This window comes from Blautia stercoris, from assembly GCF_054657695.1.
This window is the reverse complement of sequence record NZ_BAAHYF010000001.1, coordinates 1,095,757-1,326,442: the sequence shown is the minus strand read 5'-3', so window position 1 is coordinate 1,326,442 and position 230,686 is coordinate 1,095,757. Positions and strand designations below refer to the sequence as shown.

Below are 230,686 nucleotides of genomic sequence, written 5' to 3'. Positions count from 1 at the left end.
CGTTTCAGAGAGAGGCAGCCGGAGCTTCCGGTGCTGGAACTGCCTTAGCGGGAACCATCCGAAAACTACCTCTGAGTGACCCCAATCCGGTCCGGTGATTCCGTTATCATCAAAATGAAGTGGTTTGAAAATCAGTGTAACAGCTGATTTGTTTAGATGAAAAGCAAAAAGGGTGGAACCGCGGGTAATGTCTTTGCTCGTCCCTTGCATGAAAATGCAGGGATGGACAAGGACTTTTTTTATTCCATAAAAATCTCTGCGAAATAGATAATGATATTGATAAATGTAAATGTACTTTTGGAAAGTATTCTGCAAGAGCAGGAGAAAGATTCTAAGAGTGCATAAATAAAAAACAGGAGGAAAAAAGTTATGGTTATCACATTAAAAGATGGTTCTAAAAAAGAGTATGAAGAAGCAAAATCTGTAATCGACATCGCTTATGATATCAGCGAAGGTCTTGCACGTGCAGCTTGTGCCGGAGAAGTGGACGGAGAGGTTGTAGACCTGCGTACTGTTGTAGATAAAGACTGTGAAGTAAATATTTTAACAGCAAAAGATGAGAAAGGTCTTGCAGCACTGCGTCATACGGCATCCCATGTATTAGCGGAAGCAGTACAGAAATTATATCCGGATGCAAAAGTTGCAATCGGACCTTCTATTGATACAGGTTTTTATTATGATTTTGAGTGTCCGCCATTCTCAAGAGAAGCGCTCGATGAAATTGAAAAAGAAATGAAAAAAATCATCAAAAAAGGTGCAAAGATTGAGCGTTTCACAAAGACAAGAGAAGAAGCAATCGCATTTTTCAAAGAAAAAAATGAGCCTTATAAAGTAGAATTAATCGAGGATCTTCCGGAAGGAGAAGAAATCAGCTTCTATTCTCAGGGAGACTGGGTTGATCTATGTGCAGGTCCTCATCTGATGAGTACAAAGGGCGTAAAAGCATTTAAACTGCTCTCATCTTCAGGTGCTTATTGGAGAGGAAGCGAGAAGAATCAGATGCTGACTCGTGTATACGGAACTGCTTACGGAAGCAAGGATGAATTAAAAGAGCATCTGGAACAGCTTGAAGAAGCAAAGAAGAGAGACCACAATAAACTGGGTCGTGAAATGAAATTGTTTACAACAGTTGATGTAATCGGACAGGGTCTTCCACTGATTATGCCAAATGGTGTAATTATCATGCAGGAACTTCAGCGCTGGATTGAAGATGAAGAGACAAAACGTGGTTATGTCCGCACAAAAACTCCGCTGATGGCAAAGAGTGATCTGTATAAAATTTCCGGTCACTGGGATCACTATAAAGATGGAATGTTTGTATTAGGTGATGAAGAAACAGATAAAGAAGTATTCGCACTTCGTCCGATGACCTGTCCGTTCCAGTACTATGTATACAAAGCAGAACAGCACAGTTATCGTGATCTTCCACTCCGTTATGGTGAAACTTCTACTCTGTTCCGTAACGAAGATTCCGGTGAAATGCATGGCCTGACACGTGTTCGTCAGTTTACAATTTCTGAAGGTCATCTGATTGTAAGACCAGACCAGATGGTAAAAGAATTTAAAGATTGTATTGCACTGGCTCAGTACTGTTTACAGGTACTTGGTGTAGAAGAAGATGTAACTTATCATCTGTCAAAATGGGATCCGGAAGACAAAGAAAAATACATCGGCGAGCCGGAAGTTTGGAATGAAACAGAAGAACACATCCGTAATATGTTACAGGAATTAAATATTCCATTCGTAGAGGATGTAGGAGAAGCTGCATTCTATGGTCCAAAAGTCGATATCAATGCAAAGAACGTTTACGGAAAAGAAGATACTATGATTACGATTCAGTGGGATGCACTGCTTGCTGAACAGTTTGATATGTACTATATTGATGAAAATGGTGAGAAGAAACGTCCTTGCATTATCCATCGTACATCTGTGGGATGTTACGAAAGAACTTTGGCATGGTTAATTGAAAAATATGCCGGCATGTTCCCGACTTGGTTATGTCCGGAACAGGTGCGTGTGATTCCGATTTCTGAAAAATTCCATGACTATGCTGCAAAAGTAGAAGCAGAGTTAAAGGAAAATGGTATCCGTTGTTCCGTAGACCAGCGTTCTGAAAAGATGGGATATAAGATTCGTGAAGCTCGTCTTGCAAGAGTACCATATATGCTGGTAGTTGGTGCAAAAGAAGAGGAAGAAAACAAGGTATCTGTAAGAAGTCGTTACCTTGGAGATGAAGGTGCAAAAGATTTAGCAGATTTCATCGGTGCAATTAAGGAAGAAATTAAAAATAAAACAATTCGTAAAATTGAAGTAGAGAACTAAATATAGGTTTTAGAAATTAAGAAGAGAAAGGCATTTATTTGTTGAAAGGCAGATAAATGTCTTTTTCATTTTATTAAAATTTAAAATCTTCTATTGACAAATACCTCGTGGGGGTATATAGTGAAGATACCCACAGGGGGTATTTGAAGTTGGAAAATCCTATAGTTGTACAATGCGAACTACCACACGCCGAAAGGCATGTGGTTTTACGGCGATAGAAACTTATAAAGGAGCGTGTATGTAGATGTCTGAAGAAAAGAGAGGCTGTTGTTGTGGCAAAAAGACAACAATGCGTTCGGAAGAGGAACGAAAAAAATTAATCAACCGTCTAAGCAGAATTGAGGGACAGATTCGTGGAATCAAGGGAATGTTGGAAAATGATGCGTATTGTAATGATATTCTGGTACAGTCAGCAGCAGCGAGCGCAGCAATCAATGCATTTAACAAGGAACTGCTTGCAAGCCACATTCATTCCTGTGTGGTCAGAGATATTCGGGAAGGAAAAGACGAAGTAGTGGATGAATTAGTAGCTACTTTGCAAAAACTAATGAAGTAAAAATTACAAACTGTAAATTAGAAATGAAAAACAGAGAGAGGAGTTGAAAAAAGTTATGGAACAGTATACGGTAACCGGAATGAGCTGTGCAGCTTGCAGTGCCAGAGTCGAAAAAGCGGTTTCCAAAGTACCAGGTGTTACTTCCTGTTCAGTCAGTTTATTGACAAATTCGATGGGAGTAGAGGGAAGTGCAGACCCGGCAAGTATTATTTCAGCAGTGGAAGCGGCTGGGTATGGTGCATCTGTAAAAGGAGCAGATAAAAAGGCGAACACGCTGGCAGCAGATGAGGCAGCACTGGAAGATAAAGAGACGCCGGTTTTAAAGAGACGTCTGATTGCATCGGTTGGATTTTTGCTGGTATTGATGTATTTTTCCATGGGACACATGATGTGGGGCTGGTCTTTACCGGCATGGTTTCAGGACAACCACATTGCAATGGGAATTGTGCAGATGATTCTGGCGGCAATTGTCATGGTGATTAACCAGAAATTTTTTATTAGCGGATTTAAGAGTTTATGGCACAGAGCTCCAAATATGGATACGCTTGTGGCAATGGGTTCGATGGCATCGTTTGTATGGAGTGTCTATGTACTGCTTGCAATGACAAGAGCGCAGGTAGATGGAAATATGGATGCCGTTATGAATTATATGATGGATTTTTATTTTGAATCCGCAGCGATGATTCTGACCCTGATTACAGTCGGAAAAATGTTAGAAGCAAAATCAAAGGGTCGGACAACGGATGCATTAAAGAGTCTGATGAAACTTGCACCGAAAACAGCCGTGCTTGTAAGAGATGGAAAAGAAGTAACGGTTTCTATCGACCGGGTACAGAAAGGTGATATTTTCGTTGTTCGTCCGGGAGAAAATATTCCGGTTGATGGAAGAATTTTAGAGGGTCACAGTGCAGTCAATGAATCCGCACTGACCGGAGAAAGTATTCCGGTCGATAAAGAAACAGGAGATTTGGTTTCTGCGGCAACCATCAATCAGTCAGGATTTATTAAATGTGAGGCAACCAGAGTTGGAGAAGACACAACTTTGTCTCAGATTATCAAGATGGTGAGTGATGCGGCAGCGACAAAAGCACCGATTGCAAAGATTGCAGATAAGGTTTCCGGTGTGTTTGTTCCGGCAGTTATTACGATTGCAGTCATTACAACCATTGTCTGGCTGATTGCAGGACAGAGTGTGGGATATGCGCTGGCACGAGGCATTTCTGTACTGGTTATCAGCTGTCCATGTGCACTTGGGCTTGCAACTCCGGTTGCAATCATGGTAGGAAATGGAATAGGTGCAAAAAACGGTATTTTATTTAAGACAGCGGTTTCTCTCGAGGAAACAGGTCGTGTGCAGATTGTGGCACTAGATAAAACCGGAACAATTACAAGTGGAGAGCCAAAGGTAACAGATATTTATCCGGCAGATGGAGAAAATGAAGAAAGTCTGTTAAGAGAAGCGGCAATTCTGGAACAAAAAAGTGAGCATCCGCTTGCAAAAGCGATTTTGGAAAAAGTGAAAGAAAAGAAATGGATGCTTGAAGAGGCAGAGGAATTTGAGGCACTCCCGGGAAATGGTTTAAAGGCATCTTATAATAAGAAAGAACTGCTTGGTGGAAGCATGAAATTTATGCAGGAGCAGATTGGAATTTCCGAGGAAATGCAGAAACAGGCACAGCATTTTGCAAAAGAAGGAAAAACACCGCTGTTCTTTGCAAAAGAGCAGAAACTGCTTGGTATGATTGCCGTGGCAGATACCATAAAAGAGGACAGCCCAAGAGCAGTCAAAGAATTACAGAATATGGGAATCCGTGTGGTGATGCTGACCGGAGATAACGAGCGGACAGCAAAAGCGATCGGGGCACAGGCCGGTGTGGATGAAGTTATTGCAGGTGTGCTTCCGGATGGAAAAGAAAGTGTGATCCGTAAGTTAAAACAAAAAGGAAAAGTGGCAATGGTCGGCGATGGAATCAATGATGCTCCGGCACTGACAAGAGCAGATATCGGAATTGCGATTGGAGCAGGAACGGATATTGCAATTGACGCAGCCGATGTGGTACTGATGAAGAGTCGGTTAAGTGATGTTCCGGCAGCAGTGAGACTCAGCCGTGCAACTTTGAAAAATATCCATGAGAATCTGTTTTGGGCATTTTTCTACAATGTAATTGGAATACCGCTTGCAGCAGGTGTCTGGATTCCGATTTTTGGCTGGACCTTAAATCCGATGTTTGGAGCATTTGCAATGAGTCTTTCCAGTTTCTGTGTCGTATCAAATGCATTGAGATTGAATTTATTTAAGGTAAAAGACGCGAAAAAAGATAAAAAATTAAAAAATGAAGTCAGCGTATCCGAACTTTCTCTGACACAGACAGATGGTGAAACAAAGACTTTGAAAATTAAGGGTATGATGTGTGGTCACTGCGAAGCAAGAGTCAAACAGGCATTAGAAAGCCTTGAGGGAGTGGAAGAGGCAAAAGTAAGCCATGAAGCCGGAACTGCGGTAGTTATTTTAAGTGCACCGGTGGATGAGAAACTCATGAAACAAAATGTGGAGAAAGAGGGCTATAAAGTCCTTTCAATCAAATAAAAAATAAGAGAGGTATAAAGCTATGGTAAAAACAACACTTGGAATCGATGGAATGATGTGTGGAATGTGCGAAAGCCACATGAATGATGCAATTCGCAATAACTTTGATGTAAAAAAGGTAACATCTTCTCACAGTAAAAAACAGACCGAAGTGATTTCAGAAGAAGCATTAGATGAAGGAAAGTTAAAAGAAGTAGTAGAAAAGACTGGCTATCAGTTGACTTCTGTAGAAACAGAACCGTATGAAAAGAAGGGATTTTCTCTGTTTCACAGATAAGAAAATAGTAGGAACTGTTTTTTAGAAAAACGATAGAAAGGACGTTGTGGAGAGCAGCGTCCTTTTTTCTTTTGGCTTAAGTAAGAAGAACATTGATTTTCCTTTAACACAAGATTATAATAAAAAATAACGAAATTTTGAGACGACAAAAAGGAGAAAACGAGTATGATAGCAGATAAAATGAAAGCACTTGTAAAAAACAGCTCAGCAATTCGTGCTATGTTTGAAGAAGGAAAAATAATGGCAGCAAAATACGGGGCAGAAAACGTATATGATTTCAGCCTTGGAAATCCAAATGTGCCGGCACCGGTTCAGGTAAAAGAGGCAATTATCGAGGAAGCAGAGAAAGAAGACCCGATTGTACTGCACGGATATATGAGCAATGCAGGATATGAGGATGTGCGTCAGGCAGTAGCGGAATCCATCAATAAAAAATTTGATACTGCGTTTTCTGCAAAAAATATTATTATGACAGTTGGAGCAGCAGGGGGGTTAAATGTAATCTTAAAGACATTATTAAACCCAGGAGATGAGGTCATTGCAATTGCTCCATATTTTGGAGAATACAACAGCTATGTTTCAAACTTTGATGGAAAACTGGTTGTGGTAAGCCCGAACACCGAGACTTTCCAGCCAAATCTTACAGAACTTGAAGAAAAACTGACTGCAAGAACAAAGGCTGTCATTGTAAATTCACCGAATAACCCGACTGGAGTTATCTATTCTGAAGAAACCATTCAGGAAATGGCAGAAATTCTTCGTAAGAAACAAAAAGAATTTGGTACAGATATCTATCTGATTTCCGATGAACCGTATCGAGAGCTGGCTTATGATGGAGCAGAAGTGCCGTATTTGACAAAATATTATGAAAATGCTATCATTGGTTATTCCTTTAGTAAGTCGTTGTCTCTTCCAGGCGAGAGAATTGGTTATCTTGTTATTCCGGATGAGGCAGCGGATTCAGAGGATGTTATTTCTGCCGCAGGTACTGCGACACGTATTTTAGGTTATGTTAATGCCCCGTCTCTGATGCAGAAAGCAGTTGCGAAATGTTTGGATGCACAGGCAGACGTGCCATATTATGACAGAAACAGGGAAGATTTATATAATGGTTTAAAAGAGATGGGATTTGAATGTATCAAACCGCAGGGAGCATTTTATTTATTTATGAAATCTCCGGTTGCAGATGAAAAGGTATTCTGCGAAGCTGCAAAGAAACAGCATATTTTGATTGTCCCGGGTTCTTCTTTTGCCTGCCCTGGATACGTGCGTATTGCTTACTGCGTAGCACATGAAACGATTATTAATTCCATGCCTGGATTCAAGGCACTTGCCGAAGAATTTTTAGGCTAGTGTACTGTATCATTGATAGGTACACTAAAAAGAATGCGTTTGTAACTTCTGTAAAAAAGAGAGTACAAATGCATTTGGGAAAGTTACAGGAGGAAAGAATGGAGTCAATTGTACATTGGTTTGCCGCAAATATGCCGTCTTTTTTATCACCGGAGGTTGCCGTTTTTCTTGTTTCGATGGTGCCGATTCTGGAACTTCGAGGAGGACTGCTCTTAGCAACACTTTTAAAGATTCCGATGACGCAGGCGATTGTAATCTGTATAATTGGAAATTTAATTCCGATACCGTTTATTCTGCTTTTCATCAAACAGATTTTTAAATGGTTAAAGAAAACAAAATTGTTTTGTCCGCTTATTGAAAAACTGGAAAGAAGAGCGATGGGAAAGAGTGACCAGATAAAACGGTATGAATTCTGGGGACTGGTTTTATTTGTAGGGATTCCGCTTCCAGGAACAGGAGCATGGACAGGCTCTTTGGTTGCTTCTTTATTAGAAGTTGATTTGAAGAAATCTGTTCCGGCTATCTTACTCGGGCTTTGCATGGCTACGGTAATTATGTGTATCGTGGGTTATGGAGCTCTTGGTTCAATTTTATCTTAATTTAACCAAATCAAGGAAGTCCTCTGCTTCAATAGTAAAAGGCAATAAGCAATGGTGGGGACTTGCTTGTATCAGGAGGGGCAAGCCCCTTCTGATAAGCTGCGTAGCAGCTATTTGGTTATGAGCAAGTAGCGAAAGCGGATTGCGAATATCCGCTTGACAAAAGCGCTCAGTAGAGGTCTGAAAAGGATTTCTATAGAGCGTTTTTTATTGCATTTTAATAAAAAATTCACCAAACGGTCATTCTTTTTCTGACAGGATATGGTATCATAAAAGAGAAAATAAAAGAAAAAATCCGTGGAGTGTTTTAAGATGCTTAAAAACGGGAAAGGATAAAGATTATGAATAAGCGGGAATTTTTGGAAACACTAAAAGAAGCGCTTTCTGAAGAGATGCCGGCTTCTTTGGTAAGAGAGAATGTTCAATATTATAGTCAGTATATAGAGGGAGAAGTGGAGAAGGGCTGTACAGAAAAAGAAGCTGTGGCAAAGCTTGGAGCTCCGAGATTGATTGCAAAAACGCTTTTAGAGGCATTTGAAACGACAGGGCAGACTTATGGCTCTGATGGAAATCAAACAGCGTATCAGGATAGATATGGACGGCAGAATCGCTCAGAAGGGGACTATGGAACGACAGATGGAGACTGGGCGAGTGAGAGTATCAAAAATCAGATTAAACTCTCAAAACAGGCGAAGATTCATCTGGTAATCGGGATTTTAATTGCAGTCTGCGTGATTGTATTGATTGTCAGTCTGATTAGTGCCCTGCTTCCGATTGTACTGCCGGTACTTGCTGTACTGCTTGCATTATCTTATCTGCAGAAAAAGCTTTAACCGATTAGGCAAGCGGCGCAGCAGATTGTGAATATCCGCTTGATAAAAAGCCGGAAAGGGCAGAGAAAAACGGCACAGAAAACTCAGAAAAAATAGAAAAGAACAAAAAAAGAAGGTCTTGATAGGGGAGCTACCAAGACCTCCGAGGGGAGTATAAATAATTAAATAAGGGGTTATAATGTAAAAAAAATTTTTGAAGGGTAAATTCTTTTTACAAGTGATATTATAATATAAAAAGGGAAAAAAAGCAATGTTTTTCAGCTTTCTTTTTAGAAGGTTGACAAATATTGTCTTATTGCACAAAAAGAAAAAAAGGTTTGACAGAACGTAAAAAGAGGCGTTGAAATTTATGATTTCAATGCCTCTTTTGGAATTTATGGTTAAAGTTTTATTGTATCGGACGTTAGAAAACGATAGTTGAAATTCCAATTAAAATGCCCTGTGTAAGAAGTAGTACAAGGAAGATTGGAACGATGAATTTCCACCATTTTTCAATCTTTACACCGGCGATTCCACACATGATTGGTGCCATGGCGGTTGGCCATACAATGTTGGAAAGTCCATCGCCGAACTGGAATGCCAGAACAGATACCTGACGGGAAACACCAACTAAGTCTGCAAGAGGAGCCATAATCGGCATACTTGTAACCGCCTGTCCGGAACCGGATGGAATCAGGAAGTTTAATAAGGTCTGAACAACGAGCATTGCCTCTGATGCAACCCAGGATGGGAAGTAGTGCAGTGGAATAGAGATTCCATAAACAATGGTATCAATGATGTGTCCGGATTGTAATACAACCAGAATACCTCTTGAGAAACCAATCATCATACAGGCGACTGCGATATCAGTAAAGCTTGCTGCCATCTTCTCAGCGATGGTATTTGGTCCCCATCCCATGATAAGGGAGCTTACGATTCCCATGATTAAGAAAACAGCAGATAAGTCTTCAAAGTACCATCCTTTTACTTTAACACCCCATACAATGACTGCGATACCGGCAGCAAGAGTGGCAAGTACTAATTTTTCACGAATACCAAATGGGTGATTTTCTACTTCTTTTGCATCAATGGTTAAGTGACTGAAGTCATCGCCATATACAAGGCTCTTTGTCGGGTCAGCCTGAATCTTTAAGGCATAGCGGACAACAAAGATAGAAGCAACAACAATCATGGCAAGGTGGCAGATAATACGGTATCCTGCACCGGATAACTGCTGTAATCCGGCGATACTCTGTGCCATTCCAACGGTAAATGGGTTCATAACCGCACCGCTGTATCCAAGTCCAACACCAAGAGCGACAATTGCAAGTCCGACAACAGCATCATAACCCATGGCGATTGCAATTCCAACAAAAATTGGAATGAATGGGAAAGCTTCTTCAAAAACACCGATGGTAGAAGAAGCACAGCCGAGAACCAGAATAAAGACCGGAATAATAATAGCCCTCGTTTTTCCCTGAAGTATTTTTAAAAGTCCGGCAACCAGTCCGTTAAAGGCTCCGGTTGAGATAATTAAACCGATTGCAGCGTAAGCGATAAATACGAAGAAGATAACTCCGCCACCGTTTAACATACCATTGTAAATGGCTTTTACAGTTTCAAAAGGTCCAACCGGTGAAGAATCAACGGTGTGGTAAGTTCCGGGAACAACTACTTCCGTTCCGGCTTCGTTCACCTGACGGTCAAATTCTCCGGCTGGTAAAATCCAGGTTGCGACCGCACAGACAACAATGATAGCTGTCAGCAGTACGAAGATGTGCGGAAGTTTGAATTTTTTCTTCTTTTTCGTTTCTGTACCCATAATCAAGTCCTCCTCATCTGCTAGTCAGATTGTTTGTTCTTTAATTCTTTCTGCCATGCTTCATAAACAGTACTGCGGAAAGAATCGTCATTAAATATTTTCAGAGATAAATCAGCCAGACAACATGCGCCTTTTGCCATTGCATCGTGCGCCTTTGGTTTTAATGTGGCATCACGGAAATCTCTGGTATGCAGTGCAAAATTTTCATCTGTGATAGAAAGCATGGATTGCATTGCAGGACAGCGGTAGCTGATATTTCCAACGTCAGAAGAACCGGAAGCCGGTGGTACATCACCTACTTTTAATCCATAACCTGCCATCAGTTCGGTTATTTTATTTTCCAGAGGATAATTTCTTACCATATCTGCAAAATCAGAGAGTCCAAAGGTGAGTGTTACCGTACAGTCAAGTGCCATTGCAGCGGCATTTGCACATTTTTTAATCATTTCATCTACTTTTTCTAATCGGCTCATGGAAGCAGTACGAAATTCCATTCGTATTTTACTATAGTCCGGAATAATATTTGGAGCTTTTCCTCCATCTAAGATAACCGAGTTAACATGAATATCCGGTGTGAAGCATTCCCGCCTTGCGTCAATTAAATCAAGAAATTTTCTTGCAGCGGAGAGGGCACTTTTGCCATTCCATGGAGCAGCAACTGCATGAGCGGTTTCTCCAAAGAATTCAACTTCATAACAGCGCAGGCTTAAAACGTCCATATCTGGAAGAGAATATCCGCCTGAGCTGCTGTGCATCATAACTGCCATTGACATATCATCAAAGATTCCCTGTTCTGCCATTCCGATTTTTGCACCGTTTTCTTCTTCGGCAGGTGTTCCAATGACATAAAGTTTTCCTTTGAATTTATCTTTTAAATCCATTAAAGCAAGACCGGAAAGTACGGAGAGAGAACCGTGAAGGTTATGACCACAGCCATGTCCGATTTCCGGAAGTGCATCGTATTCTGCAAGAAGTGCAAGGGACGGACCATCGCCGTTATCAAGTTTGGCACAATAAGCGGTGTCATATCCGGCATAAGGATAGGTAACTTCAAATCCGGCTTCTTTTAAAATTTCTGCCATTTTTCGGCTGGATTCAAATTCCTGGTAAGGAAGTTCCGGATGCTCGGCTAAATCTTTGCTTAAAGCAATTGCCGTATCAAGATGTTTGTTGACGGCTTCTTTAATTTTTTCTTTTAATTCACTCATGAGAATCAGCTCCTTCTTCTGTCACATTCTAAAGTGTCAAAACTCACTTTTTGACACGCACATCATAATAGTAAGATGATTGCGTGTGTTTGACGTGAATAAAAAACAATTCACGTGATTAAGGCGTTGTACTATCGTATTCATGTATTAAAGTATACGTTGATTAGTATTATAGCACGTTACTGTGATAAAAACAAGAAGTAATAAAGAAAAAATGAAAAAAATATGTATAAATTCTAAACTTTTTGAAATACTAAGGTTTGTAACAAAAATCAGTTATGAAATCAGGAGGCAGTAAAATGGCTAAAAATTATTCAAACAATAATCAGAACAGTACAAATAATGGGATGAACGCAAACAATATGAAAAATGGGGGTATGCAGAATCAGACAAATTCAACAAACAGTAATACAAATGCTGCACAGTCAAATTCACAGACTTCAAAAAATACACAGAAAAATTCAAATGCAAATAACAGTAAAAACTGTACGCATAATAAAAATGCTTCCAATGAGTATGAATATTAAATCGTACAGAAAATAAAAAAGTTCTAAAACAAGGAACCTGCTGTGTGAAAGGAATTTTGCATGGCAGGTTTTTGAATGCAGATAAGCATTTCCGCGTTTTATCTTTTGTGCAGGTACAAACGCAATTACACTTTTGACATTTCCAACATAAGATAAAAGAAAAGGAAAAATAAAATGGCTGGTATCGACACAATTTCAGCACAGCAATTGGATGAATATTACCGACAGGATGTCGTATTTATTATAGATTTGAGAAGTCCAAAGGAGTATCTGGAATGTCATTATTTTGGAGCATTGAATCTTCCTTATGAAGATTTTGATGAAATAGAGAATACAATTTTAGAGCACCTGCCCAAAGAGGGACTGATGATATTGTACTGTGACAGGGGAAGTGCAAGTCTGATGGCAGCCAGAGAGCTGATGAAGAAAGGATATCGGGTAAAATCTGTAGTAGGTGGAATCCATTCATACAGTGGTTCTAACTTGTATTTTTCGCCGATGCATAGTAAAATAAATAAAAATAAATAAGAGCACATTTTATGGACCGGAGAGACAGAACAAAGAATCTTGTCTGTGAGATTCTCTGCTATTCCGGTCCGGCTCTAAAAGTACATAAAAAGGAGAAAAAAGCTATGAAATACATGTTTGCATCCGATATTCACGGTTCTGCTTATTACTGTAAAAAAATGTTAGAAGCTTATGACAAAGAAAAGGCAGACCGTCTGGTTCTGCTTGGCGATATTCTTTACCATGGTCCGAGAAATGATTTACCGAAGGACTATGCCCCAAAGGAAGTCATTGCCCTGCTCAATGAAAGAAAAGATGATTTATATGTAGTAAGAGGAAACTGCGATGCAGAAGTAGACCAGATGGTATTAAAATTCCCGATTATGGCAGATTACTGCATTATCATGGATGGAGAGCGTACCATTTATGCAAGTCATGGACATATTTATAATGAAAATAACCTTCCGCCTTTAAAGAATGGTGATATTTTCATTCATGGTCATACACACGTACTGCGTGCGGAAAAGAGAGAGACTTATACTATTTTAAATCCAGGTTCTGTTTCCATTCCAAAAGAAGGTAATATTCCAACTTATGCAGTGTTAGAAAACGGTGTATTTTCCATTCGTGGCTTTGAAGGAGAAGTTGTGAAGGAGATTACTTTATAATGGATAAATTTGAATTGATTGCACCTTGCCATTTTGGTCTTGAAGCGGTTATGAAACGTGAAATCTTAGACTTAGGATATGAAATTATAAAAGTAGAAGATGGAAAGGTTACATTTTCGGGAGATGCAGAGGCAATCGTGCGTGCAAACATGTTCCTTAGAACGACAGAGCGTATTTTGTTGAAAGTCGGACAGTTTAAGGCAGTGACCTTTGAAGAACTGTTTGAAAAGACAAAAGCACTTCCATGGGAGAATTATATACCGGTGGATGGAAAATTCTGGATTAAGAAAGCAAATTCAGTGAAAAGCCAGTTATTCAGCCCATCTGATATCCAGTCGATTATGAAAAAGGCAATGGTAGAACGTTTGAAATCTGTGTACCATGTAGAATGGTTTGAAGAGGACGGCGCAAGTTATCCGGTTCGTGTGGCATTTATGAAAGATGAGGTTACGATAGGAATCGATACTTCAGGAATTTCCCTGCATAAACGTGGATATCGTCAGGCAATCAGCAAAGCACCGATTACAGAGACATTAGCAGCAGCCTTAATTAAGCTGACACCGTGGAGAAAAGACCGCATTTTAGTAGACCCATTCTGTGGAAGCGGTACATTTCCGATTGAGGCAGCGATGATGGCGGCAAATATTGCGCCCGGACTCAATCGAAATTTCTTATGCGAGGACTGGAAAAACCTGATTTCAAGAAAATACTGGTATCAGGTAAAAGAAGAAGCACAGGATATCATGGATTTAAATGTACAGACGGATATTCAGGGGTATGACCTTGATGGAACGATTGTAAAATATGCAAGAGAAAATGCGGTACGTGCAGGCGTAGATAAACTGATTCATTTCCAACAAAGAGATGTAAAAGACTTGAGCCATCCAAAAAAATATGGATTTATCATCACGAATCCGCCTTATGGAGAACGTCTTGAAGAAAAAGAGAATCTTCCGGCATTGTATGAAACGATTGGAGCACGTTATAAAGAGCTTGATTCCTGGTCTATGTATCTGATTACTGCTTATAAAGATGCAGAGCGTTATATAGGAAGAGAAGCAGATAAAAACCGCAAGATTTATAACGGCATGATGAAAACCTATTTCTATCAGTTTATGGGACCGAAGCCTCCAAAACCAAAGAAAACCATGGAATAAGAGGAAAGAGGATAAAAAAGAGTTATGAAACGAATGATTTTTGCAACAGGCAATGAAAATAAGATGAAAGAAATCCGTGAAATTTTAGGTGCACTTCCGCTTGAAATCCTTTCTATGAAAGAAGCAGGTGTTTCTGCAGATATTGTAGAAGATGGAAAGACATTTGAGGAAAACGCACTGATTAAGGCAAGAGCAATCTGTAAACTTGCAGGTGAGATGGTGCTTGCAGATGATTCTGGACTTGAAATTGACTATTTGAATAAAGAACCGGGCATTTACTCGGCCAGATACATGGGAGAGGATACGTCCTATCATATTAAAAATAAGAGTCTGATTGACCGTTTAGAAGGTGTGCCGGACGAAAAGAGAACAGCAAGGTTTGTGTGCGCAATTGCAGCAGTATTTCCGGATGGAAAAGAATTAGTGGTAAGAGGAACGGTAGAGGGCATTATTGGATATGAAGAGAAAGGTGAAAATGGATTTGGATATGACCCGATTTTTTACCTTCCAGAACGTGGATGCACAACAGCAGAACTCCCACCGGAAGAAAAGAACAGCATTAGCCACAGAGGAAATGCACTTCGATTGATGAAAGAACTGTTAGAGAGAGAACGTTTATTATAAAGTTCAAAAAGAGTGGGGTCAAAACTTCTTTGACCCCATTACTTCTATAATATTATATACAAGGAAGGGACTCGGTAAATGAAGATACTTATTGTAAGCGATACACATGGCCATGAAGAGAATTTGGAGAGAGTGGTAGAAAAAGTAGGAAAGATTGACTGTCTTTTGCATCTTGGAGATGTAGAGGGACAGGAAGATTATATTGAAGCGTTAGTTTCCTGTCCGGTACATATTGTTGCGGGAAACAATGACTTCTTTTCAGAACTGCCAAGAGAGATAGTTGTCACAATTGGGGATTATCGTATCTTGATGACACATGGACATTATTATGGTGTCTCTGTAGAAACCAGTATGCTAAAAGAGGAAGCACTTGCCAGAGGATGCAATGTGGCATTATATGGTCATACTCACAGACCGGACTTGGAAATCGAGTCGGAGATTACAGTTTTAAATCCGGGAAGTTTATCCTACCCAAGACAGCATGGAAGAAAACCGAGTTATGCAATTATGGAAATTGATGAAAAGGGAATTGCGCATTATGATATCTACTATTTAGAAAGCTGTAAATAAAACAGTGTAAATTAAAGCTTTTAAAGGGAAAATAGCGGGTATTTTATGGAAAGAAAAAAAAATTAAAAAAATTAAAAAAAAACGTTGACATATAGAAAACCCTGTGGTATATTATATCTTGTCACAGGGCAAGAGCAAAAAAAACCTGAGACAAAAGGAAAAAAAGAATACCTTCGGGGTGTGGCTCAGCTTGGCTAGAGCGCCTGGTTTGGGACCAGGAGGTCGCAGGTTCGAATCCTGTCACCCCGACTTCCTTTAAAAAAGGAAAACCCATGCGGGTGTAGTTCAGTGGTAGAACACCAGCCTTCCAAGCTGGATATGTGGGTTCGATTCCCATCACCCGCTTTCAGTATGCAATACTGAGTACGTGTTTGTAGCTCAGCTGGATAGAGCAACGGCCTTCTAAGCCGTGGGTCGGGGGTTCGAATCCCTTCAAGCACGCTTGTACAGAAATGTACATATAATGGTGGGTATAGCGCAGTTGGTTAGCGCGCCAGATTGTGGCTCTGGAGGCCGAGGGTTCGAATCCCTCTATCCACCTTAGCCGTAAGGCGTTCTTGGGCTATCGCCAAGCGGTAAGGCACAGCACTTTGACTGCTGCATTCGCTGGTTCGAATCCAGCTAGCCCAGTTCAAGGTACTAAATTATGGAGCATTAGCTCAGTCGGTAGAGCACTTGACTTTTAATCAAGTTGTCCGGGGTTCGAATCCCCGATGCTTCACTGGAACAAGCAAAAGCTTGTTCCTATTTTTTTACAATTGCATAGGCGGGCATGGCGGAATTGGCAGACGCGCTAGATTTAGGTTCTAGTGGGAGACCGTGCAGGTTCAAGTCCTGTTGCCCGCATTGCAAAACCCTTGATTTTTCAAGGGCTTTTATTTTATCAATTTCTTATTTCTCCAATCCAAGCTCTTTCAGCATTTCTTCATGAGTATAGCATGGTTGATATTCTGGGTTTCCATTTTGATAAGCATCTAACGCTTCAATTTCTTCTGGTTCAGCTGGAACTTCCTCTGCGTTGCCTAAAGCAAAAGTAGCTTGAATTAATTCCCAAATTTTCTCAGCATCCTTTTCACTCATGATTGTGACAGCACCAAAGATTCTTTCTTTTACATTAGACATATAATCACACTCCTTTAAATGGTTAGTCTTTACAAATTTGTCCTCGATTACCTATATCTATAATATCTATAATTGCTCCATTTGAATCAAAAATTACACGAAAGTCTCCAACTCGAAGTCGATAGCCAGCTCTATTTTGCAATTTTTTAATATCACCTTCAAGAGGAAGTTTCTCGATTGCAGAGACAAGTCTTTTTCGAGTTGGGACGTCCTGTTAAATAGTTAGTATCAACATTGAAATAGTCGGCTATTAATTCTAAAGTTTTAAAATCAGGTTCTCTTGCTCCGCTTTCGTACATTCCTATAGTACTTCTTGAAATTTTGAGCATTTTAGAAAGTTCGATTTGTGTTAATCCTTTTGCTGTACGAAGAGATTTTAAAACCCCATTAAAGTTTCCCATATAGTCACCTACGTTGATTACATAATATCACGAAATGTCACTAAATGTGTTGGAACAAAACGTGATATGTGGTGTTGTGATTTTGTAGCAAGGGAGGGAGAATGAGAAAAATGTGATAGTTTTTTATGTTAATAAAGATTAGAAAAAGAGCACATTATAAATGCATCGAATGAGATGATTTATGATGTGCTTTTTTTAGTGTTTACAATGTTTTAAAGAAATTAATTAAAGCATGTAATTGAGTTTCTGATAAATGGCTGGATTCAATTAATAATTCTTTTTGTTGGTTTGTTAGTGTGAAATCATCATTATCGGTAGAAAAAAATTGTGAAAGAGTGATTCCAAAAGCATTGCAGATTTTTTCTAAAGATGGAATCGACGGAATCATGTTTTTTCTGTACCATGAAGAAATCGTAGACTGAGTTAAACCAGAATGTTCAGCAAGTTGATATTCGGTCCAATTTTTTTGTTTCCTATAATATGTAATTTTTTCTAAAACGTCAGTTATAAAATCACCTCCTAATGCTTTGTGCCGTTAATATTATTCGTAATTACGTTGCAAAATAATACTTAATGTCGTATAATTTTAACGAGAAAACGTAGTAACGGAAATAAATAATTCGTTATAAAGGAGAAAAAATGGAAAAAGATAAGATACGGGAACAGATTCGAAATTTGCCAAAAGCTTCAGGATTTCTGGTTGGCTACAATGAGATGGCAAAAGATTTATCGGAAGTTATGAGAGAGGATGAAGTTGTTGAAGGGGTAACGATTGCTTACGAGAAAGGAATTACGCATGTAGTAAAAAATACACGGATGATGCGGAGCTTTATGGCTGTTACAAATCGGTCAATTTATATTTTGTCAAGAGGACGTATGATTTTAAATACGGTATCTATGTTAGATAAAACGATTGAAATTCCCAGAAGAGATATTATTGAAATACGAGAAGAAGAGATTCCGACTGTTTTAAAACTAATGTATGATGCAGAATTAAAAATACTTACAAGAGATAAAGTGTATGAAGTCTATATGGGGGCAAATTATAAAGAGTATTTACCACAAGAGTTGCTAGAAATAATACAGCAGGGAAATCAAGCTGGAGAGAACCAAACAAATTTAGAGCAACCAATGATAACAGAAGCAGGGATATGTCCATCTTGTGGATATCATAATGTTTTAGAAGCAAAATATTGCAATAAATGCGGAACATTGCTTCCAGAACTGAGAATAGAAAATATTGAAATATGTCCTGGATGTAATTGTGAAATAGAAAAAGGCGCTAAGTTTTGTCCTAATTGTGGAACAAAAATTTCAGAACAGACAAAAGATGAAAAGAAAATATGTTTACAGTGTGGTCAGCAATTAGATGAAAATGCAAAATTTTGTCCTAATTGTGGTAAAGCAGTATAAAAAAGGAGGAGCGGAATGTATTGCAGAAAATGTGGGGCAGAAATGAACAATAATGAGAAGTTTTGTCCTAATTGTGGAGAAAAGAATATCTTATTAGAAAAAACTTTGGTTTCAGAAAATGAAAAAGGAGAAGATATTTATCTAACCTCTCATAAAATTTCGGGAAGATTGATTTTAAAAATAAGTCTGGCATTTATGACAATCTTATTCTTTTGTCCTATGCTTCTTGTATCATGTGGGGAAATGGAAATTGGAAGATTTAGTCTATTAGATTTAGCAGCAGGAATTGATTATATGGGAGAAACAGAAGAAATGGTTCCGGCAGCTATTATGTTTTTATTACTTCCATTGTTTGGTTTTATTTACTTGTTTTTAAAAAGTAAAAAAGATAGTCATGGAATGGTGAGTGCTGTAGTAGGCGGAATTAGCGGGCTTTCGTTAGTTGGCTTAGTAATAACATTAATTTCAAGATGTAAATCAAATAGTGATATGGTATCAGTAAAAGTGTTAATTCCATTTTATATGTATATGATTCTTACGATATGTATGATAAAAATAGGAATTTCTTTAGATGTTTGTATAAAAAAGCAGAAAGCAGTTACTAGAGGAATGGAAATCAATGAAACACAGTTACGAAATAAAACGATTCAAAGAGTAGCTGGATGTATATTTATAGGAATGTGCATTTTAATAAGGATTTGCAGCTAAAGGGGGAAGAAAATATGTTTTGTATACAATGTGGAAAAGAAATACCAGATGGTTCAGCACACTGTCCGTATTGCGGAGCAGAAATAAAGCAAAATCAAGAAGATATTTTTTTACTTCAAAAAAAGGAAAATCAAAGATTAGAAGAAATTAATTTTGTAAAATTTTTATTATTAGGTATTGTTACATGTGGAATTTATATTGTGTATACATATTATAAATTTGCAAAAACGGTTAATAAACTTTGTGATGGGGACGGAAAAGAAAGCCCTAATTATATAGTAGTCCTTTTGCTTGGAATGATAACATTGGGAATTTACACGCAGTATTGGATGTATACGCAGGCAGAACGATTAAGAAATGCTGCACCTAAGTATAATTGTGAAATTCCTTATGGAGGAACAAAAGTACTTTTGTGGGGAACTTTTGGAAATCTTATTATAGTTGGACCAATTCTTTCAGCTTATTATCTTTTGAAAAGTGCAAATTTGTTAATTGTGAATTATAATCAGGAAATTATAAATGAAAGATATGTAATTTCTCAATATGTAGGAAAAAAATCAAAACCGATATTAATTCTCTTAGGATATTATGGTCTTAGAATAATTTTAATTGGCGCAATAATAGGAGGAACAATATTTGGCAGTTTAGGGGATTCAGATATAGATGACAGCACATTAGATAATATTTATGAAGATGAAGAAAATACAGGGGAGGAAGAAACAAAGTCAGAAAAACAGAAAGAAAAGCAGTATGATGAGAAAAAAGAATATCTGGATGCATCGGTAGAGCAATTACAGAGAAAGCCAGATGAGTATGATGGGAAAGCAGTTCGACTTCAAACAGAGTTTATGATATTGGCAGATACAATCGTAACCAGTACAGATGGCAGTTATATAGAAATCAAATATGATGGAGATGCTTATGATAAAGCCGGAAATTCGATTGGAAAAGTTTTATCTGGGGACAGCGGATATGTAGAAGGAATATTTGTGAATGAGGATGATTTTCCTTATATTAAGGCAGATAAAATAGTTCTTGTAAATACAGATGAAGAGACAGATGAGGATACAGAACAAGATACAGAACAGACAGAAAATACATATATTCTTCCAAATAGTGATGTTCAATCGGTGACAAGCGATGATTTAAAAGGGTTCACTTATGCAGAAGCACAGATGGCAATTAACGAAATATATGCCAGACATGGAAGAAAATTTAATGATTCTGATATACAGGAATATTTCGATTCTCAGAAATGGTATCACGGAACGATAGCACCGGAGGATTTTGATGAAGCATTATTATCACAGGTGGAAAAAAATAATATCGAATTTATAAGTGCGTATATTGAACAAGTTGCATTGCCAAATGCAGAAAATCCTAAGAATTTATTTGGTGAGGTTGAAGGATTTTACACAAATCTGGATACAGATCAAGTTGTTTATATAGGAATAAATAATATATCAGATGATCATGAAGGCATTTTGGAAGTAGGAAGAGGAGATTCTGCTCCTGTAGATAGTGCGACAACAATGGAGACTTATTATTTGGACTATATATCAGATGGAACGGTTATTATAACGGACGAGAAAAAAGGGCAGGTGTTACGAAGAGGATATATTAATTTCTATGAAGATGAGTTGTATCTTGATTGGGATACGGATGGAATGACAGGAACTTATATAAAAGGTCAAGTATATTAAATATAATATGGATTTATCTCAAGGCAGGATTTTAAATTCTGCTTTGAAAAATATAGATAGCTAAGAAGGAGAATAAGATGTTTTGTGAAAATTGCGGCAGAGAAATAAAAGAAGCAAGTAAGTTTTGCCCATATTGTGGTTGTGAAATTAAAAATAATACTCTAAATAATAGAAAAATAAGTAATACAGAAATTGGACATCAAACAAATAAGAAAAAAAGTAAAGTTCCATTTATAATAGGGATAGGTGTGGTGATAGTACTTATTATTATATTAATTCCAAAAGGTAAGAATGCAAAACAAACAGTTGATAAATTACAAAGTTTTACATATATGACTGAAGATGATGGAATCTATAAGTTTGAATATGGAGACGAATGGGACTTGGGATATTCTACAATTAATGAATGGGTTGATTTTTATGATAGTGAGATATATGAATGTTTAATTTATGCTCTGGACACTACAGAATTTGGCAATGAAGGAAAATTTGGATATGATTTTAGTGATAATGAGTTTAGAGTCTATGTGGATTATCAGGCTGAAGAGGGTGAATTAACCATTATTAATTATTCACTGGATGATGATGAATTTATATTGATGATGGATGGAGAGAAATACGAAGCGTCAGAAGAATTAGAACAGGATTTGAGAGATTCTGGATTAATAGAGATATTTGAAGATGATTTAGATATTTTTAAAAGGCAGTTAGAAGACAATGGGACTTCTTTTGATGAAGTAAAAAAATTATCGTATGATAAACTTAAAGAGTTTGAAAAATAATAGATTAAAAAGTATACTTTTTTCAAATACAAACTCCGATTTGTCCATTTCAAGTTTCATTAAATACGTGTAATATAGTAATAAAAGATAATATCTGAAGAAACTGGAGAACAACATAGATGAAAACTTACGATTTAATTTTATTTGCCGGACAGTCAAATATGGCAGGAAGAGGAATTTCAACAGAAAAATGGAACGAGCCAGCACCTTTACTCATGGAAGGAGCTGGAATGGAGTATCGGGCAGTCAGCGACCCAGAGCATATACATAAAATAGAAGAGCCATTTGGTGTGAATGAAAATAATCCAAATGGTATCTATGAACCAGGAATGAAAACAGGTTCTATGGTGACAGCTTTTGTAAATGCATATTATAAAGAAACAAAAGTTCCAGTATTGGCAGTATCCGCAAGTAAAGGTGGTTCAGCTATCTGTGAATGGCAGGGAAATGAGGATTATTTATCAGATGCCATCGAAAGATTGGAAAAAGCAGTTTTGTATGCAAAAAAGAATCAAATAGAAATTCGGCATAAATATGTAGCTTGGTGTCAGGGAGAAACCGATGGAGATAGAGGTACTTTAGCAGACGATTATAAAAAGAAATTTAAAAATATGCTTGAAAGACTAAGAAAAGCGGGAATTGAGAAATGTTTTTTGGTTACAATCGGGGAATACAATGGCAAAGATGGATTTGAAGAAGCGTATAAGAAGATTCGGCATACCCAGTTGGAACTGGCAGAGAAAGTGGAAGATATCATACTGGTATGTGATGAATTTCATACGATGAAAGCACGTGAACTCATGAAAGACAGCTATCATTATTTTCAGACAGCATATAATGAGGTTGGAAAAGTGGCAGGAGAAAATGCAGGCAGAAGTGTAAAGGGATAAACAAACTGAATAGAAATAGATACTTAATTTTATTATTATTTTTATTTTCTTAGTGCTATAATAGATTAAAAGAAATATAAAAATTAAAAGGAGGCTTTGATAATGATGTATCCATTCTTAACTTTAAACGATGATACAGAGATTACCCATTCAGAGATGAAAGCAAATGGAACAGTTAAAGTGTATATTGAAACGCCAAATGATGATGGTGGTTTCTCTAATGCAACCTGCTGGCTTCCTGAATATAAATGGGAGAATATTAGCGGATATTCAGAGAGCCAAATAGAGTATTTCAAACATTTGCTTAGAAATAATGCTCATCTGATTATTGAATTTTCTCAAGAAGGAGGGCTTTTAAATGCCGCAAATTCTTAGAATTGGTCCGTATAGTATTTATTTTTGGTCAAATGAGAATGAGCCCCTTGAACCTGTTCATGTTCATATTTCTGAAGGACGTGCCACTGCTCATGCTACAAAACTTTGGATTACCAGTACAGGAAAAGCTCTTGTTTGCAATAATAATTCAAAAATACCAGAGAAGGTATTAAAAAAATTAGTTATTTTTGTTAAAGGTTAATTTGAACGCAGATAAGCATTCTCCCGCTTCAAGTGCGCAAAGCGACTGCGTTCATGAGCAAGTAGCGAAGCGGATTGCGAATGTCCGCTTTACTTTTAATTTCCACACAAGATTCAAGATTTTTCAAACAAAAATAAATTGTATTTTCAATTATCGAGTGCTATACTTTATTTCAGAAAAATAAGTATGCAAATAGAAATTGAAACTATTATTTTTGGAGGAGTTTGAATCATGAGAATTTATGTAAATGCAAATGCAGGTCGTGATGGAAATGGTACTGCAAACATGCCGTTTCGTCATATCAATGATGCAGCAAAAGTAGCAAAGGCAGGAGATGAGGTTTTAGTTTCTCCTGGTGTTTATCGTGAATATGTTAACCCAATTCATGCAGGAGAAGAGGATGCACGTATTTCTTATCGAAGCACCCAGCCGCTTGGGGCTGTTATCACCGGTGCAGAGCAGGTAAAGAGCTGGCAGAAGTATGAAGGAAATGTATGGGTATGCCGAATTGCAAACAGCATTTTTGGAAATTATAATCCATATACTACGGTTGTTTATGGTGACTGGTACTTTGCAAAGGCAGACAAGCACACAGGCTGTGTTTATTTAAATGATAAAGCACTTTATGAGGCAGTTTCTTTAGAAGAGTGCATTAAAGGTGAAGTGTATGAGTGCAGCTGGGTACCGGAAGATTCTATTTATAAATGGTACACCGAGCAGGATGAAGAAAAAGATGAAACTATTATCTATGCAAATTTCCAGGGTAAAAATCCGAATGAAGAAAATGTAGAAATCAACGTAAGACGTGAGTGCTTTATGCCGGAAAAAACCGGAGTAAACTATATTACAGTAAGCGGATTTAATATTAATAAAGCAGCAACAACATGGGCTCCTCCAGCAGCATTTCAGGATGGTATGATTGGACCACACTGGAGCAAGGGCTGGATTATCGAGGACTGTGATATTTCAAACAGTAAATGTGCCGGAATTTCCGTAGGAAAATATTTAGACCCTGAAAATGACCATTATTTTACTTATAAATATGTAAAGAGTCCGACTCAGATGGAACGTGATGCAGTCTGCAGAGGACAGTATCATGGCTGGTTAAAGGAAAACATCGGTGGACATATTATTCGCCGTAATAATATTCATCACTGCGAACAGGGCGGTATTATCGGTCGTATGGGCGGTGTATTCAGCATAATCGAGGACAACCATATTCATCATATCAATAACATGATGGAACAGGGTGGAGCTGAAATTGCGGGCATTAAGATGCACGCTGCAATCGACGTAACAATGCGCCGTAATCACATTCATCATTGTACAATGGGTATCTGGTGTGACTGGGAAGCTCAGGGTACAAGACTGACTCAGAACCTGTTACATGACAACCAGAAACCGGCTTATGCAAAGAGCTTAGAAGGCGGTATGATGTCTCAGGATATCTTTGTTGAAGTAGGACATGGTCCGACTTTGATTGATAATAACGTAATGCTTTCCGATGCAAGTTTAAGATTTGCAACAGAGGGTGTTGCACTGGTACATAACTTAATCTGTGGTGCGCTGACTTGCGTTGGTGATGGAACCGGATGGCGTTATACGCCATATCATATGCCACACCGCACAGAAGTAATGGGATTTATGACCATTCTTCATGGGGATGACAGAATTTACAACAATATCTTTGTTCAGAAATGGCCGTCAGAAGATGTGATTATTCCACACGATTCCGATGAAGGATTTGATTCTGAAAACAGAAAAGCAGGAACCTGGATGTTTGATGAATATCCGACTTATGACGAATGGATTTCTCAGTTTGATTTCACAAAACCGGTTGATATGAAGAAATTAGAGCCGGTACATTTTGGACATCTTCCGGTATGGATTGAGGGAAATATATACTTAAATGGTGCAGAAGCGTGCAAAAATGAAGTGAATGGACTGGTTATTTTAGATAAAGAAGCAAAAGTGGATCTTGTAGAAAAAGAGGGAAGCTATTACTTAGATACGAATGTATATGATTTAGTCGGTGAGTTTAAAGACCGCATGATTCATTCCGATATACTTGGAAAAGCATTTGAGCCGGAACAGAGATTTGAAAATCCGGATGGAACAGCCATTCAGTTTGATAAAGACTATTTTGGCGGACACCGTGGCATGGATGTCATTCCTGGACCATTTGCACAGGCAGAAGATGCGAAGAAAGTGTTGTTCTAATTTAAAAAAGTGTATTCTTAAATAATTCAATAGAAAAGATGAGGTGTTTTTTGAAAAAGCACTTCATCTTTTTCATTTCTCCTCTTGTCAAATGCACACTATGAGTATATAATAAAACAAAAATGTGTGCTTTTTATTCCAAAAATCAAATAGATTTGTGTGCAATGTGTAAAATTTAGAGCACCGGAGGCAAAATTTATGGCGGGAACGATTCAGCAGATTGCGGAACTGGCCGGAGTTTCAAGGGGAACTGTGGACAGGGCATTGAATAACAGAGGAAGAATTAATCCGGAAGTTGCAAAGCAGATTTGGCAGATTGCAGACGAAATCGGATATGTTCCGAAACATCAGAGAAAAAAAGAACAGGAACAAAAGAAAATTGAGGAGACGTATCGGATTGGTGTGGTAACACAGCTTTCCAATTCTCCATTTATGATTCAGGTAAATAAGGGAATTTATGATGCAACAGAACGGCTTTTGGAGACAGGAGTTCAGGTGATTGTAAAGGAAAATCCCTCTGTCGACGAAGAAGCACAGTTGAAATCCATTCTGGAACTGGAAGAAGCAGGGATTCAGGCACTGGCAATCATGCCGGTAGACTGTGACCGGATTCGGGAAAAGTTAAATGACTTAATCGAAGAAAAACAAATTCCGGTTGTGGCATTTAATACCGATATCATTGGAACAAAACGGAATTGTTTTGTGGGACTGGATAACTGGAAGAGTGGGCAGACCGCAGCGGGACTGATGGGGCTTATGATGCATGGAAAGGGAAAAGTTCTTGGAATTACCGGATATTTTTCGAACCGTGCCGGCAGTAGAAGAATTGATGGATTTATAGAGGAAACCAGAAAACAGTTTCCGGAGATGAACCTGATTGGCGTGCAAAGCAGTCAGGACGATGCAAAAGAAGTAGAGCAGATTATTGTAAATGCAATGAAGATATTCCCGGATTTGAAGGGAATCTTTGTGGCATCCGGCGGACAGGAAGGTGTTAAAGCTGCATTTGATGAATTGAATCTGGAAAAACGCCCTTATGTGATTATCTATGATGTGACACCGGAAAATGTAAAAGCGTTGAATGAAGATACCGTGGATTTCCTGATTGACCAGGAAGGATACGAGCAGGGTTATCGGGCAGTATCTATCTTAGAAGAATGTCTGAAACACGGCAGTCTGCCGGAGGAAGAGTATCAGTACACGGAAATCAGTATTAAAACAAAATATAATGTGCAATAAAGAAAATAGAAATTAGCAAAGAACTCTTTTTGATTCATAAAAAAGGGTTCTTTTTTTGTTGCGAACAAAAAACACGCATAAAAGCACACAAGAAACTGGTAAAATTGTTATAAAATCGAGCCTTTAGATTGTGCAGAATATCGAAAGTGTGCAAAAACAAAAAAAGCACTTGTAAAATGCGTGTGCAAGTGCTACTATAAAGCCAGAAAGAGAACACGTGAAGCACACAAACGAAAATAAAGCACGCACACACATAGTAAAAATAGTAAAAAAGGAATTTGGGAGGACACTTTTATGAAGTATGTAGAATTTGATGAAACAAGACCAATGGATTTGGTTTTACTGGGACGTGTCGCAATTGATTTTAATCCAGCTTATAACGACCAGGTGAAAGAAGAATTTAAACCACTGAAAAAAGTTCATATGTTTGAAAAATTTGTAGGTGGTTCTCCTGCAAACATCGCAGTCGGAGTTACAAGACATGGACTGAAAGCAGGATTTTTTGCAAAGGTATCAGATGACCAGTTCGGAGAATTCGTAGTGGACTACTTCAATGAGCAGGGAATTGATACTTCCCACATTTCAAAATGTACAAATGGAGAAAAGTTAGGACTGACCTTTACAGAAATGCTTTCTCCAAAGGAAAGCAGTATCCTGATGTATCGAAACTGTATTGCAGACTTACAGTTAAGCGTAGATGACATTGATGAAGAATACATCAAACAGACAAAAGCAATTTTAATTTCCGGAACAGCACTTGCAGAAAGTCCTTCAAGAGAGGCAGCAATCAAAGCAGTAATGCTGGCAAAGAAAAACAATACAAAAGTTATTTTTGATATCGATTACAGAGAATATAACTGGAAGAACAGTGATGAGATTTCCATTTACTATTCCATCGTTGCAAAAGAAGCAGACATCATCATGGGCTCAAGAGAAGAATTTGATTTAACTGAGAAACTGATTCAGCCAGGTATGAGTGATGAAGAATCCGCAGCTTTGTGGCAGGGTTACAATGCAAAAATCGTAGTAATCAAACATGGTATGAAAGGTTCTACCGCTTATACATGTGACGGACAGAAATTCTCCATTAAACCATTCCCGGTACAGGCAAGAAAAGGATTTGGCGGCGGAGACGGATATGGTTCTGGATTCTTATATGGATTATATCAGGGATGGCAGGTTATCGATTGTCTGGAATTTGGTTCAGCAGAAGCATCCATGATGGTAAGAAGCAACAACTGTTCCGATTCCCTTCCGGGACCAGATGCAGTACACGCATTTATTAAAGAAGAAAAAGAACAGTACGGCGAAATGATTGCGAGAGTATAAAAAAGACGAGGCAAAGGAAGGAGAATACAAAATGGCAGAGACAACAAGAATGACAGTTGCACAGGCAATTGTAAAATTTTTAGATAATCAATATGTATCCATGGATGGAGTAGAAACAAAGTTTGTAGAAGGATTTTTCACAATCTTTGGACATGGTATTGCAGTTGGACTTGGTGAAGCGCTGGATACCAACCCGGGACAGTTAAGAGTCATGCAGGGCAGAAATGAACAGGGTATGTGCCATGTGGCGACTGCATTTGCGAAACAGAATAACAGAAAAACCATTATTCCATGTGCTTCTTCTGTAGGACCTGGAGCAGCAAATATGGTAACCGCATGTGCAACCGCAACCGTAAACAATATTCCACTGTTAGTATTTCCGGCAGATACTTTTGCTTCCAGACAGCCAGACCCGGTACTTCAGCAGTTAGAGCAGAGCAACAGCCTTGCAACTACTACAAATGATGCATTTAAACCGGTTTGCAAATATTGGGACAGAATTACACGTCCGGAACAGCTGATGACTGCTTTAGTCAGTGCCATGAGAGTTCTGACAGACCCGACAGATACCGGTGCCTGCTGTATCGCACTTCCGCAGGATGTAGAAGGTGAATCTTATGATTATCCGAATTACTTCTTTAAGAAACGTGTACACAGAATCACAAGACCGGTTGCCGTAGAAGAAGAGTTAGAAGATCTTGTGGAAATTATTTCTCAGGCAAAGAAACCACTTGTTATTGTAGGTGGCGGTGTAAAATATTCTGAAGCCGGAGAAACCGTTGAAAACTTCTGTGAAGAATTCCATATTCCGTTTGGTGAGAGCCAGGCCGGAAAGAGTGCCTGCAAATCCAGTCACCCATACTGCCTTGGCGGAATCGGTGTAACAGGAACACTGGCATCCAATGTGATTGCAAAAGATGCAGATGTAGTTATCGCAATCGGTTCCAGACTGTCTGACTTTACAACCAGCTCAAAACATCTTTTTCAGAATGCAGATGTAAAATTTGTTACAATTAATAACAACCGTTATCATGCATACAAGATGGACGCTGTAAAGGCGGTGGGCGATGCAAAAGCAACGGTAGAGGCACTTGCCGAAAAACTGCGTGCAAAAGGTTATGTTTCAGGTTATAATGGAGAAATAGAAGCAGCAAAAGCTGCATGGGACAAAGAGTGGGATCGCCTTGCAGGAATCGAGTATACAGGAGATGACTTTGAACCGATTATCAAGGCAAGAGACCCGAGAACAGTTCCGGAATTTGTAAAATTAACGAACGGAAAAATTACACAGACTGCTGCACTTGCAGCAATCAATAAAACAATTGATAAAGATGCAACCATTATCACAGCAGGAGGTTCTCTTCCAAGTTGTATGCAGCGTATGTGGAGAACAGACAAGAGAGGCGGATATCATGCAGAATATGGTTATTCCTGCATGGGATACGAAGTGGCAGCAACTCTTGGTGTAAAATTCGCAGAGCCGGACAATGAAGTTTACTGTGTTGTCGGAGACTCCAGTTTCCAGATGCTTCACAGCGAAATCATGACGATTATGCAGGAGAGAAAGAAAGTAAATATCTTAATCTTCGATAACTGTGGATTTGGATGCATCAACAATCTGGAAATGAACCATGGTATCGGAAGCATCGCAACAGAATTCCGTTACACAGATGGAAAGAAACCGACAGGAGATTTAATTCCGGTAGACTACGCAAAGATTGGCGAAGGATACGGATTAAAAACTTATACATGCAAAACAATCGCAGAACTTGTGGCAGCATTAGAGGACGCAAAGAAACAGGAAGTTGCCTGCCTGTTTGACCTGAAAGTAATTCCAAAGACAATGACAGACGGATATGAATCCTGGTGGAACGTAGGAATCGCAACAACTTCTGAAAAAGAAAGCGTAAGAAAAGCTTGCGAAGGTGTAATGGAAGGACGTAGAGAATCCAGAGCTTACTAAGATTTCAGGAGTCATGTACGCTTGAACAAAAAAGTTTAAGCGTACAGAAGTACAATTAAGTACAATTAGGAGGTAAAGACAATGGGTAAAGTATTTGGCTATCCAGAATTTGACGAAAACGGCGAGAAAATTTTAACAACTTATGACAATGACTATAAAGAAATGATGATGGACATTCGTGTGTATCGCATGAAAGCCGGTCAGACAAGAACCTTCTTAAGAACAGGTGAGGAGACTGCAGTTCTGCTTCTCTCTGGAAAAATCACTTATGAATGGGAAGGCAATACAGAAACAGTAAGCAGAAAAGATGTGTTTACCGAAGGTCCTTGGTGTGTTCATGTATGCACCGGAAAAGAAATAAAAGTAACAGCAGAGACCGATGCAGAAATTCTTGTACAGTGCACGAAAAATGATGCAGACTTTGCAGGAAAATTATATAAACCGGAGGATGCTCCATGGGGTTATTCCTGTGTTGGCAAATTTGGAAATGTTGCAAAGAGAAGAGTTAATACCATTTTAGACCATGATATTGCTCCGTATTCCAATATGGTACTCGGAGAAGTATTAAATGACAAAGGAAACTGGTCCGGATATCTTCCACACAGACATCCACAGCCGGAAACTTATTATTTCAAATTTGACCGACCGGAAGGATTTGGTGCAAGTTTCGTAGGAGACCAGGTATTTAAGAGCACAGACGGAAGCTTTTCCGCAATTCCGGGAGGAGAGTTACATCCTCAGGCAGTTGCGCCGGGATTCCAGATGTATACCTGCTGGATGATTCGCCACATTGACGGAAATCCATGGTTACAGACAGATCGTTGTGAAGATGAAAGATATACATGGCTGCATGATGCCGAAATCTAAGAATGAATAATAGATTTATTTGATAATTTAAGAAAAAAAAGAACGTTAAAATAAAGTAAAGGAAAATCAAGAAATTAAGTTTAGAAAGGATGCGTGTTATTATGGCAAGAGAATTTATCGTACCGGGACAGATTATCACAGGTTCAGGGGCTTTAACAATGGCGGAGGAAACTTTAAAAGGACTCGGAAAAAAAGCTCTTATCGTAACAGATAAAGTAATGATTCAGTTAGGAAACTGTGCAAAAGTAGAAACAGCTTTAAAAAATCAGGGAATCGACTATGCAATTTATTCTGAAATCGTTGGTGAGCCAACGGATACTATGATTGAAAATGGTCTGAAAGTATACAAAGAAAATGGATGTGATTTCTTAGTTGCATTAGGCGGAGGAAGCCCAATCGACTCTATGAAAGCTATTGGTTCTTTAGTTGTAAATGGTGGAAATATCTCCGATTACATGGGAAAAGTAATTGATGTAGAAATGCCGCCGCTTGTTGCAATTCCAACAACAGCAGGTACTGGTTCTGAAGCAACTCAGTTTACGATTATCACAGATACCAAAAAAGATATCAAAATGCTCTTAAAAGGTAAAGTATTAATGCCAAAACTTGCAATCATTGACCCTCAGTTTACAATGACAGCACCGCCTAAAATTACAGCAGCTACCGGTCTTGATGCACTCTGTCATGCAGTAGAAGCTTACACATCAAGAAAAGCACAGACACTTTCTGACAGCTTTGCAATGTCAGCTGTAAAACGAATTTTCAAATCCCTTCCGGTTGCATTTAAAGATGGAAAAAATGAAGAAGCACGTATCCAGATGTCTGTTGCTGCATTAGAAGCTGGTATCGCATTTAACAACGCATCTGTTACCATTATTCATGGAATGAGTCGTCCAATCGGTGCACTGTTCCATGTAGCACATGGTCTTTCTAACGCAATGCTGATGAAAGAATGTTTAGGCTTTGCGTTAGAAGGTGCTTATGACAGATTTGCAGACCTTGGTCGTGCAATCGGTGTTGCAGATGCGACAGATGAAGACAAAGTAGCAGCGGAAAAATTCCTTTCAGCAATCGAAGGAATTGTAAAAGAATTAGAGACACCAACTCTTGCAGAGTTTGGAATTGATAAAGAAGAGTTCTTTAAAGTAATTGATAAAATGGCTTACGACGCTATGGATAGTGGAAGCCCACAGAACACTATGCGTGAAGTAAGCGAAGAACAGGTAAAACAGATTTACAGAAATCTCTGGTAATCGTCTATGAAAAAACGGCAGATAGGAAAGCTGGGACTGGTTCTGCTTGCAGGAATCCTTATGGCGGGATGTGGAAAGACAAAAGAAGAAGCAAAAGCGCCAAAGTATACCATTGGAGTTGTGACCAAGTCAAAAAGCAGTGAATATTGGATGTCTGTCTGTTCGGGAATGGAAGATGCCGCAGAAAAAGAAAATGCAGAGGTTGTGATTTTGTCTCCAGATTCGGAGACAGACCAGAAAACACAGAAAAAAATGATAAAGGATTTACTGAAAATGCCGATTGATGCACTGGCAGTGTCCACTGTGAATTCTTACGACAATGCAGATTATATTGAGCTGGCGAAAAACAGGGGAATCGAAGTGTATGCTTACGATACCCCTGTTTCTGACGTTGTTTTACCTTACGTTGGAATCGATGACGAGAAGGTAGGATATGAACTTGGACAGGCAATGGCAAAAAAATTAAATGGAACAGGAAAGGTGGCAGTCATAGCAGGAAGTACCACACAGGCCTGTCATGAAAAGCGTATTTTGGGCTTTAAGCGTTGTATGGAAGAATACCCTGATATTCAGATAGAAGTTGTAAAAACCGGATACAGCAATCTTTTGGTTTCGGAGCAGGATATGAAAGAATTATTAGAAGAGTATCCGGATTTGGATGGAATCATGACAACAAGTGCGGTGACGGCACTTGGAGTGGCAGAGGCAACGAAGGAAAGCGGAATTTTGGTTGTCACAGTGGATGCACAGGAAGATTCCATTGAAGGAGTGAAAGACGGAAAGTTTCTTGCGGTAGGCGCACAGTCCGGATATGATATCGGTTATGAGACAATTGAATATATGATAGAAAGTTTGGAAAAAAACGAAATACCAGGTGAAAAAATATTGGACACAAAAATATTGACGATAGACAATATAGATGAGTACTCACCTAAAAAAAAGACACAAAATATAAAAAAATCGCAATCAGAAAGTTAAAAGAGCAAAGTTTCCTAAAAAAGGGGACTATTTTTAGGAAAGAAGAGAGGCGGATATAAAAATAGCACAATAAAACCCAAAATTTCTAAGACTGGGATTTTCCCTGCAAAACGGTAAAATAGAATCATCAGATAGAGAAAATGCGAAAGAAAAAAAGCATCTTATGATTTGAACGCAGATAAGCATTCCTCCGCTTCAAGTGTGCGGAGCACTAAGCGGTGGGTAAGTGGGATGTTTCTGTCAGTGGGAGTCAAAAGCTTCCATTGACAGATTGCGAAGCGACTGCGTTCATGAGCAAGCAGCGAAGCGGATTGCGAATGTCCGCTTTACTATGAAAGGTATTCTCGAAGAAGAAAGGCAGGGAAATGAAATGGCAAAAAAAATGACACGGACGAAATCAGTCACAGCAGATGACTGGTCGGCAAGGTCGAAAATGATGACCGCACAGAATCAGAAACTTGGATGGGGAATAAGAGTTGCCTACGCAAGTGGTGACGTAGCCTGTAATGTTGTATTTGGAATGGTTGGTACCTTATTAACCTTATTCTATACGGATTACGCAGGAATCAATCCTGGTACGGTTGGTTTGATGATGCTCTTATCAAGATTATTTGATGGTGTGTCAGACTTGATTATGGGAATTATTGTAGAAAAAACAAATTCAAAATGGGGAAAATCAAGACCATGGATTTTATGGATGAGTGTACCATTTGCTTTATCCGCAGTACTGTTATTTACGGTACCGCACACCACCCCGATGTTACAGTTTTTATATCTGTTTGTAACGTATAACTTCTGTACTACAGTTTGTTATACCGCAATCAACCTTCCTTACGGAAGTCTTTCAGCAATGATGACAAGAGTTTCCGGAGAAAGAGATATGCTTAGTGTGGTTCGTATGGGATTATCTCCAATTGGAAAAATCGTTGCAGCAACCTTTACTCTTCCGATTGTAAAAATGTTTGGAGATGACCAGGCGGCATGGGTAAAAACAATGAGTATCTGGGCTGTACTTGCTTTAATCTTATTATTAATCTGTTTCTTTAACTGTAAAGAAACTGTATACATTGAAGCAAAAGAAAAAGCAGAAAAAGTACCGCTTGGAAAGTCCTTGAAAGCATTATTTACGAATCAGTATTTCTGGGCAGTTTTAGTTTTGTGGATGGTTCAGAGTGTTTCCTTTAGTATTTCAGGAACAATCTTACCGTATTATTGCAAATACATTTTTGGAAATGACACATGGATGTACAGTGCATTATTCTTGACAGAAACATTAACACTGGTAGCAGGAATTTTCCTCTGTGCACCACTTATCAAAAGATTTGGCAAGAGAAACATTGCACTTGCAGGTTCTGCAATTGCATTAGTCGGACAGTTATTATTCTTCCTGAATCCATACAGCTTTTCCTGGATGGTTATGAGTTGTGTGGCACGTGCAATCGGTCTTGCACCGCTGAATGCAGTTGTATTTGGAATGGTTGGAGATGTTGTGGAGTATGGACAGTGGAAAACACATGTAAGACAGGAAAGCCTTATTTTTGCAGGTGGTTCTATTGGAACAAAGGTTGGAGCAGGTCTTGCATCCGCAGCTATGACTGGATTGTTAACTTTTGCAGGATATGTTACTTCTTCTTCAGGAGTTGCAACACAGTCTCAGGAAACTTTAAATATGATTATTAACATTTATAAATTTGGTCCAATTATTATCGCACTGCTTGCATTTGTTACACTGGCACTCTACAAGCTGGACAAAATGTATCCGGATATTATGAAAGAGCTGACAGGACGTGAGGCAAGAGGCGAACTTTAATGAAGCTTAAATGAGTGAAAGAAAAAAGGTATCGGAAGTTTTCCGATACCTTTTTGTATTAGAAAGAACAAAGCACAACTTGCGGGCATTTTGTGCTATAATCAAATCAAAAGCAAAGGATTTTAACCTATGAAACAGAGTATCCGCAAAAAAGTACTGCTGGCAATCTTGCTGGTGACGATTCTTACAAGCTGTTGTATTACGGTCGTATTTTATTTTCGCAGTGCATCAATGATTGAGAAAAATTATACAGAAACCGTCTACTCGAGAGTCCGGCAGACTATGGAAAGTTTTGACAATTCCATGAAGGAATTATATTATAAAAATATTGAGATAGCCGGAAAAGAAGAGCTGCAAAGAGAAATTGAGCAATATCGGGAAAGCAACAATGCAGATGAATTGGAGAGTCTTGCAGAAATTTTGCGTGCCTGCAAAAAAAATGAGGATCGTCTCAGTTCAATTGATTTGATTTTACCCAAAGAACAGATTGCGGTGACTTCTGAAGATTTTCCGGTTTATAAAAGGGAAATTCCAAAAAAAGAGATTCAGACCATAAAAGAGATGGAAGAAAAAACGGCACGACCGGTTATGGTAAAAAACAGCGTGCATGAGAACCGGACTCAGGTTACAGAGATTCAGCCAATCTACGATGAAGAACAAAATATTCTTGCGTATTTATTATTAAACGTAGAAGAAAGAACTCTTTATTATCAATACATAGACCCGATTTATGATGAAAATATGAACCAAGCTTTGGTTTATGATGAAAATGAAGTAGTTGTCACAGGGATGAATTCCAAAGAAGCCGGAAAAGCGTGTGCAGAAGAGATGTGTCTGAAACAGAATGGGATTTTTCAAAAAGAAAAAGGAGTAATTGTGATTGGTTATAAAGGCGCATTTTCCGGCTGTCAGCTTTCTATTGCGGTGCAAAGGAATGCAATTTTGCGCCAACTCCGTCAGATGCAGATTTTTTTGATTGTAATTGTGCTGGTATTTTTGTTTGTGGCAATTGTGCTTGCAGGCAGTTTGACGCGTGCAATTTACCGTCCGATAAAAAAGCTGACCGATACGGTGGAACAGGTTGGAGAGGGAGATTTGAGTCTTCGTGCGGAGGTAGAAACCGGAGATGAAATCGGAATACTGTGTCGGGAATTTAATGTGATGCTTGATGATATTCAGGAGTTAATTCAAAAAGTAATCGAAGAAGAACGATTAAAAAAAGATGCAGAATTAGAAGCACTTCAGTATCAGATTACCCCGCATTTTATGTATAATACTTTAAATTCGATTAAATTTGCGGCGTTGATCCGTGGGGAAAAGGAGCTAGGTGGTCTGATAGGAGATTTTGTGGAGCTGCTTCAAGCGACTATCAGCAAGAAAGGTACTTTTTTAACGGTAGCAGATGAATTTCATATTTTAAATAATTATGTGCATCTGCAGGAATTTCGGTATCAGGGAAGTTTTCGTGTGCGTTATGAGATGGAGGAAGGCGCCGGAGGTTGTTATATTCCGAGGTTGATTTTACAGCCCCTTGTGGAAAATGCAATTCTTCATGGAATTGACATGAAAGAAAAAAATGGAGAGATTATTTTAAGAGCAAAATTAGAGCAGGATCGATTACGGCTGTTTGTCATTGATAATGGCAGAGGCATGACAAAAGAACAGATTGATACGCTATTGCACAGCAAAACTAAAAAGACCAATGGTTTAAGTGCAATCGGAGTTCCAAATATTAAAGAGAGACTGGAACTTTACTATGGAGATAAGGGAGGAATGGTCTATCAAAGCAGTGAAAATGGAACGACTGTCGAGATTTTTCTCCCTGCAAAAAAAGAATTATGAATAAGTCCCCGTCCACTGCTTAATGATTTTGGTGATTGAAGCAGGGTACTTGACTTATTTGATTCAACTAAAAACAGACTAAAATACAGGTGGTGAAGTGATGTTTCAGACATTATTAGTGGATGATGATTTTCTTGTAAGAAGTTATTTAAAAACACTTGATTCATGGGAAAAAGAGGGATATGAAGTTGTACGTGATGTACAGGATGGGGAAGAAGCCCTTGAAGTGATGAATCAGGAAAAAATTGATATTGTTGTGACAGATATTTCAATGCCGCTTATGGATGGAATTGAATTAATTAAGGCTGTAAAAAAGAACTGGCCGGAAGTTTCTGTGATTGTGCTTAGCTGTCATGATGATTTTGAATATGTAAAAGAAGCAATGCGGCTTGGTGCAGATGAATATATTTTGAAAAACACCTTGGATGAAAATTCACTTTTAGAAGTATTAGAGAAAGCGAAGGCTCAAATAGAGGCAAAAAAGGCAAAGACTACACAGGAGAAACATACAAAAAAACTGATTCAGATGGGCAGTCATACATTAAAATATCATTTCTTTAATGGAGTTCTTTCTCAAATTTTAGAGGGAGAAGTGCGGGAACAGAAACGTCTGGAAGCGCAGATAGCAGGCAGTTATAAAAACAGTGCGGTGATTGCGATGTTTATGCATGACTGGAATCGTCAGAACAGGGAGTGGACACCACTGGAAGCGGAACAGTATTCATTGGAATTTCGGACGGGAATCGAGAGTGAAATCGAAGCTGTGTTAGGCGAAGAAAATGAATTAAAAGAAATTATCTATCTGGGAGCCGGAATTTTCTGTTGTTTTCTGGATTTATCAGAAATGAGAAGAGACTCTTTGATGCGCCAGAGACTGACAGATGTTGCCGGAGCCTGTTTTCGATTTTGTAAAAAAGAGCCGTATTCCTTTGGAATCAGTGTAAGCAGTATCTGTATTGGAGTACAGGATGGACTTCGTCAGGCATATCAGCAGGCAAGACAGATGATGAAATATGGATTTTATGACAGAGACAGCATTTTGTACTATGACTGTCAAAAAGAAGTTTCAAGAGAGCTTCCAAAGAGTGCAGAAAAGCTGATTCATCAGGTTCAGAATCAAACAGAGAATACAGAAGAAGAACTGGAGCAAGAGGCTGTGACACTTATTTCTGAGGCAAAACAGAAGATGACGGATGGCAGAATTTTAGTTCAGTGGCTTCACAAATTGGATGAAAGTGCATACATTGAGCGAAGTGCACAGGTGTATACGGAGATTGCTTCGATTGAACAATTTAAAATGGCTTTAGAAGAAAGCGTGCAGGAAGTCTGTAAGCATAGCGAAGAGGAGATTCCAGAAGGGGTTTCTCATACGATAAAAGTGGTGCTCTTGTATCTGCATCAGCATTATAAAGAACAAATCAGCCTACAGGATGTGGCAGAAGAAGCAGGAGTGAATTCGGCATATTTAAGTTATTTATTTAAACAGGAAATGGGAATCGGATTTGCCAATTATCTGCAGGAATGTCGGATGCGCTGTGCTGAAAAAATGCTCTGTGACACGAACTTAAAAATCAAAGAGGTTGCAGAGGTAGCAGGATTTAATGATTATCATTATTTTTCTAAGATTTTTAAGAAATACCACCACTGCAGCCCGGCGGATTATCGCAAAAAGCAGTAAAAAAATGAGATGCACTTGTGTTGTTCAAAGTGCATCTCATTTTGGTTTTCGTTACCGAGTGTACGGTATCATTGACTTTCAGATAAATAACGTAGCAGATGGAAATTTATCCAAGTTATTTTATTTTCCCAAGATTTCTTTTAATGCCTGTAATACTTCATCCACATCTTTTTCATTTGCACTTTCTCCCATATGCCCGATACGGATTAATTTTCCACCAAAGCATCCAAAAGAGCCGGCAAGCAGAATATTATAATCGTTTCTCATTTTTGAGAGTATTTCTTTATCTGTAAAACCTTCCGGAACTTCAAACGTAGTAACGGTATTAGAATAACCGGAGCGTGGATATAAGGTCAGTCCCATTTCTTTTAAAGTGGTTCTGGTCTTTTCGGCTACTTTTGCATGACGTTTTAAATGCTCCGGATCATTTTTGATATTTTCAAGTGCCTGACGCAGACCATAGATGTCGCTTGCAGGCATGGTATAAGGGAACCACTTTTCTTCATAGTAATGTTCAAATACTTTTAAGTTTGCATAGAAAGAAGCAATTGGTGTCTTACGCTGATTCATGACATCTTTTGCATCCTGGCTGATGGTAACAATAGTCAGTCCCGGAGGTGCGGAAATTGCTTTCTGAGAACCACCACATAAAAGGTCAATCCGGTAATCATCGGCTCTTACTTCTTCTCCGAACATCGCAGATACGGAATCGACAACGGTGAGGATTCCATAGGATTTTAATAATGGGCAGATTTTAGAAATATCGTTTAACATACCGCTTGGTGTATCGCAGTGCACGACTGTGGCATATTTAAAATCGTGCTGTTCTTTTAAGTATTCGGCAAGTTTTTCAGGGTCAACCGGCTTGTCATAATCTACAGTATAGAGAGTTGGAATGCCGCCATACATGGTTACGAAATCTTTAAAAGATTCGCCGTAAAGTCCATTATCAATGACAAGGACACGGTCACCTGGTTCGGTGATAGAAGCACAGGCAGCTTCAAGACCGAGGATTCCCTCTCCATCAAGAATTAAAGTTTCATTTTTGGTGTGTAAGAGTTCACTTGCCAAAAGGCAGGTTTCTTTGTAGTATTCACAGAAATCGGCATCTAAATCTGGATTTTGAAATTCCAGGCTTCTTGCCATGCGTACATTTTCCCGTACCTGAGTCGGACCTGGGGTCATCATTTTATACATCTGTTTACGCTCCTTTATAAATTATTTTTTGAATTTTTGACTTTAATTTAGTATACCAAAAATGACCGCCAATCGGCAGTCATTTTTGAGTTTTTTATTTTACGAGTTTCTGAAGACGTCCGATTACCAGTAAAACGATAACGGCTGCAACGCCAATCTGAACCAGATTTCCCGGAATAGAAGCAACAGGAGCGGCCCAGTTTCCATAGATAAAGCCTTCGGCGATATAGTAACCTACGACTTTAATCACACAGGCAACTGCGATTGCAAGGACATTCCATCCAAAGCCTTTTCTTTTTTCGGTAATGGCGCCGACTGCAAATCCCATCAGTCCTACAATTACAAGAGTAAATGGTGCCCATGCAGTCCATCCGGACAGTAAATCAAATAATCCCATTCCGACACCGCCTGCGATTGCACCGGTTTTCTTGCCAAATAAAATTGCACCGATGAAAAGCGGAACATTTCCAAGATGGATTAAACCGCCGTTTGCAGCGATTGGAAGTTTGATGTTTACAAATGCAGTAAATACATAAGTCAAAGCGATAAACATTGCTGTAATTGTAATAAAGCGAATCTGTGAACTGGTTGTCTGTTTTTCGGCAACCGGAATGGCTGTATTACTTTTTTCAATCATTAAATTTTTCCTCTCTTTCTCTCTGTCGGTACTCGCAAAATCAAAAACAAGAAGATTCTGAGAGTACACACGATTCATCTTATCTTGAGTTTTAAGTATCATAACGAAAAACAGGCTTGCTTAAAATAGCCAGTTTTCTAAAGTTTTACCAGTCCAGTTGCGTTTGGAACATTTGCCAAGAGGAATGGAATGTGGTACAATAGGAGAAAATTTTGCGTGCCCCAGAACGTAGAGAAGAAATGAGGAAAAGAAAAAAATGGGTGTAACAATCAGGCAGATTGCCGAGGCAGCAGGGGTGTCAAGAGGAACGGTTGACAGGGCGTTAAATAACAGAGGGCGGATTCGTCCGGAGGTGGCAGAGCGGATTCAAAAAATTGCAGAGGAAATGGGATATCGCCCGAACCAGCTTGGGCGGGCACTTTCGATGAGTAAAAATAATATTAAAATTGGAGTGATTGTTCAGGCATGTGAGACCCCATTTATGAATGATGTGTTAGAAGGTGTAAAAAAAGCGAAAGAAGAAGTAGACAACCTTGGAGGAACGGTGATTGTCTGCAAGATTCCACATATCAGTGCTTCGGACACAATTGAAGCAATGGAAGAGATGCGAAAGGACGGAGTCAGCGCAATTGCAATGGTTCCATCGGATGAAGAGGCCGTCAAAGAAAAAATTCGTGAATTTACAGGAGTCTATCAGATTCCGATAGTGACATTTAACTCAGATGTGCCGGATACCGGAAGACTCTGTTTTGTCGGGCAAAATGGTATTCAGTGTGGAAAGGCAGCAGCAGGTCTGATGGGAGAATTGGTAAACGGAACGGGAAAAATTGCCATTATTTCCGGATATCGGACGAACCCTTCTCTTAGAGAACGTGTGGATGGGTTTACAACACAGATAAGAGAAAAGTATCCAGATGTGGAGTTGGTCGGACCAGAATATTGTTTTGAAGAAAATGAAAAAGCAGAGAAAATTACAGAGGAAATATTAAAAGAAAATCCGGATTTGAAAGCAATTTATATGACCTCCCATGGAGAATCGGGTGTGTGTATGGCATTAAAAAAGAAAGGCATGGCAGGAAAGATAAAAATGATAGCCAATGATTTTATGGGGGAAAACTACAGGCTCATGAGAGAAGGTTATATTCATTTTTTGATTGGACAGGACGCTTCGATTCAGGGTTACGAACCGGTTATGATTTTATTTCGTCTGCTGTTTCATGCAGAAGAACCGGAAAAAGAATTAATTTATACAGAAATTTATATCCGAAATGAATATACGATTCCGGAATAAAAATAAATAAAGTAGAATAAAAACAGGAGGATTATTATGAGTATCAAAGAACAGATTCATGATTTATCAGATGAAATGATAACAAATATTGGCAGACTGGTTGCGATTGATTCCCAGCTTGGAATGCCTGGAGAGGGAAAACCGTTTGGGGAAGGACCGGCAGAGGCACTGAAAGAAGGACTGAAAATTGCAGAAGAACTTGGATTTAAGACCGTAAACTTAGATAATTATTGTGGTTACGCTGAAATGGGAGAGGGAGAAGAGATTGTCGGAATTGCCGGACATCTTGATATCGTGCCGGTTGGCGGAGACTGGACTTATGACCCATTTAAGCTCACAAGAGAGGGCGATTATATCTATGGACGTGGAACGACAGATGATAAAGGTCCAGTCATCGAGGCACTTTATGCGATGAAACTTCTGCGTGATTCGGGTGTGAAACTAAATAAGAGAGTGCGTCTTATTATGGGCTGTAACGAAGAGACCGGTTCAAAATGCATGGAACATTATAATGAAGTCGAAGAGGAGTTATCCTGTGGATTTACGCCGGATGCAAATTTCCCATGTATTCATGGTGAAAAAGGTCATATGTCCATGGTGGCATATTCAAAAAATACAAAAATTATTTCTATGAATGGCGGATTTGTTTCAAATGCAGTCTGCGATGCGTGTACAACTGTGATTCCGGCAGAAGCGGGATTAAAAGAAAAATTAGAAGAAATTTTAGCAAAGACAAAGCTTCAGGAATATCAAGTGACAGAAGAAAATGGAACAATCCGTATTTATGCAAAAGGAGTTCCGGCGCATGCAAGCACACCGACACTTGGAGTGAATGCAGCAGGAGTAACCTTTGAGAGTCTTGAAAAAGCAGGATTTGAAGATGATTTTGTGAAATTTTATAACAGTCACATTGGAACATCCTGTGATGGAGCTGGAATCGGATTAAAATTTGAGGATGAATACGGTGATTTGACTTTATGTAATGGAATTGTCAAAACAGAAAATGGTGTCATTTCCTGTACGATTGATATTCGAGTTCCGGTGACTTTAAAAGCAGAGGATGTGCGTAAGATGTGCGAAGGAAAACTTGAAGATGAAAACGGACGAATTGAAATTCTTGAAATCGGCGACCCGTTGTTCTTCCCAAGGGAGTCTCCGCTTGTCAATGCACTCTATAAAGCGTATGTGGATGTGACAGGTGATACCGAGAATGAACCGATGGTAATCGGTGGCGGAACTTATGCAAAATCCCTTAAAAATATTATTGCATTTGGACCGGAGAAACTGGGAATTGATTATCGGATTCACAGTGCAGATGAGTATATGCTGGTTTCGGGTATGGAAGAAGCGGTGCTGATTTATATGGAAGCAATTAAAAATCTTTTGGAGATTTGACAGAAAAGAGAGACGTAATATTTATGAGAGAATCGGATGCCGGATGGACATTATGAAGATATTATTCCGCATTATTATGTGTTGTAAAAACAGGAGAGAAAAACAATGGTAAAACCAATTATGAGAGATGTCTTTTTCTTAAATCAAAAATCAGAGCCGGCAATGAAAGAAGACATTCAGACAGCAGTGGATTTGCTGGATACATTAAAAGCCCATGAGGATGGCTGTGTTGGCATGGCAGCAAATATGATTGGGGTAAAGAAGTGCATTATTGCAGTGAATATGGGATTTTTAAATGTGGCAATGCTTAATCCGAAAATCGTGAAAAAATCTGGAAAATATGAGACTGAAGAAGGCTGTCTGTCCCTTGAAGGGGTACGAAAATGTACCAGATATCAGGAGATTGAAGTTGAGTATGAGGATATGAATTTTAAGAAACAGAGGCAGAAATATTCTGGATGGACAGCACAGATTATTCAGCATGAATGTGACCATTTGGAAGGGATTATTATTTAACCAAATCAAGTAAGTCCCCTGCTTCAATTGCGAAAAGCAATAAGCAGGGGTGGGGACTTGCTTGTATCAGGAGGGGCAAGCCCCTTCTGATAAGCTGCGTAGCAGCTATTTGGTTATGAGCAAGTAGCGAAGCGGATTGCGAATATCCACTTGACTCAGGTGGTAGCAGGGAAAAAGTTTTATTCCTGCTACCTATTGCATTATAAAAATGATTTTAACACTTCTAACACTCCACTTTCCCAGTAAGGTGCACAGGTTGATTTCGCCGCTTCGATTACCTCTGGACGGGCATTGGAAACAGCATAGCTGGTTCCGGCATTTTTTAACATTTCAATGTCGTTGAGATTATCACCAAAGCAGCAGATTTCATCAGCATTCAGTTGATATTTTTCCATTAAAAAGGAGATAGCAGTCCATTTGCTTACTCCAAGCGCATTGCAGTCCACCCATTCTTTTCCGGCAACTGCAAGCTGAGCTTTTTCCTTCCAGGAAGGAATGAAAAGAGGAGTACACATTTCTTCACAGGCAGTTGGATGATAAATGGTAAATTTAATGATATCCTTTGATTCTAATTTAGATAAGTCATCGATTTCTTTCATTTCAAACCCATAAGAATCTCTTAACCAGTGGAACATCTGGCTGCCTCCATCTTCTGCAAAACAGTAATCCGGTGTAGCGGCAAAACAGTCACAGGATGGAAGTTTTTCTTTAACCATCTGATACATATTTTTCCAAAGTTCATCTGACATTGGATAAGTTTTTAAGATTTCATTTGGGGTGCGGACGACGGTTCCGCCATCTGAAATATATAACAGTTTGTCTTTGATTGAGGCAAAGAGTTTCTTTTCACTTGAAAACTGACGACCGGAGCAGACAACAAACAGAATTCCTTTCTGGGTTAGCTGTTCAATCACGGTCATGTACTCCGGATTAATCATGAGAGTTCCGTCTTTTACTAAAGTTCCATCAATATCAGTTGCAATTAATTTTATCATAAGAAAAAATCCTCCAGGAAATAAGATAAAGCTATACTTAAAGATAATTATAAGTGAGATTTTATTTTGATGCAAGAAAAAGGGTGGTTCGGTTTTGGTAAAATTTATAGTGAATCTGTACAAAATCCATTGATAAAAATTATAATTTTTGTCAATGGATTTTTTTTGAACGGAGATATATACTTAACTTACAATTAAGATATAAACATAAGTGGAAAGTAAAACTTGATGCAAGATAAAATTAAGGAGAAAATTACGACATGAAATTAACAATGGATGGGATCAAAAATCGTGAAGCATGGGAGAAAGCAGGAATTCAGCTTCCGGGATATGATGTGAAAGAGGTTTCGGAAAAAGCGAAAAAAGAACCAAGATGGGTACATTTTGGAATCGGAAATATTTTCCGTGTGTTTATCGGTGGAATTGCAGATGGTTTATTAGAAGAAGGTGCATTAGACCGTGGACTTACCTGCGTAGAAACATTTGATTATGATGTAGTGGATAAGATTTATACTCCTTATGATAATCTGGGCTTAAGCGTTATTCTTCATGGAGACGGAAGCCGTGCATATAAAGTGCTGGGTTCTCTGGCAGAGGCAGTAAAAGCGCAGTCATCTAATGAGACACAGTGGAACCGTTTAAAAGAAATTTTTACAAGTAAGTCGTTACAGATGGTTTCTTTTACAATTACAGAAAAAGGATATGCATTACAGAAAGCAGATGGCACATGGTTCCCATTCGTACAGGCTGATATTGAAAATGGTCCGGATAAAGCGACAGGAGCAATGGCAGTAGTAGTGGCAATGTTGTATGAAAGATACAAGGCAGGAAAATACCCATTGGCTTTGGTTTCCATGGATAACTGTTCTAAAAATGGTGCAAAACTTCGTGAATCTGTACTGACTATGACAGAAGAATGGAAAAAAGCAGGATTTGTAGAGGAAGGATTTGTTTCTTATGTCAGTGATGAAAAAGTAGTTGCGTTCCCATGGACTATGATTGATAAAATTACTCCTCGTCCGAGTGAAAAAATTGCAGATGATTTGGAAGAACTTGGCATTGAAGAAATGCAGCCGGTTATTACAAGTAAAAAAACTTATATTGCACCGTTTGTAAATGCGGAAAAACCACAGTATCTGGTTATTGAAGACAATTTCCCGAACGGTCGTCCGGCACTGGAGAAAGGCTTTGGTGTTTATATGGCTGACAGAAATACTGTTAATTTATCAGAACGTATGAAAGTAACTGTATGCTTAAATCCGGTACATTCCGCTACAGGACCTCTTGGAGTCGTACAGGGATATGACTTATTTGCCCATATGTTAAATACAAATGAAGACATGATGAAAATGGCACGTATGATTGCTTATGATGAAGGTCTTCCGGTTGTCCCAAATCCTGGAATTCTCTCTCCACAGGCGTTTGTAGATGAATTATTCAATGACCGTTTCCCGAATGAATATTTAGGGGACACCAATATGCGTCTCTCTGTTGACGTCTCTCAGATGGTGGGAATCCGTTTTGGAGAAACCATCAAAGCTTATGTTGAAAAATTTGGAGATGCAAAAAAACTGACAGCGATTCCACTCGGAATTGCCGGATGGCTTCGTTACATGCTTGGAGTGGATGATGAAGGAGAAAAATATGAATTAGCTCCGGACCCAATGAATGAAGAAATTCAGGAACAGTTAAAAGAGATTGTAATCGGAAAACCGGAGACATTTACAGACCAGTTAAAACCGATTCTTTCTAACGAGCGTCTGTTCTTTGTTGATTTGTATACAACAGGTGTGGCAGAAAAGATAGAAGAAATGTTTAGAGAAATGATTGCAGGAAAAGGAGCAGTAAGAGCAACCATTCATAAATATGTAAATCAGTAATAGAAAATAATAGAAAGAATCGATTCAAAAGGTGATTCTCCAGAAGGTGGAGAGTCACCTTTTTTGTACAGAAAGATTTACTCAGCATACACTATAAAAAATGGAAAAGAAAAAAGCCAAATGGAAAATCAAAAACTGGAAAATCTATTAAATCTGGCATTGAATGCCACACCGGAGGAATTGGAAAAATCAGAAAATTTATCGGTTGGTTATGAAACAGAACAAGGAAAATGGGAGGTAATTGTAAAATATTCTGGAGAACCGGAGATTTTTGAAAATCCGGAAATCCAGACCGTAAGGCTTTTGGGAGGTTTTGCAATTTTAACGCTTTCACAAAATCAAATAGAGAGATTGGCAAATGACGCAGGGGTTGAATTTATAGAAAAACCCAAGCGTTTATTTTTTGCCGTAAATGAGGGACGATCGGCTTCTTGTATCAATTCAGTGCAGGATGAGTCTTTTTTGCAGGGAAATTCCCTGTTTGGAGAGGGAGTTCTAGTTGGATGTGTGGATTCGGGAATTGATTACAGTCATCCAGATTTTTGTAATGAAGATGGAACCAGCCGGATTTTGCGGCTTTGGGATCAGAGTGTATCGGGAAATCCACCAGAGGGATATGAGATTGGAACGGAATATACAAAAGAGCAAATAGAGGAAGCGTTGGCAAAAAGGACTTCCGCAGAGCGGTATGCGGTTGTTCCGAGTCGAGATTTGAGCGGGCATGGAACAGGTGTGATGGGAATTGCAGCAGGAAATGGGAGAGCGTCAAAAGGAGTCTATCGGGGAGTTGCACCCAAAAGTGAATTGATTGTGGTGAAACTTGGAAATCCAAGAGCAGAAGGATTTCCGAGAACAACGGAATTGATGCAAGGAATTGATTACTGTATCAAAACGGCAGTCAGGCTTGGAAAACCACTTGCGTTAAATTTGAGTTTCGGAAATAATTATGGTTCGCATGATGGAGAATCCCTGCTTGAATTTTATCTGGATACCGTGGCAGTTATCGGAAGAAATGTTATCTGCGTGGGAACCGGAAATGAAGGAAATAAAGCAACGCACACTTCGGGAGTACTGGGTAATTCAAATGAAGTCGTTCCCCTGCAAATTGGAGATTATGAGCGGAGCATCAACCTGCAGATTTGGAAACAGTATGTAGATGAGATAGAGTTTTCTTTGGAACACCCAAATGGAGAGGTTGCAGGACCATTTCGGGAAGAGCTTGGAATACAGAGATTTCGCTTGGGAGATACAGAGATTTTGATTTACTATGGAGAGCCAAAGCCATTTAGTACGGCACAGGAAATTTATCTGGATTTTATTCCGGTTAATACTTATGTGGATACCGGTGTCTGGAAAATTAATCTGATTCCGAAAAAAGTTGTAGATGGAACGTATGATATGTGGCTTCCATCGGGAAGTGTGCTCAACCAGGGGACGAGATTTCTTTATCCAATGCCGGAGACAACGCTTACGATTCCTTCCACAGCACAGAAAGTGGTTTCTGTCGGAGCTTATGATTCCAGATATCAGGCGGTTGCGGACTTTTCAGGGAGAGGCTATACAAGAGAAAATCGTCTGATAAAGCCAGATATCGCAGCACCAGGAGTAAATATTATGACAACAGCGGTGGGAGGGGGATATCGGACACAGAGTGGAACTTCCTTTGCAACGCCATTTGTAACCGGAAGTGCAGCACTTTTAATGGAATTTGGAATTGTGAGAGGAAATGACCCGTATTTATATGGAGAGAAAGTGAAAGCGTATTTGATTCGAGGGGCAAGACATTTACTGATAGAACCGTATCCGAATCAATTGTTGGGGTGGGGAGCGTTATGTCTTAAAAACAGTATTCCATAAAACCAAAAGAAGCAAAAATCTTAAATCAGAAAATACAGTCACCTTTGGTTTTCTGGTTTGCGTTTCTTTGTGTTAGATGATAAAATTAATAAGAAATATAAAGAGGGCAGGTTAAGATTATGATGAAAATATGGAAGAAGGCGGTAGGAATTTTGCTCATAGCCGTAATAGTATTACCTTTAATGACAGGCATGCAGGTTTGGGCAAAGACAGAGCCAAAACAGCTTGATATATTGTTTACCCATGATACGCATTCTCATCTGAACAGTTTTACAACAATAGTAAATGGTGAGAAAAAAGAGGCAGGTGGTTTTGCGAAATTAAAAACATTGATAGATGAGCATAAGAAAGTGAATCCAGATACACTTGTACTGGATGGTGGAGATTTTTCAATGGGAACACTGGTTCAGACGGTATATGACACAGAGGCAGCAGAAATTAGGATGCTTGGTCAGATAGGATGTGATGTGACCACATTGGGAAATCATGAATTTGATTATCAGTCAAAGGGACTGGCAGATATGTTGAATGCAGCTAAAAATTCTGGTGATACAGTACCGAGTCTGGTATTGTGTAATGTAGACTGGGATGCAATGGAAGAAGCAGGTTTAAGTGAAGGTCAAAAGCAGATACAATCAGCATTTGAGAAATATCAGGTGAAGGATTATGTAGTTGTTCAGAAAGGTAATACAAAAATAGCGGTACTTGGTGTATTTGGAAAAGATGCACTTGTCTGTGCTCCAACCTGTGAATTGGTATGGAAAGACCCAGTGAAAGCGGCAAAGCAAACAGTAGAAAAAATCAAAAAGAAGGAAAAGGTAGATATGATTGCCTGCGTGTCTCATAGTGGAACATGGGATGAGGCAGACAAATCAGAAGATGAGATTCTGGCAAAAGAGGTTCTGGATATTGACTTGATTATTAGTGGGCATACACATTCACAATTAGACAAACCAATTCAACATGGAAATACCTATATTGTATCCTGCGGTGAATATGGAAAAAAACTTGGAACAATTTCCATGACACAAAAGGATGATGGACGGTGGAAGGCAACCTCTTATGAGCTGATTCCGGTATCAGATGAAGTGAATCCGGATGAGACAACGCAGGCAAAAATTGATGCATTAATGGATACGGTAGATATAAATTATCTTGCAAAGTTTGGATATACAAGAAAAGAAGTACTTGCAGAAAATGATATTGAATTTAATAGTCTGGATGAAATGAGCACGAGGCATGAGGAATTAAATCTTGGTGATATAATATCAGATGCTTATGTATATGCAGTGGAAAATTCAGATAACTACGATGGAGAGCCGGTAGACGTGGCGGTAGTCCCAAGTGGGACGGTACGGGATACTTATGCGAAAGGAGAAATTACGGTAGAAGCTGTCTATAATTCTTTTTCACTGGGAATCGGAAAAGATGGGCTGGCGGGATATCCTTTAATTAGTGCTTATCTGACTGGAAAGGAATTAAAGCTGGTAGCAGAGATTGATGCTTCGATTTCAGATTTTATGACAACTGCAAGATTGTATTGCAGTGGGTTGAATTTTACCTTTAATCCGCACCGGATGATTTTAAATAAAGTGACAGATTGTTATCTGACCGGACAGGATGGAAAACGAGAAGAAATTCAGGATGATAAACTCTATCATGTAGTAACAGACCTTTACACAGGACAGATGTTAGGTTCTGTGATGGATATCTCTTATGGTTTATTATCAATCATTCCGAAAGACAAAGAGGGAAATCCAATTGAGGATTTGGAAGAATACGCAATTATGGAAGAAAATCAGGAACTAAAAGCATGGGTTGCAATTGCAAGGTATATGCAGTCCTTTGATGATACAGACGGCGATGGGATTGCAAATGTATCTGAGTATTATGCAACCACACATGGACGTAAAGTAGTAGAAAATAGCAGAAACCTTGTTCAATTGTTGAAAAATCCAAACAAGTTTTTTGTGTTAATGATTGGAATCGTTACTGTGGCAGTTTTGATTGTTTTGTTATTGATTTTCTTTATTCGAAAGGTACTCCGCAAACGGAGATAATCATAGTCAAGGGTGACGGAGTTTTCTATAATGTAGCTTTATCCTAAAAAAGAAAAGGAATGAGTAAAAATGAAGAGAATTGATTTTGAAAATGGAACTGTGACGGGAAATATTCTTGGTGCAGCTCTTCCAATGCTTGTAGCGCAAATTTTGAGTCTTTTATATAATATTGTAGATCGTGTGTATATCGCAAGAATTCCAGAGGTGGGAACGGCAGCACTTGGCGCAGTAGGGTTATGCTTTCCTTTGGTTGTAATTATTACTGCATTTGCAAATCTGTTTGGAAGCGGTGGTGCTCCGTTGTTTTCTATCTACAGAGGAAAGAAGAAAGAGCAGGAAGCAGGACGTATCATGAATACCTCGTTTTCGATGGTCTGTTGCAGTGCGGTTGTCTTAATGATGATTGGATTACTATTTGCCCGGCCGCTTTTGATTTTATTTGGAGCCTCAGAGAGCGCCTTGGTTTATGCATATCCGTATATGATGATCTATCTGATTGGAACACTGCCATCTATGGTTGCAGTAGGAATGAATCCTTTTATCAATGCTCAGGGACATTCAACAATCGGAATGTTTTCGGTTGCAATTGGAGCAATTGCAAATTTACTACTTGATCCGTTGTTTATTTTTGTATTGAATTTTGGAGTGCGTGGTGCAGCAATTGCAACGGTACTTTCTCAGAGTCTGTCAGCAGTATTTGTTTTGTTCTTTCTTACCGGAAGAGCTGAATTAAGAGTTCATTTTCTTAAGAAAGAAGAGATTTCGGAATGCATCGGATATGCGAAGAATATTGTCAGTCTGGGCACTTCTGGATTTATCATGCAGCTTACAAATAGTCTGGTGAGCATTTGCTGTAATAATGTGCTTTCTGTCACAGGTGGAGATATTTATATTTCTGTTATGACGATTGTTTCGAGTGTGCGTCAGTTAGTAGAAACTCCGATTTATGCAATGAATGAGGGTGCTTCCCCTATTTTGAGTTATAACTATGGAGCCCGTCGTCCGGCACGTGTGCGAAAAGCAGGAGTTATAATGGCAAGTATGATTTTGGGATATACGGCTGTTATGTGGAGTGTAATTATTTTAGCACCTCATGCGCTAATTCGGATTTTCAGTTCAGATGAAGTACTAATGAAAGATGCTGTGATTGCATTAAAACAGTATTTTGCAGCATTTATCTTTATGGATCTGCAGTATATTGGACAGACAGTATTTAAGTCACTTAATAAAAAGAAACAGGCAATCTTTTTTTCTCTGCTTCGGAAGGTATTTATTGTTGTTCCACTGACTTATCTGATGCCTTATGCGTTACATATGGGAACAAGAGGTGTATTTCTGGCAGAGCCGGTATCAAATGTGGTTGGTGGAAGTTTTTGTTTTATCACAATGTTAAGTACCATATTGCCAGAATTAAAACGTATGGAGAATTCTGCAAAATAAAAAATAAAAAAAATGCTTGCATTTTCTGAAAAGTGTGGTATTATAGTTAATGCATTGCGATGCGGGTGTAGTTCAGTGGTAGAACACCAGCCTTCCAAGCTGGATATGTGGGTTCGATTCCCATCACCCGCTTTTTTGTATTTATCATTAATTATGGCTTGTAAAATCAGATTTGATTTTACAGGCTATTTTTTTTATAATGAAAAATAAAAAAAGAAAGAAGCAAAAGACATTGAGAGATTTACTGGAACAATTAGAAATTAGAAAAGAGTTAGTGGAAGAAATCAGAAAAACCAGAGATTCTTTTTCTGTAGAAGAAACTCAAAAAAACAGGATTCCAATGCCGGATACCATTTATTATGGCAGGGAAATCTGGGAGCAGGCAGTCAGTGCTCTGTTATGTGGAAAGAATCTGCTCTTAGTTGGACATAAAGCAACGGGGAAAAATATTTTTGCAGAAAATCTGGCGGGAGTGTTTCAAAGACCGAAGTGGGATATTTCTTTTCATGTGGCAACAGATGCCGCATCTTTGATTGGAATGGATACGTTTAAAAATGGAGAGGTGCAGTTTCGTCCGGGACCGATTTACAATGCAGCCAAATACGGAGGCTTTGCGATTTTAGATGAAATTAATATGGCAAAGAGCGAGGCAATGGCAGTCTTACATTCGACTTTGGATTTTAGAAGGTGTATTGATGTTCCGGGATATGAGCGTATGAAACTGCATCCGGCGACCAGACTGATTGCCACAATGAATTATGGATATTTTGGAACAAAAGAACTGAATGAAGCTCTGGTATCGAGATTTGTTGTGATAAAGATGCCAATGATTTCAACAGGGAATCTGGTAAAACTAATTTTAGATCAATATCCGGCAATGAGAAAGAAGATGGCAGTCGAATTTGCTGAAGTATTTTTGGAACTCCAGAAAAAATGTGAACATGGTGAACTTTCGTCAAAAGCATTAGATCTTCGAGGATTATTAGATGCGATTGCATTGATAGAAAAAGGGGTGTCAGTTTATACAGCACTTGATATGGGAATTACGAATAAAACATTTGACGAGTATGAACAGACATTAATTCGGGATACCATTCGGGCAAGAATTTCACGAAAAGTGGAGCGAAAGGATATTTTTTGACTGAGGGAAAGATGGAAGAACAAGATAGAATAGAAGCAAAGCGAGCAAAAAATTTTATATGGTCAGCGGCACAGTGTTATGATTTTGAACCTCTTTTTCTGGCATTTTCCTTGGATGGAACGGCCGATATTTATCTGAATCTGATTATCGGACTTTGTTACAAATGGTATAATAGGGAAAAAATGGAAGAGTTTTTTGAGATGCTGAATGGGAAAAATCAGGAGACGCTTGAGGGGCTGTTCTGGATTGGACTGGAAAATGCAGTATATCAAAAGGAACAGACTAGTCGTTCTTCTTTAAAAGAATTGAGAAAGGAATATGCACAAGAAACAGTACGGCATTATCGAAGTCAGAAAGAATATTCACTGATTGACCGGATTCGAAATGGACACTGCAGTCAGATTCTTGGAAAATCGTCGGGATTAAAAAAAGAAGAACAGGCGCTTCTTTCGGAGTTTGATTTTTCAGGAAAAATGACACTAGAAGAAATGATAGAAAAAAGCAGTGAAGTGTTTGAACATTATTTTTCTTATAAGCCTGTTTTAAGAAAGAAAGAAACAGGAATTTATTTTTTACAGAGGGTTTCGTCTGCCTTTCATTCTTTTGGAAAGGTTAGTGCAACTTATGTACGGACAAAAAACTATGAAGATAAGAATGAGACAGAGGGTGGATATGCGGGAAGTTTGGAACAAAAAAAGCATTATTTGTTTCAATTTTCTTTAAAGAATAATCCGGAACAGGCAAAACAGTATGTAGAGGGGTGTTTTGGTCAAAGTATTTATAGTGAGTATGAACGGAAAGAAATAGAAAAACGGCTTTGTATTGGAAATCATAAGAATACGCATCTGCTGTTTACAAGGGGAGAGAAAGCAAAACAGAATGAAGAATCTGGTGAGATCCGGGAGTTTCAAAAACAGTGTCAGGTGCAGTATGAAAAGAATAAGGAATATTTTGAAAAGAATCGTGTGATTTATGAAAATAGTGCGAGAAAATTAGTACAGCAGCTTCGGATTTTTGTAGAAACACAAAAAGAACAATCTGTTGAACTGGCACGTTATGGAACAATCTATGCTCCAAAAGTATGGCAAGTAGTTTATCTTGGAAATCCCAGAGTGTTTGAACAAAAAGAAGAAAAAGAATGTCCGGAATTTTCGGTTGATATTTTAATGGATGCCTCTTCTTCGAGAAAAAAACAGCAAGAATTTATTTCTGCACAAGCCTGTGTGCTTACAAAGGCACTTAGAACATGCCAGATTCCATTTCAGATTTCTTCTTATTGTAGTATCCGGGGATTTACTGTGATGCGCATTTTTAAAGAGTATGAAAAAAAACAAAGGGAAGAGGAGCTGTTTCACTATGTTTCGGCCGGAAATAACAGGGATGGTCTTGCGCTTCGGGCAGCGGGATATCTGATGGAAAAGAGCCAAAAAGAGAAAAAACTGCTTTTAGTGCTTACGGATGCAAGTCCGCAGGATGATCAGGAAATCGGAGAGGGAGTGTTTTACAAAAATAATGAATATATGGATGAAATTGCCGTTTTAGATACCGAAAAAGAAGTTCATGCACTAAGACAGAAAGGAATCGAAGTAATTGGAATTTTTACGGGAGGCAGTCGTGAGATGGAAACTGCGCAGAGAATTTTTGGAAGAGACTGGATAAAGATTCAAGATATGAATCAGTTTTCAGAAGCAGTTGGAAAGATTCTCAGGCAAAAGCTGTACGAGAGAGGAGGAGTTTAGATGAATCAATTTACGGGATATGAATTATTATGGCTGTTTCTAATTTATTCTTTTTTGGGATGGGTGTTGGAGACAGTCATTGCAACCGTAAGACAGCGAAAGGTGGTAAATCGAGGATTAATCAATGGTCCGTTTTGTATTATTTATGGAATTGGCGCAGTATTGATTACCATATGGTTACAGGAACTGAGCGGATTATGGCTGTTTTTATTTTCGGCAGTTTATGCTTCTGTGGTAGAATGGATTGCAGGGCATCTGATTCAGAAAATTTATCATGAGAGATGGTGGGATTATTCAGATATTAAGTGGAATCTGGATGGATATATCTGCCTTCCATTTTCAATCATCTGGGGTGCATTAGGCTATGTAATTGTAAAATGGAGCAATCGGCTCTTGCTTGATTTTCTAAATATCTGTCCGGAATTTTTAATTCATTTTATTCTTTTGATTTTAATCGGAGCTTTGGCATTTGATGCACTGGCCTCTTATATTTTGCTTCGAGGAACAAGTGAAAAACTGGAAAAATGGGAGGAAGCAAACAATCGTTTTGTTTCTATCAGTGCTAAAATTGCAAGATGGATTACGGTACATGTACAGTCACGTATTCATAAGGCGTATCCAAAGGCTGTGAAAGCCGAGGCAGTGACTGCCAGTAAAGAGATATTTGCGGCAGGATGTGGTTTTTATAAAATAGTGATGCTGTTTTTCATCGGGGCATTTTTAGGAGATATCACAGAGACGATTTTCTGCCGTATCACAGCAGGCATATGGATGAGCAGAAGCAGTGTGGTGTGGGGACCTTTTAGTATTGTATGGGGGCTTGCAATTGGTGCAGTTACTGCCTTACTTTATAAATATAAAGACAAAAGTGACAGTTTTTTATTTACCGCAGGAACTTTGCTTGGCGGAGCCTATGAGTATTTGTGTAGTGTATTTACCGAAATGATGTTTGGAAAAGTATTCTGGGATTATAGCAAGATTCCATTTAACCTGGGTGGAAGAATTAACCTATTATATTGCTTTTTCTGGGGAATTGCGGCTGTTGTATGGTTCAAGAAATTATTTCCGTTTTTTGAAAAAGGAATTGAAAAGATACCGATAAAAATTGGAAAAATGGTGACCTGGGTTTTAATTGTATTCATGAGTTGTAATATTATGATGTCCTGTCTGGCACTCATTCGATATGATGAGAGAAGCAGTCAGGTGGAGGCAAAAAACAGTCTTCAAATCTGGCTGGATCAGCATTATGATGATAAGACGATGCAGAGAATTTATCCAAATGCAATAGAAGCAAAATAAATGAGAAATATTTTTTAATGGATATTCAGATACCGATTATGGATGGCTGGGAGGCTACAAAAGTAATTTGTAAGAGACCAAGAGTGGATGCGAATCTTCCAATTTTTGCAATGTCTGCAAATGTATTTTTGGAAGACCAGAGGCGGTTACTTGAGGTTGGAATGAATAGTCATATTAATAAACCAGTGGACTACGATGAAGTACGTCGGCTGATTGGGGAACAGATGTATCTGAGAAAATAATTATTGGGGACGGAGTTTTCTGGCTTAAAATGCCAGAAAACTCCGTCCCCAATATGTTTAGGTCATGAATTTGATATTTTTAAGGATAATCTTGTATATCACACTTCCGAAAAAAGATATATTAAACACAAAGAAGTGAGAGGAGATTTAAAAATATGAAATATGGATATTTTGATGAGGAAAGAAAGGAGTATGTAATTACAAGACCAGACACACCGGCACCTTGGGTAAACTATCTTGGTTCTCCGGAATATGGAGCGATTGTATCGAATAATGCGGGAGGATACAGCTTTGCAAAATCAGGAGCAAATGGACGAATTCTGCGTTATATCTTTAATCAGTTTGACCAGCCGGGAAGATATATTTACTTAAGAGATAATGAAACAACAGATTACTGGTCTGCATCTTGGCAGCCGGTAGGAAAAGACCTTGAAAGTTATAAAAGTGAATGTCATCATGGAACTGCTTATACAAAAATGATAGCAGATTATAGCGAAATCCGTTCAGAAGTAAGATATTATGTACCGTTAAATCAGTCTTATGAAGTATGGAATTTAAGTGTTACTAATGCTTCCCCAAAAGAACGGGAACTTAGCATTATCGGCTATGCAGAATTTACAAATAATAGTAATTATGAGCAGGACCAGGTAAATCTTCAGTACTCCCAGTTTATCACGAGAACAGTATTTAAAGAGAACCGTGTACGTCAGATGATTCATGCAAATCAAGAGAATTAAAGCCCGGAGAAACACAAAATCTGGAAATTAAAGTAGAACAAAAAGCATTTGCGAGTTTTGTTGAGAAAAAACATGTGTGGATGATAGAAGAGGGAAATTATGGAATATGGATTGGAAATTGCTTGGATACGGCAAAATTGAGTGCACAGATTAAAATAGAAAGCGATGTAGAACTTGAAGAAACAGAAAAATTAGAATTCCAGTCAGATTTAATTGAAAACCAGTACAAGAGACAAATGGTGCAAGAAGATAAGCAATTTTCAACATGTATATTTGTTCCGAAGAAAGAAAAGAGTATAGCCTATCGGGATGTGCTAGAAGAAAAATATGAGGTGGAGGAACTGATTCCACTTTTATATGGAAATATTTCAGAAACAACAAGTACTTTAGGAGCAGCAGGAATTAAAGTTCCAGGTACAGCAGGTGAAACGACAGAAGCATTATTTGATAAATATAAAATTCCGTCTTTAATTATGGCAGACGGTCCGGCGGGGATTCGACTACAGCAGTGCTATGAAGTGGATAGAAAAACAGATACGGTCTATGGAATTGGTGTGCTTGGAGCTTTGGAAAATGGATTCCTTGTAAAACAGGAAAAACATGAAGATACAGATACTTATTATCAGTTTTGTACGGCATTTCCAGTAGGGACAGTGCTTGCACAGGCATGGAATGTTGAACTTATGGAAGAATTTGGAAAGAAAATTGCAGATGAAATGGAAGAGTTCCACATTCAGTTATGGCTTGCACCAGGATTGAATATACATAGAAATCCATTATGTGGTCGAAACTTTGAATATTATTCAGAAGACCCAATCCTTGCAGGAACTTTAACAGCAGCAGTTACAAAAGGCGTGCAGAGTAAAAAAAGTTGTGGTGTAACCATTAAACATTTTGCATGTAATAATCAGGAAGATAACAGAATGGGAGTAGATGTTCATATTTCAGAACGTGCGCTTCGTGAGATTTATCTCAGAGGATTTGAAATTGCAGTAAAAAACAGTAATCCAGTTGCAATGATGTCTTCTTATAATCTGGTGAATGGAGTACATGCTGCAAATAGTAAGGATCTTTGTACAAAAATTGCAAGAGAAGAATGGGGATTTGAAGGTGTGATAATGTCTGACTGGAATACGACGGTTCCGGAAGATGGAAGTATTCCGTGGAAATGTGTAGCAGCCGGAAATGATATTATTATGCCGGGAAATATGGATGATGATAAAAACATAAGAGAAGCCTATCATTTGGGAAAAATTTCAGAAGAAGAAATTAGAAAAAGCGCTGGACGGATTCTTAAAATGATTGAGAAATTAGTATAAGCCATCAGGTAAATTATTAGAGCAAAGTTTTATGCTTTAAAATGCCACAAAACTCCGTCCCCAATGTCTTGACAAGTGGGAACAGATATTATAAAATCAACATATTAGACGAATAGGTTATGAAGGCGGATGTAAGGAAAGATGCATCCGCCTCTTTATGATATAAGGAGTGAAGAAATGTTAAATCAATTTTCAAGAACAGAATTGCTGTTGGGAAAAGAGGCAATGGAACGTCTGGAAAATTCCAGAGTTGCGGTGTTTGGTGTCGGAGGTGTTGGCGGTTATGTCTGTGAAGCACTGGTTAGAAGTGGAGTCGGAGCATTTGACTTGATTGATGATGATAAGGTCTGCCTGACCAACTTAAACCGACAGATTATTGCGACAAGAAAAACGGTGGGTAAATACAAGGTAGATGTGATGAAAGAGCGAATCCTTGAGATTAATCCAAAGGCGGATGTTCGAATTCATAAGACCTTTTTTCTACCTGAAAATGCAGATGAATTTCCATTTGAGGAATATGATTATGTGGTAGATGCAGTGGACACCGTGACAGCGAAACTGGAACTTGTCATGAAGGCAAAAGAGAAAAATATTCCGATTATCAGCAGTATGGGGGCAGGAAATAAATTAGATGCGAGTGCATTTAAAGTAGCAGATATTTATAAGACAAAAGTCTGCCCGCTTGCAAAAGTCATGAGAAGAGAACTGAAAAAAAGAGGTATAAAGAAATTAAAAGTCGTTTATTCAGAAGAACAGCCAATCCGTCCAATTGAGGATATGTCAATCAGCTGTAGAACCAACTGTATCTGCCCTCCCGGAGCAAAACATAAATGTACGGAACGACGTAATATTCCGGGAAGTACGGCATTTGTTCCATCGGTAGCCGGTCTGATTATAGCAGGTGAAGTGATTAAAGATTTGTGTAAGAAAAACGAATGTTTTTTATAGACAGGAACTGTCTCTGTGAGGGGACAAGGGTTGAAAAAATCACTCCATTCTGCTATAGTAAAAAGACAAACACGTGATGAACCACGTTACTAAAAATTACTGGAGAAGTTTTATGAGTGAAAAAATACAAGTTCTGGGTATTTCAGTTGAGAAATGCTATGTGGACGAAGTAATGGACAATATTAACGAAAACTGGAACAGGGATGATGTTCTGGCAACTTACGGTGTGATTAACATGAAAATTCTTCTTGCAGCGCAGAAAGATGAGGAACTTAAGGAATACATCGACAGTCTGGATAAGGGAGTTGTGGATGAACCGGAAGTATTAGAGGCTGCAAATATGGATGACACGCGTATGGAAGAGGAAGTGCTTGGGCATAGTTTCTTTGCAACCTTGTTCTGGTATCTCTCCCGTTATCAGAATCAGATTTATCTGCTTGGAGAGACGGAAGAAGAGGCCAATGCATTTTTTAATTACGTCAAGGAGAAATATCCTGAAATCGTGGTTCTTGGAAAGGGCAGTTTAAAAGATGGCAGTGAGGATGACTGCGATAAGATTATCAATGATATTAATGCATTTGCACCACAGGCGGTTTTAGGGTGTTCCGGAGATTTCAGTATCGAGCGTTTTGTAAAAAAACATCGAAAAAAAATGAATACAAGAGTTTTTTTCTGTCTTGGAGAACGTGCAGAAATCCAGAAAGAAACCGGTGTAAAAAAACGCTGGTTGGAAAAAATACTGGAGAAAAATTCTTTTAAAAAATTAGTCTCCCAGTTCAATGAGGATGAGAAAAATTAAGAGACATCACTGCAAAAATGATAAAGAGAAAATATGAACAAAATGTTACATTTTGAAAAAAATATGTAATATTTTGCATTTTCCCTTTATTTTTTTTCTGTTATGTATTACTATATAAAGTGAGGTTTTTGTTTTTTGGGGAAAGAACAATGCGTGTCAGAACAGCCAAAAAAAGAAAGTTAAAGCTGTATGGCGTAGAATAAACTATATGATGAAAGAGGGTATATACATGATTTCAAACCAGGTATTACAGAACACGTTAGATGGACTTCGTTCCATAACCAGAACAGATTTGTGCATTACTGATACAGAAGGGAAAGTGCTCGCATCGACCTTTTCTGAAACTGTATGTACAGAGGATGAAGTGTTGGCTTTTGCACAGTCACAAGCAGACAGTCAGGTAATTAAAGGATATCAGTATTTTAAAGTGCATGATGACCATCAGTTAGAATATATACTGGTGATTAACAGTGCAGGAGAGGATGTCTATACACTTGGAAAACTGGTTGTTTTTCAGATTCAGAGTCTTCTGACTGCATATAAAGAGCGTTTTAACAAAGATAACTTTATTAAAAACCTGTTGTTAGATAATCTGCTTTTGGTTGATATTCATAACAGAGCAAAGAAATTACACATCGAAGTTGACCAGCGCAGGGTTGTATTTATTCTGGAAACCAACCAGGATAAAGACTATGGTTCTTTAGAGAACGTAAAAAATGTTCTCGGAGGAAAGAATGGCGATTTTGTCACAGCAGTCGATGAGAAAAGTATTATTATTGTAAAAGAACTTTCAGAAAGCGACAGTTACCCACAGGTGGATAAAATTGCAAATACAATTCTGACAACCCTTGGAGTTGAAAAAGACAGCAATACCCACATTGCTTATGGTACGATTGTAAAAGAATTAAAAGAAGTATCACGTTCCTACAAAGAAGCACGTATGGCACTGGATGTTGGAAAGATTTTCTTTGGTGAAAAAGAAGTAATTGCCTACAGTTCACTTGGTATTGGACGTCTGATTTATCAGCTTCCGATTCCACTTTGTAAAATGTTCATTCGGGAAATATTCGACAGCAAATCACCGGATGATTTTGACGAAGAAACTTTGACTACAATCAACAAATTTTTTGAGAACAGCCTGAATGTTTCAGAGACCTCCAGACAGTTGTATATACACAGAAATACCCTGGTTTACCGTCTGGATAAACTGCAAAAGAGTACAGGTCTGGATTTGCGGGTGTTTGAAGATGCAATTACATTTAAGATTGCGTTGATGGTAGTAAAATACATGAAGTATATGGAAACACTTGATTACTGATATCTTAAAGAGGGGTCAGATATCAGGAAAACAGGAGGATTTTTATGATTGATTTAAATGGCGTGAGTAAATCATACAGCAAGGGTCAGCCGGCACTTGACAATGTGAGTCTGCACGTAGATGAGGGTGAATTTGTTTTTATCGTAGGAAACAGCGGTTCAGGTAAATCTACCCTGATTAAGCTTCTGTTGAAAGAACTTGATCCGACAGCCGGAACAATTACAGTAAATGGCTATGCATTAAATAAGTTAAGACGCGGAAAGGTCGCAAAATACCGCAGGGGAATTGGAGTTGTATTCCAGGATTTCCGTCTGCTCAAAGACAGAAATGTCTATGAAAACGTGGCATTTGCACAGAGGGTAATTGAAAAACCGACACGTGTGATTAAAAAACGAGTGCCGGAAGTATTGACTTTGGTAGGTCTTGCAGAAAAATATAAATCTCGTCCGGATCAGCTCTCCGGTGGAGAACAACAGAGGGTGGCACTTGCAAGAGCACTTGTAAACCGTCCAAACATTCTGCTTGCCGATGAGCCGACCGGAAACCTTGACCCGAAGAACTCTTTTGAAATTATGAAACTGCTTGAGGAAATTAATGAGCGCGGAACGACCGTTCTTGTAGTTACCCATAACAGAGAAATCGTAAATGCATTTAAGAAACGTGTAATTACGATGAAGAAAGGCGTCATCATCAGCGACGAACAAGAAGGTGGATATCAGTATGAGAGTTAGTACGATGACATACATATTGAAACAGGGATTTAAAAATATCTGGAGAAATATCCGATTTTCCCTGGCATCGATTGCAACTATGGCAGCCTGTATTTTCCTGTTTGGAATTTTCCTCTCTCTGGTTATGAACTTCCGTTACATGGTTCATTCCGCAGAAGAAGGAGTAGCAGTTGTCGTTTATTTTGATGAGGGTGTGAAACAGGAACAGATTGATGATATCGGTTCTAAAATCAAAAAAATGTCGGAAGTAGAACGTGCAGAGTATGTATCTGCAGACCAGGCATGGGAAGCATTTCGGGATGAATACCTTGGTGGTGATGACACACTTGCAGAAGGATTCCGTGATCAGGATAATCCTCTTGCAAATTCAGCGAGTTATCAGGTTTATTTAAAAAATGTAGAATCACAGGATAAAGTAGTAAAAGAAATTGAAAAGATGGATGGCGTGCGTCAGGTAAGCCAGTCACAGTCGGCTGCAAAAACCCTGTCTACATTCAATAAACTGATTGGATATGTATCATTAGCAATTATTTTTATCTTACTTGCGGTTGCATTTTTCCTTATCAGCAATACTATCACAATGGGTATTTCTGTACGACAGGAAGAGATTGGAATTATGAAGCTGATTGGTGCAACGGATTTCTTTGTAAGAGTTCCATTTGTAATTGAAGGAATTATTCTGGGAATTATCGGTGCAGTAATTCCGATGGCAGTGCTGTATGGACTTTATAATCAGGTCATTAACTATGTAATGACAAAATTCCATCTTCTCACAGGCTTCCTTCAGTTCCTTGACGTATGGCATGTATTCAGAATTTTACTTCCGGTCGGGTTAGGTCTTGGAATTGGAATCGGATTCTTTGGAAGTATTCTTTCTGTAAGAAAACATTTAAGAGTATAATAAAAGTGTCAACAGAGATATTTAGGCAAATTAGAAGGAGGTATAGCCAGGAAAATTCTGGCTGTATCTCCTTGTTTTGTGAAAGGAGACAGAAAAGTTGGAAAAAAACAAAGTAAAGGGGTTTGTGACCGGTGTATTGTGTACCGTACTGATAGGCGGTGGGATATTTGGAGGACGCTATGTCTTGTCGAATAAAGACCATGCGGTAAATCAGGAATCGGTTCAGAAAGCAAAAGCAATCGAAAGCCTGATTGATAAATATTATCTGGATAAAATTGACAATGATGAACTGGAATCTTATCTCTATAAGGGGTTGATGGCTGGACTTGGCGACCCGTATTCTACTTATTATACAGCAGAAGAGTATAAAGAACTGACAGAAGACACCGAAGGGGTTTATCGTGGAATCGGTGTGACGATGCAAAAAGATGTGTCTACCGGAGCAGTGACCGTCGTAAAATGTTTTGAGGGAGCACCGGGAGCAGAAGCAGGATTACAGCCGCAGGATCAGTTAGTCAAGGTCAATGGCGAGGATATCACAGACAAAGAACTCAGTGAAGTCGTAAAAATGATAAAAACTTCGGAATCAGATACCGTGACACTGACTATTTTAAGAGAAGGCGAAAGCGATTACCGCGAAGTAGAAGTAACGCTTGATACCGTAGAAGCACCAATGGTAGAACATGAAATGCTGGATAATAAGATCGGTTATATTACGATTAACCAGTTTGCAGAAACTACGGCGAGCCAGTATGAAACAGCTTTAGAAGATTTAAATAATCAGGGGATGGAGCGTCTGATTGTAGATGTCAGAGATAATCCGGGCGGACTTTTAACTTCTGTATGTGATGTCTTGGATTCGATGCTTCCGGAAGAACTGCTTGTTTATACCGAAGACAAAAATGGCAAGAAAAGTGAATATAATGCAACAGGCACTGACCAGTTTGACAAGCCGATGGTAATACTCGTAAATGGAAACAGTGCAAGTGCAGCAGAAATTTTTTCCGGTGCGCTTCAGGATTACAAAGTGGCAAAACTGGTAGGAACGACCACATTCGGAAAAGGAATTGTTCAGCAAATTTTTAATCTTTCTGATGGAAGTGCAGTAAAAATGACTATTTCCAAGTATTATACTCCGAGCGGAAGATGCATCCATGGAACAGGTTTAGAGCCGGATATTGAGGTGGATTTGCCGGATGAGTTAAAAAATCAGGTTAGTATTGATAAGAGTGAGGACACTCAGCTTCAAAAAGCGATTGAGACTCTAAAAGAAATGCAGTAAAATAAAAAAATAAAAAAGTTAGGAGAAACAGCCTATGTATAATTTTGTAATTCTGACAGATAATACCGTAGATATGCCAGTTGAATGGTTAAATGAACATGAGGTAGGTTATGAATGTCTTCCGTGCAGTATGAACGGAGTAGTTTATGATAAAAAGAATCCGATTGATACAAAGCTGTTTTACAGGCAGATGAGAGAAGGAGCAATGCCGACAACTTCCCAGATGAATCCGGCAATGGCAGAGGCAATGTTTGAGACTTATTTACAGGAGGGAAAAGACATTTTATATCTTGCCTTTTCTTCCGGTTTGTCAGGGACATGCAACAGTGCCCGCATAGCAGCAGAGGAATTAAAAGAAAAATATCCGGAAAGACAAATCAAGATAATGGATTCATTAGCTGCATCCATGGGGGAAGGGTTACTGCTCTATTATGCAGTAAAATTAAGAGACAAGGGAAAGAACCTGGATGAAATCTGTGACTGGCTGTTGGAAAACAGACTGCATCTGTGCCATGTATTTACAGTAGATGATTTAAATCATTTACACAGAGGCGGAAGAGTTTCCAAGGCAACTGCAGTTTTAGGAACACTGGCAAATATTAAACCGATGCTTCACGTAGATAATGAAGGAAAACTGATTTCAATTGGAAAAGTCAGAGGAAGAAAGAAATCTCTTGCAACGTTAGTTTCTATGATGGAAGAACGAATTGGAAAATATTGTGATAAAAATGAAGCCGTGTTTATCAGTCATGGAGATTGTGAGGCTGATGCCGAGTATGTGGCAGGACTGGTAAAAGAAAAATTTGGAATTGAAAATATTATGATTCATCCGATTAGTGCAACGATAGGAGCACATTCTGGTCCGGGGACAGTAGCGCTGTTTTTCCTTGGAGAATACCGCTAAAGAAAAAATCAGAGCTAAAAAAGCGATAGGAAGTAATTTTGGAGGAAGCAAATGAATTTAAACTTTAAACCGGTAGAAGCAGAAGATTTGGAAAAACTAAATCCGTTTTTCTGTAAACGACCGAATAAAACCTGTGACAGTGTGTTTTTAGACAGTTTTATCTGGAGAGAGTATTATAATGTAAGATATGCCGTCAGCGATAATAAGGCAATTTTATGGCTGATGGATTTAGATGGAAAAACAGGTTCTGCAATGCCGATTTGTAGTGAAGAAGATTTAGAATATTATTTTTGGAAATTGGTGGAATATTTTAATACAGAATTAAAGGCACCACTGTATATTAATCTGGCAGATGAAGAAGCCGTAGAACAGTTAGGTTTAAAAAATATGCCGGATAAATTTAAGATTACAGAACAGGTGGATTTAAAAGACTATCTGTATGATGGAAATGCAATGCGTACCTTGTCTGGAAAAAAACTGCATAAAAAGAAAAACCATTTAAATGCCTTTAAACGAGAATATGAGGGCAGATATGAGTACCGCCGTTTGTGTTGCTCGGACAGAGGTGATGTCTGGAAGTTTTTGGATCGCTGGAGAGAAGAAAAGGGCGAAGAGGTAGAAGAGCATCTGGATTATGAAGTGCGTGGAATCCATGAGATTTTAAAGAATTGTTCGCTTCTGAATGTCAGAATGAGCGGAGTTTATATTGATGGTCATTTAGAAGCCTTTACGATTGGAAGCTACAATCCGTTGGAACAGATGGCGGTGATTCATATTGAAAAGGCAAATCCGGAAATCAGAGGATTGTATCAGTTTATTAATCAGCAGTTTTTGATTGAAGAGTTTCCGGAGGCTGTTTTAATTAACCGTGAGGACGATTTAGGCTTAGAGGGATTAAGAAAAGCAAAACTTTCTTATAATCCAATTGACTATGCAAGAAAATATCAGGTAGAACAGATTTGGTAAATCGGAGTGTTGATTTGATATGAAGAATAGATATTTAAGCAACGAGGAAAAAAGAGCCTGTGAAGGGCTCTGGAGTGAAGCATTTTTCGAGGACAGTGATTCCTTTCGGGAATATTATTTTACAGAGAAAGTAAAGACAAATCGGATACTCGTGGCAGAAAAAGACGGACAAATTTTGTCTATGATTCATCGAAATCCCTATCAGTTGAATACTAAAAATCAAAAAGTAATCTGTGATTATCTGGTCGGTGTTGCAACGAAAATAGAAAACAGAGGTCAGGGATATATGCGAAGTCTCCTAAAACAGGCATTTTTGGATATGTATCAGGAGGATATGCCGTTTTGCTTTCTGATGCCGGCAGATCGTCGTATTTATGAGCCGTTTGATTTTGTGTATGTATTTGACCAGCCGGTGTGGGAATTAAAATCAAAAGACTGGCTGGAACAGGACGTGACAGAAGAGTCGGCGAAGGAAATCGCAGACTGGATGAATGAGTGGTTAAATGCACGGTATGATGTGTTTACATGGCGGGATGAGGATTATGTGAAAGTTCTGCTGAAAGAATTAAAAAGCGAAAATGGAAGGTTAGAAGCATTAAAAGCACCGGAAAAATCCACATCAGATAAAGGCATTAAGGGCAGAGTGGGGAATGGAGAAAAAAGAACAGCGTCTGCTTTATGCCAATGCTGATGACTGCAAAAAGATAAAACAAGAACCTGCAATTATGGTAAGAATCGTGAACCTTCCAGAGTTTTTGAAATATATTTGCCTGAAAGATAATGTAGCAGAGCAGGAAGTGCTTTATCAGTTAAAGGTAAGAGATAAACTGCTTGAAAAGAATGATGGAATCTGGATTTGGCATGTCAATCACAAGGAGTCTTTTGTTGAAGTATTCGATGGAAAAGTTTTTTGGAAAAAAGAGTCAGATGAGCAACAGGAGAAAAATTTACAAAAAGAACGAACCATAGAACTTGAAATTTCAGAACTGACATCGTGGTTATTGGGATATAAAATACCAGAAAAACATAAGTGAGACTGTAAAAGCAGAAATCTGTTGTATCAATAGGATTTTCTTGGATGAGATTGTTTAGTAAAGCTGTTTCATTCATGCAGCACAAGAGAAAAGAGGGAAAACGAGCATGCAAACAGAAGAAATGCTGGAAGAACTGTTAAAAAAGGCAAAGGTGGATATGTCACTTCGGCAGAAATTATTTGATACAAGAAATGAGAAAAATCCAGTTTCCGCATTTTGTAAAACTTGCAGAGAATTGGGATACGAAATCTATGATATGGATTTAATCAGCGCCGGAGAAGAATTTTACGCAGCCATGCGAAGAAGTACAAATGGTGGAGGAGAAAATTCTCCAATGCTGGAGGGTGAAGATGATTTCTATGAACTGTTTTTTGCAAGTCTGGAAAGTTTATAAGGAATCGTTCTGCTCCCATGCAGTTCTAATAAAGGTTAGAAATACATTGGAAAAGATAAAGAGGAAAAAGAAATGGAAATAGAAATACAAAATATTATTAAAATTGTGAAAGATGCAGCAGGAATTTTATCACAAAGAGATTTGATTGGAGATATCTCTGTGAAAGGTCCGGCTGATTTCGTAACTGAGGCAGATAAGGATATTCAGCAGTTTATCCAGGCGGAACTTCTGGTTCAGTATCCGGACATTCAGTTTCTTGGAGAAGAAGACAGCCAGAAAGAGGTAGATTTCTACGGAAAAATGTGGGTGCTTGACCCGGTTGACGGAACGACAAATCTGATTCATGATTATCGTTCCAGTGCAATTTCTCTGGCGTTGTTTGAGGCAGGAAAACCGGTTCTTGGAATTATTTATCAGCCATATACAAAGGAATTATTCTGGGCGCAGAAAGGAAAAGGGGCATTTCTTGGCACAGAAAGAATTTCTGTCAGTGAGGCTGGTTCTCTTTCTGAGAGTATTGTAAATGTTGGAACGTCTCCATATAAAAAAGAACTGGCAGACGAAAATTTTGAGCTGATTAAAAAGGTATTCTGTAAAAGTCAGGACATCAGACGAAGTGGTTCGGCTGCCTTAGACCTTGCATGGATTGCCTGCGGACGCAGCGATGCATTTTTTGAGCGCAATCTGAAATTATGGGATTTTGCAGCAGGCTGGATAATCATTGAAGAAGCAGGCGGAAAAATAGCAGATTTTAATGGTATGGAAATAAGACCGGTGATTGCTGCGGATATTGTTACCGGAACACCAAAAGTCTGTGAGGAGCTTTTGACACTTATCAAAGAAAATTGAACGCAGATAAGCATTCCCCCGCTTCAAGTATGCGGAGCACTAAGCGGCGGGTGAGGGGGATGCTTCTGTCAGTGGGAGTTGAAAGCTCCCGCTGACAGATCGCGAAGCGACTGCGTTCATGAGCAAGTAGCGAAGTGGATTGCGAATGTCCGCTTTACATTAAAAAGAAGCACGGAATTTAGAGGGAGAGACTCCATACTGCTTTTTGAAGGCTTTGCTTAAGTGAAATTCATCATAAAATCCGAAGTTCAGTGCAGCCTCGTGAAGTTTTGCGTCTGGTTGATGAATCAGAAAATCGCGTACCATTTCAAGTTTTGTCTCCATTTGATAAGCATAAAAGGTTTTCCCGTAATTTTTAAAAAAATGGTTATTTAAGGTACGGGCACAGATATAATAGCTGTCTGCAATTTCGGAAGCGGTATAAAAAACCTGAGGATTGGATTGAAGTTTCTGCGTAACCTCTTCCAAAAGGGAATCGGTTTTATGATTGGAGCAGATGTTATCATTTAATTCATGAATTTCGCAGAGCATAAGATTAAATAATAAAGAAATTCGATGTTCTTTCTGGGGGCTTTTCGACCAGTAGGCACGAATAATATTTTGAAAATAAGTGCGGATTAGAATCCGTTCTTTACAGTGCAATAAGGTATGGCATGGAAAAGTAGAAGAGGATTCCATTTTTTCCATGCTGTTTTTTGTGGATGAAAAACTCTGCCTTTTAGAATTAAGACCGTGTTTGCTGTCAGATTCCAAAGCGGTAGGAAGGACGTGCAGGTACATGTGACGATTGCCGGCATTGCAGGGAATCCGTCCATAGTGATGGCGTCCGGCAGATAGAATTAACAAATCATCTTTTGATAAATGATAAGCCTTGTCTTCTTCAAAGATTTCCCATTCTCCATCTAAAATATATAAAAAATCGTGCACATCCATAATCCGGTTTGGGTGAACCATTCCGTTTACGGAAGTGATATAATTTGCACCGGTTATCCGGCGGTCAGCCATTTCTTCTAAATTCAGCATAAAAAAATCCTCCTCTGAAACAGAATTAATACAGAATGATTAAAATCTGAAAATTCATATCTTTCCAAATTATACATGTAAATTTCCGAATTGGCAATGGATTCCACAGGCTCAAACTGCTAGAATAAATATAACGATATGAGTGTCAAAAGTACATCAAAATGATTTGGGAGGAAATTTACATGGACAAGACAAAATTCAGCAGACCACTTTCTTTAAAAAACGTACAGATTACGGATACATTCTGGAAAAAAAGAGATGGAATTAGTAAGGACAGAAGTAATTCCGTATCAGTGGAGAGCTTTAAATGATGAGGTAGAGGGTGCGGCACCAAGTTTTTGTATGCATAATTTTGAAGCAGCAGGCAGACAGAATAAGGAAAGAAGAGAGAAAGGAGCAGAATTTAAAGAGCCGGTTTATACATTTCGTGGATTTGAGACGCTTCCGGAAGACCCTGGACATCTCGAAGACAAGTTCTACGGATTTGTATTTCAAGACAGTGATTTTTATAAATGGATTGAAGCAGTTGGATATTCTTTAAGCCAGCATCCGGATGAAAAATTAGAGGGCGATTGCAGATGGTGCGATTGATATTGTCTGCAAAGCACAGCAGGAAAATGGCTATCTGGATACTTATTATATCTTAAATGGAAAAGATTAAGATTTTTACAAATTTAAAAGACAATCATGAATTATATTGTCTAGGACATCTCTTAGAGGGAGCAGTTGCCTACTATGATGCAACTGGAAAAGACAAATTATTAAACGCAGCAAAGCGTTATGCAGATTATGTAGACTCCTGCTTTGGAAAAGAAGAAGGAAAATGTAAAGGTTATCCGGGACATGAAATTGCAGAGATGGCACTGGTTCGTCTTTATGAGACAAACTGGCGAAGATAAATACTTGAATCTGGCACGTTTCTTTATTGATGAGAGAGGAACAAGACCATATTATTACGACAATGAACATCCGGAAGAAGTGAAAAAGAAACCAGACGGATTGCGCTATGAATATAATCAGGCACACAAGCCGGTTCGTGAACAGGACGAAGCAGTCGGACATTCCGTACGTGCAGTTTATCTTTACAGTGGAATGGCAGATGTGGCAAGACTGACAGAAGATGAAAGTCTGTTAAAAGCATGTGAAGTGCTCTGGAACAATATGACAAGAAAGAAAATGTATATTACCGGAGGAATCGGTGCAACCCATATTGGAGAAGCATTTTCCTTTAATTATGATTTGCCGAATGATACTGCTTATGCAGAAACCTGTGCATCCATTGGACTGGTATTTATGGCAAGAAGGATGTTAGAGATGACGCCGGATGCAAAATATGCTGACGTAATGGAGCGTGCATTATATAATGGAGTTTTAAGTGGAATGGCATTAGATGGAAAGAGCTTCTTCTATGTGAATCCATTAGAGGTGCTTCCGGAAGCCTGCCACAAAGATGAGAGAAAGTTCCATGTAAAAACCGGTTCGTCAGAAATGGTTTGGATGTGCCTGCTGTCCTCCAAACATTGCAAGATTATTAAGTTCTATCAGTACTTATGCATACACCGAAAATAAAGATACCTTATTTGTACATCTGTACATTGGTGGAGTAATTAAAAAACAGCTGGATGGACAGGGTATCGAAATCAAAGTGACATCTGAATTTCCATGGGATGGAACAGTAAAAGTAGAAATGCCTGCAACCGAAAAACCATTTACTCTGGCATTTAGAATTCCACGGTGGGCCAAAAATTATCAGGTAAAAGGTATAGAAGGCGCCAAAACAGAAGAAAAAGCCGGTTATCTCTATGTGACAAAACAGTGGACTGGAACTGAAACAGTAGAAGTGGAATTCCCAATGGAAGTAAGACTGGTTCAGACGAATCCAAAGGTAAGGGAAAATATTGGAAAAATCGCAGTTGTAAGGGGACCGATTGTGTATTGTCTGGAAGAAGCAGATAACGGTGCAGATTTACATTTAGTACGTTTAAGTCCAAAGGCAGTTTGTGAAGTAAAGGCTGAGAAAATCGCAGGAGAACCGGTAAAAACAGTGCTGACAGAGGGATTACGCCAGAAAAATTCAGAAAATCCAGAAGAGGAAGAACTGTACACCATCGCAGAACCAGATACCGAAGTTCCGGCTGATTTGAAATTTATTCCATATTATGTATGGGCAAACAGAGGCGAAAATGAAATGATGGTATGGGTGAAAAAAGCGTAAATCCAGCAGAAACTGTAGTTGCCAAAGAAAATAAAAAAGCATATAATAGACCTGTAATTGATAAAATGAGACATCAAAGAACAGATGGAGAAAGAGAGGTCTTAAATGTATTGCACAAGAAAAGTAGCAGATGATTTAATCTGGGTAGGAGCAGATGACAGAAGACTTGCCATGTTTGAGGGCGTGTATTCTGTGCCAAGAGGAGTTTCCTATAATTCATATTTATTATTAGATGAAAAGACCGTTGTATTTGATACCGTTGACCATGCAGTAGAGAAAACATTTCTCGAAAATGTAGAACATGGATTAAACGGAAGAACTTTAGATTATCTTGTAGTACAGCACATGGAACCGGACCATTCCGCAACAATCCGTACTCTGTTGATGCTATATCCGGAAGCAGAAGTGGTATGCAGTAAGAAAACAGAAGGAATGTTACGTCAGTTTTTTGGCGATGCAGTTAAGATGAACATAAAAGTAGTCGGAGAAGGGGATACCTTAAAAACCGGAAAACATGAGTTTACCTTCCTTGCTGCACCGATGGTTCACTGGCCGGAAGTCATTGTTACGTATGATTTGACAACCAAAACTTTGTTTTCAGCCGATGCTTTTGGAACATTTGGCGCATTAAATGGCGCATTATTTGCAGATGAAGTGGATTTCTTCCGTGATTATCTGGATGAAGCACGCAGATATTATACCAATATCGTAGGAAAATACGGTGTTCAGGTACAGGCTTTATTAAAGAAAGCGGCAACCGTGGAAATTCAGACCATTTGCCCACTTCATGGATTTGTATGGAGAGAAAATATCGGCGCTTATCTGGAAAAATATCAGAAATGGAGTTTATATGAACCGGAAGTAAGCGGTGTTATGATTGCGTATGCGTCTGTATATGGAAATACAGAAAATGCAGCCAATATTCTTGCATGCAGATTGCGCGATAAAGGAATCAAGACAACCATGTTTGACGTATCGGTAGCTGAAACTTCAGAAGTAGTCGCTGCGTCTTTCCAGTACAGCCATCTGGTATTTGCCGCTCCAACTTACAATGGCGGAATCTTTATTAAGATGGATGAAGTACTCCGTGATATTGAAGCACACAGCTTAAAGAATCGTACTGTAGCATTTATGGAAAATGGAACCTGGGCAGTGACATGCGGAAAACAGATGAAAGAAATTTTTGCGGGCTTAAAAGGCATGAATATTATAGAGGATACTGTTACAATTAAATCCGCACTCGCAGACGGTCAGGAAGCACAGATAGAAAAACTGGCAGAAGCGATTGCCGAAACCATGTAAAAAAACAGAATCAAAAATAAAAAAGAACCAATGGTTAATGACGGTTGACCATTGGTTCTTTTTAAGTTTATCTTTATTATTAAAATTAGTTCAGAGTATTAACAGCTTTAGATAAACGTGAAACTTTTCTTGCTGCGTTGTTTTTGTGGTAAACACCTTTTGTAGCAGCTTTATCAATTGTAGAAATAGCGTTTGCTAATGCTGCAACTGCTGCTTCTTTATCTTTTGCTACAACTGCTGCTTCTACTTTCTTGATAGAAGTCTTAACTGCTGATTTGATAGATTTATTTCTGTCAGCTTTTTTCTGGTTTACTAAAACTCTTTTTTTAGCAGATTTAATATTAGCCAAATCCGTACACCTCCAAAATTATTATATTTCGTATTCGTATGTTTATTATCTGATACCAAAGAAGACACGGGCACTTTGGTATTCACATGCTTTTTTATTCTAGTTTATTTATCGCAAAATGTCAATACATAAAATCTATGAAAATGCAAAAAATAGAAATAAATCTGATGAAGAGGGAGAAAAACAGCATGATTCGAGGAAGAATACACACCGATTTGGCACTGGAAGCAAAAGAAAGATATGAGGAGGATAATGTAGAAATCAGGGGCGTCTGTATTGAAGAAGAGTATAACGAGGAAAAAGATATCCGTACGACTTTGGTAAAAATTGAAACCGAAAATGGAGCACGGGCGATGGGGCGTCCGCAGGGAAGTTATCTGACTTTGGAAGCACCGAATCTATCTATACCGGATGAGGGTTATCACAGAGAAATTTCGGAAGAACTGGCAAGACAGGTTAAGAAACTGATACCGGAGAAAAAAGAATTGACGGTTTTGGTGGTGGGACTTGGAAATCGGCAGGTCACACCCGATGCGCTGGGACCGGATGTGGTGGACAATTTAAAGATGACCCGCCATATAATTTTAGAATATGGTGCACAGGCAATGGGAGAACAAAATATGTATCAAGTCAGCGGGCTCGTTCCGGGGGTGATGGCGCAGACTGGAATGGAGACACTTGAAATTGTAAAAGGTGTGATAAATGAGACCAAACCAGATGTTGTGATTGCGGTTGATGCACTTGCGGCAAGAAGTACAAAGCGGTTAAATCGTACAATCCAGATTACAGATACCGGAATCATTCCGGGCTCTGGTGTAGGAAATCACAGAAATGGGCTGACAAAGGAGACACTTGGAGTAAAGGTAATCGGAATCGGAGTGCCGACGGTGGTGGATGCAGCAACAATTGTACAGGATTCAATGGAAAAACTGCTTCAGACATTAGAAGAAAAAGAAAAGAAAGAATTTCTGGAGGAAATGATTCCACCGGCGTTATACAGCATGTTTGTGACGCCAAAGGACGTGGATGAGACAATGAAACGGTTGTCTTATACAATTTCAGAGGGTTTGAACCGAGTATTTTGTTAAAAAGCAGGTTCAGAACTTATCTGTGTTCATGAGCAAGTAGCGAAGCGGATTGCGAATGTCCGCTTTACAAGGCATAAAGCGCAGGGATTGTCTCATATAAAGATAGGAGGTGATAGGGGGAACAAAATGAGAGAAGGAAACAGGACAAAGCTGGTTTTATGGGGAATTTTTATCGTTCTTGCAGGATATCTGAGTTTGAAGGGGCTCTCTTTTGATAAAGAGACATTTGTATGGATGGGAATAAATCTGGAAGAGCAGGCAGTCGAGGTTTATCTCCCATCGATATTAGAATCGGATGGAAAAGACGCATCGCTTAGTGCCAATATTTTAAGTGGGTTATTTGTAAGAGGTGGGATAAATGTACGAAGCATTTCGGAACAGGCGGGGGCAGATTCGGAAACCGACCGGAAGATTATCAAAGAAAATGAACAATTTTTAGTTGAAAATCTGACAAAGGAAAATCAGGAGGCGGGACCGAAAGAAAAAAATCAGGAGAGTACAGGAATGGATAGTGAGGAAAAAAGTGCAGTGGAAGAAAACATGCAAGAAAATACGGAAGAAAGTACGCAAGAAAATACGGAAGAAAAGATTGAAGAAAATGCAGGAACGGAAAACGGGCAGAAGGGGACATTGACAGCCGGTGCCCCGGTCATGGACCTTCCATTGGAGCAGTTTCAGGATTTTAATTTTGTCATCAGCAATTTTTATACGATAGATAAGACAACCAGCATTAACAGTGAACAGCTTAATGCAGTGACACTCTTGGAAAAGGATTTGCGGATGAGTGCAGGGGCAGAAAATCCGCAGATTCTGATTTATCACAGTCATTCACAGGAAGAATTTGCAGATTCTGTTCCAGGGGATGCTTCCACAATGATAGTGGGGGTGGGAGAGTATTTGACGACTCTGCTTCGGGATACATACGGATACAACGTCATGCATGTGACAGACACGTTTGATATTATGGGTGGAAAATTAGACAGAAATAAGGCTTATAACTATGCACAGGAGACCATCAGCCGGATTTTGGAGGAAAATCCAAGTATTGAAGTGGTGATTGACCTGCACAGGGATGGAGTAACCGGTGCGAAACGGCTGGTGACGGAAATAAACGGAAAGCCGACGGCAAAGATTATGTTTTTTAATGGTCTAAGCCGGACGAATCAAAATGGAGAACTTTCCCATCTGCCGAATCCTTATATTCAGGATAATCTTGCATTTTCGCTTCAGCTTGCGCGGTATGCCAAAGAATATTATCCGGACTGGTTTCGTACGATTTATCTAAGAGGATATCGCTATAATCTGCACTTGAGACCAAAAGCTTTGCTGGTTGAATGTGGAGCACAGACAAATACGGTAGAAGAAGAAATGAACGCAATGCAGCCCCTTGCAGACATTTTGAACAAAGTGCTGACAGGGGCATGAAACGCTTGCGCATGCAGGGAATCTCGTGCTATACTGAGCGTTAGCAAGAGATAAAAATCACTTTAAAATTAAAATAAAGTTCAAGTTGAAAAACAGTTTAGAGGAGAAAGAACGAATTTATGGCAGGAATCGAACAAAGTAAAATCAGAAATTTTTGTATTATCGCACATATTGACCATGGAAAATCCACCCTTGCAGACCGTATCATTGAAAAAACCGGTCTTTTAACTGCAAGAGAGATGCAGGCACAGGTGCTTGATAACATGGAGTTGGAGCGTGAGAGAGGAATTACAATCAAATCTCAGGCAGTTCGTATTGTATATAAAGCAAAGGACGGAGAAGAGTATATTTTTAACTTGATTGATACCCCGGGGCATGTTGACTTTAACTATGAGGTTTCAAGAAGTCTGGCAGCCTGTGACGGTGCAATTTTAGTTGTTGATGCGGCACAGGGGATTGAAGCGCAGACACTTGCAAATGTATATCTTGCACTGGACCACGATTTGGATGTATTTCCGGTCATCAATAAAATTGACCTACCAAGTGCAGAACCGGAACGTGTCAAAAATGAAATTGAAGATGTCATTGGAATCGAAGCACAAGATGCACCTTTGATTTCTGCAAAAATGGGACTCAATATCGAAGAAGTGTTAGAGCAGATTGTGACGAAAATTCCGGCACCGACAGGGGATGCGTCTGCACCGCTTCAGGCATTGATTTTTGACTCCGTCTATGATTCTTATAAGGGTGTTATTGTATTTTGCCGAATCAAAGAGGGAACAGTAAAGAAAGGTACACGTATTCGTATGATGGCAACCGGAGCCGTAGAAGAGGTAGTAGAAGTTGGATATTTTGGAGCAGGACAGTTTATTCCATGCGATGAGTTATCCGCAGGTATGGTTGGTTATGTCACAGCAAGTATTAAAAATGTAAAAGATACCCGCGTGGGTGATACTATCACAGATGATGAGCGTCCATGCGATGCACCGCTTCCGGGTTACAAAAAAGTAAATCCGATGGTATACTGTGGGGTCTATCCTGCAGATGGTTCAAAATATCAGGATTTAAGAGATGCACTTGAAAAACTGCAGTTAAATGATGCCTCCCTTCAGTTTGAACCGGAAACTTCAATTGCATTAGGATTTGGTTTCCGCTGTGGATTCTTAGGGCTTTTACATCTTGAAATTATTCAGGAACGTCTGGAGAGAGAGTACAATCTTGATTTGGTTACGACTGCACCGGGTGTTGTTTACCGTGTCTATAAAACAAATGGAGAAATGATGGAATTAACGAATCCGTCTAATCTTCCGGATCCATCTGAAATTGATTACATGGAAGAGCCGATGGTAAAAGCGGAAATTATGGTGACAACGGACTTTATTGGACCGATTATGGATTTATGTCAGGAACGTCGTGGTCAGTATCAGGGAATGGAATATATGGAGACTACACGTGCACTTTTAAAATATCATCTTCCACTGAACGAAATTATTTATGATTTCTTTGATGCCTTAAAATCCCGTTCCAGAGGATATGCTTCTTTTGATTATGAAATGCTTGGCTATGAGAGAAGTGAGCTGGTTAAGCTGGATATTTTAGTCAACAAAGAAGAAGTGGATGCGCTTTCTTTTATTGTATTTGAAGGTTCTGCTTATGAGCGCGGCAGAAAGATGTGTGAGAAATTAAAAGAAGAGATTCCAAGACAGCTCTTTGAAATTCCGATTCAGGCAGCAATTGGAAGTAAGATTATTGCACGTGAAACCGTAAGAGCAATGCGAAAAGACGTACTTGCAAAATGCTATGGTGGAGATATTTCCAGAAAGAGAAAACTTCTTGAAAAGCAGAAAGAAGGAAAGAAGAGAATGCGCCAGGTTGGTAACGTAGAGATTCCACAGAAAGCATTTATGAGTGTATTAAAATTAGACGAAGATTAAGCTATTGTGACAGTAATAAAGAAAAGTAATAAAAATAGATCAAAATAGGTCAGGGTGTGGGAAGGTAGTAAAACAAATGAAGAAGGATTTGGGGCTGTATCTTCATGTGCCGTTTTGTGTAAAAAAATGCAATTACTGTGATTTTTTATCAAAAGAGGCAGCAGAAGAAGAAAAAGAGGCGTACGTAGATGCGCTGATAAAAGAAATAAAAAGCTATAAGAAATTTGCGGGGAATTACAAAGTATCAACAGTTTTTGTGGGTGGTGGAACTCCGTCCTGCTTAAGAGCGGAACAGACAAAACGTATCTTTGATGCACTTTATGAAATCTTTGAATTTGTCAAACATCCGGAGATTACAACAGAGATGAATCCGGGGACGGTTGACAGAGAAAAACTTGAAGTTTATAAGGCATGTGGAATCAATCGTTTAAGTATCGGCATGCAGTCGGTAAAAGATGAGAATTTGAAAGTGCTTGGACGGATTCACAATTTTGAACAGCTTCTGGAAGCTTATCAGTTGTCAAGAGAAGCCGGATTTACGAATATTAATCTGGATTTGATGTCCTCTTTGCCTTCTCAGACCAAAGAGGAATGGGAAGAAGAACTGCAAAAAACAGTGGAATTAAATCCGGAACACATTTCTGCGTATCAGCTTATCATAGAAGAGGGCACACCTTTTTATGAAAAATATGATGCACATCCGGAACTTCTGCCGAATGAAGAGGAAAGCAGAGCAATTTATCAGACAACAAAACGTATCTTAGAAGCAAACGGCTATATGCAGTATGAGATTTCCAACTATGCGAAACCGCAGAAAGAATGTAAACATAATCTGCGTTACTGGGAGCGGGGAGAGTATCTTGGAATCGGGCTTGGATCAGCCTCTCTGATTCAAAATATGCGTATGAACAATACCAGAGAGATGAGTGAATACCTGGAAAAATCCGCAGTGCCAAAAGAGATGCGAAAAGATGTGGAATTTTTAGAGAACCGTCAGCAGATTGAAGAGTTTATGTTTCTGGGACTTCGCAAAACTTATGGTGTTTCGAAAAAAGAATTTCACCGTGCCTTTGGACGGGAACTCGAAGATGTGTATGGACAGACCTTAAAGAAATTTATTGAAGAGGGCATGATAAAAGAGAAAAAAGACCGAATCTTTTTAACGGAAGACGGGGTACTGGTAAGCAATCAGATTTTATCAGAGTTTCTGTTTTAACTGCCTGATTTTTGTTCGGGCTATCTTAAGAAATATTAGAAAAATTTAAGAAAGTTTTAGAAATAAAATCTGGAAAAATAAGGACTTCTGTGGCAAAATAAAAGACGCAGGAGTTGACAGGTATGTTTTGTAATGGGGACAGAGCTACATAAATAAACTCCGAAAGATGGTAAGAGCGCATATAAGTTTATGGGAGGCTTTATATTATGAATATTTTATTTTTCCTTACTCCAAAAAGTGATGTTGCTTATATTTATGACAATTACAGTTTAAGACAGGTGCTTGAAAAGATGGAATATCACAAGTATTCCTGTATTCCAGTGATTGGAGTGGACGGAAAATATGTAGGTACAATCACAGAAGGTGATTTGTTATGGGGTCTGAAAGAACGTGGGGCATTTGATTTGAAGAAAGCAGAAGAAGTTCCGATTCGTTCCTTTGAGCGTAGAATGGATTATGCACCGGTTCGGATTGATTCGGATATGGAAGATTTGCTCGATAAAGCACTTCGCCAGAATTTTGTTCCGGTTATAGATGACCAGAAGAATTTTATCGGAATTGTCACAAGACGTGATATTATGATGTATATGGCATCTGCCGGCAGAAAATCAAAGACCGAATCGAAAAAAGTATATATGGAAACAGTAGGTTAACCACTTAAGTCAGGATAAAAATTATAAGAAAAGGACAGTCTAATACAGGCTGTTTTTTTCTTTTACAAAGTTATAAGGAGAGTGTTAAAAGTATAAAAACGTGTCTTGAAAATGATACGAACAAATGTTTGTAAATAAAAAATCCCTGTGCTATAATGATACTGTTGAAGTTAATCAGATCGCAAGAAGGAAATGAGGAAAAATACATTGAGAAATCAGGAACATAAATTTATTAAGATACGTGGAGCAAATGAAAATAATTTAAAAAATTTAAGTGTAGACATTCCAAGAAATGAATTTGTTGTGCTGACCGGTCTAAGTGGTTCAGGAAAGAGTTCTCTGGCATTTGATACAATTTATGCGGAAGGACAGCGCAGATATATGGAGTCGCTTTCTTCTTATGCAAGACAGTTTTTAGGACAGATGGAAAAGCCGGATGTGGAGAGTATTGAAGGACTGTCTCCGGCGATTTCCATTGATCAAAAGTCAACGAATCGAAATCCCCGTTCTACCGTTGGAACAGTAACCGAAATTTACGATTATTTTCGTTTATTGTATGCAAGGGTGGGGATTCCGCATTGTCCAAAGTGTAAAAAAGAAATCAAAAAACAGACCGTAGACCAGATGGTAGACCAGATTATGGCACTGCCCGAGCGGACGAAATTCCAACTGCTTGCTCCAGTCGTAAGAGGCCGGAAGGGAACACATGCCAAACTGCTGGAACAGGCAAGAAAAAGCGGTTATGTCCGTGTGCTGATTGACGGGAATCTTTATGAATTAAATGAAGAAATCAAATTAGATAAAAATATTAAGCATAATATTGAGATTGTTGTGGATCGTCTGATTGTAAAAGAGGGAATCGAAAAGCGTCTGACCGATTCTATTGAAAATGTGCTTCATCTTGCAGATGGACTGATGATGGTGGATACCATGGATGGAAACGTAATTAATTTCAGTCAGAGCTTTTCCTGTCCGGACTGTGGAATCAGCATTGATGAGATTGAACCGAGAAGCTTTTCGTTTAATAATCCGTTTGGAGCGTGTCCGGACTGTTTAGGTCTCGGATATAAGATGGAATTTGACGTGGATTTAATGATTCCGGATCAGAGTTTAAGCATTGCCGAGGGTGCAATCGTTGTGCTTGGATGGCAGTCCTGTACGGATAAGGGCAGTTTTACCCGTGCAATTTTAGATGCACTTGCTGAGGAATATCATTTTGATTTGGAAACTCCGTTTCAGGATTATTCGGATGAAATTAAAAACGTGATTATCAATGGAACAGGTGGAAAGAAAGTGAAAGTTTATTATAAAGGTCAGCGTGGAGAAGGCATTTATGATGTCGCTTTTGAGGGGCTTATCAAAAACGTGGAGCGTCGGTATAGAGAAACCGGTTCAGAGAGTTCCAAACAGGAATATGAAAGTTTCATGCAGATTACACCGTGCAAGACCTGTAAAGGTCAGCGCCTGAAAAAAGAAGCGCTTGCCGTAACAGTCGGAGAGAAAAATATTTCCGAGGTAACGGCACTTTCGATTCGTAATCTTCAGGAATTTTTGGAAAATTTAAAGCTTACAGAGACACAGCAGTTAGTCGGAAATCAGGTGTTAAAAGAAATTCGTGCAAGGGTTGGTTTTCTTGTGAGTGTAGGTTTAGAATATCTGACGCTTTCAAGAGCGACCGGAACACTTTCCGGAGGAGAGGCACAGAGAATTCGTCTGGCAACCCAGATTGGTTCGGGGCTTGTCGGGGTTGCCTATATTCTGGATGAACCGAGTATTGGATTGCACCAGAGAGATAATGACAGGCTGTTATCCGCTTTGAAGCATTTGAGAGATTTAGGAAATACGCTGATTGTGGTCGAACATGATGAAGATACGATGAGGGAATCCGACTGCATTGTTGATATTGGACCTGGTGCAGGAGAACATGGAGGAGAGCTGGTTGCAATTGGAACCGCCGAAGAAATTATGCAGTGTCCGGAATCAATTACTGGAAAATATTTGAGTGGTGAATTAAAGATTCCGGTTCCAAAGGAGAGAAAACAGCCGACGGGATTTTTGACTGTAAGAGGCGCAGAGGAAAATAATTTAAAAAATATAGATGTCAATTTCCCATTGGGGGTTATGACCTGTGTAACCGGAGTATCAGGTTCTGGAAAGAGTTCGCTTGTCAATGAAATTTTGTATAAGAGTCTTGCAAAAAAATTAAATCGTGCAAGAGTAGTGGCAGGAAAACATAAATGCATCGAAGGAGTGGAACAACTTGATAAGGTCATTGCGATTGACCAGTCCCCAATCGGACGAACTCCAAGGTCAAATCCTGCAACGTATACAGGAGTATTTGACCAGATTCGTGATTTATTTGCGGCAACTGCGGATGCAAAAGCGAGAGGGTATAAGAAAGGTCGTTTCAGCTTTAATGTAAAAGGTGGACGCTGTGAGGCATGTAGTGGAGATGGAATCTTAAAAATTGAGATGCATTTTCTTCCGGATGTTTATGTGCCTTGCGAAGTGTGTCATGGGAAACGTTACAACCGTGAGACTTTGGAAGTCAAATACAAGGGAAAAAGCATTTATGATGTGTTAAATATGACGGTGGAAGAAGCACTGGAATTTTTTGAACATGTACCGTCTATCAAAAGAAAGATTCAGACCCTTTATGATGTAGGACTTTCTTATATCCGCTTAGGACAGCCTTCTACGGAGCTTTCCGGAGGTGAAGCACAGAGAATCAAGCTGGCTTCTGAGTTAAGCAAAAGAAGTACCGGAAAGACGATTTATATCTTAGATGAGCCGACAACCGGACTTCATTTTGCAGACGTGCATAAATTAATCGAAATTTTACAGCGTCTTTGTGAAGGAGGAAATACCGTTGTTGTCATTGAACATAATTTAGATGTCATAAAAACTGCGGATTATCTTATCGATATTGGTCCGGAAGGAGGGGATAACGGGGGAACTGTGGTGGCATTTGGAACACCGGAAGAAGTTGCAGCGAATCCTGTCTCCTATACAGGTCAGTACGTGTCAAAATATTTGAAATGATTGCCTCTTTTCATTTTTCGGTAAGTTCGGTATAATGAAACACACAGCAGTCAGGCTGTGGTCTGCCAGAATCTTAAAATAAGATGAAAATAAAAGGCAGGAAAGGGGTAAAAATATGGGAGCTACAGAGATTGGAATTGACTTGGGCACAGCGAACATTCTGGTATATGTAAAAGGAAAAGGAATCATATTAAAAGAGCCATCCGTTGTTGCTTATGATAAAGATACAAATAAAATACGTGCAGTCGGCGAAGAGGCAAGACAGATGATTGGAAGAACACCGGGGAACATTATGGCGATACGTCCGATGCGTCAGGGTGTGATTTCAGACTATGAAGTAACAGAAAAGATGCTCAAATACTTTATTTCAAAGGCAATGGGAAAAAGAGCGTTTCGAAAACCAAGAGTCAGCATTTGTGTGCCAAGCAGTGTCACAGAAGTAGAAAAAAAAGCAGTAGAAGAGGCAACTTATCGTGCCGGTGCAAGAGACGTTGCAATCATCGAAGAACCGATTGCAGCGGCGATTGGAGCTGGAATTGATATTACAATTCCATTTGGAAATATGATTGTAGATATCGGAGGAGGAACAACAGACGTTGCAGTAATTTCGCTGGGCGGAACGGTAGTTTCAACTTCCATAAAAGTAGCAGGAGATAACTTTGATGAGGCAATTATGCGTTATGTTCGCAAAAACTATAATTTGATTATTGGTGAGCGTACAGCAGAGGCAGCAAAGATAAAGATAGGAACGGTTTATCCGGAAACTCTTCCACATACAATAGAAGTAAAGGGCAGAGATACTGTATCCGGACTTCCAAAAAGTGCAGAGATTTCATCCGAAGAAATCCGTGAGGCACTTGCAGAATGTATCGCTCAGATTATGGAAGTGATTCACAGTGTCCTTGAGAAAACACCGCCGGAACTGGCTGCGGATGTTGCTGAACGTGGAATTGTCTTAACTGGAGGCGGGGCGCTTTTGGGTGGATTCGAAAAATTGATTGAAGAAGAAACAGGAATTAATACAGTTGTTGCAGAAGACCCTGGAATGGTAGTGGCTGTTGGAACAGGACAGTACCTTGATGTAATGAGTAAAGTCGAGGGAAAATAAGAAAGGAAAGCAGATGGAGGAAACCATAGAAGGATACGTTGACCACATTATCTTTCGAAATCAGGATAATGGATATACGGTTATGGTGGTAGTCACAGAGGACGAAGAATTAACTTGTGTCGGCAGTTTTCAGTATATGAACGAGGGAGAAACGATAAAAGCGTTCGGGCATTATACCGAACATCCCTCCTATGGACGGCAGTTTGTAATGAGTTCTTATGAAGTCATTGTTCCACAGGATTCTCAGGCGATGGAGCGGTATTTGGCTTCGGGAGCAGTTAAGGGAATTGGAGCGGCACTGGCAGCAAGAATTGTCCGCAGATTTAAAGAAGACACCCTGCGTATTATGGAGGAAGAACCGGAACGCCTTGCCGAGGTAAAAGGAATCAGTTTGAGAAAAGCGCAGGAGATTTCAGATCAGATAGTGGAAAAATCAGATATGCGAAAAGCAATGATGTTTCTTCAGCAGTATGGAATTTCTCTGGCACTTGGAGGAAAAATTTACAAGCAGTATGGACCACAGATGTATCATGTTTTAAAAGAAAATCCATATCAGATGGCAGAAGATGTAGAGGGGATCGGATTTAAGATTGCAGATGAGATTGCAGGAAGAATTGGAATTTTGCCGGATTCAGATTATCGAATTCGAAGCGGACTTCTTTACATACTGACGCAGGCATCGGCAGAGGGTCATGTTTATCTTCCAAAGAAGCTTCTTTTAAGAAGGGCATCTGCGCTTTTGTGTGTGGAAGAATCCTACATGGAAAAACATATCATGGATTTGGCAATTGAGCGGAAGGTTGTAATAAAAGAAATTATGCCGGGGGAAGAAGAACAGGAGCAGATTGTGTATGCAAGCCAGTTTTATCAGGTAGAGCTGCATGTGGCACAGATGTTAAAAGAACTGGATTTAAAAGAAGAAATCAATCAGGATAAGTTAAAGCTTCAGTTAGATGAACTTGAATCAGCAGAAGAAATTACGCTGGATGAAAAACAGAGACAAGCAGTAATGCAGGCAGCCTCAAATGGGCTGCTTGTTGTAACAGGTGGACCGGGAACCGGAAAGACAACGACTATTAATGCGATTATCCGGTATTTTGAACAACAGAATGAAGAAATTCTTTTAGCTGCGCCGACGGGAAGGGCGGCAAAGCGAATGGCGGAGACGACGGGGTATGAGGCAAAAACTATTCACCGTCTGTTGGAGCTTTCCGGTATGCCGGAGAATCAGACAAAAAAAGGAATTCATTTTGAAAGAAATGCGCAGAATCCATTAGAAGCCGATGTGATTATTATTGATGAGATGTCGATGGTAGATATTTTTTTAATGCATGCGCTGCTTTCGGCAATTATGCCGGGAACAAGACTGATTTTGGTAGGAGATGTCAATCAGCTTCCAAGCGTGGGCGCAGGGAGCGTGTTGAAAGATATTATTTTGTCCGGTCAGTTTGCCGTGGTAGAATTGACAAAAATTTTCCGTCAGGCTTCCCAGAGTGATATCGTTGTTAATGCGCATAAAATCAATAAGGGAATACCGGTTACACTCGATAATAAGAGCATGGACTTTTTCTTTTTAAAACGTTACGATGCAAACGTGATTATCCGTGTATTGATAGCGCTGATTCAGAATAAACTACCGAAATTTGTAAATGCGACTCCTTATGAAATTCAAGTTCTGACTCCAATGAGAAAAGGGCTTTTAGGTGTGGAACGCTTAAATATGGTTTTGCAGCAGTATTTAAATCCGCCAGATAATCAGAAAAGAGAAAAAGAGCACAGACAGGGACTGTTTCGTGAAGGCGATAAGGTCATGCAGATTAAAAATAACTATCAGACAGAGTGGGAAATCCGTGGAATCGGGGGCATCCGTATTGAAAAAGGTGTAGGTGTATTTAATGGAGACACCGGAATTATCAGAGAAATCAATCTGTTTGCGGAGACGCTGACGGTCGAATTTGAAGAGAGACGTTTTGTAGAATATCCATTTAGGCAGTTAGATGAACTTGAACTTGCTTATGCAATTACGATACATAAGTCACAAGGTAGTGAATATCCGGCAGTAGTCATTCCGCTTTTGAATGGACCAAAGATGTTAATGAACCGTAACTTATTATATACAGCAGTGACCAGAGCACGAAAATGTGTGACTTTAGTAGGAGATGAAAAAATATTCTGGGAAATGGAAGAAAACCAAATGGAACAAAGCCGTTACACGACACTCGATTTAAGATTAAAGGAAATCGGATTACAGCAGGAATTTTAGATATTCTTTATCCAAGGAGGTGTCCGGTGTGCGGAGAAATCGTAGCACAAAGGGGGCGCAGTATCTGTAAAGACTGCGCCCCAATGTTAAAACCGATAAAAGGAGTTCGATGTTACCGCTGTTCCAGACCACTTTTAGAGGAACGACAGGAATTTTGCTATGACTGTAGTAGAAAAAAACATGTTTATCAACAGGGAATTGCGGTGTTTGGGTATCAAAGTCCGGTGGCGCAGTCCCTTTATCAGTTAAAATATCATGCGAGAAAAGAGTATGGAATTTTTTATGGGCATTATGCGGCAGTGTATGCAAAAAAACAAATTCAGGCATGGAAGATTGAGGTACTGATTCCGGTGCCGCTGCATCCGTCCCGTTTGGCAAAACGTGGTTATAACCAGGCAGAGGTGATTGCAAGGGCGATGGGAGAAAAATTAAATCTTCCGGTTGTGACGGATGCAGTAAAACGAGTGGAAAAAACAAAACCGTTAAAGGAATTAAATCCACAGGAGCGCAGAAAAAGTCTTCAGAGGGCATTTATGCCGGCAAAAAATCAGGCGCACTGGAAAAATGTACTGATTATCGATGATATTTATACAACGGGAAGTACGATTGATGCAGTCAGTCGGGTTTTAAAAGAAACACAAAGAGCAGAAGCTATCTATTTTCTGACGATAGCAATCGGTATTGGAAATAATTAGAAAATAATCAGAAAGAAATTGACAAAAAATTTTTCATAGAATATAATGGGGCAAGAATCGGGAGGTAAATCATTTTGTTTCATAAGTCAGCATAGTGAGTACTTTTACAGGAGCTGTGCTTTAGAAAAGAGGAGTAAAAATGAGAAAAAAAACATTGTTTATCGTACTATGTCTGCTTTCAGGAATTCTGACTCTTGGTGGATGTGGAAAGTCAGAAACTGACGATGCCAAAACACAGAAAAGTGAAGCAAAAGAAGAGGATGAATGGGAAGAAACTCCGGTTGCACCAATTGAAAAAGAAGATTTGAAAAAAATCGGAGTTCCGCTGAAGGGGACTGTTGAGATAAAACTGGAAAATAATACTGGAAAGAGTATTACCGGATTTGCAGTTAAGAAAAGTGAAAACAGTGAGTTTGGTGAGAACCTGCTCGAAGATGAGGATGTTTATGTCAAAGGTGAGAAGCGTTATTTTTACTATGACTATAAGCAGGAAAATTCAGAAGAAGAAACGGAGACGATTTCTGCAGATTACGACGGTAATACAGAGGAAGAAACAGACGAAAGTGTACCTGAATATGATATTCAGATTACATACTTAAATGGTACCACCGCAGTTCTTCATAATTTTCCGTTTGATGATATGAAAGAGGGTACATTAGAGTTGGAAGATGAGATTACTTATCTGACTTATACAAGTATCAAGACGAAAAAAGAAGTCGATACAAAAGACGAAGAGCGCAGTATCAGGACAAAAGAAGAAACAGCAGCGGCAGAAGCGCAGAGAAAAGCGAACGAGGCGGCAGCAGCAGAGGCAAAACGTCAGGCAGCGGAGGCGGCAGCAGCAAAACAGCAGGCAGAAGCAGCGGCGGCGGAAGCACAAAAACAGGCGCAGGCAGCAGCAGAGGCACAGAAGCAGGCACAAGAGCAGGCGGCACAACAGCAGCAGGATGCAAACCAGAACCAGGACGCAAACCAGAATCAGAATCAGGACGCAAACCAGAATCAGAATCAGGACGCAAACCAGAATCAGAACCAGGATGCAAACCAGAATCAGAACCAGGATGCAAACCAGAATCAGAATCAGGATGCAAACCAGAATCAGCAGACGCCTGATAATACAACGACAGATAGTAATACAACAACAGAAACTCAGCAATAAGAATCAAAAGAAATGAAATAAAGAAAGAACAGATAAAAGAGACCATTGAAAAGAGAAATGTTACTAAGAACAAAGAGAACAGTAACAAAGAAACAATGGTCTCTTTTGGTATGCGCAGAAAGGGTTGCTTCGTCTGCTTTAAGTATGGTATAATATAAAACGTATGATTAGATTTGCTTTAAGAAAGCAGAGGGAAATTAGATGTTAAATGAACAGAAAATTAAGAAGATGAGAAAGCTGGCCACCTATGAGTCAGGCAAGGGTCGTAAGCAGCTTAGAATCAGTAAGTATTATAGAAGTGATTATATCGGGCTTTCCTTGATTAAGAATTTTTTTCTTACTACAATTGCTTATGGTTTGCTGCTTCTGGTGTATTTCGGAAGCAAAAGTGATTATCTGATGGATAATATCAATCAGATAGACGTGGTTGCACTCGGGGTGAAAGTAATTTTGTTTTATCTGGTTATGATTGCAGGATACAGTATTATTACCTATGTGTATTGTTCTGTAAAGTACAGACAGGCACAGGAGGGGGTAGAGGAGTACTATCAGGAATTAAGCCAGCTTAAAAAGATGTATGACAGAGAAGAAACAAAAGCTGGTAAAGCGGCTAAAAGGAGGAAGGCATAAGGCATGACGAAACTATTACTATGGAAACAAAAAGTGAAAGAATTTTATGGAGAGCATGATTTCTGGATTACGCCTTTATTTAAATTCCTTTTGGCATTTGTTGTATTTTCACAGATTAACGGTTTATTAGGATTTATGAGACAAATCGATAACATTTTTGTTGTTTTGATTTTATCTTTGATTTGTGCAATGTTTTCAATTAATGTGATGACCATATTGGCGTGTCTCCTGATTCTTGGTCATTGTTATGCAGTTGGAATTGAGACGGCAGGATTTGCAGCAGTCTTACTGATTTTATTAATGATTTTATTTCTTCGTTTTACTTCAGAAGATAATGTCGCATTGATTCTTACACCGATTTCTTTTACCCTGCATATTCCGGCAGCAGTACCGGTAGGCTGTGGCATTTTAAGAGGAGCATCAAGCGCAGTACCATCCGGATGTGGGGTAATATTATATTTCTTTATGAAACTGGTAAAAGACAGAGCAACGGTACTTCAGGGAAACGAAACGGAGCCACTGCAGAAATTACAGCTTTTATTAGACGGTGTCTTAAAAAATGAAGAAATGTGGCTGACAGTTGTAGTTTTTGCAGCAGTTGTTGTGATTGTAAGTGTCATCAGCAGAGCGTCTTTTGACTATGCATGGAGAATTGCAATTGTGACAGGTGCAGTTGTTTATATCGTTATCATGGTATTTGGAAGCATGTTCATGAGCGTCAGCACGGAACTTGCAGGGATTATTTTATCTGGTGTAGCTGCAATTATTATTGGATTTGTTATTGAATTCTTTGAACTGGGTGTGGATTATTCAAGAACAGAACTGACTCAGTTTGAAGATGATGAATATATCTATTATGTAAAAGCAGTTCCAAAAGCACTGGTTTCCGAAAGCAAAAAAAGTGTAAAGAAATTTACACCGAATTCTAAAGTGGTGGAAGAAGTAAGGCTGGATGAAGTCAGACAAAATAAAGAAACAAAAGCGTATCAGCAGGAAAGTCAGCATCAGGAAATAAAACCAATTCCGGAAGAAAATCTGAGTCAGACCGAAAAAGCACATACACAGGATTTTTCAGCGAAACAGAACACAGCACAGGAAGAATCGGAGGCAGTTCCGGTAGAACGTGTGGCAGAAGAAGATTTTGACTTTGAAAAACAATTAGAGGAGTCTTTAAAAAACTTATAAAAATTTCAGATTAGAGAAAAGAACTATAAGGGGGTGAGACTGTGGGAGATTTTTTATTATCCGTAACAAGTTACTTAACAGGTATCCGATTACCGTATTTTACGTGGAGTGATATTGTTGAAATTCTGTTGATTGCTTTCTTTGTATATGAGTTTATGTTATGGATTCGTAATACCAGAGCATATTCGCTTTTAAAAGGAATCTTAATTGTGCTTGCATTTATTTTCATTGCATTTTTATTGAAGATGAATACAATTTTATGGCTGGTTACCAACATGGCAGGATATGCAATTACGGCCGTATTGATTATTTTTCAGCCAGAGCTTAGAAAGGCACTTGAAGAACTGGGACATAAAAAAATCGTAAGCAGTATCATTCCATTTGATTCAGGAAACAAAGAAGAAGACGGATATTTTTCTGATAAAACAATTAACGAAATTGTTCGTGCAAGTTTTGAAATGGGAGCAGTCAAAACAGGAGCTTTGATTGTAATAGAAGAAGAAACCATTTTAAATGAATATGCGAGAACCGGAATTTATCTGGATTCTTTAGTAAGCAGTCAGCTTTTGATTAATATTTTTGAACATAATACACCGCTTCACGACGGAGCAATTGTCATTCGGGGAGACAGAATTGTGGCAGCGACCTGTTATCTCCCTCTTTCTGATAACATGGCACTGAATAAGAATCTTGGAACAAGACATCGTGCAGGAGTCGGAATCAGTGAGGTCAGCGATTCTTTTACAATTATTGTATCAGAAGAGACCGGAAATGTATCAGTTGCAAAACAGGGCAAACTGGATGTTGCATTGACAAAGGATGAGTTAAAAGAACGTCTGAAGAAAGAGCAGAATGCGACACCGGAGAATGCAAAACGGAAAAAAATAATATGGAAGGGATGGGGAAAGAATGAGAAAAAATCTGATGAATAAATTTACTCTTAGAATTCTTTCGCTGTTTATTGCCATATTTATTTGGCTTCTGGTTGTTAATATTGAGGATCCTGTAAGGACAATTACAATTACCGATGTACCGGTTACATTTGCAAACGAATCTTATATTGAAAGTATGAATAAAGTGGCGCTTATGGAAGATGGGAAAGATACTGTGGATGTCAAGGTGACAGGTGCAAGTTCGATTATGAAAAAAATCAGCAGGGACAATATTTCAGCGGTAGCGGATTTAACCCAGATTGTAGATCTGGAGTCTGATCCGATTATGGTTCCGGTCTATGTCAGCTATTCCGGTATTGAAGAGCACAACATAGAAGCAAGACCAAGAAATATTCCGATTACAATTGAAAACAGAGTCAGTCAGGAATATACAATTGCAGTGAATACAGGCGATACGAAACCGGAAAAAGGATATGAAGTCGGAAAAACGGAAACAAATCCAGACCGTGTGACAATCATCGGACCAGAATCGATTATGAATAAGATTGGAAATGTCGTGGCTCAGGTAGATGTCAGTGGAATGTCAAAGGATGATACCAGACAGTCTGAGATTAAAGTTTATGACAAAAACCTCGAAGAACTTTCTGAAAAGCAGATGTCGTATCTGAAGTTTGATATACAGTCTACAACAATAGATGTAAATGTTGAATTATGGAAAGTGAAACAGGATGTTCCGGTGGAAGTGAAATATTCCGGAACGGTAAAAGCGGGATATTATGTATTCCAGGTTTCTTCTACGCCGAATACCATCAGTATTGCAGGAACGCAGGAAGCCTTAAAACAGTTTGAAGAGGATGGAGATAAACTGGTAATTCCAGCATCACTGGTTAATATCAGTGGAAAATCTTCGGATTATGAAGTAAAAGTAAATCTCGAAGATTTGCTTCCGGAAGATATTGAACTTGCGACAGATATCAGTGAGACAGCCCTTGTGACAGTGAAGATTCTTCCGTTAAATAGTAAAGAGTATGAAATTCCGGTAAACAGTATCACAGTAAATAATAAGCCATCCGATACGGATTTGGTTTTTGACAGAGAGAAAATAACAGTAAGAATCCTGGGAACGGAAGAAGCACTTGAAAATCTGAAAGAAGCGCAGATTGCGTTAAGTATTGATTTAAAATCTTACAGTGTCGGAGAATATGAAGTTCCGGTACAGATTACACTTCCGGATGGATATACCTCTCTGGATACGGTGAAAGTAAAATTAAAACTGGTGAAAGCCGCAGAAATTACGACGGGATAGTGGACTTTGAACACAGATTTACAATAACAGAAGCAGGGAGTGAGAAACATGGTAAGCCAGAAAGTAAAAGTAAATAATTTGATTGGTCTGCACTTAAGACCGGCAGGAAAGCTTTGTAATGAGGCAATGAAATATAAATGTCTGATTACCTTTCATTATAAAGACGTGACAGCAAATGCAAAGAGTGTGCTGAGCGTACTTGGTGCCTGCGTAAGAGGTGGAGCGGTCATTGAACTGGTATGTGAGGGAGAGGACGAACAGACCGCTTTGGAACATTTGGTTGATTTGCTGGAGCATTCACTTCAGGAGTGAACTACCACACGCCATAAAGGCATGTGGATACACGGCGACAGAAACTTATAAAGAAAAATAAGAATAGAAATACAAAAGTGCTGGGGCAAAAATTTTGACCCCAGCATTGTGCTGTAATTATGATAAAAAAGAAAAAATACAAAATGGGGGATAAACATGCAGAATAATATAAAACAAGGCTTAAAAGATGGAATTCCGATTGCACTTGGGTATTTTTCTGTCAGTTTTACATTTGGCATGCTGGCAGTGAATCATGGAATGAAACCATTTCATGCAGTATTGATTTCACTGTTGAATCTGACATCGGCAGGACAGTTTGCAGGACTTAATGTCATTCTGGCAGGGTCTTCTCTGGTGGAAATGGCACTAACCCAGCTTGTCATTAATATGCGTTATGCGTTGATGTCACTGTCACTTTCACAGAAATTTGCACGAAGTGTTCATACCGGACACAGACTGGCGATTGCTTATGGTATCACGGATGAAATTTTTGCGGTGGCAAGTTCTAAAAAAGGAAAAGTGGGTCAGTGGTACATGTATGGATTGATTTTCCTTCCGGTGGTTGGCTGGGTATCCGGAACGCTTGGAGGTGCGGTGGCAAGTACAATTATGCCGGAATTTATCAGAAGTGCATTGGGTGTTGCTTTATACGGAATGTTTGTGGCGATTGTTATTCCTCCGGCTAAAAAAGAGAAAAATGTATGTATTGTTGTAATTACCGCATTGATTTTAAGTACAGGATTTTATTATCTGCCTCTGCTTTGTAAGATTTCAGATGGGTTTAAAATTATTATCTGTACGTTATTAGCAGCTGGAATGGGCGCAGTCCTGTTTCCGATTAGGGAGGAAGAATCATGATTTATGCTTATATTTTTGTGATGGCAGGAGTAACGTATCTGATTCGTATGCTTCCGCTCACATTATTTCAGAAAAAAATTACAAATGTTTATATCCGTTCGTTTTTATATTATGTACCTTATGCCTGTCTGACCGCTATGACGTTTCCGGCAATTTTGTATGCGACAGATTCTCCAATTTCAGCGTTTGCGGGGCTGGTAGTTGCAGTGATTTTCGCCCTGAAAGAAAAAAGTCTTGTAACAGTAGCGTGTTTCTCTTGCATAGCTGTGTTTGTTATGGAGAGAATTTTATCATTTCTGTAAAGAAAACTTAATATTGTTTTACATTCTGTTTGTTGTAAAAACAGGTCAAAAATGGTAAAATAAGTAAAAATCAGGAGATACCAGAAAGCGAGGGATAGGTATGAAAAAAAGAAGAATGAAACTGTTATCCTTGATGCTTACCGTGGCCGTTACTATGACAACGGTATTGCCGGTAAGTGCAGCGACTGTATCAGAAGGAGCGGTACAGAGCCAGGAAAGTTCACAAACTCTTTTAGAGGGACAACCGGATGGCGGACAGCAGGAAGTTGGAGAGCAAGAGACAGGAGAAGAAACTCCGGATGTGAAAGAAACTCCAGATGTGAAAGAAACTCCGGATGTGAAAGAAACTCCGGATGTGAAAGAAACTCCGGATGCAGAAGCTGAGGCTCCGTCTGAGGATATGAAAGAAGAGCCGAATGAGACTCCGGCGGATGAGGCAAAGACAGAAGAACCTTCACAGGAGGGACTGGAAGAACGACAGCCGACGGATACAATTACTGTACTGAAAAATAATGAATTAAAAGGTGAAAAAATTGACGAACACTGGACGTTAGAAACTGTAGTGGATGCATCCAATAAAGCAAAACAGATAATTTATCGTTATTATGAAAATCTTACAAATGCAGGCACGCTGACAGAAAAATGGGTGTTTGAAGTAGAAAAAAGTATCTGGGTAAAATATGAGGCTGAAACTGATGTAACACCGGTTGTTTTAAGTGAAGATGTTTATCAGATTGGAAAAGACAGTTATTATTTAAATGCAAAGGGTCAATTTGCATCCAACGCATGGAAAAAATATAGAAGTGAAACCGGAACAGAGTATTATTATTTTTTTAATGCAGAAGGAAAGAAAGATACTTCTAAAACAGGACTCCGTACAGATATTGAAAATGGAGTAACTTATTTTCTGGAAGAAAATGGAGAAATTTTTAAAAATGGTCAGAAAGTCATAAATGGAGTGACTTATGTCTTTGGAGCAGACGGAAAATGTACTTCCAATTATAAACCGGGCTGGGAAAAGACAGCTGATGGCTGGAAATGGAAACAGGCTGATGGAACATATGCGGCAGGTACCTGGATTTTGACAAGTGGTAAATATTACTATCTGAAATCGAACGGAATCATGGCTACCTACTGGACACAGGTAGATGGAAAATACTATTTCCTTGGCGCAGATGGTTCTATGAGAACTTACTGGCAGAATATTTATGGTAAATATTATTGGCTCGGAAGAGATGGATCAATGAAAACCGGCTGGCAGCAGGTTTATGGCAAATGGTACTATCTTGGAAAAGAAAATGATGGTGCGATGAAATATTACTGGCAGAAAATTGACGGTAAGTATTATTGGTTAGGTCATGGAAATGATGGCGCGATGAAAACCTACTGGCAGAAAATCTATGGAAGATATTATTTCCTTGGCAGTGATGGCTCTATGAGAACCGGTTGGCAGAAGATTTATGGAAAATACTATTATCTTGGCGGAGCAAGTGATGGCTCTATGAAAACCGGTTGGCAGAGAATCGGAAATAAAAAGTATTATTTTGGCGGAGCAAACGACGGTGTCATGAAAACTGGCTGGCAGAAGATTGATGGCAAGTATTATTATTTCGGAGGTACTGCAGACGGAGCAATGAAAACCGGCTGGACTTCTGTTGGCAGCAAATGGTACTACTTAGACAGTAACGGAGTGATGCAGACTGGTTATATTAAAACCGGAAATACCAGATTTTATATGGATGCGAATGGTGTTATGCAGACCGGCTGGCAGTATGTCAATGGATACAAATTATACTTTAAATCCAATGGAGCATTGCAGCAGGATGTCAGCAGTATGGTAAGTGGACCATACAGACTGCGTGTAAATCGTACGACCTGCATGGTTACTGTATTTGCAAAAGATGGTTCAAACGGATATATTATTCCGGTTAAATCAATGACCTGCTCTGTAGGACTTCCGGCAACCCCAACCCCAACAGGAACATTCTACATTGGTGACCAGGACAGATGGCATATCTTAATGGGACCATCCTGGGGTCAGTATACGTCTCATGTATATCAGGGAATCTTTATTCACTCTGTAGCAGGTGGACGGCAGAACATTTATAACTTAAATGCAGCAGATTACAATAACTTAGGACGTCCGGCATCTCACGGATGTATCCGACTTTGTGTAAGAGATGCAAAATGGATTTATACAAATGTAAGCAGAGGTTCACAGATTACAATTGGTGATGGCTATTATGAGCCATTTGATAAACCGGCTACGATTAAACTTGCACCGGGAACAAATCTTATGGACCCGACCCAGTGTTAAGCAGATACCGACTAAAGAAAATTTTGTTTTTAGATTTTGCTTAAAAAAGAAGAGAGGCGTGTTTTTTTGACACGTCTCTTCTTTTCGCTTATAATGATAGAAAGGTACGATTGAGAGGCGAAAAAAATGGAATTGGAAAGAACACCAATTTATGAGATTTTTGACAGAAAACAGTCGGGAAATCAGCTCTATATCATGAGAGAAGATTTACTGCCATTTTCACTTGGAGGAAATAAAGTAAGAATTGCGAATGCCTTTTTTGAAGATATGCAGAAAAAAGGGTGTGATATTATGATTGCTTATGGAAATGTGCGATCTAATTTATGCAGGGTGATTGCAAACGAATGTTTCAGAAAAAAGATTCCCTGTTATATGATTTGTTCATTTGAAGAGGGCGAAAGTGAGGAAAAAGAGACAAGCAACAGCCATTTGATGCAGATGCTTAAGGTAAAAATTGTAAAATGTAGAAAAAATCAGATTGCAGAGACAGTAGAGGCAACGATGAATCGGTTAATACAGGAAGGACACAAACCGTATTATATCTATGGAAATAAATTTGGAACCGGAAACGAGGGGGTTTCTGCTTCTGCTTATGCAAAAGCTTATCAGGAGATCTTGAATTTTGAGAAAAACCAAGGGATTTTCTTTGATTATATTTTTCATGCATCGGGAACAGGAGCAACACAGGCAGGTCTGACTTGTGGACATCTTTTGGCGAGAGATAAGAAGCAGATTGTTGGGATTTTGATTTCCTCAAGAGAGTATGAACGTGCGGTTTCGATTATTGAAACCGGAATGAGAGAATACTTAAAAGGGCTTGGAAAAGAGTTTTCCATGGAAGACCAAAAAGAGATCCATCTGGCAAGTGAGTATACAAAAGGTGGATATGGACAGTATGATGAGGAAATCGAGCAGTGTATCCGTGAGGAGTTTGCCTTAAATGGAGTGGCAATGGATGGAACTTATACCGGAAAAGCATTTCTTGGAATGGAACACTATATCGAAGATTATCAGATTTCTGGAAAAAAGATATTATTCATTCATACCGGAGGAACACCTCTTTTCTATGACTGGCTTGGTACACAAAAAAAAGATTTAGGAAGGTTATAAGAAAAATGCTGATTTCTATTGTAATACCTTGTTATTATTCGGAAAAAACAATTCAGAAAGTAGTCGAGCTGACGATTCAGGAATTTCATGCACATAAAAAATATCAATGCGAGTTTGTCCTGGTAAATGATGGATCGACAGATGGAACGTTTGAAAAAATAAAAGAATTAGGAAAGAAATATCCATTTGTGCATGGAGTCAATCTGATTCGTAACTTTGGACAGCATAATGCACTGATGGCGGCACTTCATTATACAAAAGGTGATTATGTACTCGGAATGGATGATGATATGCAGACGCATCCTTCACAGATTTTTAAGCTGGTAGAGAAAATTCAAGAGGGATATGATCTGGTTTATGGACATTATGGAAAACGAAAAAATTCTTCTCTCAAGAACTTAAGCAGTAAATTAAATGAAGTTTCTTCGAGAATTTTACTGGGACGGCCAAAAGAAATTACTTCAAGTAATTTTTGGATTATCACCAAAAAAGTAGCAGAAGAAACCAGGAAATATGACAGTTATAATCCTTATATTGATGGGATTTTTTATCGGATTACCCACAATATTGGAAATGTGGAAGTGGAACATCATAAAAGAGAAGTTGGAGCATCTAATTATACCCTGCATAAGCTGATTCATTTATGGCTGGCATATTGGAATTATTCTGTAATCCCGCTTCGAATTTCGTCTGTGGCAGGTGGAATTGCTGCCGGAGTCGGATTTTTGATGGCAGTTATCACAGCGATACGAAAAATCGTTGACCCGTCTCTGGTGATTGGCTGGGCGTCTATGATGTGTGTGACGATGGTATTTGCAGGCATGATTTTAATGTGTCTTGGGATTGTCGGGGAATATCTTGGAAAAATTATTCTTACGCTGAATCATACTCCACAGTTTATTGTAAGAGAAACGATAAATGTAAGCGAACAAAGGGAAGAAATTTGACCGAATCAAGAAAGTTGGCAAATCAGCTAAATGGGAGTTATTTTGAAATGTCAAAGAAGAAATTAATGATATTAGGAGCAGGAATCTATCAAGTGCCTTTAATAAAAAAAGCAAAAGAAATGGGGCTGGAAACGCTGGTTGTAAGCATAAAAGGAAATTATCCGGGAATTGCGCTTGCGGATTCTTTTTATGAGATAGATACAAGAGATTATGAAAAAATTTTAGAAACCGCAAAAAGAGAAAAGATTTCCGGAATCTGTACCTCAGGAACGGACGTGGCAGTGCGTGCGATTGGTTTTGTCTGTGATAATCTGGGACTACGAGGGATTCCAAGAGAAGCAGCGTGGAAGGTCACGGATAAGCTTTTGATGAAAGAGGCATTAAAGGCAGGAGGGGTCTCAACCGCAGATTTTAGAAAGGTCGCTTCTTATGAAGAATGTGTTGAGTCGGCTAATGCACTTGGATTTCCGGTTATGGTAAAAGCAGTGGACAGTTCAGGAAGCCGTGGAATCCACCGTGCAGACAGGATGGAAGAATTAGAATATGCCTGGCAGGAAGCAAAAAAGGTAACAAAGAAGCCGTATGTGCTGGTAGAAGAATTTATTGAAGCCGATGAAATAGGGGTAGATGCTTTTATTGGAGAAGAAAAAATAGAAGCATTTTTTCCACATGAAAAATTTACTTATACGGTAAATGGAACAACGATGCCAATCGGACATAAATTTCCTTATCATGCATCGAAAAAACTGATGGAAAATCTGAAACATCAGATTGAGCTTGCCATAAAAGCACTGGGAATGAAAAACTGTCCGCTAAATGCCGATGTATTTGTAAGAGGAGAGCAGGTCTGGCTAATTGAAGTTGGAGGAAGAACAGGAGCAACCTGTATTCCGGAGCTGATTTCAATTTATACGGGTTATGACTGGTATGAAAAGATAATCAGTTATGCACTTGGCGAAGAGGCAGAGTTTCAGAGTGAAGAAACACATCCTTGTATGGGCGCATTGCTGTTTTCGAATCAGGATGGCATAATCGAAAAGATTGAAATGGATAAACTTAAAAGCCTGGTTCAAAAAGGCATTGAGGTTCAGCTTGATTATCAGGTCGGTGATAAAATTGAGGCAATGAAGAATGGAACAGATCGGATTGGGCAGGTCATTATGAGGACAGGAAGCGAAGCGGAATTAGAAGAAGCGTTAAGCCATGCAAGAGAAACAGTCTGGCTGTCGAAAGGAAATTTGGAAGAACGATGGAAAAATTAAAAGATTATATCTTACTGCATTTAAATATCATGCTGTTTTCATTTACCAGTGTATTCAGCAAACTGGCATCACAGCAGTTTAATAAACACGGACTGTTTTCAGCAGGAATGATTGGATTTTCTTTTTTGATGTTATTAAACTGCTTTGTTTATGCAATTGCGTGGCAGAAGGTTATCAAAAAATTTGATTTAAATGTTGCTTATGCAAACCGTACGGTATATTTAATCTGGAGCCAGATATGGGCTGTTTTTATTTTTCATGAGAGTCTTACGGTGACGAATATGATTGGTTTGCTGGTTGTATTTATTGGAGTGTTGGTGGTGCAGAAATATGAATAATTATATGTGGCTGTTATTTATCGGAACATTTTTCAGTGCATTCTCACAGCTGTTATTAAAGCAGAGTGCAAATAAAACCTATAAAAATCCGATTTTTGAATATTTAAATTGGCGCGTGATTCTTTCTTACGGAATTTTTGCAGCCGTTTTGTTTCTAAATACTTATGCGTATACAAAAGTAGACATGAAATATGGTGCAGTAATTGATACCTTTACTTATGTGTTTGTTATGGTATTGTCGTATTTTATTTTAAAAGAAAAGTTTACAAAGGAAAAATTAATTGGAAATTTGATTATTATGAGTGGAGTGTTTATTTATACCCTGCCGTTTTAATCTTCCAAAGAAGAAGCCGATTATGAGATGTATAAATATAAGAAACGGATTTATAGAGACAGAGTATAAAAGAGTGGAACAGATTGTAGATTTGGCAAAATGTTCCACTCTTTTAAAATTTTTACCGGTTGAAGTAATCAAAAATTGTTTTAACAACATATTCTTTATCCGCTTGTGACAGCTGGTAGTACATCGGAAGACGTACCAGACGTTCGCTTTCTTTTGTTGTATAGCGGTCTTCTCCAAAGAAACGTCCGTATTTTTTTCCGGCTGGTGCAGAATGTAATGGAATATAATGAAAAACAGACATCACACCGTGTTCTCTTAAATAATGAATAAAATCAGAGCGACTTTCCAGGTTCGGGAGTTTGATATAGTACATGTGAGCATTGTGAATACAATCTTTTGGAATAAAAGGCTGTTCAATCAATTCCTTATCGGCAAGTGGTTTTAATGCTTCATTATAAAAGTTCCAGGTGGCCATGCGGTCATTTTGAATGTCATCTGCCATTTCAAGCTGAGCCCAAAGATAAGCAGCATTTAAATCGCTTGGAAGATAGGAAGAACCATAATCCTGCCAGGTATACTTATCAATCTGTCCACGGAAAAATTTACTGCGGTCTGTTCCCTTCTCACGCAGAATTTCTGCTTTTTCCTGATAAGCATTATTCTGAAAGAATAATGCACCGCCTTCTCCCATACTTAAATTTTTGGTTTCATGAAAACTAAGACAGCCAAAATCTCCAATTGTTCCAAGACTTTTTCCCTTATAATAAGAAGCGAATCCCTGTGCGGCATCCTCGACAACTTTTAAGTGATGACGCTTTGCAATATTCATGATTGTGTCCATATCGCAGGCAACTCCGGCATAATGAACCGGAACAATCACTTTTGTTTTTTCAGTGATGGCGTCCTCGATCAATGTTTCATCAAGATTCATGGTATCAGGACGAATATCGACAAAGACAAGGGATGCACCTCTTTGAACAAAAGCATCTGCTGTGGAAACAAAGGTGTAGGAGGGAAGGATGACTTCATCCCCCGGTTTTACACCGCTTAAGACAGCTGCCATTTCAAGTGCATGAGTGCAGGACGTGGTGAGAAATGCCTGATTGGTATAAAAATGTTCTTTCATCCACTGACTGCATTTTTTGGTAAATGTTCCATCTCCGCAGATTTTTCCGCTTGCGATGGCTTCTTGTATGTATTTTACTTCATTTCCCGTATGAGGGGCAATATTAAAATCAATCATAACGACTCCTAAAAATTTTGTTCTAAATCAAATAACTACGGTAACATTTTAACATAGTTAAAAAAAAACGCAAATATTAATTTGATATACATTGCAATTTAAAAATAAGTATTATATAATAGGAAATACTTGGTTAACATATATGTAATAAATTTGGAAAAAGTTGACGCAAAGCAAAAAGGGAAGGGTAGGAAATGAAAAAGGCAACAAAAAAATGGATTGCTTACTTGTTGACACTGACAATGCTATTATCTGTAGCGACTCCGGTATTCGGAGCAGAGCCAGGGACAGAAGAGGCTGTGCCGGAAACTGTGCAGACACAGGAAGCGGTGCAAAGTACAGAAAAAAGCGCAGATGAAATTTCACAGGAACAGGTTTCGGAGGAACAAAATTCGGAGGCACAGAGTACAAACGAACAGGATACGGAAGAGCAGAATTCGAAAACTTCTGATTTAGAAGGAACAAATTCGGAAGAAACAAATTCAGAAGAAATGAATTCAGAAGAAATAAATTCCCGGGATGCTGTTTCAGAAGTGGCGTTTAACTATGTGGTTACTCAGGATGATGGAATCAATCAGTCTGTTATTATGAGCTTTGGAGACGAAACAACAGTGATTGAGAGTGCAGTACTTACATACCGTGACGGAGGAGAGATAAAAACAGCAGAGTCAGATACTGTAGCAGAGAACTTTGCCGTTTTTTTGCTTCCGATTGCACAGGATGGAGTGGAACGTGTATGGGAAAGTGCTGTAGTGAGAATTACAGGGATTGAGTATACTGTGTCACTTCAAGATTCTGAAGGTATGACGCAGACAGAAGTTTCAGAAGAAACCGCTTCAGAAGTATTGCAGGATACAGAAGAGTCTTTAGATGAAGAGACTGTTAATCTGGTAGAAGATTCTATCATTTCCACAAAGGGAGACGGAATTACGGGAGAGGAAATTGCGGATTCAATTGAAAAATCAATAGAACTCGTTCCGGATGCAGACGTAACAGCTCAAATCAGCACATTTTCCATGGAGTCTGTGGGAAGAGCAGCACAGAAGTATGTGATTGTGTTAGACCCAGGACATGGTGGTTATGATGGAGGGGCTGAAAATCAAAATGGAATTTCTTCCGAATCTGAATCAAAGTTGACATTAAAAATTGCAAATTATGTAAAACAGGAGTTAGAGAAATCATCACAGTTTGTTGTCTATATGACCAGAACGGATGACAGCTATGTTGGGTTAAGTGAACGTGTAAATTATGCGGCATCCAAGAATGCAGATATTTTAGTAAGCCTGCATTTAAATTCCGCAGATTCAAAAACCGCAAATGGAGCAGAAATCCTTGTACCAAGAACAGGACGCTATAACTCTAAGGTTGCGGAAAATGCCGGACAACTGGCACAGGATATTTTGAAAAAACTGGTAAGTTTAGGCTTATACAATCGTGGACTGGTTTATCGTGACAGTGCAAGTGGTACAAAATATCCGGATGGAAGTACCGCAGATTATTATGCAATTGTTCGTCAGGGATTGCAGGCAGGAATTCCATCCATTATTGTGGAGCATGCATTTATCAGCAGTACAGTGGATGCAAAGTTTTTAGACAGTGAAGCAGATTTACAGAAGATTGGAAGAGCCGATGCAGAAGGAATTGCACAGTATTTTGGTGTGACACTTTCGAATTCTTCTAATAATAACAGTAATAGTAATTCCAGCAATTCAGACAAGAATGGCTGGGTCAAAGAAAATAGAAACTGGTATTACTATAAGTCAAATGCAAAACAGACAGGCTGGCAGAAGGTTGATGGAAAGTGGTATTATCTGAAGGCAAACGGAGTGATGCAAACTTACTGGTATCTGGAAAATGGAAAGTATTATTTCCTTGGAGCAAATGGCTCTGTAAGAACCGGCTGGCAGAATATCTGGGGAAAATGGTATTATTTTGACAGTGATGGAGTGATGCAGACCGGTTGGCAGAAGATAAAAGGAGTCTGGTACTATCTTGGAGGGTCTTCGGATGGAGCAATGAAAACAGGCTGGCAGAAGATTAATGGAAAGTGGTATTACTTAAAGGCAAACGGAGTGATGCAAACTTACTGGTATCTGGAAAATGGAAAGTATTATTTCCTTGGAGCAAATGGTTCCGTAAGAACCGGCTGGCAGAATATCTGGGGCAAATATTATCATTTTGACAGTGATGGAGTGATGCAGACCGGCTGGCAGAAAATCGATGGAGCATGGTATTATTTTGGAAATGAGAAAAATGGTGCAATGCAGGTGGGCTGGCAGATAGTTGACCATGAGTACTATTACATCGTGGACAGCGGGGTGATGCAAACTTACTGGAGAAAAATCGACGGAAACTACTATTTCTTTGGAGCAAATGGTGTCAGAAGAACCGGTTGGCAGAAAATCTGGGGAAAATGGTACTATCTGGATGAAAATGGAGTGATGCAGACCGGCTGGCAGAAGATAAAAGGAGTCTGGTACTACTTTGGCGGGTCTTCAGATGGAGCAATGAAAACCGGCTGGCAGACCATTAATGGAAAGACCTATTATTTTGACTCAGAAGGAGCAATGGCAACCGGAACCGTTACAATTGGCGGAACAAAGTATGAATTTAACAGCAGTGGAGCTCTAAAAGAAGAAACAAAAAATGAAGGGTTATATCAGATTACGGGAACAAGCAGTGTGACTGTTTCTCAGATGGTAAAATATTATAATACATACTCTTCGATTGCTTATCCGTCTGCAGCGCTGACCAAGGGTGGTGCAGCGGATATTGAAACATTTTGTAAAATAATAAAAGAAGAAGCCGATGCAGAAAACATGAAAGCCGATGTAGTATTTATTCAGGCAATGTTAGAAACCGGATATCTGAAATTTGGCGGAGATGTAAAAATCAGCCAGTTTAATTTCGCAGGACTTGGAGCAACCGGAAACGGAGTTGCAGGAAATTCTTTTAAGGATGTAAGAACCGGAATCCGTGCTCAGGTACAGCATTTAAAAGCTTATGCCAATAAAGAGGCGTTAAAAAATACCTGTGTAGATGTTCGTTTCTCTTATGTGACAAGAGGAAGTGCACCTTACGTGGAATGGCTTGGAATTCAGGAAAACCCAAATGGGGGCGGTTGGGCTGCAAGCAAGAATTACGGTAATGATTTACTGGGATTAATTAACAAGTTAAAAGCAATTTAAAAAAACAGACAGGATGATGTCAAAATCCTGTCTGTTTTTTTGCTGTATTTAGATTTAATTAGAACCCATCAGTTCTCCGGAAGCAGAGAAAACATACCATTTTTTGTCGATTAATTTCAGTCCGGTCTGCATCACTCCGGATTCGTCCAGATAATAGGTTTTGCCGTTTGAGGTAACCCATCCGGTCTGTAACACTCCACTATAATTTGCATAATACCATTTGCCGTCAACAGAGAACCAGTATTTCTGCATCACTCCGGTTAAAGGCATAAGGTAATAACGATTCTTGCCGTTTGTATACCAGCCTTCTATGCGTGCACCATTTGACTGGAGAAGATACCAGTTATTGTCAATTTTCTGCCATCCGGTCAGCATTGCTCCAGAGGAATTTAAGTAATACCATTTGCCCCAGATGCTCTGCCATCCGGTTCGCATGATACCGTCTGAACCAAGGAAGTAGTAGGCATTATTGACTTTCTGCCAGTAGGTTTTCATAGCTCCGTCATTTGCATTGCCAAAGTAATACCATTTAGAATCGAGTCGTTTCCATCCGGTCTGCATCAGTCCATTAGTTTCAAAATAATAAGTTTTGTTATTGAGTGTCTGCCATCCGGTTTTTAAGGTTCCGTTCTCATTTAAATAATACCACTGGTTGGTACCGATTTTGATCCATTTGGTTTTCATTCTACCGCTTGTTGGGTCAAAGTAATAAGTTTTGTTGTTAAGTGTCTGCCATCCGGTCTGCATGACACCGCTCTTATTTAAATAATAAGTCTGGGTATACAGATACATCCATCCGGTCTGCATGATACCATTACTGTTCAGATAATGCCAGCTGTTTCCAACTTTTACCCATCCGGTCTGCATGACACCTTTCTCATTCATGTAATACCATTTTTGTCTGTGATAAAGCCATCCGGTCTGCATCATTCCGGATGAATTTAAATAATACCATTTATCATCGATTTCACGCCATCCAGTCTGCATGATTCCTTTTTCATTCATGTAATACCAGTATTTTCCACTTTTTACCCATCCGGTCTTTAAGATTCCGGTTGAGAGGTCGAAATAATAATAAGTTTGATTAAGATACAGCCATCCAATATGACGATATCCGGTGGAATCAAAATAGTATTTTTCTCCATCAATGGTTTCCCATCCATTTTTTGTGTAGCTTCCGTCTGCGTGAACATACCACCAGCCATTTTTATCCTGTTTCCATCCAGTTTTGGAGGTTGTGGTTTTGGAAGTGTCCCAGACTCCGTTTTCATCAACATAAGATGTTCCAATCCAGGCATTTTTTGCCATGGTGCCGTCTTTCTGGAAATAATAGCATTTTTTATTGATCCATTTCCACCCAGCCGAAAGCATCTGACCGCTGTCATTGAAAAAGTAAGTATCCTCATCAATGGTGCAGAGTCCGGTTGAAATACTGCCGTCATTCTTTAAGTAATAGTAATAGTTTCCATTTTTTAACCAGCCATGAACGAGTGCACCTTTTGCATCAGCATAATACCAAGTTGCATTTGTGCGAATCCATTTCTTTTCATCTGCGGTAATGGAATTAGAAAAATGATAGGTTTCTTCATCATAGTCCACAAAACCGGTGTAGGCTTTTTCACGTCCATTTAAATAACTGGAAAGATAAGGCGTCTCGTCTTTACTGTAAAAGAAATAATCAGAAGAAGAGACATTTAAGTCCAGCGTATCCATATCCAGTGTGATTGCAGGAGTGTATGAAGTATATTCTGGAAGAGAGTAAAGTCTTGTTCCAAGTTTATTTAAAAGTTCAATTCTGTCTTCCGGAAGAACCTTGTAAAGCCCTGACTGAATGGCAATTGTTGGACTTAAGGTATTTAGATATTCCAGAGAGTTTGAATTTGCGATTCCATGATGACCCAGCTTTAAGACATCAATATGTCCCAAAACTTTGGAAAGACGTGCCTCATCTCCATCTGCAAAACCGATATCGCCGCTAAGAAAGGCAGTGTATCCACTGTCGGAAGTGACTTTTACGCCAAGAGAAAAATAGTTGGCATCGAGTTTTCCGGTTGTTTTGTAATCATCACTGTAGTTCATCACCTGAAGATGCAAGTCCCCAAGGTCGAAGTCTGGATTTCCGGTTGTGCTTGCAGGTGTGCTGTAGACTGTTGAGTTTGGATCAGAAGAATTCAGTACAGCAATTCCTTCTTCGGGGAATGCCTCTTCCATTGCAGGGTCATCTTCAGAAACCGGAGAATCTCCATATTTTTCTTCAATTTCCTGTTCTGTAATATAAGAATAAGAACGGGTATCCGTACCGGCAGAAATATTTTGTTCTTCGGTCTGAGCGGAAGCTTCAGCAGCCTGGTCTGGAACAACCGGTGCATTGACATCGAAGTTCTGAATCAAAGTACTTCCAACTTCTTTCGCTGCCTCAACTGCTTTATCGTAAACATAGAGATTGTCAAATAACAGTCCGGGTGAAGTGATGTATTCATCTTTGTATTCCATCAGATAGACTCTTTGAGGATGAAATTCCCGAATGACTTCATCCGCAGAACCGATGTGGTCACTGTGAGGATGCGTTCCAAGATAAAAATCAAAGTTATCCTGCGTGACACCAACACTGTGCATGTAATCAAGTACCTGTTGTTCATAGCCCTTTCCGGTATAGACATTGTTTCTTAGTGGATAGCGTGGGTCACTGCCATCCGGATAATCGCTGTCTTCTCCGGAGTCAATCATTCCAAAGTGTCCATTGCTTTCAAGCAGGATGGCATCACTGTTATACGGAAGAGTGATAAAATGAATTTTTGAATAAGAAACTTCCGGTTCTTCTTCGCTGTCGTCTTTATCGGATGAATCTGGATTTTGGGTATCACCGGAAGAATCCGAATTATCTGGATTCTGGATATCACCGGAAGAATTCGAACTATCTGGATTCTGGGTATTACCGGAAAAATTCGAACCGTCCGGATTTTGAATATCACCGGAAGAATCCGAAGAACCGGATGAATTTGACGAATCTGGATTCTGACTGCTTCCGGACGAATCGGAAGTATCTGAGTCTTTGAGTTCATCCTCAGAGGATGATTTCCTGGAATCAGAGGCATCTTCTGAAGTGTTTGAAGAGTCGGCAGATTCTAAAGCGGAACTGCCAGATACAGAGGATGCAGAAACCGGAACAGAACCAAATACAGTTGTTGTGCTAAGCAGCAGTGCCAGGAATCTGGCAAAATAAGGTTTCTTTTTGTGCATAGATAATATCCCTTTCTATTCTATTTGTATGCATTGTTTTTGCGTCTTATCCTGCTATTATAAGCTATTTTTTGTCGAAAATTCAATAGTTATGTAGAATACAAAGAGAGAAAAACGAAAGAGAGACAGATTCTGGCATTTGCTTTTATACAGGAAATATAGTAAGATACTTCGAGAGTGGTTAAAAAATAAAAAATGGAGGTTTAAGATGCAGGAAATTACAGAGATTGCCGAATTAAAAGAGATACAGCTTGGAATCTTAAGAAAAGTAGATGAACTGTGTAAGGCACATCATCTGAAATACTTTATGTCTGATGGAACTCTGCTTGGGGCAGTCCGGCATAAAGGATATATTCCGTGGGATGATGACCTTGATATATGGATGCCAAGAAAAGACTATGAGAAATTAGAGCAGATTATGAATCAGGAAGACTCCTGCTATAAAGTAGTCAATCATAAAAATACAAAGGGATATATTTATGCCTTTGGAAAAGCGGTTGATACTCGTACAATTTTAAAAGAAAATATCGAAGTCAATTGTCCAATGGGAATTTATGTAGATATTTTTCCTTATGATGGACTCCCTGGGGAGAAAAAAGAGGATTATATCAAACATGTCAGAAAATGTTTGTATCTGGAAAAACAGCGTTACAGAGGGTTTCAGAGTTTTAAAGGTGTAAAAGGAAACCATACTACAGGAAATACAAAACGGTTTGTATTCTGGGCTGTCAGAAGACTGATTGGCGGAAAGAATTTTATCCGTATGGTAGACCATTTAAGTCAGAAGTATCCGGTAGAGGGGGCAAAGTATGTGGGCTGTCTGGTGGGCGGTTATAAAGAAAAAGATATGATGCCGGCCGAAATTTTTTCAGAAGCAGTTGAATTGGAATTTGAGGGCGAATATTTCCGTGCGCCAAAAGGCTATGATACCTATCTTACAATTGAATATGGCGATTATATGACCCTGCCACCGGTAGAACAACGTGTCACCCATCATGATTTTAAAGCATGGTGGAAAACCAAATAAGGAGAATTACTGTGAAGAATCTTTGGAAATTTGTAAAAACTTCAGGTATCTATTTTATAGGTACAGTATTACATAAATTGATTACGTTCTTCCTGCTTCCGATTTATACCAAATATATCGACAAAGCAGATCTTGGAACGTATGACCTTGCAACTGCTTACATTAACTTCTTGTGTTCGATTCTGTTTCTGGATATCTGGAGCGGAATCATGCGTTTTGCCTTTGAATATGAAGGAGAAGAGCGGAAAAAGCCGATTACCAGTGGAATTGCGATTTTCACCGGTTCTACGGTACTTTATACCATCGTGTTATTTGGAGCAGGATGTATCTTTGATATCAAGTATCTTCCACTTATCTATCTGTATGGTATTATGATGAACATTCAGACTTTAGTTGGATATCTTGCAAGAACCTATGGAAAAAATGCGTTATATACCACATCTGGTCTGGTCAGCTCTTTTGTAACTGTAGCATGTAACATTTTATTTATTGTATATTTCCGCATGGATTACAGTGCACTGTTTATCTCTGCCTGTATCGGATATCTGGTCAATATCGTAGTGCTTGGATGGGGAATCAAGCTGCCAAAGCTGATTTCTGTGTCAGCCTTTGATAAAGATTTATTCAAAAGGATGCTGATTTTCTCACTTCCGCTTTGCATGAATTCTGTGGCATATTGGTTTTTAACTTCCTATAACCGTGTCGCAATTTCAAATGTTTTATCAGTCAGTGAAAATGGTCTGTATTCGATTGCCGGAAGATTTTCTTCGTTTATTACGTTGTTTACGACCTGCTTTAATATGGCATGGCAGGAAATGTCTTATTCAAGAGAAGCACAGAAGCAGACGAATCAGGGAGAATTTTATACCACTGCTTTAAATTCTTATATCAAGTTTTTATGTATGGGGCTTTTAATGCTGATTCCTGCAATTTCAGTTATCTTCCCGATTATGATTAATGAATCTTATGCGGACGCAAAACAGTTGGTACCGTATTATCTGCTTGCAACCATTGTTTCCTGCATCAGCAGTTTCTTTGGAAATATCTTTACTGCAATTAAGAAAAATAATGTATTGTTTTATACCACAGTGGCAGGAAGTGTGGTAAATGTAGTCAGCGTGCATCTGCTATTACCGATTGTTGGGGTACAGGGAGCAAGTATTGCCCTGTTTTTAGGTTTTATGGTAAATAATACGATTCGTGCTTATCTGCTGAAAAAAGAAATTCAGGTTTCAATCGATTTGAAATTCATTGTTGCATGGGCAATTGTTTACATTGGAGTAAGTTATATTTATCTGCATGCAAATGCCATCATCAATGTGTTAACTGTTTTTGTGGGAGGATTGTTGACTTTATTTGTATTCCGTAAGGAATTAAAGGAGATTTTAGGTACAATAAAAAACAGATAAATGAAGTAAATGTTGAATCTTCTTGAACAAAATGTTAAGATGAATGTTAAGAGACTAAGAATATTAAGAGGTTGGATGGATGAAAGGTGTAAAGAGAGAACAATTTCGGCGTTTAGTCAGAAGCATAGCCGTAATGATTATTCTGGTACTGGAATCTTTTATTTTTTATTATGTCTGGAATAAATATTACAGCAGGGGGCTTTGGATTGAGCCGTTCTATGCAAAAGGAAATATTTTCATTGTATTGGTGTATGCGGCATTTATGCTGTTGTTTTTATATATTTATGGTGGATTTAAAATTGGTTATATCAAAAGAGGCAATCTGATTTATTCTCAGGCATTGTCCGGACTTTGTGCCAATGTAATTATGTATCTTCAGATTGTGCTGTTATACCGTCGTCTGCCGGATGTGCGTCCCTTGCTTGCAATGACGTTGGCAGATTTGCTTGTAATTGGAATTTGTTCGTATTTTTTTGATAAGCTGTTCAGTTATATTTTCCCGCCACGTGATATTCTGTTGATTTATGGAGAGTATCCGGTGGAAAAACTGGGTGGAAAAATTGCAACGAGAAAAGATAAATTCCGTATTAAAGAGCGGATTTCTGTGGATGAAGATTTTGAAACCATTCAGAAAAAAATTCTGGAATATGAAAATGGTGGTGTACTTTTAGGAGATATTCATTCCTCTGACAGAAACCAGATTTTAAAGTTTTGTTATGCACATTCGATTCGTGTGTATCTGACTCCGAAAGTTTCAGATATCATTGTAAGAAATGGAGAAACGCTTCATTTATTTGACACTCCGCTTTTACTGTGTCGTAATTATGGATTAAATATCGGTCAGCGTTTTGCAAAGAGGACTCTGGATTTGGTGGTTTCTGTTTTGATGTTTATTGTGGCATCTCCATTTATGCTGGTGACTGCAATTGTAATCAAGGCTTATGACAAAGGACCGGTTTTGTTTAAACAGAAACGTTTAACCATTGATGGAAAAGAATTTTATGTCTATAAATTCAGAAGTATGATAGTAGATGCAGAAAAAGATGGTGTGGCGCGCCTTGCAAAAGCAGGAGACAGCAGAATTACACCGGTTGGAAAAGTGATTCGTGCAACACGATTAGACGAACTTCCACAGCTTTTAAATATCATCAAAGGTGATATGAGTCTGGTTGGACCAAGACCGGAGCGTCCGGAAATTGCAAAAGAATACGAAAAAGAAATTCCGGAATTTGCGTTCCGTTTAAAAGTGAAGGCAGGATTGACCGGTTATGCCCAGATTTACGGAAAGTATAATACCACAGCCTATGACAAACTAAAATTAGATATGATGTACATTGAAAGTTATTCGTTTATCAATGATTTGAAATTGATTTTATCTACCTTTAAAATTATGTTTATGAAAGAAAGCACCGAAGGCATGGAAGGGGAAGAAACAATTGCCTTAAGCCACCAGCCTGAGAAAGAGAAGAAAAATGATTAGTATTATTGTTCCGGTGTATAACCGTGAAAATAAAGTAGGAAGCTGTATTGCAAGTATTTTAAATCAGACGTACACGGATTTGGAATTGATTTTAGTTGATGATGGTTCAACCGATAACAGTGTGGCGGTCTGTGAGGAATATGCAAAACAGGATAAGAGAATCCGCATTATTCAAAAAGAAAACGGTGGTGTCAGCAGTGCGAGAAATTGTGGAATCAAAGAGGCAAGAGGAGAGTACTTACAGTTTGTTGATTCCGATGATACCATTGACAAAGAAATGACGCAGAAACTTTATGAGGCGGTACAAAAAAATGAGGCAGATGAAGCAATCTGTGGATTTCGTGAAATTCATGGCGGGACAAGGGGGGATGTGATTCGCATCCCTCAAAAAGAATGTGTGACGACAGTTGCAAAGATGGAATCGGAAATCGAACATCTGATTTTGAATTGTCTGCTTCAGTCCTGCTGTAATAAACTATATAAAAAAGAAAAAATTAAAGAATTTTTTTCAACCGAGTATACTTATGGTGAGGATTTGTTATTTAATCTTGCCTATTTAAGAAAGATTGAAACGATTGCCTTTGTTCCGAAAGCATATTATGAATATGACTGCCGTGGGGAGTCGATTACTTCTTCTTATCGAGAAGATGAGATTGAGATACGAATTCATTTAATGAGAGAAGTATTCGCATTTAGCGAAGCCTGTCTGGAAGGAACACAGGTGATGCGCGAGTTTGCTGATAAGACCATGCGGGCGGTCATTTATAGTTTATTTGATATTTATCAGGATGAACGGTTTTCCAAATCAGAAAGAAAACAGAAAATACTTGGTTATTTAAAGAATCAGACGGTTCAAAAAGCAAGCGGAGTCTGTCAGCTTGGAAACAGACAGCAGAGGTTTTGTAATCGTTTAATTCAGAAACAGCAGGGAGGGTTCTTACTCTTTTTGTTTGCATTAAAAGAAAAATTACATCTGTATTAAGAAATGGATTAGAAAGAAAAACGGAGAATTGGGAAATGGCAGAATATAGTGTTTTAATGTCTGTGTATGCAAAAGAAAATCCGGAATACTTAAGAGAAAGTATTGAAAGTATCTGGAGTCAGACGGTTAAAACGAATGATTTTTGGGTGGTATGTGATGGACCTCTGACAAAGGAGCTGGATGTAGTATTAGAAGAAAATCAGAAAGCTCATAAAGAGGTCTTTCATCTTTTACGATTAAAAGAAAATGTGGGATTGGGACGAGCCTTAAATGAGGGCTTAAAGTGCTGTAAAAATGAAGCGGTTGCAAGAATGGATTCTGATGATATTGCATGCAAAGACCGCTGTGAAAAACAGCTTCGTGTCTTAGAAGAAGGAATTGACATTGTAAGTGGTACCGTAGTAGAATTTGAGAAAGACATTTTGCATTGTAAAGCAAAAAGAACCCTTCCTTTATCGAAGGAAGAAATCTTGAAATTTGCGGGAAGAAGAAATCCGTTTAATCATCCATGTGTGATGTATCGTAAAGAAGCAGTGGAAAAAGCAGGAGGATACCAGCATTTTTATCTGTTTGAGGATTATTATCTCTGGGCGAGAATGTTGCTTTTGGGAGTTGAGGCGAGAAATCTTCCGGATACCCTTCTTTACATGCGTGCTGGAACAGGAATGTACAAACGAAGAGGTGGCTGGAAATATGTAAAATCAATGTTACATTTCCGGCTTTTTTTATGGAAAAGCGGTCTGAGCAGTTTTTGGGATTTTGTGGTCTGTGCAGGAGGTCAGATGATGATTTGTCTGATTCCGAACCGCTTAAGAGAACTGTTTTATAAAAAATTTCTTAGAAAATAGAGAGTGGCTTATGAGTAGATTTTTAGAAAAACTGGAATTTGTCAAACCGGCAGACCTTGTCTCAGGACTTAAGATGCTGGTTTCGATTCCCTATGCTGCCTGTCTGAAAAAAAAGAGAAAACAGATGTGGCTGGTTTGCGAAGAATATAATGAGGCCAGAGACAATGGTTATTGGCTTTACAAATATATCAGAAAAGCGCATCCCGAGCAGGATGTGGTTTATGCGATTAACAAAGAATCCGTAGATTATGAAAAAATTAAAAATTTGGGAGAAGTGATTCAGTATGGCTCAATCAAACATTGGGCATATTATCTGGCAGCTTCGATTAATATCAGTTCCCAAAAAGGAGGAAAGCCAAATGCGGCAGTCTGCTATTTATTAGAGGTCTATGGAATTTTAAAAAATACCAGAGTGTTTTTACAGCATGGTGTCATTGAAAATGATCTGCCGTTTTTACATTATGAAAATACGAAGATGCGGATGTTTATCACAACTGCGCCAAGAGAGCATCAGTTTATCTGTGAAAAATTTGGTTATCCGGATGGATGGGTCAAATGCGTCGGAATAGCAAGACTCGATGGGCTGCATGATGCAAAAGTAAAGAAAAATCAGATTCTGGTCATGCCGACCTGGAGAAAATGGATTTCTGTTCCAAGTTCCGTTTCGGCAACCTTAGACGATATGAGCAGTTTTGAGGCAACGGAATACTGCAAACGCTGGATGGAAGTCTTAAGAAGCAGTGAAATTGAAGAATGGCTTGCAAACGCTGGAATGGAACTGGTCTTTTATCCACACAGAAATATGCAGAAATTTATCTCGTTTTTTAAGACAGAGAGCAAGCACGTAAAGATTGCAGACTGGGAACACTACGACGTTCAGCAGTTATTAAAAGAATCCGCTTTTTTGATTACGGATTATTCAAGTATCTTTAATGACTTTGCATATATGAGAAAACCGATGATTTATTATCAGTTTGATAATGAAAAATTCAGAAAAGCACAGTATGAAGAAGGGTATTTTTCTTTTAAGGAAGATGGTTTTGGACCGGTATGTGAAACATTTGAAGAGTTAAAAACAGCATTAAAACGTGCGATTGATGAAAATTTAAAAAATCCGGAAGTTTATCTAAATCGAGAGAAAGAATTTTTTACGATTTGGGATACCGATAACTGCAAACGAAATTATGAAGAGATTAAAAAATTGCAGGAGAGTCTTTAAGTATGAATATTTTAATTGAAGGAATGTCAAGACAGCTTGGTGGAATGGAAGCTTTTATCATGTCTGTGTACCGTGGACTCGACCGTGAGAGCTATCGCATGGATTTTATCGCTTATGACGATGAGATTGTGTTTGAAGACGAATTAAAAGCAGGCGGATCTAAGGTTTATCATGTGACTCCACGTTCTAAAAGTGTTCTTCAGTCAAGAAAAGAGCTGGATACCATTTTTAAACAGACACAGTATGATGTATTCTGGACCAACAAAACAACGATTAGTAATATTGAAGCCTTAAAATCGGCAAAGAAAAATCAGGTACCGCTTCGGATCGTCCATTCTCATTCCTCTGAAAACAGAGGAACAAAATTTACGCTGTTTATGCATAAGAAAAACAGACGTAAGGTGGCAAATTATGCCAATCAGCTCTTAGCCTGCTCGAAAGAAGCGGGTGTCTGGATGTTTGGGGAGAAAGCGAAAGAAGTACAGGTTATTATAAACGGAGTCGATATCCGAAAATATACTTACACAAAAGAACGAGAAGAGAAGATGCGCAAAGAACTGGGACTTGGAGACGAACCGGTTGTAGGTCATGTAGGACGTCTTTCCAAAGAGAAAAATCACAGCTTTTTATTTCGCATTTTTCGGGAAATTCAGAAAAAAGAATCGTCTGTCGTTCTGTTTTTATGTGGAGGCGGAGATGAAGCTCAGAAAAAACAGTTAGAAGAAGAGGCAGAAGCACTTGGAATCCGTGACTCTGTTCGTTTTCTTGGGGTCAGAAGAGATGTGCCCGATGTACTTCAGGTGATGAATGTATTTGTATTTCCGTCGCTGTTTGAGGGTTATCCGATTTCACTGATTGAAGCACAGGCAGCAGGACTTCCGACTTTTGGAAGCAAAGAAGCCGTTCCAAAAGAAATGGGATTGACAAAAGAGATGCATTTTCTTTCTTTAGAGGAAGGAGAGAAACAATGGGCGGAGGCTGTATTAAAAGAACTCCATTCTGAAAAATGTTCGGAAACCGAAGTGTTATTACAAAGTGAAGTAAGTCTTGAAAAGATGCTTGACACAATTCAAAAAATACTGGAAAAGAGAGGGATGAAACATGGAAATTGATTTAGTAATCCCATGGGTCGATGGCAACGACCCGAAGTGGCTTGCCGAAAAAAGAGCCTGCTTAAAAGAGGAAGAGGGAGACGGACGTGCAAACCGTTTCCGTGAATGGGATAATCTGGAATATCTGTTTCGTGGAATTGAAAAAAATCTTCCATGGATTCGCAAGATTCATTTTATTACCTGGGGACATGTACCAAAATGGATGAAAGTCAATCATCCAAAATTAAATATTGTAAAACATACCGATTATATTCCAAAAGAATATCTTCCTACCTATAATTCCCATGTGATTGAACTGAATTTACATAGGATTCCAGATTTAGCAGAGCATTTTATCTATGCAAATGATGATACTTTTTTTGTTGCACCGATGAGACCGGAACATTTCTTTAAAAACGGTCTGCCATGCGACTGTCCGCTTGAGAGAGTACATGTCTTTAAAAAAGGTGGAATTGACCACATTGTTGCAAATGATTTGGAATTATTAAACGACCACTTTCTGAAAAAAGATACTTTGAAAAAATACCGCAAGAAATGGTTTTCCTTAAATTATAAACGATTATTATTAAAAAATATCTATATGTTAGGGGTCAAGCAGTTCCCAGGATTTGTCAATCCACACATTCCGCTTGCATATTTAAAGAGTACGTTTGAGGAAGTCTGGGAGAAAGAACCGGAAGTATTAGAGGAAACCTGTAAACATAAATTGAGAAATAATATGGATGTCAACCAGTGGCTGTGCCGTTACTGGCAGTTTGCCAAAGGACAGTTCGAGCCTGGAAATCCTTATATTGGAAAATTTTATTCGATTGGAAAAGACGATGAACTCATTGAACAGGCATTGAAGACAAAACAATATAAAATGTTATGTTTAAGTGACGATAAACCGGAACTTGAGTTTGAAAAAGAAAAAGAATGGCTGAAAAAATTATTACAGTCTTATTTTCCGGAAAAATCTTCGTTTGAAAAATAGGGTACTCTCAAAATCTTTATGATTGAGCGTGCATAAGAAAGGACAAGTTATAAATATGAAACTCGATGTACGAAAGATGATAAGCGACCCGTTCTGGTTTGCCATGTACATGCTTTTAATCGCTTATCTTGGAGCACCGGCGTTCTTGAAGATTCATCTTGGAATTTTCAGAAAAGCAGGTCTGGTATGGGGAGCGGTTTTGCTTGCCATCTTTTTGATAAAAAATTACAGAGCTTATCTGGAAAATAAATTTGCACTGGTCTTGTTTTTGTTCTGTGTTGCAAATGGAATCACGATACTTGTAAACTGGAGAACCAAATTAAGCAGCAATATTTTTACGTTTGGTTATATGACCACTTCACTGCTTTTAGTTTTTAATATGTACTGGCAGAAAGAGGAAGAGGAAGTGGAAAAGAAAATAAAAATTTTTTCCTGGATGAATGTGATTATGCCGCTTATGTATGCCTCAATTGCATTAATTACATTTTTACTTTCCGTTCAAGTGTGTTATGAACTTCCGAATGGATATCAGTATCTTGGAATGTTTGAAAATCGTCTATGGGGCTTATTCAACCCGAACACCGGTGGAATGATGGCGGTGATTTCCATGGCATTTTCGCTTTATCTGATAAACAAGTCAGCACAAAAGAAAAAACTTCTGATTGCAAATATTGTAATTCAATATCTGTATCTGATTTTAACACAGTCAAGAAGTGCTTATGGAGCATTTGTCTTTTTTATTCTGATTGTAATTGGATTTGTCTGGGTCAAAAGAGAGAATCTATTCACAAAGGATAGGAAAACCTGCATAAAGAGTCTTTTAAAGTCAGTTGTCATTTTTGCCTGTGTGTTGGCACTCTCTCCGATTGTAAAACATACGATTGTATTGATTCCGGATGCAGTAAGTTCTTTGAAAGGACAGGAAGAGAAAACAGAAATAGTAAGAACCGAAGAATTTTTTGAAGAAGAAGATGCAAACAGTGTCAGCAACGGACGAGTGGAAATCTGGAAAGCCGGATTAAAAGTCTGGAAAAATTCTCCTGTATTTGGTGCAGGTGCAAATTGCATCTATGAATACGCAAAGAGGGATTTGGATAAAGGAACCGCACAGGCGCTTCATAATGGCGGACTTCACAATGTCTATGTGACAACGCTGGTGGCATCTGGAGTGGTAGGACTTGGAATTTTATCCGTCTTTTTAATTATGGTATTTATTCGCTTTGTAAGAGCACTTTTCACAAAAACAGATACATCGACATTTATTTTAATGGGGCTTTGCGGTGGAATTTTACTATCGGATTTTATGGAATCCAGAATCTTATATGCAAACTCAAGTGTTCATTATATTTTCTGGATGACAATGGCGTATCTGTGCTGTAAAATAAATGATATCAAGAAAAAACAGGCATAGAGAAGCGTTAGGACAAAAGCTGGAATAAATAAGAAAGGATATGACCGGATGGGGAAAGTTAGACGATGGATGCTGATACTGTGTGCGATTTTTATGGTGCTCGGTGCACAGTCTGTGTATGCGGATGATACGCAGGATTCTCTCGATGGCTACTGGTCAAAAGACGAAAATCAGGAAATGGAAGATGGGGAAACCGTTTACCGATATTTTCTATGGGATGGAACAATGATTACGGACCAGTGGGCAAAAATCGAAGAGGAATGGTACTTTTTTGATGCCAATGGAGTCATGCAAAGAGGCTGGCTTTGGAAAAGTGGTGGATGGTACTATCTGGATGAAGAAACCGGTGCGATGCAGAAAGGCTGGATTAAAATCGAGAAAGATGAGTATTTTTTAAGTGAGTCAAGTGGAAGAATGAAAACCGGTTGGACTCATTGGAAAAAGAAATGGTACTATCTGGAATCGAATGGAAAACTGGCAAAGAATACAGAACGTTACCTGATGGGGCATACGTTTCACTTTAATAAAACAGGAGAATGGGTAAAAGATTAAATGGAAGTTGTATCAATTGTAAAAATGATACTGTTCACAGTGGCATTTTGGTTGTTTTTGATTGTCATAGGATTTCATACACCGGCAAAGCGGACGAAAAAAATTATAGAACTGCTTATGGGTGGAATGATATTATTTTTCTTTTTATTTGAAATATTGGCATTGTGTGCAGTTTTCTTTCGATGGAAATTTCATACGCTTTACTGGCTGGTACTGGGAATCTCGGTGGTGCTGTTTGTCAGTTCGATTGTTCAAAACTGGGATTTTATTATGAGATTAATCCGGTTTAAGAAACAGGAAACGAAAAAACAAAAAGGAAGCAGACTCTGGTATCTTCCGGCGGTTGTCTTAATAGTCGTTCAGATGTATGCAGGGATTTTTTACACACACATTGACGATGATGATGCTTTTTATGTAGCGACGGCGTCAACAACTCTCGAGACAGATACGGTGTTTCAGTACAATGCGTATACAGGAGATGAGTACGAGTCCCTTCCAAGCCGTTATGTATTATCTCCATTTCCAATTTTTGAAGCGGGTTTAAGCAGGCTTTATGGAGTACCTTCAACCGTTTTGGGACATACGGGAATGTTTTTGATTTTTCTTCCGGTTGCTTATTTTGTTTATGACCTGCTGGGCAGTTTTTTCTGGAAAAATAAAAGAAAAGAGAGAGGATTGTTCTTACTTCTTCTGGCATGGATGAATATATTTGGTTATTATTCCGTGTATACGATGTCTACTTTTTTACTGATTCGTATCTGGCAGGGAAAAGCAGTCCTGGCAGCAGTGATTCTTCCATTGTTGTTTTACTATCTGCTTTGTGCTTATAAAAATGAGTATCAAATTCAGGATATTATCCAGATTTTTCTGACGACAGGAGCAGCAGCGCTGACCTCTTCCATGGGAATTTTCTTAGCACCGATTATGGTGGCGCTTGGGGCATTTGCGGGAATTATACAGACAAGAAAAATAGGAATAGCATGGAAATTGCTGGCTGGATGTATTCCTTGTATCATACTGACAGGAATTTATCTGCTGTTAAGAGTTGAGGGAATGGGATGAGTAGTGAAGTATTTGATTTGATTAAATTTTTCTGGAAGCATTATAATGGAAAGGGATTTTACCTGTATCTCTTTTTAGGCGGTATGGTTCTGCTTTTGTTTTTAAGAGAGAGAAGGAAATATAACCGTTATTTGTTTTGGTACTGTATTGGTGGACTGATTTTGTACTGGATTCCGTATACGGCAAAAATTATTATGGACTATGCAATTGGAAAGACGGTTTACTGGAGAATGTTCTGGCTGCTTCCGATTACGTTTGTGATTGCTTATTTTGCTGTATCGTGTATCTCACAGTTAAAGAACAGACTTTTTGCAGTGGTACTGGCAGTGCTGATGCTGTCCGGACTTGCCTTTAGTGGTCGGCTGGTTTACAACAAAGATGTATTTCATAAATCAACCAATTATTATAAACTGCCACAGACCGTGCTTGGTGTGTGTGATGCAATGAAAAAAAATGCCGATGGAGAGGAAATTCGGGCAATTGTTCCGGATGAGCTGATTTCTTATGTCAGACAGTATGACCCGTCGATTCACCTGATTTATGGACGCGATGCAGGCAAGGATTCAAGAACCGATACCATGGAAGCTGCGATTGTGTATGATGTGATTAATAATGAAGAACAGGATAAAGAGACCTTTCGGGAAGCGCTTGCTCTTTCCGGCTGTAATTATCTTGTACTTTCAGAAGAGCATACCATGGACTGGTATGCGGAAGAAGAATACGAAAAAATCGCAAAAATTGATGAGTATTGTATTTATAGAATTGACAAATAGCAAGTAAGAGATGTCTGTATCTTTTTGGGTACAGGCATTTTTTAATCCTTTCGATTGAAATTCATAAGAGAAAATGGTATATTGTAAAGGTTAAGTATACTTTACCATAAGTAGAGGAGATTAGAATGAACATATTTAGAGAATTGTGGAGAAACAAGACCCTGGTGTGGAAACTGGGTAAAAATGACTTCAAAACAAAGTATGCAGGTTCTTATTTTGGGATTTTATGGGCCTTTGTACAGCCTATGGTTACAATTTTGATTTACATTTTTATTTTCCAGTTTGGATTTCGCGTTATGGATACGCCAAACGGATATCCGTATGCGCTGTGGCTGATTGCAGGTATTATTCCCTGGTTTTTCTTTTCAGAGGGAATTATCAATGCAACCAACTGTTTGATGGAATATAGTTATCTGGTAAAGAAAGTCGTATTTAAAATCAGTGTACTTCCGCTTGTAAAAATTTTATCGGCGTTATTTGTACATTTGTTTTTTATTGCATTTGCGATTTTTATCTATATTATTATGGGAAAGACACCGATTGTTCAGATGGCTCAGCTTGGCTACTATACAATCTGCGCAATCTGTCTAATTACTGCGATTGCCTATTTTACCTGTTCCATCGTACCGTTTTTCAGAGATTTTGGAACGATTATCAATATCCTGATGCAGGTTGGTATGTGGGCATGCCCGATTATGTGGGATATGTCAACGTTTAAAATGCCTGCAAAAGTTGAATTTCTTTTAAAATTAAATCCGCTGTATTATGTTGTACAGGGATATCGTGACAGTTTCATGGATGGAATCTGGTTCTTTGAGAGACCAAAGATGACGATTTACTTCTGGGTTGTAACTTTAATTATCGGAGTGATTGGATTTACTGTATTCCGTAGATTAAGAGTACATTTCTCAGATGTATTGTAGGAGGGACACATGGACGATATTGTAGTATCAATTAAAGATGTCAGTAAAGTATACAAATTATATGATAAACCGATAGACAGGCTGAAAGAATCCCTGTCTATTACGCATAAGAGCTATCATCAGGATCATTTTGCCTTAGAGGGAATTTCACTTGATGTGCATAAGGGAGAATGTGTTGGAATTATCGGAACAAACGGTTCCGGAAAATCTACGCTGTTAAAGATTATTACCGGTGTATTAAGTCCGACAACCGGAAGTGTTACCGTCAATGGGAAAATCAGTGCACTTCTTGAACTGGGTGCCGGCTTTAATATGGAATATACGGGAATTGAAAACATTTATCTGAATGGTACCATGCTTGGGTTTTCAAGAGAAGAGATGACAGCAAAACTTGATGATATTATTAATTTTGCAGAGATTGGCGATTTTATCAATCAGCCATGTAAGACTTATTCGAGTGGTATGTTTGCCCGCCTTGCATTTGCAGTTGCTATCAATGTAGAGCCGGATATTTTGATTGTCGATGAGGCATTGAGCGTTGGAGATATTTTCTTCCAGTCGAAATGTTACCGTAAATTCAATGAATTTAAAGAAGCAGGAAAAACAATTATTTTTGTTACGCATGATATGGGAAGTGTTATCAAATACTGTGAAAGAAGTATGCTGATTCATCACGGACATCATGTGCTGACCGGAACGTCCGCAGAAGCAGTGGATGTATATAAGAAAATCCTTGCAAATCAATATGATGACAGTGCAAAGGACGAAGAACAGGAAGAAACTACAGAGGTAGAAACTCAGGAAACAGAAACGAAAGAAAAACAGGAAGCAAAAGGCTGGAAGAGTAAATTAACTTTAAACAGCAATCTGGATTCTTATGGAAGTCTGGATGCAGAGATTGTGGATTTTGCAATTGTGAATGATAAGGGAGAAATCAGTTCTTCCGTAGATAAAAATAAACAGTTCCGTATTAAGATGAAGATTCAGTTTAAAAAAGATGTGGACCATCCAATTTTTGCTTATACGATTAAAGACAGAAAAGGTACGGAAATCACAGGTACCAATACCATGTTGGAAAATTATACACCGGCACACTGTAAGGCAGGGGAGATCGTTACCGTTAATTTTGACCAGATTATGACGCTTCAGCCAGGGCAGTATTTTCTTTCTTTTGGTTGTACCGGTTATAATGGGGATGATTTGGAGATTTATCACAGACTTTATAATGCCTGTCACCTTGAAGTCTTTTCAAAGAAAGAGGGAACGCTTGGTTTCTTTGATTTGAATTCAACGGTTTCTTATGACGGGGCAATACAAACGAAATAATAAATAATAGAAGGATTATATGGGATGAACGAAAAGATTGGGAAAGTTACATTAAATCTGGACTATTATGAAGGTCAGGATTTTTACAGTGACGGTGTGATTGAAGAGCATCTGTTAGAGCTGGTGAAACATCACGAACCTGAAGAGTATCAGGATATTATCTTAAAAGAAAAAAACTGGGCTGTGATGTATCATCTTTCACAGCAAAGAGAGAATATTTTAGAGTGGTATCCAATAACAAAGGAAGATTCCGTGCTTGAAATCGGAGCCGGATGTGGTGCAATCTCTGGTGTGCTTGCAAAAAAAGCCGGACGGGTTGTGGCAAATGACCTGTCTAAGATGAGAAGTTCAATTAATGCATGGAAGAATAAAGAGGCAGAAAATCTGGAGATTGTAGTCGGAAACTTTAATACGGTATCTGATAATCTGACAGAAACCTTTGATTATGTTACCTTGATTGGCGTGTTTGAGTATGCAAAGACTTATATTCAGGAAGAAGAGCCATATCGGGTATTTTTAGATAAAATCAACCGTCATTTAAAACCGAATGGAAAGATTTTGATGGCAATTGAAAATAAGCTGGGACTAAAATACTTTGCAGGCTGTAAAGAAGACCATGTCGGTCGGATGTTTGAAGGAATTGAAGGCTATAAAAATACATCCGGAGTAGAGACATTCAGCAAAAGAGAATTAGAGAAACTGCTCGATGCAAATGGCTATCACAATTATCGGTTCTATTATCCTTATCCGGATTATAAATTTGCAACAACCATTTATTCAGATTCTTATCTTCCAAAAAAAGGAGAACTGCGGAATAACCGCCGAAATTTTGATGCAGAGCGTCTGTTGCTTTTTGATGAGGGACTTGCCTTTGATACCATGATTCGTGCTGAATTATTCCCGCATTTTTCCAATTCCTTTTTTGTAGAAATTCAGAAAAAGGAGGAAAACAATGCCTGAGATATTATATTCAAAATTTTCAAAAGACCGTCAGAAAAAATTTCAGATTGCAACGATGATTGTAGAAGAAAATGGAGAAAAATCGGTCATAAAAAAAGCGATGCATAAAGAGGGAGAAGCCCATGTAAGAAAGATGGTCGAATCCCGAGAACTGCTTTCGGAATTATTTGTAAATTCAGGTGTGGAAATGTGTCCATGCAAAGAGGAAAATGGTCAGGTCCGTTTTTTATTTGTGGAGGGGGAAAGCTTAGAAGAAAGAATCCACCGCCATTCAGAAGCAAATGACTATGAAGCCTTGAAAGAGGATTATCGTTTTCTTGCAAAGATTATTTTTTCCGTAAAAGGAATGCATACATTCGAGAGCAGTCCGGCATTTGAAGAAATTTTTGGCTTTCCAAAGTTTAAAGAAGCGCAACATTCGGCAGATATTTCCAATGTTGATATTATTCCGGCAAATCTTCTGCTTGGTAAAAAATGTGTGCTGGCAGATTATGAATGGGTCTTTTTCTTTGAGATTCCATTAGAATTTATCTATGCAAGAAGCATTTTCTTGCAGGAAGCAGTCTGCGGTTTAGATAAGAGTCAGTTAGAAGAACTCTATGCAATTGGCCGTGTAGATATGGAAGAAGTGCCGGTTTATTATCAAATGGAAGTGAACTTCCAGGAATATGTGGCTGGAAAAGGCGAAAAATATGCCCTGTCCCATCTGTACCAGAAAATGCACTGTAAATCTTATCCTGTCAGTGAATGGGATTATAAGAAACAGTTCTTTTCTATCGGTATCGAGGGAGATACCGGTGAAGAATGGGAAGAAATCAGCTACGAGCAGACCATTCATTCTGAGATTAAGAGAACGATTCAATTAAAAGCAAACCAATATACCAGACTTCGGTTCAAACCGGTGGATTCTAAAAGTATTATAAAAATCAGGAAACTGGTCGGAAAGAAAGAAAAACAGGAAGTCAGTTTGAATTTTACTCATAATGCAAAACTGGTGATTATTGATGATTATTATTTCATAGAACCACCGGTGCTTGAAATCGCACTTGATGGATGTGAAGAAATCGAATTTGATTATTTGGTTTATCGCAGAAATGATGGTGTCATTGACCAGATGGTGACATTTATTCAGAATGAGAAAGCGTTAAAAGATGAGAGACAGATGCTGACTGAAAAAAATGCAGCACACGAAGCCAGGATAGCCAAACTTGGAAAAGAGTTAAATGACTTACAGGCGACCGTAGAATATCAGGCAGAAAAAATCCGACAGCTTGAAAATTTAAAAGTCTATAAGATGTATCAAAAAGTACGTAAAATAGTGAAAAGGGGTAATTGATGTATGGACGTATCCATTGTAATTCCTACTAAGAATGCAGGTCCTTTATTTGAAAAAGTGCTGGATATGATATTTTCCCAGAAAACCATTTATGAATATGAGGTTATCTGTGTGGATTCCGGTTCAAAAGATCAGACACTTGAGGTAATTAAAAAATATCCGTGCAAATTATATCAGATTCCGGCATCAGAATTTGGACATGGAAAAACCAGAAATTACGGGGCTTCTAAGGGAACAGGAACTTATATTGTATTTATTACACAGGATGCACTTCCTGCAACGGACATCTGGCTTCAGAATTTTATTGATGCCATGAAAAAAGACCCGGAAGTGGTGGGTGGATTTGGAATCCATTATCCTTATCCAGGCTGTAATTTTATAGATAAGAGAGATATTGAAGGATTATTTCAGGGATTTGGTTCTGATAATACGATTTTTTATATGGAAGATAAGGAACGCTATGAAAGAGAAGAAGGATATCGACATGTACTTGCTTTCTTCTCAGATAATAATTCCTGTGTCAGAAGAGATGTATTTGAACAGCATCCTTATGATGATGTTAATTTTGCAGAGGATCAGATTTGGGCGAGAAAGATGATCGAGTTGGGTTATAAAAAAGTATACTGCCCGTTTGCACCGGTTTATCATTCTCACAACTTTAAATTAAGTACTTACTTTGCAAGATATTATGATGAATATAAAGGTCTCTATGAAATTCATCAGTATATGATGGCACAGCATTTTCGACAGCTCCCACGTCTTTGGGTGCGTCAGGTCAGAGGAGACTGTGCTTACATCCGTCAACAGCCGATTGGAAAGAAAACAAAAATCAAATGGGCTATTTACTCCGCATTTCGTAATTTCGACCGTTTTGTCGGGGGGACACTTGGCGGAAAGTACCATACTTATTCGGAAGCAAAACAGAAATTTCTGGACAAACATATTTCACAGCAGTACAGACAAAGAAAGGCTTAACTGGTCTTAGGTGAGAAAGGAAAAAAGAATGAGCGATAATGTAGTAGAAAGAGGAATGAGATATTTAAAAAATAATGGCGTGAAAGCAACATTAAAACGTATGAAAAACGGACCTGCACCGATTCCGCCAAAGAATAATCTGCTTGGATTTTATAATTTTGTAGTCAATACAGAAGAAATTCCATTTGATAAAAAGGCGTATGAAGAGGCAAAGAAAACTGGAAAAATCACATTAAACTGGGTCATTCCGGAAATGAGTCCGGGTTCAGGCGGACATACCACAATTTTCCGTTTTGTATCAAATTTGGAAAAATTAGGTTTTCACAGCAAAATTTATCTGTATATGTCTCCGACATTTAAAGATAATGAGTCCATCCGCAGTTTCTTAAAACAGCATTTCCCACTGTTAGATGAGAGAGTAGAAGTTTACTGTGATGTATCTCAGATGGGATTTGCACACGGTACAGTTGCAACTGCATGGACCACTGCTTACTATGTCAGAAGATTTAATAATACCATTTCTAAATTTTATTTTGTACAGGACTTTGAGCCGTATTTCTATGCACATGGTTCAGAATATGAGTTTGCAGAAAATACTTATAAAATGGGATTTCGTGGAATTACTGCCGGTGACTGGTTAAAAGATGTAATGAGAAACGATTATGGCATGACAGCAGATAGTTTCTTATTCTCTTACGATGACAAGATTTACAAACCAAAAGAAAAAACAGATGACAAACCGAGAGTATTCTTCTATGCAAGACCGGTTACTCCAAGACGTGACTTTGAGCTTGGTATGCTGGCAATCAATGAATTATGGAAGAAAATGCCGGACTTAGAGGTTATTTTTGCAGGATGGGATGTCAGCAACTATGAAATTCCATTCCCACATCAGAATCTTGGAACTGTAACACCACAGGTACTTGCAGATTCTTATGTAAAATGTGATATGTGTCTGATTATTTCAAACACAAACCTGTCCCTGCTGCCACTTGAAGTTATGGCTTGTAACTCTGTTGCAGTCTGCTCGAAAGGAGAAAACAGCACCTGGCTTGTCAATGAAGAAAATTCTATCTTAGTAGATTATGACCCGAATCAGATTGCAGATACAATGGAAGATTACTTCAAACACCCGGAAAAATTAGCTTCAATCCGTAAAAAAGGTCTGGAATTTGCAAAAAATACTTCATGGGAAAGAGAAGCAGAAAAAGTAAAAGAGGCAATTCTTAGAGGAATTCATGAAGATGAGCAGAAAATTCAAAAATAAACAGAAACTTGGACGGACAGTCTGCATGATTTTTGCCCTGCTTCTGGTATTTGGAATTTATCTGGCATGGGCCTGCAGTCAGAGGCATAATTTTTCACCCGATGAAGGGATGCGTTCCCGAATCGTGCAGTATATCTATGAGCATGGAAAACTGCCGCACGGTGGAGACCCCGAGATAAGAGATGAAGATTGGGGAATTTCGTATGCGTTTAATCCGATTTTAAGTTACATGATTTCTGCGTTGTTTATGAAGATTACTTCATTTTTCACGACAGATGAGTGGGCACTGTTGATTTCTGCAAGAATGGTTAATGTTCTATTCGGAACAGCGTCAGCGTATTGTATTTTTAAAATCGGAGAAGCATTATTCAAAAAAGGAGAAAGGGTGATGTTCTTTTTCCTTTGTACCCTGCTTCCCGGTGCTGCAATTTTATATACTTATATCAATTGTGACGGACTTGCTTTATTTTCTTCATCCTTTATCATTTATGTGTGGGTGAGGGCAATGAATGAGGGCTGGACAAAGAAGAACAGTATTTTGCTTGGAGTTGCATTATCACTTTGTGCGCTTTCCTATTATGATGCTTATGGTTATGCACTGTGCAGTATTTTATTCTTTGTCGTTTCCTCCCTTGGTTATGGCAAAAAGAAACCAGATTTTAAATTAATGTTCAAAAGAGGTCTGTTAATCACGGCAGTTGTCGCAGTGCTTGCCGGATGGTGGTTTGTAAGAAACTATATCATCTATGATGGAGATTTTCTTGCAAGAAAAACCATGCATGAGTATGCAATCAAATATGCAAAGCCACAGTTTAATCCCAAAAATGTAACGACATTTAAGGATTATCCGGAGGCAAACATTCTCTCGATGTTAAAATATCATGCTCCCGGTTTTAAGTACCGCTGGGTTGGAATGGTAGTCTATGGGGTAGTTGGAATCTTTGGATACAATCAGATTTTTCTTGGAAAAAAAGTGTATTATCCATATTTTGCATTGATTCTTGTCGGGCTGGTATTTGTAATCTGGAAAGCAAGAGATATTTTCTATTTAAAACGAGAGCAGGTTATGCTTGAGAAGAAAATCAATGAAGAAGAAACCGTAGAACAGGTATTAATCCGTCAGAAAGGAATCCGTCCGCAGGGATTATTCCATCTGTGTCTTTTACTTGGAATGATAATTCCGAATGTTTTGAACTTATATTATTCTTATACTTCAGATTATCAGCCACAGGGACGCTACAGCATGCCGATGTTAGTTCCGATGATGTATTTTGTAACGATGGGATATTCGAGAGTCGCAGACCATTTTATTAAAAATCAGAAATTAAAACAGCTTTGTTATTATCTGGTTTCAGCAGGAACAATTGTAGTTGCACTGTTTTTATGGGCAAGACTGTTGTACCCATTATATCTTCAGAACTATAATGGTCTGCATTAATGGATTTCCGGAATTTTTCAACAGACAGATTCTGGGAGTGCATGATTAGTCATAAGGAGGAATAAGATGCCAAATTGGAACAATCTCACGTCAAAGGTAATTCAGACGGTAGAAGCAGACGGAATTTTGGGACTTGGAAAACGCGGTGGCAGATATTTAAAAAAAAGGTTCGGAGCTTTAGCAAAAAAAGAGTCCGAACCGGTTTTTAAAGATGTGCTGTTTATTGATGGATGTGGAACAGTACTGCCACATCCGTCAAGATATCGTGTCAGCCATCAAAGAGAACAGCTTTTATCTTATGGAATTACATCAGACCAGGTGTACTTTGCAGATTTGGATTTAAAACAGATTGGCTGGTATAATGTGTTTGTATTTTTTCGCTGTCCACTCAATGAGACAACGGAAAAATTTGTAAAATTAGCAAAAAAGTATCAAAAAACAGTTTTATATGATATTGATGACCTTGTATTTGATACAAAATACACAGATACGATTCCTTATGTAACTGCGCTTGAAAAAAAAGAAAGAGAAGCCTATGATGAGAATGTTCGGGCGTATGGACAGCTCCTTGACTTATGTCAGGGGGCTGTTACCACTACAGGGGAATTATCAGAAGCATTGAAGCTGCATGTAAAAGAGGTCTGCATCAATCGAAACAGGGCTTCTGAGGAAATGATGCAGATTTCCGAAACAGCATTAAATCAAAAAACAGAACATAAAGAAGTTGTACGTTTAGGTTATTTTAGTGGAAGCATTACGCATAATCCAGACATTGAAATGCTGCTGCCGGTGCTCTTAAAGTTAATGAGACAATATAAGAATCTGGAATTTGTCAGTGTGGGAGAGCTGGAAACTCCGGAAGAATTAAAAGAATTTGCAGACCGAATCAAGATTCTTCCGTTTGTGGACTGGAAAAATCTTCCGAAATTGATTTCAGATGTAGATATTAATTTAGCTCCACTCGAAGATACGATTTTTAACCGCGCAAAATCAGAAAATAAATGGGTGGAAGCTTCCCTTGTTCAGGTGGTAACGGTGGCGTCGAATCTGGGTGCATTTGCCGATACGATTGAAAATCAAAAAACCGGATTTTTATGCAAGGATTTAAAAGAATGGGAAGAAACGCTGTGCGCTTTGATTGAACAGCCAAAGCTTCGCAAAAAAACTGCGATGCAGGCATATCAATTTTGTAAAGAAGCCTATCTTACAACCTATACAGGAAAGACGCTGGCAGATTTTATCAAAGCCAAACGGACCAAAAATGTTGGAATCCTGCTTCCGGCACTTAATATCAGCGGTGGAATCATGGTGGCAATGTGGCATGCCGTTTTCTTAAGGGAGGCTGGATTTGATGTCACGATTCTTTCAGAAAATACAACGGAAACTTCATGTGTCTTTGAAAATCAGAATTTTCCGGTGATCCCATTAAGAGAGGATGCAGTCAGCGGTCACTTTGATAAGATGATTGCAACGATGTGGGTCACAGTAAAATGGCTGGAATTATTTTCGAATATTGATAAAAAATATTATCTGGTGCAGAATTATGAGACGGATTTTTATGAAAAAGGCAGTCCATATCGTGCAATGGCAAACGCCACCTATTGCAAAAACCAGATTCAGTATGTTACGATATCAAAGTGGTGTAAGGAATGGTTAAAAGAACGGTTTGAAAAGGAATGTGCTTATGCACCAAATGGGTTGGACACTCGGGTTTTTACTCCATGTGCTCGTGATTTTAGCGGAAAAATTCGAATTTTAATCGAGGGAGACTGCGGTGCATGGCATAAAAATGTAGATGAAAGTTTTCAGATTGTAGAGAAACTCGATAGAGAGAAATTTGAAATCTGGTATCTTTCCTACAATTCAGAGCCAAAAGAATGGTACAAGCCGGACCGTTTTCTTCATAAAGTTCCATTTCAAAAAGTGTCAGAAGTATACAAACAGTGCCATATTCTGGTAAAATCAAGCATACTGGAGAGCTTTTCCTATCCTCCGCTTGAGATGATGGCAACCGGAGGTCTTGCAGTTGTCCGTCCAAATGGTGGAAACAAAGAATATTTAAGAGATGGGGAAAACTGTCTGTTATATGAGCCTGAAAATATTTCTGAGGCAGTGGAAAAGATTATGGAATTGGCAGAAAATGAGACACTTCGGAAACATCTGACAGAAGGCGGACTTAAGACTGCAAGGCAAAGAGAATGGGAAACTGTAAAACAGCAGATTTTAAATCTGTATCTGGAAGCAGGAGAATAAAATGATGAAAGCAAAAAACTTAATAAAACGAGTAACGATTGGCATTTTGGCAGTTGTGCTTAGCACTTCTGTTGTGTGGGCGGACGATAATCCAGGGCTGATTCAAAGGGCAAAAGATGCCTGTAAAAATGCAACCTATGATATCCCGACAGTGACAAATGACATTGACGGCTGGCCACAAGGACCGGCAATTATGTGTGATTCAGCTGTTGTGATGGAAGCTGAAAGTGGAGAAGTGCTTTATAATAAAGCAATGGATGAACGCCGTTATCCGGCAAGTACGACAAAGATTATGACGGCACTGGTCGCACTGGAACATTCTAATCTGACTGATACGGTCACCTTTACAGCAGAAGGTTTAAAAGAAGCTGTTCCTGGAAACAGTTATGTGACTCCGGTCATTCAGGAAGGTGAGACACTCACCATGGAACAATGTCTGTATGCGATTATGCTTGTCTCAGGAAATGAAGTTTCGACACAGGTGGCAATGCAGGTTGGCGGAAGCGTAGAAGGCTTTGTGGAAATGATGAATGAGAAAGCCCAGGAAATCGGATGTAAAGATACACATTTTGTCAATGCGAATGGACTTCATGATGAAAACCATTATACAACCGCGCACGATTTGGCGATGATTGCACAGGAAGCTTACAAAAACGAAGAATTTCGCAAAATTGTAGGAAGTCGTTATTATACGATTCCGGCAACGAATAAGACTGCCGAGGAGCGTGTACTTGCAAACCATCATGCGTTGCTTGGAGAGGGTGACTGGCATTATGACGGCTGTCTTGGAGGAAAGACCGGTTATACCGACACCGCTTTAAATACGTTAGTCACTTATTTTGAAAAAGACGGAACCGTTTATATTTGTGTTGTTTTACATTACAAAGGCACAGAAGTTTTTACCGATACAGTTATGCTTGCAGAATATACCAAAGAATTCGAAAAACTGCAGGTATCACAAAAAAAATATACACTCTCAGGCGGAACCGCAGTTGTGCCAAAAGGAACAACAACGGATGCGCTTGAGATACAGAATACACAAAACGAAGATGGAAACGAACAGGAAACCTTTTTATTTAATGGATATGAAGTCGGTCAGGCAGTTGTAGATAAGAAAGCTTATGAGGCGGATAAAAAAGCTGAAGAAGCACAGAAGGAAGAAGAGTCAAAAGAAGAGCAGAGCCAGAATAACGAGGCACAAAGCGGTTCTTTTAGTACATTTGAAATGGCAGTGGTTGTGCTTGTAGGTCTGATTGGACTTGGACTGATTTTAATCGTGATTTCTGTGATAAAAAAGAAAAAAAAGAAATGATAAGCAGGTGAGAAGATGGCAAAAGGAAAAATTGAATGGGGCAGAATGTTAGGGAAACTTTCTCCTTATACCATTCTAAAAGGGCTTCGCTATATGAGGCATTATGGTCCGAAAGAATTCTGGATTCGGCTTCATGAAAGATTTGAACCCGAAGAAGTCCCTTATGGTCCATGGTATGAGGAATATAAGGTGAAACCGGAAGAACTGGAAAAACAGAAAAAGAAAAAATGGAATTACGAACCGAAAATCAGTGTAGTTGTTCCTGCTTATAAGACACCGGAGAAATTTTTAAGAGAGATGATAGATTCTCTGCTTGCGCAAAGCTATGTAAACTGGGAGCTTTGTATTGCAAATGCAAGTCCAGATGAAGCAGGGATGAGCCAGATTTTGGAAGAATACTGCAAAAAAGATGCCAGAATCTGTGTCAAACCGCTTCTTAACAATGCAGGAATTGCAGAAAACACCAATGAAGCATTGAAGATGGCAACAGGAGATTTTATCGGTTTGTTAGATCATGATGACCTGCTTGCACCAAATGCACTGTATGAAGTTGCAAAAGCATTAGAGAGTCATCCGAAGACTGATGTGATTTATACGGATGAGGATAAGGTAAGAGCAGATTTATCGGAACATTTCCAGCCGAATTTAAAACCAGATTTTAACCTTGATTTGCTTCGTTCTAATAATTATATTTGCCATTTCTTTGTGGTGCGCCGGACAATTGTGGAAACAATTGGTGGATTCAGGAAAGAATATGACGGAGCACAGGATTATGATTTTATTTTCCGCTGTTGTGAAAGTGCGAAAGAGATTTATCATGTGCCGGAAATCTTATATCACTGGAGAACGCATCAGGCATCGACAGCAGACAATCCGGCAAGTAAGATGTATGCGTTTGAAGCCGGAAAACGTGCAATTGAAGGTAATTTAGAAAGATGTCATTTAAAAGCAGAAGTCAGTCATACCAAAGACCTTGGTTTTTACCGTGTTAAATACGAGGTGGAAGGTACACCGCTTATCTCGATTATTATTCCAAATAAGGATGAAAGAGAGTCCTTAAAAAAATGCATTGATTCGATAGAGAAAAAATCGACTTATGAAAATTATGAAATTTTAATTGTAGAAAACAACAGTACTTCAAAAGAAATCTTTGAGTACTATAAAGAATTAAGTGATAATCCTAAAATTCGCCTGTTAAAATGGAAAGAGGGATTTAACTATTCTGCAATTAATAACTTTGCGGCAAAGAAGGCAAAAGGTGAGTATCTTTTGTTCTTAAATAACGATATGGAAGTGATTGCATCGGACTGGATGGAAGAACTGCTTGGACACTGTCAGAGAGAGGGAACAGGGGCAGTTGGGGCAAGACTCTATTATCCAAATGAGACGATTCAGCATGCCGGCACGATTATCGGAATTGGCGGAATTGCCGGTCATATGTTTGTTGATATGCCGGGAGAACGTACCGGATATATGCATAAGGCAGCGATTCAGCAGGATTTAAGTGCAGTGACAGCAGCCTGTATGATGGTAAAGAGAAGCGTATTTGAAGCAGTAAACGGATTTGAAGAGAAACTTTCAGTTGCCTTTAATGATGTGGATTTGTGTCTCAGAATTCGTGCACAGGGCGAATTAATCGTATATGACCCTTACGTGGAACTGTATCATTATGAATCAAAGAGCAGGGGAACAGAGGACAGTAAAGAAAAAGTCAGAAGATTTCAGGAAGAAATTGAGTTTATGCGCTGTCGCTGGGAGAAACTGTTAAAAGCCGGAGACCCGTATTACAATAAGCATTTTTCACTGACAAAGTGGAATTATTCTTTAAAGCCATTTGAGTAAGGGGAACAGGTATGCAGGATGTATCAGTGATTATTCCGAATTTTAACGGAAAAAAGTATTTAAAAGAGTGCCTGGACTCGTTAAGAAAACAGGATTATTTGTATTTTGAAGTGATTTTGGTCGATAATGGCTCAGAAGATGGAAGTGTGGAATGGACAAAGGAAAATTATCCGGAGGTACGTGTGATTGCGCTCAAAGAAAATACCGGTTTTTGTGGCGGAGTCAATGCAGGAATCCGTGAGTCAAAATCAGAATATGTATTGTTATTAAATAACGATACGATTGTATTTCCGGAATTTATTACAGAACTGGTTCATGCAATCGAACGGGCACCGGATATCTTTTCATGTCAGGCGAAAATGCTTCAGATTCAGGATGAAAACAAGATGGATGACGCAGGAAATTTTTACTGCGCACTTGGATGGGCATTTGCCGATGGAAAGGGAAAACCGGAGTCAGAGTACAATAAGACCAGAGAAATTTTTGCTTCCTGTGCGGGAGCTGCGATTTATCGTAAAGAAATTTTAGATGAAATTGGCTATTTTGATGAGGAACATTTTGCCTATCTTGAGGATGTTGATATCGGATATCGTGCTAAACTGCATGGATATCGAAATCTGTTTTGTCCGACTGCGAGAGTACTGCATGTTGGAAGCGGAACAAGTGGATCGAGATATAATTTATTTAAAATTCGATATTCTTCAAGAAACAATCTGTATTTGATTTATAAAAATATGCCTCTTTGGCAGATTATTTTAAATTTCCCGCTTTTGTTTGTGGGATTTACAATAAAAACAGTCTTTTTTGCAAGCAAAGGTTTTGGAAAAGATTACATCAAAGGAATGTGGAATGGAATTGTAATCTCGAAAGAGAACAAGGAAAAGAAAGTAAGAAATGTAGCACATCAGAGGGAACGGTGTTGGAAGATACAGCTGGAATTATATAAAAACATAGGAAAACGCTTTCGTTCTGAAAAGAGAAAGTAAGATACTTTCGAAATTTTACAGAAAGATTTCGAAAGTACATAATAGACATAGAAAGAAGTATAGAGAGGAAACAATGAAGATACAGGTAGGAAAAAAAGAGCTTTCCGAGAAGCAGAAAAAAATTTTAAGAAAAGTAAAAGTGATTTTGCAATATGTTTTTATCTTCCTGTCGCTGTTAATTGCAACAACGGTTGCCTGGGTATTTCGCACCTGGAAGGGCCTTACAATGGAAGAGGTGGTATTCCACATTCAGGCACCGACAACAGGAACAGATTCGGGAATTATTTCGAGTTTTATTCTAACGTGCCCTTTGATTTCGATTGTGTTAACGTTAGTAATTTTATTGCTACATAAAAGACTGGGAAAAATAAAAGATATTGCGGTTTTGGGTTTAATGGTGGCATTTCTTGCAGTAGCAGCATTTTCTGTTGGTTATATGTGGAATCGGCTTGACATTACCGCTTATGCAAAAAATCAGACAACAGAATCTACGTTTATCGAGGATAATTATGCAGACCCAAAAGAAGTAGAGCTGACTTTTCCGGAGAAAAAACGAAATTTGATTTATATTTATCTGGAATCGATGGAAGATACTTATGCAGATAAAAAAAGCGGAGGTGCATTTGAAAAGAGCCGGATTCCGGAACTGGCAAAATTATCACTTGAAAATGAAAATTTTTCCGGAAATAGCACAGCCTTAAATGGTGGAATCCCAATGTACGGGGCAACCTGGACTATGGGGGCATTATTCGCACAAACTTCTGGTCTGCCGTTAAATCTTCCGATCCGAGGAGATTTGATGAGTACGCAGTCTGAATTTCTTCCGGGTGTAATCAATCTTGGAGATATCTTAGAAGAGAACGGATACAAACAGTACTTTCTGATGGGGTCAGAGGCAGAATTTGCCGGACGCGATTTGTATTATAAACAGCATGGCAATTATACGATTTATGATTATAATTACAGTCTCGAAAATGGAGAAATTCCAGAAGATTATCACGTGTTCTGGGGCTATGAAGATGCGAAACTGTTTGAATTTGCAAAACAGCATTTGACCCAAATCAGTAAAAATAACGAACCATTTAACTTTTCAATGTTGACGGTCGATACGCATTTTGAAGATGGATATCGTTGTAAGGACTGTCCGAATACTTTCGGAGATGACCAGTATGCAAATGTAATGGCATGCTCAAGTAAAAAAGTAACGGAATTTGTAAAATGGATTCAAGAACAGGATTTCTATGAAAATACTACGATTGTCATTTCGGGAGACCATCTGACAATGGACAGCAATTTCTGTGATGATGTGCCGTCCTCTTATGAACGAAAAGTCTATACTACTTATATCAATTCCGCAGTACAACCGGAGACAGAAGACTATAGAGAATATTCCACAATGGATAACTTTCCGACAACCCTTGCAAGCCTTGGCGTAGAGATTTCGGGAAATCGTTTAGGGCTTGGTACAAATTTATTTTCAAGCGAAGAGACATTAATTGAAACATATGGAAAAGAGCAAGTTAATACCGGATTGAAAATGAAATCCAAATTTATGGATGAGCTAACAAAAGATATTGTAGTGGAAAACGCCAAAAAAGTGCAGGAAGAAGAAAAGGCAGAAGCAGAGGAGAAAAAAATTACTGCAGATATCACGGTTTCAGATTATGATGCACTGAGTGATTCGTTTAAAGTAAGCTTAAGTAAGGTAAAATGCCAGCTCCCGGTGGAATCCATCCAATGTACAGTATGGAAATCCGATGGCATGAAAGCCCTTGTATGGTATGAAGCCGAAAAACAAGAAGATGGTACTTACAGTATCGAAGTAAAGGGCAGTGACCTTGCGCACGAAGAAGGCAGTTATGATGTCATTGTCTATGGACAGGCAGAAGGCTATGATCCATCTGTTATTAAAACTGTTACCGGCGAAATCAAAGAGCCGGAGTCTAAGATAACGGCAGATGTGACAGTAACAAACTATGATTTCAGAAAAGGTTACTTTGATGTCATTTTAAGTAATGTAGAAAGTACAGAGCCGGTTACTGCAATTGAATGTACGGTTTGGGAAAAGGATGGTACTGTGGCATTAAAAACCTATCAGGCGAAACGTCAGGGTGATGGAACCTATCTGCTTCGAATCAAGGCGATGGACTTCTATTATAAGACAGGAACCTATCGAATTTTGATTTACGGTCAGACTGAAAATTCACCGATGATGCAGATGGATGAAGTGTTTGGAGAGATTACAGGATAAAAACAAGAGAATAAATAAAAAAAGGCGAATGACCGAAACGTCATTCGCCTTTAAAATTTTCAAGATTAGAAATTAGAATTTAAAAGTATCCTTAAGTCCGAGCCATTTCTGGTCTTTGTCGCTTAAGTTTAACGCAGTGCCATCTTCTAAGACATAGCCTTCAGAAGATGCAGTGCCATTATAAGTACCGATTAATTTTGGCCATTTGATACCGATTTTCGGGTCGTTCCATGCAAGACCGCCTTCATCTCCCGGATGATAGAAATCAGTACATTTGTAGCAGAATTCTGCAATGTCACTTAATACAAGAAATCCGTGTGCAAAGCCTTCCGGAATATAAAACTGTTTTTTGTTCTCTTCGGTCAGTTCCACACCAAACCATTTTCCATAAGTCTTGCTGTCACTTCTTAAATCAACGGCAACATCAAAGACAGAGCCTTTTACCACACGCACCAGTTTGCCCTGTGGAAATTCTTTCTGGAAATGAAGTCCACGTAAGACTCCCTTGGTAGAACTGGACTGATTGTCCTGTACAAAATTCATGGTAAGTCCGGCTTCTATCATATCTTTCTGATTGTAGGTTTCCATGAAATATCCTCTGGCATCTCCATGTACAGTCGGTTCGATTACACAGAGTCCTTCGATACCACCTGCATTTTTTTCAACTTTAATCTGTCCCATTTTATTTACTCCTGTGTTTTTAAATCCTTAAGATAACGGTTTAATGCATCCTGCCAGGTTGGTAAGAGTGCAAAACCATTTGCGGTTAATTTGCTCTTGTCAAGACGGCTGTTAAACGGTCTTGCTGCCTTGGAAATACCATATTCGGCAGTTGTGACAGGAGCTACGGTTAAATGTTCTTTGGAATACTCCTCCTCGCCCATGATTTCATAAGCCTGACGGAAGATTTCTGTGGCAAAATCATACCAGCTGATGTAACCGCCCTCATTGGTTGCATGATAGTAACCGTATTTTTCTGTTTCAATCATATCAACTAAGAGTCTGGCAAGGTCAAAGGTATAAGTCGGTGTACCAATCTGGTCATTTACTACGGTTAATTTATCATGATTTTTTCCAACTTTGAGCATGGTTTTAATAAAGTTATTTCCGTTTAAACCAAATACCCATGCAATTCTTACGATGAAGTATTTGGAAAGCGTTTCCGATACTGCAAGTTCTCCGGCAAGTTTACTCTTTCCATAGACATTTAACGGTTTGTAGTCTTTGCAGTCCGGTTTCCATGGAGTTTCTCCCTGACCGTCAAAGACATAGTCTGTTGAAATATACATCATTTTGATACCAAGTTCTTTGCAGACATTGGCAATATTTTGTGTGCCAGTGCCATTTACAAGCATGACTTTTTCCTGATTTGCTTCATCTTCAGCGGCGTCAACCGCAGTCCATGCGGCACAGTGAATCACTGCATCCGGAGCTGCTTCTTTGATAACCTGGTTGACAGAAGCAGAGTCTGTGATATCCATTTCTTCGATATCAACACCGATTGGAGTATGACCTCTTTTTTTGAGTTCATTTACGGTATCGTATCCAAGCTGGCCTTTTACACCTGTTACTAAAACTTTCATGGAAGGTTTCCTCCTTTAATAATTAGCGGTTTCCGTACATTTTTTCATAGTAGTTCTGATATTCACCGGAAATGATATTTTCCCACCATTCTTTGTTATCTAAATACCACTGGATTGTTTTCTTGATTCCATCTGCAAACTTGGTTTCCGGAAGCCATCCCAGTTCATTGTGAATCTTGGTCGGGTCGATTGCGTAGCGCATGTCATGTCCTTTTCTGTCTGTGACATAAGTAATCAGGCTTTCTGGTTTTCCAAGTTCTTTACAGATAATTTTTACAATATCAATGTTTTTCATTTCATTGTGACCGCCGATGTTGTAAACTTCACCGACACGTCCATTGTGAATGATTAAATCGATTGCTTTACAGTGGTCTTCCACGTAAAGCCAGTCTCTTACGTTTTCACCTTTTCCGTAAACAGGAAGCGGTTTGTCATTTAATGCATTTGCAATCATAAGCGGAATCAGTTTTTCAGGAAAATGATATGGTCCGTAGTTGTTAGAACAACGGCTGATGGTAACAGGAAGTCCGTAAGTTCTGTGGTATGCAAGAACCAATAAGTCTGCGCCCGCTTTGGAAGAACTGTAAGGACTGCTGGTGTGAATCGGAGTTTCTTCTGTAAAGAATAAGTCTGGGCGGTCAAGTGGCAGGTCTCCGTAAACTTCATCGGTAGATACCTGATGGTAACGTTTGATTCCATATTTACGGCAGGCATCCATTAAGACAGCAGTACCTTTGATGTTTGTATCAAGGAAAACTTCCGGATTTTCGATAGAACGGTCAACATGGCTTTCAGCGGCAAAGTTTACAACCATATCCGGGTGCTCTTCTTCAAACAGTTTATAAACGGCTTCACGGTCTGTGATGCTTTCTTTTACAAAACGGAAATTTGGGTTTTCCATAACGGATTCCAGTGTTGAAAGATTTCCGGCATAAGTTAAGCAGTCTAAGCAGACAATACGATAATCCGGGTATTTGTCTAACATATGAAAAATAAAGTTACTTCCAATAAATCCGGCACCGCCGGTTACAATAATTGTCATAATTTAAAATTCTCCTTTTCGTGATGCGAATAATGGTTAGTGTAAAACGTCTAAATATTTTCCATCGAGTACGTCTTTTAAGTATTGTCCGTACTGGTTTTTCTTTAAGACTTCATACACTTTAAGAACCTCTTCTTTGGTAATCCAGCCATTTAAGTAAGCGATTTCTTCAAGGCAGGCAATCTTTCTGTGCTGGTGGGATTCCATGGTTTTTACAAAGTTGGTTGCCTCAACCAGACTTTCGTGTGTACCGGTGTCAAGCCAGGTAAATCCCTGTCCTAATAATTCAACATTTAAGTTGCCGTTTTCCAGATAAATACGGTTTAAGTCAGTGATTTCAAGCTCACCACGTGCACTTGGTTTTAAGTTCTTTGCATATTCGACTACTTTGTTGTCATAGAAATAAAGTCCTGTGACACAGTAATTGCTCTTTGGATGTTCCGGTTTTTCTTCGATAGAAACAGCTTTGCCTTCGTGATTAAATTCAACAATACCGAAACGTTCCGGGTCATCAACATAGTATCCAAATACCGTTGCACCCTTTCCGGATTCTGCATTTTCAACGGCGGCTTTTAAGCGTTTTTTCAGACCGTGACCTGCAAAAATGTTGTCTCCAAGCACCATTGCGACAGTGTCATCTTTGATAAAGTCCTCACCGATAATAAAAGCCTGTGCCAGTCCATCCGGGCTTGGCTGTACGGCATAAGACAGATGCACTCCAAATTGATGTCCGTCGCCTAAGAGTTCCTTAAAACGAGGAGTATCCTGCGGAGTAGAAATAATTAAGATATCACGGATGCCGGCATTCATCAGTACGGACATCGGATAGTAAATCATCGGTTTGTCATAAATTGGCAACAGCTGTTTGGAAGTTACCATAGTTAAAGGATAGAGGCGGGTTCCGGAACCACCGGCTAAAATAATTCCCTTCATGTGAAAATCTCCTTTCTTAAAAGAGGTAGTGTAATGTTACTTTTTTGTCTCGTAGTTTCTGATAATACTATTATAAAAGATGACGTAAGGTCACCTTCAAGCGTTTTTTTAAAAAGTACATAAAAAAATTCCGGCGTCTTTTGTAATGTGAAATCCATGGGCGGTTTTTTTCTCGACAAAGCTGCGAAACTCATGGTAACGTTCCAATAACATCTGGTTTTGATTTCCATGACAGGAAAGAATGTACTCAATTAAAGGTTCGGCACGGTCAAGCTCAATCGAATCTTCATATCGGATACACTGAACGTCAGAAAAGTAAGGCTTTAAAAGTGCTTCTCCATTTTCAAGCCCGAACTGTTCATATAATTTTTCCGCAGATAAGACAATCCGGCTGTCAAATTCCTGAACAAGTTCACTGATTTCAATCATGTGGCGCTTTCCATAGGTACTGCAGAGAAAATGGCCGCCTTTTTTTAATGATCTTTGAATCTGCTTAAAAACTTTTGGTAAATCATTGCAGTAAAACAGGACATGGTTTGCGATAATTAAATCAAAGGCAGAAAGCGAAGACGGAAAAGAATGACAGTCAAAACAGGCAAAGGAAAACCGCTTATCACCGGACGGCAGGTTTCTTCTGGCATCTCGTAACATTCCGTCCGAAACATCCGATAATAAAATAGAGAGGTTCGATGGGATATGATTCAGATTTTCCGTCCATAATGCTCCATTTCCACAGCCAATTTCAAGTACCCGCTCATTGGGCTTTAAATTGCAATGTTCAAAAATCCACGGAAACCAGCCTTTTGAATTGGTAGAATATTCCTTGTGCAGACGAATTCGGCTGGAAATATTGGAAGCATTCTGATATTGAGATTTGAGACTTTTTTCCATATTTGTTAAATGAATCAGGTCAAGCATCTGGCTCCAGTCAATTTGGTGTTCCTGTTCAATCACTCGGACGGTATCTTCGATTGCACTTTCTACAAGCTGCATCTGTTCAATCTGGTCCTGGATTAATTTCTTTTGAAGATTAAGGGAGTTTAACAGAAAGAGATAATCAGAATCGTCGATGGTCATTTCACGAATATCGTCGAGGGAAAATCCAAGATATTTTAACAGTAGAATCTGCTGGAGACGGGCAAAATCAGAGTCCGTATAGAAACGTGCACCGGCTGGTGTCACATAAGAAGGTTTTAAAATGTTTTGTTTATCATAGAATCGAATCGTGCGTACAGAGACATTTGCCATGCGGGCAAACTGCCCTGAAGAATAATAACCTGGCAGTTTCATAAGAAAAGTCCTCCATAAAAAATATAAGAAATCCAAGATAATGGAACGATAATCCTGCAATTCCAAAAAATCCTAAAAAAGAATAAAAAAAGGATGCAGGAGATGGGACTTGAACCCACACGATATTGCTACCACAGGCACCTGAAGCCTGCGCGTCTGCCAATTCCGCCACTCCTGCATCTGTTATTAAGTTATGTTCTCGCGAACACAAGCAATACTATACAATAGTATGTTGAAAATGTCAATACTTTTTTGGAAAATTCCTGCAATTCATAAAAATAAATTCCTGCAATCCGTAAGTAAAAATAAAAAAGAATAAAAAAAGGATGCAGGAGATGGGACTTGAACCCACACGATATTGCTACCACAGGCACCTGAAGCCTGCGCGTCTGCCAATTCCGCCACTCCTGCATCTGTTATTAAGTTTGCGCTTTTGTAAGCACAAGGAATACTATACAATAATATGTAAAAAAAGTCAAGACTATTTTGAAAAAAATAATCGAAAAAGATAAAAAGAGATGTGGTATAATATAAAGTAATCTCAGAATATTTACGGAGCTTATCTTTGTGGCTGATTGTCTGAGGGAACAGGAAAAAGTGAGCAGAAGATAAAAAATTTTAAAACTGTAAAAAATATAGAAAAAAAGGTTGAAAAATGAAATATCTTGTGATACACTTTTTACAATTTGGGGAAAAATAGGAAACCCGTAAACTAACAGCAAGAAATAGGAAAGGGAGACAGGTGAAAAAATGAAAGCATTTTTGATACTGGAAGACGGCACCGTCTTTACCGGCACCAGCATTGGGTCGAAAAAAGAAATTATTAGTGAGATAGTCTTTAATACATCTATGACAGGTTATCTTGAAGTCCTTACGGACCCTTCTTATGCCGGACAGGCTGTCTGCATGACATATCCGTTAATTGGTAACTATGGCATCTGCCACGAAGACCAGGAGTCTTTGAGACCGTGGCCAGATGGTTACATCGTCAGAGAATTATCACGAATTCCAAGTAATTTCCGCTGTGAAGATACAGTTCAAAACTTTCTTAAGAAGTATGATATTCCGGGAATTGCCGGAATCGACACAAGAGCACTGACAAAAATCTTAAGAGAAAAAGGTACCATGAATGGTATGATTACAACGAATGAAAACTACAATCTGGATGAGATTATTCCGAAATTAAAAGAATATACAACAGGAAAAGTAGTTGAGCGGGTTACCTGCGAAGAAAAACATGTTTTAAAAGGAAATGGTCCAAAAGTTGCATTGCTTGACTTTGGTGCAAAAGAAAACATTGCAAAATCCTTAAATGAGAGAGGATGCGAAGTGACAATTTATCCTGCAGCAACACCGGCGGAAGAAATCTTAAAGAGCAATCCGGACGGAATTATGCTCTCAAACGGACCTGGAGACCCGAAAGAATGTGTTTCCATTATAAAAGAAGTAAAGAAACTTTATGATTCAGAAGTTCCGATTTTTGCAATCTGCCTTGGACATCAGTTAATGGCATTAGCAACAGGTGCAGATACCAAGAAGATGAAATACGGACACAGAGGAGGAAATCATCCGGTAAAAGATTTGGAAACCGGAAGAGTTTATATTTCTTCTCAGAACCATGGTTATATGGTAGATACAGATACCTTAGACCAAAATGTGGCAGTGCCGGCATTTGAAAATGTAAATGATAAGACAAACGAAGGATTGAAATATATCGGAAAGAATATTTTTACCGTACAGTTCCATCCGGAAGCATGCCCGGGACCACAGGATTCAGGATACTTATTTGACAGATTTATGAAGATGATGGAGGAAAGCAAATAATGCCGAAGATTCAGGATATTAAAAAAGTACTTGTAATCGGCTCCGGTCCGATTGTAATCGGACAGGCAGCAGAGTTTGACTATGCGGGAACACAGGCTTGCCGTTCCTTGAAAGAAGAAGGAATTGAAGTTGTACTCTTAAACTCCAATCCGGCAACCATCATGACAGATAAAGATATTGCAGACCGCGTTTATATTGAACCGCTTACCGTTGAAGTGGTAGAGCAGTTAATTATGAAAGAAAAACCGGACAGTGTGCTTCCGACTCTTGGTGGACAGGCAGGATTAAACCTTGCAATGGAACTTGAAGAAAGAGGATTCTTAAAAGAACATCATGTACGTCTGATCGGTACTACTTCCCAGACTATAAAAAAAGCAGAAGACCGTCAGGAATTTAAAGATACCATGGAAAAAATCGGAGAGCCGGTTGCAGCATCTTTAGTTGTACGTAGTGTAGAAGCAGGTATTGAGTTTACGAATAAGATCGGTTATCCGGTTGTACTTCGTCCGGCTTACACCCTTGGTGGAAGCGGTGGTGGTATCGCTTATAATGAAGAACAGTTAGTAGAAATTCTGGAAAATGGTCTGCGTCTTTCTCGTGTTGGAGAAGTTTTAGTAGAACGTTGTATCGCAGGATGGAAAGAAATTGAATACGAAGTAATGCGTGACGGTGCAGGAAACTGTATTACCGTTTGTAACATGGAAAACATTGATCCGGTTGGTGTCCATACCGGAGACAGTATCGTAGTTGCACCATCTCAGACTCTTGGTGACAAAGAGTATCAGATGCTTCGTACTTCTGCACTCAATATCATTACAGAACTTGGAATTACAGGTGGATGTAACGTACAGTATGCATTAAATCCAGACAGCTTTGAATACTGTGTTATCGAAGTAAACCCGCGAGTTTCCCGTTCTTCTGCACTGGCTTCTAAAGCAACCGGTTACCCGATTGCAAAAGTTGCAGCAAAGATTGCACTTGGTTATACACTTGATGAAATTCCAAATGCAATTACAGGAAAAACTTATGCAAGTTTCGAGCCAATGCTGGACTACTGTGTTGTAAAGATTCCGCGTCTGCCGTTCGATAAATTCATCAGTGCAAAGAGAACTTTAACTACACAGATGAAAGCAACCGGAGAAGTTATGAGCATCTGCAATAACTTTGAAGGTGCATTAATGAAAGCTATCCGTTCTCTGGAACAGCATGTAGACAGTCTTATGTCTTATGACTTTGCAAGCTTGACAAAAGAAGAATTAATCGAAGAATTAAAAATTGTCGATGATATGAGAATCTGGAGAATTGCAGAAGCAATCAGAAAAGGCATTTCTTATGAAGAAATTCATGCAATTACAAAGATTGACATCTGGTTCATCGATAAACTTGCAATTCTTGTAGAAATGGAACAGGCGTTAAGAGAACAGGAATTAACAGAAGACTTACTGCGTGAGGCAAAGAGAATCGAATTCCCGGACAATGTCATTGCACGTATCACAGGGAAGACAGAAGATGAAATCAAAGCATTAAGAAAAGAATGGAATATCACCGCTGCTTATAAGATGGTAGATACCTGTGCAGCAGAGTTTGCAGCAGAAACACCATACTACTATGCTGTATATGGTGGAGAAAATGAAGCGGTTGGTGAGACAACAAAGAAAAAAGTACTGGTACTTGGTTCCGGACCAATCCGTATTGGACAGGGTATCGAGTTCGATTTCTGTTCTGTACATTGTACCTGGGCATTTAAGAAGGAAAACTATGAAACTATTATTATCAACAACAATCCGGAAACCGTAAGTACAGACTTTGATATTGCAGATAAACTGTATTTCGAGCCATTAACACCGGAAGATGTAGAAAATGTAGTAAATGTCGAAAAACCGGACGGAGCAGTGGTTCAGTTTGGTGGACAGACAGCAATCAAATTGACAGAGGCCTTGATGAAGATGGGCGTTCCGATTCTTGGAACATCTGCAGAAGATGTAGATGCGGCAGAGGACCGTGAACTCTTTGATAAGATTCTTGAAGAGTGTCATATTCCAAGACCGCAGGGGCATACAGTATATACAGCAGAAGAAGCAAAACAGGCAGCACATGAGCTGGGATATCCGGTTTTAGTTCGTCCTTCTTATGTACTTGGCGGTCAGGGTATGCAGATTGCAATCAACGATGAAGACGTGGAACAGTATATCGGAATCATCAATCGAATTGCACAGGAACACCCGATTCTGGTTGATAAGTATCTTCAGGGAAAAGAAATCGAAGTCGATGCAATCTGTGATGGACAGGATATTTTGATTCCTGGTATCATGGAACATATCGAGAGAGCCGGTATCCATTCTGGCGACAGTATTTCTGTTTATCCGGCACGTACCATCTCTGATACTGCAAAGAAAACAATTGAAGAATACACCAGACGGCTGGCAAAATCTCTGCACGTTATCGGTATGATTAACATTCAGTTTATCGTATGCGGAGAAGATGTCTATGTAATCGAGGTAAATCCTCGTTCCAGCCGTACTGTACCGTATATCAGCAAAGTAACCGGTATTCCGATCGTGCCGCTTGCAACAAAGATGATTCTTGGTTACAAACTGCGTGACCTTGGATATGAACCGGGACTTCAGCCGGAAGCAAAACACATTGCAATCAAGATGCCGGTATTCTCATTCGAGAAAATTCGTGGTGCTGATATCAGCCTTGGACCGGAAATGAAATCTACAGGTGAGTGCCTTGGTATTGCTCAGTCCTTTAATGAAGCACTGTATAAAGCATTCTTAGGTGCCGGAATTAATCTTCCAAAACACAAGAACATGATTATCACAGTAAAAGATGAGGACAAAGAAGAAGTCATTCCGATTGCACGTCGTTTTGAAGCTTTAGGATACAAAATTTACGCAACAAGAAGTACTGCAAAAGTACTTCAGGAAAATGGTGTTCATGCCGTTCGTACCAATAAAATTGAACAGCCGTCACCAAACCTTATGGATCTGATTTTAGGACATAAAATTGACCTGGTTATTGATACTCCGTCTCAGGGTGTAGAAAAAGCAAAAGATGGATTTATTATCCGTCGAAATGCAATTGAAACCGGTGTCAATGTACTGACTTCTCTTGATACAGCAGAAGCTTTAGTAACAAGTTTGGAAAATACAGATATTCAGAAACTGGAACTGATTGATATTGCGACTGTAAAATAAACAGTGCAGAATTAGAAAGAAAAAGCGGATTGTGGAAAATTGGCAATCCGCTTTTCTGATTTTAAAGGAGACATCAATGGATTTTATTGAATTACTCAAGGTTATTTTTCTGGGAATTGTCGAGGGAATTACCGAGTGGCTTCCGGTCAGCAGTACCGGACATCTGATTTTAGTAGAAGAATTTATCAAATTAAATGTAAGTGAAGCATTTTGGGAAATGTTCATGGTTGTTATTCAGCTTGGAGCAATCATGGCGGTCGTAGTATTGTATTTTAAAGAGTTATGGCCGTTCCAGAATCAGAAAAAGGCAAAGGGTGCACTGGAACGCTATGTAAAAACCGATAAAATGATTATGTGGTTTAAAATCGTAGTTTCCTGTATTCCGTCCATCGTAATCGGTCTGCCGTTTAATGATTTTATTGAAGCACATTTTAATAACTATCTGGTTGTTTCGATTATGCTGATTGTCTATGGTATCTTTTTTATTCTAATCGAAAATTACAATAAGAAGAGAACGGCTTCTATCAATTCTGTTGTAGAAATCGGATGGAAGACTGCATTTTTAATTGGAGTATTCCAGCTTTTAGCAGTCATTCCCGGAACATCCCGTTCCGGGGCAACTATCATCGGAGGAATTCTGCTTGGAACTTCAAGAACAGTTGCCGCAGAATATACTTTCTTCCTTGCAATTCCGACCATGTTTGGTGCAAGCTTATTAAAACTCGTAAAATTTGGTCTGAATTTCACTGGAACAGAAGCCATAATTCTGATTGTCGGAACTTTAGTTTCTTTTGTGGTTTCAATTCTGGCAATTAAATTCCTGATGGGATATATTAAAAAACATGACTTTAAAGTATTCGGGTGGTATCGAATTGCCCTCGGTATTGTAGTGTTATTATTCTTTTCACTCTTTCGATAATCAATATTTTTCTGATTCATTTAAGGTTTGTTAAGATAGTTTCTTGTTTTTTTATAAAACGGACATAATTTTATCACAATTTATCTTTATAATAGGTTTCAGATAGTTGATGAACCACTCACTATCTCCCCCCTCAAGTAAAAAAACCGGTGCTTGCGCATCGGTTTTTTTCATTCTACATAAAACTTTGTTCCATATAGATTAAAGTGATATCTTGCTTGCATAAATGGCTAAAGAGAGGTAAAATAGAAGTATTAAAAGCATCAGAGGGAAAGGGGTACTTATTTTATGGCAAAGAAGAAAGTAGTAGTTGCATTAGGACACAAGGCATTAGGTACTACATTACCGGAACAGAAAAGTGCAGTAAAGAAAACCGCTGCGATTATCGCAGATTTAGTAGAAGCAGGTGCAGAGCTGGTTATCACTCACAGTAACGCACCACAGGTTGGTATGATTCATACCGCAATGAATGAATTTGGAAAGGTACATTCAGACTATACCGCAGTTCCAATGTCTGTCTGCTCAGCGATGAGTCAGGGATATATTGGATATGATATTCAAAATGCAATCCGTGCAGAACTGCTTCGACGTGGTATTTTTAAACCGGTCAGCACAATTATTACACAGGTCACAGTTGACCCGTATGATGATGCGTTCCATGAACCGGTGAAAGTAATTGGACGAGTTTTGACAGAAGAGGAAGCAGAACTTGAAGAACAGAAAGGAAACTATGTCACAAAAGTAGAAGGCGGTTACAGACGAATTGTAGCAGCTCCGAAACCACAGGACGTAGTAGAAATTGATGCAATCCGTACACTCTCCGATGCAGGTCAGATTGTAATTGCCTGTGGAGGCGGTGGAATTCCGGTCTTAGAACAGCAGGCATCTTTAAATGGAGCAAGTGCGGTAATTGAAAAAGACCTGGTTAGTGGAAAACTGGCAGAGCTCTTAGATGCTGAGGAACTTTTAATCCTTACAAGCGTTGAGAAAGTTTCTTTAAATTATCAGTCAGATAAAGAAGAGAAGATTGAAAAAATGGATGTTGAAACTGCAAAGAAATATATGCAGGAAAATCAGTTTGGGGCATCTACAATGCTTCCAAAAGTTGAAGCAGCTGTCAGCTTTGTAGAGAAAAAAGCAGGAAGAAAAGCAGTGATTACCTCGATTGACCGGGCAAAAGACGGTTTCCTTGGAAAGACCGGTACAGTTATCGAGTAAAACTTTTTGCAGAAAAAAGAAAAGACCATCTCCGAAAATTAAAAAGGGGATGGCTTTCTTTTTGCTATGTGACTTGCTTAAGAAGTACGGTTTATGTTATCCTATATACCATACCAGAAATAAAAATCCTTTTGAAAGGAGAGATAGAAAATGATGAAGCTATCACAATTATTAGAACAGATTGAATATACATGTGTTCAGGGAGGTCTGGACAAAGAAATCAAAAGTGTTGTTTATGATTCAAGAAAAGTGACACCGGATTCTTTATTTTTATGTATTAAAGGCGCAGTGTCTGATGGACATAAATATGCAAAGGAAGTTGTAGAAAAAGGTGCGACAGTACTTGTCGTTCAGGATGAAGTAGAAGTGCCGGAAGAAGTTACCGTTATCCGTGTGGAAAATACCCGTTATGCGATGGCATGTATTTCAGCAGCATGGTTTGGACATCCGGCCGAAAAAATGAAAGTCATCGGTATTACCGGAACAAAAGGAAAGACAACCACTACTTATCTGGTAAAATCTATTCTTGAAAATGCGGGATATAAAGTCGGATTAATCGGTACAATTGAGGCAATTATCGGAGATGAAGTCATTCCGGCTGCGAACACTACTCCGGAGTCTTATATTGTGCAGGAATATTTTGCAAAAATGGCAGAGGCAGGCTGTGACTGTGTTGTGATGGAAGTTTCCTCACAGGGTTTGATGCTTCACAGAACCGCAGGTTTTGTATTTGATTTTGGTATCTTTACAAATATTGAACCGGATCATATCGGACCAAATGAGCATAAAGATTTTGATGATTATCTGCATTGCAAAGGATTGTTATTTAAACAGTGTAAAGTTGGAATTGTAAATGCCGATGATGAACATGTACAGCAAGTATTGGAAGGACATACCTGTACGGTAGAAACTTATGGTTTGCATGACAATGCAGATTTATGGGCAAAAGATTTAAAATTAGTGACTGGAAAAGGTGTGCTTGGAATTGACTATGAAGTACAGGGATTGATGGATTTCCCGGTTGAAATCGACTTGCCCGGAAAATTTAGTGTCTATAATTCTTTGACAGCAATCGCAATTTGCCGTCATTTTGGAGTTTCCGAGGAGAATATTCAGAAAGCCTTAAGAGCTGCAAAAGTAAAAGGTCGTATTGAGATGGTAAAGGTATCCGATGAATTTACACTGATGATTGATTATGCTCATAATGCGATGAGTCTTGAAAGTCTTTTGACAACATTAAAAGAATATAAACCAAAACGTCTGGTGTGCCTCTTTGGATGTGGAGGAAACCGTTCCAAGCTGCGCCGTTATGAAATGGGCGAGGTATCCGGAAAACTGGCGGATTTGACTATTATTACTTCAGATAATCCAAGAAATGAAGAGCCACAGGCAATTATCGATGATATCAAAATCGGAATCGGAAAGACAGATGGAAAATACGTGGAAATTATTGACCGTAAAGAAGCAATTGCTTATGCGATTCACAATGGACAGCCAGGTGATGTTATTGTACTTGCCGGTAAAGGTCATGAGGACTATCAGGAAATTAAAGGAAAGAAATATCCAATGGATGAGCGTGATTTAATTCGTGACATCCTTGCAGGGAAATAGAATCAGCAGAAAATAGATGAAAAAATGGTATGCAGATATTATTGTAGATATTTCACAGGAAAAATTGGACCGGACGTTTCAGTATGAAATTCCGCAAAATTTACTTGGAATCATAAAAATAGGTACAAAAGTAGAAGTACCGTTTGGAAAAGGAAGCCGAACCATCAGTGGTTATGTGATTGGGATTTCAGATAAGCCGAAGATAGAAGAAAGCAAAATCAAACCTGTTTCAAAGATATGGGAAAAAGGAATTGAAATTGAATCAAAATTAATCGGACTGGCAGGATGGATGAGCAGGGAGTACGGCTGTACGATGAATCAGGCATTAAAAACCGTACTTCCGGTAAAAGAAAAAAAACAGCAGAAGGAAACCAGAACCATTTGCCTTAAAATTGAACCGGAAGAAGCGAAAGCGCTGTTAGAAGAATGGGAAAGAAAACACTATAAGGCAAAGGCAAGGCTGTTAGAAGCACTGCTTTTAAAAGGAGTACTTTCTTATACCGAGGCAACGGGAAATTTAAAACTTTCCGGTGCCGGAATCAAAAAAATAGAAGAAAGTGGTATCATTCAGATTGAAAATCAGAAAGTATATCGTGATCCTGTGCATCGAAAAGAAACGAAAACCGTTCAAAAACAGTTAAATGAAGAACAAGACAGGGCGGTACTTGAGATTTTAGAAGAGTGGGAAAGTCCTTTTCATCGTCCGGTTCTGCTTTATGGAGTGACAGGAAGCGGAAAAACAGAAGTTTATATGAAGCTGATAGAAACGATACTTCGGGAAGGAAAGCAGGCAATTGTACTGATTCCTGAGATTGCACTGACGTATCAGACAGTGGAGCGTTTCCGTGCCTGCTTTGGAGAGTGTGTGTCTTTTTTACATTCGAGACTTTCAGCAGGAGAGCGTTATGATCAGATGGAGCGGGCGAAAAATGGAGAGATTTCAATTATTGTAGGACCTCGTTCTGCTTTATTTACACCATTTCCAAATCTTGGATTAATTGTAATTGATGAAGAACAGGAATCCTCTTATAAGAGTGAGAAAACTCCGTGTTATCACGCAAGAGAGACCGCAATCGAGAGAGCCAGACAAGAAAAGGCAAATGTTGTTATGGGTTCAGCGACACCGACAATAGAGTCTTACGAACGTGCAAGAAAAGGAGAGTATCTGCTTGTTACATTAAAGTCCCGCTATCAAAATCAGGTGATGCCTGATGTGACGATTGTAAATCTGGCAGAAGAATTAAAGGCGGGAAATCGCTCTGTATTCAGTCAGAGTTTACAGGAAAAGATAAAAGAACGGCTTGAAAAGAAGCAGCAGGTGATGCTGTTTTTAAACCGAAGAGGTTATACCGGATTTGTGAGTTGTCGGGCATGCGGGCATGTAATGAAATGTCCGCATTGTGATGTGTCCCTGACGTCTCACAGGAATGGAAAGCTGATTTGTCATTACTGCGGATATACGATTCCGAATGTAAAAGAGTGTCCCTCCTGTGGTTCACCTTATATTGGAGGTTTTAAAGCAGGAACACAGCAGATAGAAGAACAGGCGCATCTGTTCTTTCCAAAAGCGCGGATCCTTCGGATGGATGCCGATACGACAAGAAGAAAAGACGACCATGAGAAGATCTTATCTGCGTTTTTGGCACAGGAAGCAGATATTTTAATTGGAACGCAGATGATTGTAAAAGGTCATGATTTTCCAAATGTAACGCTGGTTGGAGTGATTGCGGCAGATTTGTCTTTAAACGTAGGAGATTACAGGGCTTCCGAGCGTACATTTCAGCTTCTTACACAGGCAGTTGGGCGTGCAGGGCGTGGCAGATTTGCAGGGGAAGCGGTGATTCAGACGTATCAGCCGGAACATTATAGTATTGTGACTTCGGCCAGACAAAATTATGAACAGTTTTTTGAACAGGAAATCGTTTATCGCAGTTTGATGGGGTATCCTCCGGCAAAATCAATGCTGACGATTTCGGGCAGCTCGGCAGAGGAAGCCTTGCTTTTGGAGGGATTAACCTACTGCCGAAAATATATTGAAAGTATTTATAAGAAAAATGATTTGTTAATCGTAGGACCGGCACCGCAGAGTATTTCTAAAATACAAGACATGTACCGTATGGTACTGCATCTGCGGCATGGAAATAAAGAAATCTTGATTAAAATTATGGAAAGACTGGAACGCTATATTCAGATTAATAAAGGCTTTGAAAAGATTTATATCCAGTTTGATATGAATTAATTGAATTGTTGTACAGCAAAGTAATTCGCAGGCAGTAGAGTAAGAGATTGAATGAAAAGAGGAGTAAGAAAGACATGGCATTAAGACAAATTAGAGTGCAGGGAGATACCATTTTAGAAAAAGAATGCAGAAAAGTAGATGAGGTAACACCAAAAATCCGTGATTTAATCGAAGATATGATAGAGACCATGTATGACGCAAACGGAGTTGGTCTTGCTGCACCACAGGTAGGAGTGTTAAAACAGATTGTTGTCATTGATACCAGTGCAGACGGAGAAGGATTGTATGTATTAATTAATCCGGAAATTCTTGAAACATCTGGCAGTCAGACAGGAGAAGAAGGTTGTTTAAGTGTACCGGGCATGTCAGGTGTAGTGACAAGACCGGACTATGTAAAAGTAAAAGCTTATGATGAAAATATGGAAGAATTTATTTTAGAAGGAACAGAACTTTTAGCCAGAGCTATCTGTCATGAGACAGACCATTTACATGGAAAACTGTATACAGAACTGGTGGAAGGGGAACTGCACCGTGTAAATTACGAGGAGGAAGAATAGGAATGAAAGTTGTTTTCATGGGAACACCTGATTTTGCAGTCGGAACATTGGAAGAGATCGTAAAAGCAGGACATGAGGTGGCGGCAGTTGTCACTCAGCCGGACAAACCAAAGGGCAGAGGAAAGACTTTAATGCCGACGCCTGTAAAAGAAGCTGCATTAAAATATGCAATTCCGGTCTATCAGCCATTAAAAGTAAGAGCAGAAGAGTTTGTGAAAGTGTTAGAAGAAATTGCACCGGATATCATTGTGGTAGCTGCATTTGGACAGATTATTTCAAAAGAAATCTTAGAACTCCCAAAATATGGATGCATCAATGTACATGCGTCCTTGCTGCCTGCCTATCGAGGAGCAGCTCCGATTCAGTGGGCTGTCATTAATGGCGATAAGGAATCTGGTGTTACCATTATGCAGATGGATGAGGGACTGGATACCGGTGATATGATTGATAAAGTGGTTGTACCGATTGAAAAAGAAGAAACCGGTGGAAGTCTGTTTGATAAATTAAGTATTGCCGGAGCAAAACTCTGTGTAAAAGTAATGGCTGATTTAGAAGCGGGAGTGGCAGGGCGCATTCCTCAGCCGGAAGAAAGTACTACACCTTATGCGAAAATGATTAGTAAGCAGATGGGGAAAATTGACTGGAATCGTCCGGCAAAGGAGATTGAACAATTAGTACGTGGATTAAATCCATGGCCGAGTGCATATACCAGTATGAATGGAAAAAATTTAAAAATCTGGAGTGCTGAAGTATTAGAAAAATCAGAAGCGGATGAGGCACAGACAGGACAGATTCTGCGTGCAGATAAGAATGGACTTCTTGTTCAGACAAAAGAGGGCTGTTTAAATATCAAAGAATTACAATTAGAAGGAAAAAAACGTATGGATACGGCTTCTTTTCTTCGTGGATACCCGGTGGATACAGGTTTGACATTAGGGGATAAGTAGAATGGCGGTTCAGGTAAATACGAGAGAATTGGTATTGCAGACATTGCTTGAAATTAATAAAGAAGGTCAGTATGGACATATTGCAATCCGCAATACACTGGAAAAATACCAGTATTTGGAAAAACAGGAAAGAGCATTTATTACAAGAGTCTGTGAGGGCACACAGGAGAATCAGATTAAAATCGATTATATGATTAATCAGTTTTCAAAGATTAAAGTCGAAAAGATGAAACCGGTGATTCGCGAAATTTTAAGAAGCAGTGTCTATCAGATGTTTTTTATGGATTCGATTCCGGATAATGCAGTTTGTGATGAAGCAGTTAAATTAACCAGAAAAAAAGGATTCTATAATCTGACGGGTTTTATCAATGGTGTACTCAGACAAATGGCAAGAAGGCGAAAGAGTATTGTATTCCCGGAAAAATCAAATGAGAAAGAATATCTTTCGATTGAATATTCTGTACCGGAATGGATGGCAGAAAAGTTTTTAAAACAGTTTGGATTTGAAAAAACCGAGAAGATTTTGGCTTCTTTTATGCAGGAGAGACCGCTTACCGTGCGGATCCGCAAGTCTGAGATTAATAAAGAAGAAGTACTGGAAAGCTTAAAATCAGAAGGGATACAGGTAGAAAAAGCTCCTTATCTGGAAAATGCGTATTATTTAAGCGGATATGATTATCTTCCGGCGTTAGAAGCATTTCGTGCCGGAAAAATACAGGTTCAGGATGTCAGTTCCATGTTGGTTGCTGAAATTGCCGGCATAAAAGCAGGAGATTTTGTAGTGGATTTGTGTGCTGCCCCAGGAGGAAAGACCCTTGCGGTGGCAGACAAATTAAATGGAACAGGCAAGGTGAGTTCCAGAGATGTCAGTCAGAAAAAAGTAGAATTGATTCAGGAAAATGTCACCCGCATGGGATTTCATAATATCGAAGCAAGTGTAAAAGATGCGACGGTATTTGACTCTTCTATCATGGATCAGGCGGATGTTGTCATTGCAGATGTTCCATGCTCGGGGCTTGGAGTAATCGGCAGAAAGAAAGATATCAAATACAATATGACTTTGGAAAAAATCAAATCCTTAGTTCCACTTCAAAGAGAAATTCTGGAAAAAGCAGCCTGCTATGTAAAACCGGGGGGTGTTCTGATTTACAGTACCTGTACGATTACCAAAGAAGAAAATACAGGAAATATTGCCTGGTTTATTTCAAACTATCCATATAAATTAGAAAGCATTGAGCCTTATATCTGCGAAGAACTTCACTGTAAGACAACTAAAGACGGCTACTTACAGATGCTTCCGGGAATCCATAAGAGCGATGGATTTTTTATGGCAAGACTTAGGAGGGTGGAATAAAGATGCAGAAAACAGATATTAAGTCCCAGACTCTTGAGGAACTCAAAAACACCGTTTTGGAATTGGGAGAGAAGCCATTTCGTGCAAAACAGCTCTATGAATGGATGCATGTAAAGCTGGCGGATGATTTTGATGAGATGACCAATCTCTCAAAAGATTTCCGGCAGAAATTAAAAGAAAACTGTACGTTGACTGCTTTAAAAAAAGTGGAAGTTCAGATTTCCAAGATAGATGGTACAAGGAAGTATCTGTTTGCACTTTCAGATGGAAATGTGGTAGAAAGTGTGCTTATGCGCTATCATCATGGAAATAGTGTGTGTATTTCTTCTCAGGTTGGTTGTAAGATGGGATGCCGTTTTTGCGCTTCGACGATTGGAGGCTGGACGAGAAATCTGACCGCTGCCGAAATGCTTGACCAGATTTATCAGATTCAGAAAGATTCCGGCGAGCGGGTATCAAATGTAGTAGTAATGGGAACCGGCGAGCCACTGGATAATTATGATTCCCTGCTTCGTTTTATCCGTATGTTAAGTGACGATAAGGGTTTAAATATCAGTCAGAGAAACATCACGGTTTCTACCTGTGGAATTGTACCGAAGATGTATGAACTTGCGGAAGAAAAACTTCAGATTACACTGGCGCTTTCTCTCCACGCTTCGAGTCAGGAAAAAAGAGAAGAATTAATGCCGATTGCAAACAAGTACAGTCTGGATGAAGTACTTGATGCATGCAGAAATTATTTTGAAAAAACCGGCAGAAGAATCACATTTGAGTACAGTCTGGTGGGCGGAAAAAATGATTCCGAAGAGGATGCACAGCGTCTGGCAGAACTGATAAAAGGTTTAAACTGCCACATTAATCTGATTCCGGTTAACCCGATTAAAGAGCGAAATTTTGTCCGCTCAGAAATGAAAGTTATCTTAAATTTTAAAAATAAACTTGAAAAATACCAAATTAATGTTACTATTAGAAGAGAAATGGGTCAGGATATTGACGGGGCCTGTGGACAATTAAGAAAGAGTTATATCGATAACAAAGAGGATTCGTAAGATGAAATCATATTCTATTACAGATGTGGGCCAGATACGGACACTCAATGAGGACTTCGTATTTGCCTCAGATACCCCTGTGGGAAATCTGCCGAACCTCTTCGTAGTTGCAGACGGAATGGGTGGACATAATGCAGGTGATTTCGCATCAAAATATGCAGTGGAGACACTACTTGAGACAATCCGTGTTAATCCTGAGAATAATCCAATTAAAATCATCCGTACTGCGATTGAGACTGCGAACAGTTCTATCTTAAAAGAAGCGGCAGAACATGAGACAATGAGCGGAATGGGAACAACGATAGTTCTGACAACAATTGTAGGTGATTACGCTTATGTGGCAAATGTAGGAGACAGTCGGCTGTATCTGATTAACGATGAGAGGATTATTCAGATTACAAAAGACCATTCACTGGTGGAAGAAATGGTGCGAATGGGCGAAATTTCCGAGGAAGATGCAAGAAATCATCCGGATAAAAACGTGATTACACGGGCGCTTGGTGCAACAAAAGATGTAGCAGTAGACTTCTTTGACGTTCATTTAGAACCGGGAGACAGGCTTCTATTATGTTCCGACGGGCTGACCAATATGGTTTTAGATGAAGATATAGAAGACATTATTGTTTCTGAAGAATTGCTTGAAACTGCCGGTAAAAGACTGGTAGAAGCGGCGAATGAAAATGGAGGCAAGGATAATATAGGAATAGTTCTGGTAGAACCAGACACAAAAGAGGTGGAAGTATGTTAGATGTGGGAGTTATTGTAAGTGACCGCTATGAGATTGTGGGTTGTGTCGGCTCCGGTGGAATGGCGGATGTATACAAAGCGAAAGATCATAAACTGAATCGTTTTGTTGCAATAAAGGTATTGAAAGCAGAATTTGGTTCTGATACAACCTTTATCAGTAAGTTTCAAAGAGAAGCACAGGCCGCAGCAGGTCTGGCGCATCCAAACATTGTAAACGTGTTTGATGTAGGAGAAGATAATGGCATTAATTATATTGTAATGGAGCTGGTTGAGGGAATTACCTTAAAAGAGTATATTTCCAAAAAAGGCAGACTGACGATAAAAGAGACAACCAGTATTGCAATTCAGGTTGCAATGGGACTTGAAGCAGCGCACAATAAAAAGATTGTGCATCGTGATATCAAACCGCAGAATATTATTATTTCTACGGATGGAAAAGTAAAAGTAACAGATTTTGGTATCGCAAGAGCCGCTTCTTCCAATACAATCAGTACCAATGCAATGGGTTCGGTTCATTACAGTTCTCCGGAACAGGTACGTGGTGGTTACAGTGATTATAAGAGTGATATCTATTCATTAGGTATCACAATGTATGAGATGGTGACAGGAACGGTTCCTTTTGATGGCGATACAACTGTTTCTATCGCAATCAAACATCTTCAGGAGGAGATGATACCACCGTCAGAATTAAATCCACAGCTTCCACACAGTCTGGAAGAAATTATCATGAAATGTACCCAGAAAAGTCCGGACAGACGATACAATTCACTGGCAGAGTTGATCAGTGATTTAAAACAGTCTTTGATTGATCCGGACGGAAATTTCGTAAATCTGACTCCACTGAGTAATCATGCGCAGACGGTTGTAATCTCTCCGGAAGAGATGGAACAGATTAAACGAGGTGCAGTGGCAGCAGGAAATACCGTGCCGGAAAGTAATCCGGAAGTAAATTATGAAGATTTTGAAATTCCGGATGAAGATGAATATATCGACAACAACGCAGATTATGATTATAAAGATGATGTAGATGACTATGATGCAGAGGAAGAAGAACCACACAAAAAAGGAATCAGTCATACATTGGAAAAGGTGATGACAATTGGTGGAATTGTGGTAGGAGCAATTATTATCTGTGTCTTAGTTTACACAATCGCATCAGCTTCGGGCTTATTAAAATTCGGTTCCTCTAAAAATAATAACAGTGGGAATACGACGGCTTCAGACAGTAAATCAGAAAAAGATTCAGACAGCAGTGTAAAACAGGTGGAAGTTCCGGATTTAACAAACAAGACACCGGAAGAAGCACAGAAAACATTAAATGACTTGCAGTTAGGGTATAAGAATGGCGGAGAAGAAGCATCTGACAGTGTAGCAGAGGGAAATATCTGCCGTCAGGATGTAGAAGTAGGAACAAAAGTAGAGCCGTATACACAGATTACCTGTTATATCAGCAGTGGAACAGAAGAAATTCAAGTACCGTATGTGACTGACTATTCACAGACAGATGCAGAAGCAATGTTAAAAGAATTAGGCTTAAAGACAGCGGTACAGAAAGCAAACAGCAGTGACATTACAATCGGAAATGTTGTTTCAACTGACCCGGAAGCCGGAACAAGCGTAAAAGCCGGAGATACGGTAACGTTGACTATCAGTATCGGAGAAGGAGATACTGCAGTACGTGTGCCAAATGTGATTGGGACAAGTGAAGCGGATGCAAAGAGTACCTTAAGTCAGCTGGGACTTCTTGTAAGCGTTCAGACAGGAAATGACCAGTCTGTAAACGAAGGAGAAGTTTATAAACAGAGTGTGGACAGCGGAACGAGGGTAAATACAGGAGAAACGATTACAATTTATGTAAGAAGCAGCAGTTCTTCGGATGACGAAGACAGTGAGGACAGCAAGACAGATAAAGATAAAGATAAAAATAAAAATAAAGATAAAAATTCCAGCAGTTCCTCTGATGGAACATGGAAGCCTGCAAACAGCCTTCAGCAGCCGACCAATTATCAGGGTGGAAAAGTAAAAGTAGAACTGGTACAGACAGATGATGATGGAAATACTTATTCGGACCAGTCAATGGAAGTGGACGACCCACAGTTTCCGTTGTCCATTCAGGATTTAAATGGTCATCCTGGAATTACAAGCGGAACTGTAGTGCTGTATGAATGGATTGATGACAGCTATCAGATTATTGACCAGTATGATGTTTCTTTTAGGCAGGTAAATTGATGATTGGAAAGATTATGAAAGGGATTGCCGGATTCTACTACGTTGGTGTAGCAGAATCCGGAGTCTATGAATGTAAAGCAAAGGGAATATTCCGAAAAGATAAAATAAAACCCCTTGTTGGGGATGATGTGGAAATAGAGGTCCTGAATGAAGAGGAGAAACTTGGAAATATCGTAAAGATTCTTCCAAGACGTAGTGAATTGATTCGTCCGGCAGTTGCAAATATCGATCAGGCATTGGTTATTTTTGCAGCCAGAGAACCAAAGCCGAATCTCTCTTTATTGGACCGCTTTTTAGTTATCATGGAAAAACAGGATGTTCCTGTGATTATCTGTTTTAACAAACAGGATTTATGTGACGAAGAAGAAGTTGGACGTCTCAAAGAGATTTATGAAGCCTGTGGCTATCCGGTGGTGCTTGCAAGTGCAAAGCAGGGTGAGGGGATTGAAGAAATCAAATCACGGCTTCGTGGGAAAACGACAACAGTTGCAGGACCGTCCGGAGTGGGAAAGTCTTCATTGACGAATCTGCTTCAAAATGAGGTGCAGATGGAAACCGGGGAAATCAGTAAAAAATTGGGAAGAGGCCGTCATACGACAAGACATTCACAGATCATTCAGATAGAGGAAGATACCTGGCTTTATGACACACCAGGATTTACCTCTTTTTATGTAGAAGAAATCGAAAAAGAAGAATTACGTTTTTATTTTCGAGAGTTTTCTAAATACGAAGGAACATGCCGTTTTCAGGGCTGTACACATACGCATGAACCAGGATGCATGGTAAAAAATGCATTGGAAGAAGGAAAAATCTCAAAAGAAAGATATGAAAATTATCTTGAACTCTATGGGGAATTAAAAGAAAAAAGAAGGTATTAGGAGGGACAATATGTATCAGTTATCGCCATCAATTTTATCCGCAGATTTTATGAAGTTAGGGGAAGAAATTAAAAAAGTAGAAGAAGCGGGAGTCGAATGGCTTCATATTGATGTTATGGATGGAATATTTGTACCGAGTATTTCATTCGGAATGCCGGTGATTTCTTCAGTCAGAAAAAAATGCAGTCTGTTTTTAGATGTACATCTTATGATTGAAGAACCGGCTCGTTACATTTCGCAGTTTAAAGCAGCGGGAGCCGACATGCTTACCGTTCATGCAGAGGCCTGTAAGCACCTGGACAGTACTCTTTATCATATTCGGGAAGCCGGAATGAAAGCAGGGGTTGCAATTAATCCGGCAACACCGCTTTGTGTAGTGGAAGAGGTACTTGGAATTGTTGATATGGTGCTCATTATGACGGTAAATCCGGGGTTTGGAGGGCAGAAATATATTCCGTATACGACAGAAAAAGTAAAGCGGTTAAAAGAAATGCTGAAGAACAAGAATCTGGATGTAGATATCGAAGTAGATGGTGGAATCAGTAAAAATACAATGGATCTGGCATTGGATGCAGGAGCAAATATTCTGGTTATGGGATCTGCGATTTTTAATGGAGAGGCAAAGGAAAATGCCATGATGTATCAGAATCGGTTGGAGGCTTATGAACATGAACACAGTGTTGATTTGCGGCGGTGAAATCAATGATGAGTTTAGCTTAGTCTGTTTAAAGCAGATAAAGCCGGACTGTATTATCGGGGTCGATAAAGGATTAGAATTTTGCTATCGAAATCATGTCATTCCGGATTGGATTTTAGGCGATTTTGACAGCATTTCCAAAGAGGTGATAGACTGGTATAGGAAACAGCAGGAAATTCCGATTCGTCAGTATAAACCGGAAAAGGATGATACCGATACCAGACTTGGAATGGAACTGGCACTAAAGTTGGGCAGTGATAAGATTTTTCTGCTTGGGGCAACCGGAGGAAGATTAGACCATTATATGGGAAATCTTCAGTCGCTCTTAATTACGGCAAGGAAAGAAAAAGAAGGCTGGATTTTAGATGAGCAAAATGCAATTACGGTTAGAAGAGCAGGAAAAATTTGTATTCACAAAGAAGAACAGTTTGGAAAATATGTTTCGTTTTTCTCTATGGGAGATGAAGTGACAGGATTGTCTTTAACCGGATTTCAGTATCCGCTGGATGGTTACACTCTGAAAAATTCAGATGGAATCGCAGTCAGCAATCAGTTGTTGGATGATTGTGGTATTATAGAATTTGAGACAGGTTATCTGATGATGGTTTTGTCGAAAGATAGAACAAAATGTTGATAAATTTTGAAAACAGCTTTAATCTGAAATGGGATTAAGGCTGTTTTTTGATTTTAGCAGAAAATAGCAGACTTCTTGCAATCTAAGAATTTACTTTTTGGATTTGTTATGCTATAGTATAAAATAAGTCTTGGGGCTCTTTTCAAAAGAATCAGGAGATGTTCCTGTTACAATTTAGTGGTGAAAACCCATAGGCTTGCCTGTGGGAGTAGTCAGTACATAGGATAAAATAGAAAAATACAAAAAATGTATGATTGGATTCTTTTTATCAGTTTTAAAGAGAGTTTGAATCTACATGGGATAGATTGAAGGAGGAGATACAAGAAATGAAATTAGGAATTGTGGGATTGCCAAATGTTGGTAAAAGTACCCTTTTTAATTCTTTAACGAAGGCGGGCGCAGAGTCTGCGAATTACCCGTTTTGTACAATTGACCCGAATGTGGGAATTGTAACTGTACCAGATGAACGTCTGAAACTGCTTGGGGATTTTTATCATTCCAAGAAAGTAACACCGGCAGTCATTGAATTTGTTGACATTGCAGGTCTGGTTAAGGGTGCTTCAAAAGGAGAGGGTCTTGGAAACCAGTTTCTTGCAAATATCAGAGAAGTTGATGCAATTGTTCATGTAGTACGTTGTTTTGAAGATGAAAATGTTGTACATGTAGACGGAAGTATTGACCCGCTTCGTGATATTGAAACCATTAATCTGGAACTGATTTTCTCAGATATTGAGATTCTTGACAGAAGAATTGCAAAGACAACAAAAACTGCACGTATGGATAAAGAAGCAGCAAAAGAACTGGAATTATTAAAGAAATTAAAAGAAACCCTGGAAGAAGGAAAACCGGCATCTGTATTTGAACCGGAAAATGAAGACGAAGAGGCACTGTTAAAAGGATACAACCTGCTGACAGGAAAGCCGGTCATCTATGCAGCGAATGTTTCAGAAGAAGATTTGGCAGATGATGCCGTTTCTAATCCACATGTACAGAAAGTAAGAGAATATGCAAAAGAGACAGGCAGTGAAGTGTTTGCGCTTTGTGCACAGATTGAGCAGGAAATCGCAGAATTAGATGATGATGAGAAAAAAGAATTTTTAGAGGATTTGGGAATTGAAAAATCCGGATTGGAAAAACTGATTGTAGCAAGTTATCGTCTGCTTGGTCTGTTAAGCTTTTTGACTTCAGGAGAAGATGAGACAAGAGCATGGACCATTAAAGTGGGAACAAAAGCTCCGCAGGCTGCCGGAAAAATACATACCGATTTTGAACGAGGATTTATTAAAGCAGAAGTTGTAAATTATCAGGATTTATTGGATTGTGGTTCTTATGCGGGCGCAAGAGAAAAAGGACTTGTGCGCATGGAAGGAAAAGAGTATGTGGTACAGGATGGCGACGTAATCTTATTCCGCTTTAATGTATAAGGAGGAAAAATGATATGGATATGTCCATTCGTTTCCCACATTTGGGAATTTATCTGCCGAATGTAGGAAAAACAATATCAGTCTTTGGATTTGATATTGCATATTATGGAATTACAATTGCAATCGCAATGATTGTGGGAATCTCCATTGCTCTGCATGAGGCAAAACGTACCGGACAAAATCAGGATACCTATTTGGATTTACTGATGCTTACCATGCTTACTTCAGTTGTTGGAGCAAGAATATACTATGTCATTTTTTCATGGGATAATTATAAGGATAATCTGGGCGAAATTTTAAATATCAGAAATGGCGGTCTTGCAATTTATGGAGGAATTATAGCCGGAGCTATTACGGTTTTTATTTATTCTAAAATAACAAAAATGAAATTCTTACAAATTGCAGATACTGTATGTATGGGACTGGCAGCAGGACAGATTATCGGACGGTGGGGTAATTTCTTTAACCGTGAAGCATTTGGAGAATATACGAATAATCTCCTGGCAATGCAGCTTCCGGTATCCGCAGTGCGCAAAAATGAAATTACTTCTGCTATGTGGAACCATGTAGTAACAATCGGTGGAGTGGAATATATTCAGGTACATCCGACTTTTCTATATGAAGGACTTTGGAGTTTTATGGTTCTTCTGTTTCTATTCTGGTTTCGGAAGCGAAAAAAGTTTGAAGGAGAACTTTTCTTCTGTTATCTTGCAGGATATGGAGCTGGTCGTTTCTGGATAGAAAGTCTGCGTACAGACCAGCTGCTTTTGCCGGGAATCCATGTACCGGTTTCCCAGATGCTTTCAGCAGTGTTGGTTGTTGTTTCACTTTCAGTGATTATTTGTAAAAGAAGAAAGAACAGGGAGTGTCGTTATGACAAAAGAAACCTTAAAAATACAGATTGAGGACACAAGAAAATACTTGAATCAGAGTATAACTGAAAAACAGAGTGCAGATAAGATTCTGGAAATCAGTGTAAAATTAGATAAATTGATTGAAGAATATTTAAATACAAAAGAATAAAACAACTGTTCGCAAAATTGAATGGGAAGAAGAATTAAAATGCCGCAAATCTTTTGATATTGCGGCATTTTTCGAGAAAACTCAGACATAAGGGGAATATATGTTCCCCTTGCTTTTTTTACAGTGGTAGTATAGAATGGCTTTGTAAGTGGTAAGATGTGGTGAAAGTGACGGTAAATAGGGGACTTATGGCAGAAGTCACAGTTATTTCCGTTAAAAAACAGAAGAAAGAAGCATATTTTTCACCCGAAAAAACAGAAAAAATTACTACTTTTTGATAAAATGCAAGAATCTTCTCACGTTTCTTCGTTTCAGAGCAGGTCGATAGTGAACCGGACAAGCAGGGGAGAATTCTCGCGCCGGCAAGGATGCGGGAGTTTGCGGGTCTAAGATATTCAAGTCAAATGCTTATGAGACTTAAAAATACCGTCTGGAAACCTCGCCCGAATTGCAAGTGAATGACAGGAGGGTCAGGAGAATGGAATTTAAACACAAATCCGTCTTGTTAAACGAAACAATTGAGAATTTAAATATTAAACCAGATGGAATTTATGTGGACGGAACGCTGGGAGGAGCTGGACATTCTTATGAGATATGTCGTCAGTTGTCTACCAAAGGGAGTTTAATAGGTATAGATCAGGATGAGGCTGCAATAGAAGCTGCCAGTAAGCGGTTAGAAGAATTTCAGGACCGTGTGACAATCATACGCAGCAACTATTGCAATATGAAAAAAGAATTAAACCGTAAAGGGATTTTTTCTGTGGATGGAATTGTACTTGACTTAGGGGTTTCTTCTTATCAGTTAGATAACGCAGAAAGAGGATTTACATATCGGGAAGATGTGCCTCTTGATATGCGAATGGATCAGAGAGGAAGCCGGACTGCAAGGGATATTGTCAATGAATACAGTGAACAGGAATTATTTCGTGTAATCAGGGATTACGGTGAAGATAAATTTGCTAAGAATATAGCAAAACATATATGTACAGCGAGGGCTGTGAAACCAATTGAAACGACAGGAGAATTGACAGAGATTATCAAACAGTCGATTCCGATGAAAATTCGTGCAACGGGAGGACATCCGGCAAAGAAAACATTTCAGGCAATCCGGATTGAACTGAATCAGGAGCTTGAAGTATTAAAGAACTCATTAGATGATATGATAGAACTGCTGAATGATGAAGGACGCATCTGTATTATTACGTTCCATTCATTGGAAGACCGTATTGTAAAGACAATTTTCAAAAGAAACGAAAATCCCTGTACCTGTCCATCTAATTTTCCTGTATGCGTATGTGGGAAAAAATCAAAAGGAAAGGTAATTACCAGAAAACCGATTCTTCCGTCTGAGGAGGAATTAGAGGAAAACACCCGTTCCAAGAGTGCAAAATTAAGGGTGTTTGAACGTATCAGGCAGGAATAAAAAGTAGATAATAAGGTGGCATCATGAGCAGATATAAGATAGATGGAAATACTGCACGCCGCGAAAATGAGAGCCAGCAAAAGAAAAATAAAAAGAAAGTGTCAGTCAGAAATCAGAAAAAACAGAAGCCGAAATTGAACCGTAAATTTGTATACAGTGTACTTGCAGGTTGTATTATGGTAACCATGGCGAGTACACATTATCTTCAATTAAAGTCAGAAATGGCAATTCAGAAAAACCGGCTGACCTCTCAGAAATTAGAATATAGTGAGTTAAAGGCGGATAATGATGCGTACTATAGCGAAGTGCTTTCAAGTGTAGACTTGGAAACGATACGGAAAAAAGCATTGGATGAATTTGGTATGAAGCATGCGACCGAGGACCAGATTAAGTATTATACGCCGGACGGTGATGGCTATGTAAGGCAGTATCAGGAAGTACCGGAAGAGTAAGAGCGAAGGCAGAGCAGGTGGCAGTTTGAAAAGACAACAAAAAAAAGGAACAAAAAGACTTACAAAGAAAATGAAAACGAAGCTGGTGGGATTACTGATTGTAATTCTGCTGGCTTTAGTCGCGTTAATATTTCGAATTACTTATATCAGTATTAAAAGCGGTGACAGATATACAAGACAGGTATTAACCCAGTCCCAGCAGCAGTATGAAAGTACGACAGTTCCATTTAAGAGGGGCGATATTCTGGATAGAAATGGCAATACCCTTGCAACCAGTGTGAAAGTCTATAATGTAATCTTAGATTGTAGTCTGGTAAATTCAGATAAAAAATATCGTAAACCAACAGTGGATGCATTATCGGATTACCTTGGAATTGACAGCAGTGTGGTAGAAGCAAAGCTGGATGATGAATCGACAGCAAATTCGCAGTATCAAATTTTAAAAAAAGTATCTATGGATGAAAGAAAACATTTCCTTGAAATGAATGAAATTACGGATGATAATAAAGATACCTTAAAAAGGAGCGAATACAAACGCAGAAGCAGAGTAAAAGGGGTCTGGTTTGAAGAACATTATCAGAGAGAGTATCCATTTCATGCACTGGCAAGTACGGTTATAGGATTTTCATCGGTGAATAATACAGCAAGCCTTGGAATTGAGGGGTATTATAGCAGCACCTTAAATGGCACAGATGGAAAAAAATACGGATATTTAAACAGTGATGACATCATGGAGCAGAATATTGTAGATGCAGTAGATGGAAAGACAGTGGTTTCGACAATTGATGTCAATATTCAAAGTATTGTAGAAAAATATATTTCAGCCTTTAATGAAAAATTAAGAAACAATGCTTATGAAGGAGACGGAGCAGAAAATATCGGAGTTATTGTAGAAAATCCAAATAATGGTGAAATTCTGGCAATGGCAGGGAAAAATACCTTTGATTTAAATGACCCGAGAGCCGCCTATGCGAACCGGACGGACTTATCCGATGAGGAGATCAGTGCCGGATTAGATAGTTTATGGGAAAATTTCTGTGTCTCATCAAACTATGAATTAGGTTCGGTTATCAAACCGATTATTGTTGCTTCCGCATTAGAATCCGGAGCAGTCAGTGACAGTGATGTCTTTATCTGTGATGGTGGAGAACAGATTGGAAATGATTATGTACGCTGTGCAGTTTATCCTTATGCACATGGAACGGAAACACTTGGAGAGGTTATTCAGAACTCCTGTAATGACGGTATGATGGCAATCGGACGAAAAATGGGAGCGGCTTTATTGTTGGATTATCAGTCACGGTTTAACTTTGGAAGCCGAACCGGAATTGACCTGCCAAATGAAAGTTCAGGAGCAATTTATACGCTTGACCAGATGAAAGATATGGAACTGGCATCTACAACATTCGGACAGGGATTTACCAGTACCATGATTCAGGAAATTTCAGCCGTGTCTGCGGTAATCAATGGTGGAACTTATTATCAGCCGCATGTGGTAAAAGAAATCAAATCACAGGAAGATGGCTCTGTATTAAAAACCAATGAAGGAAATGTATTAAAACAGATTGTATCTTCAGATGTTTCTGAAAAAATCCGTGAGTATATGGGAATGAGTGTAACATCTGGAACCAGTAGAAAATCAAAAGTTCAGGGTTACAGCATGGGTGGTAAAACAGGAACCGCAGAAATCTTAAGTACAAAAGAAAAAGATTATCTGGTTTCTTTTATTGGATTTGCTCCGCTTGATACTCCTCAGGTCGTGGTTTATGTAGTAGTGGATCGACCAAATGTAGAAGAACAGGCAGACAGCTCTTATGCACAATATATTGCACAGGCAATTTTGGATGAAATTCTTCCTTATATGAACATTTATCCAGATGAAGAGACAGAAGAAACTACAAAATTATGGGATGGTTTTAAAGGTGTTTTAAAACTGGATGATTCTGAAGTAGAAGTAAATGAGCCGGTCGTACAGACAGAAGGTTCTGAAACCGGAACCAATAATGCTCAGGATATCGAAGTCGTACAGGATGAAAGCGGCTCATCAGAAGAATATAATGATGAAGAAAGTGACGGCGTAGCAAGTGAGAATGCCGGATATGAGGAAAATGCTTTTGAAGATGTGTCTGACGAAGAGGATACTTCAAGCGACAATTCTAATGAAGAAGATACCTCGAACCAAGATGAAAGTACCTACGAAGAAGATGAGGGAGAATAATAGAGCCTCTCATTTAAAATAGTGAGATTTAAGCTAAAAAGGAATCCTGCAAGATGGGATTCCTTTTTGTTGTCTGTCATATATATAAAAAAAACAGGTTCAGGCATATGAATAAAAACAGAGTCTATCACAAAAAGAAAACAGTAATCGTATTCTTTAGCTGTCTTTTTTTATTGACAGGTCTGATCGTACGTATGGTTTACCTTATGGTCATTGAATCGGATTATTATGCAAAAAAAGCACAGACTCTTCATGAAAGAGAACGTGACATTAAGGCAGAAAGAGGAAAAATTATTGATGCAAAAGGAGAAGTTTTAGCAGATAATAAGGCAGTCTGTACGATTTCTGTCATACATAGTCAGATAAAAGAGCCGGAAAAAGTGATTGCAATGCTGAAAAAAGAACTTGGACTTTCAGAAGAAACAGCCAGAAAGCGTGTGGAAAAGCGTTCTTCCATCGAAAGAATCAAGACAAATGTAGAAAAAGAGACAGGAGACCGGATTCGGGAATATGGTCTGGATGGGGTAAAAGTAGATGAGGACTTTAAAAGATATTATCCATATCAGGAACTTGCTTCAAAAGTACTTGGATTTACAGGCGCAGATAATCAGGGAATTATTGGACTTGAAGTACAGTATGATGACTTTTTAAAAGGAACAGATGGAAAAATTCTCACGGTTACGGATGCAAGGGGAGTGGAATTGGAAAAACTGGGAGAGAGCCGGATAGAGCCAATTGCCGGATATGACCTGCATGTCAGTCTGGATAAAAATATTCAGATGTATGCTCAGCAGGCAGCAGAAAAAGTGATGGAAGAAAAAGAAGCGGATGCCGTCTCAATTTTATTTTTAAATCCACAGAATGGAGAAATCTATGCGGACGTCAATGTACCGGAATTTAATTTAAATGAACCATTTATGTTAGGGGAAGCAGAGGAAAACTTAAATCAAAAAGAAAAACAGGATGCCCTGAACCGAATGTGGAGAAACTTAACGGTTAATGACACTTATGAACCTGGTTCGACATTTAAGATAATCACAATGGCGGCAGGTTTATCAGAAGGTGTGGTGACACCAAATGACCGCTTTTCCTGTCCTGGTTTTAAAGTAGTGGAGGATAGAAGAATTCACTGTCATAAAAGAAGCGGACATGGGGCAGAAGATTTTGTGCAGGGCGCAATGAATTCCTGCAATCCGGTTTTTATTGAAGTAGGACTCAGACTTGGGGTAGAACGGTATTATCATTATTTTAAACAGTTTGGTCTGTTAAAAAAGACAGGGATTGATATTCCGGGTGAAGCCGGAACAATTATGCATAAAGAAGCGAATATCGGGCAGGTGGAACTGGCAACGATTTCTTTTGGTCAGTCTTTTCAGATTACACCGATTCAGCTTGTAACAACAGTCAGTTCGATTATAAACGGAGGAAGAAGAATTACGCCTCATTTTGGAGTTTATGTGACAGACGAGACAGGAAAAGAGGTAAAGCGATTTGAATATCCGGTTGAAAATAATATTGTGACAGAAGAAGTTTCAAAAGAAGTCAGAGAAATTCTGGAGAAAGTTGTGTCGGAAGGCTCTGGAAAAAATGCATTTATTGAGGGGCATACCATTGGTGGAAAGACTGCAACATCGCAGACCCTTCCAAGAAGTAAGAATCGCTATATTTCCTCTTTTCTTGGATTTACACCGGCAGATGAACCGGAGATTATAGGAATCTGTCTGATTCATGACCCAACAGGTATTTACTATGGGGGAACAATTGCGGCACCTGTAATTCGGGATATCTATGAGAATATTCTTCCGTATCTTGGGATTGAAGGTTGATAAAAAAAGCAAAAGGCATTATACTACTATAGAAAGAATTGCCGGATGTTTATCTCAATCTCAGACTGAGATAAACACTCCGTGGGATGCGCAGCGATTCTAAGAAGAATTTGTCAGCTTATGCTGACTAGAATCGCGCGCCAAGTCTCACGAGTGTTCGACTTGAAAAAAAGACTTTCGGCAAAAAAATACAAAGAAGAGGTGTATTATGGCAGAGTATAAAATGGTTTGGCCAGTCTTGATTGCATTTGCAATCAGTGTAATTTTAGGTCCTTTCGTGATTCCATATTTGCGGAAACTGAAAATGGGACAGACAGAGCGTGTAGATGGGGTACAGTCTCATCTGAAAAAAGCAGGAACTCCGACAATGGGAGGCGTGATTTTTCTCTTATCAACAGTTATCACATCTTTATTTTATATAAAAGATTATCCAAAGATTATTCCGGTTTTATTTTTGACACTGGGATTTGGAATTATTGGATTTTTAGATGACTATTTAAAAGTAGTGCTGCGTCGTTCAGACGGTCTGATGCCAGGTCAGAAAATGGCATGCCAGATTGTTGTAACTGCAATTTTCGCATTTTATATTATGAAATTTACCAATGTTCAGATGACTTTAAAAATTCCGTTTGTATCCGGTTATGAGTTAAATGCAGGAATTTTAACCGTTCCGCTGTTATTCTTTGTTGTAATCGGCACTGTAAATGGAGTAAACTTTACGGATGGTCTGGATGGACTTGCTTCTTCTGTTACGATTATGGTGGCTACATTCTTCTCCGTCATCGCAATTGCAACAAAGAGTGGAATTGAACCGATTACCTGTGCGGTAGTGGGAGCTTTAATGGGATTTTTGTTATTTAATGTATATCCGGCAAAAATTTTCATGGGAGATACCGGTTCTCTGGCACTGGGAGGATTTGTAGCAGGTACTGCTTATATGTTACAGATGCCGTTATTTATTTTGATTATTGGTTTTATTTATTTGTTAGAAGTAGTATCTGTCATTTTACAGGTTGGCTACTTTAAAATTTCCGGTGGAAAACGAATCTTTAAAATGGCACCAATCCATCATCACTTTGAACTGTGCGGATGGTCAGAAACCAGAGTAGTTGCAGTATTCTCAATTGTCACAGCAATTTTGTGTATGATTGCACTTTTAGGTGTGTAAAAAGAAAGGAAGGAAATTATGAAAAAGACAGAATTACAGGGGAAAAAAGTATTAGTCTTCGGTTCCGGAATCAGTGGAATCGGGGCTGTAAAACTGTTAGAAACGGTACAGGCAGATGTTGTCTTATATGATGGAAATGAATCATTAAAGCAAGAAGAAGTCAGAGCAAAACTTCCGAAAGAAAGCAAATGTGAAATTGTACTTGGAGAATTAAAACAGGAACTGATTGACAGTCTCGATCTGGTCGTGATGAGTCCCGGAGTTCCGCTTGATATTGAACCGGTAGAACGCTTAAAAGCAGCAGGACTTCCAATTTGGGGAGAAGTAGAACTTGCATACTGCATGGGGGATGGAACAGTCCTTGCAATTACCGGAACAAACGGAAAGACAACAACAACCGCACTGCTTGGAGAAATCATAAAGGCTTATGCAGATTCGGTATTTGTTGTTGGAAATATTGGAAACGCTTATACGGGAGCAGCTTCTTCCATGAAAGAAGAAAGCTATACGGTAGCAGAAATCAGCAGTTTTCAGTTAGAGACCATACATAGTTTTCATCCAAAGGTTTCTGCAATTTTAAACATTACAGAGGATCACTTAAATCGTCATCATACGATGGAAGAATACATTCGTGTTAAAGAGCTGATTGCTTCTAATCAGACAAAAGACGATTTTTGTATTTTAAATTATGAAGATGAGGAACTTCGTAAATTTGCCCCAAAATGTCCGGCAACCGTAGTCTTTTTCTCCAGCGTTCAGAAACTTGAAGAGGGAATCTTCCTCGATGGAGAAAATATTGTATGGAAATCAAAAACAGAAGAATTTGTATTTGCAAGAACCGATGAATTAAAATTGCTTGGTCGCCATAATCATGAAAATGTAATGGCAGCTTCCGCTATGGCATACTGCGCAGGTGTTCCAAAGGAAACTATTCGCAAAGTGATTATGCGTTTTACTGCTGTTCCACACAGAATCGAATTTGTAGAAGAAATTAATGGAGTTGCTTATTACAATGACTCTAAGGGAACCAATCCAGATGCTGCAATCAAAGGAATTCAGGCAATGAACCGTCCAACGCTCTTAATTGGAGGCGGATATGATAAACAGTCCTCTTATGAAGAATGGATTCAGGCATTTGATGGAAAAGTAAAACAGTTAGTATTAATCGGTCAGACCAGAGAAAAAATTGAAAAAACAGCGCATGAATGTGGATTTTTCAATACGATTCTGGCTGAAAACCTTGAAGAAGCAGTAAAAATCTGTGCCGAAAAAGCAGAAGCCGGAGATGCAGTACTGCTTTCACCGGCATGTGCAAGCTGGGGACAGTTTGATAACTATGAGCAGCGTGGAGATAAATTCAAAGAGTATGTTCGTGCAATGCTTTAATTGACGTTGTCGTAGAGACAATTCATAAATAATAAAATAAAATCATATAGTGCAATATGAGAAAAACAAAAAAGGAAATGCTTATGGAAGCCGTAAGAGAACCAAAAAAGAGTATGGACAGCATACTTTTGTTTCTGGTACTTCTGCTCGTCGTGTGGGGCTTGATTTTCTTGTATAGCACAAGTGCATATAATGGCAGGGTGAAGTTTCATGACCCTGCCTATTATTTTAAGAAACAACTTTTTGCCACGTCTTTAGGGCTTATGGCAATGTACCTGGTTTCCTGTATCGATTATCATATTCCAGTAAAGCTTGCCCCTCTTTTTTATCTGATATCAATGGGGCTGTCTTTGGCAGTGCTTTTGTTTGGGCGGGAGTATAATGGTTCAAAACGATGGCTGTCAATTGGACCGTTTTCATTTCAGCCGTCCGAATTTGCAAAAGCAGCAGTGATTTTATTTCTTACATTTCTTATTACAAATTCACAGAAAAAAAAGGATGGCATCTTTTGGATGGCAGGAATTATGCTGCCACTTTTGCCGATTGTAGGATTGGTTGGGACGAATAATTTGAGCACAGCAATTATCATTCTTGGAATTGGTGTTATTTTAGTTTTTATTTCGCATCCGTGCTATCTTCCATTTATTGGAATTGGGGTGGCGGGAACGGTATTTATCGCTATTTTTCTCGGGACGGCAAGTTATCGTCTGGAGCGTCTTAAAATCTGGAGAAATCCGGAAGCTTATGAAAAAGGATTTCAAACCATTCAGGGACTCTATGCAATCGGAAGTGGAGGGATTTTTGGAAGTGGACTTGGGAGCAGTGTTCAGAAACTTGGATTTGTTCCAGAAGCGCAAAACGATATGATTTTTTCGATTATCTGCGAAGAAACCGGTCTGTGTGGTTCAGTACTGCTGATACTGCTGTTTGCACTTCTAATCTGGAGATTGATGGTAATTGCAACACATGCAGGGGATTTAGAAGGAGCATTGATTTCGGGAGGAATTATGGGGCATATCGCAATTCAGGTTATTTTAAATATTGCGGTTGTGACAAATACAATTCCAAATACCGGAATTACCCTGCCCTTTGTCAGTTATGGAGGGACTTCTGTTGTATTTTTACTGGGAGAGATGGGAATGGCGCTTGCAGTCAGCCGGAGAGGAAAGCGGGAGAGCAGGTAGCACTTTAAGAAACGGTGCATACTATAGGATATAGAGAGCAACGGAAGGAAGAGGCAGATTTGAATCAAATCCGTATTGAGGGATTTCATCGTCTGAATGGAGAAGTAAGAATACAGGGTTCTAAAAATGCGGCATTGCCAATGATGGCGGCCGCTGTTTTATGTAAAGGGGAAGTGATTCTTCATCATTGTCCGGATATTACAGATGTTCATCTGATGAAAGAAATTATAAAGGGGCTTGGTGGGAAGGCTTTTTATAAAAATCATACCATGTATCTGGATTGTACAAAGATAGAGCGGACTACAATTCCCAAAAAAGAAGCAGAGAAGATGCGTTCTTCTATTGTGTTAATGGGAAGTCTTTTAGGAAGAAAAAAGGAGGTCTGTATTCCCTGGCCGGGGGGCTGTGTGATAGGAAAACGTCCAATCGATCTTCATCTGTCTGCCCTTGAAAAAATGGGAGCAGAATTTACAGAAGAAGACAGGGGACTTAAGGGAAAAACAGAAGGACTCAAAGGCGCCAGAATTGTATTTCCAAAAATCAGCGTGGGTGCAACGCAAAATGTAATCCTGGCATCCGTACTTGCCAAAGGTACAACGATACTGGAAAATTGTGCCTGCGAACCGGAAGTGCAGTGGCTGTGCCGGTTTTTAAGAAAAGGTGGAGCAAAAATAAAAGAAACGAAAAACCGAATGATTGAAATCGAAGGCATAAAGTCTTTACATGCAGTTGAATACGAAGTTCCGCCGGATAGAATTGTAGCAGGAACGTATCTTTGTGCTTCTGCAATTACAAGAAGCAATATTTGTCTGGTCGGAGCACCAAAAGATGAGATGAAAGCAATCTTATCGCTCTATCAGAAAATGGGTGGACAATACGAATGGATTGGTGGTAAACTGTCTTTGTGCAGTCAGGAAGTAAACGTTCCGGTTTTATGTCAAAAAACGGAAGTTTATCCGGGATTTCCAACAGATTTACAGTCACCGGTTCTGGCAGTGCTTTCAGGTATTAAAGGAAAAAGCTGTCTGATAGAAACCATTTTTGAGAATCGTTTTCGTGTAGCAGGGGAACTTAAAAAAATGGGAGCAAATATCCGGATTGATGGAGCAAAGGCAGAAATTTATGGAGGAAAACTGCATGGGGCAGAGGTAGAAGCGCAGGAACTTCGGGGAGGTGCGGCACTGGTTCTGGCAGGACTGGCGGCAAAAGGAGTGACTACGGTAAAGAATATCGAATATATCGAGCGTGGATATGAGGATATCTGCCGTGATTTGAGTCAGCTTGGAGCAGTGATGGAAAGAAAATAAAGGGGATTATTTTATATGGATAAAAAGAAACGCACGAAGATTTTGGGCGGTATTGTGGCAGTGCTGTTGCTTGGAATTGCTGTTTTTTTCGGCGGTTTTCGGGTTACAAGTGTAAAAGTAGAAGGAAATACAGCTCATACAGATAAAGAAATAAAAAAGATGGTGCTTCAAGGATCACTTGCTTCAAATACCATACTGGTTCGTTTTTTAAATCCGAGCGAAAAAACAAAAGATGACCAGTTTATTCAGAAAGTATGGATTGAGCGGACAAGCAGTCATAAATTAACCATTCATGTAAGGGAAAAAGAATTAATTGGTTATACGAAATTTTTGGATGGATATCTGTATTTTGACAAAGAAGGAATTGTTCAGGTAAGTACTACAAAAGAATTGAAAAATATTCCATTTATTGAAGGATTAGGCCAGAAAAAGGTTCAGGTAGGACAGAAATTGTCCGGACTAACAGATGAAATTCTGGGCATGCTTTTAAGTGCGACAAAGATGATGGAGAGTAGTGAACAGCATCCGGACCGAATCGTCATTGAAAATGGAGCACTTACCATGTATTTTTCGGAAATCGAAGTAAAACTTGGCACGGAAAAAAATATTTCAGATAAAATAAGCAAAATGCTGGGAATTTTGCCACAGCTTGAAGGAATGCAGGGCGTTTTGGACTTACAGAATGTGGACTCCACGACAGAGACCATTGTATTTAAGAAGTCAGAGACACAAAAGAGCACAGAAGAAAATCAAAATGAGTAGAGGCAGTAAAGTAAAAAATAAAAGAATGGAAAAATAAAAAAATCGGTGTCGAAGAAAAAAGAAACTATAAGAATAAAGTAAAAATTTAAATTTTTTATGAAAAAATGAAAATAGCGGTTGATTAATTTTTGAAAAGAAGATATTATATATCTATATGCACGAACCTTGGAGGAGAATAGGATTTGGCATAAGCGTAAAATCAGAAGAAATACGGAATGCAATACATGAAAGTGTATTTAAAAACCATACAGGTAAGCTAAAGGAGGAAGTACTTTGTTAGAGATTATGACAAACGAGGCTGAATCATCTGCAAAAATCGTAGTCATTGGTGTAGGTGGAGCTGGTAATAATGCAGTAAACAGAATGGTGGAAGAAACAATTAGCGGTGTAGAATTTGTTGGAGTGAATACCGATAAACAGGCGCTGACATTATGTAAAGCACCGACCGTTGTTCAGATTGGTGAAAAACTGACAAAAGGTCTTGGTGCAGGAGCAAAACCGGAAATCGGTGAAAAAGCGGCAGAAGAAAGCATCGAGGAAATTAAGCAGGTTCTTCAGGGTGCTGATATGGTATTTGTTACCTGTGGTATGGGTGGCGGAACCGGAACAGGTGCTGCTCCAATCGTTGCAGGTGCAGCAAAAGAAATGGGAATTTTGACAGTTGGTGTTGTCACAAAGCCTTTCCGTTTTGAAGCAAAGACACGTATGACAAATGCATTGACAGGTATTGAAAAATTAAAAGACAATGTGGATACATTAATTGTAATCCCGAATGACCGTCTGCTTGAAATCGTTGACCGTCGTACTACTATGCCGGAAGCATTAAAGAAAGCGGATGAAGTGCTTCAGCAGGCAGTTCAGGGAATCACAGATTTAATCAATCTTCCGGCTCTGATTAACCTTGACTTTGCAGACGTTCAGACTGTTATGATTGATAAAGGAATTGCACATATCGGTATCGGTGAAGGAAAAGGTGATGATAAAGCAATGGAAGCTGTTCAGCAGGCAGTATCCAGCCCACTTCTCGAAACAACCATCCAGGGTGCATCTCATGTTATTATCAACGTATCCGGAGATATCTCCCTTATGGATGCAAATGATGCAGCAAGCTATGTACAGAACCTTACAGGCGAAGATACAAACATTATCTTTGGTGCTCTGTATGATGATAAAGAAGCAGATTATGTAAGAATCACAGTAATCGCTACAGGTCTTGATGATGAAACAGCAAGAAAACCAAGCGTATCCCGTGATAAAAAAACTGCAAAAACAGAAGAAGCGGTACAGCAGCCGGTACAGCAGACTGCACACGTAGAAACTCAGCAGCCAGCTTTTAAGATGCCGACTTTCCAGCAGCCAACTTTCGGAAGCAATACAGGTAACTTCACAAGTACCGTACCGAAGAAGGATATTCAGATTCCGGATTTCTTAAAAAATAGAAAGTAATACGATATACACTACAAAAGATAAAGGCGGTTCAGATTAGTTCTGGATCGCCTTTTTTAGTCAAAAGTTTAAGGAGAAAAAAGATGGAAACAAAGTTTACTCATTTTGATGAACAGGGAAATGCAGTGATGGTGGATGTTTCAGAAAAGAATCCGACAAGCCGGACTGCATTAGCAGAGGGAAAAATTCAGGTCAATCGTGAAGTGATGGATGCGATTCTTCATCATACAGTAAAAAAAGGGGATGTGCTGGGTGTAGCGCGTGTAGCCGGAATTATGGCAGTGAAACAGACTTCTTCGTTGATTCCGATGTGCCATGTACTTCCAATCAGTAAATGCAGTGTAGATTTTGAAATTGAAGAAGAAAATCTTACGATTAAAGCCTTATGTATGGTAAAAGTAGAAGGGAAAACGGGTGTTGAAATGGAAGCACTGACCGGAGTTAATGTGGCTCTGCTTACGATTTACGATATGTGTAAAGCAATTGATAAACGAATGGTGATGACGGACATTCATCTGGTAGAGAAAAAAGGTGGAAAAAGCGGTGACTTTTATTTTGAAGAAAAATAAAAGCCACCGATATTCAAAATTAAAAATTTTTCAAGAGAACATCATTTTTGGAGAGACTATTATTATTTTCCAAGTGTTTCTCTAACTAATTCCACTGGCATTTCCTGACCGGTCCAGATTTTAAATGCTTCTGCACCTTGATACAAAAGCATGGAATAACCATTGAAAGAGGTACAGCCTTTTTCTTTTGCCATTTTAAGCAGTTTGGTTTCCCATGGATTATAGATAATATCAGCGACAGCAAGGTCTTTTTTTAAAAGAGAACTGTCTTCTAAGATGCAGGCATCTGTATTTGGAGCCATTCCGACAGAAGTAGCATTTACAAAAAGCGCGCTTTGTTCCAGGCTGTCTTTTAAGGCAGTTTTATCGTCATTATCAAAAATAGAAATTTTGCAGGAACTAAGTGCAGAAAGTTTTTGAATCACTTCACGGATACGTGGAAGATAACGGCTGGTTGAGCGGGCGAAGATATGGATTTCTCCCACATTATCAAGTGCAGCCTGAGCGCAGATTGCAGTAGCGGCACCGCCAATTCCCATAAGGGTGATTGTCTTTCCTGTTACATCAATGCAGTGTTCTTTGACTGAGCGCATAAACCCAATGCCGTCGGTGTTGTGTCCGATTAACTTTCCATCTTTGTTTTCTACGGTGTTAACTGCACCAATACACTTTGCAGCAGGGGAAAGTTCGTCCAGATATTCTAAAATTTTTGTTTTGTTTGGCATGGTTAGATTGAAGCCCTTTACATCCATTGTTTTTAAGGCTTTGACGGCATCTCCAAGCGTCTGTTCATTGATATCAAAGCAAAGATAGACATAATCAAGACCGAGTGCGGAAAAACTGGTATTATGCATCATAGGAGAGATGCTGTGTGCCACCGGACTTCCAAGAAGACAGGTGAGTTTTGTATGTCCTGTAATTGGTATCATAATTATAAAACCTCACTTTCATTTTGTTACATTAAAGTTTAAAAGGAAAAAAATAGAGTGTCAAGTAGAAAAGAAAATTCGACAAGATAAGAGGGAAAGATAATCTTTTTGATAAAATTCGACAAAAATGTCGAAAATAAATCAAATTGTGATAGAAATTATGTAAACCGGAAAATAAAAGAAAAAAATAAAGTTTTGCATCAAATAGTTTACATAAAGAAGGTGACATAAAGTTGCCTTTCGATGTCGAAAACTATCGGATTTTAGCAAAAAATTTTTGGGAAGAGCCTTGTGATTTTGACAGAATTCACACCCCCCTAGACCTTATAATGAACATTACTTAGTTCCAGATAAGTAATTGAGTCAAAAAGGTCTAGGGGGGTGTTTTGTGTACTACGAATTTTACATAGATGTGTTTTTCGTAGTCAATCTGGTAATGGATTTTTTTATCCTGCAGTTGGTGAACCGGATGATTTTGGGGGCTGCCAACCCGCTTCGTTCACTTGCAGGAGCTGTACTGGGAGCAGTAGGAAGCAGTGTGATTCTTTTTTTACCGTTTTCTTCATGGAAAATAAGGGGTCTGATTTCCTATGGGATTTTAGCACCGCTTATGGTTATGGCTGGATGTGGAACAAAAAATAAGAATGTATTTTGGATGGAACTGCTTGGCTTTTATGGATGTTCTGCTTTGGCAGGAGGAATTTTTCTGGCATTTCCCAAGATTGCAGCAAGAGGAATCATCACATTTTTGGCGTTATCGTCAGTCACTTACTGGATGCTTGTCATCAGTATCAGACTCTTAAAATACTTAAATGGAAAAAGGAGTACTCTTTGCCAGATTCAAATTCGGGCAGGAAAAAGACAAATAAAAGTGAAAGGTCTGTATGACACAGGAAACCAGCTTTGGGATTCTTTGTTAAAGAAGCCGGTCTGCGTGATTGAATATCAGGCATTTACCGGTCTTTTAAGTGAACCGCAGAAAAAAGCGTTTGATGCTCTTATAATGCGGACCCAAAACGCATCGGATAGTCTGACAGAAAGCCTCATCTGTTTTGAACCACACTTTATCTGTTTTTTAAGTGTGGGAACAAAGAGAGGAAGCCTGCTTGTCGTAACTGTAGATGAGATGTCTGTAGAACGAAGAGAACGGCGGGTATCCGTAAAAAAACCGGTTTTGGCACTTGTAAAACAGGATATGTCAGTAGATAAAACCTTTCAGATGATTATAAATCCAGAAGTTTTTGACAGTTAGGAGGCGCTTGTGATGGAAACAGCAGTTGTAAGAAGAGTTCAATTCCCTGTTTTTACAGGAATGATTTTGCGAAGAGGAGAAGAGATTCACTATATTGGTGGTGCAGATGTACTGCCGGCTCCTCTTGATATACAGACAGAGACCTTAATGATAGAAAAACTGCAGACTGATGAGTTTGAAGAGGCAAAAGCAAGTCTGATTGAACATAATCTGCGTCTGGTGGTATACATTGCAAAGAAATTTGATAATACCGGAGTTGGAGCGGAAGATTTAATTTCAATTGGAACGATTGGACTGATTAAGGCAATCAATACCTTTAAATCTGAGAAAAAAATCAAGCTGGCAACTTATGCTTCAAGATGCATCGAAAATGAAATTTTGATGTATCTGAGAAGAAACAGTAAAACGAAACTGGAGGTTTCCATCGATGAACCGCTTAATGTAGACTGGGATGGAAATGAATTACTTTTGTCGGATATTTTGGGGACAGATGAAGATGTAATTTATCGTGGAATCGAAAGTGAAGTGGAGCGGAATCTGCTTGGAAAGGCAATCAGTAAATTAAGTAAACGGGAACAGACGATTATCCGACTTCGTTTTGGCATTAATATGCCGGATGGAAGAGAAAAAACTCAAAAAGAGGTAGCGGATTTGCTTGGAATTTCACAGTCTTATATTTCAAGACTGGAAAAACGGATTATGAAACGCTTAAAAAAAGAAATGGTACGATATGAGTAATTAGAATTTAAGAAATCCCTTCTACAGGAATAAATCTTGTAGAGGGGATTTTTTCTTTCCTACTTTTTCTTTCTATTATGCACCCTGTTCGATTTCTTTTTTGACTTGAAGAACAAGTGGGATAATTTCCTGAATCCGTTTATCTGTCATTCGGGTGACAGGTGCAGAGATAGAAAACGCATAGCGGGAACGACCTTTATAGTCGGTAAGTCCTACGGCAATACAGCGTACGCCAAGTTCGTTTTCTTCGTTATCAAGAGCATAGCCATTCTTTCTGGCTTCTTTTACCTCTTTTAAAAAGGTGTCATAGTCTGTAATGGTATGCCGGGTCAGTTTTTTGTGGGTGCAGGCATCCCATAATTTATGAATCTGGGATTCTTCCATGCCGGCTGCCATTGCTTTTCCAACACCGGAACAGTAGAGCGGAATCCGGCTTCCGACTTTGGAAACCATCCGCACAGAGTTTTGACGTGACTCTTCTTTGTAGATATAAACCGCTTCCGAGCCATCGAGCTGTACAAAATGAACTGTCTCTCCGGTTTCTTGAGAGAGTGATTTTAAATAAGGTCGGACAACTTCAAGGATATCGAGTCGTTCTAACAGACAGTTGGATAATGCCAGTACTTTTAAGGACAGGTCATACTTCTGGGTTTCTGAATCCTGCTTTGCATACCCCATATAAATCAAGGAGGATAGTAGTCGGTGTGTGGTACTTTTATTTAAATTTAATTCACGGCTTAAATCAGCCAGTGAAACAGGTCCGATTTTGGACAAAGTTTCCATAGCAAGAAACAGCCGATCTGCAACCTGAATAGGGTTTTTTGATTCCATAAGATATCATTTTCCTTTCTAACTGTAACGATATTATGTTGAGGATGGTCTTAGATTTGAGGATTGAGGGGAATTTCGATTCATAAGACTTTGGCGCTATTGTAACACTTTCCGGAATGTGTTACAACCAGAAAATTTTTTTTGAAAGGGGCTTGACAATATGGAGATCTGTAGTATAATCCAAAGTAAAGATATCGCATTGTGAAACAAAGTTCCACATTATGAAACTAGCGGAAACGAAAAAAATTATTTTTAAAATTCAAGGAGGACATTATGAACGCAGTTTTAGAACAGCTTTCCAAATTTGGCGTAGTACCAGTAGTAGTATTAAATGACGTAAAGGATGCAGAACCGTTGGCAAAAGCACTTTGCCAGGGTGGACTTCCATGTGCAGAAGTAACTTTCCGTACGGATGCAGCAGAAGAATCTATTCGTATCATGACAGAAAAATATCCGGAAATGTTAGTTGGAGCAGGTACTGTTCTGACAACAGAGCAGGTTGACCGTGCTGTTGCAGCGGGCGCAAAATTCATCGTAAGCCCAGGATTTGACCCGGAAATCGTAGATTACTGTATTGAAAAAGGTATCACAGTAACACCGGGATGCGTAACGCCTTCAGAAGTAGCTCAGGGTGTAAAACGTGGATTAAAAGTATTAAAATTCTTCCCGGCAGAACAGTTTGGCGGAGTTGCTACAATCAAAGCAATGACAGCAGCTTATGTTGGAATCAAAATCATGCCGACAGGCGGAATCAATCCGAAAAATGTAAGAGAATACTTAGCTTGTGACAAAATCTTTGCATGTGGCGGAAGCTGGATGGTAAAAGGTGATATGATTAAAGCGGGTGAATTCGATAAAATCGAAGCAATGACAAAAGAAGCAGTTGAAATCGTAAAAGAAGTAAGAGGATAAGAATCGCAGATTTGCGGATGAGGGAGACTTTAACACTGTGCTAGTGGATGGTGCAGTGCTAAGAAATAAAAGATAGAAATTAACATGCTATAAATGACCCCTTTTGCCATGGGTGAACATTTAGATAGAAAAAAAAGGGTGTGGAGAAGTCTGCATCCTTTTTTTCTACAAAGAAAGGAGCAGATATTATGAAAAAAGATTTTGATTTGCTGTCACTCGGAGAAATTTTGCTTCGACTTTCCCCACCGGATAATGAACGAATTGTGCGTGGAGAAACATTTCAGAAACAGGTCGGGGGAGCGGAATTAAATGTCGTATCCGGAGCTGCCCTGTTGGGTCTTAGAACCGGAATCATTTCCAAACTTCCGGATAATTCTTTAGGAATTTATGCAAAGAACCGTGTCCGTTTCTGCGGTGTCAGCGATGACTATCTGGTATATGATAAAGAGGAAGATGCAAGACTTGGAATTTATTTCTATGAAAATGGTGCATATCCAAGAAAACCAAGTGTCGTTTATGACAGAAGACATGCTTCTTTTTGTAAAATCAATGAAACAGAAGTTCCGGATTCCATGTATGCAAATACAGCCTGTTTCCATACAAGCGGAATTACTCTGGCACTTTCTGAAAATACAAGAGAAGTAGCCATTGATATGATTAAGAAATTTAAGGCACAGGGTGCACTGATTTCGTTTGATGTAAACTTCAGAGGAAATTTATGGACCGGAGAAGAAGCAAAAGAGTGTATCGAACGAATCCTGCCTTATGTTGATATTTTCTTTTGTTCAGAAGATACTGCCCGCCTGACTTTCTTAAAAGAGGGAAATGTAAAAGAGATTATGAAGAGTTTTACCGAAGAGTATCCGATTTCAATTGTGGCATCTACTCAGAGAATTGTACACAGCCCGAAAGTGCATACCTTTGGTTCAGTCATCTACAGTGCAAAAGAAGATAAATACTTTGAAGAAGAACCATACCGTGATATTGAAGTTGTAGACCGTATCGGAAGCGGAGATGCTTATATTTCAGGTGTTTTATATGGTTTGCTCGGCTGTGGATTTGACTGTCAGAAAGCCTTAGAATATGGAAATGCAACCAGTTCTGTAAAGAATACGATTCCTGGTGACCTTCCTTCCTGTGATTTAAAAGAGATTGACCGAATTATCTGGAATCATAAAAATACCGGAATCCAGCTTGAAATGGATCGATAATAAAAAATAGGGGCATATACTGATAGAAAATAAGAATGGAGAAATTTTTTATGCGTGTATGCCAGCTTCGACAAAAAGAAGTGATTAATATCTGTACCTGCAAGAGTCTCGGTGTGCCGTTTGACCTTGAGTTTGATGAAAAGACTGGGTGTGTGACAGCAATTATTGTTCCGCTTCCGGGGAAAATCTGTGGATTTTTCGGGCCGGTCAGTGAGTACGTGATTCCGTTCGAATGTATCAAACAAATTGGGGAAGATATTATTCTGGTCGAAATAAAAGAAGAAAAGTTTTTAAAAAAGAGTTAGATAAAAGAACCCTCGGTATTTTGCAGTTACGCACCGAGGGATCTTTATCTTTTCACGACCGAAGATAATTTTTCATGGATTTTAAGGCATGTTTTTCAAGCCGGCTGACCTGAGCCTGCGAAATTCCAATTTCCTGTGCGACTTCCATTTGGGTTTTCCCCTCATAAAAGCGCATTTCTATGATATTTCGTTCCCTTGTCTCAAGCCGGTTCATTGCTTCTTTTAGAGAGATATCCTCAATCCAGTGTTCTTCTTTATTTTTCTTATCACTGATCTGGTCCATGACATACAAGGTGTCACCGCCTTCGGTGTAAACCGGTTCATATAGACTGACCGGACTTTGAATGGCATCAAGGGCATATACGATATCCTCTTTATTGATGCCGATTTCACTGGCAATTTCCTGAACTGTTGGTTCTCTTAAGTTCTGTTTCATATAATATTCTTTTGCATGGATTGCCTTATAGGCAGTATCACGCAGGGAACGGCTGACGCGTATGGAGTTGTTGTCCCTTAAGTAGCGGCGGATTTCACCGATAATCATAGGAACAGCATAAGTAGAAAAGCGTACATTTAATGTGGTATCGAAGTTGTCAATTGCTTTCATCAGACCGATACAGCCGATTTGAAATAAATCATCCGCATTTTCATTACTTGCAGAGAAGCGTTTAATTATACTTAAGACCAGCCTTAAATTCCCTTTGATATATAAATCTCTTGCTTCTGTGTCACCCTTTTTTATCCGTTCAAACAGCATTTCTTTTTCGGCATTGGTAAGGACAGGGAGTTTTGATGTATTTACGCCGCATATTTCAACTTTATTAAGAGCCATTGCAAGAATCCTCCATTTTTAGTTTCATGTACGAATACATTTATAATTAGAATGATTCTCATAAGACTGTCACAATATACTGTAAAATGGAAAATTTCATAAAGTTTTAGCCCTTGACAACGCATAAAGTGCGAAAAAGATTGACGATTTACGCTTTTGTGTACTATACTTTAGGCAAGCAAGGCAGTAAAGGAGGCTGAAAATGATGAAGTGCCCTTTTTGTAATCAGGAAAATACACGTGTCATAGATTCAAGACCGGTTCCGGATAATAATTCGATTCGCAGACGCAGACAATGTGATGAATGTCATAAACGCTTCACCACGTATGAGAAGATAGAGACGATTCCTCTTACGGTAATTAAAAAAGACCAGAGCAGGGAAACATATGATCGGACCAAAATACAGGATGGAATTATGCGTGCCTGTTATAAACGGCCGATTTCGGTGGAACAGATTGAACGCACGATTGACGAAATAGAGACAGAGATTTTCAATAAAGAAGAACGGGAAATTCCAAGTACGGAAATCGGAGAGATTGTGATGAACCGCTTAAAAGAATTGGATGCGGTTACGTATGTCCGTTTTGCCTCTGTCTATCGGGAATTTAAAGATGTGAATACCTTTATGGATGAATTAAAGAAGATGTTAAAGTAATAAGAGAGGACTCACCGAGCACCGGTGAGTCCTTATTTGTCTGTGTTATTCTTTTTTAGTTTCTAAAGTATCCAAAGTAACAGAGAGAATAAGATTAAAATGAGCATCAAAACGTAGTAAAAATATTGGATGTTTGATTTTTTTTGGTGGCTGTCATATCCAAGTACTCCAAAGACGAAAAAGAGGTAAAGATATAGGAGCTGTTTGCAAAGGATGAAATCAAGTTTGAAAAACGGATAAGATAAAAAGACAAAAATACCGAGTACAATAAATAAAATAGATTTTTTCTTCATAATGAAGACTCTGTTTAAAGTTTTTCTCATAGGCAGCCTCCTATTAGGTTTAAAAAAATCAGTAAAAAAGAATAATACAGAATAAATAATTGTTAATTTATTATATTTTAACATATTGACTTTGGAAAATCAAAAAAATATTTTTGTTAAGAGCACTTTTTTCACTATAAAGGGCAGTTCTGCTTCTTGCACTTTGCACGGTAAAGTGATAAAATCTCCATAAATCAGGATGCGGATGAAAATGAGAGGAGCAGAGACAAGATGAGAACATTTAAAAAATCTTCAAAATTAGACCATGTATGTTATGACGTAAGAGGACCGGTTTTAGATGAAGCCAACCGTATGCAGGCCGATGGAATCGATGTTTTAAAATTAAACATAGGAAATCCGGCACCGTTTGGATTTTCCGCACCGGAAGAAGTCATTACGGATATGATTTCCACCCTTAGAAGTGCACAGGGATATTCCGATTCCCATGGAATCTTCGCTGCAAGAAAGGCAATCATGCAGTATGCGCAGACAAAAAATATTCCAAATGTGTCAATGGAACATATTTATACCGGAAATGGTGTCAGTGAGCTGATTAACTTAGTGACACAGGGACTGATTGATAATGGAGATGAAATCTTAGTTCCATCTCCGGATTATCCGCTCTGGACCGGATGTGTGACCCTTGCAGGCGGAAAAGCAGTACATTATATCTGTGATGAACAGTCCGAATGGTATCCGGATATCGAGGATATGAGAAGTAAAATCACAGATAAGACAAAGGCGATTGTCATTATCAACCCAAACAATCCGACCGGTGCAGTTTATCCAAAAGAAGTGCTTGAACAGATTGTGGAACTTGCAAGAGAACATGAACTAATGATTTTCTCAGATGAGATTTATGACAGACTGGTGATGGATGGAATTGAACACACTTCCATTGCTTCTTTAGCACCGGATTTATTCTGTATTACTTTAAATGGGTTGTCAAAATCCCATATGATTGCAGGTTTTCGCTGTGGCTGGATGATTTTAAGCGGAGCAAAGGAAAAAGCAAAAGACTATATTGAAGGTTTAAATATGCTTTCCAATATGCGTCTGTGTTCCAATGTTCCGGCACAGTGCATCGTTCAGACCGCACTTGGGGGACATCAGAGCGTGAAAAACTATCTTGTTCCAGGTGGAAGAATCTATGAACAGAGAGAATTTATTTACAATGCAATTAATGATATTCCGGGCTTGTCAGCAGTAAAACCAAAGGCGGCCTTTTATATCTTCCCGAAAATGGATACGAAAAAGTTTAACATCTTAGACGATGAGAAATTTGTGCTGGATTTATTAAAGGAGAAAAAAGTACTGCTTACACATGGAAGAGGATTTAACTGGGCGGAGCCAGACCACTTCAGGATTGTATATCTGCCGAATATTGAACAGTTAAAGGATGCGACAGGAAAGATTGCAGATTTCCTTTCCGGATATCATCAACAGATTTAAACAAAAAAAGGGCTTATAGGAATTAAACTATAAGCCCTTTTTTTGTTAGGCGACAAAATAAAAAATAGAAATAAATTTCTTAAAAAACCATAAAATGGGTTGTAAAATGAAAAAAACAGTGCTAAATTATATTAGTCGACTAAGTAAAAAAGGTGGTGAGATTTCGTGAAGTGCGAGGAAATAGATAGTTTACAGGGACTGATAATGCGCATGACACATTTATACTATGGCAAAGCGTATGCAGCAATGAAAGAATTAGATGTTCATCCAAGGCAGATACCATTGTTGTTTATACTGCAGAAAAAAGAAGGAATGAGTCAGAGAGAAATCTGCGATGAAATGAAGATAAAACCGCCAACGGTTGCGGTTTCTATCAAGCGAATGGAAAAAGCAGGTTTAATTGAGAAAATGCCGGATGAAAAAGACCAGAGGGTTGTCCGGATTTATGTAACAGAAAAAGGAAAATCGCTGAGTAAGCAGATTGAGAAAGTAGTCAAAGAAAGTGAAGCAAAGGTAGTAGAAGGATTTTCAGAAGTAGAAATTTGTCTTATGAAGCGGTTTTTGAAGCAAATGATAGCAAATATGGAACAGGAAGAAAGCAAAAAGGAGTGACACGAAGATTATGTTAAAAATGTTTCATTACATGAAAGAACGATGGTATTACGTGGTAATGATTATTGTTCTTTTATTTGTGCAGGCATATTGTGACCTTTCCCTGCCGGATTACACATCCAAAATTGTCAATGTGGGTATCCAGCAAAAAGGAATTGAGGATGGAGTGCCGGATACCATCCGAAAAGAGAGTATGGAGCATCTGCTTTTGTTTTTAGATGAAAAGGAAAAAGCAAAAGTAGAAGATGCCTATACCTTAAAAGATGATGTCTATAAAAGAAATGATGTCACAAAAGAGGAACGAGATGAGTTAAATTCGATTCTTGCGATTCCGATGATGGCAGCAGGAAGTTTAGAGGATGAAGAAAAGGCAGCAGAAATCAAGACACAGATGGGACTGCCAGAAGAGAGTGATTTATGGCAGGTATTAGAACAATTACCGCAGGAACAGTTAGATGCCATGAAAGATTCTCTGACAGAGAAAATAAAAGAAATGCCGGAATCCATTGTAACGCAGGCAGCCGTACAGTTTGTACAGACAGAGTATGAAGCACAGGGAATTGATGTAGATGCGATGCAGATTCAGTATCTGATGACCTCTGGACTTAAAATGCTTGCAATGGCACTTGTCATTATGCTTGCAGCTGTTTCTGTTACGTTTTTATCTTCAAGAGTGGCAGCTTTTCTTGGACGGAATCTTAGAAATGGAGTTTATCGGAAAGTTATTTCATTTTCCGGTGAAGAGTTAAATCATTTCTCAACCGCTTCTTTGATTACAAGAAGTACCAATGATATTCAGCAGGTTCAGTTAGTATTTGCCATGATATTCAGAATTGTACTTTATGCCCCAATTCTTGGTGTGGGTGGTGTCTTGAAAGTCTTACAGACCGATGTTTCCATGACCTGGATTCTTGGTGTGGCAGTCGTGGCAATCTTAATCTTAGTTGGATTTCTATTTGCAGTTGCAATGCCGAAATTTAAAATTTTACAGTACCGAATTGATGAATTAAATTTGGTTTCAAGAGAAATTTTAACCGGTCTTTCTGTTATTCGTGCGTTCTCAAGAGAGAAACATGAAGAAGAACGCTTTGAAGAAGTCAATGAACGTCTGACAAAGACAAATCTGTTTGTAAATCGCTGTATGACTTTTATGATGCCGGCAATGATGCTGATTATGAACGGAATTACTGTATTGATTATCTATAATGGTTCTCATGCAGTAGATAATGGAACAATGCAGGTCGGAAACATGATGGCATTTATGCAGTATGCAATGCAGATTATCATGTCGTTTTTAATGATTACCATGATGTCGATTATGCTTCCGAGAGCCAGTGTATCTGCAAAACGTATCAACGAAATTATGGAGACAAAAGTAAGCATTGAATCTCCGGAAACAGCAAAAATTCCGGAAAATAACAAAAAAGGTGAAGTTCGTTTTGAACATGTAGGATTTGCTTATCCTGGAGCGGAAGAGGAAACGCTTTCGGATATTAACTTTACAGCTCAAAAAGGAGAAACTGTAGCATTTATCGGAAGTACCGGAAGTGGAAAGAGTACCTTAGTTAACTTAATTCCACGTTTCTTTGATGTGACAAGCGGAAAAATTCTGGTAGATGGAGTGGATATCCGTGAAATGGGACTGCATGATTTACGTGAGCGAATCGGCTATGTTCCGCAAAAAGGAGTACTGTTTTCCGGAACAATTGATTCCAATATCCGTTATGGAAAAGAAGATGCAACAAAAGAAGAGGTCAATCGTGCAGCCGAGATTGCACAGGCACAGGAATTTATCGGGCAAAAAGAAAAAGGAATGGAATCTGAAATTGCACAGGGTGGAACGAATGTATCCGGTGGACAGAAACAAAGACTTTCTATTGCAAGAGCAATTGCAAAGAATCCGGAAATCTATATTTTTGATGACAGTTTTTCTGCACTGGATTATAAGACTGATGTGGTGCTTCGCCGTGCATTAAAGAAAGAGACAAAAGATGCAACGACTTTAATTGTTGCACAGAGAATCAGTACCATTTTACATGCAGATAAGATTTTGGTATTAGACGAAGGAAAAATTGTTGGCGAGGGAACTCATAAAGAACTTTTGAAAACCTGTGAGGTTTATCAGCAGATTGCAATGTCACAGTTGTCAAAGGAGGAATTGGAACATGAGTAATACAGCAGGAAGAGGCAGAGGTCCAATGGGTCGGAGAAGAGGTATGTCCGGCGAAAAGGCAAAGGACTTTAAAGGTGCAATGCTTCGGCTCTTAAAATATATGGAACGTTATAAATTCCGACTGATTTTGATGGTGATTTTTGCAATCGGCGGAACCGTATTTAATATTATTGGACCAAAGATTTTAGGTAAGGCAACAACGGAACTGTATTCCGGTCTGATTTCAAAGATTAACGGCGGAAGCGGAATTGATTTTGATAAAATTATAAAAATTCTCGTTGGTGTAATGTGTCTGTATGTAGTCAGTTCAGTCTTATCCTTTATCCAGGGATTTATCATGACAGGCATTTCCAATGATGTGACTTATAATCTCAGAAAAGATATTTCAAAGAAAATCAATAAAATTCCAATGAAATATTTTGAAAGCAGAACACATGGAGAAATCCTTTCCCGTATTACAAACGATGTGGATACGCTGCAGACCGGAATTAACCAGAGTGTAACCCAGCTTATTTCATCAGCCACCACCTTGATTGGTGTACTGGTTATGATGTTAAGCATTAATGTATGGATGACTTTGGCAGCACTTTTGATTTTACCGGTTTCGATGTTTATTATCAGCAAGGTCATGAAACATTCCCAGAAATACTTCCAGGACCAGCAGAAATATCTTGGTGAAGTAAATGGACAGGTTGAAGAAATTTATAGCGGACATACTGTAGTAAAAGCATTTAACAAAGAAGATGACGTCATCAATGAATTTGAAAAGACCAATGAGAAATTGTACAGTTCTGCATGGCGTTCACAGTTCTTTTCCGGAATTATGATGCCGATTATGCAGTTTGTGGGAAATCTTGGTTATGTTATGGTTGCTCTGTTTGGCGGCTTTATGGTTATTAAAAATAAAATTGAAGTCGGTGATGTGCAGGCATTTTTCCAGTATATCCGAAACTTTACCCAGCCAATCCAGCAGATTGCGCAGGTTACTAATATGCTTCAGTCCTCAGCGGCAGCGTCGGAACGTGTGTTTGAATTTTTGGATGTGGAAGAAGAAGACCAGATGGCAGAGGATCCGGTGTCTATCAATCAGATAGAGGGAAATGTCAGTTTTGAGCATATTTCCTTTGGCTATGACCCGTCAAAGATTATTGTACATGATTTTAATGCCGATGTAAAAGCCGGACAGAAAGTTGCGATTGTAGGACCAACCGGAGCCGGAAAGACAACGATGATTAAACTTTTAATGCGTTTTTATGATGTCAATTCCGGGGAAATCTGTATTGATGGTCATAATGTAAAAGATTTTAACCGTATGGAACTTCGTGAAATGTTTGGTATGGTACTGCAGGATACCTGGCTGTTCCACGGAACAATTATGGAAAATATCCGTTATGGACGCTTAGATGCAACAGATGAAGAAGTCATTGCGGCAGCAAAAGCAGCCCATGCCCATCATTTTATTATGTCTCAGCCAGGTGGTTATCAGATGGAATTAAATGAAGAGACCAGTAATATTTCCCAGGGTCAGAAACAGCTTTTGACAATTGCAAGAGCAATCTTAGCGGACAATAAGATTATGATTCTGGATGAAGCAACTTCTTCCGTCGATACCAGAACAGAAGAGCGAATTCAGAAAGCAATGGATAATCTGATGAAAGGACGAACCAGTTTTGTTATTGCTCACAGACTTTCCACGATTCGTGATGCCGACTTAATTCTGGTTATGAAAGACGGAGATATCATTGAACAGGGGACTCATGAATCCCTTCTTGCCAAGAATGGCTTCTATGCAAATCTTTATAACAGCCAGTTTGAAAAGATGGAAACAGTTTAAAGTGTAAAACTTTAAATTGCTAAAATATTTTTTGCAAAATGGGTTGACAAACGATAAAAAAGTCAGTATTATTTGGTTAGATTAATTAAGAGAGGTTTTACCATGATGAAGAATTTATTGAACGTATGGACAAAAGATTTTTATTTTGGTTATCTGGGTTATTTTTATAATGCAGGTCTTTTGTGCTATGGTAAAGCATCCGTCAATCAATTCTGATTTCAAAGATACCGATAACAGAATTTTAACCGGTGTTTGCCTTAGCAGGTGAACATCGGTTTTTTAAATTTAAACTAAAAGGAGAAAAAGTCATGATTATTGTTTTAAAGAAAGATGCAGAAGAAGCGAAAGTGGAAAAATTAAAAGAGAATTTGGTGAACAGAGGATTAAAACTTCATTTATCACAGGGCGAAGATACCACAATTATTGGTCTGGTTGGAGACACTACAGAGATTGAACCGGAGCAGTTACAGGCATTTGACGTAGTAGAAACCGTAAAGAGAATCAAAGAACCTTACAAAAAAGCAAACCGCAGTATGCATCCACAGGACAGTGTGATTGATATCTGTGGAAAGAAATTCGGTGGAAATCATTTTCAGGTGATTGCAGGTCCGTGTTCCGTTGAGACCAGAGAACAGATGGTTGAAGTGGCAGAAGATGTAAAGGCATCCGGTGCAGGTCTTTTAAGAGGTGGTGCATTCAAACCGAGAACTTCCCCATACTCTTTCCAGGGACTGGGCAGTGAAGGATTAAAACTGCTTTTAGAAGCAAAAAAAGCAACCGGACTTCCAATTGTGACAGAGATTATGAGTGCAGCACATCTGGATTTATTCGATGATGTAGATGTGATTCAGGTTGGTGCAAGAAATATGCAGAACTTTGAACTGTTAAAAGAACTTGGAAAGATAAATAAACCGATTTTGTTAAAGCGTGGCATGTCAAGCACCATAGATGAACTTTTAATGAGTGCAGAGTACATCATGGCAGGTGGAAACGAACAGGTTATTTTATGTGAAAGAGGAATCCGTACCTTTGAGACTTCCATGAGAAACACACTGGACATTTCAGCAGTTCCGATGTTAAAATCAAAGACACATCTTCCGGTGATTGTAGACCCAAGTCATGCAGCAGGAATCCGTTTTATGGTAGAGCCGCTTACCATGGCAGCAATCGCAGCAGGTGCAGATGGTGTTATGATTGAAGTTCACAATAATCCGGAAAAAGCATTATGTGATGGTATGCAGTCACTGACACCACAGGCATTTGATGATGTGATGAAAAAAGTGAAGAAAACCACAGAGTTTTTTGGAAAGGTAATGTAATAACATGAAGTCATTAGTACTGGCGGAGAAACCATCGGTTGCAAGAGATATTGCAAGAGTATTAGGCTGCAGTAAAAAACTAAATGGGGCAATCGAAGGAAACCGCTATGTTGTCACCTGGGCGTTAGGACATCTTGTGACACTTGCAGACCCAGAGGAATACGACAAGAAATATAAAGAATGGAAGCTGGAAGACCTTCCGATGATGCCGAAAAAGATGGAACTTGTAGTAATTAAACAGACGGCAAAGCAGTATCATGCAGTAAAAACACAGCTTTATCGAAAAGATGTGAATGAAATTATTATTGCAACGGACGCAGGCAGAGAGGGAGAATTAGTAGCACGCTGGATATTGGAAAAATCCGGATGTAGAAAACCAATCAAACGGCTTTGGATTTCCTCTGTTACAGACAAGGCAATCAAGGCAGGCTTTTCTTCTTTGAAAGACGGCAGGGAGTATGATACATTATATTCAGCAGCCTGGGCAAGAGCAGAGGCAGACTGGCTGGTTGGAATCAATGCAACCAGAGCACTGACCTGTAAGTACAATGCCCAATTGTCCTGTGGAAGAGTTCAGACACCGACACTTGCAATGATTGAAAAAAGAGAAGAAGAAATCCGTTCCTTTAAGCCGGAGACGTATTATGGAATCAATCTCATGGCAGAGGGAATCCGGTTTACCTGGCAGGATAAAAAAAGTGGTTCTGCCCGCTCATTTTCAAAAGAGAGAATCGAAACACTCAAACAAAAAATGCAAGGCGCTCCCCTTTTCATAAAAGAAGTAGAAAAGAAAGCAAAAAAAACTTATGCACCGGCACTTTATGATTTGACTGAACTGCAAAGAGATGCGAATAAAAAATTTGGATTTTCTGCAAAAGAGACGTTAAATATCATGCAGAGGCTCTATGAAAATCATAAGATACTGACCTATCCAAGAACAGATTCCAGATATTTAAGTTCCGATGTCATTGGAACATTAAAGGAACGCTTAAAAGCATGTGCAGTCGGTCCATATAAAAAGATGGCAGGAAGTCTTTCAATGAAGCCGGTCAAGGCAAATAAATCTTTTGTGGATGATAAAAAAGTAAGCGACCATCATGCAATTATTCCAACCGAACAGTTTGTACAGTTAGAACATCTGACAAATGAAGAACGAAAAATTTATGATCTGGTTGTCAGAAGATTTCTGGCAGTTTTGTATCCGCCGTTTGAATACGAACAGACAACAGTAAAAGCAGGCTGTGAGGAAGAAGAATTTCTTGCGAAAGGAAAGATTGTCTTAAAAGAAGGCTGGAAAGAGGCTTATGAGGGAAGCTGGTCAGATGAAGAGGATGAGGAACAAAAAGGAGAGTCTGCTTTAAGAGAACAGAAACTTCCGAATCTGGAAAAAGGCATGCAGTTTTCGAATAATATTCGAATTGAAATTATAACAGGGACGACACGTCCACCGGCACATTTTAATGAAGCGACACTGCTTTCAGCGATGGAAAATCCGGTGCGCTACATGGAAAGCCGGGATGCAAAGACAGTTAAAACTTTAGGAGAAACCGGAGGACTTGGAACGGTAGCAACCAGAGCAGATATTATTGATAAACTGTTTCATTCCTTTTTGATGGAAAAGCGTGGAAAAGAAATTTTTATCACCTCAAAGGGACGACAGCTTTTAAAATTGGTTCCGGAAGATTTGAAAAAACCGGAACTGACGGCTGACTGGGAGAATAAACTTTCTAAGATTGCAGAGGGAAAATTAAAGGATAAAATCTTTCTTTCAGAAATCCGCATTTATGCACAGGAATTGACCAAAGAGATTAAAACGGGAGATGGAACCTTCCGCCATGATAATCTTACAAACACAAAATGTCCGGTATGTGGAAAGCGTATGCTTGCAGTCAATGGAAAAAACAGTAAACTTTTGGTATGTCAGGACAGAGAATGTGGACATAGAGAAACAATTTCCCGTACGTCGAATGCAAGATGTCCAAAATGTCATAAAAAGATGGAATTATATGTAAAAGGCAAAGAAGATACCTTTATCTGCAGTTGTGGTTATAAAGAAAAACTGTCTTCTTTTACAGCAAGACGGCAGAAAGAAGGCGCGGGAGTCAGTAAAAAAGATGTCCAGCGTTATCTGAACAAACAGAAAAAAGAGGCAGAAGAACCAATTAATTCTGCATTTGCCGATGCTTTTGCAAAATTAAAATTGTAAATATAAAAAAAAGTTTAGAAACTGTTCATAAAAATATTTCTTGTGAATTCCCCTTTTCTTATGGTAAAATGTCACTATGCTAAAGTGAAAAAATAAGAAAAGGGGGATTCTGCTATGGGATTCAATATGAAAGTAACACCGGAAATCGAGGCCCTTACAAAAGTTTGCGAAGAAAACAGTAAAATGGATGTAGCTCTTTATGGAAAATATGATGTAAAGAGAGGTCTGCGTGATATCAATGGGAAAGGTGTTCTTGCAGGTCTGACACAGGTTTCAAACATCGTTTCGAGTAAAACTATAGATGGAAAAAGTGTTCCTTGTGATGGGGAGTTATACTACAGAGGAATTAATATAAAAGACCTTACCAATGGTTTTTTAAAAGAAAATCGTTTTGGATTTGAAGAGACAACCTATTTATTGTTATTTGGTGTACTTCCAACAGAAGAGCAGTTAAAAGATTTCTGCAAAATACTTGGAAATCAGAGAAGTCTGCCGAGAAATTTCGTACGAGATGTCATTATGAAAGCTCCAAGTAAAGATATGATGAATACCTTGTCAAGAAGTGTGCTGACGTTATATTCCTATGATTCGAATCCGGAAGATATTTCTCTTCCGAACGTGCTGCGTCAGTGTATCAATCTTATCAGTATTTTCCCAATGTTATCCGTTTATGGCTATCAGGCACATAGACATTATAATCAAAATAAAAGTTTATATATTCATAATCCGAAGAAAGAATTATCAACTGCTGAAAATATTTTGCGTATGTTACGGTCGGATAAAAAATATACTCCGCTTGAGGCAAAGATTTTGGATTTGGCACTGGTACTTCACATGGAGCATGGAGGTGGTAACAACTCTACGTTTACAACTCATGTTGTTTCTTCCTCTGGTACAGACACCTATTCAGCCATTGCAGCAGCACTTGGTTCTTTAAAAGGACCGAAACATGGCGGTGCAAACATTAAAGTAGTCAGCATGTTTGACGATATGAAGAAGCATGTTCACGATTGGAAAGATGAAGAGGAAGTTTCTGCTTATCTTCGAAAACTGCTTCATAAAGAAGCATTTGATAAGCGTGGTCTGATTTATGGAATGGGACATGCGGTTTATTCGATTTCTGATCCGCGTGCACGGATTTTCAAGCAGTTTGTGAAACAGTTAGCCGATGAAAAAGGAAGACAGAAAGATTATCGTCTGTATGAAATGGTAGAGCGTCTTGCACCGGTGATTATTGCTGAAGAACGTCATATTTATAAAGGTGTCAGTGCAAATGTCGATTTTTACAGTGGATTTGTTTACAGTATGTTGGAACTTCCCCTTGAACTGTATACACCAATGTTTGCGATTGCGCGTATTGTCGGCTGGAGTGCGCACCGAATGGAAGAACTGATTAACACGGATAAGATTATTCGTCCGGCATATAAAAATGTATTAGAAGAACAGGCTTATATTGCTTTGGAAGAAAGATAATTGACAAAAAACGAGATTTCCGTTAACATCGGGTATGAATACACAACAGAAATGAGGAAAATAAAATGTTTCGTACCTTTTTTCCGGATGAATATCTGGACTCTACTTATGAGATTGATTTTGAAAAATTGTATCAGGACGGTTACCGTGGATTGATTTTTGATATTGATAATACGTTAGTTCGTCATGGGGAACCAGCAGATGAACGTGCAGTTGCATTATTTAAGCGCTTAAAGAAAATCGGATTTGACTGTTGTCTGCTTTCCAATAATCAGTATGAGAGGGTTTCTTCTTTTAATAAAGAGGTGCAGGTGCATTTTATTGAAGATGCACATAAGCCATCGACCAAGAATTATATCAAGGCAATGGAGCTGATGAAAACAGACCGTTCCAATACGATTTTTGTTGGAGACCAGTTGTTCACAGATGTATATGGGGCAAAAAGAACCGGAATTCGCAACATTTTGGTAAAACCAATTCATCCAAAAGAAGAGATTCAGATTGTGTTTAAACGCAAATTAGAGAAAATTGTGCTTTATTTCTACGAGAAAGAGAAAAGAAAGCAAAAAAATGGTTGAAAAATTAAGTCGGGTATTATACAATGAAGTACAGTGGAAAAAACGATTTTATTTTCCAATGGAAGAAGGCCACGAAAATCAAGTGGTAAACAAATAAAATCTAGGAAAGGAAAAGCTATTTAGATGAAAACCTATATCTAATCAACTAAAAATGAAGTTATAGGTGTGTACCGATGGCTAGTCGGGAATTTACGACTGTGGAGTGTACAAGAATTTACGAGTAGATAGATATTTTTTATATCATCAAAAGTATACACGATGAAGCAGTAACTACAAATCGTGAGATTGTAGCGAATCATCTAGCATATACGCATTTGTATATGTTTTTAGTAGCAGGAGTATTCATTATGATATCAGCAGGCGATTTTAAAAACGGTCTTACTCTGGAAATTGACGGAAACGTAGTACAGATTATGGAATTCCAGCATGTAAAACCAGGTAAAGGTGCAGCTTTCGTAAGAACAAAATTAAAAAACGTAATCAACGGTGGTGTGGTAGAAAAAACTTTCAGACCAACTGAAAAATTCCCACAGGCTCGTATTGACCGTGTAGACATGCAGTATTTATACAATGATGGTGATTTATACTACTTCATGAACAATGAAACTTATGACCAGATTGCAATCGACAACGAAACAGTTGGAGATTCTCTGAAATTTGTAAAAGAAAACGAAGTTGTAAAAGTATGTTCCTACAATGGAAGCGTATTTGCAATTGAAGCTCCGTTATTCGTAGAATTAGAGATTACAGAAACAGAACCGGGATTCAAAGGTGATACAGCACAGGGCGCTACAAAACCTGCAATCGTAGAAACAGGTGCTACTGTTTATGTACCTCTGTTCGTAGATCAGGGAGACAGAATCAAAATCGATACAAGAACTGGAGAGTATTTATCCAGAGTATAATGATTGAAAGCACTCAGCCGGAAGATTACTTCCGGCTGTTTTTTTCTTTAAAGAGAGAGTTCCTGTTTTTTTAAGTCATAGTAATAGACATGATTGGAAAGCACTTCTTCTTTTGCAACCTGTGTGGAATTGACTTCGACAACCATTTCCTCTAACTCCGGTTTGGAATAAACTCCAAAGTCAGGAACGAGAATACATTCATGTACGCTGCTTGGCAGAACAAAGAAATTACAGCCAAGAAGTGCTGAAATATGAGAAAGTACGTGAGGATAGAGAAGAGCAGCTGCGCCAAAATACGTTTCCTGATTGGTTAAAATATACATGGAGTTTGGGGAAAATTCGGAGGGGAGAAGTGATTCGTCATTAGAGAGCTCGCGAATCAGAGCATCCATTTCTTTAAAACAAAAAGGAAGCTTGCGACAGGTATTGAGTCTGGCGTCACGAATTAAATCATCTGTGGAAACATTCCATGCGGTAAGGTTGGAATTGTGGATTAGAAAGCTTCCGTTTTGAAGATTTGGGGCGGTAACTTTACAGTAAAAGACAATTGCCAAATCGAGATAAGGGATATGGGGAATTTTGTTTAAGAGAGAACGGTTCATTTCGTAATTGATGAGTTTATAGCAGACATGCGTGCGCATTTTTTGATAATCATGAACTTCATCAGTCAGTGCAAACGAAGCCTCCGGCTGATGCTGTTGGTTGAGTTCAAGAATCCGCCTGGCAATGCGCTCAATGGAAATGCCTTGACAAAACCAGGGATAAAAATCGTCTAAATAAAAAGTAGGAGCAATTTGACCTCCTTTTTTCATAATGATAACAGCATCTGCACAGCTTCCGTTATTTTTGTCAATACAGTGTAAAGAAACCGACTGCTCGGGATCTGCCAAATCCTGAATTGCAAGTAACAGTTCTTCTTTAAAGAGATTGTAGTCCATAGTATGACCTCCTGAGATTAAAATATAAAATTATAATGTGAAATAAAATATAGGAATTTTTTCGGAGAAGTTCCGAAAAGAAATTAGAAATGTATTTCAATAATATACCATGAGGGATAGGAAACTGCAAGCGGTCATTTATTAAAAAAGTCTAAAATCGAAAATCAGGAGGGTTTACAACCAATCCGTTTTATGATAAGATATTTTACGTCAGTAAGCACTCGTAGCTCAGGGGATAGAGCAGTGGTTTCCGGTACCACGTGTCGGGGGTTCGAATCCCTCCGGGTGTGTTTTTTCTTTTTTTTAGAGAAAAAAGCAGAGAATAAGGGTAAGAGATAAAGGAGGATGCTATGTTAGACAACTTCAGAGAATGGCTGTCAGATAATCTGAGATATATTCTTCTGGGTTTGGCTATTTTAGTTGTTCTGCTCGTCTTATTTTTTGGAGTCCGTGCAGTGACAGGACTTGTTACTTCAAAGGAGAAAGGAAACACAACGAAAAAGACACAGGTTGTAGATTCTAAGAATGATAACACAGAAGCAAAAGATGAGAGCAAGAACAATGACAAAAAAGAAGAAACCTCTTCTTTAGAAAAAAATGCGTACCCTGAAGTAAATTCATTAATCAATTCGTTTTATGAGGCATGGGGTCGAAAAGACATAGAGCAGATGAAACAGCTCACAGATAATTTAGATGCAGCCGATGAAGCGAAGGTTACAAATTCGACTTATATTGAAAGTTATAATGATATTACTGTTTATACGAAGCCGGGTTTAACGGATGATAGTTATGTTGTGTATGCTTCTTATAAATTAAAATTTACAGATATTAAGGCAGAAGCACCAGGGCTTTCCCAGTTATATGTCATGAAAAATGAAGACGGTTCTTATATTATCCATAATGACAGCAGTGATGAAAAAATTAATGCCTATCTTCAGAAAGTAACACAAGATGAAGATGTACAGAAACTGGTTTCACAGGTGGAGGATGATTTGAATTCGGCAATTGAATCGGATGAAGATTTAAAAGCATTTGAAGAACAGCTTGGTCAGGACAGTAATTCTTCAGCAAGAGCAGAAGAAGGTGCAACACTTACGGTACAGGAAGACTGCAATTTCCGTGCGGAAGCGGATACCGAAGCAGAAATTCTTGATGTGATTCCGGGAGGAACAGAGGTAACAAAGGTTGCAGATGGTCCGGAAGGATGGATAGAAGTAGAATATAATAATGAGAAAGGTTTTGTTTCGCAGGATCTTTTAAGATAACAAAAAACCCAGCTTATAAAAGCTGGGATTTTTTGTTATTATTCAGGACTTATAATTATCGGAGTGCACCATAGGCACCGCCATTTTCCAGATTGATTCCTTTTGCGGCAGCCAGTTCACTGACTGTTACCATCTGGAATCCTTTTGCTTTTAAGGCAGGGACAATCATATCAACGGCGTCTGCTGTCGGACCATGAATATCATGCATTAAGATAACATCCCCATCCTGTGCAGTCATTGCCGCTTCGTAGGTACTCTGGGCATTTTTGGTCTTCCAGTCGAGTGTATCAATAGACCATAAAATCATAGGAAATCCGATTACGGATTTTACTGTAGAATTATAAGAACCATAAGGAGGACGGACTAAAGAAGCACCGTGTCCGACAAGCGCATTTAATTTGTCGTTTGTAGAACTTACCTCGTTTTGAATCGCTGTCGTATCAAGGGTTGCCAAATCCTTATGGTCAAAGGTATGGTTTGCAAGTTCACAGCCTAGACTTTCCATTTTTTTAACAGCGTCCGGATAGTTTGGGATATTTGTTCCAAGCATGAAGAAGGTCGCTTTTGCACCGTTTGCTGCCAGTGTATTTAAAATACGTTCGGTATACTGACCAGGACCATCATCAAAGGTGAGTGCAACCATTGGACCGGAGCCCGTTGTCTTAACAGCAGTGGATTTGCCATCCCATACTCCATTTTCGTCAAAGGTATATTTTTTGTTGTCAATAATCAGTTCACCGGTAGCCATTGTGCCATCCTCTTTCAGATAATACCATTTGGAGTCAAGTTGTAACCATCCGGTTTTTGGAAGTCCGTTTTCATCCAGATAGTACCAGCTGTTATCGTACTTATACCAGTCGGAAGTTACCAGTGTACCATCAGAATTTAAGAAGTAAGTCTGGTTATTAACGGTTATCTTTCCGGTCATAATAGTTCCATCTTCTCCAAGATAGTAGGTTTTTCCGTCTTTTTCTTCCCAGGAATTGGTTATCATGTAGCCATCTCCGTCAAGGCAGTAGGTTTTTCCGTTATCTGTAATCCAACCAATCATCATCACTCCGTCCTCACGGAAATAATACCATTTGTCGTTGATACTGCGCCATCCGGTTGAAATCGCACCGGAAGTATTTAAATAGTACCAGTTTCCGTCTTGCTGAATCCAGCAGTTAGAAGCCATGGAACCATCATCATTCATATAATAGCTGGTGCCGTCTGCTTCTACCCATCCGGTAGCCATAATGCCCTGGTCATTTAAACAGTACCATTTGCCATTGTCACTTAGCCAGCCGGTTTTAGGTGTTCCGTCGCTGGTTAAATAATACCATTTGCCGTCGTCTTTAACCCATCCGGAAGCAGGTGTTCCGTTTGCTGTCAGATAGTAAGTAGAGCCTTTATCCGTAATCCATCCGGATTTTACATATCCGTTTTCGTCAAAGCAGTAACGGACTCCGTCAATCTCACGCCAGGTATTTTTAATTAATACCCCATCATGATAGACATACTTACGACCATTCTCATCGTATACCCAGTGGTCCTCCAGCAGAGCTTCTTTCTTATCCTGATAAGTATCGAGGGCTGTTTTTACAGCTGCGAAAATATATTTCGGTGCAAAAATCAAAATCACTCCGACAATACAGGTAAGCAGGATGATACCCACAGTTTTCTTTGAGTTTTTCATAATGTGTTTTTACCCCTTTGTAATTCAGGCATTCTTCTTTTAGCAACGCAGGCGCAGCTCTACAATTGCCCGCAGATTTTGTTTTGAAAAAGTGTTTTTCAAATAAAAAAAGAAGAATACGTTTCTATGTACCTGTCTATTATACGCTTGCACTCTTGGATTTGGCAAGTAAGATTTCAAGAGGAGTTCTTTTTGGGCTTTTCTTTGCTTTGCGGGAGAAGATATGGTATACTTTTTCTATTGCGATAAGGATGGATACGCAAGAATAGAAAAAGGAGTAAAGATGCGTTTAAACAAATATTTAAGTGATGCAGGAGTCTGTTCCAGACGAGAGGCAGACCGTCTGGTGGAGGCAGGAAGAATCACAATAAACGGCGAAACTGCCCGGATGGGAATGCAGGTGTCAGATGAAACGGAAATCTGCATTGATGGAAAGAAAATCATCCGTGAAGAAAAGAAAGTATTATTAGCATTTCATAAACCGCGTGGAATTGAATGTACAGCAAATCCAAATGTAAAAAAGAATGTGATTTCTTATATTAATTATCCAATTCGGATATATTATATAGGAAGGTTGGATAAAGACTCAGAAGGGCTGCTTTTGCTGACGAATCAGGGAGAACTCGTCAATAAAATGATGCGTTCCGGCAATCAGCATGAAAAAGAATATGTTGTGACAGTAAATAAGCCGGTTACGAAAGAATTTATCAAAAAAATGCAGGATGGTGTTCCGATTTTAGGAACCAAAACCAGAAAGTGCCGTGTCATTCAAACAGGAGAAAAAAGTTTTCGTATTATCTTAACGCAGGGTTTAAACCGACAGATACGAAGAATGTGTCAGTATCTCGGATATGAAGTAAAACGCTTAAAGCGGATTCGGGTAATGAATATTGAACTGGGTGATTTACCGGTTGGATCGTATCGGGAAGTGACGGCACAGGAAATGAAAACATTGCAGGAAATGATTAAAGACTCTTCGGAAACAACCGTAATCAAAAAAGAAAGGGGGAAGAAATGTGAACCAGACAGAAAGAATGAAGGAACTCGTCGAATTGTTAAATAAGGCAGGAAGAGCTTATTATCAAGAGGATAGAGAAATTATAAGCAATTATGAGTATGATAAGCTTTATGATGAGTTAGAAGCACTGGAAGAAGAAACCGGAATTACGCTTGCGGGAAGCCCGACGGTTTCAGTTGGCTATGAAGCAGTCAATGCGCTTCCCAAAGAAACGCATGAGACACCGATGCTTTCTTTGGATAAGACAAAAGAGATAGAAGTGCTGAAAAACTTTGTGGGAAATCAAAAAACAGTGCTTTCCTGGAAGATGGATGGTCTGACGATTGTACTGACGTATCAGGACGGAAAATTAAAAAAAGCGGTCACTCGTGGAAATGGAATAGTGGGAGAAGTTATCACCAACAATGCAAAAGTGTTTAAGAATGTGCCGCTTCAGATTGCCTATCAAGGAGAACTGATATTGAGAGGGGAAGCAATTATCTCTTATTCTGACTTTGAAAAAATCAATAAACAGATTGAAGATGTAGATGCAAAGTATAAAAATCCAAGAAATCTGTGCAGTGGTTCCGTGCGTCAGTTAAATAATGAGATTACAGCAAAACGAAATGTATATTTTTATGCATTTTCTCTGGTTCGGGCGGAAGGAGTGGATTTTAACAATTCAAGAGCGTGTCAGTTTGAATGGCTCAAAACGCAGGGGTTTGATATTGTGGAATATCGCATGGTGGACAGCAAAAATCTGGAAGAAACAATACAGTATTTTTCAGATAAAATTTCCACAAATGATTTTCCGTCCGATGGATTGGTGGCATTATACGATGATATTGCCTATGGAGATTCTCTCGGAAGTACCGCAAAGTTTCCAAGAAATGCATTTGCTTTTAAATGGAAAGATGAAATCCGTGAGACAACGTTAAAGGAAATTGAGTGGAGCCCATCAAGAACCGGACTGATTAATCCGGTGGCCATTTTTGAGCCGGTTGAACTGGAGGGAACAACGGTAAGCCGTGCAAGTGTGCATAATATCAGTATTTTAAAAGAACTGAAGCTTGGAATTGGAGACCGCATTGAAGTCTATAAGGCAAATATGATTATTCCGCAGATTGCAGAGAATCTTACGAGAAGCGGAAACTTAACGATTCCAGAGTTCTGTCCGGTCTGCAAAAAAACGACAAAGATACAAAAAAGTAATGATGTAGAGGTACTAATCTGTACAAATCCGGAGTGTCAGGCAAAAAAAATCAAATCCTTTACGTTGTTTGTGAGTCGGGATGCAATGAATATTGACGGGTTATCAGAGGCAACACTTGAAAAATTTATCTTAAATGGATTTATCAAAGAATTTGGTGACATTTATGAATTGGAACGTTATAAAGATGCGATTATAGAGATGGATGGATTTGGTGAAAAATCGTATGAAAATCTGATTGAGAACATCAAAAAATCTTCTCATACAACGCTTCCAAGGCTGGTCTATGCGCTTGGGATTGCAAATATTGGAGTTGCAAATGCAAAGGTGCTTTGCAAGGAATTTGATTATGACCTGCAAAAACTGATGCGGGCGGATGAAGAAACTATCAGTCAAATAGAGGGAATTGGTTCAGTTATTGCCAAAAGTGTGACAGATTATTTTAAAAATGAAGAAAATCAGAGAAAGTTAGAACACTTGCTGACTTATTTGACGTTTGAAGAAATGAAAATAGAAACGGGAAATCCGCTGTCGGGAAAACAGTTTGTCATAACAGGAAGCGTGAACCAATTTGAAAACCGAAGTGCAATGAAAGAATTTATTGAAAATAGGGGCGGAAAGGTAACCGGAAGTGTCAGCAAGAAAACGGATTATCTGATTAACAATGACACAGAATCTTCTTCATCTAAAAATAAAAAGGCGAAAGAGCTGGGAATCCCGATTCTTTCGGAAGAAGATTTTTTAAAACTTGCAGAATCGGTACAATAGAGAAAGAAGGCAGACTTGATTTATGAAAAAAGAATGGCAGATAAAAGGAATTAGAGGGATTAAAACGATTATTTTTGGTCGTACCCTGATTGTGGCTGTTGCATTTATCATTCAGTTTTTGCTTCTTGGTGTCACTTTTTTCTGGGCGAAAGAGTATAGCGGGATTGTATATGCCGGCTTCAGCGTTTTAGGTTTAATTGCCCTGCTCCATATTTTTAACAGTCGGGGCAATCCGGATTTTAAGCTGGTGTGGATGCTTCCGCTTTTACTTTTTCCGGTTTTTGGAGCACTGTTTTATACCTATATTATGATACAGCCTGGAACAAAAATGATTTATCAAAGGCTTCGTGTACTGGGTGAAAAATCAAAAGTCTATTTAAAACAGGACGAGAAAACATTTGAAACGTTAAAAGAAGAAAATCCACAGATGGGGCGGATGGCAGATTATCTCCTGGAACATGGGAATTGTCCGGTTTATCAAAATACGACGATTCAATATTTTCCACTAGGAGATGACCAGTTTCCGGAATTGTTAAAACAGCTTAAGAAAGCAGAAAAATTTATTTTCCTGGAATATTTTATTTTAGAAGAAGGATATATGTGGGAGTCTGTGCTTGAAATTTTACAGGAAAAAGTGAAGGCCGGAGTAGAAGTACGTGTTATGTATGATGGAATGTGTGAACTGACATTACTTCCAAATTTTTATCCAAAATTACTGAAAAAATATGGAATCCAGTGCAAAATGTTTGCACCAATTCGTCCGGTCTTTTCCAGTCATTATAATAACCGCGACCACAGAAAAATTGTTGTGATTGATGGAAAAGTGGCTTTTACGGGAGGAACAAATCTCGCAGACGAATACATTAATAAAAAAGAACGATTTGGTCACTGGAAAGATACCGCAGTAATGATAACCGGAGATGCCGTACAGAAATTTACCTGTATGTTTTTGGAAATGTGGCATACAACAGAAAAACAAGAACCGGATTATGAAGCGTATCTGACACCAAAATCAATATTAAAGGAAAAAGATGGTTATGTGATTCCTTATGATGTCATGCCTTATGGAACAGAACGTGTCGGAAAACAGATTTATCTGGATATTTTAAATACTGCCTGCCAGTATGTACATATTATGACACCGTATCTGATTTTAGATTACGAAATGATTAGTGCACTGACCTATGCGGCAAAGCGTGGAGTAGAAGTTTCAATTATTATGCCGCACATTCCGGATAAGCAATATGCATTTGCACTTGCTAAGACGTATTATAATGAATTATTAGAGGCAGGTGTGAAAATTTCGGAATATAAACCAGGCTTTGTGCATGCAAAGATATTTGTTTCTGATAACAAGAAAGCAGTCGTAGGAACTGTGAATCTGGATTATCGAAGTTTTTATCATCATTTTGAATGTGGTGTCTTTTTCTATGAGAATTCTGAAATCAAGAGAATCGAAGAAGATTTTGAAGAGACAATGAACAAGTGTATCCATATATCATTAGCTGATTATAAAAAACTAAAACTTGCAACAAGGATAGAGGGAAAAGTCCTTCGTCTGATTGCCCCTCTTATGTAAAACAGAAAGGATAAAAAAACAATGCCAATTAAAATACAAAGTGATTTACCTGTAAAAGAGATTCTGGAGAAAGAGAATATTTTCGTGATGGATGAAAAGCGTGCCTCACATCAGGATATCCGTCCGATTCAAATTTTAATTTTAAATCTGATGCCGTTAAAAGAAGATACGGAACTTCAGCTGCTTCGTTCCTTGTCAAATACTCCGCTTCAGGTGGATGTCTCTTTTATGATGGTGGCAACCCATGAGGCAAAAAATACAGCGACCAGCCATTTGAATAAGTTTTATGAAACATTTTCTGAAGTAAAACACAGAAAATTTGATGGAATGATTATTACCGGTGCACCGGTGGAACAGATGGAGTTTGAAGAGGTAGATTATTGGGAAGAATTAACACAGATTATGGATTGGACAAAAACCAATGTCACATCTACAATCTATCTGTGCTGGGGAGCACAGGCAGGATTATATTACCATTATGGTCTGAAAAAGAGACTGATGGATAAAAAAGTCTTTGGATTGTTTAGACATCGTGTAGAGAATCGAAAGATTCCGCTGGTTCGGGGATTTGATGACGAGTTTTGGGCACCACATTCCCGTCACACAGAGGTTCCGGCAGCAGAGATTCATGCCTGTGAAGCATTAACTGTACTTGCAGAATCGGACGAAGCAGGAGTATTTTTATGCATGGCAGAAGATGGACGTCAGATTTTCGTGATGGGACATCCGGAATATGACCGTGTTACTCTGGACGGAGAATATAAAAGAGATAAGAGTAAAGGGCTGGATATTGAGATTCCGAAGAACTATTATCCGGAGGATAATCCGGAAAACAGACCATTGCTTTTATGGCGTTCTCATGCAAACAATTTATACACAAACTGGTTGAATTATTACGTATACCAGACGACTCCGTATTCTTTTATTAATACTGCTGAAATTATTGGAAAATAATAGAAGAAAAAAAGAACGATTTCTATATTGACGTCAGAATGAACTTTGGATATAATAAACAGCGGAATTTAAGCGGTACAGCGTTGCCAAACAAAAGCGTAGAAGCGTAAGCCTGTAAAAAATGATGGGTCGAAATTGCGAAAGGAGAAAAAAAGGTTTGGGAAAAGAAAAAAAACAAGTAGAGTACACGAGTGAGTATGAACTGGAAGGACGAATTCCACTGGGGAGAGCCATACTTCTTGGTATGCAGCATGTGCTTGCAATGTTTGTCGGAAATCTGACGCCGATTCTGATTATCGGAGGAATGTGTGGACTGGCAGATGCGGGACTGATGCGTCCGGTTTTGCAAAATGCAATGTTAATTGCTGGTATTGTTACGTTAATCCAGCTTTGGACGATAGGACCGGTTGGCTCAAGATTACCGATTGTAATGGGAACAAGTTCAGGGTTTATCGGTGTTTCAAAAGGAATTGTTGCTTCATGCGGCGGAGGTGTTTTAGCTTATGGAGCGATTATGGGAGCCTGTTTGATTGGCGGTCTGATGGAAGGTGTTCTGGGATTCTTCTTAAAACCATTAAGAAAGTTTTTCCCGGCATTGGTAACCGGTACAGTTGTAACAGCGATTGGGCTTTCTCTTATCAGTGTTGGAATTAATTCCTTTGGTGGAGGAAATTCAAATGGAGACTTTGGCTCTATTCCGAACTTATTTGTTGGTACTTTGGTTTTGGTTTCTGTTATTTTATTTAAGCACTTTACAAAAGGAATGACAAGTTCTGCATCTATTCTAATGGGAATTATCGTAGGTTATATTGCCTGTGTGATTATGGCATTGGTGCTTCCAACTACATATACCGATGCAGAGGGGGTTGTGCAGACCTGTTCCTGGGTGATTGACTGGTCTAAAGTGGCAGATGCATCCTGGTTTGAAATTCCGAAATTTATGCCGGTTAAAATGACGTTTGATTTAAGAGCGATTATTCCGTATTTAATCATGTTTATTGTAACTGCAGTTGAAACAATCGGAGATATTTCAGGTGTCGCAGAAGGCGGATTAGACCGTGAGGCAACGGATAAAGAATTATCCGGTGGTGTTGTATGTGATGGTTTTGGTTCTTCATTTGGTTCTTTATTTGGTGTACTTCCAAATACCTCATTTAGCCAGAATGTTGGTCTTGTAGGTATGACAAAGATTGTCAATCTGTTTGCAATCTCAATGGGAGCCATCTTTTTGATTATCTGCGGTCTTGTGCCAAAGGTTGCAGCTTTAGTGGAAATTATGCCACAGTCTGTACTTGGCGGAGCGGCAGTTATGATGTTTTCCTCTATTGTAGTAAGTGGTATTAAACTGCTTACAAAAGATGGAGTTGATTCCCGTGCAGTAACTATTATGTCAGTTGCACTTGGATTTGGCTATGGACTTGGTTCAACAGCAGATGTATTAAATCAGCTTCCATCCTGGGTCAGCTATGTATTTGGCGGTTCCGGTATTGTTCCGGCAGCGGTTGTTGCAATCGTATTAAATATTTTAATTCCGGTAGGAACAGATCCATTTGAAAAGAAAGAAGAAAAAGCGGAATAAAAAAATAAAAATAAAAATGCTCAGAGCCGTTATGACTCTGAGCATTTTTATTTTTATTTAGTTGTCTTCTTCGGTCATTGTATAGACAGATTGACGTTTCTTTGCCATTTCATCACTTTCAAGATATTCATCATAAGTTGTAATCTTGTCGATAAGAATTCCGTTTGGCATAATCTCCATGATACGGTTTGCAGTTGTCTGTACAATCTGGTGGTCATGGGATGCAAATAAGATAACACCAGGAAATTTAATCATACCATTATTTAAGGCAGTAATGGATTCCATGTCCAGATGGTTGGTCGGCTCATCAAAGAGCAGTACGTTTGCACCGGAAATCATCATCTTAGATAAGAGACATCTTACTTTTTCACCACCGGAAAGAATACGTACTTTTTTCACACCATCTTCACCAGGGAAGAGCATACGTCCAAGGAAACCACGAACATAAGTTGCGTCTTTGATTTCAGAATACTGGGTCAGCCAGTCTGCGATGGTTAAGTCATTGTCAAACTCAAGTGTGTTGTCTTTCGGGAAGTAAGACTGGGAAGTAGTAACGCCCCATTTATAAGTACCTTCATCCGGCTCCATTTCTCCCATCAGAATTTTAAAGAGAACAGTTTTTGCCTGTTCGTTTCCACCGACAAAAGCAACTTTGTCTTCGCGTCCGAGGGTAAAAGTCAGATTATCGAGGACTTTTACTCCATCGACTGTCTTGGAAAGACCTTCTACCATTAATACTTCGTTTCCGATTTCACGGTTTGGGCGGAAATCAATGTAAGGGTATTTACGGCTGGATGGACGCATTTCATCAAGCTGAATTTTTTCGAGCGCACGTTTTCTGGAAGTCGCCTGTTTGGATTTTGACGCATTTGCAGAGAAACGGGAAATAAATTCCTGAAGTTCTTTGATCTTTTCTTCTTTCTTACGGTTTGCTTCTTTCATCTGTTTAATTAAGAGCTGGCTGGATTCATACCAGAAATCATAGTTACCTGCGTATAACTGGATTTTTCCGTAATCAATATCAGCGGTATGAGTACATACTTTATTTAAAAAATAACGGTCATGGGATACAACAATAACCGTATTTTCAAAGTTGATTAAGAATTCTTCGAGCCATTCGATTGCGTTTAAGTCTAAGTGGTTGGTCGGCTCGTCGAGAAGCAGAATATCAGGATTTCCAAATAATGCCTGTGCAAGCAGAACTTTGACTTTCTGGCTTCCTGTTAAATCTCCCATAATAGCGTAATGAATTTCAGTCTCGATTCCAAGTCCATTTAATAACTGGGCAGCATCGGATTCTGCTTCCCATCCGTTCATTTCTGCAAACTCACCTTCAAGTTCGCTGGCACGGATACCATCTTCATCAGAAAAATCTTCTTTTGCGTAGATGGCTTCTTTTTCTTTCATGATTTCATAAAGACGCTTGTTACCCATAATTACAGTATCCAGTACCGGATAAGCGTCGTATTTAAAATGGTCCTGCTGAAGGAAAGAGAGACGCTGACCAGGAGTGATTGTGATATCACCACTTGTAGTTTCGAGCTGACCGGAGAGGATTTTCAGGAATGTAGATTTTCCTGCTCCATTGGCACCAATCAGACCATAGCAGTTTCCCTCGGTAAATTTAATATTAACATCTTCAAACAGTGCTTTTTTTCCAATTCTCAAAGTAACATTATTTGCTGCAATCATGTTTTTACCTCACTTATTTCTATATACAAACTGTGTGTGCATAATCTCTTCCTATTTTACAGTAAAATAGGGAATTTGCAAGCATTTCTTTCAAAATACTTGATAAATTAAGTATACATAGGTATAATGATGGCACTTAGAGCATGTCGAATGATGACAGGAACTAAATGAGTAAAAATTTTTTATAGATAAAATGTACTCTCGGAGTTCTTATTGTATTTGCTTGTATTTGCTTGTATTTGCTTTTGTGGCTGATTTTTCGTCGGATGCACCCGAATTTTATCAACATATGCGCCGCATATCTGACAAAAAATCTTCTCACGAAATCAAGTACAGAAATCAAGCACAGAAAGGTTCTGAAAGTACGTTAAAGAAGAAGGGAGAAGCTATGCTGATTACCAGAGAATGTGATTATGCAGTACGTATTGTCAGAGCACTGGCAGGAGGTCAGAAAATCTGTGTGACACAGATTTGTGAAGAAGAAGTGTTGACACCTGCTTTTGTATATAAGATTTTAAAAAAGATGGAAAAAGCCGAACTTGTGAAAAGTTATCGTGGCAGTAATGGAGGTTATGCCTTAAATAAAGGAATTGATGAAATTACTTTAATGGATATTTACCGTGCAGTTGAGCCGGAATTTTTCATGATTGAATGTATGAATCCAGATAAGCCGTGTGTTCGAAATCAGGGAGATGGCTGCAAAGTACATAAAGAATTATGCAGAATTCAGAAAGTACTGACAAGAGAGTTAAGTGCTAAGACAATTAAGGAAATTATAGAAGCATAAAAATGTTTTTTTGAGAAAACATTGCATTTTCTTTTCTTATAAAAATAGACATAATTTGTAAATCGTGATATAATTATTGACAGACTTCGGAGAGCGAAGTGAACATTGTTTAAAGTTGTAACAATTTACAAGGAGGAAAAAAACAAATGGCTAGAAAGATGAAAACCATGGATGGTAACCATGCAGCAGCTCATGCTTCTTATGCATTTTCTGACGTTGCAGCAATTTACCCAATCACCCCATCATCCGTTATGGCAGAAGCTACAGACGAATGGGCAACACAGGGAAGAAAAAATATTTTTGGACAGGAAGTTCAGGTTACAGAAATGCAGTCTGAAGCAGGTGCAGCAGGTGCTGTACACGGTTCCCTTGCAGCAGGTGCCCTGACTACAACATATACAGCATCACAGGGTCTTCTGTTGATGATTCCAAACCTTTACAAAATCGCTGGTGAGCAGTTACCGGGTGTATTCAACGTATCAGCTCGTGCTCTTGCAAGCCACGCACTTTCTATTTTCGGTGATCATTCCGACGTATACGCATGTCGTCAGACAGGATGCGCTATGCTTTGTGAATCTTCTGTACAGGAAGTTATGGACTTAACACCAGTTGCACATTTAGCAGCAATCAAAGGTAAAGTTCCATTCATCAACTTCTTCGACGGATTCCGTACATCTCATGAAATTCAGAAAATTGAAACATGGGATTATGAAGATTTAAAAGATATGGCAGATATGGATGCAATCGATGAGTTCCGTAGAAATGCTCTGAATCCAAATCACCCATGTCAGAGAGGTTCAGCTCAGAACCCGGATATCTTCTTCCAGGCAAGAGAAGCATGTAACCCATACTACGATGCTCTTCCGGCAATCGTACAGGAATACATGAACAAAGTAAATGAAAAACTTGGCACAGATTACAAACTGTTCAACTACTATGGTGCAGCTGACGCAGAACACGTAATCATCGCTATGGGTTCTGTTAATGATACAATCGAAGAAACAATCGATTACTTAACAGCAGCTGGACAGAAAGTCGGTGTTGTTAAAGTTCGTCTGTACAGACCATTCAGCGCAGCAGCTTTAGTTGAAGCTATTCCGGAAACTGTAAAACAGATTTCTGTATTAGATAGAACAAAAGAACCAGGTGCACTTGGCGAGCCTCTGTATCTGGACGTAGTTGCAGCATTAAAAGGAACAAAATTCGATGCAGTTCCGATTTTCACAGGTCGTTACGGTTTAGGTTCTAAAGATACTACACCGGCACAGATTGTTGCTGTATACAATAACACAGAAAAGAAAAAATTCACAATCGGTATCGTTGATGATGTTACACATCTTTCTCTGGAAACAGGTGCTGCACTTGTTACAACTCCGGAAGGAACAATCAACTGTAAGTTCTGGGGTCTGGGTGCAGATGGTACTGTAGGTGCTAACAAGAACTCCATCAAGATTATCGGTGATAATACAGATATGTACGCTCAGGCTTACTTTGATTATGACTCAAAGAAATCCGGCGGTGTTACAATGTCTCACCTTCGTTTTGGTAAAAAACCAATCAAATCTACTTACCTGATTCACCAGGCAAACTTTGTTGCTTGTCATAATCCTTCTTATGTAAGAAAATACAACATGGTTCAGGAATTAGTAGATGGTGGTACATTCCTGTTAAACTGCCCATGGGATATGGAAGGACTTGAAAAACATCTTCCAGGACAGGTAAAAGCATTTATCGCAAACCACAACATCAAATTCTATGTAATTGATGGTGTTAAAATCGGTATTGAAACAGGCATGGGTCCTACACGTATCAATACAATTCTTCAGTCTGCATTCTTCAAACTGGCTGATATCATTCCGGAAGAACAGGCTATTGATTTAATGAAAGCTGCTGCAAAAGCTACTTACGGACGTAAGGGTGATGATGTAGTTGCTAAGAACTGGGCTGCTATCGATGAAGGTGCAAAACAGATCGTTGAAGTTACTGTTCCGGAAAGCTGGAAAACAGCAGCAGACGAAGGTCTTGACACAACACATGCAGAACAGGGAAGAAAAGAAGTTATCGACTTCGTTAACAATATTCAGTCTAAAGTTACTGCTCAGGAAGGTAATACACTGCCAGTATCTGCATTCAAAGATTATGTAGATGGTACAACACCATCCGGAACATCCGCTTACGAAAAACGTGGTATCGCAGTTAACGTTCCTGTATGGAATCCGGAAAACTGTATCCAGTGTAACCGTTGTTCTTATGTCTGCCCGCACGCAGTTATCCGTCCGGTAGCTCTGACAGAAGAAGAAGCAGCAAATGCTCCTCAGACACTTGAAATGACTGGATTAAAACAGTACAAATTTGCTATCGCAGTATCCGCTCTTGACTGTACAGGATGTGGTTCTTGTGTAAATGTCTGCCCAGGTAAAAAAGGTGCAAAAGCACTTGCTATGGAAAACATGGAAGCAAATATCGAAATGCAGAAATTCTTTGATTACTCTGTAACTCTTCCGGAAAAAGAAGACGTTATCGCTAAATTCAAAGAAAACACTGTAAAAGGTTCTCAGTTCAAACAGCCATTACTTGAGTTCTCAGGTGCTTGTGCTGGTTGTGGTGAAACACCTTACGCAAAACTGATCACACAGTTATTCGGTGACAGAATGTACATCGCAAACGCAACAGGATGCTCCTCTATCTGGGGTAACTCTTCACCGTCTACACCATACACTGTAAACGCAAAAGGACAGGGTCCTGCATGGGATAACTCTCTGTTCGAAGATAACGCAGAGTTTGGTTACGGTATGTTACTGGCTCAGAAAGCAATCCGTGAAGGATTAAAAGCAAAAGTTGAAGCTGTAGCAGCAAACGAAAAAGCTTCTGAAGAAGTAAAAGCAGCTTGCCAGGAATGGTTAGATACTTATACTGTAGGAGCTACAAACGGTGCAGCAACAGATAAACTGGTTGCAGCATTAGAAGGCATTGACTGTGATGTATGCAAAGACATCGTTAAAAATAAAGACTTCCTCGCTAAGAAATCCCAGTGGATCTTCGGTGGTGACGGATGGGCTTACGATATCGGATTCGGTGGTGTTGACCACGTATTAGCAAGTGGAAAAGACATCAACATTATGGTATTCGATACAGAAGTTTACTCTAATACAGGTGGACAGTCTTCTAAATCTACTCCGACAGGTGCAATCGCACAGTTCGCTGCCGGTGGTAAAGAAGTGAAGAAGAAAGATATGGCATCTATCGCAATGAGCTATGGTTATGTATACGTTGCTCAGATTTCTATGGGTGCTGACTTCAACCAGACTGTAAAAGCAATTGCAGAAGCAGAAGCATATCCGGGACCATCACTGATTATTGCTTATGCTCCATGTATCAACCATGGTATCAAGAAAGGTATGTCTAAAGCTCAGACAGAAGAAGAATTAGCTGTTAAATGTGGATACTGGCATAACTTCCGCTTCAATCCGGAAGCAGAAAGCAAGTTCACACTTGACTCTAAAGCTCCAACAGAAGACTACCAGGCATTCCTTGATGGAGAAGTTCGTTACAATTCTCTGAAACGTTCTAATCCGGAAAAAGCTGCAAGACTGTTTGCATTAAATGAAGAACAGGCTAAAGCTAGATATGAATATCTGAACAAACTGGTTACTCTGTACGGAAAAACAGAAGAGTAATTCATAAGTTAGAATGATAGCTCAATAAAATTGGCGGGCGTCACCTTCGGGTGGCGTCCGTTTTTGGTTTTATATTTTCAAGATATGTGGTAAAATAAATATAATGGAGAAAAAATAGTTCCATAAGACGACAAAGACTTGGAGGTTATGAAATTACATGAAGATAGAAAACATACCGGCTTATGAGCAGATTTTAGCACAGGAAATTCCGGATATTCATGCAAAAGGCTCTTTATGGAAACATAAAAAAAGTGGTGCCAGAGTGATGGTGCTTGAAACAGAAGATGAAAATAAGGTGTTTAATATTGCATTTCGTACACCACCGGCAAATAGTACCGGTGTAGCGCATATTTTGGAACACAGTGTCCTTTGTGGTTCAAAAGAATTTCCGTTAAAAGATCCATTTGTAGAACTGGTAAAGGGTTCTTTAAACACATTTTTAAATGCGATGACTTATCCAGATAAGACGATGTATCCGGTAGCCAGCTGCAATGATGCTGATTTTAAGAATTTAATGCATGTCTATCTGGATGCCGTATTTTTCCCGAATATTTATCAGAAAGAAGAAATTTTCCGTCAGGAAGGCTGGCATTATGAGTTGGAAAATGCCGAAGCACCTTTGAAATTAAACGGTGTTGTTTATAACGAAATGAAAGGGGCATTTTCTTCTCCTGAAGAAGTGTTGGACCGTGAAGTGTTTAACTCTCTGTTTCCAGATACTCCTTATGGTGTGGAATCCGGAGGTGATCCGAATGTAATTCCGGAATTAAGCTATTCGGAATTTCTGGAATTCCATAAACGCTATTATCATCCGGTCAACAGCTATATTTACCTGTATGGAAATATGGATATGGAAGAACGTTTAAACTGGATGGACGAACATTATCTTTCCAAATATGATGAGACTGTGATTGATTCAGCCATTCCAAAGCAGAAAGCCTTTGATACAGTAAAAGAGCTGACAATGGAATATCCGGTTTCTGAGAATGAGCCGGAAGAGGAAAACTCTTATCTTTCCTACAATATTGTGGCAGGAAACAGTCTTGATGTAGAACAAAATACCGCATTTGATATTTTGGATTATACCCTGTTATCTGCACCTGGTGCACCACTCAAACAAGCATTATTAGATGCCGGTATGGGAAAAGATATTATGGGTTCTTATGAAGATGGAATTTATCAGCCATTTTTCTCAATCGTTGCAAAGAATGCAGACCCAAAGAAAAAAGATGAATTTGTTGCGCTGATTCGCAGTACCTTGGAAGAGATTGTAAAAAAAGGAATTGACAAAAAAGCAATTCTGGCAGGAATTAACTACATGGAATTCCGTTTCAGAGAGGCAGATTATGCTTCCTATCCAAAGGGGTTAATGTATGGACTGGACGTGTTTGACAGCTGGCTGTATGATGACCATCATCCATTTGATTATCTTTGCAAATTAAAGGTCTTTGAGAATTTAAAAGAAAAAGCGCAGACTCGATATTTTGAAGATTTAATCAAAGAGTATTTATTAGATAATACTCATGCATCAATAGTAGTGGTTAATCCAAAGCGTGGACTTGCAGCACAGAGAGACAAAGCCTTAGAAGAAAAATTAGAAGCCTATAAAAGTTCTCTTTCCAAAGAAGAAGTAGAAAAAATCGTGGCAGAAAGTGCACATTTAAAAGAATATCAGGATGCACCGGAAACTCCGGAAGCACTTGCAACGATTCCAATGTTAAAACGTTCGGACATCAGTAAAGAAACGATTAAAATTTATAATACACCGAAAAAATCAGGGGACACACTTCTGCTTCATCATAACATTGATACCAATGGAATTTGTTATTTAGATTTGCTCTTTGATTTGAAAAAAGTGCCGCAGGAACTGATTCCGTACACCTCCATCTTGAAATCTGTACTGGGTTATGTAGATACAGAGAATTATAAATATGGAGAACTCTTTAACGAAATCAATGCCAACAGTGGTGGCATTTTATTTGGTATTCAGGGATTTGGTGATTATAAAGATAATCAGGATATTCGAAATATGGCAGGAATTAAGGCAAAAATGCTGTATAACAAAGTCCCATTTGTATTTGAAATGATAAAAGAAATCCTGACCACTTCTGTTTTTGATGATGAAAAACGTCTATATGAGATTATTGCAAGAATGAAATCCAGATTGCAGATGGGACTTGCACAGTCAGGTCACAGCACTGCAGTTAAACGTGCGCTGTCATATTTCTCTGCAAATGCATATTATCAGGAACAGATTGCGGGTGTTGAGTTCTATAAAGTCATTGATGGGTTGGAAAGCAATTTTGAAACCCGAAAAGGAGAATTAATTTCCAATCTTAAGACTTTAATGAAGCTGATTTTCAGAGAAGAAAATCTTACTGTCAGTTGTACCGCTGATGAAGAAGGTTGTAACTTAGTGGAAAAAGAACTTCCGTCCTTTAAAAAATGTCTGTTTGATGAACCGGCTGAAGATACGGTATGTACACCAATTTATGAAGTAAAAAACGAAGGCTTTAAAACATCCGGACAGGTACAGTATGTTGCAACTGCCGGAAACTTCAGAGAACAGGGATTTGAGTATACCGGATGCCTGAAAATTTTAAAAGTCATGTTAAGTTATGAATATCTCTGGATGAATGTTCGTGTAAAAGGTGGAGCTTATGGCTGTATGAGTGAGTTTAAAACAAGTGGAGACAGCTATCTGGTGTCTTATCGTGACCCAAATTTGAAAAAAACGTTGGAAGTATTTGAGCATACTGCAGATTATATCCGTAACTTTGATGCAGATGAAAGAGAAATGACGAAATACGTGATTGGAACAATCAGTGATCTTGATGTACCGATGACTCCGGCAACCAAAGGTTCCGTCTCTTTAAATGCATGGTTCAGCAATGTGACGGAAGAAGAGTTAAAGAAAGAGCGGATGGAAATTTTAAATGCAACCGTAGAAGATATCCGTGCACTTGCAGAACTTGTAGACTGCGTCGTAAAACAGCAGAGAATCTGTGTCGTTGGAAGCGAAGAAAAAATTGAACAGGAGAAAGACCTCTTTAAGACAGTAGAGCATTTATTGTAATATCGGCTGAAAACGGTAGATAGAACGATAGAGAGACCGAAATAGGCTGAGAAAAATAGAAAGAAAAAAGGACAGTGAAATGAGAGAAGATTATAAATCAGGCTTTGTCGCAATTATCGGACGTCCGAATGTAGGAAAATCGACATTGATGAATCATCTGATTGGTCAGAAGATTGCAATTACTTCGAGAAAAGCGCAGACAACAAGAAATAAAATTCAGACGGTGTATACCTGTGAATGTGGACAGATTGTATTTTTAGATACACCGGGAATTCATAAAGCAAAAAATAAATTAGGCGAGTACATGGTAAATGTAGCGAGCCGTACGTTTAAAGATGCAGATGTGATTTTATGGCTGGTTGAACCCGGAACACAGGTTGGGCCAGGAGACCGTCACATTGCAGAGCAGTTAAAAAACTGCAAATTGCCGGTGATTCTGGTCATCAATAAAGTAGATACAGTAAAGAAAGAAGAAGTGGCAGGTTTTATCGAAACTTATCGAAAATTAATCGATTTTGCAGATATTGTTCCGGCTTCTGCACTGCGCGCCCAGAATCTGGATACGGTAATTGACTGCATTTTTAAATATTTGCCTTATGGACCACAGTTTTATGATGAAGATACGATTACAGACCAGCCTCAGCGTCAGATTGTGGCAGAATTGATTCGTGAAAAGGCACTGCGTACCCTCGATGAAGAAATTCCACATGGAATTGCAGTTACAATTGATACAATGAAGGAACGCCCAGACGGAAGAATTGTGGATATTGAAGCAACGATTATTTGTGAACGGGATTCTCACAAAGGAATTATTATTGGAAAACAGGGTGCAATGCTTAAGAAAATCGGCAGTGCAGCACGCTTTGAAATTGAGCGCATGTTAGAACAGAAAGTAAATCTGAAACTCTGGGTAAAGGTAAAAAAAGACTGGAGAGACAGTGATTACCTTATTAAGAATTTTGGATACGATAAAAAAGAAATATGACAGAAGCAAGAGAAGTAACCGGTATGGTGCTTTTGGCAGCGCCGGTTGGAGATTTTGATAAGAGACTGGTGCTGTTAACCAGAGAATATGGAAAAATAACAGTTTTTGCAAGAGGAGCCAGAAAGCCAAACAGTGCATTTCTGGCCGTTGCAAATCCCTTTGTATTTGGAACGTTTTTTATCTATGAGGGAAGAACCAGCTATCAGTTAAAATCAGCAAGGATAAAAAATTATTTTACTGAACTTACAAAAAAACAACCGGGGGTTTATTACGGATTTTATTTTCTGGAACTTGCGTCCTATTATTACCGGGAATACATGGATGCGACAGAGATGTTAAATCTTTTGTATGTGACACTTCGTGCACTTACAGTAGGAAAAATGGATAATCGGCTTATCCGGTGCGTATTTGAACTTCGTGCGGTTTTGCTTAATGGAGAATGTCCGGATTTCTTTTCCTGTCAGGAGTGTTGTAATTCGGAACAGCTTTTCTGGTTTTATCCGGCAAAATCAGGGGTAGTCTGCGAGTCCTGTCACAAAAAGACAAAGGGATATGCCATCAAGATGGATGCTTCGGTTTTGTATACCGTCCAATATATTGTAACTTCAAAGCTTCAAAAATTATATACATTTACAGTAACCGAAGAAGTGTTGGAGACCCTTTGCAAAATGATGAAGGAGTACATGAAAGGACAGGTGGACAGGGAATTTAAGAGTCTTGAAGTTTTGCGGGTTATGGAGTGGTAGCAAAAGAACACGCTTTACAACAGGGATTTTTATGGGTATAATACAATTTACAGGTTTTTCATTTTAAATGAAAATGATTTAAAAAAGCAAAAGAGATAAGGAGAGTATTGTAAAATGGAAAAAACGATGGAAAAAATCGTAGCACTCGCTAAATCCAGAGGTTTTGTATATCCGGGTTCCGAAATTTACGGTGGCCTTGCTAATACATGGGATTATGGTAATCTCGGGGTTGAGTTAAAAAACAACGTAAAAAAAGCATGGTGGAAAAAATTCATTCAGGAAAGTCCATATAATGTTGGCGTAGACTGTGCAATTTTAATGAACCCTCAGACATGGGTTGCATCTGGACATCTTGGTGGATTCTCTGACCCGTTAATGGATTGTAAAGAGTGTCATGAACGTTTCCGTGCAGATAAAATCATTGAAGACTTCTGTCAGGAAAATGGAATTGCATTAGAAGGAAGTGTAGATGCATGGACTCAGGAACAGATGAAATCCTTCATTGATGAACATCAGATTCCATGCCCAACTTGTGGAAAACATAATTTCACAGATATCCGTCAGTTCAACCTGATGTTTAAAACCTTCCAGGGTGTAACAGAAGATGCCAAAAATACGGTGTATTTAAGACCGGAAACTGCACAGGGTATCTTTGTAAACTTTAAAAATGTACAGAGAACTTCCAGAAAGAAATTACCATTTGGTATTGGACAGATTGGTAAATCTTTCCGTAACGAAATCACACCGGGTAACTTTACATTCCGTACCCGTGAATTTGAGCAGATGGAACTGGAATTCTTCTGTAAACCAGATACAGACCTGGAATGGTTTGCTTACTGGAAACAGTTCTGCCTTGACTGGCTGTACAGCCTTGGATTAAAAGACGAAGAAGTTCGTTATCGTGACCACGACAAAGAAGAATTAAGCTTCTACAGTAAAGCAACGACAGACGTAGAATTCCTCTTCCCATTCGGATGGGGCGAACTGTGGGGAATTGCTGACAGAACAGATTATGACTTAACTCAGCATCAGAATGTATCAGGACAGGATTTGACTTACTTTGATGATGAGGCAAATGAAAAATACATCCCTTATGTTATTGAACCTTCACTGGGGGCAGACCGTATGGTGCTTGCATTCTTATGCAGTGCTTATGATGAAGAAGTATTAGATGCTGAAAAAAATGATGTTCGTACCGTACTTCATTTCCATCCGGCATTAGCACCTGTAAAAATCGGTGTACTTCCACTTTCAAAGAAATTAAATGAAGGTGCATTAAAAGTATTTGAAGGACTGGCAAAACAGTACAACTGTGAATTTGATGACAGAGGAAACATCGGAAAACGCTATCGTCGCCAGGATGAAATCGGAACTCCGTTCTGTGTTACTTATGATTTTGAGTCTGAGAACGATGGTGCAGTAACCGTACGTGACCGTGACACAATGGAACAGGAAAGAATTAAAATCGAAGACTTAAAAGCTTACTTTGAAAAGAAATTTGAATTTTAATTAAGCGTATCTAAAAAGAAGAGAAACTCTGCTTAAAGCAGGGTTTCTTTTTGGTTTGAACGCAAGAAAATGTTGTATAAAAACTACAAAAAACTACAAAAATTAGCAAAATAACTGTGCAAAAGCCCTATAAATTTCTTGCGAAAAAGAAAAAGATTTGCTATAATAGACAGCAACAGCAGAATTTGACCAGAGGAGGAAAACAAGATGGCAAAAAAAAGAAATATCATTGTAGGTCAGTCGGGCGGTCCTACATCTGTAATCAATTCAAGCCTTGCAGGAGTCTATAAAAATGCAATTGAGAGGGGATTTGACAAAGTATATGGCATGCTGCACGGAATTCAGGGACTTTTAGATGAACAATACGTGGATTTATCAACACAGATTCATACAGAACTGGATATTGAACTGTTAAAGAGAACTCCGTCAGCATTTTTAGGCTCATGCCGTTTTAAACTGCCGGAAATCCATGAAGATAAAGCAATTTATGAAAAAATTTTTTCGATTTTAAATAAACTCGATATTGATGCTTTTATTTATATCGGAGGCAACGATTCGATGGATACGATTAAAAAATTATCGGATTATGCTATTTTGACCGGACAGAGCCAGAAATTTTTAGGTGTTCCAAAAACGATTGATAATGACCTTGCACTGACAGACCATACACCAGGATTTGGAAGTGCCGCAAAATACATAGGAGCATCCACAAAAGAAGTGATTCGTGATGCAAGCGGACTGACCTACAAGAAAAACATGGTTACCATTATGGAAATCATGGGAAGAAATGCAGGCTGGCTGACCGGAGCAACAGCGCTGGCAAAAGCAGAAGACTGTGACGGACCGGATTTGATTTACTTGCCGGAAGTACCTTTTGATATTAAAAAATTTTTGGAAAAAGTAAAAGAGCTGCTTGAAAAACAAACTTCTGTTGTAATTGCAGTTTCGGAAGGAATCAAGCTTGCAGATGGTCGTTATGTGTGTGAGCTTGGAAGTTCCGGTGATTATGTCGATGCATTTGGTCATAAACAGTTGCAGGGAACAGCCACGTATCTGGCAAACTTTCTTGCAGCAGAGTGTGGATGCAAGACAAGAGCAGTAGAACTTTCTACCTTGCAAAGAAGTGCGTCTCATATGGCCTCCAGAGTGGATATTGATGAGGCATTTATGGTTGGAGGTGCAGCCGTAAAAGCAGCCGATGAAGGAGACACCGGAAAGATGGTAGTCATTGACCGTGTTTCAGATGACCCATATATGAGTGCAACCGGTATTTATGACGTGCACCGCATTGCAAATGAGGAAAAATTAGTGCCTAGAAATTGGATGAATCGTGATGCCACTTATGTGACAAAAGACTTCATAGATTATGTAAAACCGTTGATTCAGGGCGACTATCAGCCGATTATGGTAAATGGTCTGCCAAGACATCTGGTGCTTCGCTTAAAAAAAGGCAATAAAAGGGGATAAAATGTAATATTTTTTTCCATTTTACTTGACTAATAATCGTCAAATGATTAAAATAGTTAGTGTGTGAGCTTAGGCTGGCACGGCGCGGTGAAAAGAAGCAATTCGATTCATCGTATATCTCACTTTTTAGGAGGAATGTTCAAATGGCAAAATGGGTTTATATGTTCACAGAAGGTAATGCAACCATGAGAAACCTGCTTGGTGGAAAAGGTGCAAACCTTGCTGAAATGACAAACCTGGGTCTTCCGGTACCACAGGGCTTCACAATTACCACAGAAGCTTGTACACAGTACTATGAAGATGGTAGAAAAATCAATGACGAAATTATGGAGCAGATTATGGAATCCATCACAAAGATGGAAGAAATTACCGGTAAAAAATTCGGTGATAAAGAAAATCCACTTCTTGTTTCCGTTCGTTCTGGTGCGAGAGCATCTATGCCAGGTATGATGGATACTATCCTGAACCTTGGTTTAAATGAAGAAGTAGTAGAAGTATTAGCTGAAAAATCCGGCAATGCTCGTTGGGCTTGGGACTGCTACAGAAGATTCATTCAGATGTACTCTGATGTAGTTATGGAAGTAGGTAAAAAATACTTTGAAGAACTTATCGATAAAATGAAAGCTGACAGAGGCGTAAAACAGGACGTTGAGCTGACAGCAGAAGATTTAAAAGAACTGGCAGAACAGTTTAAAGCTGAATATAAAGAAAAAATCGGCGCTGACTTCCCAACTGATCCGAAGGAACAGTTAATGGGTGCTATCAAAGCCGTATTCCGTTCATGGGATAACCCACGTGCAAATGTATATCGTCGTGACAACGATATCCCATATTCCTGGGGAACAGCTGTTAACGTACAGATGATGGCATTTGGTAACATGGGTGATGACTGTGGTACAGGTGTTGCATTTACTCGTGACCCGGCTACAGGAAATAACGGACTGTTTGGTGAATTCCTTACAAATGCTCAGGGTGAAGACGTTGTTGCCGGTGTTCGTACACCTATGCACATTTCCGAAATGGAACAGAAATTCCCAGAAGCATTCAAACAGTTCAAAGAAGTTTGCAAAACTCTGGAAGATCACTACAGAGACATGCAGGATATGGAGTTTACTGTAGAACATGGTAAACTGTACATGCTGCAGACACGTAATGGTAAGAGAACAGCTCAGGCTGCTTTAAAAATCGCTTGTGACCTTGTTGACGAGGGAATGAGAACAGAAGAAGAAGCAGTAGCTATGATCGACCCACGTAACTTAGATACTCTGCTTCACCCACAGTTTGATGCTGCTGCATTAAAAGCTGCTGAACCAGTTGCAAAAGCACTTGGTGCATCACCGGGAGCTGCTTGCGGTAAAGTTGTATTTACAGCAGATGACGCTGTAGCTTGGGCTGCAAGAGGAGAAAAAGTTGTTCTTGTTCGTCTTGAAACATCACCGGAAGATATCACAGGTATGAAATCTGCTCAGGGTATCTTAACTGTTCGTGGTGGTATGACATCTCACGCAGCAGTAGTTGCCCGTGGTATGGGTACTTGCTGTGTATCCGGTTGTGGCGATATCACAATGGATGAAGAAAACAAGAAATTTACATTAGCTGGTAAAGAATACCATGAAGGAGATTTCATTTCTCTGGATGGTTCTACAGGTAACATCTATGATGGCGTAATCGCAACTGTTGATGCAACAATCGCAGGCGAATTCGGCAGAATCATGGGATGGGCTGATAAATACAGAACAATGAAAGTTCGTACAAATGCAGATACTCCTGCAGATGCTAAAAAAGCTCGCGAACTTGGCGCAGAAGGTATTGGTCTTTGCCGTACAGAGCATATGTTCTTCGAAGGCAACAGAATTGATGCATTCCGTGAAATGATTTGTTCTGAAACAGTAGAAGAAAGAGAAGCTGCACTTGCTAAAATCCTTCCGGAACAGCAGGGTGACTTCGAAAAATTATATGAAGCACTGGAAGGTAACCCAGTTACAATCCGTTTCTTAGACCCGCCGCTTCATGAATTCGTTCCAACAGAAGAAGAAGACATCAAAAAACTTGCTGATGCTCAGGGTAAAACTGTTGAACAGATTAAAGCAATCATCGATTCTCTGCATGAGTTCAACCCAATGATGGGACATCGTGGATGCCGTCTTGCTGTAACTTATCCGGAAATCGCTAAAATGCAGACAAGCGCTGTTATCCGTGCAGCAATCAATGTGAAAAAAGCTCATCCGGATTGGAATGTAAAACCGGAAATCATGATTCCACTTGTTGGAGATATCAAAGAGCTTAAATATGTTAAGAAATTCGTAGTAGAGACAGCAGATGCAGAAATCAAAGCTGCAGGTTCTGACCTTGAATATGAAGTTGGTACTATGATCGAAATCCCAAGAGCTGCTCTTACAGCTGATGATATCGCTAAAGAAGCTGACTTCTTCTGCTTCGGTACAAACGACTTAACACAGATGACTTACGGCTTCTCACGTGATGATGCCGGTAAATTCTTAGATGCTTACTATGACGCTAAAATCTTTGAAAATGACCCATTTGCAAAACTGGATCAGACAGGCGTTGGTAAACTCATGGATATGGCTATCAAACTTGGTAAACCGGTTAATCCAAACCTTCATGTTGGTATCTGTGGAGAACACGGTGGAGACCCATCTTCCGTAGAATTCTGCAACAAACTTGGTCTGGATTATGTTTCCTGCTCACCATTCCGTGTACCGATTGCAAGACTGGCAGCAGCTCAGGCAGCAATCGCTGAAAAAAATGCATAATTTGTTCATGTAATAACATGATAAAAGCATAAAAAATGACCTTGGAGGTCTGAAGTAATTCAGGTCTTCAAGGTTTTTTGTTTTAAAAAGAAAAATCAAAAAAGAAAGGAATAGATATATTTTATGACACAGGAATCACAACAGCCACATAAAAGAAGAGTACGCTATAAAGGAAAATATCCGAAAAAATTTGAGGAAAAATATAAAGAATTACAGCCTGAAAAATATCAGGACACGATTGCACATGTCATCCAAAAAGGAAATACACCGGCTGGTATGCATATTTCGATTATGGTAAAAGAAATCCTTGATTTTTTGGAGATTAAACCGGGACAAACAGGATTTGATGCTACACTTGGATATGGTGGTCATACCAAAGCAATGCTGGAGTGCTTAAAGGGAGAGGGGCATATCTATGCGACAGATGTCGACCATGAAGAAGCTGCAAAGACAAAAAAACGATTAGAAGAAGCGGGATTTGGTGAGGATATGTTAACCATTAAGCTTCAGAATTTCTGTACGATTGATGAAATTGCAAAAGAAGTTGGAGGCTTTGACTTTTTGCTTGCTGATCTTGGAGTCTCTTCGATGCAGATTGACAATCCAAAGCGTGGTTTTTCTTTTAAGGTAGATGGACCTCTGGATTTGCGCCTGAATCAGGAGACAGGAATCAGTGCGGCAGAACGCTTGAAGACAATTACAAAAGAGGAGCTTGCCGGTATGCTCTATGAAAATTCGGATGAGCCATACTGTGAAGAACTGGCAAAAGCGATTACCGACGAAATCCGAAAAGGAAATGCGATTGATACGACAACAAAATTGCGGGAAATCATTGGAAAGACTTTGGATTTTCTTCCGGAAAAAGAAAAGAAAGAGACCATTAAAAAGACCTGTCAGCGAACCTTTCAGGCACTTAGAATTGATGTTAATCGTGAATTTGAAGTGTTATATGAATTTATGGAAAAACTTCCGGATGCATTGCGCCCAGGCGGAAGAGCGGCAATTCTTACTTTTCATTCTGGAGAGGACAAGTTAGTAAAAAAAGCGTTGAAGCAAGGCTACAAAGACGGCATCTATTTGGATTATGCAAAAGATGTGATTCGGCCGTCTGCACAGGAGTGTGCACAAAACGGAAGGGCACGTTCTACAAAAATGCGTTGGGCAATTAAAGCGTAAAGAAACAAAAAAGAGAGCAAAAATCTTTAAAAATCGGCTAAAAACGCCGAAAAGATGGATGGCTCTCTTTTTTTGCACAATATTTTTTTGCATTTTGAAAAAAACTATGATATGATTAAGCACATACAAGAGAAAATATCAAGTTCTTGTCAGAGTCTGACAAATTTCCTATCGTTTAAGAAGAATAAAAACTGAAAATAGCAATACTTGAAAAGAGGGTTATAAATAGTATGAGAGAAAAGTATTTGTCCTTGTCATTAGGCACATTGAAGGAGCTTGCAAAAGCAAGGGGAATGAAGGGTATTTCGACATTGAAAAAAAGTGAACTGATTGAACGAATGTTGCAAGAAGATGAAAAAGATAAAAAAATAGAAAAAGAGAAAAAAGTAGAGAAAGAAGAAATTTTAAATACGCAGCCTGCAACAAAGCCAGAACCACGTTCAGATCGTCCACCAATGGAGCAATCTGAATTAGACAGCGGAATCTGTGTAAAAGGAATTTTAGAAGTACTTCCAGACGGATATGGTTTTATCCGAAGTGATAATTATCTGCCGGGTGAGAATGATGTCTATGTTTCTCCATCTCAGATTCGCAGATTTAATTTAAAGACAGGAGATATTTTAAAGGGAAATACCCGAGTAAAGAGTCAGAATGAAAAATTTTCGGCTCTGCTTTATGTGACATCCATTAATGGAATGAAGCCAAATGAGATGCGTCGTTATAATTTTGAAGATATGACACCGATTTTCCCAAATGAGCGTCTGCATTTAGAACGTCCGGGTGGAAGCGTAGCAATGCGAGTGGTAGACTTAGTCAGCCCAATTGGAAAAGGGCAAAGAGGGATGATAGTATCTCCTCCAAAGGCCGGAAAAACAACATTGTTAAAAGATGTGGCAAAATCAATTTTGAAAAACAATCCTGAGATGCATCTGATTATTTTATTGATTGATGAGCGCCCGGAGGAAGTAACGGACATTAAAGAAGCAATTAAAGGTTCAAATGTGGAAATTATTTATTCGACCTTTGATGAATTGCCGGAACACCATAAACGTGTATCTGAAATGACAATTGAGCGTGCAAAACGTCTGGTAGAACATAAAAAAGATGTTACGATTTTCATCGATAGTATCACCAGACTGGCAAGGGCGTATAACCTTACCGTTCCGCCGAGTGGAAGAACTCTTTCAGGTGGTCTTGACCCGGCAGCCCTGCACATGCCGAAGCGTTTCTTTGGAGCAGCGAGAAATATGAGAGAGGGCGGAAGTCTGACCATTCTTGCGACTGCTTTAGTGGATACCGGAAGTAAGATGGATGATGTGGTTTACGAAGAATTTAAGGGAACAGGTAACATGGAGCTGGTATTAAACCGAAAACTTCAGGAAAAACGAATTTTCCCTGCAATTGATATTGCAAAATCCGGAACCAGAAGAGAAGACTTATTATTAAGCAAAGAAGAGCTTGAAGCAGTGGATATTATGCGAAAAGCATTAAATGGAATGAAGTCCGATGAAGCACTTGAAAATATTTTAAATATGTTTGCACATACAAAAGATAATAAGGAGTTTGTACAGACAGTAAAAAAACAACGTTTTCTCTATTAAGGCTTGCATTTCCAAAATTACTATGATATAATTTAAAAGCTGTTTGGAATTAGAAACGCAAAATTGATACTCCATCAAAGATTCTGTTTATCATGGAAACTTTGTGTGGATGCGCCTGGTCTGTTTGTTTTTGTATTTTGTACCAGGTGCTGGAAGGTATAAATAATAAATTTTTTAGAAGAGGTGAAAATCATGAAAGAAGGAATCCATCCAAATTATCAGGAATGTACAGTAGTATGCAACTGCGGAAATACTTTTACAACTCGTTCTGTAAAACCAGAACTTCGTGTTGAAGTTTGCTCCAAATGTCATCCATTCTATACAGGACAGCAGAAAGCTGCACAGGCTCGTGGCCGTATTGATAAATTCAATAAAAAATACGGAATGGACAAATAAGAAAACAAATAAGAGAGGCTGGGGTTTTCGGACTTCAGCCTCTTCTTTCGTTTCAGAGGAGTTTTATATATGAAATCATCAAATATTGGTGGACAGGCAGTTATGGAAGGCATTATGATGCGCCATAAAGACGTCTATTCGATTGCAGTCCGTAAACCGGATAAAGAAATCGAAGTAAAAGTAGAAGACTACAAAAGCGTCATGAAAAATAAAAAAATCCTCTCTCTGCCAATTATAAGAGGTGTGTTTAGTTTTATTGATTCCCTTGTAATTGGTACAAAATGTCTGATGTATTCCGCTTCATTCTTTGAAGAGGAAGAAGAGGAAAAAGCAAAAAAAGAGGCATTAAGCGGGGATGAGCTTACAAAATATGAGGCAAAACAGAAGAAGCAGGAAAATGTCTTAATGACAATTACGATGATTTTTTCTGTGGTGATATCGGTTGGACTTTTTATGGTGCTTCCGTATTTGATTGCCAGTCTTTTAAGAAAAGTGGGAGCCGGTGAATCCGCAGTAACAGTTGCAGAGGCATTTATCCGAATTGTATTGTTTTTAGCTTATCTGGTTCTGATTTCCAAGATGCAGGACATTCAAAGAGTCTTTATGTATCATGGAGCAGAACATAAATGTATTAACTGCGTAGAGAGCGGAAAAGCGCTTACCGTTGAAAATGTAATGAAGAGTTCCCGTTTTCATAAACGATGCGGAACTAGTTTTCTGTTCTTTGTCATTATTATCAGTATTATTTTCTTTATCGGATTTTTTGCGATTGTGCCGGTCAAAACAATGTGGATGCGTGTTGTGATTCGTGTTCTGCTTGTGCCGGTTGTTGCGGGTGTTTCTTATGAATTTATCCGCCTTGCCGGAAACAGTGAAAATAAAGTTGTTGCGCTGTTATCAAAACCGGGACTTTGTATGCAGAAACTTACGACAAAAGAGCCAACACCGGATATGGCAGAAGTTGCGATTATGGCAGTAGAAGCGGTATTTGACTGGAAAGTATATCTGCGAGAGAATTTTGAAAATGCCGAAGGAGAAATAAAAAAAGCAGAAGAGGCAGAACATACAGCAGGAGAAGCAAATGATAACTTATAGAACTCTGCTTTCGGAGGGAAAAGAAGTCCTTCAAAAAGCAAAGATAATGGATTTTGAGATAGATGCATGGTTGTTAATGGAATTTGTATTTCAAATTGACCGTGCCCGCTTTTTTCTGGAACAAAATGAAACGGTGGAAGAAGAAAAAGCAGAAACATAC

General features: G+C 38.9%; 194 protein-coding genes, 11 tRNA genes and 2 pseudogenes (1 of these 207 cut by a window edge). 182 read left to right on the top strand and 25 right to left on the bottom strand.

Going from position 1 to position 230,686, the window contains the following annotated elements:
• Positions 1-369: 369 nt before the first annotated feature.
• The 7 genes from thrS (at position 370) to ACYQ2D_RS06355 (ending at position 8,527) form a co-directional block, all read left to right on the top strand.
• On the top strand, positions 370-2,322 hold the full coding sequence (gene thrS / locus ACYQ2D_RS06385; RefSeq protein WP_117455175.1) for a threonine--tRNA ligase: 1,953 nt from the start codon (positions 370-372) through the stop codon (positions 2,320-2,322).
• Between the two features lie 244 nt (positions 2,323-2,566).
• Complete coding sequence (locus ACYQ2D_RS06380; RefSeq protein ID WP_022304097.1) at positions 2,567-2,878, top strand: metal-sensing transcriptional repressor; 312 nt, start codon at positions 2,567-2,569, stop codon at positions 2,876-2,878.
• A 55-nt stretch (positions 2,879-2,933) separates the two neighbouring features.
• Complete coding sequence (locus ACYQ2D_RS06375; protein ID WP_459784930.1) at positions 2,934-5,465, top strand: heavy metal translocating P-type ATPase; 2,532 nt, start codon at positions 2,934-2,936, stop codon at positions 5,463-5,465.
• A gap of 22 nt (positions 5,466-5,487) precedes the next feature.
• A complete protein-coding gene (locus ACYQ2D_RS06370; RefSeq protein WP_022304095.1) occupies positions 5,488-5,742 on the top strand; it encodes a heavy-metal-associated domain-containing protein in 255 nt (84 codons plus the stop codon).
• A gap of 165 nt (positions 5,743-5,907) precedes the next feature.
• The gene (locus tag ACYQ2D_RS06365) at positions 5,908-7,095 is read left to right on the top strand and encodes a pyridoxal phosphate-dependent aminotransferase (RefSeq protein ID WP_459784929.1); all 1,188 of its coding nucleotides are present in this window, start codon (positions 5,908-5,910) and stop codon (positions 7,093-7,095) included.
• A gap of 98 nt (positions 7,096-7,193) precedes the next feature.
• Positions 7,194-7,694: a COG2426 family protein gene (locus ACYQ2D_RS06360; protein ID WP_187558249.1), complete on the top strand. Its 501-nt coding sequence runs from the start codon at positions 7,194-7,196 to the stop codon at positions 7,692-7,694.
• A 341-nt stretch (positions 7,695-8,035) separates the two neighbouring features.
• On the top strand, positions 8,036-8,527 hold the full coding sequence (locus ACYQ2D_RS06355; protein ID WP_118701048.1) for a DUF1700 domain-containing protein: 492 nt from the start codon (positions 8,036-8,038) through the stop codon (positions 8,525-8,527).
• Between the two features lie 403 nt (positions 8,528-8,930).
• Here ACYQ2D_RS06355 and ACYQ2D_RS06350 read toward each other — a convergent pair whose 3' ends face one another.
• Complete coding sequence (locus tag ACYQ2D_RS06350) at positions 8,931-10,328, bottom strand: YfcC family protein (protein ID WP_459784928.1); 1,398 nt, start codon at positions 10,326-10,328, stop codon at positions 8,931-8,933.
• 20 nt (positions 10,329-10,348) lie between these two features.
• On the bottom strand, positions 10,349-11,536 hold the full coding sequence (locus tag ACYQ2D_RS06345) for an amidohydrolase (RefSeq protein ID WP_459784926.1): 1,188 nt from the start codon (positions 11,534-11,536) through the stop codon (positions 10,349-10,351).
• 299 nt (positions 11,537-11,835) lie between these two features.
• Between ACYQ2D_RS06345 and ACYQ2D_RS06340 the strand changes: the two genes are divergently transcribed.
• The 13 genes from ACYQ2D_RS06340 to ACYQ2D_RS06280 all read left to right on the top strand — a co-directional run bounded on the left by ACYQ2D_RS06340 (position 11,836) and on the right by ACYQ2D_RS06280 (position 16,435).
• Positions 11,836-12,063, top strand: coding sequence for a hypothetical protein (locus ACYQ2D_RS06340; protein ID WP_117455191.1), 228 nt, complete (start codon positions 11,836-11,838; stop codon positions 12,061-12,063).
• 174 nt (positions 12,064-12,237) lie between these two features.
• Positions 12,238-12,591, top strand: coding sequence for a rhodanese-like domain-containing protein (locus ACYQ2D_RS06335; RefSeq protein WP_117455194.1), 354 nt, complete (start codon positions 12,238-12,240; stop codon positions 12,589-12,591).
• A gap of 104 nt (positions 12,592-12,695) precedes the next feature.
• Positions 12,696-13,238, top strand: coding sequence for a phosphodiesterase (gene yfcE / locus ACYQ2D_RS06330; protein ID WP_117455526.1), 543 nt, complete (start codon positions 12,696-12,698; stop codon positions 13,236-13,238).
• Entirely contained in the window at positions 13,238-14,395 is a 1,158-nt protein-coding gene (locus ACYQ2D_RS06325; protein WP_187558246.1) for a THUMP domain-containing class I SAM-dependent RNA methyltransferase, read from the top strand. Before yfcE ends, ACYQ2D_RS06325 begins: the two co-directional genes overlap by 1 nt.
• A gap of 24 nt (positions 14,396-14,419) precedes the next feature.
• Positions 14,420-15,019 (top strand): XTP/dITP diphosphatase, encoded by a 600-nt coding sequence (locus ACYQ2D_RS06320; protein WP_022304086.1) that lies wholly within the window; start codon positions 14,420-14,422, stop codon positions 15,017-15,019.
• A 78-nt stretch (positions 15,020-15,097) separates the two neighbouring features.
• Positions 15,098-15,589 carry a metallophosphoesterase gene (locus tag ACYQ2D_RS06315; protein ID WP_022304085.1) on the top strand — a complete coding sequence of 164 codons (492 nt, stop codon included), beginning with the start codon at positions 15,098-15,100 and terminating at the stop codon, positions 15,587-15,589.
• Positions 15,590-15,763: 174 nt separating this feature from the next.
• Positions 15,764-15,838 (top strand) — tRNA-Pro (locus tag ACYQ2D_RS06310).
• Positions 15,839-15,863: 25 nt separating this feature from the next.
• Positions 15,864-15,934, top strand: a tRNA-Gly gene (locus ACYQ2D_RS06305).
• 22 nt (positions 15,935-15,956) lie between these two features.
• Positions 15,957-16,030 (top strand) — tRNA-Arg (locus ACYQ2D_RS06300).
• 25 nt (positions 16,031-16,055) lie between these two features.
• Positions 16,056-16,129 (top strand) — tRNA-His (locus tag ACYQ2D_RS06295).
• Positions 16,130-16,147: 18 nt separating this feature from the next.
• Positions 16,148-16,219 (top strand) — tRNA-Gln (locus ACYQ2D_RS06290).
• 18 nt (positions 16,220-16,237) lie between these two features.
• Positions 16,238-16,310: transfer RNA gene (locus tag ACYQ2D_RS06285), tRNA-Lys, on the top strand.
• A gap of 45 nt (positions 16,311-16,355) precedes the next feature.
• Positions 16,356-16,435: transfer RNA gene (locus ACYQ2D_RS06280), tRNA-Leu, on the top strand.
• Between the two features lie 45 nt (positions 16,436-16,480).
• Here the strand turns inward: ACYQ2D_RS06280 and ACYQ2D_RS06275 are convergent.
• The 3 genes from ACYQ2D_RS06275 to ACYQ2D_RS06265 form a co-directional block, all read right to left on the bottom strand.
• Positions 16,481-16,711 carry a hypothetical protein gene (locus ACYQ2D_RS06275; RefSeq protein WP_459784925.1) on the bottom strand — a complete coding sequence of 77 codons (231 nt, stop codon included), beginning with the start codon at positions 16,709-16,711 and terminating at the stop codon, positions 16,481-16,483.
• A 158-nt stretch (positions 16,712-16,869) separates the two neighbouring features.
• Complete coding sequence (locus tag ACYQ2D_RS06270) at positions 16,870-17,112, bottom strand: helix-turn-helix domain-containing protein (protein WP_459784923.1); 243 nt, start codon at positions 17,110-17,112, stop codon at positions 16,870-16,872.
• A 202-nt stretch (positions 17,113-17,314) separates the two neighbouring features.
• Positions 17,315-17,599, bottom strand: coding sequence for a helix-turn-helix domain-containing protein (locus ACYQ2D_RS06265; protein WP_459785312.1), 285 nt, complete (start codon positions 17,597-17,599; stop codon positions 17,315-17,317).
• A gap of 152 nt (positions 17,600-17,751) precedes the next feature.
• Between ACYQ2D_RS06265 and ACYQ2D_RS06260 the strand changes: the two genes are divergently transcribed.
• The 17 genes from ACYQ2D_RS06260 to ACYQ2D_RS06180 all read left to right on the top strand — a co-directional run bounded on the left by ACYQ2D_RS06260 (position 17,752) and on the right by ACYQ2D_RS06180 (position 38,364).
• Positions 17,752-18,525 carry a zinc ribbon domain-containing protein gene (locus ACYQ2D_RS06260; RefSeq protein ID WP_459784922.1) on the top strand — a complete coding sequence of 258 codons (774 nt, stop codon included), beginning with the start codon at positions 17,752-17,754 and terminating at the stop codon, positions 18,523-18,525.
• A 15-nt stretch (positions 18,526-18,540) separates the two neighbouring features.
• Entirely contained in the window at positions 18,541-19,233 is a 693-nt protein-coding gene (locus ACYQ2D_RS06255) for a zinc-ribbon domain-containing protein (RefSeq protein WP_459784921.1), read from the top strand.
• A 14-nt stretch (positions 19,234-19,247) separates the two neighbouring features.
• Positions 19,248-20,936: a DUF4234 domain-containing protein gene (locus ACYQ2D_RS06250; protein ID WP_459784919.1), complete on the top strand. Its 1,689-nt coding sequence runs from the start codon at positions 19,248-19,250 to the stop codon at positions 20,934-20,936.
• 77 nt (positions 20,937-21,013) lie between these two features.
• Positions 21,014-21,718, top strand: coding sequence for a zinc-ribbon domain-containing protein (locus ACYQ2D_RS06245; RefSeq protein ID WP_459784917.1), 705 nt, complete (start codon positions 21,014-21,016; stop codon positions 21,716-21,718).
• A gap of 119 nt (positions 21,719-21,837) precedes the next feature.
• Positions 21,838-22,608 carry a sialate O-acetylesterase gene (locus ACYQ2D_RS06240; protein WP_459784916.1) on the top strand — a complete coding sequence of 257 codons (771 nt, stop codon included), beginning with the start codon at positions 21,838-21,840 and terminating at the stop codon, positions 22,606-22,608.
• Between the two features lie 102 nt (positions 22,609-22,710).
• Positions 22,711-22,983 carry a hypothetical protein gene (locus ACYQ2D_RS06235; protein ID WP_117455196.1) on the top strand — a complete coding sequence of 91 codons (273 nt, stop codon included), beginning with the start codon at positions 22,711-22,713 and terminating at the stop codon, positions 22,981-22,983.
• A complete protein-coding gene (locus ACYQ2D_RS06230) occupies positions 22,967-23,185 on the top strand; it encodes a DUF4160 domain-containing protein (protein WP_459784915.1) in 219 nt (72 codons plus the stop codon). Before ACYQ2D_RS06235 ends, ACYQ2D_RS06230 begins: the two co-directional genes overlap by 17 nt.
• A 231-nt stretch (positions 23,186-23,416) precedes the next feature.
• Positions 23,417-25,405, top strand: coding sequence for a right-handed parallel beta-helix repeat-containing protein (locus tag ACYQ2D_RS06225; RefSeq protein ID WP_459784914.1), 1,989 nt, complete (start codon positions 23,417-23,419; stop codon positions 25,403-25,405).
• Positions 25,406-25,603: 198 nt separating this feature from the next.
• Complete coding sequence (locus ACYQ2D_RS06220; protein WP_459784913.1) at positions 25,604-26,644, top strand: LacI family DNA-binding transcriptional regulator; 1,041 nt, start codon at positions 25,604-25,606, stop codon at positions 26,642-26,644.
• Between the two features lie 294 nt (positions 26,645-26,938).
• A complete protein-coding gene (iolC, locus tag ACYQ2D_RS06215; protein ID WP_117455202.1) occupies positions 26,939-27,973 on the top strand; it encodes a 5-dehydro-2-deoxygluconokinase in 1,035 nt (344 codons plus the stop codon).
• Positions 27,974-28,004: 31 nt separating this feature from the next.
• Complete coding sequence (gene iolD, locus ACYQ2D_RS06210; RefSeq protein WP_117455204.1) at positions 28,005-29,936, top strand: 3D-(3,5/4)-trihydroxycyclohexane-1,2-dione acylhydrolase (decyclizing); 1,932 nt, start codon at positions 28,005-28,007, stop codon at positions 29,934-29,936.
• An 81-nt stretch (positions 29,937-30,017) separates the two neighbouring features.
• A complete protein-coding gene (locus tag ACYQ2D_RS06205) occupies positions 30,018-30,803 on the top strand; it encodes a 5-deoxy-glucuronate isomerase (protein WP_022303688.1) in 786 nt (261 codons plus the stop codon).
• 101 nt (positions 30,804-30,904) lie between these two features.
• On the top strand, positions 30,905-32,056 hold the full coding sequence (locus ACYQ2D_RS06200; protein WP_459784912.1) for an iron-containing alcohol dehydrogenase: 1,152 nt from the start codon (positions 30,905-30,907) through the stop codon (positions 32,054-32,056).
• Positions 32,057-32,062: 6 nt separating this feature from the next.
• Positions 32,063-33,034 (top strand): sugar ABC transporter substrate-binding protein, encoded by a 972-nt coding sequence (locus ACYQ2D_RS06195; protein WP_118701043.1) that lies wholly within the window; start codon positions 32,063-32,065, stop codon positions 33,032-33,034.
• A 433-nt stretch (positions 33,035-33,467) separates the two neighbouring features.
• Complete coding sequence (locus ACYQ2D_RS06190; RefSeq protein ID WP_459785311.1) at positions 33,468-34,844, top strand: MFS transporter; 1,377 nt, start codon at positions 33,468-33,470, stop codon at positions 34,842-34,844.
• Between the two features lie 129 nt (positions 34,845-34,973).
• Positions 34,974-36,686 (top strand): sensor histidine kinase, encoded by a 1,713-nt coding sequence (locus ACYQ2D_RS06185; RefSeq protein WP_459784911.1) that lies wholly within the window; start codon positions 34,974-34,976, stop codon positions 36,684-36,686.
• Between the two features lie 100 nt (positions 36,687-36,786).
• Positions 36,787-38,364 (top strand): response regulator transcription factor, encoded by a 1,578-nt coding sequence (locus ACYQ2D_RS06180; RefSeq protein ID WP_459784910.1) that lies wholly within the window; start codon positions 36,787-36,789, stop codon positions 38,362-38,364.
• Positions 38,365-38,484: 120 nt separating this feature from the next.
• On the opposite strand, the gene ACYQ2D_RS06175 is transcribed toward ACYQ2D_RS06180, so the two are convergent.
• Positions 38,485-39,561, bottom strand: a complete 1,077-nt coding sequence (locus ACYQ2D_RS06175) for a pyridoxal-phosphate-dependent aminotransferase family protein (protein WP_459784909.1) — start codon at positions 39,559-39,561, stop codon at positions 38,485-38,487.
• Between the two features lie 94 nt (positions 39,562-39,655).
• The gene (locus ACYQ2D_RS06170; protein WP_022303695.1) at positions 39,656-40,198 is read right to left on the bottom strand and encodes an ECF transporter S component; all 543 of its coding nucleotides are present in this window, start codon (positions 40,196-40,198) and stop codon (positions 39,656-39,658) included.
• Positions 40,199-40,454: 256 nt separating this feature from the next.
• Here ACYQ2D_RS06170 and ACYQ2D_RS06165 point away from each other — a divergent pair, with 256 nt between their 5' ends.
• From ACYQ2D_RS06165 to ACYQ2D_RS06155, 3 genes are all read left to right on the top strand, one after another.
• Positions 40,455-41,489 (top strand): LacI family DNA-binding transcriptional regulator, encoded by a 1,035-nt coding sequence (locus ACYQ2D_RS06165; RefSeq protein ID WP_117455216.1) that lies wholly within the window; start codon positions 40,455-40,457, stop codon positions 41,487-41,489.
• A 36-nt stretch (positions 41,490-41,525) separates the two neighbouring features.
• Complete coding sequence (locus ACYQ2D_RS06160) at positions 41,526-42,884, top strand: M20 family metallopeptidase (protein ID WP_444139097.1); 1,359 nt, start codon at positions 41,526-41,528, stop codon at positions 42,882-42,884.
• A 105-nt stretch (positions 42,885-42,989) separates the two neighbouring features.
• Entirely contained in the window at positions 42,990-43,400 is a 411-nt protein-coding gene (locus tag ACYQ2D_RS06155; RefSeq protein WP_022303698.1) for a peptide deformylase, read from the top strand.
• A 200-nt stretch (positions 43,401-43,600) separates the two neighbouring features.
• Here the strand turns inward: ACYQ2D_RS06155 and ACYQ2D_RS06150 are convergent, their stop codons facing one another.
• Positions 43,601-44,395 carry a Cof-type HAD-IIB family hydrolase gene (locus tag ACYQ2D_RS06150; RefSeq protein ID WP_022303699.1) on the bottom strand — a complete coding sequence of 265 codons (795 nt, stop codon included), beginning with the start codon at positions 44,393-44,395 and terminating at the stop codon, positions 43,601-43,603.
• A gap of 260 nt (positions 44,396-44,655) precedes the next feature.
• Between ACYQ2D_RS06150 and ACYQ2D_RS06145 the strand changes: the two genes are divergently transcribed.
• From ACYQ2D_RS06145 to ACYQ2D_RS06035, 23 genes and pseudogenes are all read left to right on the top strand, one after another.
• Positions 44,656-46,275, top strand: a complete 1,620-nt coding sequence (locus ACYQ2D_RS06145; protein ID WP_459784907.1) for a mannitol dehydrogenase family protein — start codon at positions 44,656-44,658, stop codon at positions 46,273-46,275.
• 120 nt (positions 46,276-46,395) lie between these two features.
• Positions 46,396-48,132, top strand: a complete 1,737-nt coding sequence (locus tag ACYQ2D_RS06140) for a S8 family peptidase (protein ID WP_459784905.1) — start codon at positions 46,396-46,398, stop codon at positions 48,130-48,132.
• Positions 48,133-48,251: 119 nt separating this feature from the next.
• Complete coding sequence (locus ACYQ2D_RS06135) at positions 48,252-50,192, top strand: bifunctional metallophosphatase/5'-nucleotidase (protein WP_459784903.1); 1,941 nt, start codon at positions 48,252-48,254, stop codon at positions 50,190-50,192.
• Positions 50,193-50,261: 69 nt separating this feature from the next.
• Entirely contained in the window at positions 50,262-51,632 is a 1,371-nt protein-coding gene (locus ACYQ2D_RS06130) for an MATE family efflux transporter (RefSeq protein ID WP_459784902.1), read from the top strand.
• A 61-nt stretch (positions 51,633-51,693) separates the two neighbouring features.
• Positions 51,694-51,764, top strand: a tRNA-Gly gene (locus ACYQ2D_RS06125).
• A 67-nt stretch (positions 51,765-51,831) separates the two neighbouring features.
• On the top strand, positions 51,832-52,773 hold the full coding sequence (locus tag ACYQ2D_RS06120; protein WP_459784901.1) for an AAA family ATPase: 942 nt from the start codon (positions 51,832-51,834) through the stop codon (positions 52,771-52,773).
• Positions 52,774-52,784: 11 nt separating this feature from the next.
• Positions 52,785-54,512, top strand: a complete 1,728-nt coding sequence (locus ACYQ2D_RS06115; RefSeq protein WP_118701093.1) for a vWA domain-containing protein — start codon at positions 52,785-52,787, stop codon at positions 54,510-54,512.
• Complete coding sequence (locus tag ACYQ2D_RS06110) at positions 54,513-55,811, top strand: putative ABC transporter permease (RefSeq protein WP_118701038.1); 1,299 nt, start codon at positions 54,513-54,515, stop codon at positions 55,809-55,811.
• Positions 55,812-55,828: 17 nt separating this feature from the next.
• Positions 55,829-56,053 carry a response regulator gene (locus tag ACYQ2D_RS06105; protein WP_118701037.1) on the top strand — a complete coding sequence of 75 codons (225 nt, stop codon included), beginning with the start codon at positions 55,829-55,831 and terminating at the stop codon, positions 56,051-56,053.
• Positions 56,054-56,208: 155 nt separating this feature from the next.
• Positions 56,209-56,778, top strand: a pseudogene (locus tag ACYQ2D_RS06100) (GH36-type glycosyl hydrolase domain-containing protein); the annotation flags it as partial.
• Positions 56,775-58,109: pseudogene (locus ACYQ2D_RS06095) on the top strand (glycoside hydrolase family 3 N-terminal domain-containing protein); the annotation flags it as partial. The pseudogenes ACYQ2D_RS06100 and ACYQ2D_RS06095, both read left to right, overlap by 4 nt.
• A 177-nt stretch (positions 58,110-58,286) precedes the next feature.
• Positions 58,287-59,057 carry a tRNA threonylcarbamoyladenosine dehydratase gene (locus ACYQ2D_RS06090; protein WP_022303710.1) on the top strand — a complete coding sequence of 257 codons (771 nt, stop codon included), beginning with the start codon at positions 58,287-58,289 and terminating at the stop codon, positions 59,055-59,057.
• A gap of 112 nt (positions 59,058-59,169) precedes the next feature.
• Positions 59,170-59,856: a WecB/TagA/CpsF family glycosyltransferase gene (locus ACYQ2D_RS06085; protein ID WP_459784900.1), complete on the top strand. Its 687-nt coding sequence runs from the start codon at positions 59,170-59,172 to the stop codon at positions 59,854-59,856.
• 229 nt (positions 59,857-60,085) lie between these two features.
• The gene (locus ACYQ2D_RS06080; protein WP_022303712.1) at positions 60,086-61,174 is read left to right on the top strand and encodes a PucR family transcriptional regulator; all 1,089 of its coding nucleotides are present in this window, start codon (positions 60,086-60,088) and stop codon (positions 61,172-61,174) included.
• A 44-nt stretch (positions 61,175-61,218) separates the two neighbouring features.
• Positions 61,219-61,905 carry a cell division ATP-binding protein FtsE gene (gene ftsE / locus ACYQ2D_RS06075; RefSeq protein WP_022303713.1) on the top strand — a complete coding sequence of 229 codons (687 nt, stop codon included), beginning with the start codon at positions 61,219-61,221 and terminating at the stop codon, positions 61,903-61,905.
• The gene (gene ftsX / locus ACYQ2D_RS06070) at positions 61,895-62,806 is read left to right on the top strand and encodes a permease-like cell division protein FtsX (protein ID WP_117455248.1); all 912 of its coding nucleotides are present in this window, start codon (positions 61,895-61,897) and stop codon (positions 62,804-62,806) included. The genes ftsE and ftsX overlap by 11 nt, the downstream gene beginning before the upstream one ends.
• Before the next feature lie 97 nt (positions 62,807-62,903).
• Complete coding sequence (locus ACYQ2D_RS06065; RefSeq protein WP_459784897.1) at positions 62,904-64,088, top strand: S41 family peptidase; 1,185 nt, start codon at positions 62,904-62,906, stop codon at positions 64,086-64,088.
• 34 nt (positions 64,089-64,122) lie between these two features.
• A complete protein-coding gene (locus ACYQ2D_RS06060) occupies positions 64,123-64,992 on the top strand; it encodes a DegV family protein (protein ID WP_117455252.1) in 870 nt (289 codons plus the stop codon).
• 51 nt (positions 64,993-65,043) lie between these two features.
• Positions 65,044-65,958 (top strand): DUF2156 domain-containing protein, encoded by a 915-nt coding sequence (locus ACYQ2D_RS06055; RefSeq protein WP_187558230.1) that lies wholly within the window; start codon positions 65,044-65,046, stop codon positions 65,956-65,958.
• 19 nt (positions 65,959-65,977) lie between these two features.
• On the top strand, positions 65,978-66,649 hold the full coding sequence (locus ACYQ2D_RS06050; protein ID WP_459784896.1) for a GNAT family N-acetyltransferase: 672 nt from the start codon (positions 65,978-65,980) through the stop codon (positions 66,647-66,649).
• The gene (locus ACYQ2D_RS06045; protein WP_459784895.1) at positions 66,609-66,992 is read left to right on the top strand and encodes a sterol carrier protein domain-containing protein; all 384 of its coding nucleotides are present in this window, start codon (positions 66,609-66,611) and stop codon (positions 66,990-66,992) included. Before ACYQ2D_RS06050 ends, ACYQ2D_RS06045 begins: the two co-directional genes overlap by 41 nt.
• Positions 66,993-67,098: 106 nt before the next feature.
• Positions 67,099-67,386 carry a hypothetical protein gene (locus ACYQ2D_RS06040; RefSeq protein WP_022303719.1) on the top strand — a complete coding sequence of 96 codons (288 nt, stop codon included), beginning with the start codon at positions 67,099-67,101 and terminating at the stop codon, positions 67,384-67,386.
• A gap of 72 nt (positions 67,387-67,458) precedes the next feature.
• Positions 67,459-68,235 carry an inositol monophosphatase family protein gene (locus tag ACYQ2D_RS06035; protein ID WP_118701028.1) on the top strand — a complete coding sequence of 259 codons (777 nt, stop codon included), beginning with the start codon at positions 67,459-67,461 and terminating at the stop codon, positions 68,233-68,235.
• A gap of 159 nt (positions 68,236-68,394) precedes the next feature.
• Here the strand turns inward: ACYQ2D_RS06035 and ACYQ2D_RS06030 are convergent, their stop codons facing one another.
• Positions 68,395-69,258, bottom strand: a complete 864-nt coding sequence (locus ACYQ2D_RS06030; protein WP_459784894.1) for an AraC family transcriptional regulator — start codon at positions 69,256-69,258, stop codon at positions 68,395-68,397.
• Positions 69,259-69,440: 182 nt separating this feature from the next.
• Here ACYQ2D_RS06030 and ACYQ2D_RS06025 point away from each other — a divergent pair, with 182 nt between their 5' ends.
• From ACYQ2D_RS06025 to ACYQ2D_RS05995, 7 genes are read left to right on the top strand one after another with little or no spacing between them, the layout of a single operon-like run.
• Entirely contained in the window at positions 69,441-69,569 is a 129-nt protein-coding gene (locus ACYQ2D_RS06025; RefSeq protein ID WP_459784893.1) for a hypothetical protein, read from the top strand.
• A complete protein-coding gene (locus tag ACYQ2D_RS06020; RefSeq protein WP_459784892.1) occupies positions 69,517-69,849 on the top strand; it encodes a beta-L-arabinofuranosidase domain-containing protein in 333 nt (110 codons plus the stop codon). Before ACYQ2D_RS06025 ends, ACYQ2D_RS06020 begins: the two co-directional genes overlap by 53 nt.
• 56 nt (positions 69,850-69,905) lie before the next feature.
• Positions 69,906-70,157, top strand: coding sequence for a beta-L-arabinofuranosidase domain-containing protein (locus tag ACYQ2D_RS06015; protein ID WP_459784890.1), 252 nt, complete (start codon positions 69,906-69,908; stop codon positions 70,155-70,157).
• A complete protein-coding gene (locus tag ACYQ2D_RS06010; protein ID WP_459784888.1) occupies positions 70,135-70,827 on the top strand; it encodes a beta-L-arabinofuranosidase domain-containing protein in 693 nt (230 codons plus the stop codon). The genes ACYQ2D_RS06015 and ACYQ2D_RS06010 overlap by 23 nt, the downstream gene beginning before the upstream one ends.
• Positions 70,778-71,473 (top strand): glycoside hydrolase family 127 protein, encoded by a 696-nt coding sequence (locus ACYQ2D_RS06005; protein ID WP_459785310.1) that lies wholly within the window; start codon positions 70,778-70,780, stop codon positions 71,471-71,473. The genes ACYQ2D_RS06010 and ACYQ2D_RS06005 overlap by 50 nt, the downstream gene beginning before the upstream one ends.
• On the top strand, positions 71,455-71,607 hold the full coding sequence (locus ACYQ2D_RS06000) for a hypothetical protein (RefSeq protein WP_459784886.1): 153 nt from the start codon (positions 71,455-71,457) through the stop codon (positions 71,605-71,607). The genes ACYQ2D_RS06005 and ACYQ2D_RS06000 overlap by 19 nt, the downstream gene beginning before the upstream one ends.
• On the top strand, positions 71,579-72,775 hold the full coding sequence (locus tag ACYQ2D_RS05995) for an FprA family A-type flavoprotein (RefSeq protein WP_459784884.1): 1,197 nt from the start codon (positions 71,579-71,581) through the stop codon (positions 72,773-72,775). Before ACYQ2D_RS06000 ends, ACYQ2D_RS05995 begins: the two co-directional genes overlap by 29 nt.
• An 85-nt stretch (positions 72,776-72,860) precedes the next feature.
• Here the strand turns inward: ACYQ2D_RS05995 and rpsT are convergent, their stop codons facing one another.
• The gene (gene rpsT, locus ACYQ2D_RS05990) at positions 72,861-73,124 is read right to left on the bottom strand and encodes a 30S ribosomal protein S20 (protein WP_117455269.1); all 264 of its coding nucleotides are present in this window, start codon (positions 73,122-73,124) and stop codon (positions 72,861-72,863) included.
• Positions 73,125-73,312: 188 nt separating this feature from the next.
• Here rpsT and gpr point away from each other — a divergent pair, with 188 nt between their 5' ends.
• From gpr to ACYQ2D_RS05875, 23 genes are all read left to right on the top strand, one after another.
• The gene (gene gpr / locus ACYQ2D_RS05985) at positions 73,313-74,212 is read left to right on the top strand and encodes a GPR endopeptidase (protein ID WP_459784883.1); all 900 of its coding nucleotides are present in this window, start codon (positions 73,313-73,315) and stop codon (positions 74,210-74,212) included.
• A 126-nt stretch (positions 74,213-74,338) separates the two neighbouring features.
• Entirely contained in the window at positions 74,339-75,637 is a 1,299-nt protein-coding gene (locus ACYQ2D_RS05980) for a stage II sporulation protein P (protein WP_459784882.1), read from the top strand.
• Positions 75,638-75,756: 119 nt separating this feature from the next.
• Positions 75,757-77,571: a translation elongation factor 4 gene (gene lepA / locus ACYQ2D_RS05975; RefSeq protein ID WP_117455275.1), complete on the top strand. Its 1,815-nt coding sequence runs from the start codon at positions 75,757-75,759 to the stop codon at positions 77,569-77,571.
• 76 nt (positions 77,572-77,647) lie between these two features.
• Positions 77,648-78,787 carry a radical SAM family heme chaperone HemW gene (gene hemW, locus ACYQ2D_RS05970; RefSeq protein ID WP_459784880.1) on the top strand — a complete coding sequence of 380 codons (1,140 nt, stop codon included), beginning with the start codon at positions 77,648-77,650 and terminating at the stop codon, positions 78,785-78,787.
• A 206-nt stretch (positions 78,788-78,993) separates the two neighbouring features.
• Positions 78,994-79,440, top strand: a complete 447-nt coding sequence (locus tag ACYQ2D_RS05965) for a CBS domain-containing protein (RefSeq protein ID WP_117455279.1) — start codon at positions 78,994-78,996, stop codon at positions 79,438-79,440.
• Between the two features lie 207 nt (positions 79,441-79,647).
• Positions 79,648-82,482 (top strand): excinuclease ABC subunit UvrA, encoded by a 2,835-nt coding sequence (gene uvrA, locus ACYQ2D_RS05960; RefSeq protein ID WP_459784878.1) that lies wholly within the window; start codon positions 79,648-79,650, stop codon positions 82,480-82,482.
• A gap of 115 nt (positions 82,483-82,597) precedes the next feature.
• Complete coding sequence (mreB, locus tag ACYQ2D_RS05955; RefSeq protein WP_444147428.1) at positions 82,598-83,590, top strand: rod shape-determining protein; 993 nt, start codon at positions 82,598-82,600, stop codon at positions 83,588-83,590.
• Between the two features lie 13 nt (positions 83,591-83,603).
• A complete protein-coding gene (recD2, locus tag ACYQ2D_RS05950) occupies positions 83,604-85,853 on the top strand; it encodes an SF1B family DNA helicase RecD2 (RefSeq protein ID WP_117455282.1) in 2,250 nt (749 codons plus the stop codon).
• Between the two features lie 26 nt (positions 85,854-85,879).
• Positions 85,880-86,548, top strand: a complete 669-nt coding sequence (locus ACYQ2D_RS05945; protein ID WP_022303733.1) for a ComFC family protein — start codon at positions 85,880-85,882, stop codon at positions 86,546-86,548.
• A gap of 139 nt (positions 86,549-86,687) precedes the next feature.
• On the top strand, positions 86,688-87,707 hold the full coding sequence (locus ACYQ2D_RS05940; RefSeq protein ID WP_459784877.1) for a hypothetical protein: 1,020 nt from the start codon (positions 86,688-86,690) through the stop codon (positions 87,705-87,707).
• Between the two features lie 201 nt (positions 87,708-87,908).
• Complete coding sequence (locus ACYQ2D_RS05935; protein ID WP_022303735.1) at positions 87,909-88,337, top strand: hypothetical protein; 429 nt, start codon at positions 87,909-87,911, stop codon at positions 88,335-88,337.
• Between the two features lie 3 nt (positions 88,338-88,340).
• Positions 88,341-89,522: a hypothetical protein gene (locus tag ACYQ2D_RS05930; protein WP_459784875.1), complete on the top strand. Its 1,182-nt coding sequence runs from the start codon at positions 88,341-88,343 to the stop codon at positions 89,520-89,522.
• Positions 89,523-89,563: 41 nt separating this feature from the next.
• Positions 89,564-90,454, top strand: a complete 891-nt coding sequence (cdaA, locus tag ACYQ2D_RS05925) for a diadenylate cyclase CdaA (RefSeq protein ID WP_022303737.1) — start codon at positions 89,564-89,566, stop codon at positions 90,452-90,454.
• Complete coding sequence (locus tag ACYQ2D_RS05920; protein WP_207726635.1) at positions 90,432-91,721, top strand: CdaR family protein; 1,290 nt, start codon at positions 90,432-90,434, stop codon at positions 91,719-91,721. Before cdaA ends, ACYQ2D_RS05920 begins: the two co-directional genes overlap by 23 nt.
• A gap of 48 nt (positions 91,722-91,769) precedes the next feature.
• Positions 91,770-92,033, top strand: a complete 264-nt coding sequence (locus ACYQ2D_RS05915; protein ID WP_117455286.1) for an HPr family phosphocarrier protein — start codon at positions 91,770-91,772, stop codon at positions 92,031-92,033.
• Between the two features lie 156 nt (positions 92,034-92,189).
• Positions 92,190-92,891 (top strand): AzlC family ABC transporter permease, encoded by a 702-nt coding sequence (locus tag ACYQ2D_RS05910; protein ID WP_022303740.1) that lies wholly within the window; start codon positions 92,190-92,192, stop codon positions 92,889-92,891.
• Positions 92,888-93,193 carry an AzlD domain-containing protein gene (locus tag ACYQ2D_RS05905; protein WP_022303741.1) on the top strand — a complete coding sequence of 102 codons (306 nt, stop codon included), beginning with the start codon at positions 92,888-92,890 and terminating at the stop codon, positions 93,191-93,193. The genes ACYQ2D_RS05910 and ACYQ2D_RS05905 overlap by 4 nt, the downstream gene beginning before the upstream one ends.
• 100 nt (positions 93,194-93,293) lie before the next feature.
• Positions 93,294-95,510: a L,D-transpeptidase family protein gene (locus tag ACYQ2D_RS05900; protein ID WP_459784874.1), complete on the top strand. Its 2,217-nt coding sequence runs from the start codon at positions 93,294-93,296 to the stop codon at positions 95,508-95,510.
• Positions 95,511-95,636: 126 nt separating this feature from the next.
• Positions 95,637-96,620, top strand: coding sequence for a 1-aminocyclopropane-1-carboxylate deaminase/D-cysteine desulfhydrase (locus ACYQ2D_RS05895; RefSeq protein ID WP_187558219.1), 984 nt, complete (start codon positions 95,637-95,639; stop codon positions 96,618-96,620).
• Between the two features lie 5 nt (positions 96,621-96,625).
• Positions 96,626-97,567: a glycosyltransferase family 2 protein gene (locus ACYQ2D_RS05890; RefSeq protein ID WP_187558218.1), complete on the top strand. Its 942-nt coding sequence runs from the start codon at positions 96,626-96,628 to the stop codon at positions 97,565-97,567.
• 47 nt (positions 97,568-97,614) lie between these two features.
• Positions 97,615-98,829, top strand: a complete 1,215-nt coding sequence (locus ACYQ2D_RS05885) for an ATP-grasp domain-containing protein (RefSeq protein WP_459784872.1) — start codon at positions 97,615-97,617, stop codon at positions 98,827-98,829.
• Positions 98,817-99,167: a hypothetical protein gene (locus ACYQ2D_RS05880; protein ID WP_022303746.1), complete on the top strand. Its 351-nt coding sequence runs from the start codon at positions 98,817-98,819 to the stop codon at positions 99,165-99,167. The genes ACYQ2D_RS05885 and ACYQ2D_RS05880 overlap by 13 nt, the downstream gene beginning before the upstream one ends.
• The gene (locus ACYQ2D_RS05875) at positions 99,160-99,501 is read left to right on the top strand and encodes an EamA family transporter (RefSeq protein WP_117455290.1); all 342 of its coding nucleotides are present in this window, start codon (positions 99,160-99,162) and stop codon (positions 99,499-99,501) included. Before ACYQ2D_RS05880 ends, ACYQ2D_RS05875 begins: the two co-directional genes overlap by 8 nt.
• 121 nt (positions 99,502-99,622) lie before the next feature.
• On the opposite strand, the gene rffA is transcribed toward ACYQ2D_RS05875, so the two are convergent.
• Positions 99,623-100,753, bottom strand: coding sequence for a dTDP-4-amino-4,6-dideoxygalactose transaminase (gene rffA / locus ACYQ2D_RS05870; RefSeq protein ID WP_372555051.1), 1,131 nt, complete (start codon positions 100,751-100,753; stop codon positions 99,623-99,625).
• Positions 100,754-100,947: 194 nt separating this feature from the next.
• Between rffA and ACYQ2D_RS05865 the strand changes: the two genes are divergently transcribed.
• Complete coding sequence (locus tag ACYQ2D_RS05865; protein ID WP_459784871.1) at positions 100,948-103,941, top strand: N-acetylmuramoyl-L-alanine amidase; 2,994 nt, start codon at positions 100,948-100,950, stop codon at positions 103,939-103,941.
• Between the two features lie 54 nt (positions 103,942-103,995).
• Here the strand turns inward: ACYQ2D_RS05865 and ACYQ2D_RS05860 are convergent, their stop codons facing one another.
• Positions 103,996-107,181: an MBL fold metallo-hydrolase gene (locus ACYQ2D_RS05860; protein WP_459784869.1), complete on the bottom strand. Its 3,186-nt coding sequence runs from the start codon at positions 107,179-107,181 to the stop codon at positions 103,996-103,998.
• A 208-nt stretch (positions 107,182-107,389) separates the two neighbouring features.
• Between ACYQ2D_RS05860 and ACYQ2D_RS05855 the strand changes: the two genes are divergently transcribed.
• The 24 genes from ACYQ2D_RS05855 (at position 107,390) to ACYQ2D_RS05740 (ending at position 136,898) form a co-directional block, all read left to right on the top strand.
• Positions 107,390-108,208 (top strand): LicD family protein, encoded by an 819-nt coding sequence (locus tag ACYQ2D_RS05855; protein WP_459784868.1) that lies wholly within the window; start codon positions 107,390-107,392, stop codon positions 108,206-108,208.
• Positions 108,209-108,219: 11 nt separating this feature from the next.
• Complete coding sequence (locus ACYQ2D_RS05850; protein ID WP_444139526.1) at positions 108,220-109,617, top strand: lipopolysaccharide biosynthesis protein; 1,398 nt, start codon at positions 108,220-108,222, stop codon at positions 109,615-109,617.
• Between the two features lie 79 nt (positions 109,618-109,696).
• The gene (locus ACYQ2D_RS05845; RefSeq protein ID WP_187558211.1) at positions 109,697-111,097 is read left to right on the top strand and encodes a sugar transferase; all 1,401 of its coding nucleotides are present in this window, start codon (positions 109,697-109,699) and stop codon (positions 111,095-111,097) included.
• Positions 111,090-112,079, top strand: a complete 990-nt coding sequence (locus ACYQ2D_RS05840; RefSeq protein ID WP_187558210.1) for a glycosyltransferase family 2 protein — start codon at positions 111,090-111,092, stop codon at positions 112,077-112,079. Before ACYQ2D_RS05845 ends, ACYQ2D_RS05840 begins: the two co-directional genes overlap by 8 nt.
• Positions 112,080-112,114: 35 nt before the next feature.
• Positions 112,115-112,927 carry a glycosyltransferase gene (locus ACYQ2D_RS05835; RefSeq protein WP_187558209.1) on the top strand — a complete coding sequence of 271 codons (813 nt, stop codon included), beginning with the start codon at positions 112,115-112,117 and terminating at the stop codon, positions 112,925-112,927.
• A gap of 10 nt (positions 112,928-112,937) precedes the next feature.
• On the top strand, positions 112,938-114,146 hold the full coding sequence (locus tag ACYQ2D_RS05830; protein WP_117455304.1) for a CDP-glycerol glycerophosphotransferase family protein: 1,209 nt from the start codon (positions 112,938-112,940) through the stop codon (positions 114,144-114,146).
• 2 nt (positions 114,147-114,148) lie between these two features.
• Positions 114,149-115,258 (top strand): glycosyltransferase, encoded by a 1,110-nt coding sequence (locus ACYQ2D_RS05825; RefSeq protein ID WP_459784866.1) that lies wholly within the window; start codon positions 114,149-114,151, stop codon positions 115,256-115,258.
• Positions 115,248-116,231, top strand: coding sequence for a Stealth CR1 domain-containing protein (locus tag ACYQ2D_RS05820; RefSeq protein ID WP_022303758.1), 984 nt, complete (start codon positions 115,248-115,250; stop codon positions 116,229-116,231). The genes ACYQ2D_RS05825 and ACYQ2D_RS05820 overlap by 11 nt, the downstream gene beginning before the upstream one ends.
• Positions 116,232-116,286: 55 nt before the next feature.
• Entirely contained in the window at positions 116,287-117,642 is a 1,356-nt protein-coding gene (locus ACYQ2D_RS05815) for an O-antigen ligase family protein (protein WP_459784865.1), read from the top strand.
• Positions 117,643-117,690: 48 nt separating this feature from the next.
• Positions 117,691-118,194, top strand: a complete 504-nt coding sequence (locus tag ACYQ2D_RS05810; RefSeq protein ID WP_459784863.1) for a hypothetical protein — start codon at positions 117,691-117,693, stop codon at positions 118,192-118,194.
• On the top strand, positions 118,195-119,256 hold the full coding sequence (locus ACYQ2D_RS05805) for a DUF6077 domain-containing protein (RefSeq protein ID WP_459784862.1): 1,062 nt from the start codon (positions 118,195-118,197) through the stop codon (positions 119,254-119,256). It begins immediately after the preceding gene.
• Positions 119,253-120,029 (top strand): hypothetical protein, encoded by a 777-nt coding sequence (locus ACYQ2D_RS05800; protein ID WP_459784861.1) that lies wholly within the window; start codon positions 119,253-119,255, stop codon positions 120,027-120,029. The genes ACYQ2D_RS05805 and ACYQ2D_RS05800 overlap by 4 nt, the downstream gene beginning before the upstream one ends.
• A gap of 125 nt (positions 120,030-120,154) precedes the next feature.
• Complete coding sequence (locus tag ACYQ2D_RS05795) at positions 120,155-120,952, top strand: ABC transporter permease (protein ID WP_022303763.1); 798 nt, start codon at positions 120,155-120,157, stop codon at positions 120,950-120,952.
• A 9-nt stretch (positions 120,953-120,961) separates the two neighbouring features.
• Positions 120,962-122,278 carry an ABC transporter ATP-binding protein gene (locus ACYQ2D_RS05790; RefSeq protein WP_187558204.1) on the top strand — a complete coding sequence of 439 codons (1,317 nt, stop codon included), beginning with the start codon at positions 120,962-120,964 and terminating at the stop codon, positions 122,276-122,278.
• Between the two features lie 24 nt (positions 122,279-122,302).
• Entirely contained in the window at positions 122,303-123,238 is a 936-nt protein-coding gene (locus ACYQ2D_RS05785) for a class I SAM-dependent methyltransferase (protein ID WP_459784860.1), read from the top strand.
• Positions 123,231-124,574 (top strand): hypothetical protein, encoded by a 1,344-nt coding sequence (locus ACYQ2D_RS05780; protein ID WP_187558203.1) that lies wholly within the window; start codon positions 123,231-123,233, stop codon positions 124,572-124,574. Before ACYQ2D_RS05785 ends, ACYQ2D_RS05780 begins: the two co-directional genes overlap by 8 nt.
• A 3-nt stretch (positions 124,575-124,577) precedes the next feature.
• Positions 124,578-125,549: a glycosyltransferase family 2 protein gene (locus ACYQ2D_RS05775; RefSeq protein WP_459784859.1), complete on the top strand. Its 972-nt coding sequence runs from the start codon at positions 124,578-124,580 to the stop codon at positions 125,547-125,549.
• A gap of 28 nt (positions 125,550-125,577) precedes the next feature.
• On the top strand, positions 125,578-126,816 hold the full coding sequence (locus ACYQ2D_RS05770; RefSeq protein ID WP_117455322.1) for a rhamnosyltransferase WsaF family glycosyltransferase: 1,239 nt from the start codon (positions 125,578-125,580) through the stop codon (positions 126,814-126,816).
• Entirely contained in the window at positions 126,794-128,254 is a 1,461-nt protein-coding gene (locus ACYQ2D_RS05765) for an ArnT family glycosyltransferase (protein WP_459784858.1), read from the top strand. Before ACYQ2D_RS05770 ends, ACYQ2D_RS05765 begins: the two co-directional genes overlap by 23 nt.
• Positions 128,255-128,320: 66 nt before the next feature.
• Entirely contained in the window at positions 128,321-130,507 is a 2,187-nt protein-coding gene (locus ACYQ2D_RS05760; protein ID WP_117455326.1) for a glycosyltransferase, read from the top strand.
• A 1-nt stretch (position 130,508) separates the two neighbouring features.
• Positions 130,509-131,819, top strand: coding sequence for a D-alanyl-D-alanine carboxypeptidase family protein (locus ACYQ2D_RS05755; RefSeq protein ID WP_187558201.1), 1,311 nt, complete (start codon positions 130,509-130,511; stop codon positions 131,817-131,819).
• Between the two features lie 15 nt (positions 131,820-131,834).
• The gene (locus ACYQ2D_RS05750) at positions 131,835-133,661 is read left to right on the top strand and encodes a glycosyltransferase family 2 protein (RefSeq protein ID WP_187558200.1); all 1,827 of its coding nucleotides are present in this window, start codon (positions 131,835-131,837) and stop codon (positions 133,659-133,661) included.
• Positions 133,662-133,672: 11 nt separating this feature from the next.
• On the top strand, positions 133,673-134,647 hold the full coding sequence (locus ACYQ2D_RS05745) for a glycosyltransferase family 2 protein (RefSeq protein ID WP_022303773.1): 975 nt from the start codon (positions 133,673-133,675) through the stop codon (positions 134,645-134,647).
• 73 nt (positions 134,648-134,720) lie between these two features.
• Positions 134,721-136,898 carry a GBS Bsp-like repeat-containing protein gene (locus tag ACYQ2D_RS05740; protein ID WP_187558199.1) on the top strand — a complete coding sequence of 726 codons (2,178 nt, stop codon included), beginning with the start codon at positions 134,721-134,723 and terminating at the stop codon, positions 136,896-136,898.
• A 72-nt stretch (positions 136,899-136,970) separates the two neighbouring features.
• Here the strand turns inward: ACYQ2D_RS05740 and rfbC are convergent, their stop codons facing one another.
• From rfbC to ACYQ2D_RS05705, 7 genes are all read right to left on the bottom strand, one after another.
• Positions 136,971-137,579, bottom strand: a complete 609-nt coding sequence (rfbC, locus tag ACYQ2D_RS05735) for a dTDP-4-dehydrorhamnose 3,5-epimerase (RefSeq protein ID WP_187558198.1) — start codon at positions 137,577-137,579, stop codon at positions 136,971-136,973.
• Positions 137,580-137,584: 5 nt separating this feature from the next.
• Entirely contained in the window at positions 137,585-138,481 is an 897-nt protein-coding gene (gene rfbD, locus ACYQ2D_RS05730) for a dTDP-4-dehydrorhamnose reductase (RefSeq protein WP_022303776.1), read from the bottom strand.
• A 22-nt stretch (positions 138,482-138,503) separates the two neighbouring features.
• Positions 138,504-139,523 carry a dTDP-glucose 4,6-dehydratase gene (gene rfbB, locus ACYQ2D_RS05725; protein ID WP_022303777.1) on the bottom strand — a complete coding sequence of 340 codons (1,020 nt, stop codon included), beginning with the start codon at positions 139,521-139,523 and terminating at the stop codon, positions 138,504-138,506.
• Positions 139,524-139,559: 36 nt separating this feature from the next.
• Positions 139,560-140,456 (bottom strand): glucose-1-phosphate thymidylyltransferase RfbA, encoded by an 897-nt coding sequence (gene rfbA, locus ACYQ2D_RS05720; RefSeq protein ID WP_022303778.1) that lies wholly within the window; start codon positions 140,454-140,456, stop codon positions 139,560-139,562.
• Positions 140,457-140,564: 108 nt separating this feature from the next.
• Positions 140,565-141,746: a MerR family transcriptional regulator gene (locus ACYQ2D_RS05715; RefSeq protein WP_187558197.1), complete on the bottom strand. Its 1,182-nt coding sequence runs from the start codon at positions 141,744-141,746 to the stop codon at positions 140,565-140,567.
• Positions 141,747-141,840: 94 nt separating this feature from the next.
• A tRNA-Leu gene (locus tag ACYQ2D_RS05710) sits at positions 141,841-141,924 on the bottom strand.
• A gap of 149 nt (positions 141,925-142,073) precedes the next feature.
• Positions 142,074-142,157, bottom strand: a tRNA-Leu gene (locus tag ACYQ2D_RS05705).
• A 339-nt stretch (positions 142,158-142,496) separates the two neighbouring features.
• Here ACYQ2D_RS05705 and ACYQ2D_RS05700 point away from each other — a divergent pair.
• From ACYQ2D_RS05700 to moaC, 29 genes are all read left to right on the top strand, one after another.
• Positions 142,497-143,570 carry a carbamoyl phosphate synthase small subunit gene (locus ACYQ2D_RS05700; RefSeq protein ID WP_187558196.1) on the top strand — a complete coding sequence of 358 codons (1,074 nt, stop codon included), beginning with the start codon at positions 142,497-142,499 and terminating at the stop codon, positions 143,568-143,570.
• Positions 143,570-146,770 carry a carbamoyl-phosphate synthase large subunit gene (gene carB, locus ACYQ2D_RS05695; RefSeq protein WP_022303781.1) on the top strand — a complete coding sequence of 1,067 codons (3,201 nt, stop codon included), beginning with the start codon at positions 143,570-143,572 and terminating at the stop codon, positions 146,768-146,770. The genes ACYQ2D_RS05700 and carB overlap by 1 nt, the downstream gene beginning before the upstream one ends.
• Positions 146,771-146,846: 76 nt before the next feature.
• Positions 146,847-147,689, top strand: coding sequence for an undecaprenyl-diphosphate phosphatase (locus ACYQ2D_RS05690; protein ID WP_117455344.1), 843 nt, complete (start codon positions 146,847-146,849; stop codon positions 147,687-147,689).
• A 288-nt stretch (positions 147,690-147,977) separates the two neighbouring features.
• Positions 147,978-148,907, top strand: a complete 930-nt coding sequence (gene arcC, locus ACYQ2D_RS05685) for a carbamate kinase (RefSeq protein WP_187558195.1) — start codon at positions 147,978-147,980, stop codon at positions 148,905-148,907.
• Positions 148,908-149,060: 153 nt separating this feature from the next.
• Positions 149,061-150,518, top strand: coding sequence for a UDP-N-acetylmuramoyl-L-alanyl-D-glutamate--2,6-diaminopimelate ligase (locus ACYQ2D_RS05680; RefSeq protein ID WP_117455539.1), 1,458 nt, complete (start codon positions 149,061-149,063; stop codon positions 150,516-150,518).
• A gap of 16 nt (positions 150,519-150,534) precedes the next feature.
• Positions 150,535-152,757 carry a replication restart helicase PriA gene (gene priA, locus ACYQ2D_RS05675; protein ID WP_459784857.1) on the top strand — a complete coding sequence of 741 codons (2,223 nt, stop codon included), beginning with the start codon at positions 150,535-150,537 and terminating at the stop codon, positions 152,755-152,757.
• 74 nt (positions 152,758-152,831) lie between these two features.
• On the top strand, positions 152,832-153,314 hold the full coding sequence (gene def / locus ACYQ2D_RS05670; RefSeq protein WP_022303786.1) for a peptide deformylase: 483 nt from the start codon (positions 152,832-152,834) through the stop codon (positions 153,312-153,314).
• Positions 153,315-153,316: 2 nt separating this feature from the next.
• Positions 153,317-154,261, top strand: coding sequence for a methionyl-tRNA formyltransferase (gene fmt / locus ACYQ2D_RS05665; protein WP_459784856.1), 945 nt, complete (start codon positions 153,317-153,319; stop codon positions 154,259-154,261).
• 1 nt (position 154,262) lies between these two features.
• A complete protein-coding gene (rsmB, locus tag ACYQ2D_RS05660) occupies positions 154,263-155,615 on the top strand; it encodes a 16S rRNA (cytosine(967)-C(5))-methyltransferase RsmB (protein WP_022303789.1) in 1,353 nt (450 codons plus the stop codon).
• A gap of 2 nt (positions 155,616-155,617) precedes the next feature.
• Entirely contained in the window at positions 155,618-156,664 is a 1,047-nt protein-coding gene (gene rlmN / locus ACYQ2D_RS05655; protein ID WP_117455355.1) for a dual-specificity RNA methyltransferase RlmN, read from the top strand.
• A 1-nt stretch (position 156,665) separates the two neighbouring features.
• Positions 156,666-157,412 carry a Stp1/IreP family PP2C-type Ser/Thr phosphatase gene (locus ACYQ2D_RS05650; protein WP_022303791.1) on the top strand — a complete coding sequence of 249 codons (747 nt, stop codon included), beginning with the start codon at positions 156,666-156,668 and terminating at the stop codon, positions 157,410-157,412.
• Complete coding sequence (gene pknB, locus ACYQ2D_RS05645; RefSeq protein ID WP_459784854.1) at positions 157,406-159,640, top strand: Stk1 family PASTA domain-containing Ser/Thr kinase; 2,235 nt, start codon at positions 157,406-157,408, stop codon at positions 159,638-159,640. The genes ACYQ2D_RS05650 and pknB overlap by 7 nt, the downstream gene beginning before the upstream one ends.
• On the top strand, positions 159,640-160,518 hold the full coding sequence (gene rsgA, locus ACYQ2D_RS05640) for a ribosome small subunit-dependent GTPase A (RefSeq protein WP_444147331.1): 879 nt from the start codon (positions 159,640-159,642) through the stop codon (positions 160,516-160,518). The genes pknB and rsgA overlap by 1 nt, the downstream gene beginning before the upstream one ends.
• Before the next feature lie 10 nt (positions 160,519-160,528).
• Positions 160,529-161,215, top strand: coding sequence for a ribulose-phosphate 3-epimerase (rpe, locus tag ACYQ2D_RS05635; RefSeq protein ID WP_459784852.1), 687 nt, complete (start codon positions 160,529-160,531; stop codon positions 161,213-161,215).
• The gene (locus tag ACYQ2D_RS05630) at positions 161,187-161,849 is read left to right on the top strand and encodes a thiamine diphosphokinase (RefSeq protein ID WP_459784851.1); all 663 of its coding nucleotides are present in this window, start codon (positions 161,187-161,189) and stop codon (positions 161,847-161,849) included. The genes rpe and ACYQ2D_RS05630 overlap by 29 nt, the downstream gene beginning before the upstream one ends.
• Before the next feature lie 326 nt (positions 161,850-162,175).
• Entirely contained in the window at positions 162,176-163,273 is a 1,098-nt protein-coding gene (gene ychF / locus ACYQ2D_RS05625) for a redox-regulated ATPase YchF (RefSeq protein ID WP_022303796.1), read from the top strand.
• Between the two features lie 14 nt (positions 163,274-163,287).
• Entirely contained in the window at positions 163,288-164,178 is an 891-nt protein-coding gene (gene lgt, locus ACYQ2D_RS05620) for a prolipoprotein diacylglyceryl transferase (RefSeq protein WP_187558192.1), read from the top strand.
• A complete protein-coding gene (locus ACYQ2D_RS05615; protein WP_022303798.1) occupies positions 164,147-164,296 on the top strand; it encodes an aspartyl-phosphate phosphatase Spo0E family protein in 150 nt (49 codons plus the stop codon). Before lgt ends, ACYQ2D_RS05615 begins: the two co-directional genes overlap by 32 nt.
• Positions 164,297-164,774: 478 nt before the next feature.
• Complete coding sequence (gene rsmH / locus ACYQ2D_RS05610; RefSeq protein ID WP_022303799.1) at positions 164,775-165,719, top strand: 16S rRNA (cytosine(1402)-N(4))-methyltransferase RsmH; 945 nt, start codon at positions 164,775-164,777, stop codon at positions 165,717-165,719.
• Positions 165,720-165,742: 23 nt separating this feature from the next.
• A complete protein-coding gene (locus ACYQ2D_RS05605) occupies positions 165,743-166,171 on the top strand; it encodes a hypothetical protein (protein ID WP_022303800.1) in 429 nt (142 codons plus the stop codon).
• Between the two features lie 25 nt (positions 166,172-166,196).
• Positions 166,197-168,389, top strand: coding sequence for a peptidoglycan D,D-transpeptidase FtsI family protein (locus ACYQ2D_RS05600; protein WP_459784848.1), 2,193 nt, complete (start codon positions 166,197-166,199; stop codon positions 168,387-168,389).
• Between the two features lie 107 nt (positions 168,390-168,496).
• Positions 168,497-170,215, top strand: coding sequence for a peptidoglycan D,D-transpeptidase FtsI family protein (locus tag ACYQ2D_RS05595; protein ID WP_117455542.1), 1,719 nt, complete (start codon positions 168,497-168,499; stop codon positions 170,213-170,215).
• A gap of 208 nt (positions 170,216-170,423) precedes the next feature.
• Entirely contained in the window at positions 170,424-171,383 is a 960-nt protein-coding gene (gene mraY, locus ACYQ2D_RS05590; RefSeq protein WP_459784847.1) for a phospho-N-acetylmuramoyl-pentapeptide-transferase, read from the top strand.
• Positions 171,384-171,401: 18 nt separating this feature from the next.
• Positions 171,402-172,769 carry a UDP-N-acetylmuramoyl-L-alanine--D-glutamate ligase gene (gene murD, locus ACYQ2D_RS05585; RefSeq protein ID WP_459784846.1) on the top strand — a complete coding sequence of 456 codons (1,368 nt, stop codon included), beginning with the start codon at positions 171,402-171,404 and terminating at the stop codon, positions 172,767-172,769.
• 83 nt (positions 172,770-172,852) lie between these two features.
• Positions 172,853-173,953 carry an FtsW/RodA/SpoVE family cell cycle protein gene (locus ACYQ2D_RS05580; protein WP_459784845.1) on the top strand — a complete coding sequence of 367 codons (1,101 nt, stop codon included), beginning with the start codon at positions 172,853-172,855 and terminating at the stop codon, positions 173,951-173,953.
• A 59-nt stretch (positions 173,954-174,012) separates the two neighbouring features.
• On the top strand, positions 174,013-175,260 hold the full coding sequence (gene murA, locus ACYQ2D_RS05575; RefSeq protein ID WP_022303806.1) for a UDP-N-acetylglucosamine 1-carboxyvinyltransferase: 1,248 nt from the start codon (positions 174,013-174,015) through the stop codon (positions 175,258-175,260).
• A gap of 15 nt (positions 175,261-175,275) precedes the next feature.
• A complete protein-coding gene (locus tag ACYQ2D_RS05570) occupies positions 175,276-176,022 on the top strand; it encodes a cell division protein FtsQ/DivIB (RefSeq protein ID WP_022303807.1) in 747 nt (248 codons plus the stop codon).
• Between the two features lie 285 nt (positions 176,023-176,307).
• Positions 176,308-177,468: a cell division protein FtsZ gene (ftsZ, locus tag ACYQ2D_RS05565; protein ID WP_459785308.1), complete on the top strand. Its 1,161-nt coding sequence runs from the start codon at positions 176,308-176,310 to the stop codon at positions 177,466-177,468.
• 83 nt (positions 177,469-177,551) lie between these two features.
• Positions 177,552-178,037, top strand: a complete 486-nt coding sequence (gene moaC, locus ACYQ2D_RS05560; RefSeq protein ID WP_117455379.1) for a cyclic pyranopterin monophosphate synthase MoaC — start codon at positions 177,552-177,554, stop codon at positions 178,035-178,037.
• 62 nt (positions 178,038-178,099) lie between these two features.
• On the opposite strand, the gene ACYQ2D_RS05555 is transcribed toward moaC, so the two are convergent.
• The gene (locus ACYQ2D_RS05555; RefSeq protein ID WP_459784843.1) at positions 178,100-178,966 is read right to left on the bottom strand and encodes a shikimate dehydrogenase; all 867 of its coding nucleotides are present in this window, start codon (positions 178,964-178,966) and stop codon (positions 178,100-178,102) included.
• Positions 178,967-179,354: 388 nt separating this feature from the next.
• Between ACYQ2D_RS05555 and ACYQ2D_RS05550 the strand changes: the two genes are divergently transcribed.
• A complete protein-coding gene (locus ACYQ2D_RS05550; protein WP_459784842.1) occupies positions 179,355-180,218 on the top strand; it encodes a sigma-E processing peptidase SpoIIGA in 864 nt (287 codons plus the stop codon).
• 60 nt (positions 180,219-180,278) lie between these two features.
• Complete coding sequence (gene sigE, locus ACYQ2D_RS05545) at positions 180,279-180,956, top strand: RNA polymerase sporulation sigma factor SigE (RefSeq protein WP_334297829.1); 678 nt, start codon at positions 180,279-180,281, stop codon at positions 180,954-180,956.
• 75 nt (positions 180,957-181,031) lie between these two features.
• Here sigE and ACYQ2D_RS05540 read toward each other — a convergent pair whose 3' ends face one another.
• Positions 181,032-181,787 carry an IclR family transcriptional regulator gene (locus tag ACYQ2D_RS05540; protein WP_022303812.1) on the bottom strand — a complete coding sequence of 252 codons (756 nt, stop codon included), beginning with the start codon at positions 181,785-181,787 and terminating at the stop codon, positions 181,032-181,034.
• A 273-nt stretch (positions 181,788-182,060) separates the two neighbouring features.
• Here ACYQ2D_RS05540 and eda point away from each other — a divergent pair, with 273 nt between their 5' ends.
• The 3 genes from eda to ACYQ2D_RS05525 all read left to right on the top strand — a co-directional run bounded on the left by eda (position 182,061) and on the right by ACYQ2D_RS05525 (position 184,215).
• Positions 182,061-182,699, top strand: a complete 639-nt coding sequence (gene eda, locus ACYQ2D_RS05535; protein WP_022303813.1) for a bifunctional 4-hydroxy-2-oxoglutarate aldolase/2-dehydro-3-deoxy-phosphogluconate aldolase — start codon at positions 182,061-182,063, stop codon at positions 182,697-182,699.
• Between the two features lie 188 nt (positions 182,700-182,887).
• A complete protein-coding gene (locus tag ACYQ2D_RS05530; RefSeq protein WP_459784841.1) occupies positions 182,888-183,910 on the top strand; it encodes a sugar kinase in 1,023 nt (340 codons plus the stop codon).
• A 50-nt stretch (positions 183,911-183,960) separates the two neighbouring features.
• Positions 183,961-184,215, top strand: coding sequence for a YlmC/YmxH family sporulation protein (locus ACYQ2D_RS05525; protein ID WP_117455389.1), 255 nt, complete (start codon positions 183,961-183,963; stop codon positions 184,213-184,215).
• 52 nt (positions 184,216-184,267) lie between these two features.
• Here the strand turns inward: ACYQ2D_RS05525 and sigG are convergent, their stop codons facing one another.
• Positions 184,268-185,047 carry an RNA polymerase sporulation sigma factor SigG gene (gene sigG / locus ACYQ2D_RS05520; protein WP_117455391.1) on the bottom strand — a complete coding sequence of 260 codons (780 nt, stop codon included), beginning with the start codon at positions 185,045-185,047 and terminating at the stop codon, positions 184,268-184,270.
• A 205-nt stretch (positions 185,048-185,252) separates the two neighbouring features.
• On the opposite strand from sigG, the gene nrdR reads away from it, so the two are divergent.
• The 10 genes from nrdR (at position 185,253) to efp (ending at position 198,577) form a co-directional block, all read left to right on the top strand.
• Complete coding sequence (gene nrdR, locus ACYQ2D_RS05515; protein ID WP_117455546.1) at positions 185,253-185,702, top strand: transcriptional regulator NrdR; 450 nt, start codon at positions 185,253-185,255, stop codon at positions 185,700-185,702.
• Between the two features lie 554 nt (positions 185,703-186,256).
• On the top strand, positions 186,257-187,477 hold the full coding sequence (locus tag ACYQ2D_RS05510; RefSeq protein ID WP_022302698.1) for an aminotransferase class I/II-fold pyridoxal phosphate-dependent enzyme: 1,221 nt from the start codon (positions 186,257-186,259) through the stop codon (positions 187,475-187,477).
• 165 nt (positions 187,478-187,642) lie between these two features.
• Positions 187,643-188,089: a MarR family winged helix-turn-helix transcriptional regulator gene (locus ACYQ2D_RS05505; RefSeq protein ID WP_022302697.1), complete on the top strand. Its 447-nt coding sequence runs from the start codon at positions 187,643-187,645 to the stop codon at positions 188,087-188,089.
• A 10-nt stretch (positions 188,090-188,099) separates the two neighbouring features.
• A complete protein-coding gene (locus tag ACYQ2D_RS05500) occupies positions 188,100-190,262 on the top strand; it encodes an ABC transporter ATP-binding protein (protein ID WP_459784840.1) in 2,163 nt (720 codons plus the stop codon).
• Entirely contained in the window at positions 190,255-192,096 is a 1,842-nt protein-coding gene (locus ACYQ2D_RS05495; RefSeq protein ID WP_459784838.1) for an ABC transporter ATP-binding protein, read from the top strand. The genes ACYQ2D_RS05500 and ACYQ2D_RS05495 overlap by 8 nt, the downstream gene beginning before the upstream one ends.
• A 308-nt stretch (positions 192,097-192,404) precedes the next feature.
• Positions 192,405-193,415, top strand: a complete 1,011-nt coding sequence (gene aroF, locus ACYQ2D_RS05490; protein WP_022302693.1) for a 3-deoxy-7-phosphoheptulonate synthase — start codon at positions 192,405-192,407, stop codon at positions 193,413-193,415.
• Positions 193,416-193,419: 4 nt separating this feature from the next.
• The gene (locus ACYQ2D_RS05485) at positions 193,420-195,621 is read left to right on the top strand and encodes a DNA topoisomerase III (RefSeq protein ID WP_022302692.1); all 2,202 of its coding nucleotides are present in this window, start codon (positions 193,420-193,422) and stop codon (positions 195,619-195,621) included.
• A gap of 114 nt (positions 195,622-195,735) precedes the next feature.
• Positions 195,736-197,094 carry a citrate/2-methylcitrate synthase gene (locus ACYQ2D_RS05480; RefSeq protein WP_118701016.1) on the top strand — a complete coding sequence of 453 codons (1,359 nt, stop codon included), beginning with the start codon at positions 195,736-195,738 and terminating at the stop codon, positions 197,092-197,094.
• Positions 197,095-197,159: 65 nt separating this feature from the next.
• On the top strand, positions 197,160-197,672 hold the full coding sequence (locus ACYQ2D_RS05475) for a YqeG family HAD IIIA-type phosphatase (RefSeq protein ID WP_022302690.1): 513 nt from the start codon (positions 197,160-197,162) through the stop codon (positions 197,670-197,672).
• A gap of 347 nt (positions 197,673-198,019) precedes the next feature.
• Positions 198,020-198,577, top strand: coding sequence for an elongation factor P (efp, locus tag ACYQ2D_RS05470; protein ID WP_022302689.1), 558 nt, complete (start codon positions 198,020-198,022; stop codon positions 198,575-198,577).
• 47 nt (positions 198,578-198,624) lie between these two features.
• Here the strand turns inward: efp and ACYQ2D_RS05465 are convergent, their stop codons facing one another.
• On the bottom strand, positions 198,625-199,515 hold the full coding sequence (locus ACYQ2D_RS05465; RefSeq protein ID WP_117455401.1) for a DUF5688 family protein: 891 nt from the start codon (positions 199,513-199,515) through the stop codon (positions 198,625-198,627).
• 217 nt (positions 199,516-199,732) lie between these two features.
• On the opposite strand from ACYQ2D_RS05465, the gene ACYQ2D_RS05460 reads away from it, so the two are divergent.
• Positions 199,733-199,805 (top strand) — tRNA-Arg (locus ACYQ2D_RS05460).
• A gap of 60 nt (positions 199,806-199,865) precedes the next feature.
• Entirely contained in the window at positions 199,866-200,780 is a 915-nt protein-coding gene (locus ACYQ2D_RS05455) for an SH3 domain-containing protein (protein ID WP_459784836.1), read from the top strand.
• Between the two features lie 55 nt (positions 200,781-200,835).
• Here the strand turns inward: ACYQ2D_RS05455 and ACYQ2D_RS05450 are convergent, their stop codons facing one another.
• Positions 200,836-202,458, bottom strand: a complete 1,623-nt coding sequence (locus tag ACYQ2D_RS05450) for a polysaccharide deacetylase family protein (RefSeq protein ID WP_118701015.1) — start codon at positions 202,456-202,458, stop codon at positions 200,836-200,838.
• Positions 202,459-202,741: 283 nt separating this feature from the next.
• Between ACYQ2D_RS05450 and ACYQ2D_RS05445 the strand changes: the two genes are divergently transcribed.
• From ACYQ2D_RS05445 to ACYQ2D_RS05425, 5 genes are all read left to right on the top strand, one after another.
• A complete protein-coding gene (locus ACYQ2D_RS05445; protein ID WP_022302685.1) occupies positions 202,742-203,521 on the top strand; it encodes a pseudouridine synthase in 780 nt (259 codons plus the stop codon).
• A complete protein-coding gene (ligA, locus tag ACYQ2D_RS05440; RefSeq protein WP_187558335.1) occupies positions 203,493-205,433 on the top strand; it encodes an NAD-dependent DNA ligase LigA in 1,941 nt (646 codons plus the stop codon). Before ACYQ2D_RS05445 ends, ligA begins: the two co-directional genes overlap by 29 nt.
• A 22-nt stretch (positions 205,434-205,455) precedes the next feature.
• A complete protein-coding gene (cls, locus tag ACYQ2D_RS05435) occupies positions 205,456-207,012 on the top strand; it encodes a cardiolipin synthase (protein WP_207726632.1) in 1,557 nt (518 codons plus the stop codon).
• Between the two features lie 21 nt (positions 207,013-207,033).
• Positions 207,034-207,966, top strand: coding sequence for a homoserine O-acetyltransferase MetA (metA, locus tag ACYQ2D_RS05430; RefSeq protein ID WP_117455409.1), 933 nt, complete (start codon positions 207,034-207,036; stop codon positions 207,964-207,966).
• Between the two features lie 124 nt (positions 207,967-208,090).
• Positions 208,091-209,545 (top strand): uracil-xanthine permease family protein, encoded by a 1,455-nt coding sequence (locus ACYQ2D_RS05425; protein ID WP_117455552.1) that lies wholly within the window; start codon positions 208,091-208,093, stop codon positions 209,543-209,545.
• Positions 209,546-209,602: 57 nt separating this feature from the next.
• Here the strand turns inward: ACYQ2D_RS05425 and ACYQ2D_RS05420 are convergent, their stop codons facing one another.
• Positions 209,603-211,237: an ABC-F family ATP-binding cassette domain-containing protein gene (locus ACYQ2D_RS05420; protein ID WP_022302915.1), complete on the bottom strand. Its 1,635-nt coding sequence runs from the start codon at positions 211,235-211,237 to the stop codon at positions 209,603-209,605.
• Between the two features lie 388 nt (positions 211,238-211,625).
• On the opposite strand from ACYQ2D_RS05420, the gene ACYQ2D_RS05415 reads away from it, so the two are divergent.
• The 13 genes from ACYQ2D_RS05415 to prmC form a co-directional block, all read left to right on the top strand.
• Positions 211,626-212,024 carry an RrF2 family transcriptional regulator gene (locus tag ACYQ2D_RS05415; protein WP_118701013.1) on the top strand — a complete coding sequence of 133 codons (399 nt, stop codon included), beginning with the start codon at positions 211,626-211,628 and terminating at the stop codon, positions 212,022-212,024.
• Positions 212,025-212,170: 146 nt separating this feature from the next.
• Positions 212,171-215,701 (top strand): pyruvate:ferredoxin (flavodoxin) oxidoreductase, encoded by a 3,531-nt coding sequence (nifJ, locus tag ACYQ2D_RS05410; RefSeq protein WP_459784834.1) that lies wholly within the window; start codon positions 212,171-212,173, stop codon positions 215,699-215,701.
• Positions 215,702-215,858: 157 nt separating this feature from the next.
• Positions 215,859-218,777, top strand: coding sequence for an insulinase family protein (locus tag ACYQ2D_RS05405; protein ID WP_459784833.1), 2,919 nt, complete (start codon positions 215,859-215,861; stop codon positions 218,775-218,777).
• A gap of 79 nt (positions 218,778-218,856) precedes the next feature.
• Entirely contained in the window at positions 218,857-219,762 is a 906-nt protein-coding gene (era, locus tag ACYQ2D_RS05400) for a GTPase Era (protein ID WP_459784832.1), read from the top strand.
• The gene (recO, locus tag ACYQ2D_RS05395; RefSeq protein ID WP_187558186.1) at positions 219,759-220,508 is read left to right on the top strand and encodes a DNA repair protein RecO; all 750 of its coding nucleotides are present in this window, start codon (positions 219,759-219,761) and stop codon (positions 220,506-220,508) included. The genes era and recO overlap by 4 nt, the downstream gene beginning before the upstream one ends.
• A gap of 114 nt (positions 220,509-220,622) precedes the next feature.
• Complete coding sequence (locus tag ACYQ2D_RS05390) at positions 220,623-222,017, top strand: glycine--tRNA ligase (RefSeq protein WP_022302921.1); 1,395 nt, start codon at positions 220,623-220,625, stop codon at positions 222,015-222,017.
• A 207-nt stretch (positions 222,018-222,224) separates the two neighbouring features.
• A complete protein-coding gene (locus ACYQ2D_RS05385; RefSeq protein WP_187558184.1) occupies positions 222,225-223,484 on the top strand; it encodes a 6-phosphofructokinase in 1,260 nt (419 codons plus the stop codon).
• Positions 223,485-223,627: 143 nt separating this feature from the next.
• A complete protein-coding gene (gene ppdK / locus ACYQ2D_RS05380) occupies positions 223,628-226,258 on the top strand; it encodes a pyruvate, phosphate dikinase (protein WP_187558183.1) in 2,631 nt (876 codons plus the stop codon).
• A 123-nt stretch (positions 226,259-226,381) separates the two neighbouring features.
• Complete coding sequence (rsmH, locus tag ACYQ2D_RS05375) at positions 226,382-227,434, top strand: 16S rRNA (cytosine(1402)-N(4))-methyltransferase RsmH (RefSeq protein ID WP_022302924.1); 1,053 nt, start codon at positions 226,382-226,384, stop codon at positions 227,432-227,434.
• A 230-nt stretch (positions 227,435-227,664) separates the two neighbouring features.
• Complete coding sequence (gene rho / locus ACYQ2D_RS05370; protein WP_022302925.1) at positions 227,665-229,035, top strand: transcription termination factor Rho; 1,371 nt, start codon at positions 227,665-227,667, stop codon at positions 229,033-229,035.
• 192 nt (positions 229,036-229,227) lie between these two features.
• On the top strand, positions 229,228-229,431 hold the full coding sequence (rpmE, locus tag ACYQ2D_RS05365; RefSeq protein WP_022302926.1) for a 50S ribosomal protein L31: 204 nt from the start codon (positions 229,228-229,230) through the stop codon (positions 229,429-229,431).
• A gap of 69 nt (positions 229,432-229,500) precedes the next feature.
• On the top strand, positions 229,501-230,526 hold the full coding sequence (locus ACYQ2D_RS05360) for a DUF1385 domain-containing protein (RefSeq protein WP_459784830.1): 1,026 nt from the start codon (positions 229,501-229,503) through the stop codon (positions 230,524-230,526).
• On the top strand, positions 230,513-230,686 hold the 5' portion of the coding sequence (prmC, locus tag ACYQ2D_RS05355; RefSeq protein WP_459784829.1) for a peptide chain release factor N(5)-glutamine methyltransferase. 690 nt of this gene lie beyond the right edge of the window; the window shows 174 of its 864 coding nt (coding positions 1-174); it begins with the start codon at positions 230,513-230,515; its stop codon lies off the right edge, out of view. The genes ACYQ2D_RS05360 and prmC overlap by 14 nt, the downstream gene beginning before the upstream one ends.

Coding starts and splice junctions, on each gene's coding strand:
- thrS (WP_117455175.1), top strand. CDS start 370: ATGGTTATCACATTAAAAGATGGTTCTAAAAAAGAGTATGAAGAAGCA.
- ACYQ2D_RS06380 (WP_022304097.1), top strand. CDS start 2,567: ATGTCTGAAGAAAAGAGAGGCTGTTGTTGTGGCAAAAAGACAACAATG.
- ACYQ2D_RS06375 (WP_459784930.1), top strand. CDS start 2,934: ATGGAACAGTATACGGTAACCGGAATGAGCTGTGCAGCTTGCAGTGCC.
- ACYQ2D_RS06370 (WP_022304095.1), top strand. CDS start 5,488: ATGGTAAAAACAACACTTGGAATCGATGGAATGATGTGTGGAATGTGC.
- ACYQ2D_RS06365 (WP_459784929.1), top strand. CDS start 5,908: ATGATAGCAGATAAAATGAAAGCACTTGTAAAAAACAGCTCAGCAATT.
- ACYQ2D_RS06360 (WP_187558249.1), top strand. CDS start 7,194: ATGGAGTCAATTGTACATTGGTTTGCCGCAAATATGCCGTCTTTTTTA.
- ACYQ2D_RS06355 (WP_118701048.1), top strand. CDS start 8,036: ATGAATAAGCGGGAATTTTTGGAAACACTAAAAGAAGCGCTTTCTGAA.
- ACYQ2D_RS06350 (WP_459784928.1), bottom strand. CDS start 10,328: ATGGGTACAGAAACGAAAAAGAAGAAAAAATTCAAACTTCCGCACATC.
- ACYQ2D_RS06345 (WP_459784926.1), bottom strand. CDS start 11,536: ATGAGTGAATTAAAAGAAAAAATTAAAGAAGCCGTCAACAAACATCTT.
- ACYQ2D_RS06340 (WP_117455191.1), top strand. CDS start 11,836: ATGGCTAAAAATTATTCAAACAATAATCAGAACAGTACAAATAATGGG.
- ACYQ2D_RS06335 (WP_117455194.1), top strand. CDS start 12,238: ATGGCTGGTATCGACACAATTTCAGCACAGCAATTGGATGAATATTAC.
- yfcE (WP_117455526.1), top strand. CDS start 12,696: ATGAAATACATGTTTGCATCCGATATTCACGGTTCTGCTTATTACTGT.
- ACYQ2D_RS06325 (WP_187558246.1), top strand. CDS start 13,238: ATGGATAAATTTGAATTGATTGCACCTTGCCATTTTGGTCTTGAAGCG.
- ACYQ2D_RS06320 (WP_022304086.1), top strand. CDS start 14,420: ATGAAACGAATGATTTTTGCAACAGGCAATGAAAATAAGATGAAAGAA.
- ACYQ2D_RS06315 (WP_022304085.1), top strand. CDS start 15,098: ATGAAGATACTTATTGTAAGCGATACACATGGCCATGAAGAGAATTTG.
- ACYQ2D_RS06275 (WP_459784925.1), bottom strand. CDS start 16,711: ATGTCTAATGTAAAAGAAAGAATCTTTGGTGCTGTCACAATCATGAGT.
- ACYQ2D_RS06270 (WP_459784923.1), bottom strand. CDS start 17,112: ATGGGAAACTTTAATGGGGTTTTAAAATCTCTTCGTACAGCAAAAGGA.
- ACYQ2D_RS06260 (WP_459784922.1), top strand. CDS start 17,752: ATGGAAAAAGATAAGATACGGGAACAGATTCGAAATTTGCCAAAAGCT.
- ACYQ2D_RS06255 (WP_459784921.1), top strand. CDS start 18,541: ATGTATTGCAGAAAATGTGGGGCAGAAATGAACAATAATGAGAAGTTT.
- ACYQ2D_RS06250 (WP_459784919.1), top strand. CDS start 19,248: ATGTTTTGTATACAATGTGGAAAAGAAATACCAGATGGTTCAGCACAC.
- ACYQ2D_RS06245 (WP_459784917.1), top strand. CDS start 21,014: ATGTTTTGTGAAAATTGCGGCAGAGAAATAAAAGAAGCAAGTAAGTTT.
- ACYQ2D_RS06240 (WP_459784916.1), top strand. CDS start 21,838: ATGAAAACTTACGATTTAATTTTATTTGCCGGACAGTCAAATATGGCA.
- ACYQ2D_RS06235 (WP_117455196.1), top strand. CDS start 22,711: ATGATGTATCCATTCTTAACTTTAAACGATGATACAGAGATTACCCAT.
- ACYQ2D_RS06230 (WP_459784915.1), top strand. CDS start 22,967: ATGCCGCAAATTCTTAGAATTGGTCCGTATAGTATTTATTTTTGGTCA.
- ACYQ2D_RS06225 (WP_459784914.1), top strand. CDS start 23,417: ATGAGAATTTATGTAAATGCAAATGCAGGTCGTGATGGAAATGGTACT.
- ACYQ2D_RS06220 (WP_459784913.1), top strand. CDS start 25,604: ATGGCGGGAACGATTCAGCAGATTGCGGAACTGGCCGGAGTTTCAAGG.
- iolC (WP_117455202.1), top strand. CDS start 26,939: ATGAAGTATGTAGAATTTGATGAAACAAGACCAATGGATTTGGTTTTA.
- iolD (WP_117455204.1), top strand. CDS start 28,005: ATGGCAGAGACAACAAGAATGACAGTTGCACAGGCAATTGTAAAATTT.
- ACYQ2D_RS06205 (WP_022303688.1), top strand. CDS start 30,018: ATGGGTAAAGTATTTGGCTATCCAGAATTTGACGAAAACGGCGAGAAA.
- ACYQ2D_RS06200 (WP_459784912.1), top strand. CDS start 30,905: ATGGCAAGAGAATTTATCGTACCGGGACAGATTATCACAGGTTCAGGG.
- ACYQ2D_RS06195 (WP_118701043.1), top strand. CDS start 32,063: ATGAAAAAACGGCAGATAGGAAAGCTGGGACTGGTTCTGCTTGCAGGA.
- ACYQ2D_RS06190 (WP_459785311.1), top strand. CDS start 33,468: ATGATGACCGCACAGAATCAGAAACTTGGATGGGGAATAAGAGTTGCC.
- ACYQ2D_RS06185 (WP_459784911.1), top strand. CDS start 34,974: ATGAAACAGAGTATCCGCAAAAAAGTACTGCTGGCAATCTTGCTGGTG.
- ACYQ2D_RS06180 (WP_459784910.1), top strand. CDS start 36,787: ATGTTTCAGACATTATTAGTGGATGATGATTTTCTTGTAAGAAGTTAT.
- ACYQ2D_RS06175 (WP_459784909.1), bottom strand. CDS start 39,561: ATGTATAAAATGATGACCCCAGGTCCGACTCAGGTACGGGAAAATGTA.
- ACYQ2D_RS06170 (WP_022303695.1), bottom strand. CDS start 40,198: ATGATTGAAAAAAGTAATACAGCCATTCCGGTTGCCGAAAAACAGACA.
- ACYQ2D_RS06165 (WP_117455216.1), top strand. CDS start 40,455: ATGGGTGTAACAATCAGGCAGATTGCCGAGGCAGCAGGGGTGTCAAGA.
- ACYQ2D_RS06160 (WP_444139097.1), top strand. CDS start 41,526: ATGAGTATCAAAGAACAGATTCATGATTTATCAGATGAAATGATAACA.
- ACYQ2D_RS06155 (WP_022303698.1), top strand. CDS start 42,990: ATGGTAAAACCAATTATGAGAGATGTCTTTTTCTTAAATCAAAAATCA.
- ACYQ2D_RS06150 (WP_022303699.1), bottom strand. CDS start 44,395: ATGATAAAATTAATTGCAACTGATATTGATGGAACTTTAGTAAAAGAC.
- ACYQ2D_RS06145 (WP_459784907.1), top strand. CDS start 44,656: ATGAAATTAACAATGGATGGGATCAAAAATCGTGAAGCATGGGAGAAA.
- ACYQ2D_RS06140 (WP_459784905.1), top strand. CDS start 46,396: ATGGAAAATCAAAAACTGGAAAATCTATTAAATCTGGCATTGAATGCC.
- ACYQ2D_RS06135 (WP_459784903.1), top strand. CDS start 48,252: ATGATGAAAATATGGAAGAAGGCGGTAGGAATTTTGCTCATAGCCGTA.
- ACYQ2D_RS06130 (WP_459784902.1), top strand. CDS start 50,262: ATGAAGAGAATTGATTTTGAAAATGGAACTGTGACGGGAAATATTCTT.
- ACYQ2D_RS06120 (WP_459784901.1), top strand. CDS start 51,832: ATGAAAAATAAAAAAAGAAAGAAGCAAAAGACATTGAGAGATTTACTG.
- ACYQ2D_RS06115 (WP_118701093.1), top strand. CDS start 52,785: ATGGAAGAACAAGATAGAATAGAAGCAAAGCGAGCAAAAAATTTTATA.
- ACYQ2D_RS06110 (WP_118701038.1), top strand. CDS start 54,513: ATGAATCAATTTACGGGATATGAATTATTATGGCTGTTTCTAATTTAT.
- ACYQ2D_RS06105 (WP_118701037.1), top strand. CDS start 55,829: ATGGATATTCAGATACCGATTATGGATGGCTGGGAGGCTACAAAAGTA.
- ACYQ2D_RS06090 (WP_022303710.1), top strand. CDS start 58,287: ATGTTAAATCAATTTTCAAGAACAGAATTGCTGTTGGGAAAAGAGGCA.
- ACYQ2D_RS06085 (WP_459784900.1), top strand. CDS start 59,170: ATGAGTGAAAAAATACAAGTTCTGGGTATTTCAGTTGAGAAATGCTAT.
- ACYQ2D_RS06080 (WP_022303712.1), top strand. CDS start 60,086: ATGATTTCAAACCAGGTATTACAGAACACGTTAGATGGACTTCGTTCC.
- ftsE (WP_022303713.1), top strand. CDS start 61,219: ATGATTGATTTAAATGGCGTGAGTAAATCATACAGCAAGGGTCAGCCG.
- ftsX (WP_117455248.1), top strand. CDS start 61,895: ATGAGAGTTAGTACGATGACATACATATTGAAACAGGGATTTAAAAAT.
- ACYQ2D_RS06060 (WP_117455252.1), top strand. CDS start 64,123: ATGTATAATTTTGTAATTCTGACAGATAATACCGTAGATATGCCAGTT.
- ACYQ2D_RS06055 (WP_187558230.1), top strand. CDS start 65,044: ATGAATTTAAACTTTAAACCGGTAGAAGCAGAAGATTTGGAAAAACTA.
- ACYQ2D_RS06050 (WP_459784896.1), top strand. CDS start 65,978: ATGAAGAATAGATATTTAAGCAACGAGGAAAAAAGAGCCTGTGAAGGG.
- ACYQ2D_RS06045 (WP_459784895.1), top strand. CDS start 66,609: ATGGAGAAAAAAGAACAGCGTCTGCTTTATGCCAATGCTGATGACTGC.
- ACYQ2D_RS06040 (WP_022303719.1), top strand. CDS start 67,099: ATGCAAACAGAAGAAATGCTGGAAGAACTGTTAAAAAAGGCAAAGGTG.
- ACYQ2D_RS06035 (WP_118701028.1), top strand. CDS start 67,459: ATGGAAATAGAAATACAAAATATTATTAAAATTGTGAAAGATGCAGCA.
- ACYQ2D_RS06030 (WP_459784894.1), bottom strand. CDS start 69,258: ATGCTGAATTTAGAAGAAATGGCTGACCGCCGGATAACCGGTGCAAAT.
- ACYQ2D_RS06025 (WP_459784893.1), top strand. CDS start 69,441: ATGGACAAGACAAAATTCAGCAGACCACTTTCTTTAAAAAACGTACAG.
- ACYQ2D_RS06020 (WP_459784892.1), top strand. CDS start 69,517: ATGGAATTAGTAAGGACAGAAGTAATTCCGTATCAGTGGAGAGCTTTA.
- ACYQ2D_RS06015 (WP_459784890.1), top strand. CDS start 69,906: ATGGAAAAGATTAAGATTTTTACAAATTTAAAAGACAATCATGAATTA.
- ACYQ2D_RS06010 (WP_459784888.1), top strand. CDS start 70,135: ATGAGACAAACTGGCGAAGATAAATACTTGAATCTGGCACGTTTCTTT.
- ACYQ2D_RS06000 (WP_459784886.1), top strand. CDS start 71,455: ATGGGTGAAAAAAGCGTAAATCCAGCAGAAACTGTAGTTGCCAAAGAA.
- ACYQ2D_RS05995 (WP_459784884.1), top strand. CDS start 71,579: ATGTATTGCACAAGAAAAGTAGCAGATGATTTAATCTGGGTAGGAGCA.
- gpr (WP_459784883.1), top strand. CDS start 73,313: ATGATTCGAGGAAGAATACACACCGATTTGGCACTGGAAGCAAAAGAA.
- ACYQ2D_RS05980 (WP_459784882.1), top strand. CDS start 74,339: ATGAGAGAAGGAAACAGGACAAAGCTGGTTTTATGGGGAATTTTTATC.
- lepA (WP_117455275.1), top strand. CDS start 75,757: ATGGCAGGAATCGAACAAAGTAAAATCAGAAATTTTTGTATTATCGCA.
- hemW (WP_459784880.1), top strand. CDS start 77,648: ATGAAGAAGGATTTGGGGCTGTATCTTCATGTGCCGTTTTGTGTAAAA.
- ACYQ2D_RS05965 (WP_117455279.1), top strand. CDS start 78,994: ATGAATATTTTATTTTTCCTTACTCCAAAAAGTGATGTTGCTTATATT.
- mreB (WP_444147428.1), top strand. CDS start 82,598: ATGGGAGCTACAGAGATTGGAATTGACTTGGGCACAGCGAACATTCTG.
- recD2 (WP_117455282.1), top strand. CDS start 83,604: ATGGAGGAAACCATAGAAGGATACGTTGACCACATTATCTTTCGAAAT.
- ACYQ2D_RS05940 (WP_459784877.1), top strand. CDS start 86,688: ATGAGAAAAAAAACATTGTTTATCGTACTATGTCTGCTTTCAGGAATT.
- ACYQ2D_RS05935 (WP_022303735.1), top strand. CDS start 87,909: ATGTTAAATGAACAGAAAATTAAGAAGATGAGAAAGCTGGCCACCTAT.
- ACYQ2D_RS05930 (WP_459784875.1), top strand. CDS start 88,341: ATGACGAAACTATTACTATGGAAACAAAAAGTGAAAGAATTTTATGGA.
- ACYQ2D_RS05920 (WP_207726635.1), top strand. CDS start 90,432: ATGAGAAAAAATCTGATGAATAAATTTACTCTTAGAATTCTTTCGCTG.
- ACYQ2D_RS05915 (WP_117455286.1), top strand. CDS start 91,770: ATGGTAAGCCAGAAAGTAAAAGTAAATAATTTGATTGGTCTGCACTTA.
- ACYQ2D_RS05910 (WP_022303740.1), top strand. CDS start 92,190: ATGCAGAATAATATAAAACAAGGCTTAAAAGATGGAATTCCGATTGCA.
- ACYQ2D_RS05905 (WP_022303741.1), top strand. CDS start 92,888: ATGATTTATGCTTATATTTTTGTGATGGCAGGAGTAACGTATCTGATT.
- ACYQ2D_RS05900 (WP_459784874.1), top strand. CDS start 93,294: ATGAAAAAAAGAAGAATGAAACTGTTATCCTTGATGCTTACCGTGGCC.
- ACYQ2D_RS05895 (WP_187558219.1), top strand. CDS start 95,637: ATGGAATTGGAAAGAACACCAATTTATGAGATTTTTGACAGAAAACAG.
- ACYQ2D_RS05890 (WP_187558218.1), top strand. CDS start 96,626: ATGCTGATTTCTATTGTAATACCTTGTTATTATTCGGAAAAAACAATT.
- ACYQ2D_RS05885 (WP_459784872.1), top strand. CDS start 97,615: ATGTCAAAGAAGAAATTAATGATATTAGGAGCAGGAATCTATCAAGTG.
- ACYQ2D_RS05880 (WP_022303746.1), top strand. CDS start 98,817: ATGGAAAAATTAAAAGATTATATCTTACTGCATTTAAATATCATGCTG.
- ACYQ2D_RS05875 (WP_117455290.1), top strand. CDS start 99,160: ATGAATAATTATATGTGGCTGTTATTTATCGGAACATTTTTCAGTGCA.
- rffA (WP_372555051.1), bottom strand. CDS start 100,753: ATGATTGATTTTAATATTGCCCCTCATACGGGAAATGAAGTAAAATAC.
- ACYQ2D_RS05865 (WP_459784871.1), top strand. CDS start 100,948: ATGAAAAAGGCAACAAAAAAATGGATTGCTTACTTGTTGACACTGACA.
- ACYQ2D_RS05860 (WP_459784869.1), bottom strand. CDS start 107,181: ATGCACAAAAAGAAACCTTATTTTGCCAGATTCCTGGCACTGCTGCTT.
- ACYQ2D_RS05855 (WP_459784868.1), top strand. CDS start 107,390: ATGCAGGAAATTACAGAGATTGCCGAATTAAAAGAGATACAGCTTGGA.
- ACYQ2D_RS05845 (WP_187558211.1), top strand. CDS start 109,697: ATGAAAGGTGTAAAGAGAGAACAATTTCGGCGTTTAGTCAGAAGCATA.
- ACYQ2D_RS05840 (WP_187558210.1), top strand. CDS start 111,090: ATGATTAGTATTATTGTTCCGGTGTATAACCGTGAAAATAAAGTAGGA.
- ACYQ2D_RS05835 (WP_187558209.1), top strand. CDS start 112,115: ATGGCAGAATATAGTGTTTTAATGTCTGTGTATGCAAAAGAAAATCCG.
- ACYQ2D_RS05830 (WP_117455304.1), top strand. CDS start 112,938: ATGAGTAGATTTTTAGAAAAACTGGAATTTGTCAAACCGGCAGACCTT.
- ACYQ2D_RS05825 (WP_459784866.1), top strand. CDS start 114,149: ATGAATATTTTAATTGAAGGAATGTCAAGACAGCTTGGTGGAATGGAA.
- ACYQ2D_RS05820 (WP_022303758.1), top strand. CDS start 115,248: ATGGAAATTGATTTAGTAATCCCATGGGTCGATGGCAACGACCCGAAG.
- ACYQ2D_RS05815 (WP_459784865.1), top strand. CDS start 116,287: ATGAAACTCGATGTACGAAAGATGATAAGCGACCCGTTCTGGTTTGCC.
- ACYQ2D_RS05810 (WP_459784863.1), top strand. CDS start 117,691: ATGGGGAAAGTTAGACGATGGATGCTGATACTGTGTGCGATTTTTATG.
- ACYQ2D_RS05805 (WP_459784862.1), top strand. CDS start 118,195: ATGGAAGTTGTATCAATTGTAAAAATGATACTGTTCACAGTGGCATTT.
- ACYQ2D_RS05800 (WP_459784861.1), top strand. CDS start 119,253: ATGAGTAGTGAAGTATTTGATTTGATTAAATTTTTCTGGAAGCATTAT.
- ACYQ2D_RS05795 (WP_022303763.1), top strand. CDS start 120,155: ATGAACATATTTAGAGAATTGTGGAGAAACAAGACCCTGGTGTGGAAA.
- ACYQ2D_RS05790 (WP_187558204.1), top strand. CDS start 120,962: ATGGACGATATTGTAGTATCAATTAAAGATGTCAGTAAAGTATACAAA.
- ACYQ2D_RS05785 (WP_459784860.1), top strand. CDS start 122,303: ATGAACGAAAAGATTGGGAAAGTTACATTAAATCTGGACTATTATGAA.
- ACYQ2D_RS05780 (WP_187558203.1), top strand. CDS start 123,231: ATGCCTGAGATATTATATTCAAAATTTTCAAAAGACCGTCAGAAAAAA.
- ACYQ2D_RS05775 (WP_459784859.1), top strand. CDS start 124,578: ATGGACGTATCCATTGTAATTCCTACTAAGAATGCAGGTCCTTTATTT.
- ACYQ2D_RS05770 (WP_117455322.1), top strand. CDS start 125,578: ATGAGCGATAATGTAGTAGAAAGAGGAATGAGATATTTAAAAAATAAT.
- ACYQ2D_RS05765 (WP_459784858.1), top strand. CDS start 126,794: ATGAGCAGAAAATTCAAAAATAAACAGAAACTTGGACGGACAGTCTGC.
- ACYQ2D_RS05760 (WP_117455326.1), top strand. CDS start 128,321: ATGCCAAATTGGAACAATCTCACGTCAAAGGTAATTCAGACGGTAGAA.
- ACYQ2D_RS05755 (WP_187558201.1), top strand. CDS start 130,509: ATGATGAAAGCAAAAAACTTAATAAAACGAGTAACGATTGGCATTTTG.
- ACYQ2D_RS05750 (WP_187558200.1), top strand. CDS start 131,835: ATGGCAAAAGGAAAAATTGAATGGGGCAGAATGTTAGGGAAACTTTCT.
- ACYQ2D_RS05745 (WP_022303773.1), top strand. CDS start 133,673: ATGCAGGATGTATCAGTGATTATTCCGAATTTTAACGGAAAAAAGTAT.
- ACYQ2D_RS05740 (WP_187558199.1), top strand. CDS start 134,721: ATGAAGATACAGGTAGGAAAAAAAGAGCTTTCCGAGAAGCAGAAAAAA.
- rfbC (WP_187558198.1), bottom strand. CDS start 137,579: ATGGGACAGATTAAAGTTGAAAAAAATGCAGGTGGTATCGAAGGACTC.
- rfbD (WP_022303776.1), bottom strand. CDS start 138,481: ATGAAAGTTTTAGTAACAGGTGTAAAAGGCCAGCTTGGATACGATACC.
- rfbB (WP_022303777.1), bottom strand. CDS start 139,523: ATGACAATTATTGTAACCGGCGGTGCCGGATTTATTGGAAGTAACTTT.
- rfbA (WP_022303778.1), bottom strand. CDS start 140,456: ATGAAGGGAATTATTTTAGCCGGTGGTTCCGGAACCCGCCTCTATCCT.
- ACYQ2D_RS05715 (WP_187558197.1), bottom strand. CDS start 141,746: ATGAAACTGCCAGGTTATTATTCTTCAGGGCAGTTTGCCCGCATGGCA.
- ACYQ2D_RS05700 (WP_187558196.1), top strand. CDS start 142,497: ATGAAAGCATTTTTGATACTGGAAGACGGCACCGTCTTTACCGGCACC.
- carB (WP_022303781.1), top strand. CDS start 143,570: ATGCCGAAGATTCAGGATATTAAAAAAGTACTTGTAATCGGCTCCGGT.
- ACYQ2D_RS05690 (WP_117455344.1), top strand. CDS start 146,847: ATGGATTTTATTGAATTACTCAAGGTTATTTTTCTGGGAATTGTCGAG.
- arcC (WP_187558195.1), top strand. CDS start 147,978: ATGGCAAAGAAGAAAGTAGTAGTTGCATTAGGACACAAGGCATTAGGT.
- ACYQ2D_RS05680 (WP_117455539.1), top strand. CDS start 149,061: ATGAAGCTATCACAATTATTAGAACAGATTGAATATACATGTGTTCAG.
- priA (WP_459784857.1), top strand. CDS start 150,535: ATGAAAAAATGGTATGCAGATATTATTGTAGATATTTCACAGGAAAAA.
- def (WP_022303786.1), top strand. CDS start 152,832: ATGGCATTAAGACAAATTAGAGTGCAGGGAGATACCATTTTAGAAAAA.
- fmt (WP_459784856.1), top strand. CDS start 153,317: ATGAAAGTTGTTTTCATGGGAACACCTGATTTTGCAGTCGGAACATTG.
- rsmB (WP_022303789.1), top strand. CDS start 154,263: ATGGCGGTTCAGGTAAATACGAGAGAATTGGTATTGCAGACATTGCTT.
- rlmN (WP_117455355.1), top strand. CDS start 155,618: ATGCAGAAAACAGATATTAAGTCCCAGACTCTTGAGGAACTCAAAAAC.
- ACYQ2D_RS05650 (WP_022303791.1), top strand. CDS start 156,666: ATGAAATCATATTCTATTACAGATGTGGGCCAGATACGGACACTCAAT.
- pknB (WP_459784854.1), top strand. CDS start 157,406: ATGTTAGATGTGGGAGTTATTGTAAGTGACCGCTATGAGATTGTGGGT.
- rsgA (WP_444147331.1), top strand. CDS start 159,640: ATGATTGGAAAGATTATGAAAGGGATTGCCGGATTCTACTACGTTGGT.
- rpe (WP_459784852.1), top strand. CDS start 160,529: ATGTATCAGTTATCGCCATCAATTTTATCCGCAGATTTTATGAAGTTA.
- ACYQ2D_RS05630 (WP_459784851.1), top strand. CDS start 161,187: ATGAACACAGTGTTGATTTGCGGCGGTGAAATCAATGATGAGTTTAGC.
- ychF (WP_022303796.1), top strand. CDS start 162,176: ATGAAATTAGGAATTGTGGGATTGCCAAATGTTGGTAAAAGTACCCTT.
- lgt (WP_187558192.1), top strand. CDS start 163,288: ATGGATATGTCCATTCGTTTCCCACATTTGGGAATTTATCTGCCGAAT.
- ACYQ2D_RS05615 (WP_022303798.1), top strand. CDS start 164,147: ATGACAAAAGAAACCTTAAAAATACAGATTGAGGACACAAGAAAATAC.
- rsmH (WP_022303799.1), top strand. CDS start 164,775: ATGGAATTTAAACACAAATCCGTCTTGTTAAACGAAACAATTGAGAAT.
- ACYQ2D_RS05605 (WP_022303800.1), top strand. CDS start 165,743: ATGAGCAGATATAAGATAGATGGAAATACTGCACGCCGCGAAAATGAG.
- ACYQ2D_RS05595 (WP_117455542.1), top strand. CDS start 168,497: ATGAATAAAAACAGAGTCTATCACAAAAAGAAAACAGTAATCGTATTC.
- mraY (WP_459784847.1), top strand. CDS start 170,424: ATGGCAGAGTATAAAATGGTTTGGCCAGTCTTGATTGCATTTGCAATC.
- murD (WP_459784846.1), top strand. CDS start 171,402: ATGAAAAAGACAGAATTACAGGGGAAAAAAGTATTAGTCTTCGGTTCC.
- ACYQ2D_RS05580 (WP_459784845.1), top strand. CDS start 172,853: ATGGAAGCCGTAAGAGAACCAAAAAAGAGTATGGACAGCATACTTTTG.
- ACYQ2D_RS05570 (WP_022303807.1), top strand. CDS start 175,276: ATGGATAAAAAGAAACGCACGAAGATTTTGGGCGGTATTGTGGCAGTG.
- ftsZ (WP_459785308.1), top strand. CDS start 176,308: ATGACAAACGAGGCTGAATCATCTGCAAAAATCGTAGTCATTGGTGTA.
- moaC (WP_117455379.1), top strand. CDS start 177,552: ATGGAAACAAAGTTTACTCATTTTGATGAACAGGGAAATGCAGTGATG.
- ACYQ2D_RS05555 (WP_459784843.1), bottom strand. CDS start 178,966: ATGATACCAATTACAGGACATACAAAACTCACCTGTCTTCTTGGAAGT.
- sigE (WP_334297829.1), top strand. CDS start 180,279: ATGATTTTGCGAAGAGGAGAAGAGATTCACTATATTGGTGGTGCAGAT.
- ACYQ2D_RS05540 (WP_022303812.1), bottom strand. CDS start 181,787: ATGGAATCAAAAAACCCTATTCAGGTTGCAGATCGGCTGTTTCTTGCT.
- eda (WP_022303813.1), top strand. CDS start 182,061: ATGAACGCAGTTTTAGAACAGCTTTCCAAATTTGGCGTAGTACCAGTA.
- ACYQ2D_RS05530 (WP_459784841.1), top strand. CDS start 182,888: ATGAAAAAAGATTTTGATTTGCTGTCACTCGGAGAAATTTTGCTTCGA.
- ACYQ2D_RS05525 (WP_117455389.1), top strand. CDS start 183,961: ATGCGTGTATGCCAGCTTCGACAAAAAGAAGTGATTAATATCTGTACC.
- sigG (WP_117455391.1), bottom strand. CDS start 185,047: ATGGCTCTTAATAAAGTTGAAATATGCGGCGTAAATACATCAAAACTC.
- nrdR (WP_117455546.1), top strand. CDS start 185,253: ATGAAGTGCCCTTTTTGTAATCAGGAAAATACACGTGTCATAGATTCA.
- ACYQ2D_RS05510 (WP_022302698.1), top strand. CDS start 186,257: ATGAGAACATTTAAAAAATCTTCAAAATTAGACCATGTATGTTATGAC.
- ACYQ2D_RS05500 (WP_459784840.1), top strand. CDS start 188,100: ATGTTAAAAATGTTTCATTACATGAAAGAACGATGGTATTACGTGGTA.
- ACYQ2D_RS05495 (WP_459784838.1), top strand. CDS start 190,255: ATGAGTAATACAGCAGGAAGAGGCAGAGGTCCAATGGGTCGGAGAAGA.
- aroF (WP_022302693.1), top strand. CDS start 192,405: ATGATTATTGTTTTAAAGAAAGATGCAGAAGAAGCGAAAGTGGAAAAA.
- ACYQ2D_RS05485 (WP_022302692.1), top strand. CDS start 193,420: ATGAAGTCATTAGTACTGGCGGAGAAACCATCGGTTGCAAGAGATATT.
- ACYQ2D_RS05480 (WP_118701016.1), top strand. CDS start 195,736: ATGGGATTCAATATGAAAGTAACACCGGAAATCGAGGCCCTTACAAAA.
- ACYQ2D_RS05475 (WP_022302690.1), top strand. CDS start 197,160: ATGTTTCGTACCTTTTTTCCGGATGAATATCTGGACTCTACTTATGAG.
- efp (WP_022302689.1), top strand. CDS start 198,020: ATGATATCAGCAGGCGATTTTAAAAACGGTCTTACTCTGGAAATTGAC.
- ACYQ2D_RS05465 (WP_117455401.1), bottom strand. CDS start 199,515: ATGGACTACAATCTCTTTAAAGAAGAACTGTTACTTGCAATTCAGGAT.
- ACYQ2D_RS05455 (WP_459784836.1), top strand. CDS start 199,866: ATGTTAGACAACTTCAGAGAATGGCTGTCAGATAATCTGAGATATATT.
- ACYQ2D_RS05450 (WP_118701015.1), bottom strand. CDS start 202,458: ATGAAAAACTCAAAGAAAACTGTGGGTATCATCCTGCTTACCTGTATT.
- ACYQ2D_RS05445 (WP_022302685.1), top strand. CDS start 202,742: ATGCGTTTAAACAAATATTTAAGTGATGCAGGAGTCTGTTCCAGACGA.
- ligA (WP_187558335.1), top strand. CDS start 203,493: ATGAAGGAACTCGTCGAATTGTTAAATAAGGCAGGAAGAGCTTATTAT.
- cls (WP_207726632.1), top strand. CDS start 205,456: ATGAAAAAAGAATGGCAGATAAAAGGAATTAGAGGGATTAAAACGATT.
- metA (WP_117455409.1), top strand. CDS start 207,034: ATGCCAATTAAAATACAAAGTGATTTACCTGTAAAAGAGATTCTGGAG.
- ACYQ2D_RS05425 (WP_117455552.1), top strand. CDS start 208,091: ATGGGTCGAAATTGCGAAAGGAGAAAAAAAGGTTTGGGAAAAGAAAAA.
- ACYQ2D_RS05420 (WP_022302915.1), bottom strand. CDS start 211,237: ATGATTGCAGCAAATAATGTTACTTTGAGAATTGGAAAAAAAGCACTG.
- ACYQ2D_RS05415 (WP_118701013.1), top strand. CDS start 211,626: ATGCTGATTACCAGAGAATGTGATTATGCAGTACGTATTGTCAGAGCA.
- nifJ (WP_459784834.1), top strand. CDS start 212,171: ATGGCTAGAAAGATGAAAACCATGGATGGTAACCATGCAGCAGCTCAT.
- ACYQ2D_RS05405 (WP_459784833.1), top strand. CDS start 215,859: ATGAAGATAGAAAACATACCGGCTTATGAGCAGATTTTAGCACAGGAA.
- era (WP_459784832.1), top strand. CDS start 218,857: ATGAGAGAAGATTATAAATCAGGCTTTGTCGCAATTATCGGACGTCCG.
- recO (WP_187558186.1), top strand. CDS start 219,759: ATGACAGAAGCAAGAGAAGTAACCGGTATGGTGCTTTTGGCAGCGCCG.
- ACYQ2D_RS05390 (WP_022302921.1), top strand. CDS start 220,623: ATGGAAAAAACGATGGAAAAAATCGTAGCACTCGCTAAATCCAGAGGT.
- ACYQ2D_RS05385 (WP_187558184.1), top strand. CDS start 222,225: ATGGCAAAAAAAAGAAATATCATTGTAGGTCAGTCGGGCGGTCCTACA.
- ppdK (WP_187558183.1), top strand. CDS start 223,628: ATGGCAAAATGGGTTTATATGTTCACAGAAGGTAATGCAACCATGAGA.
- rsmH (WP_022302924.1), top strand. CDS start 226,382: ATGACACAGGAATCACAACAGCCACATAAAAGAAGAGTACGCTATAAA.
- rho (WP_022302925.1), top strand. CDS start 227,665: ATGAGAGAAAAGTATTTGTCCTTGTCATTAGGCACATTGAAGGAGCTT.
- rpmE (WP_022302926.1), top strand. CDS start 229,228: ATGAAAGAAGGAATCCATCCAAATTATCAGGAATGTACAGTAGTATGC.
- ACYQ2D_RS05360 (WP_459784830.1), top strand. CDS start 229,501: ATGAAATCATCAAATATTGGTGGACAGGCAGTTATGGAAGGCATTATG.